The following is a 223,651-nucleotide window of genomic DNA, read 5'->3' on the forward strand; positions in this document are numbered from 1 at the left end:
ACTGCGCCGCCTCCGCCATAACTCAATTGCCGTGGACGCCGTGCCAGCACCACGTCCAGCCGCGCACCTTTGGCGGGCGGCAGGCCAGGTTTGGAACTCATGCGATGGGCATCACCTTGCGGGAACACCACCACATCGCCCGCTGCCAGCAGCAGTGGCGGATCATCCCCGAGTTCGACGTAACACTCGCCCTCGGTGATCAGGTGGAAAATCACCACGCGTTCGGCACCGGGCTCCAGAAATGGCGCCGCCGTGTCGGCGCTGGGCGACTGGTAGCACCAGGGCGCGGTGAACCGGGCATTGATGAAAATCGCGCCGACCAGGCGTACGACCCGCAAGGTTTGGGACAGAGCGTCCATGGAGGTTTTCCGGTGTATGGATCGCATTGATTGTGAGCCTGTCGCCGGAAGGCGGCCAACCTCCGGACGATCGGACAAGGTTGGCCGACGATCGGGCAGGACGCGAGCGTGCGCCGGGGTGATAGTTGACTCACAGGGCCACTACCGACCCTGTCATCAATAACAACAATGAGAGGTTGCCATGCCTAAGTTCGTCATAGAACGCGAGATCCCCGGCGCTGGAACACTGTCAGAACGGGATTTAAAAGCTGCCGCGCTAAAGTCCTGCAACGTGTTGCGCGAATTGCCTGAGGTGCAGTGGCTTCAGAGTTACGTCACCGGTGACAAGCTCTACTGCGTCTACATCTCCCCCAGCGAAGCGCTCATCAAAGAACACGCGACCCGCAGTGGTTTCCCGGCCAGTCGTATTTCCCAAGTGGCAAGCATTATCGATCCCACCACGGCGGAATAGGCCGCGGTCGGTTGCTATCCGTACGGAGCAGACTTCATGAGTACACCGATTGATCTCACTGCCCTGAAAAACCGCCAGATGGCCTCCTGGGCCAGCGGCGACTACGCCATTATCGGCACCACCTTGCAGATTGTCGGCGAGCAGCTTGCCGAAGCCTGCGACCTGCTCTGTGACGAGCGGGTGCTGGACGTGGCCGCCGGCAACGGCAACGCGACACTCGCCGCGGCACGTCGAGGTTGTCACGTCACCTCGACGGACTATGTGGCCGCCTTGCTGGAGCGTGGAGAGGACCGGGCCAGGGCAGAACGCCTGGAAGTGACCTTCCAGGTAGCCGACGCCGAAGCGTTGCCATTCGAGGACGCCAGCTTCGATGCCGTGCTGTCGACCTTCGGCGTGATGTTCACGCCCGACCAGCCCAAAGCGGCCACAGAACTGGCGCGAGTCTGCCGCCCGGGTGGGCGGATCGGCCTGGCCAACTGGACGCCGGAAGGCTTTGTCGGGCAGGTATTCAAGACCCTGGGCCGGCACCTGCCACCACCGGCGGGGGCACAGCCGCCGTCCAATTGGGGCACGGAAGCCTGGCTGCATTCACACTTTGATGAACGCAACTTCCTGGTCCAGGTGACGCGCCGCACCTTCAACTTCCGCTATCGCTCGGCGGCGCACTTCATCGACACCTTCCGCAACTGGTACGGGCCGGTCCACAAAGCCTTCGCGGCGCTACCGCCCGAGGGGGCCAAGGCCTTCGAGCAAGACCTGACCGAGCTGCTGAACCGGATGAACCGGGCGGGAGAGAAGTCGCTGGTGGTGCCCAGTGAATACCTTGAAGTAGTCATCACAAAACGCTGATTTGGCTGAGATGAAAAGTAGGAGTGAGCCTGCTTGCGATGGCGGCGGCACAGTCAACATTGATGTGGCTGACAGACCGCTTTCGCGAGCAGGCTCACTCCTACAGGAAATTGTGGTGTTTTTGAGATTTACGAGAGGCTGGCGCCTCGGGCCGTCAGCAGTTCGCGCAATACCGAGCGGTGGCAGTGCGCTTCGTCTTCGCAGTAACAACCAACGGCCAATGAGGTTTGATGGGAGAGGGCGGCCAGCAGGTCCAGTAACTGGCTCGGCGCGGGGTGGTTCATTTCAGCCTTGAACTTGCGCCTGAAGGCTTCCCAGGCCTTGTCGTCGGTGGCCGCTTTGGCCTCGGCCACCAATTCCGCACTGGGCGACAGCAGCGGCTGCCACACGTCATAAAAATCCCGGCTGGCAAACTCGGCCTTCGGTACGCCACGGGGTGGGCGGCGGACCGTGCCCAGGCGCAGGCCTTCATCGGGCGTGCGCGGTGAGCCGAGGCGAACGATATGAATGGCCATGGCGGGTTACGAGTGACGCGAGCCGTCAAACCATTCCAGTGCCGTGCGCCAGATGCAAATCCCCAGAAAGTAAGCCGACATCAGCAACCAAAGCCCCATCACCATTGGGTTGATCACCGGATGATTGATCACCAGGGACAGACTGCACAGCAGCCAGATCGCCGTCACGGCGATGTTGATCGGCATAAAGCGGCGCACGCGAAACGGGTGCAGGAACTTCATCCGGGTCACGGTCAGCAAGGCCAGGCCGATGACCGTAAGCAAGGTGATCCAGGGAGACGGGGCGATGATGTACAGGCACAGCGCAACCACGTTCCACGCGGCCGGGAAGCCCTGGAAGTAATTGTCTTTGCTCTTCATGTTGACGTTGCAGAAACAGAACAGCGACGACACCAGAATCAGCGACACGGTCAGCAGCAGCGTGTAGTCCGGCAGCGGGATGTAGCGGTAGATGAACAGCGCCGGAATAAACACATAGGTCAGGTAGTCGATCACCAGGTCCAGGATTGAGCCATCGAAACTGGGCAGCACCGACTGCACATTGACCTTGCGCGCCAGTGCGCCATCCAGCCCGTCGACGATCAGTGCAACGCCCAGCCACAGCAGGCAATTGGTCGGTTGGTTTTCCAGCAGCGCCAGGGTGGCGAGGAAGGCGGTTACTACGCCGGTCGCGGTAAAACCATGGGCGCCCCATGCTTTGAGCCTGGCAATGTGTACAGTCGAAATCACGGGGGCGTTCTCCAAAAAGTGAAGCTAGCCTGTTATCACCCCTTCAGGTGGAGGTGTCGGCAAACCGGGTCGGGGTGCAGGTATCGACCGGAAATTCGGGCATAAGGTTCACCGTCAGTAAATCTTAGCCAATACCCCGGAAAAAACCGGCGTATTCATTGGGGCGAGCAGGTTTGACGTCAGCCCAACGGTGGTGGCGCATTGGCAGGCGAGGTCTATCGTTGCCTGACTGGGTCACTTTCGTTTGATGAGGACGTCGTCATGAACACCAGCGATTTGCTCGAACAATTACTGCGGGCCGGCCAGGGCTCGATGACGCAGCAGGGCGGCGGTGGCGCGTCGTCGCAAGACCCGCTCGGCGGCCTCGGCGGCTTGCTGGGTGGCCTGATGGGCGGCGGGACCGGCTCAAGTGCTGGCGGTGGCGGCCTGGGCGGCTTGCTCGGTGGTTTGCTCGGCGGCGGTTCACCGATGGGCGGCTCGACCCAGACTCGCTCCGGTGGCGGCACTAACTATGCAGCGCTGGCGTCGCTGGGGATGATGGCTTTTCAGGCGTATCAGGCCTGGCAGCGCAGTCAGGCCTCGGCCCCGCAACAGGCACCGCGCACGGTGGATCTGTTGTCCGGCCCGGAAGTCGAAGATCACAGCCATGCGGTGCTGCGCGCATTGATTGCAGCGGCGAAGGCCGATGGCCGGATTGATGACGCCGAGAAGGGGATGATCAGCGCTGAAATCGGCAAACACACCGATGACCCGGACCTTCAGCAATGGCTGGATGAGGAGGTCGCCCGGCCGCTGGATGCCAACGAAGTGGCGGTGTCGGCGACTGATCCGGCGATTGCGGCGGAGATGTACCTGGCGAGTGTGATGCTGGTGAATGACCAGGGCGAGGCTGAGCGTAATTATCTGGATGAGCTGGCCGGGGCGCTGAAGATAGATCCGCAATTGCAGGTGCATCTGGAGCAGCGGGCCAGGGGTGGTGCTGCCTGACACGGGAGCACAAAAGCTGTGCTGTTCATGAGATTGCTTTCGCGAGCAGGCTCACGCCTACATTTGACCGTGTTCTATCTGAAGTACGCGGTCAGATGTAGGCGTGAGCCTGCTCGCGAAGAACGATAACGCGGTCAACCGACCAAAAACCTCACGCCATACGACTCGGCAATCTCCAGTATCCGGGGCAGGTCTTGAGGCACTTTGAGCCGATCCACCGCCGCAAAAAACTGCCCACCTCGCGGATCCGACACCACACCAATCATCTTCGCCGTCGCGCTGATGTTCTTGTAAGCATGGATCGCCCCCCCGGGAATGTGCACATACCCCCCGGCCGAAACCGTATTGGACACACCCGCCACCGTCACTTCAACCTGCCCGTCGACCACATAAAACGCCTCGTCCCACGGATGAAAGTGCGGTGGCGGGCCGCCCCCTTGCACACCTTCCTGAATGTGCATTTCAAAGGGTTTGCTCAGATCACCGCCGGCCAGAATCGTGATTTTCTCGCCGACGACATTCACCGCAGCCGGCGATGTTGCCGACTCGATGACATGAACCGTTCGCATGATTGCTCTCCGAAGAATGAACCCGCATCTGCTGAGTATATTCACTGACATGACCGTCGGAGCTGCGCCACAAGCCCGTCTGTCCGGGCAATTTCAACGCCGATTGAATTTTTTTCCGGCGTCGTCGCTCTGCTGATGTAGAGACGTGTTGCTGAACGTCCTGCCACTGGCCATAGACCGAGAGATGCGCCCATGACTGCCCTGACACGACTCCACTCCCGGCCTGCCCATGCGCAGGCAATGACTGCCGTTGGCAGCCTGAAGCAAACCTACGAGCAGTTGCTGCTGAGCGATAATGCCCAGCCTCTTGCGCGCACATTTCTGCACGCACAACTCCAGCATGCAGAGCACCTTGCGCAGGACATGCCGCAAGACCTGTCGGCCCTGCAAGGCTTCGTCGAACAACACTTTGCCGAAGTGGCCCGCCAATACGCCGAGTACCTGAAAGCCCGCAAAGCCGGAGGCGGGCGACAGTACTTCAGCAACAAGGCTCACGCCCTGTTTTTCCTGCAAGCGGTTGCCCCCACCAAACTGGTCGACGGCGCCTGGCTGTCCGGGTTGCTGCAACACTGGCGCGATCCGCGTTTCGACGGACTGATTTGCACCTATCTGGAAGAGTTGGGCGACGGCAACCCGGCGCAGAACCATGTGGTGATTTATCACAGGCTATTGGCCGATCTGGGTTTGCAGAACAGCGGCGTCATTGCCGACGAGTATTACCTGCAAGGCGCGATTCAGCTGGCGTTGGGTGAGTGCGCCGACGAATGCCTGCCCGAGGTGATCGGCTATAACCTGGGCTATGAACAACTGCCGCTGCACCTGCTGATCAGCGCCTATGAACTCGCCGAGCTCGGCATCGATCCGTATTACTTCACGCTCCACGTGACCATCGACAACGCCAGCACCGGCCACGCGCACAAAGCCGTGCAGGCAGTATCGCAACTGATGCCGCTGGAAGGTGATCGTGACGAGTTTTTGCGGCGGGTCGCGCTGGGCTATCGGCTGAATGATCTCGGGCAGGGCAGTCGGGCGATCATCGAATCGTTCGACCTCTACCGCGAAGTGCTGAACATGCTGGAGCGCAAACGCCCGTTCGGCCAGCACATGCATTCCGACTACTGCCGATTTGAAGGCAAGACCGTCAACCAGTGGTTATCGGCGCCCGAGCAGTTGCCCGGTTTCCTCACCGCCCTGGAAAACAAGGGCTGGATCAAGCGTCACCAGGACCCACAAGCCAGCCGTTTCTGGCAGTTGATCGAGGGTGACGGCGCGGCCATGTTCGGGGTGTTCAGCCCTTATGAAAAACAGCTGCTGCACGACTGGATTGCCGGCGACTGGACACCCGAGTGCCCACCACCGGCCTATCGCCGCAGCCAACACGACGACATCGAACCGCAATTGCCGGCCAGCGATCCGGATGTCCAGAGCCTGCAGTCCGCGCTGGGAGGACGACCCGCTGCCGAACAGATGCAAGTGCTGATCCCGTGGCTGTCGGCGCAGCGCCACGCGCATCCCGCCGGTCTGCTGGCCACGCGTCGTTTTATCGAGCTCAAGTCCAGCCTTCGCTAAGGAGCCTTACATGAATCAGGAAGAACACCTGAGCGCTGCCGATCTGGCGTTACTGAAACTGGGACGCCGCTTGCAGGCTGACGGCTATCGATTCATCACACCGACACCGCTGACGCATCAGCGCGTGCTTGATCGTGCCTTCGGGCGACAGGCCCAGACCCTGCGCGATGTGTTCGGTTGGTCGCGGCCGTTCGAGCCCGGTTTGTTGTCGGCGGATGAGCAGCTTCAATTGCAACGGGCTGGCGTGCTCGAGGAAGGCAACGGTCACCTGAAAAGCCGGGTGCGCTGGTCGAGCCTGGATGACCTGCTGTTTGTGCACTCCGCCTTTCCCACCGACGCGGCGGACGCAGTGTTCTTCGGACCAGACACTTACCGGTTTGCGCAACTGATCCATGCCCATCTGCAACAGAATTTCGCCCCGATCCGGCGCGCCGTGGACATCGGCTGTGGTGCCGGGGTCGGCGCGATTGTGATTGCCCGCGCACGCCGGGAAGCCGAAGTGCTGGCCGTGGACATCAACCCGGCGGCGCTGCGCCTGACCACGATCAATGCCGCGCTCGCCGAAGTAGCCAATGTCAGCGTCGAGACCAGCGATGTGCTGCAAGACGTCGACGGTCAGTTCGACTTGATCGTCGCCAACCCACCCTACATGGCCGACCCGGCTGAGCGCGCCTACCGCCATGGTGGCGGGGCGTTCGGTGCGCAACTGTCGCTGCGCATTGTCGAGCAAGCCTTGAATCGATTGGCACCCGGTGGTTCGCTGGTGTTGTACACCGGGGTGGCGATGATCGATGGCCACGATCCTTTCCTGCAAGCGCTGACCCCGCGCCTTGAGTCGCCGATGTTCGGCTGGACCTACCGCGAGCTCGATCCCGACGTGTTCGGTGAAGAGTTGCTGACCCCGGGCTATCAACGGGTGGAGCGGATTGCGGTGGTGGCGCTGACCGTTACGCGAGCCGGCCCCGGTATCGGAGGGATTGTTGAGTCAGCAGCAGGTGCGCCATGAACAAGAACCTCGACGACTACAACCGCATGCGCGATTTTTCGGCGACCTCTGAGCCCGCCGCGAACCAACGCCGGGGTAAAAAAGCCGCGAAAGATCACGCGCTGCAATTCTGCATTCAGAAGCATGACGCCTCACACCTGCATTACGACTTTCGCCTGGAACTCGATGGCGCCCTGAAAAGCTGGGCGGTGCCCAAAGGCCCGTCGCTCGACCCCAAGGTCAAGCGCCTGGCGGTCCACGTCGAAGACCATCCGCTGGACTACGCGACCTTCGAGGGCAGCATTCCGGAAGGCCATTACGGGGCTGGTGATGTGATCGTCTGGGACCGTGGCGTGTGGATCCCGCAGGAGGATCCGGCCAAGGCCTACGCCAAGGGCAAGCTCAAGTTCGAGCTGCAAGGCGAGAAGCTCGGCGGGCTCTGGAACCTGGTGCGCACGCACATGCCGGGCAAGCAGGAGCAGTGGTTTTTGATCAAACACCAGGACAGCGCGGCCAAACCCGAGAGTGATTACGACGTGGTCGCGGCCGAGCCCGACAGCGTGCTGAGTGACCGGACCATCGTCGCCAAAAAATCCAGGTCGGCGGCTAAACCCAAAGCCGTCAAGCAACCCGCGCGCAAGGCTGTACCCAAAGTAAAATCGGCACCGCTCACCGGCGCCCGTAAAGCCCAACTGCCCGACCAGCTCAAACCCGAACTGGCCACGCTAGTGGAGAAGGCCCCGGACGGCGAGTGGAGTTATGAAATCAAGTTTGACGGCTACCGGATCATGGCCCGCATCAATCACGACGAGGTCAAACTGTTCACCCGCAACGGTCACGACTGGACCCACAAATTGCCCAAACAAGCCGAAGCGTTAGCGGCGCTGGGCCTCGAATCGGCCTGGCTCGACGGTGAAATGGTGGTGGCCAACGAGCAGGGCGTGCCGGACTTTCAGGCGCTGCAAAATGCCTTCGACGCCGGTGCCAGCGCCAACATCCTGTACTACCTGTTCGACCTGCCTTACCTCAACGGCGTGGACCTGCGCGAGGTGCCGGTCGAAGAACGCCGGGTGGCGCTGGCGACTGTGCTCAACGCCAATCACGACCCGTTGCTGCGCTTCTCGGATTCGTTTGGCGAAGCGCCGGAAGCCTTGCTTAACAGCGCCTGCCAGATGCAGATGGAAGGGCTGATCGGCAAACGACTGGGTTCGCCTTACGTGTCCCGGCGCAGCAGCGACTGGATCAAGCTAAAGTGCAAACACCGCCAGGAATTCGTGGTGGTCGGCTACACCGACCCGAAAGGTTCGCGCAACGCATTCGGTGCATTGCTGCTCGGCTTGCATGACCGTGACAGCGGCAAGTTGCGTTACGCCGGCAAGGTCGGCACCGGGTTCAACGAGACGACCCTCAAACGCATCTACGCGCAGCTGAAACCGTTGCTGGCGAAGAAACCGTCGGTGGTCAATCCACCGACCGGTTTCGAGGCCAAGGGTGTGCACTGGCTCAAACCCACTCTGTTGGCGGAAGTGGCCTTCGCCGAGATGACCAAGGAAGGCTCGGTGCGTCATGCAGTGTTCCATGGCCTGCGCGATGACAAACCCGCTGAGAGCATCACTGAGGAGCGCCCGAACGTGGTGAAGATCCCAGAGAAAAAAACCGCCCCGGCAGCGAAAAAGAAAACCGATTCACCTGCGCCGTCGCAGATCGGCCTGGGCGCGGGCAAGGTGCGTATCACTCATCCTGACCGGGTAATCGACGCCTCCAGCGGCACCACCAAGGTGCAATTGGCTGAGTATTACGCCAGTGTCGCCGAATGGATTTTGCCCGAACTCAAGGACCGTCCCGTGGCACTGGTGCGTGCGCCGGACGGTATCGGTGGTGAACTGTTTTTCCAGAAAAACGCCGAGCGCCTGGCCATTCCGGGCATCACCACGCTGGACAAGGAACTCACCGGCCAACCGGTGATGATCATCAACAACGTCGAAGCGCTGATCGGCGCCGTGCAGATGAGCACCGTGGAACTGCACACCTGGAATGCCACCTCGGACAACCTCGACCGGCCCGACCGCTTCGTGCTCGACCTCGACCCGGACCCGGCGCTGCCGTGGAAAAGCATGGTCGAGGCGACACAGCTAACGTTGTCGGTGCTCGATGAGCTGGGATTGAAAGCGTTTCTCAAAACCAGTGGCGGCAAGGGTATCCACCTGGTGGTGCCGCTGACCCGCAAGCTCGGTTGGGACGAGGTGAAGGACTTCAGCCATGCGATAGTCAGTCACATGGCCAAGCTCTTGCCGGAACGGTTTTCCGCGGTGTCGGGACCGAAGAACCGGGTAGGGCGGATTTTCATCGATTACCTGCGCAACGGTCTGGGCGCCACCACCATTTGCGCTTACGCAGCGCGCACCCGAGAAGGGTTGCCGGTGTCGGTGCCGATCTTTCGCGAGGAGGTGGCTGAACTCAAGGGCGGCAATCAGTGGAACGTGCACAACGTGCATGAGCGCCTGGCCGAAGTGGGCGATGAGCCATGGGCGGACCTCAGGAAAACCCGGCAGACGATTACGGCCGAGATGCGACGGCGGGTGGGGATGAAAAAATAATCGGCGTTTGAAATGCCAGCGCCCCTTTAATGGGGCGCTGGTCGTTTCTCTTTGTTGCTTGATAAACGGTTATTTTTTATTGATGAACGCCCACAAGTCGGAGTTCAGCTTGTCGATGGCCACTTTGAAATCCTTGGCAGTGACTTTCTGGCTTTCGTTTTCCAGTGTGGTGCCAAAGACCTTGCGCACAACCCGGCCTACGGTCTGATTGGTATTGGCGTCGACAAACTCAGCCTCGATGTACAGCTCGGTGTCCTGGTCACGGTGACCGGTCGCCGCCTGTGTCGCGCCGACGACGGCAGCGATTGGAACGACTTCATACCACTTCATGCCTTCGTTCGAGGCGCTGACCCCGGTGATGGCTGCGCGCAGGATCAAGGTCCTGGAACCGGCCGGTGCCGACGTCGAGTTGCTCACAATCCGGTATTTAGTGCCCAGCGTGGCTTTGGCCTTGCTGGTCATGTAGTTCTGGATATCGGTCAGCGTCTGCTGATTCACCCGTTCATTGGGTTTCGGCGCCGGATAGAGTTCCAGCTTGTTGAACGCCACGGTGTCATACGTATTCGGATTCCACGACGGGCTCACCCAGCGCATCGCCGTGCCACCGCTTGGTGTTTCGACTTCTTTCAGGTTGTTGTAACTGGACAGGTAGCCGGAGTACTGCTCCTTCTCTGTGACTTTTGAAGTACAACCGCTTAGCAACACGCCGGTCAGTGCAGCACCGATGAACAGGTTTCGGGACAGATTCATAGTGGTGTTTACTCCATGGTTTGAGTCATTTTTTTTCATTAACTACACTTCAAAAACGCCAAGTCATGTTCCCGGTCAGCGCTTGTATCCAGGCGTTGTCGAATTGACCGGAAATTCGATTGCCCGAAACGGTTTTGGTCTGCTCGACGGGCATGTCACCCAGCCAGACCATGGCCCAACTGACATTGACGTCGGTGTCTTTGTTAAGAGCATAGGTGGCTCCTGTCGCAATGCGCCAGCTTTCGTTCATTGGCACGATGACGCTGCGATTGCTGTCGGAAACGGCACTGCTGTCGTACGCCACGCCGACGTTCCACAACCATTGTTCGGTGGCCTGGTATTGCGCGCCAAGGGAGAGGTGCCAGGTGTCCTTGAAGCCGGCATCGACCGTTTTTGATTGCGCCCCCGCTGCCGTGGTGTCGACCTGTACGCCGATGTCACCGAACTCCGACCAGTCCTGCCAGTTGGCCGAGGCCAGCAAGGCCCATTGCCGATCCAGTTGTTGATACAGGCTCAAGGTGACAGTTTGCGGCACCGTTATGTCGAGTTTGGTATTGGTGTTGTTGATGCGATCCAGCAAACGACCATCGCCTTTCACATCCAGTCGGTCTTCGAAATCCAGGTCTACCTTGCTGGTGTAGGTCAGGCCAATGCGCGTGCCGGCTTGCGGGGCATAGATCACCCCCACGTTAGCGCCGTAACCCCAGGTGCCGTCCTTGTATTTGTACTGGCCGTCCGCGCGGTCGGTGAGACCCAAGGGGGAGCGGTCGATGGCGGTGTCCGCCTGCAACATGCCGTACATGGCCTTGACGCCCACACCGACCGACCATTGCTCGTTGAAGCGATACGCCACGCTGGGCACCAGGGACAAACCCAGCAGGCTGGAGTTTTGCGCGAAGTAGCGGCCGGACCAGTCGTTGTCGTAATTGACTGCCAGACCGAAATCGCCGTACTGGCCGAAACCGACGCTCCAGTGATCGTCGAGTTCATGGGTGATAAAGAAGCTGCCGCCAGGAATCGGGTCGAGGGCATTGCCACTGCCGCTGCCGGGGGTATTGGTGCCGGAATCTCGATCGAAGGACAGGTCACCGTAAAGCACTTGCAAACCGCCCGTGATCTGCGTGCCCGGCAAGTAACTCATGCCGGCCGGGTTACTGGCGATGGTCGAGGGGCCTTGAGCGCGGGCGGCGGCGCCGGCGTTGGCCAGGCCGGTGTTATCCGTGCCGATTTCGTAGAGCATGATGCCCCCGGCCCAGGCTTGCTGGCAGCACAGCGCAAGGAGGGTGAAAGTGGGTAAAGCAACTGTTCTTGTTGTCATGGATTTCCCCCAGCATTATTCCCTTCGAACAAGGGTAGCTGACGCCAGCCACCCTTGGATTCGGCTGCTTACTTGCCCATGGCTGCCCGGGCCGCTTCGATCTTGGCTTTGACCGAGTCGAGGTTGAAGCTCGCGCCTTTTTGCATCGGCGGGAACTCGATGGCGGTCTCAGCCAGTTTGGCCACCTGTTGCTGGACAAACACAAAACGCCAGAACTGGAACTTGAACCAGTCAAAGTATTGCGTCGAACCTTGCGCAGCCCCATTGTTCGCCCACCCCATGCGCTCAAACGGGTCGAGTCGCAGGTTGGTCAGGTACGGCACGTCAACCGCAACTTTTGCTCCCAGCCATGCACTCGGCTGGTCAATGAAACGATATTTGTAGTCATCAATGCGCACTGCACCGAGGGTGCTCTCTCCAAAGTAGAAGATTTCATGCCGGTTGGACGGACCTTTGCCGGTAATCATCGGCGTCTGGTCGTAACCGTCGAGGTGCACCTTGTAGGTGGTATCGCCCAGTTGTTTGCCCTTGAGCAGTTCTGCGGTGATGTTCGGGTTGCCCGCCGCCGCGACCAGGGTCGGGAACCAGTCCATGCCCGAGATGATGCCGTTGGCGACCTGGTTGGCCGGCACTTTGCCCGGCCAGCGGATAATGGCCGGTACCCGGAAACCGCCTTCCATCACCGTGCCTTTACCCATCGCAAACGGGGTGGTGCCACCGTCCGGCCAGGTGAAGTTTTCCGCACCATTGTCCGTGGTGAAGACCACGATGGTGTTGTCATCCAGCCCGTCTTTTTTCAGCTTGGCCATGACATCGCCGACGACGTCATCGAGCTGAGCCATGCCGGCTTCCTGTTCCGACCAGCCGTTTTCTGCATTGCGCATGCCTTCGTACTTGTCGGAAAGGTGGGTAACGATGTGCATGCGGGTCGGGTTCAACCAGACGAAAAACGGTTTGTTGTCCTGCTTGGCCTTGTCGATGAAGCTGAAGGTCTTGTCACGAATTTCTTCGTCGACGGTTTTCATCCGCTCCGGATACAACGTGCCGGCGTCTTCGATTTTCTGTTTGCCGACCTTGCCCCAGCGCGGCATCACGGTGGGGTCATCGGTGGTGGTGGCCCAACTGTGGACCATGTTGCGTGGTCCGACCTTGTCCAGCAGCTCCTGCGGATAGTTGGGGTGCGCCGGGTCTTCCATGGCGTCGAGGTGATAGAGGTAACCGAAGAACTCGTCGAAGCCGTGGACGGTCGGCAGGAATTCGTTCAAGTCGCCCAGGTGGTTCTTGCCGAACTGGCCGGTGGCATAACCCATGGCTTTCAGGGTGGTAGCAATGGTCACGGCTTCGGCGGGAATACCGATGGGCGAACCGGCCTGGCCGACGGTGGTCATGCCGGTACGGATCGGCAGTTCACCGGTGATGAAGTTGGCGCGCCCGGCCGTGCAACTGGCCTCGGCGTAATAATCGGTAAAGCGCATGCCCTCATTGGCGAGCTGGTCGAGATTGGGTGTACGACCGGCCATCATCCCTTGGTTGTAGACGCCGATGTTGGACCAGCCGATGTCGTCGCCCATGATCACCAGAATGTTGGGAGGCTTATCGGCGGCGTGAGACATGCCGGCAATAGACATCGCAGACAACAGTAGAGGCACGGCGAGTACGGAGGATAATTTTTTCCGGTTCATGTCAAGTTCCTGTGCAGGACGTTAGCACTCGGAGAGAAGCCCCCCGGCCTCACTGAAATATTGGATCCCCCGCGAACAGCGTAGGTAAGGATCGTGAAATATCCAGAAACGGACATGCGAAAACAGGCCAGGCCAGCACACCAATGCGATTTATTCGGCAATGAGTTGATGTGCGTCATCACATTGCACCTTGGGCACCAGCCTGTTCGAGTTCAGCCGGGAAGGTTAACTGCCTTGCGGCACCACCCGGGCATCATTGCCTGAGCCTTCGATGTAAACGTTCATGCCTTTACCCAGGGCGGGATTGATCGGCTGGGTCACCGATACCAGCACGCCACTTTTGACGCGCACGATGATCTGCTGCGCCTCTACCGGTTGATCGTACTTTTTCTTCTCGGCGTAGTTACCGCCAACCGCACCGGCGAGCGCGCCGGCAACCATGGCGACATCGCGACCGGTGCCACGCCCGATCAGGCTGCCGATGCCCAGCCCGCCCAGGCCACCGAGCACAGCGCCAACACCGCTGTCGTGATTGGTCTGCATCTGTGTGAGGGTTATCTGCTCGATCTTTCCTGAGCGAATCTCCATCTCACCGGCACCACCACCGCTTGATCCCACAGCGGCACAGGCACTGATCAACACCATCGCTAACGTGACAGTCATCCAGGACAGGACAGTTTTCATGCTTCGATCCTCGTTATCAGGAGTGGTTTGGAACAGGACTCAACTGCTAATGAACGCCCGCAGATCGGCATTCAGTTTGTCGATCGCGTCTTTAAAGTCCTTGGCGGTGATTTTCTGGCTCTCGTTTTCCAGTTGGCTACCGAATACCTTGCGCACCACTTTGACCATGGTCTGATTGGTTCTGGCGTCAATGAACTCGGCTTCGATGAACAGGTTGGTGTCTTGATCCCGGTGGCCGGTGGCGGCCTGTGTCGCGCCGATAACGGCCGCGATCGGCATCACCTCGTACCACTTCATGCCTTCGTTCGAAGTGCTGACGCCCGTGATTGCCGCACGCAGGATCAGCGGATGCGACCCGGCCGGTGCGGCGGCCGCGCTGGACGCTCTGCGGTACTTTTGGCCCAGCACGCTTTTGGCCTTGCTGGACATGTAGTTCTGCAAGTCGGTCAGTGTTTGCTGATTGACCTGCTCATTGGGTTTCGGCGCGGGATAAAACTCCAGCGTCCTGAACGCGATGGTGTCGTACGCATTCGGGTTCCACGACGGGCTCACCCAGCGCATCGCCGTTCCACCGCTGGGCGTCTCCACTTCCTGCAGGTTGTTGTAGTTCGACAGGTAGCCGGAGTACTGCGTCGTCTCGGTGACTTTCGAGGTGCAACCGCCGAGCAGGAGCCCGGCCAATGCGGTGCAAAGGAGCAGGTTGTGGGACAGATTCATGGGGGTGCGTGCTCCATCGATGAAGCCCAATGTTCGGTCGTGACACAGCCGGCCAGCGCCCACCGGCTCTCGAAATCCAGAAACCTCTGCGGAGAGCGTAGGTAGCAATTGCCAAATATCCAGCATTTGCTTTCTTCGCTGATTGTTTACGTTCGTTTCGGCCCGCTATTTTTTCGATGGAATGGCGGATGCCATAAAACTGGGCTTTGCTGATAGGCGACGTCACCTCCGTCACCAGGCGTTCAACGCCTGACCTCTCTCTGCGGAGAACATCCGATGCCCACCCGCCAACAGCCTGTTCGCTGGCTCTCGATCAGCGTTGTCATCGCGGCGTTCACGACCCCGATGTATGCCGGCCAGACACCCGCCGTCGATGCGCCGACGGCGCAGTTGGAGCCCAAAGCGCTGGATGTTCTCAAGGCCATGAGCGCCCGGCTGACCAGCACTCAGGGCCTGAGTTTCAAAGCCGTGACCACCTACGAAAAGCCCAGCCGGCTGGGGCCGGCCCTGGCCTACAGCACGGTGGCGCTGGTCAATGAACAGCGCCCGGATCGCCTGCGTGTCTTGACTTCGGGCGACGGTCCGGCCACCGAGTTTTATTACGACGGCAAGCAAGCCTATGCCTATGAGCGAAAAGACAACCTGCTTGCACAAGTCGATGCGCCGCCGACCATCGATGCAACGCTGGAGGCTGCGTATAAGCGCGCCGCCATCTATTTTCCGTTTACCGACGTGATCGTCGCTGATCCGTATAAAGACTTGTCCAGGGACATGCGTGTGGCGTTTTACGTCGGCCAGTCCACGGTGGTCGGCGATACCACCACCGATGTGATTGCCTACACCAGCGACACGGTGTTCGTCCAAGCCTGGATCGGTACCGAGGACAAGCTCCCGCGCCGGTTGCGGGCAGAGTTTCTCGATGACCCGAGCCGATCCCGGCATCAGGTCGATTTCAGTGACTGGAAGCTCAGTTCGGCGATGCCTGCGACGTTCTTCAAGCCCGACCAGATCGAATCGGCGCACCGTATCAAGTTTGCCCCACCACCCAGCCTTCGTGCCCTACAAGGCGTTAAAGAGCCGGTCACAAAACCCTGAACGAGGAGGTTGAATCATGAACAGATCTACCTTGAAGTTCGCGGGGCTGCTAGTCGCCGCGCTGGTGTGTAACGAGGCGGCAGCCTGGTCGCACGCCGGTCGCTTTGGAGGGGGATACGGCGGAGGGGGTTCATGGAGTCGTTCCGGCGAATTCGGCTCGGCTTCGGGCGGCGATGGCAGTTGGAGTGGCGAAACCGATCGCGGCGGCTCGGTGTCCGGCGGTGACGGCAGTTGGAGCGGTTCGGGCTATCGCGGCGGTTCGGCGTCCGGTGGCGAAGGGGCCTGGTCAGGCACGGGTGCCGAAGGTGGAACAGCGTCCGGCGGGGAGGGGGCCTGGCATGCACAAGGTGAAAATGGCGCCGCCGCTGCTGGCTACCACGCGGATGGTTATGGCACGACAGCCTACCGGGGACCCGCTTATGGCGGGGGCGCTTACCAGTCCGTTCCTTACGGGACGGCCTACTACCATCCGCCCGCCGCTGTGATTGCCAGCAGCGGCTGTTATTACTGCGGCGGCGGAGTCAATCCGGCAGCCGCCGTTGCGACGGGCGTGGCGGTGGGTGAGGCGGCGGGGACGGTGGTCGACGAGAATGCCGACGCCGACGATTTTAGCGCTGGCTATAACGCCGGGATGGTTGCTTCAGGACCGCCGACGATGCCCTTGGGCCAGACCTATGCCAGCCTGCCTCCCGGATGTCATTTGCAGACTTTTTCCCAGAACACGTATTACCAATGCGGCAATGCCTGGTTGCAACCCGCCTATGGCGCCAACGGGGTGTATTACACCGTGGTGACACCCCCGTGATCGGCGTTGCTCGGTCATTGGATTGCTGAATTGCGCCGCGACAGTCAGGCGTCCCGCAACAAGTCGTTGGCGTTGAGGATGTCGTAGGCGATTTCCGGGCGCTTCTCAAGGCCACGGCGAATGGCAGCGGGGATTGACTGGCGGGTCTTGCGGCACAGCCCCGGCTGCTCGCCGAGGGTGATGCCGATGCCGCGCATGGTCCGCACTTCGTTGAAACCTGGGGCAATCTCGACGCGGATGCCCAGTTGCTCGAACATCCGCTGTTGCAGGCGTTCGAGGTCGGCCAGGCTCTGGAGGTTTTCCAGGCGGTCGAGCAGGCGCTTTTCTTCCGGGCGGGTCAGAAACAGGATGCGCACGTCCGCACCCGGTGTTTCCAGCAGCGGGTCACGCCCGCAGGTGCAGGCGCCGGGCGGGCAGGGGGAGCGGATCGAAACAGGGGTCGTCATGGGCCCTAATCATAGAGCGCGCCAATCCGCTTTGCCCATAGCTGAATCGTCAGTCCGAGAGATCAGTCGTCGGGATGATCTGCGCATCCTCAACCGCCACACTGCTGGCGGTTTTCTTTTCCCGTCGATCACTCATCCAGGTGTTCAACTGCTCACCGAATTCGGCCGGGGCCTTGCGCCCGACTCTTCTGGCGAGGTCGAGAATGGTCTGCTGGGCGAGCGCTTCTTCCATGCGTTTTTGCGCGGTCATCATCACGGCATGTACCGAGCAAGGACCGTCGAGGGCCCACGCTGGCGGGGCGCCGTCGAACAAGGCGCAACGCCCGCGAATCTCGCGGCAATCGAAGATCAGTTTCTTGCCATCGATGGCGTTGACGATATCCAGCACGCTGATTTCGTCCGCCGGCCGCGCCAGTTTGAACCCGCCGCGCACGCCTTCGGTGGCCACCACCAGTTTGGCCTTGGCCAGGCGAGTGAAGATCTTGGCCAGGTAATCCAGCGGCACGCCTTGCAGTTCGGCGAGGTCGCGCACGCTTGCCTCACGGCTGTCGCCGTAATCGCCTACCAGAAAAATCAGGCAATGAATGCCGTATTCAACGCCCGCACTGTAAAGAGACATCGGGATCTCCGACTGAATGAGTCGCCAATGTTATCAGCCGATGGTGAGGCGGGCAACAATCCATGTTTGTCGCTATCTGCCCCGTGTTGCTTATAGATAAAAGCTGTTGGCGGGATTGTCGAGGTATCGAAGTGAATGATGGCAACCATGGAAAAAAGAACGTTGCACACTGTAACTAGGATAACTATAGTCGCCGTTGTCCGCTCGGCAACGAGTTCAGTCTTTGGTCATCCTCGGAGTTAAAACCATGAAACAGCACATTCTGGTCATCGGCGCAGGTTTCGGCGGCATGTGGACGGCGTTGAGCGCTACACGCCTGTTCGACCTGCATGATCACAACGGGGTAGAGGTCACGGTACTGGCGCCTCAGGCCGAGCTGCGCGTGCGTCCGCGCTTTTACGAACCGAATGCTCATCAACTGGCTGCACCGCTCGGTGAGCTGTTCGATGCAGTCGGTGTGAAGTTCATCAAGGGGGCCGCAGAGACCATCGACGTGGAGCAGAAAAGTGTCGGTTACACCGATGCTTCAGGCACCACCCAGAGCCTCAGCTACGACAAACTCGTTCTGGCGACCGGCAGCCGTCTGGCCCAGGCGAACACCCCGGGTGTGTCCGAGCATGCCTTTGATGTGGACCAGATCGAACACGCCGTGCGTCTGGAAAACCACCTCAAATCCCTGGCCAACCAGCCAGAAAGCAAAGCCCGCAACACCGTGGTTGTCGCTGGCGGCGGTTTCACCGGGATTGAAACGGCGACTGAAATGCCGGCGCGTCTGCGGGCAATTCTCGGTGAGGGCGCCGACATTGAAGTGATCATCATCGACCGTGGCGAGAAGGTCGGGGCTTCAATGGGGGCCGAAATCAGCCAGTCGATTGCCGAGGCGAGCGCTGAACTGGGAGTGAAATGGCGCGTGAAGTCGTCGGTGGCGGCGGTCGACGCGAACGGTGTGACCCTGGCCGACGGCCAGCGCATCGAGACCCAGACCGTGATCTGGACCACCGGTGTGCGCGCCAGCTCGCTGACCGAGCAAATCCCTGCCGAGCGTGATGGCCAAGGCCGTCTGCACGTGGACAGCCATCTGAAAGTCATCGGCCAGGACGACATCTTTGCCACAGGTGATGTGGCTTACGCGGCCTGCGACGACATCGGCAACTTCGCGATGATGACCTGCCAGCACGCCATCTCGCTGGGGCGTCACGCCGGTAACAACGTGGCGGCGCAGATGCTGGGCGTGGACCCGACGCCGTACAGCCAGCCCAAGTACGTGACGTGCCTGGACCTGGGCGCCTGGGGCGCGGTCTATACCGAGGGTTGGGATCGTCAAATCAAACTGGTCAAGCAGGAAGGCAAAAACCTGAAGACGCAGATCAACACCGTGTGGATCTACCCCCCGGCAGCTGATCGTGCCGCCGCATTGGCCGCAGCGGACCCGATGATTCCGGTGGCTTAATAGCGCCCAAATGAAAAATCCCGCTCAAGTGACCTTGGGCGGGATTTTTTATATATGGAAAGCTAGATGTGGAAAGCCTGGCGGCCGACCAGCAGCCATTTCCCACCCTTCTTCTGCCAGATCTGGAAGTTCTCGATTTCGGTCGGGATCACTTCGGTGCCCTTGAGGGCCTGGGCCGAGAAATGATTGCGCACCAGCGCCACATCGCCGGAGACGTTGATGGTCTGGTTTTGCATTTCCAGGGTTTTGAACGCGCTTTTGCCGGTTTCGATATCGGCGATGAATTCGCTCTTGTCCTGAACCTTGCCGCTGGAATGCCCGTAGGTCAGGTTCTCGGCGGTCAGGGTTTTAAGTTCGGAAATGTTCTTGTGCAGCATGGCTTGGGTCAGATGGTCGACGGCGCTGGCGACCTCTTTCTCGCCCGGTGCCGGGGCGGCGGCGACGTAGCCACTGAAGAGGCAGAGAAAACCGACCAGCAGTTTGACGTTCTTCATAGGTGTTTCCTTATTGTTGTGGGAAGGTGGCTCGTCGGTCATCGTACAACCTATAGAGAATTTAGAGAATACCCGGCACGACCCGTCTTCCTGGTCGTGCGCGGGCAGCGTGTTTCAGGCCAGCATCGACAGCAAACCGCCCTGACGATCCAGCTTGGCCAGGTCATCGAAGCCGCCGACATGGGTGTCGCCGATGAAAATCTGCGGCACGCTGCGTCGACCGCTGCGGCTGAGCATCTCCTCGAATTTGCCGGGGCTGGACTGGACGTTTATTTCCTCGGCCGCGATGCCTTTACTGGCCAACAGCGCCTTGGCGTTGCGGCAATAGGGGCAGGTGTCGGTGGTATAGATCGTCACGCTGTTCATCGTCGATACTCCTGAATTTAGTGGCCGCGCTTATGCATCGATGGCGGGAAAGTCGATCTCGGTGAGGGCGAGGTTGTTGAGGTAGTTGGTCAAGGTTTGTGCTGCGATGTGGCCCACCACCTCAACGATCTTGGCGTCGGTGATGCCGGCCGCCCGTGCGGCGTCGAGCTGTTCGAGGCTCAGATGGCCACGGCTTTCGGTAATTTGTTGGGCGAGGGTGGCGTAGGCATTCAACTGGCCGTGTCGGGCGCTGACGATGTCTTGTGCGGACAGCCCGGCTTTACCGGCAAACAGCGTGTGCGCCGCCAGGCAGTAATCGCAGCCGTTGACTTGCGAGGTGGCCAAAAAGATGGCTTCTTTTTCCGTCGCGCTCAGGGACGTTTTGCCCAGCGTCGCGCTTTGTTGCAGGTAGGCCGCAAGTACCACAGGGGCGTGCGCCAGGGTTTTGAAGACGTTCGGCAAAAAGCCGATTTTTTTCTGTACGCCTTCCAGCAGTGGGCGGGTGGTGTCAGTCGCGTTTTCGAGGCTCAGGGCGGTGATGCGGCTCATGGGTATTGCTCCGTCGATTCAAGCGCGGTGTGCGCTGGGTACGGGGTCTATGCTATGGGGCGACGCTGGCTTTTAGGGTGCAAATCGTCGAGGATATGCGACAGATCGTCCAGATATTCACCCGGGAGCCGTTCCATGGATCGCTTGTCCACGTTACTCACCCACTTCGGCGTCAGTGCCGGGAGCTTCTACAGCGGGCATTTTTGCGGCTCCGTGGCGTTTGATGGCGACCAGTCAACCGGCCACCTGCACCTGTTGCAGGCCGGCGAAGTGATGCTGAAATTGGCCGATGAGCCCGACCAGGTGCTCACCGAGCCGACGCTGATTTTTTTCCCGCGACCTTACCGTCACCGTTTATTCGCCAGCGAAGACTCGGGCGCCCAACTGGTGTGCGCGTCGCTGGATTTCGACGGTGGCGCCGGCAATGCCCTGGCCGCCGCGCTGCCGGACTTTCTGCTGCTCAAGCTCGACAGCATTCCGACGATGGCCGGCACGCTGGATTGGCTGTTCAGCGAAGCCTTCGGCGGCATTTGTGGCCGTGAAGCGATGATGGATCGACTGTTCGAATTGCTGGTGATCCAGCTGCTGCGGCATATCCTCAGCGACCGCGAACAGAGCCCCGGCATGATGGCCGGCCTCGCCGATCTGCGACTGGCACGGGCCATGAGCCTGATGCACGACGCGCCGGAAAAGTCCTGGACCGTGGCCGAACTGTCGGCGGCGGCGAACATGTCCCGCGCCAGTTTTGCCGAGCATTTTCGTCAGGTGGTAGGGCAGACACCGGTCGACTATCTCGTGAGCTGGCGCATCAGCCTGGCGCAGAAACGCTTGCGCGAAGGCAAGTCGATTGCGCTGATCGCCGATGAAGTCGGCTACGAAAGCCCCTCGGCACTGGCCCGGGCGTTTCGCCGAAAAACCGGGGTCAGCCCGCGGGAGTGGGTGCAGGCCGGCAAACGCCCGCGATGATCGGGTCTGCCGGGTGGTCTGAGGATCCTGAGATAGACTAACCAGCGGACATCCAACGAAGGGAGTGACCACCGTGGCGCGATTCACATGGACTCGCTGATCACCGCCGCCGCCCGTGCATTGGCCGCGGGTGATCCCCTCGGGGCGTTGAACCGGGTGGCCCTGCGCGAAGATGCGCCAGCGCTGGCACTGCGCGGTATCGCCATGGCGCAACTCGGCGATCTGGAGCGCGCCAAGGCATTGGTCAAACGGGCGGCGCGTGCATTTGGTCCCAAAGAGCCGATGGCCCGAGCCCGCTGTGTGGTGGCGGAGGCTGAAATCGCCCTGGCGTCTCGCGATTTGAGCTGGCCGGAAAAAGCCCTCGACGCCGCGCGGGCAACGCTGGAGGCCCATGGCGATTGGGTGAATGCGGCCCATGCGCGGTATCTGGAAATCCGGCGTTTATTGCTGATCGGTCATCTCGAACAGGTCGAGGAGCGGCTCGCCCGGCTAGACCCTGCGCCCTTGCCACCAGCCTTGCGCGCCGCCCATGAATGGGTGGTGGCCGGCATCGCTCTGCGCCGGCTGGAGATCAAAAAGGCGCGGTCCGCGCTGGAAAGGGCCGGGCGCTTCGCCGGCGAGGCGGGGATTCCGGCGCTGAGCGCAGAAATGGAGAACGTCGTTCACGTCCTCAACGCGCCCGCCGCCCGGCTAATCAGCCGGGGCGAGGCGCGACCGGTGCTGCTGGATGAGGTTGAAACGCTGCTGACCTCAACGTCACTGGTGGTCGACGCCTGTCGATACACGGTGCGCGGCGCCGGCATGTCGGTGTCGCTGGCCAGGCGCCCGGTGTTGTTCACCCTCGTACGGGCATTGGCCGAAGCCTGGCCAGCCGATGTCACTCGCGAAACACTCATTGCCTATGCTTTTCGTTTGAAACTCAGTGACGAATCCCACCGTGCGCGGTTGCGCGTCGAAGTCGGACGGTTGCGTGCGGCGCTTCGACCGCTGGCCGGGATCACGGCGACGAAACGCGGCTTTGCACTGATGTCGGCGGACGTCGTGGTGCTGGCGCGGCCGGTCGAAGAACAGCACGCGGCGCTGTTGGCGTTTCTGGCAGACGGCGAGTCGTGGTCGAGTTCGGCGCTGGCGATGGCGCTGGGCACCGGTCAGCGCAGCGTGCAACGAGCGCTCGATTCGCTGGCGGTCGCCGGCAAAGTGCAGGCGTTTGGTCGTGGCCGCGCCCGTCGCTGGATGACACCACCGATGCCGGGATTCGCGACGACTTTGTTACTCACGGCTTTGTTGCCGGGTGATTAGGCTCCACTCCACACACCCAGTGAAGAGGATGCAACCATGAAACGTTCAACTGCTGAAATCATCCGTGAATACGGCCCGTTTCCCGGTGTCGACAGCGTGCACGGCGTCTCGTTTGACGGCCAGCACGTCTGGTTTGCTTCCGGCGAAAAGCTCAACGCCCTCGACCCGGACAGTGGCAAGCCGCTGCGTTCGCTGGATATCACCGCAGACGCAGGAACCGCTTTCGACGGCGAGCATTTGTTCCAGATTGCCGGGGAACACATCAACAAGATCGATCCCAAGAGCGGTCGCGTGCTGGCCACGATTCCGGCACCCGGCGGCGGCACCGATTCGGGGCTGACCTGGGCGGAAGGCACCTTGTGGGTCGGTCAGTACCGGGCGCGCAAGATTCATCAGATCAACCCCGACACCGGGGCCATTCTGCGCACCATTGAGTCCAACCGTTTTGTCACCGGCGTGACCTGGGTGGATGGCGATCTGTGGCACGGCACGTGGGAGGAAGATCAGAGTGAGTTGCGGCGGATTGACCCGACCACCGGCAAGGTCCTGGAGGCGGTCGAAATGCCGCCTGGGGTCGGGGTGTCAGGTCTTGAGTCGGATGGTGGCGAGCAGTTTTTCTGTGGCGGGGGTAACAGCGGCAAGGTGCGGGCCGTGCGCCGGCCCGTGGCTTCCTAGAACGTAAACTGACGCGACGAGCGGGGCGCACGTTGGGCCAGTTCGATCTCCAGCAAGTGCTCAACCAGCACGTCATTGAGAAAGCGGAACTGATCATTGAGACCGACCACTTCGTTGTTGAAGTGGTTGGAGGCTGCCGGCATCAGCAGCGCTTCGAAGTTTTTGTCGAACACCAGTGACGGTGCCTGGCGCGACAGGTATTCGTGCGCGTAGTAGTTGGTGCCGAACACCGGGAAGCTCACGGAAAGGCTCACGGAGTGGATCATGATGGTTGCTCCTCGGTCTGACCGATGTCCAGGAAGAAGCGGGAAAACAGGGTCAGCGAAACGGCCGTCAGGGCCAGGCAGGTCAGGAGATGGATCAACATGATGTGGCCCTCCGATGTGGGCGTAGCGTTGTGATGGAGTGATGGTGCTTCAGGCGGTTTTATTGCGGAAGGCATTCGTCGCGATGGTGAATATCAACATTAATGATGGTGTTCTTTCGGGCTCCATCGCGAGCAGGCCCTCAAGTTCACCCTCAACCCAGCGAACAAACCCCGACTCCTATACTCAAATCAATACGCCTGTGAGTTCCGGGCATTCTGCCCAGGGGCGACTGTAGGAAACCGCGATCTTGAACCTGCGTTCGCTGATCGTCGCCGTGTTGGTGGTGTTGGCGGGTTGCGCCACGCCTGCGCGTGCTCCCGTGGTGGACGTGGTCGTGGTGGTGTCCGACAGCACGTGGCACCAGGTGGATCGCGAAATCGTCGAAGCCTCCCAATCAGCCACCGAACAGACCCGAATCTACTCGCGCGGGGCCATGGACTACTGGCGGACACGGGTCTACCAATTGACCGAAGAAAACTTCATCCCCTGGTTCAGCAGTTATTGGACCCAGGAGTGGCTGTCGATGAAGGTCAGCTGGTACACCATCAGCGCCAAAGGCGAGCAGGATGCCTCGGCCAAGCGCCTGGCGGAGTATTTGCTCGAGCAGTACCAGCAACGGGTGCTGGCGCCGGTCGCGGTCGAGATTGATCCCGATGCGATCCTCGGCCAGGCCACGGCGTTCTACGTGGACATTCTTCAGGAAGAGCTGCAGAAAATTTCCAAACGTCACGGCATACCGATGGCCCAGCTCAACGGGCGCATTCAGAAGATCCCCGCCATCGCCCTCGGACCGCCGCCGGCGCGTAACGCCTCGCTCTACCAGGTCGTCCATACGGCCCCCTTGAACTCGCTGCCGGCGTACGCGGCGCTGATCGACAAGATCCACAAGGCTGGCGGCGACAAAGGCGTTGGCTCGACCGACACCGCCATGGCCCCCGTGGCCAAACGTGCCAGTCAGCGCATGGAAGCCGAAATGGCCCCGCGTGGGGCCGCCAGCGCCGTGGCCGCTGCGGCGGGGAAACTGGCCGGGGGCTTGATCACCGTCGGCGTGGCCGGGGTTCGCGCACTGATTCAAGCCGCCGACCGGCCCGACAGCGAGGCGCTGATTCGCAGCAGCCTGGGCAACACGTTCGACAAGGCCTGGCTGAAGCTGGTGCAGAATCCGACGACCGGCGTCATGGCGGGGACGCTGTACATGGCGGGGCAGATCGAGGGCAACCTGGCGGCGAGCGCTGCACCACCGTCGGTCGGTTCGCCAGGCGGTGACGTCGATTGGAACCCGACGCAATCGACTAGCCAGCAGACCGACCCTCAACCCCCCGCAGGAGAATGACCATGTCTTATGTCGATGGCTGTGTGATTGCAGTACCGACCGCCAACCGCGAGCAATTCAAGAAGCACGCCGAAATCACCAGTGCGATTTTCAAGGAGAACGGCGCCTTGAGCATTGTTGAATGCTGGGGCGACGATGTGCCAGACGGCAAAGTGACCTCGTTTCCGATGGCGGTGAAACTCAAGGCAGACGAAACCGTAGTGTTTTCCTGGATCATCTGGCCCGACAAGGCGACCCGCAATGCCGGCATGCAGAAAATGATGGCCGACCCGCGCATGCAACCGGACGTCAATTCAATGCCGTTCGATGGTCAGCGCATGATCTTCGGCGGCTTCAACATCCTCTACCAGTCCTGACACAACCTCACCGGATCACTCCGCGCTCGGGGTGATCCGGCAACTCTTGCGATGGCGGATTTCGTCATCCGTCGGCCGCTCCCTGACGAACTCGAAACGTGGCTCACCTTCGCTATAGTGAACCAGCCAGCCCCATTCCAGCTCGGACTCATCCTGCCCCGGTTGCGGTGGCATCGCCCACCATGGCTCTTTGCTGATGATCTGCCGCATGGCCCCCTCCCGTTGTTTTCGGTTGGTTCAACTATAACGTGCATGTCAGGAGGTGCCAGGCATGAACGACGAATCCCATGAACCGCTCAAGCGGCTGTTTTTTGCGCTGAACTGCCCGCCCGAACAACGCAAGGCGATTGCCCAGTGGCGCGGCGCACTTGAACTGCGCAGCGGGCGGCCGGTGCCGGCGGATAACTTTCACCTGACGTTGTTGTTTTTGGGTTCTGTCGGTGTGGCGCAGATCGGCGATATCTGCACGGCCGCCGCCAAGGTTCACGTACCGGGTGTGGCGTTGAGTGTGCTGCTTGATCGGCTGGATGTGTGGCGCAGGGCCGGGGTGTTGGTGCTCGCGCCAGAGCAGGCGCCGCCGCAGTTGTTGCGGCTGGTGTATGCGTTGGAACAGGCGATGTTGCCGTTTGGGCTGGAGGAAACGGCGAAGGAGTTTCGGCCGCATTTGACCTTGATGCGTGACTATCGGGTGCCGGTGCCTGAGTCCGCGACGCCGCCGGATTTTTTTCTGCGGGCGGATCGTTTTGTACTGTTTGAATCGCATAAGGGGCGTTATCGGGCATTGGCCGAATGGCCGCTGGTGCCCGTCTAAAAAAAGGCGCCCGAGGAGGGCGCCCAAATTCACCTTAACCGAGGAAGCCAGGTGAGGCCGTTCTGCTGCAGGGAGCGTGCAGCGGTGGTAAGGCGCTGCGGGAACGGAAAACGGTTGAGTCTTGTGTTGCGAGTGCTGGCCTCATCGCGGGCAAGCCCGGCTCCCACAGGGACTGGTGTCGTGCACTAACCTGTATTCCGACACAGAAACCTGTGGGAGCCGGGCTTGCCCGCGATGGCGGTCTCACATTCAGCGATTACTTCCCGAGCTTGACCCGCGTCCAGCCCCGGGTCATCACCCGCTGAATGCCGATCGGCATATCCGGAATTGCATACAACGTCGCCATCACCTCCTGCGGCGGATACGAACCCGGATCGTCGCGAATCGCCTCATCCACCAACGGCGTCGCCGCCGCGTTGGCGTTGCTGTAGCCGATGTTGTTAGTGATCTCGGCAATGATGTCCGGGCGCATCAGGAAGTTCATGAACAGGTAGGCGTTCTCGACGTTCGCCGCGTCCCGGGGAATGGCGACCATGTCATAGAAACTGCCGGCGCCTTCTTTCGGGATGCTGTAGTCGATCTTCACCGAGTTACCCGATTCCTGCGCGCGGGCCTTGGCTTGCAAGACGTCGCCGGAATAACCGACCGCCACACAGATGTTGCCGTTGGCGAGATCAGAGATGTATTTCGACGAATGGAAGTACGCCACCGAAGGGCGAATCTTCATGAACAGCGCTTCAGCTTCGGCGATCTGGCCCTTGTCCTGCGAGTTCACCGGGTAGCCCAGGTAGTGCAGGGCGGCCGGGAGCATTTCCGTTGGCGAATCGAGGAAACTGATACCGCAGGCTTTGAGCTTTTCCGCGTTTTCCGGTTTGAACAGCAAGTCCCAGGAGTTGGTCGGTGCATGGGCGCCGAGCACTTCCTTGACCTTGGCCGGGTTGAAACCGATGCCGATCGAGCCCCACATGTACGGGAAGGCGTGAGCGTTATCCGGGTCGCTGGCGGACGCATTTTTCAGCAGGACCGGGTTGAGGTTTTTCCAGTTCGTCAGCTTCGATTTGTCCAGCGTCTGATAGACGCCAGCCTTGATCTGCTTGGCCAGGAAGCTGTTGGACGGCACGACAATGTCGTAGCCGGATTTGCCTGCGAGCAGGCGAGCCTCAAGGGTTTCATTGCTGTCGAACACATCGTAGGTCACGCGGATGCCGGTCTCGTCTTCGAACTTCTTGACGGTGTCCGGGGCGATGTAATCCGACCAGTTGTAGACGCGCAGTACCTTGTCATTGGCCTGGGCGCCGGTAGCCATCGCGCCCAATAAGGACAGTGTCAGCAGAGTCCTGCCAAACATTTTCATCGGTACAACTCCATTCTTTTTATTTAGAACACAAAACCTGTGGCGAGGGCGCAAGCCCCCTCACCACAGTTAACTCAACAACGGTATTAAGCCGTTGCTCCAGCCATTTGCTTGTTCGGTTGCTGCCACGATTCACTGGCGGTCTGGTCCATCGCTTCCTGGATCGCACGTTTGCGGGTGGCTTCAGCGCGGCGGCTGAAGTACCAGACCATGAAGGTCACGATCGAAACGGCGAGCAGAATCAGGCTGGCCACGGCGTTGATCTCAGGCTTCACGCCCAGACGCACCGCCGAGAACACTTCCATCGGCAAGGTCGTCGAACCCGGCCCCGACACGAAGCTCGCCAGTACCAGGTCATCCAGCGACAGGGCAAACGACATCATGCCGCCGGCCGCCAGCGATGGCGCGATCATCGGAATGGTGATCAGGAAAAATACCTTGAATGGCTTGGCCCCAAGGTCCATGGCCGCTTCTTCGATGGACAGGTCCAGCTCACGCAAACGGGCGGAAACCACCACCGCCACATACGCCGCACAGAACGTCGTGTGGGCGATCCAGATCGTGACGATGCCACGTTCCTGCGGCCAGCCGATCAACTGCGCCATCGCCACGAACAGCAGCAACAACGACAGACCGGTGATCACTTCCGGCATCACCAGCGGCGCCGTTACCAGGCCGCCAAACAGCGTGCGACCCTTGAAGCGCGTAACGCGCGTCAGGACAAACGCCGCCAGCGTACCGAGTGCGACCGCGGCCACCGCCGTGTAGCAGGCGATTTCCAGCGAGCGCACCACCGAGCCCATCAGTTGCGTGTTGTCGAGCAGGCCGGCGTACCACTTGAACGACCAGCCACCCCACACCGTCACCAGTTTCGAGGCGTTGAACGAGTAGATCACCAGGATCAGCATCGGCAAGTAGATAAACGACAGGCCGAACACCAGCATCATTTTTGAAAAACCGAAACGTTTCATCCCCGTGCCTCCATCTCTTTGGCCTGGCTGCGGTTGAACAGCAGAATCGGCACAATCAGGATCAACAGCATCACCACTGCCAGAGCAGACGCCACCGGCCAATCGCGGTTGTTGAAGAACTCTTGCCACAGCACGCGACCGATCATCAGGGTTTCCGGGCCGCCCAGCAGTTCCGGGATCACGAACTCACCGACCACCGGAATGAACACCAGCATGCAGCCGGCGATGATGCCGTTCTTGGCCAGCGGCACGGTGATTTTCCAGAAGTTGTTGAAGTTGCTCGACCCCAGGTCCGAACCCGCTTCCAGCAGGCTTTGATCGTGCTTGACCAGGTTGGCGTACAGCGGCAACACCATGAACGGCAGGTACGCATACACCACGCCGATATAGACGGCGGTGTTGGTGTTGAGGATCTCGATCGGGTGATCGGTCAGCCCGGTCCACATCAAAAACGCATTGAGAAGGCCGTTATTGCTGAGGATGCCCATCCACGCGTAAACGCGGATCAGGATCGCGGTCCAGGTCGGCATCATGATCAACAGCATCAGGACGTTTTGCGTTTCCTTGTTGGCCTTGGTAATGGCGTAGGCCATCGGGAAACCGATCACCAGGCACATCAGCGTGCTGAAAAACGCGACCTTCAACGAGCCGAGGTAGGCCGAGAGGTAGAGTTCATCGTCGGTCAGCAACAGGTAGTTGCCGACGTTGAGGAACAGCTGAAACTTCTGTTCGGCGTAGGTGTAAATCTCCGAGTAAGGAGGAATGGCCAGCGCCGCTTCCGAGAAGCTGATCTTCATCACCAGGAAGAACGGCAACAGGAAAAACAGGCACAGCCACAGGAAAGGAACCCCGATGACGAGCTTTCGACCACTCGGCATCAGCCGCATGAACTGCTGATTGAGTGTTTTCATGAGCGCAGTACCACGCCGCTGTCGTCTTCCCACCACACATAGACGGTGTCATCCCAGGTCGGACGCGCGCCACGGCGTTCGGCGTTGGCCATGAACGACTGCACGACTTTGCCGCTTGGCAATTCAACGTAGAACACCGAGTGACCGCCGAGGTAGGCGATGTCATGCACTTTGCCTTGGGACCAGTTGTAGCGGTTCTCGGGCTTGACCGTGCTGAGCAGCATTTTTTCCGGGCGGATGGCGTAGGTGATGGACTTGTCCTGCACCGAGGTGCTGACGCCGTGACCGACGTAAATCTTCTGCTCGAGGTCCGGGCTGTGGATGATCGCGTGACCTTCAAGGTCTTCCACCACGGTGCCGTCGAAGGCGTTCACGTTGCCGATGAACTCGCAGACCATGCGGCTGACCGGTGCTTCATAGATGTCGACCGGGCTGCCGATTTGCGCAATCCAGCCCAGGTGCATGATTGCGATGCGCTGGGCCATGGTCATGGCCTCTTCCTGGTCGTGGGTCACCATCACGCACGTCACGCCGACGCGCTCGATGATTTCAACCAGCTCCAGTTGCATCTGCGAACGCAGTTTTTTATCCAGTGCACCCATCGGTTCGTCGAGCAGCAACAGCTTCGGACGCTTGGCCAGGGAGCGGGCGAGGGCCACACGCTGACGCTGACCGCCGGACAGTTGATGCGGTTTGCGCTTGGCGTATTGGGTCATGTGCACCAGGCGCAGCATTTCTTCAACGCGGGCGTCGATTTCGCTGGCGGGCAAACGGTCCTGCTTGAGGCCGAAGGCAATGTTCTGCGCCACGGTCATGTGCGGGAACAAGGCGTACGACTGGAACATCATGTTGATCGGCCGCTCGTACGGCGGCATGTCGGTGATGTCCACGCCGTCGAGGAAAATCCGCCCCTCGGTCGGGCGCTCGAAGCCTGCAAGCATGCGCAGCAGGGTCGATTTGCCGGAACCGGAACCGCCGAGCAGGGCGAAGATCTCGCCTTGATGAATCTCGAGCGAGACATCGTCTACTGCGCAGGTTTCGTCGAATTTCTTGGTGACGCGGTCGACTTTCACCAACACCTTTTTCGATGTCTGGTGACCTTCAAGAGCCTTCCTGTAAATGCTGGAGGCGTTTGCCATGTGAAACTCCCAACAGGTTTCAGTCGTCGGGCCAACGCGGCCTGACTTAATAGTTGATTGCAAGCCTGAGCCGTGCGAAGTCAGTGAATTCGGCAGTGCCCCCTGTGGGAGCGGGCTTGCCCGCGATGGCGGTGTGTCAGGCGACATCATCGTTACCTGATACACCGCATTCGCGGGCAAGCCCGCTCCCACAGGGATTTTCACCTGCTTCACTGGTATCGCCCGGCCTGGGCTTATTCGGCGCCGCCGTCCTGGCTGCCTGGTAGTACTTGTTGTTATCGCAGTGTGTTGCTGTCGCGAGGGGCGGGCGCGCGAAGGCACGCCCGTCTGACTCGCGGGGGCAGTAATCGGTTGTTTGTGTCTTGAGTCAGCGGCTTTTACGCAGCGCGGCCCGTCGCCGGCACGCATCGCCGAACGCCTGGAAAATACTCAAGTAAGGAGGATGGGTGAGCACCTGCCATTCCGGGTGCCATTGCACGCCGACGGCAAACGTCGGGCTGTGCTCCACCGAGATCGCCTCGATCAAACCGTCCGGCGCAATCGCTTCGGCACGCAGGCCGGGGGCGAGTCTGTCGATGCCCTGGCTGTGAATCGAATTGACACTGAACTCGACTGGCAACTCCAGCGCTTCGAACACACCGCCCGGTTGCACGGTCACCGCATGCGCCGGAGCGTATTGCACCGCCAGCTCAGGACTGTCCGCTTCGCGGTGGTCGAGCATGCCCGGCAGTTCGTGGACCTTCTGGTGCAGGCTGCCACCAAACGCCACGTTCATTTCCTGGAAGCCCCGGCAGATGCCGAGCACCGGCACGCCAGCCGCAATGGCCGCACGTAATAAAGGAAGGGTCGTGGCATCCCGCGCCGGATCGTGATCCGTGCCGGGAGCGCTGGCCGGGCCTTGATAGTGGAAGGGTTCCACATTCGAAGGGGAGCCGGTCAGCAGCAGACCGTCGAGATGGGCGAGCACATCTTCGATTTCAGTCAATTCGCCTAAGGAAGGGATGACCACAGGCAGCCCCAGCGCCGCGACGCTGACAGCACGCAAGTACTTGTCGCCGCTGATGTGGTAGGGGTGCAGGCCAATCTGTTTGACGCATGCAGTAACGCCGATCAATGGCTTGAATGCCATTTTTATCACCTCGAAGTTTCACACTTGAACGAGCTTTTCCGGAGCTTAGCCTTGTTGATTTTAATTAACAACTCTCATGTAAAAAATTCTAAACGCCGCACGTCTGATCCTCAGCGTTTACGCGGTGCTCAAGGCTGATCTGGCACTCTCGTCCCCTAAAAAGGCCCGAAAATAAAGGTTGAAGGGGCAAGTGTTCGCTATTGACTTCACTTTGCCGTTCGGGTTGACTGGGCTCGTGAAAGGGTAGTGAACATAATAATTAACAGCTAAAAAATAGGTGCATCATGTCGGTCCCTCTGCGTGCCGTTCAACTCAACGAAGCAAACGCATTCCTTAAGAAATATCCTGAGGTTTTGTACGTCGACCTTCTGATTGCGGATATGAACGGCGTGGTGCGCGGCAAGCGCATCGAGCGCACCAGTCTTCATAAGGTCTACGAAAAAGGCATTAACCTGCCGGCGTCCCTGTTTGCTCTGGACATCAACGGTTCCACGGTGGAAAGCACCGGCCTGGGTCTGGACATCGGCGACTCTGACCGAATCTGCTTCCCCATCCCCGGCACCCTCAGCATTGAGCCGTGGCAGAAGCGCCCAACCGCTCAATTGCTGATGACCATGCACGAACTCGAAGGCCAGCCGTTCTTTGCCGACCCGCGAGAAGTGTTGGCCAATATCGTGCGCAAGTTCGATGACCTGGGCCTGACCATCTGCGCAGCCTTCGAACTCGAGTTTTATCTGATCGACCAGGACAACGTGAACGGTCGTCCACAATCGCCACGTTCCCCGGTATCGGGCAAGCGTCCGGTGTCGACCCAGGTGTATCTGATCGACGACCTCGACGAATACGTCGACTGTCTGCAAGACATCCTCGAAGGCGCGAAAGAGCAGGGCATTCCTGCCGACGCCATCGTCAAGGAAAGCGCCCCGGCGCAGTTCGAAGTCAACCTGCATCACGTCTCCGACCCGATCAAGGCCTGCGACTACGCGGTGTTGCTCAAGCGTCTGGTGAAGAACATCGCCTACGACCACGAGATGGACACCACGTTTATGGCCAAGCCCTATCCGGGTCAGGCGGGCAACGGTTTGCACGTGCACATTTCGATTCTCGACAAAGAAGGCAACAACATCTTTGCCAGCGAGGATCCCGAGCAGAACGCCGCGCTGCGACACGCGATCGGCGGTGTGCTCGAGACCCTGCCGGCGCAGATGGCGTTCCTCTGCCCGAACGTCAACTCGTACCGTCGTTTTGGTGCGCAGTTCTACGTGCCGAACTCCCCGAGCTGGGGCATCGACAACCGTACCGTGGCGGTGCGTGTGCCAACCGGTTCGCCGGACTCGGTGCGAATCGAACACCGCGTTGCGGGTGCCGACGCCAACCCGTACCTGTTGATGGCCTCGGTGCTGGCCGGTATTCACCACGGCCTGACCAACCAGATCGAGCCGGGCGCCCCGGTGGAAGGCAACAGCTACGAGCAGAACGAACAAAGCCTGCCGAACAACCTGCGCGATGCACTGCGCGAGCTGGACGACAGCGAAGTCATGGCCCGTTACATCGACCCGCTGTACATCGACGTGTTCGTGGCGTGCAAGGAAAGCGAGCTGGCCGAGTTCGAGAACTCCATCTCCGACCTTGAGTACAACTGGTACCTGCACACGGTTTGATGGGGCAAAACCCGGGTGAGGGGGTGTACACAAAACCTGTGTGCACCGCCAAACCCTGTGGGAGCGGGCTTGCCCGCGATGGCGTCATCACAGTCTCCATTGATGTCGCCTGACCCGTCGCTATCGCGGGCAAACCCGCTGCCACAGGGATCTGCGGTGTACTGATACCCAACAAATACTTATTCCTCTGCGTCGAGTCACAACCATGACAAACACTCGCAGCGACTGGGAACAACGCTTCCAGTCCCTCACCATCGAAGCCCGTGCATTCATCGACGGCCAATACTGCCCGGCACTCAGCGGCGACACCTTTGAGTGCATGAGCCCGGTCGACGGCCGCTTCCTGGCCAACGTCGCCAGCACCGACGAAGCCGACGCCAATGCGGCCGTCGCCGTCGCGCGCCGCACGTTTGAATCCGGCATCTGGGCCAACCTCGCCCCGGCCGAGCGCAAGCGCACCCTGATTCGCTTTGCCGACCTGATCCTGGCCAACCAGGAAGAACTCGCCCTGCTCGAAACCCTCGACATGGGCAAGCCGATCAACGACTCGATGAACATCGACATTCCAGCGACCGCCAACGCGATCCGCTGGAGCGCCGAAGCCATCGACAAGATCTACGACGAAGTCGCCGCCACCCCGCACGACCAACTCGGCCTCATCACCCGTGAACCTGCGGGCGTGGTCGCGGCCATCGTGCCGTGGAACTTCCCGTTGATCATGGCCAGCTGGAAGTTCGCCCCGGCACTGGCTGCCGGCAACTCGTTCATCCTCAAGCCATCGGAAAAGTCGCCGCTCACCGCCATTCGCATTGCGCAACTGGCGCTGGACGCCGGCATTCCGAAAGGCGTGTTCAACGTTCTGCCGGGCTACGGCCACACCGTCGGCAAGGCGCTGGCGTTGCACATGGACGTCGACGTGCTGGCCTTCACCGGCTCGACTGCGATTGCCAAGCAACTGATGATCTACGCCGGGCAAAGCAACATGAAACGCGTCTGGCTCGAAGCCGGCGGCAAGAGCCCGAACGTGGTGTTCGCCGACGCGCCAGACCTGCGCGCCGCCGCACAAGCAGCAGCCGGCGCGATTGCCTTTAACCAGGGCGAAGTCTGCACCGCGGGCTCGCGCCTGCTGGTGGAGCGTTCGATTCGCGAGCAGTTCATTCCACTGTTGGTGGAAGCGCTGCAAGCCTGGAAACCGGGGCACGCACTGGACCCGGAAACCACCGTCGGCGCGGTCGTCGACCAGCGTCAACTGGACAACGTGTTGCGTTACATCCAGGTCGGTAAAGACCAGGGCGCGCAACTGATCGCCGGCGGCAGCCGCACCCTCGAAAGCACCGGTGGCCTGTACGTGGAACCGGCGATTTTCGACGGTGTGACCAACGCCATGACCATCGCCCGCGAAGAAATCTTCGGCCCGGTGCTGTCGCTGATCACCTTCGACACCGCTGAAGAAGCGCTGGCGATTGCCAACGACAGCATCTTCGGCCTGGCCGCTGGCGTCTGGACCAGCAACCTGAGCAAGGCCCACACCTTCGCGCGCGGCTTGCGCGCCGGCAGCGTCTGGGTCAACCAGTACGACGGCGGCGACATGACCGCGCCGTTCGGCGGGTACAAGCAGTCGGGTAACGGTCGGGACAAATCGCTGCACGCGTTCGACAAATACACCGAGCTCAAAGCGACCTGGATCAAGCTCTAATACCTATAAAAAAAGCGACGGTCGCCGGCACGCTGCCGGTGGCCATCGGAGAACGCTATGAAACAAGATTCTGTTAAACACACCCACGTAAACAGCTACTACGCCGCCACCCGTAACTTCACCGGCGACTTCCCGGTGCTCGAACAAGCGGTGGACTGCGACGTCTGCATCATCGGCGCCGGTTACACCGGTTTGTCCTCGGCCCTGTTCCTCGCGGAAGCGGGCTACAGCGTGACCGTCCTCGAAGCCGCCAAAGTCGGTTTCGGCGCCAGCGGTCGCAACGGCGGCCAACTGGTCAACTCCTACAGCCGCGACGTCGATGTCATCGAAGAACGCTACGGCGACAAAACCGCTGAAGTCCTCGGCAGCATGATCTTCGAAGGCGCCGACATCATTCGTCAGCGCATACAGCACTACGACATCCAGTGCGACTACAAGCCCGGCGGCATCTTTGCCGCGATGAACAAGAAGCAGCTCAAAGGCCTGGCCGAGCAGAAAAGCAGCTGGGAACGCTACGGCAACAAAAACCTGAAAATGCTCGACGCGGCGGACATCAAGCGCGAAGTTGGGTCCGACGCCTACGTCGGCGGCCTGCTGGACATGCAGGGCGGCCATATTCACCCGCTGAACCTGGCCCTCGGCGAAGCCTCGGCCATCATCGGCCTGGGCGGCAAAATCTACGAGCAATCGGCCGCGGTAGAAATCACCTACGGCGAACCGATCACCGTGCGCACCGCCAAAGGCGTGGTGAAGGCCAAGTACCTGCTGATCGCCGGTAACGCCTACCTGCCGCAGGGCCTCGACAATCGCGTGACCAGCAAAAGCATGCCGTGCGGCTCGCAAATCGTCGTCACCGAACCGTTGTCGGAAAAGGTTGCGCACAGCCTGATCAAAAACAACTACTGCGTCGAAGACTGCAACTACCTGCTCGACTACTACCGCCTCACCGCCGACAACCGTTTGCTGTACGGCGGCGGTGTGGTCTACGGCGCCCGCGAACCGGACGACATTGAACAACTGATCCGCCCGAAAATCCTCAAGACCTTCCCGCAACTCAAGGACGTGAAAATCGACTACCGCTGGACCGGCAACTTCCTGCTGACCATGTCGCGCATGCCGCAATTCGGCCGCATCGAGAAAAACGCCTACTACATGCAAGGCTACAGCGGCCACGGCGTCACCTGCTCGCACCTGGCCGGCAAACTGATCTCGGAAATGATCCGCGGCGACGCCGAACGCTTCGACGCATTCGCTTCGCTACCGCACATGCCAATGATCGGCGGCCGCACCTTCCAGGCCCCGCTCACCGCCATGGGCGCCGCGTACTACGCGCTGCGCGATCGGTTCGGCATCTGATAAACGCTGCAAAACCTGTGGGCGCGGGCTTGCCCGCGATGACGCCAAATCAGCCACCATTGAGGTCGGCTGACACACCGCAATCGCGGGCAAGCCCGCTCCCACAAGTTGATCCCGGTCGATCACAAGTTTTGCGGTCGCCACAGAACCCTGTGGGAGCGGGCTTGCCCGCGATGAGGCCCGACCAGCCACCATCAACCCCAACCAAACACCCTGATTTCAGGCCCAAACAACCTTTTCACCCACCCATTCATCGAACCTGCTGAGCAACACCACCAAACGTGATTTAATACCCGCCTTTCACATTTCCGGGACAGGGAAGCGGTACTTTCGCGGCCAAAAGTCGCCCGCCATCCACCCCCATAACCCTTAAGTATTCTTCGCATAAGGCTGTCATGGACACGGGCTCACGACTCAAACTAGTACGCGAAAGCTACAAACTGTCCCAGCGCGAGCTGGCCCGGCGTAGCGGCGTCACCAATGCCACCATCTCCCTGATCGAACAAAATCGCGTCAGTCCCTCCGTCAGCTCGCTCAAAAAACTGCTCGAAGGCATTCCCATGTCTTTGGCGGACTTCTTTACCTTTGATCAGCCGCCGCGTGAGCACCAATACGTGTTCCGCGCCAACGAACAGCCGGATCTCGGCCGTCATGGGCTGCGGTTGCTGCTGATTGGCGCTTCGGTGCCGAGTCGGCAGATGCGGCTGTTGCGTGAACAGTACGCGCCAGGGGCGAGTTCTGGGGAGGAACCCATCGTTCACTCGGAAGGCGAGGAGTGTGGGCTGGTTACGCGGGGGACGGTTGAGTTGACCGTGGACGGCCAAATCAGTGTGCTCAACGCCGGCGACGGCTACTACTTCCCGACAACCCTGCCGCACAAGTTTCGCAACATCGGCCAGGATGAAGCGGAAATCATCAGCGCCAACACGCCAGCCAACTTCTAATCTCAAAACGGACGCAACCCTGTAGCAGCTGCCGAAGGCTGCGTCCGCAGACGGAAAAGACGAAAAGGTGACAGATCTATTTGAATACACAGATCTGTTCCCTTATTTCGAATGGCCGGTCAGCTCAAATTTTTACAACCTCGATCGTCCATTCGCCCTGCACTTTCCGTGTGACGTATTGGAATGGCACAAACATTCCATACGTTTCGAGGTAGACGTAAATGTTGGTGCCGTATTGGTAGGTATCTTGGGTGCAGCTGAGTAGCTTGGCAGTCCCGGTCAAACTCGGGTGATACGCGCTGGCGGGTTTCTGCGACTGCACCTCACAGCTGAATCGGTTGTCGACCGGCACCAAGGCTCTGGGACCTTTCCCGCCGTTGGTATAAAGCATCTGCATATCCTGCGCCGTGTATCGCAGGAGGGCGCCGACCGGCATGTGCGCCCAATCGCCTTCGAAGCTGAGGTTCGTCAGCGCCTTATCCTCAATCGTTATCTCTCCTGCACGATTGCTGAATTCACTTTCAGCCAGGGTAATCAGGCCTCGGAAGGTGGCTTTGACCCACTGACCGCGTCGGTCTTCATAACGCTCCGTCAGTTGATTTCCCGCCTCGTCCAAAAGGTATGTCGAGTCACGCCCGTTGAGCCGTACCGCTTCGTCGGAATACTGTCTTGGCTCGGAGTTGTCTTTGAACACCCGGCGCAGCTGCTGAATGCTTTTCTGCGGTTTGGGCATATTCAATGCCTCGATGGCCTTCAACACCGGGGCGGCAACGACAGGGACCGGTGATTCGAAGGGCGACTGTTCGCGCCCTTCAAATGGTTTGTATTGGTCCAGCGATTGCGGTTTGCCGCAGGCCACCTGAACCAACTGACGCTCATCGGCTGTGAGGCTTTGCGAGCCGATGGCTTTGAGATCTGTCTGCACGCTGCCAGCGAGCACACGACTGTGAGTATCCAGGTAGAAATGGCTTAACGCGGTCAGTTGTTGCAAGGCGCAATTGGCTGTCCACCGCTGGCGTACTTGCCCATACAAGACGTTTTTGCCGGGCACCAAGCTCTCGCCGGGCAGTACCCGAGCCGTCCAGAAAGTCACCTCATCACCTTTCACGTTCAGGCTGCTGCGGTCGATCATCTGCCAATCCTGATGCTCGGGGGCAGAGAACATGCGCCATTGAGGAGATGCGGTCTGGGCACACACCTGCTTCAACTGCGCACTTTGCAGATACTGGCTCTTTTGTTCAGCCGGTAATTGCCAGGACTCCTGCGAACGCCCCCTCGGGTTGTCGGAGAATCGAGACATTCCCCTTTTGCTGCGGTAAGCCATTTGCGCATCGGGCTCGCTGCAGTTGGCGTCGAAACGTGCCAGATAGTGGCGTTCCGGACTTGGGGACGAAGCCACTAAATAGGTGATCCGGTCTCCCTCTCGCACGATCGAATTCGGCTCGGGTTTCTCGAGTATCACACTATTGAAAACCGCCAGGCCCGGCTGGACCTCAGGTGTTGTGGTTTGAGCGGACGCGGGCTTTGTCGCTTGGCATCCAGAGAGGATCAAGGCAGCGGTCAGCAGTGAAAAAAGGCTGAAAGAGTGGGGTGTGGCGTCCATGCGGGTGTACTTCATTGATTATGATTGGGTGGTGGCATATTAACATGAGTGCTGGCTGCCAAAAGGACGCCGATGCTGGCAGCGTTAGATTTCGATGTTATGGCGCGCGAACAAAGTCAGCCGCGCTGATAGAGCAGACCATCCTCTCGCTAACTCGACAGGGGGAATGAAATAAAAAACCCGCAACTCGGTGCGGGTTTTTTTGGGCTTAGCTCTTATTACTAATTCTTTGGTGCCTCAAACCCGCGTTGCTCAATCACCCGAAACACATCACTCACATCCTGGATCAGGATTCGGGCGATGTTGGTGACGGTGTTGATGTCATTTTCGGCGTAGTCGGGGAGGCTGGTGCAGGCCGTGAGGTTGAGGTATTTGAGGACGGCGCTGAGGCGTTCGCTGACGCAGTTGTGGAGTTCGCGCAGTGGGGCATCGCTGTCGATGAGCAGGACGGGGTAGTTGGTGGCGAGTTGGGACATTGGGGTGAAGCGGCGGGGCGGGTTCTGGGTTGACATGCATATAGTCCTAAAAAATGAGTCAAAGTCGTCAAAATCCATTCACAGACAGAAACCGGCTGTGTCATGTCTGACGGTATTTGCTGATCTTCTTTTAGGGCTGCGAAACCCTGTCTCTGATGGTCGTCAGTGACGGGTCGAACTTTAAGCGAAGATTTTGGTGCCTGCAAACGGGGTTGTAGGACCGAAAGCGGGTTATTGGTTGATGTCGGAGGCAGAGCTTCCGGCGGGGTTACTGGCGTTAAATCAGAACGTGTTTAAGTGTCTGTGTACCTTGCTCGTTGGATTTACGGCTGCTGTGTAGCCGGACGCAGACTTCGCCAGCAGCTACAGGGTTTTGGGTTGTTTAAAAGTTTGGCGGGGTTGGGGCGGCTTCGCTGCCCAGCGGGAGCAAGCTCCCTCGCCACAGAGGGTGGTTTCCTACACGATTTTCGGATGGGCATAAACGACAAAGCCCCGAATCATCGGGGCTTTGATCCTTTGATGTCATTGCCTGGCCTGAGGCGAGTGCGGGTTGTGTGCGGTGTGTTTGGGGCCGGTCAGTGCCCATGCCACGACGCCGATCAGTGGCACGAAGACGATCACGACGATCCACAAGAGTTTGTTGCTGGATTTGCCTTGGGCTTTTCGGACCCGGTTGATTGCCCATAGCTCGATCAGCAGAAGCACTGCCACGAGTACGATCCAGATTGTTTCGGTTTGCATTGGTCACCCTCCTGATAGTCATTCAGTTAGGTGAGCCGCGGTGGGCGGGGTTCATTTAATTTTTGGTTAAGCGGGGTTGCTCGCGATGGTGGTCTGTCAGGCAATTCAGAATTGACTGTCAGGGCCTCATCGCGAGCAAGCTCGCTCCCACAGGGATTGTGGGGATAGTTAGAGGGAGGTGGCCAGTTTTCCGGTCGAGAGACGACGCTTGTACGCGCTGTCGCGGCTGGCCAGCCAGTAGTAGAGCGGTGAGGTGATCAGCAGGCCCACCAGCCAGGAAAGGTCTGCGCCGTTGATGTGTTCGGAAATAGGCCCGACATACAGCGGCGTGTTCATGAACGGAATCTGCACCACGATGCCGATCGCATACGCCAGCAGCGCCTGCGGGTTGTACCGGCCATAGATCCCGCCGTCGACCTTGAAGATCGAGTTGATGTCGTACTGACCTTTGTGAATCGCATAGAAGTCGATCAGGTTGATCGCGGTCCACGGCACCAGCACCACGAGCAGCACCAGGACCATGTCGACGAAGTGGCCGATGAAGTTGGCGGAGGCGCCAACGGCGGCGAAGCAGCACGCGGCGAGGACGATGACCGAGAGCACGGCGCGGCTTTTGGCGGTGGGGATCCAGCGGTAGGCGAAGGTTTGCACCAGGGTGATCAGCGACAGCACGGCGCCGTAGAGGTTGAGGGCGTTGTGGCTGATGACGCTGAGCAGGAACAGCACGAGCATCAGCGGGCCGATGGAGCCGGTGGCGAGTTTGACCGCGTCCATGGTGTCCATGCCGACGGGCGTGGCGAGGACGGCGACGGCGCCGAAGATGAACGAGAGGCTGGAGCCGAGCACGGTGCCCAGGTAAGTGGTCCAGAACGTGGCGGCGACCGGTACGTTGGCCGGCAGGTAGCGCGAGTAGTCGGAGACGTACGGCGCGAAGGCGATTTGCCAGAGCGCGGCGAGCGAAACGGTGGCGAGCCAGCCGGACAGGTTGAAGCTGCCACGGGTGAGGAAGTCGGCGGTTTGTACGTGGGTGAAGATGTAGCCGAAGCCGAGCACGATGCCGGCGCCGAGCACCCAGGTGCCGATGCGGTTGAGCACGTGGATGAAGCGGTAACCGATGATGCCGATGATGCCGGAACCGAGCGCACCGATGACAATGCCGACGGGCACCGGCACGCTGTCGACCACGCCATGCAGGGACTTGCCAGCGAGGACGATGTTGGAGGCGAAGAAGCCGATGTACATGACGCCGGCGATCAGCACCACCAGCAGCGCACCGAGGGAGCCGAACTGGGCGCGGCTCTGGATCATTTGCGGGATGCCCATCTGCGGGCCTTGCGCCGAATGCAGCGCCATCAGCACGCCGCCAACCAGGTGGCCGACGAGAATGGCGACGATGCCCCACACCAGGTTCAGGTGAAACATTTGCACGCCGAGGGCGCCGGTGACGATCGGCAGCGGCGCGATGTTGCCGCCGAACCAGAGGGTGAACAGGTCGCGGGTTTTGCCATGACGATCTTCGGGTGGCACGTAGCCGATGGTGTGTTTCTCGATGAGCGGGGCGGAGGTTGTTGCAGCGGTAACCATGACGAACTCCAAGGCAATGTGAGTACGTGGACGTACTTCGGTGAGCGCCGTATGGGGGCGACGCTTTTCTTGTTGGAGTTGATGATGGGCGGTGGGCGGGGAGAGATAAATTAGTAAGATTGTGGGTATAGACGTTAAAAAATGTATGCCGGTTGGTCGCTGGAAATCCGGGGCGAACAGGGGGCGTTACGGACGCGATACTGTGGGAGCGGGCTTGCCCGCGATGGCAGTCTGTCAGCCAACTCAATATTGACTGTCAGGCCCTCATCGCGGGCAAGCCCGCTCCCACAGGGATTTCTGGTGTGTTCGGATGCTTTGCTAGCTGATCGATTGCAGCATCCGTTGCAGCATCGCATCGCAGGCGGTGAGTTGTTGGAGGCTGACGAATTCGTCGGGTTTGTGTCCTTGGTCCATGCTGCCGGGGCCGCAGATGACGGTGGGGATGCCTGCTGCGTCGAACAGGCCGCCCTCGGTGCCGAAGGCCACGGTGCCGAATTCTCGGGAGCCGGAGAACGCGGCAATCAACTCAGCCGCTTCACTGTGCGCATCGGTCGCCAGACCGGGGTACGCCGACAACTCGCTGAAGCGGATCTCACTCTGTTCACTTACGGCACGCATGCGCGGCAACACCTGTCGCTCGGCATAGGCCTTCAGTTCCTGCGCCACATCATTGGGATCAAACGAGGGCAGGGCACGGATTTCGAAGTCGAAGCGACAATCGGCGGGGACGATGTTCAACGCTTTACCGCCAGAAATCACGCCGGTTTGCACGGTGCTGAATGGCGGATCGAACCGCGCATCGTGAAGCTCCGGCGCCTTCAGTCGATGACCCATCCGCCCCAGTTCACCCATCAGTTCAGCCGCGTATTCAATCGCGTTGACCCCCTGCGGCGCGTACGCTGAATGGCACGCTTGCCCGTGAACATCACAACGCATCGCCAGTTTGCCTTTATGCCCGAGCACCGGTTTCAGTTCGGTCGGCTCACCAATGATGCAGAGCATCGGTTTGACCGGACGCTGTTGCAGTTCCGCCAGCAGCGAGCGCACGCCCAGGCAGCCGACTTCTTCATCATAAGAAAGCGCGATGTGCACCGGCACGCGCAGCGTGGCCTGCACCAGCGACGGCACCAAGGCCAGTACGCAGGCGATGTAGCCTTTCATGTCCGCCGTACCGCGACCGTAGAGTTTGCCGTCGCGTTCGGTGAGTTCGAACGGTGGAACGGTCCACGGCTGGCCGTCGACGGGCACCACGTCGGTGTGCCCCGACAGCACGATGCCCGGCACGTCCGCCGGGCCGAGGGTGGCGAACAGATTGGCCTTGCTGCGTTGCTCGTTGTAGACCAGTTCGCACGGCACGTCGAAACCCGCGAGGTAATCGCGGACGAACTCGATCAGGTGCAGGTTGGACTCGCGGCTGGTGGTGTCGAACGCCACCAGCGTCTGCAACAACTCGCGGCTGTGGCTCATCGGTCGTCTCCGGCGACGCCGTAGCCAGGGGATTTGTCCGGGGCGAGGGCGCGGTCGATGTAGTCCTGAACCTGCGGGCGATAGGCGTCCCACAATTTCTCGAGCTCACCGATAGGGTTTTCGTCGGCCCAGTCGACCCGTAGGTTGATGATCGGCCAGGTCAGTTCACCCACGACGATCATCGCCGCCGAATGCACCGGCCCGGCTTCACCGCCGGCGGCAATCGCGGCTTTCATCGCGGCGAGCAAGCGGTCGGCCAATTGACCTTCGCCATGTTCGAACGCTGCGACCATCGCTTCGATCACCGAGCGGTCCGCGAGCATGTTGCCGGCCGCCACGCAGTGTTCACCGGACACCGCGTTGTGATTGCCCAGGGTTTGCGCGCCGCTGAAATGCGCGGTGCGGCCGAGGTGGTCGATGGCGGTGATTTGCCGGTACTGGCTGTAGCCGTTGCGGGTCAGGACTTTGTCCAGCGCCTCGGCCGGTGCGAGGCCTTGCTCCATCAGGGCCAGGGTTTCGGGGCCAAGCGAGGGCAGGGTGATGTTTTGCGTCGAGACCGCGCCGACACCCGGCAGCAACCAGGGGCAACGGGCGCCGACGGCGATGCTGGAGGAACTGATTGCGATGCCGAACTGACCGGTTTCGGGGCAACGTGCGGCGATGGAGAAGGTCATGGTTTTGCTCCTTGGTTAACCCTTGGCTATTGAGGTGTCTGGGGCAAGTCGAATCGTCGCACCGCCGCTCCCACAGGGATCTTCAGTGGCCACAGAATTGTGTGCGACGATAAACCTGTGGGAGCTGGCGTGCCTGCGATGGCCGCGACTCGGTGTACCTGCTTAGTCAGGAATCACCGCAATCACATCAATCTCCATCAACCACTGCGGCTGCCCCAGTGCCGACACCACCAACCCGGTCGAAATCGGAAACACGCCCTTCAGCCACTTGCCCACTTCCTGATAAACCGGCTCGCGATACCGCGGATCAATCAGGTAAGTCGTGGTTTTAACGATGTGGCTCAGGTCGCTGCCAGCCTCTTCCAGCAACTGCTTGACGTTGCGCATCGCCTGCTCGGCCTGCGCACGCGGGTCACCCAATCCGACCAGTTTGCCTTCGAAATCAGTGCCGACCTGGCCACGAACATAAACGGTATTACCGGCCCGCACGGCTTGGCACAAATCATTGTCCAGGCTCTGGTTCGGGTAGGTTTCCTTGGTGTTGAACATGCGAATACGGGTATGGGTTGGCGTGGCCATGTGAAGCTCCTGAAAAAAGTCTTAAGCGCTGACAGTGGTTTTATGGGCGACCGGCACGGCTTCAGCCTGACGCTGCGCCGCGTCGTGGTAGTCGAGGTACGACCGCTGGATGGCGATGTGATCGGCCACGTATTTCGCGTCGTGCCAAACGCCCCAGATGAACGAAGACCCACGACGCGACTGCCACGGCAGTCCGAGGAAATAAACCCCGGGCTCGCTCGACACACCGCGCTGATGCTGCGGCTTGCCGTTGCCGTCGAAAGCGTCCACCTTGAGCCAGCTGTAATCGGTGGCAAAACCGGTGGCCCAGATGATCGAGGTCACGCCGGCCTTGACCAGGTCGAGCTCAAGAATTGGATTCGTCACGCACGCTGGATCAGGGAAGGTCATGCGCGCTTCAGGTTCTTCCGGCAGGTCCAGGCCGTTGCGCTCGATGTAGGCATCGGCAGCGTTGAGCAGCGCCAGATAGTTTTCGTCACCGCGCGCCAGGTTCTCGGCCAGGTTTGGCTGGAACGTCGCCACGCCGCCATTGAACGATTGGGTCAGGCCGACCAGGGTCATGCCGCGATGGGCGAGGCCACGGAAGTCGACAGTTTTGCCGCCATGGGCACCGCTGACCGCGATGGTCACGTGTTCCCGGCCGGGTTTCATCGCCGCCTGATCCCACTCGCCGAGCACGCCCAGCCACCAGCAGAAATCCCGGTTGCGATAAGCGCGAGGTGGGCGGTCGTGTGCACCGACCGAGAGGTAAACCTGCTTGCCCGAACGCTGCAGTTCATCGGCGATCTGCACGCCCGACGAACCGGCACCCACCACCAGCACAGCGCCTTCCGGCAGTTGCTCGGGGTTGCGGTAATCGGCCGAGTGGATCTGAATGAACGGCTGATCTTTTGGCGCGATGGGCGGAATCACCGGTTTCTGGAACGGCCCGGTGGCCGCCACCACACGGTTGGCTTCAATCACGCCGTCGGAGGTTTCAATGGTGAAGCCTGGGCGGCCGACATTGCGCTTGACGCTCAGCACGTCCACGCCGGTGCGCACCGGGGCGTTGAATTTCTTGGCGTAGGCTTCGAAGTAATCGGCGACACGTTCTTTCGGGGCAAAGCCGTCGGGGCTCAGGTCATCGAATTCCATGCCTGGAAAGCGGTCGTGCCACGCCGGACCGTTGGCCACCAGCGAATCCCAACGCCCGGTGCGCCAGCGCTCGGCAATGCGGTTGCGCTCCAGCACCAGGTGCGGCACGCCGAGTTTGCTCAGGTGTTCACTCATGGCCACGCCAGCCTGACCGGCGCCAACGATCAGCGTGTCTGTTTTTGTTTTTTCTGTGGTCATCTCTTTACCCTTCGAAGTGGGATTCAGGTCGCTAATGGCCTGCCATCTCTTGGGGTCAAGACTAGGGATCACCCTGGTATCGGTAAAATATTATTAAGCTGGCATTTGAGTATAAATAACTGAGGCAGAGCGCCCGAACCCGCCTGGGCAGCGGGTTTGGCGGGAGGTGTGTCGAATGGCTAGTGCGCTTTCCAGTGCCCGCCGCCCGATTCACAGTCAATCTTTGCCTGACTCAGGTGTTCGGCACTGTAGTAGTACGTCGTGACCTGCGCGTTATCGGGGATATTCAGCGAGGTGCTGTTTTTGTCCTTGCTGGTGGAGTGCGGGTTGGCCAACGATTCCTGGGTCAGTGTGGCAATGCAGGTGGCCTGGTAGTGATCGGCGCACTGCTCGACCTTTTTCTTGGTGCTGGTCAGCATGTCCTTGCTTTCGTTGCTGCACGACCAGTCGATGGCGTTGACGGGCATGCCGTCGTACTCATAGCAGCTATGGGATTCAACCACCGGCACGGAAGGGCTTTGGGAGCGGGTCAGGACGTCGCAGCTTTCAGCCATGGCCAGCGTGGGGCTGAGGCAGGCGAGCAGAAGCAGAAGTCGGGTGTTCATCGGGATTTCCTCTCCAATGGCGCCTGACTTCGTCGAAGTTCGGCGCTATAGGGTTTCGAAAACGCGATGGGCCGCAGGGTTCAATTCGATTGTTGATCCGCTGCAGCCATCAGGCCGGGGCCTTAATGCATCTTGCTGTGATCCATCGTGCCGAGTGCCCGCGCTTCGGCTTGCACTTCGATGGTTTCTTGCTCGCCCTTGGCGTTTTTCACGGTCAGGGTCAGCGGGACTTTATCGCCTTCCTTCACCTGGGCGGCCAGGTCAATCAGCATCACGTGGTAGCCGTGGGGATCCAAGGTCACAGGCTTGCCGGCCGGCAGCGCGACGGATTCGACCATGCCCATTTTCATCACATCGTCTTTCATGCTCATTTGGTGAATCTGTACCGTTTTTGCCACCGGGGACTGAACGCTTACCAGGGTGCTGTCGCTGTCAGCTTGCACGGTCATGAAGGCGCCGGTCGACGGTTGGCCGGCAACGGTCGCGCGGACCCAGGCGTCGTGGACTTCGGTTTGCGCCGACGCCTGGAACGCCAGGCCTATCAGCGACAGGCCCAGAGCCAGTTGTTTGATGCGTTTGAAGGATGTGGCAGTCATTAGCAGACCTCCATGACGGTGAGCAGGTCTTCTGCGCACTCTTGGGCGGTAAGGGACGCGGACAGGCCCAGGCGCAAGTTGCCCCGGGAGTCGAAGACGTAACTGGTCGCGGTGTGGGAGAGGGTGTAGCTGTCACCGTTCGGGACTTTTTCAAAGAACACGCCAAATTCCTTGGCGGTGGCGGCGGTTTCTTCCAGCGTGCCGTGCAGCGCCTCGAACGTCGGGTCGAAGGATTTGACGTATTTGTCGAGCATCTGCGGCGTGTCGCGTTCAGGGTCGAGGGTGATGAAGATCACCTGGAGCTTTTCGCCATCGCGGCCCATCAGTTTTTTCGCTTGGGCGGCGCGGGCCAGGGTGGTCGGGCACACGGCCGGGCATTGAGTGAAACCGAAGAAAATCATCGGCATCATCCCGCGATAGCTGGTCAGCATCCGGGTTTCGCCATCGACGTCCTTGAGCTTGAAGGTCCGGCCCATGATCTTGTCGCTGAGGTCCTTGCCGTACTTGAACGACAGTTTGCTGCTGTCATCACAACCGGCCAGCAGGCCGAGGCTCAACAGGCTCATGCCGCGCAGGACAGTGCGACGGGTATACAACGTACTCATGGGGGAAAATCCTGTGTAGCGACGTGAAATCTTGGGCGGCTGATGTATCAGACGAAAAATGCGCGTGGATATTAACAAACTGTAGTGGTCCGCTGGTCATTGTCGGACCGGCGCGGGTTGCGGTACAGAGACAGAACCTGCAGAAAACTACGGATCAGATACGATCCCTGTAGCCGCTGCCGAGCCTGCGTTCGGCAGCGGCTACAAGGTCGGCGTTGCAGCAGACACAATCTCCTCGCCGTTGCGTTACGGCTGCTAAGCTTCGACCTTGCAGCGTCCGAGCCTTCCCCGGCGGGAGCATTGCAGAGGTTCAAGGAGTACGACTTCAGTATCCATTCCACCTCAAAAGAGGTGGTGAGTGATTGTCGATAACCTGCACGGAGGCAGGCAATGGTAATCAAGCACGTTGGCCATTCGAGTGCCGAGGGTGTTCCCGAGCCACTTGATCGTGAAGAAATGGAGCGGGTGCTGGCGCAGTTGTTGGCCAGTCCGGTGTTTGCCAAGTCCAGGCGGATGGGCGATCTGCTGCGCTTCCTGGTCGATCATGACCTTCAACATCCGACCATTGCGCTCACTGAGCACGCCATCGGCCTGGCAGTGTTTCGCCGTGATCCGGCGATTTACTGCACTGGCGACGATCCGGTGGTGCGTGTGCAGGTGGGGCGATTGCGCCGCAAACTTGCGGCGCATTACGCCACCAGCGGTCAGCAAGACCCGGTACACCTGAGCCTTCCGGCTGGATGTTATCGCCTCGCCTATCAACGACTTCGGCCCAAGGCGATCGCGGCGCGCCACCCGGTGTTGCAGATTCAGCCGTTCACCTGCATCACCCGCGACGGCGACGACTTTGCCCGGGGCTTGTGTGAAGAGCTGAGTTGCAGGCTGTTCGAATCGTTCGAGCAGACACAAAGCCATGGCAATCACGTATTGATGAAGGTGCCACGCAGCAGCGTCAAAGCCTCGGACCTGATGCGGGCCGGGCGCGGCAATTACTCACTGGAGGGCAGTGTGCGGGTTGAGTCGACCCGGGTTCGGGCTTCGGTGCGCTTGATTGATGTCGCACAGGGGCGGATTCGCTGGTCAGAACAGTTTGATCGTAATCGACCTTACGGCATCGCCACGCAGGAGGATCTGGCGGAGTCGATTTGCCAATCGTTGACGGGGTATTTCGCCCGTGGCGGCAGTGACGCTTGAATAGACGGGGCAACCGCAAGGTTGCCCCGGTTGCAGGGCTTACACGACGGTCCAGCTGCCTCCGGAGTAGAGGCGGGTGGCATTGTTGTCGAACGTCAGGTCGATTTCGACGGATTGTGAGCGCGACGTGCTGAACATGGTGCTGGTCTGCACGTTCTGTTCGAACCACACCAATAGGGTTTCGATCGGGGTCAGCGCCGTAGAGCCGCGGACCACTGGGTTGGAGGCCACGTAGATCGGGGTGCTGACCTGCTTGCCATCGATGCCGGTGGACAATTGGCTGACGCCCGGGTGGATGTTGCCGTAATTGTTGATCAGGGTGATCGACGTGTCAGGGCCGCCGCTCGTCGCCGGGCCCATCAACCCCGAATTGTCGAGTATTGACTGTTGACCCAGACCAATCGTGACGATGTTGGTCGAGACTTCCACTTGCACGTTCGCCTGGAACGTATTGGAACCGAATAGCTGATACTGCGGGGTCCAGCTAAAGGTGTTGTTGCTCAGGTATTGGACATAGGACTGCCAGACCACATTGTAGGCTTCGTTACCGACCTTCTTGGCGAAACACAACTTGTAGCCTGATTGTTTCAGCGTGGTCAGGTCGCCGGCGGCGATCTGGATTTTGACCGACTTTTGAGTGGCCGCCAGCGTCGAAGTCAGGACCTTGGCGTAGTCAGTGCTTTTCAAGGCTGTTGGAGCGGCCAGCAGCGATTTGATGGCGGCCTGCACGTTGTCATGAAGTGTTTGTTGATGCTCGCTTACTGCAATGGATTTGCTCATGGTTTCCCTATTCCTTGGTGTGGTGTGTCGGGCAATCAATGGCTCATTGAGCACATCGACGGCTTCACTGTAGGCGGGCGGAGCGGGGCGGCGAAGTGTCTTGGCGTTACAGCCGGAGGGCTCATCAACACGGTTCCAGCCCGGCAGGTAACAGCGCGTGTAACGGCGGAGTATCAAGCGATAAAACAGCGGGGAGGCCTTTCGACCACCCCGCCGTGGCCTCAGTGCGCGGCTGCACTCACCGTTGCGTCAGCAAAGGTGAAGTTCCAGCTGGTGCGTTTGCCTTTGGCGACCTCGATCAGCTTGTTCTCGAACACCGTGTGATTGACCAGGCCGGTGTAGGTCATTTTTCGGCTGGCGTTGTCGCCGGTCACGTCAACCGGCGTGCCGTCGGACTCGAACATGGCCTTTTTCAGATCGGCTTCCGACGGGACGCTGCTCTGGTTTTTTTTCAACAATGACGAAACTCATGGTGTCACCTCTTCCGTGATGGGGGGATCGGCGGGCAGCCGGGCCGAACGTCCGTGCCTGCACACCGAAGGCACTACTCTATTGGCCGGCCAGGCCCCGCAGAAGTGACAACACGGTCGCTAAGGTAACAGCGTGGAGATCGTCGGAATCAGCCACGTAACAAGGGCGTATCACGGCACGCGTTTCTCCATGGTCGCCTTCAGCGCTTCCGTCACCAGCGCCGCCACAATCGGCTCTGACGTCGAACGCATTTCTCCACCGACGGTGGCTTGCTGGGCTTTGACCTTTTCCACGTATTGCGATGCGGGTCCATCGGCGACCAGCGATGACAGCTCTTCCTCGGAGAACGACTTCTCATAGGCCCGCGCCAGGTTCTCGTCCCATTCCGGCTGGTACTTGGGTAGCAACGCGGTGATTTCTTCGGAGACGATGCGGTTGGCGTCGTCAGCCCCCAGCTTCTCGGCAATCACCGACCAGGACACCGTTCCCTGCGCCGTCGACAGGGCGATGGCCGGGAGGTTGCTGCCCATGTGCGCTTTGGCGACCAGGGTGCGCGCTTCATTCAGGGCCGGGGTGTCCGCAGCGGCTGGATTTGAAAGTGTGAATAGCAGCGTTAATGCGAGGGCGGTAGTAGACATCCGATGCACGATTGGGCTCCGTGGTTGGTGAAACAGGGACATCAGAGCAGCGTAGACCAGGCCCATCGACCAACCATTGGTTTAATCAATAATCACCATCAAGGAATGCAAGTTCTGTTTTTTCGCCATGGGAGGAGGATAGCCACATACCGAATTCGCCTTTGAAGGAACCTGTGCGATGAGAATGTCTACCTTGCTGGCTTTTGTCGCCGTATTCACCGGCAGCGTCGCCGCCACCGTGCCGGCCTACGCGGCTGAGCCGGCTTGCCATTTCCCCCCTGTAGCCGACAGCACCGCCAGCCTGCAACATGCCCAATCAGTGGGCGTGCTCTACAGCGAAAACACCGTCAACACCCTTCAATACCTTGAGCAATACCATGCGGTGGCGGTGAACGGCGCGAAGAACCCGCAGCTGGATTCGCGCATCAGCAGCGCGTTCGTCAACAGCTCTGATCCGAAACTTGCGATCAACTGGCTCATGGGCTCGCTGCAAAAACAGTTCGGTTCGGTGACGGTCTACGACAACCTCGACGCACTGGTACAAGCCCACCCCGACGTGGTGGTGATGCTGGACACCTACAGCCGCCTGGTGTCCAAGCGCAATAATCAGGTCGAAGCGCGTTTCATGGCCAAGTTCTACGATGCGAACCTGCAGTACATCGGCCAGGCCGAAGGCTCACGCGCCCAACAAATGCCTTCGGTTTGGGTGCACGGCAAAGCGGCGCCGGACATTGCGGCGCAGATCGACCGGCAAACCGAATTGCAGGTGAATGCGCTGAAGCAGTTTGATGCTTCGCTGAAGGCGTTGGTGACCTCCGGCAACGTGGCGCAGGTGGCGAGTAACTAAACCTTGGCAGGTGTTCAGTTCAACTCTTTCAGGAAGGCCGACGCGGCAAACCCATCGATCAGGCCATCACCTTGAAGGTCGATACTCGACCATTCGGTGTTGGCCGGTTTGGCGATTACTTGCTGACCGGGCTTCAAGCTACTCACTACGCTGTACTCGGTTCCTGGGCCACCACGCAGCCTCAGACTGGTGCGCGCTATCACTTCGTGAGTGGCGGCAACCGGAGTTAGCGTATCGGTCGACGATTCGACCGCAAGCACGAACGCCCCGAAGTCGTCGGTGTGTTGGGGATTGATCAGGTTGAAGTCGAGGTCCAGGCCGCCCAGTTTCGCCGCCGGGGCTTTTTGCTGAATGTGATAGGCGCCATTCTTTATCGCCTCCTTCGTGCCACGAAACCCGGAAGACATCGCCAGCCAGATCAGTGAGCACAAGTTGCTTTTGGACAACGCGCTGGCGGTGGCGCCCGAGCCATAGACACCGACCCGATAAGCTGGCTGCCCGCCGGAAACCTCGTTGAACGCCCGCTGCACTCCCTGGAAATACGGGACGATGTTGCTGGTGATTTCGTTGGCGCTGGCATCAAAGTCGACGGAAAAATAGATGCCTGACCCGTCAGGTTGGCCGATGTCGTTGTGGGCATAGCGGTAGGCTCTGCGTCCTGCCTCATACCCTTTGATTTCGGAAAAGTCGTCGGCGTTGTTTTGTCGCTGTTGGAACACCACGGCGATGTTCATGCCTTGTGCACAAATTGATTGCGCCTCAATCAGCGTCAAGCACTTGTCAGGGAACGTTCTCGAGTTGCTGAAGTTGTAGTAACGAATAATGGTTCGTACATTTTCTTTCACCAGGTTGCGCAGTTTTGATGTGGTGTTGTAGGGGGTGTCGATAATGAACATGATAAGTTTCCTTTCGGCGATGGCGCACTTATACCGAGTGCGAGAGTCGATGGTTTTCGCTCAGGCATTAATAAGAGGCGCGTTTAGCGAGGCCGTCAACACACTTAAATATTTATACTTTCAAGGTGTAAGGGAATTGAATCAGCTGTTAAGTTGATGCAACAAGGTTTGATAAGTTTGTGAGAGGATTGAAGGTGTAATATGTTTTGTGCGTGTTGTTGTATTTATGCTTGCCGGGCTTTACAGCCCGGCAATGTGTTTGAAGTTATCGCGATCCGTTATAAACCCGATTAATCGCGCCGCGAACTGCGTCGCGCCACGCCGGCAACGCTGACCGGGGTGAGAGGGCGACCAACGACGGCTTCGGCCGGGGAAATGACACTGTGTACGCCGGGGATCGACAGGGTCTCACCGAGTTCTAGCGCGGCGCTCAGCACCAGGCCGCCGAGCAGCAACCCGCCTGTCTTTATCAAAAGGTTCATTTGGCGGGTCCTTTCACAAAGTTCTTCGGCAAATCATCGCCATTAGGAAGGTCCTTCAAGTCGATTTTCTTCGCATTCGTCGAGTTGTTGAAGGTGAAGTCGTCAGCCGCCACTTCACTGCCGGTCTTCCAGTCACTCAATCGAATGCTGAACTGCGGCCCACCCTCCACCCGTTTTGAGGTGATGACATAGCGGCAGGGGTAGGGGCGCTCACCTTGGGCGATCCAGATCTGCCAATCCACTTCCTTGGTTCTGAACGCCAGGTGATCGCACTCGACCCCACTGATGACGCCACTGCCCAGGTCTTTTATGTCGTTCACGCCCGTCATCAAGGACGCTTGAGGGTTGGACACGAACAGATCGGCGCCGGCTAAAGGTCGGTCGTATTTTTTCCTGAGTACATCAATCAAATTATCCAGGGTGCCGGGCACTTCCACTTGCGTATACGCGTTAACGTTTTTGCCAAACAGGGTCAGGGTTTTTCCGTCAAACAGTATTTCCATGTCGACAAATCCGCTGGCGCGAGTATTGCGTATCTTGTCTGGCCGGCTGATGACGGTTGTGCCGGAAGCGGACAGTGCAAGTTTCTGCTTCTCTTTGGTGGTGACTTCGTAGTCGGTGTCGTAATTGAACGATATGTTTTTTTGCGCTGACATATAGTCGGACATGCTCTTAAGCAAGTTTTTAGCGTACGCCTCATCGGCATGGGCCGTGATCGGACTGTTCAATCCGATGATTAATGCCAGACCGGCGCCAGTGATACGCAGTGTTGCGGATTCGATTAACTGTCGGGCGATCTTTTCCATGGAAGTTCACCGCTTGGAATTGCCGGGTTGCCCGGCCTGGACTTATAACGTTAGTCCCATCACCTACGTATTGAACGACCACTCATCCGGGCTGGTGTTTGAGCGATTAGCGCTCGATTATTCGGTCTATTGAATGACGGCGTTCAGCAAGCGACTCACGGCTTCTGCCTCGACCGCTCCTTCGGCGAAACCTTCGGCAAACACCGCGCAACTCGCGGTGTGGTCACCTTCACCGCAGCGATATACCGCGAGCACGCTGCCCGGTCCGCCGCCGGTGTGTCCGCTTAATACCCGCCCACCCTCGACCGCGCCTTGCATCAGGCCAAGCGCGTAACCCGGCGCAAGCCATGGACGCCCGGCTATCGGCCCGCCAAGCGTGCGAGCCGTCTGCATCTCGCGCAGCAACGCCGGCGGCAGCGTCTGGCCGGCCAGTAGACGATCGAGACAAACAGCGGCTTGATCCAGCGGGCCAACCAACAGCCCGTGATAAACCCAGCCCGGGTCGTACGATGGTGCGGTGCCCATGTTCACGCCCTGCAGATCGGCTGGCGTTTTGGCGAGGCGTACACCTGACAGACCGAGGGGTGAAAAAACCAGTCGGGTCAACGCTTCTTCCAGCGCAAGACCGCTCAGGCGTTCGATGAATTTCGCCACGTACAGGTAGCCAACGTTCGAATAGCGCCAGCCGTCACCGGGCGTGTAGCGCAACCGGGGCGCGTCGAGCCGGCGCAGCATTTCCTCGGCGGGCCACGGTGTTTCGTTGCTTGCGACGGCCGCGTGGTATTCCGCCAACTCTGCGTAATCCGCCAGCCCGGCTTCATGCCGCAACACTTGGCGCAAGGTAAACGGCCCTTCCGGCAGTGTCTCGTCCAGGTCGAACAGGCCATCACGCACCAGCGACAGCGCGGCGGCGCTGAGCACGGTCTTGGTGAAACTCCACCAAGGAACGATCGCCTGAGGGTCTGCAGGCATGGGCGTTGAACCGTTTGAGACAAGGGCAAAAAGCATGGGTAATGGCTGCTCTGGACGAAGGCACCGTGGGAGTTTGCCAGATACCTCATCAATCACCGCCTCGATTGTGTTTTTCCGGCGGCTTGGCTAATCTCGCATAAACACGCAAAAGCAGGCATAAACATGCAAGATCAGCACGCTGCATCCGAGCTCCCTTCCGTGCGCCGGCAGAAAATCCTCCTGATCCTTGAACGCGACGGCAAGGTCATGGCTTCGGAGTTGAGCCAGCATTTCGCCGTGTCCGAAGACACCATCCGCCGTGACCTGTCAGAGCTCGCCAGCGCAGGACTGGTGCAACGGGTGCATGGTGGGGCGTTGCCGCGACCGAAAGACACGGGCAAGGATTTCTTCACCCGGGTGGGTGAAACCGATGAGGTGAAAACGCGCCTGGCGCAACTCGCCGCGCGCCGGGTGCAGGATGGCCAGATTGTGCTGTTCGATTCAGGGAGCACCACGCTGCAGATCGCGCGGTCGCTGCCGGCGGCCATTGCCATCACGGCGATTACCGCGTCGCCGATGATCGCCATTGCGTTGGCCGACTACAAAGGCATCAAAGTGATCCTGGCCGGCGGGCAACTCAATCCCGCGACGATGTCGGCCAGCGGGCAGGAAACCCTGCGGCTGATCGAGGGGATCAAGGCTGACTTGCTGTTCACCGGGGTCTGCGCGATTCACCCGGACGTCGGCATCAGCTCGCTGCATTTTGATGAGGTGCCGGTGAAACAGGCGATGCTCAACAGCGCATCGCACGTGGTGGCCGTGACCATGGCGGACAAACTGGGGGCGGTGGAACCGTTCGTGGTTGCGCCGTGCAATCGCCTCCACACGCTGATCACTGAGCAACAGGTGGCGTCGGGCAACGTTGAGGATTATCAGCGGTTAGGTATTGAAGTGATTCAGGTCGATGCCTGAGCTCAACCATGACCCAGCGCAATCGCAAACGACACAACGATGAAGCAGGCAAAGGCAAAATTCAGGTTCATGAGGGTGTCGTCCGACTATCCGAGATGGCGACATCTTGAATAAGCCGGGGACAAATAAAAAATTCGTCTTCGTGATGTAAATGATCGAAGGAATTGATACCTAAACCAGGTACTTGTGAAACCACGTCACGGTGCGGTCCCACGCCAGTTTCGCGGCGGCTTCGTCGTATCGCGGCGTCGAGTCGTTATGGAAACCATGGTTGCAGCCCGGATAAATGTAAGCTTCATAGGTTTTGCCGGCGGCTTTCAGCGCCGCTTCATACGCCGGCCAACCGTCATTGATGCCCTTGTCCAGTTCACCGTAATGCAGCAATAGGGGCGCCTTGATCCTGGGCACGTCTTCAGTCTTTGGCTGGCGGCCATAAAAAGGCACGGCTGCCGCCAGTTCCGGATACGCCACGGCCGCTGCGTTGGCGATACCGCCGCCATAGCAGAAGCCGGTGATGCCGACTTTGCCGGTGGTGGTGTCGTTTTTCATCAGCCACTCGATGGCGGCGAAAAAGTCGTTCATGAGTTTTTCGGGATCAACCTTCGCCTGAAGCTCACGACCCTTGTCATCGTTGCCCGGATAGCCGCCCACCGAGCTCAAGCCGTCAGGGGCGAGGGCGATGAACCCGGCCTTGGCGACGCGTCGAGCGACGTCTTCGATGTAGGGATTGAGGCCACGGTTTTCATGCACGACCACCACCGCCGGGACTTTGCCGCTGGCCTTGGCCGGGCGCACCAGGTAGCCGCGCACATTGCCGTGGCCCTTGGGTGAGGGGTAGGTGATGTACTCGGGCAGGATGTCCGGGTCGGTGAATTCCACTTGTTCGGCGAGCGCGTAACGGGGGCTCAGTGAGGCGAGCAGTGCGCTGGCGGTCAAACCGCCCAAAGCGAACAACGCCGCGCGATCGAGAAACTCGCGGCGGTTGATCTTGCCGTGGACGTAGTAGTCATAGAGTTCGAGCAGTTCGGGGGCGAAATCTTTGGCGGTGAGACGTTCCATCGAGGCGCTTCCCGTTTAATCAGAATTTGAATCAGTAAAGCAGTGTTTGGCACACCACCCGGGCAATGCGCCCGGGCATGCACAATGAGGGTTAATGCCCACCCACCACCATATGACTGAACGGTGCCACATACGCCTGCAACGTCACCAGCCCGCCGACCAGAATCGCCAGCACAATCGAGTGGAAGAACACATACCGCAGAATTTCCCCCTCATGCCCGTACCAGCGTGTTGCCGTGGACGCGACCACAATCGACTGCGCGTCGACCATTTTGCCCATGACCCCGCCAGAGCTGTTCGCCGCCGCCATCAGCACCGGGCTGATCCCGAGCTGTTCGGACGTTACCCGTTGCAAGCCGCCGAACAACACGTTGGACGCGGTGTCCGAGCCGGTCAACGCCACGCCGAGCCAGCCGAGGAGGGTGCCGAACATCGGATAGAAAATGCCGGTCGCGGCGAAGGCCAGGCCCATGGTCGCGTCCAGTCCCGAGTAACGCGTGAGGTAACCCAAGGCCAACATCGCCGCGATGGTGATCAATGAGTAGCGCACCACCCACAGTGTTCGCAGGTATTGGCGAGCCAGTTGCGGGATCGAGTAGCCCATCAGCAGCCCGCCGAGGATGGCGGACAGCAAGATGCCGCTGCCGGTGGCGGTGAACCACGTGAACTTGTAGATCGCCTCTTCGGTTTTCGGTGCCGGCACCACCGGGGGCACCTTCTCGACTTGCAGGTGCAGGGTGGTGAAGGTCAGGGCCGGCGAGAAGATCGGGTTGGCTTCGCGCATTGGTTTGCCCTGCGGGTCGAGCTTGACCGACTGGGTCTGCGGATCGATCGCCGGGCGGGTATCGAACATGTTTTTGAAACCCTGGGTGCCCCAGGCGAAGACGAAGATCGTGAGGATGATCCACGGCATCCAGGCGCGCATCACCGCCGGTTTTGCATCGCCGGAGAAGGTCCCGCCGACCGCCGGTGGTTGCTCATGTTCGGCATCGATTTTCGAGTTGTCGACACGCCCGGTCAGGGCGGCCGAGGTGTGGACCGTGGCCGGTTTCCAGACCTTGAGGAAACCCGTGAGGCAGGCCATGGAAATCAGCGCGGCGATCACGTCCACGAGCATCGGGCCGTGGTAGTTGGACACAAGGAATTGCGGGACCGCGAAGCTGACGCCGGCCACGAGGATCGCCGGCCAGATCTCCAGCATTTTTCGCCAACCGGCGAACGCCCAGATCAACCAGAACGGTACGAGCACCGAGAAGAACGGCAGCTGCCGACCGACCATCATCGACAGCTCCATTTCATCCAGTCCGGTGACTTTGGCCAGGGTAATGATCGGTGTGCCCAGCGCGCCGAACGCCACTGGTGCGGTATTCGCGATCAAGGCCAGGCCCGAAGCGGCCAACGGCGAGAAGCCCAAGCCGATCAGAATCGCACCGGTCACCGCCACGGGCGTGCCGAAGCCGGCCGCGCCTTCAAAAAACGCACCGAAGCAGAAGGCGATCAGCAGCAGTTGCAGGCGTCGATCGTCGGTGATGCGCGCCAGGGAATCCTGCAGCACTTTGAACGAGCCGTTCTCGGTGGTCAGTCGGTGCAGGAAGATGATGTTGAGCACGATCCAGCCAATCGGCAGCAAGCCGTTGGCCGCCCCGAACAACGCCGCCGAGCCCGCCATGTTGGCCGGCATGCCGAAGGCAAAGATCGCGATCAGCAGGGCGGAGCCCAGTGCAAGCAGCGCCGCCATGTGCGCCTTGATGTGGAAAAACGCCAGGGAGGTCAGCATCACCACCACCGGCACGGCGGCCATGAGGGTTGAAATGACCGGGTTACCGAAGGGATCGTAGATTTGCTGCCAGACCATGTTCCACCTCTGCTTTTTATTGTGGGTAGCGCAGGCCCCGGGCGGGGTTGGTGAAATGCAGTATAGGTGGCATTACGCCGCTGTCTCGGCAGGTTCGTCACCATTGAAACGTGCCGTGGCCGGCGATGATTCCGGGCGAACTTCTACTACGCTCAGAGGGATGACTGACCCGATCCACTCACCACGCGGGGGAGACAGCAATGACTGAACGCCACGAGGAACACAAGGAGACGCTTTCCAACGGATGCTCGATCAAAGTCACAGCCGAGATACTGAAAGACGGCTCCCTGAAAATGCTCATCGGGGTGTACCGGCCGGACGGTTCGGTGATCGAAGAAAACCACCATCCGTCCCCGCACCTGCTGGACATGGAGGCGGCGATGGACTGGGCCATCGAGCAAGCCAAGACCGTCGGCAACAGTCAGCAAACGTTGTAAGAGCGGCTCGTCACCGCTCTGTTCATCATCCTTATTGCGTACCGAACATGGCCGTCCAGTAGATGCCTGCATCGCTTTTCGGATCGTTCGCGTAAGCCGCGCCGAGCTCACGGAACTGTGGGTTCATCAGGTTGGCGCAATGACCGGGGCTGGCCAGCCAGCCGTCGACCACTTTACGCACGGTGTCTTGCCCGGCGGCAATGTTCTCGCCGATCTGCTGAAAGTTGTAACCCGCCAGTTCCGCGCGATCCCCTGGCGTGCGGCCGTCGCGGTCCTTGTGATCAAAATAGTTGCCGTTGGCCATGGCCCGCGAGTTGGTTTCGGCGGCGGACGCGAGGGTGGCGTTCCAGGCCAGCGGCGTGGTCACGGCAAATGACTGGGCGCCGCACTGACGGGGTTTGCTGCGCGCGGCATTGAGCTCGACCAACAGCTTCTGGCCTTCGGCGGCGGCATCACCCAGGCGCGCGGTCAACAGCGGGCGGGCGAGCACGATGCGCCAGTCGTTGCCTTGGCGGCTGACGCCGATGTCGACGAATTTCAGGTTAAGCACCACCTGGCAGAAGCTTTCCTGTATCGCCATCATTGCCGATTGCGCATCACGCGGGCCGGTCAGGGATATCGCCTGCACATGGAGCATCGGGTACGACGCACGCACCATGGCCTGCTGCAAGTCGACCTGTCCGCTGGCCGGCAAAATCAGGCGCGGATCGCTGGTCAGTGGTGGCAACTCCGGCGAGACCTGACCGGCGCAACTCTGCGGCAGGCTGCGAAAGGCGTTGATCGAATCGGCCAGTTGCGATTCCTCGGACGCCATGGCCGTTGTGGCAAGCACCAGACCCAACGACAACCCCGACAAGCGCATAGCGGATGAAAAGACGTGCATGGAAACCCCCTTGGACGGACTGCGCCCATGATGCGCGAATTCCCCCCGTACAAGGCAATGGCTTTTTGCAGTTTGTTGCTGAGTAGTTGATATGATTTGGCTACTACCCTAATCCGACACCTTTCAGAGTGTTTGCACCATGCCCGCTAAATGCATCGCCGCGTTTCTCGCTCTGTGTCTACTTACCGGTCAGTCCATGGCGGACGATCAACAACAAAAAAAGGAGGTTGCGCAAGACAAGGCGCAGGTGCTTGAACAGAAGGCCGCCGAGAAGAGCAGTAATGTACCGGTGCCCAAGTCCGAGGCCATCACCCAGTCCGAAGTCCAGGCCGTCGACCCGGCCGGCACGGCGCCGTTGGACGACGCGATTACCTGCATGGCGCGCTCCATCTACTGGGAGGCCAAAGGCAAGGACACGGCCGATATGGAAGCGGTGGCCAACGTGGTGATGAACCGCCTCGGCCACGAGGGTTTTCCCGATACGGTGTGCGCAGTGGTCAAGCAAGGTTCCGAAACCAAGAGCTGCCAGTTCTCCTGGTGGTGCGACGGGAAATCGGACTCGGTCCAGGAAGAAACGCAATATGCGCTGGCCAAGGAAATCGCGCGCAAGGCGCTGAACAAGCAACTGCCGGATCGCACCGGCGGCGCGATGTATTTTCACGACAAGACGGTGAAACCGGTCTGGGCCAAGGAGTACATCAAAACAGCGAGCATCGGTTTGTTCGTGTTCTACAAGCCCCATGACGGGTCGGCGAAGTAGCTCGGCCGACCCAGAGGCTCACAGCACTTAAGCCTCGCGACCATGCGCTGCGGCGGCCAGTTGCCCGGTATCGACCCGGACAAACACTGAGTCGCCCACCGCCGTGAGCACGCCGTCGGCGTAGACCTCGCAGATGACGCGGGTCTTGCGCCCGACCTCGCCCTCAACCCTGGCGCGCAAGGTCAGCGTAACGCCCATCGGCGTCGGTTTGATGAACTTGATGCCCAGGTTGCCGGTGACGCAGTCGATGCGCGGCAGGGAGCCCGGCTCGCGGTTTTCGGCCCGGTAGTGATACGCCATGGCTGTCCAGTTCGAATGGCAATCCACCAACATTGCAATCAAGCCCCCGTACACCAGATCCGGCCAGCCACAGTATTTGGCCTCGGGCAGGTGCTCGGCGACGACGTGGACGCCGTCCTCGTGCCAGTGGCTCTTGACGTGCAATCCGTGAGGGTTGCGGCTGCCGCAGCCGTAGCACACGCCATCCGGTGCGGCGCGGTCCTGCATGGAGATATCGAGCATGGTGATCCCTTGTTGTGCCTTGAAGTCCGTCTGCGATTAAAGCGCTGGAACGAGGGGAAGTCCATTGCGCCATCCTGGTGCTTTTTTAACAGCGCACGCCGAGCGCCATCGGCTTTCCCGTATGGAAACCGGTGCTTTCAAATCAATGAGATAGCGCGGTGATGCAAGTCGGGCGCAAACGTGGCATGCACATTGCTCCTGTCACAGCGCACCTTTTTCGGTGCGAATGATCCGGGACGACCCGGAGGCCTCACGGCTGTGCGATATCTGGACGACCAGGTGACATTTTGACTAATCATCAGGAGGTTACTTATGGCGCCCACGCCCCGAATTACCCCTCATTCAGCCTTTGAAACCTTGCCCCTCGTCGACATCAGCGGGCTGTTTTCGAACCTCGCATCCGAACGCATAAACGCAGCGATTGCCTTGGGCGACGCCGCCTCGCAGGCCGGGTTTCTTTATGTGACCGGGCACGGTATCGACCCGCAGATCATCCATCGGCTCAAGCAACGGGCAGCGGAATATTTCGCCCAGTCGACCGAGCAGAAAATGCAGGACTACATCGGACTGTCGAGCAATCACAGCGGGTATGTGCCCGAAGGTGAGGAGCAATTTGTCGAAGGGGCTATCGACCACAAGGAAGCCTTCGACGTCGGCTTCGATTATGCGTCGGCGCTGGGGCGACGGCCGATGCTTGGGCCGAATCGCTGGCCGGTCTTGCCGGGTTTCAAGGACGACATCAAAGCCTACTACGACGCGGTGTTCAACCTCAGCCTCACCTTGTTTCGCGGCTTCGCACTGGCGCTGGGCCTGCCGGAAAACGCCATCAGCCAGCGGGTGAACAACCCGCCGAGCCAACTGCGCCTGATCCACTATCCCTTTTCGCCGAATGCCCCGGTGGATCGCCCCGGCATCGGCGCGCACACCGATTACGAATGCTTCACCATCCTGCTGCCGACTGCACCGGGCCTTGAAGTGTTGAACGGGGTCGGGCAGTGGATCGACGTGCCGGTGGTGGACGGTGCGTTTGTAATCAACATCGGCGACATGATGGAAGTGCTGAGCAACGGCCGCTACGTCGCCACCGCTCACCGGGTGCGCAAAGTCGCTCAGGAGCGCTACGCCTTCCCGATGTTTTGCGCCTGTGACTACGACACGGTGATCGAGCCCATCGCACAGTTGCTCGACCCGCAAACCCCCAGCCGTTATGGGCCACACGTCTGCGGCGATCACCTCTACGCGCAAACCCTGCAAACCTTCCGCTACCTCAAACAGCGACTGGCCGCCGGCGAGTTGAGCTTGCCCGACGGCGCCAAGGGTTTGTCTTCGTTTGGTCGCGTCGCCATGGCGGGGGAGGCTTGAGATGAATCTGCTGGATCTTGTTACCCAACATCCGCAACCCGCCGCTGATGGCGTACCGGACTGGATGCCCGGCTTCTACAAACGCCGCTCGATCAGTTTCGCTGACGGCCTGACTGATGTGGACACCCACGTCTGCTGGTTTCAAAGCCGCCACTTCACCATCGATCTGCGCCTGCCGCTGGAAAGCCAACAAGCGCCGGCCAGACCGCTGCTGGAATACAGTGCCGAAGAACTGCAGACCCTGGCCAATTACGAAGGCTGGGAAGCGTTGTGCTCATGGGAAGGCGACGTGTTGAGTTGGCACACCGACACCTCGTTTCAGTTGCATAACCGTTGGCCCGAGCCCGGTGTGCTCAAGCGCATCGGCAACTGCATGATCGAGTTTTCCCCCAGTGGGGCCTATGTCGAGGACTGGCGACTCCAGGTATCAAAGCCGGGTGCGTTGATCGGCTTGCGCTTGATTGAGGAACGAGAGGTGCTGAGCGGTTTTGTGCTGCACCGTGGCGGTGGTTTGATCGTCTGCGGTGAGCATGCGGCGTTGGTGCTCGGGCGGGCTGATCCGCTCGAATCCAGTCCTGAGGGCGAACCGCTGCGGGATCTGGTCGCCCGCCACGGTGAAGACCCGCAATGGCTCAAGCGTGCGTTCAACTTTGAGACATCGGTGGCCGAAGGTTCTCTCGAAACAGGCTACAAAGTGACGCTTTCCACTTGCGCCGGGCGTGTCGGTCAGCCGCTAATTTCACTGGAGGGTTTCGAGCGGCTGGCCGACGGCAAGCACGTCTCGCAATCAGTCGCCGTCGATGGCGTTGCCCGAGAACGCCTGTTCGTCATCGACACCCTGGAACCCGACGTCAGCTACACACAAACCACCGGATTCACCGCCAGCGCCGCGCAATGGTACGCACGTGAATCCCCGACCTTGAGCCGCTACACCCAGCCGCTCGTTTGACATCAACGCGTCACCCATTTCATAACCCGTGAGGTTTCCATGAAGGCATTCTCGTGCGTGTTTTACCGTTTCGCAGCGGTGTTGCTGGCCGTCTCCTGTCTCGCGTTCGGCGCTTCGGCGGCGGAGAAAAAGCAGGAGTTCAAGGTGGCGTGGTCGATCTATTCCGGCTGGATGCCCTGGGGTTACGCCAGTGAACACGGGATCATCGACAAGTGGGCGAAGAAGTACGGGATCAAGATCGAACTGGTGCAGCTCAACGACTACATTGAATCGATCAACCAATACGCGGCTGGCGCGTTCGACGCCTGCGGCATGACCAACATGGACGCCCTGACCATTCCGAGTGCCAATGGCGTGGACACCACCGGCCTGATCCTCGGCGACTATTCCAACGGCAACGATGCCATCGTGCTCAAACACGGCAAGACCTTCGCCGACATCAAGGGCCAACAGGTCAACCTGGTGGAGCTGTCGGTCTCCGACTACCTGATGTCCCGGGCCCTGGACATCCATGGCCTGTCGCAGCGGGACATCAAGATCATGAACACCTCGGACGCCGATGCCGTGGCGTCTTTCACCACCCCCGGCGTGACCGCAGCGGCGCTGTGGAACCCGCAACTGAGCATGGTGATGAAACAGTCACCAACGGCGGTGGAAGTGTTCACCTCCAAGGAAATCCCGGGCGAGATCATCGACATGATGGCCGTCAACACCGAGACCCTGAAGGCCAACCCGGAACTGGGCAAGGCACTGGTCGGTGCCTGGTTCGAAACGCTGCAGTTGATGTCTGGCGACAACGGCCAGGCCATCGCCGCACGCACCTCGATGGCTGAACGTTCGGGCACCGACCTCAAAGGCTACGAAGATCAACTGACGCAAACCATGCTGTTCTATACACCGGCCACGGCGTTCGAATTCGCCAATTCCGACGCGATCCGCCACACCATGGACAAGGTCCGCACCTTCTCCTTTGCCAAGGGCTTGCTGGGTCAGGCGGCGACCAGCGCCGATGCCGTGGGCATGCAATTCGCCGATGGCTCGACGTTGGGTGACAAGAACAATATCAAGCTGCGGTTTGATACGCAGTTTGTGAACATGGCGGTGGCCAATCAGCTGTGACCGTTCGGGGGGCGTTCGAAGGAACGTCCCCTTATTGGCGGTCAGAACTTGGCGTAGTTCAAGGCATCGACAATGGCTGAACCACCGATGCCGGTCAGCGACAGCAACAGCGCACGAATCAGCGGGTCTTCGGAATAGCGGGAGAATGATCCCGTGTTGAGCGTGGCGATGCGGTCGCGGATCATCTGGAATTTTTCGTAGTAGCCCGGCTTTTTGGGGGTCTCCAGTAGATAGGCATCGATACGCAGCAATGCCAGCGTACGAGCCTTTTCGGCCGCCCGACGCAGCGACAGTGCGGACGCGAGCAGGATCAGCGTGGTCAGCAGGAATGAAATGACCACGCTGGGAGGCGTCGGCCAGTTGTCGAACAGGCTGCTGCGCGACGCCAGCAGAATCAACATGACCACCGTCGGCGCATAGATCAGGCGGCTGACCGCTGATGTGCGCTTGGCGATCAACTGCAAGTCCACCCATTCATCGATGCAGGGATGCCTGAGAACGCCGAAAATCTTCCCGTGTTCCTGCTGCAGCTTTTCGGGCCAGATCGCATGGTGATTGCTCAGATGCCGTATGAACCGGGTCAGTAGCAGATTGGCGTCCACGACCCAGAACACCAGCACCTGGAAAGCCAGGGTCGGGATCAGCCAAACGAACATCCACCAACTCGACTGACCGCGCACCGGAACCTGTTCCATTGGCCAGATCACAAACAAGACGCTGGTGACCACGATGAACACCCAGGTCGCGAGCAAGGCGCGCAAGAGGCGGGCACCGAACGCTCCGCAGATGCAGTGCTCTCCCCAGAAGCGCGCAATGGAAATCATATTTCGTTCGTCGTCGCAGTTGGCCTGGACCGTTGTGCACGTCTTTGACCAGTTGTCATTGGTACTGACCAACGGGAAAAAAATCAGCAACAGGAAATGCCCAAACTCATTGCACCAACGACGAAAGCTCCAGCGCCTGCCTTTGTGAAAAAAGTGCAGTACCTGGCGGCACAAACCCAATCGGTATCTGCGCATGTAGGCGTGCAACTGGTAGGCGCTTTCTATCTCGGCCCTGTTGATGCGCAGGTTGCGCCAGCCCCATGCCAGTGCCGAAAGGCAGATCAGCACGGCGGCGACGCGCAGCGCTACCGTCGGCCAGGCACTGATGCCTTCAAACAGGAACATCGGCTCGCCGAGCCCATTGTTCGTCAAGGTGCTGCGCATTTGGTACGCCAGCATCAACGCGAGCACGAACCCCACGAGAGGGACGACGATGTACCACGTTGGCGAATCGTACACGCCGCTGCTGGCGCTGGCCGTTGCGTTATTTTCCAGTGTCTGCTGGTCGAGGTGACGGGTCCAGTTCGAGGTAATGATGCCCAGCAGGATCAGCACGAACGTGAACCAGAGAAACTCGGCATGCCAGAAGCGGGTGGCGATAAATGCGCAGGCTGCCGCGATCATATAAAGCGTCATGGGCACGCCGCGTACCCAGTCAAGCTTCGTCTCGTGGGCCATTTTTGGCCCCGACACCCATCGCCAGGCAATGAACCCGCCAAGTAGCAGAAGGGTAAACGTCAACGGCCCAGCCCAGAAAAATGCTTGGGTTCTTTTGAATTCTTCGCGCATGGATTGAGAAGCATCAGGGTAGGGCGGTGGCGATGGATCCTGCAGGCAGTTCAAAGACATCAGATCGTGAGGACGTATGTCTTGATCCGAAACGGTCAGCAGGGTCGCTGCCTCGCAACTCGTCGGGCGTTCATGGATTACCGGGCTGGCCAGCGGGATGAAGCCGCTGATACCCACCTCATACATACCGGGCGAGAGCAGGTTCGATTTCGAATAGTGAAATTTCGCAAACTTGGCGTCGAAGGGTTGTGGTGCCAATGCCGCCAGCACGGACACGAAAACCGAACTTTGCAGACTGTCGCGAAACGGCGGCACGTCTTGTTGCAGGGCGCGCGTCAGCGTCAGCCCATAAGGCGCCGCCAGAATCAGGTTGCGGGTGGTTTCGGCCTGACCTCGTTGCAACATGCGCGCGTCGAGGTCGGTGGAAAAATACAGCTTGTATGGCATCCGGCTCTTGAGCGCCTGCAATACCAGGAGTTTGTCGTAGGTATCGACACCTAATATGCCGATGGCGCCGATGCCTGGTTCGCCGTTTTGTCGATAGACCGCGTCCTCGCGCGCGATGTGGTCGGCAAGGCGTCGCAGGTAGTCGAACTGGGAGTTTCCGTCGGCTTTCTCCAGTGGGCTGAGGTCAATTTTGTTGGCGTCCTTGCTGTTTTTGCCGGCATCGCTGCTGGCGGTTTTGTCATTGCTCGCGGCTTCCTCGGGGAGGCGTCCGTCCAGTCCCCGTAGATAGCTGTAACGTAAAACCCACTTGTCGACTGCTGTCTTGTCGTCGCGTTCGTTCAGGTCGGCCTTGTCGACCACCCAGGCCTTGAAACTTTCGATCAGCGCGCGACTGTAAAAGCTGTCCCATTCGGAAATCAGTGCGATTCGGTCTGGCGGCAGCGGCCAACTGTTCTTTACGCAGAGTTGTCCGTTTCGCTGCCGCTTGTCTTTGCTGCAATGCAGGCTGGTGGCCGGATCGACATTGCGCAGTTTCAGTTCCTCCAGTGTCAGTTGCGCCATGGTGCCGTCGTCGCTGACGGTGCGCAGCAACTTCATGGGTTGTTTGTTCTTTATTGGCGGCTCGGGAACATTGAGGTGGTTTTTCAGTGTCAAGTTGTCCGCAGTGGCCAGGGGCGAGTAGATCTCGACATTGGATGTTGCCCGGGCGTTGGCTTCATCCTGATACATGCCACGCAAGATGGTTGAAGTGGCGGGGCCGATGACTTTGAGCACCGTACGATCGTCAGGCACGCCGGTGCAGGCCAATGGGTAACTGTTTTCGACCGTGCTGCACGCCAGGCTTTGACGCAACTTCTCCAGTTGCTCCAATGGCCGTGGACCCAGTGCGTCCTGCTTGAGCCAGAACACGATGGTGTGGTCGGCGGGTTCGGGGGCGCCTTCAAGAGGTTTGGGTGGATCGAATGGATTGGAAACAAATATTTCATACGGCACATCGATGAAGCGTTGGTCCGGCGAAGGATCAACCGAGAGATCGGCGGCCAGTCTCAAACAATGGATGTACTGCTCCTGGTCCGGCACCCGGTGGGAGTTTTTGAACCCGGCAAGCAGGGCATAGCGAGTGCGCCGCCGGCGCTCGACCTCGTCGGCGTAAGGGCCGCCTTCCACCAACGACACCATGATGTCGGGCGGGGTGGAAGTTCCGGGCGGCGAGGAAGCCCTGGGCGTGCACAATTGCGCGGCATCCGGACTCTTGATGTCGTCAAGTTTCTTGCGATAGCGCTCCAGTGCATCAAACGGGTCTTGCCATAACCGCGCCTCAATGGGCAGTTGCGCCTGAAACTGCGCACCGATGGGCCGCGGCTCGAGGAACGGTTCGCGAGTCAGTGCAAACGTCGATACGACCAGACTGAGGATGACCGCACTACCCGGTAGCCAAAACGCCAGATTAGTGCCTGAGTCCTTATTAATGTCCATGGCCTTTCCCTCGAATGGCCGACAGCAACACGTTAGTTATAGACCCGATTGGCAAGTTGGATTTTGAACATGAGTTAGTTTCTGTAGTTGAAACTATTGTTGCGACGGAAAGTTGTAACGCGGTTAATACACTAGTGTGAAATAGACAAAGTTGAAGTATTCGATCCGCTGATCGCCGAATTCTTGCCCCCACGCTAACTGGCGTAGAGTGATGGCTTGAAATCATCTATGCCGCTTTTAAGGTCAAAGGGATCAACCGCCCATGCACCACATCGGACTCATCGTCTACCCCGGCTTCCAGGTCCTCGGCCTCGCCATGTGCGCCACCTTCGAACTGGCCAATAACACCGCCGAAGAGCCGGTGTACAGCCTTTCCCTGCTGTCCGAGCACGGCGGCACGGTGCAGACCTCCGCCGGATTCGGCGTGGAAACCCAGGCATTCGATCAACGGGCGTTCGATACGCTGCTGGTGATGGGCGACAACCTGATCCGGCCCACGTCGCCAGGCATGGTGGCGTTTTTGCGCCGTGCCAGCGAATCCACCCGGCGGCTGGGGTCGATTTGCACCGGTGCGATTGCGCTGGCCGAGGCGGGTTTGCTCGATGGGCGGCGAGCGACCACACACTGGTGTCATGCGCCGGCCTTGCAACGGGCGTTTCCAAAGGTACTGGTCGAAGAGGACCGCATCTTCATCAACGACGGCAACCTCTGGACTGCCGCCGGCATGAGCGCCTGTGTCGACCTGGCGTTGGCGCTGGTGGAAAAAGACCTTGGCGCCCAGGTGGCGCGCACGGTGGCTCGGCAGTTGGTGGTGTATCACCGCCGCGCGGGTGGGCAATCGCAGTTCTCAGTGATGCTGGAATTGGAGCCGAAGACCGATCGCATTCAGGCGGCGTTGACCTACGCCAAACAGCACCTGAAATCCGCGTTGTCGGTGGAAGAGTTGGCGGGCGCTGCGAATTTGAGCCCTCGGCAATTCAGTCGAGTATTCCATGCGGAAACCGGTCAATCGCCCGCCAAAGCCATCGAAAACCTTCGCGTGGAAGCCGCACGGTTGATGATGGAAACCGGTCGGCATGCCATCGATGTGGTCGCCACCGAGACCGGTTTTGGTGACCGGGAGCGTATGCGTCGGGCCTTTATCCGCGCCTTCGGCCAACCACCGCAGGTGATCCAGCGGGCGAATCGGGTGATGACCTGAAAAGTGGAGTATTCGACATTTAAGACAAAATATGATTACCGTAATCTGGATCTCGTTGAAGCCCATTCCCTCAGTGAGATCACCGCCATGACCATCGTCAAAGCCGCTGCCGTCCAAATCGCACCTGTGCTCTACAGCCGTGAAGGCACCGTAGAGAAGGTCGTCAACAAAATTCGCGAACTCGGCGAGAAGGGCGTGCAGTTCGCCGTCTTCCCGGAAACCATCGTGCCGTACTACCCATACTTTTCCTTTGTGCAGTCGCCATTCGACATGGGCTCCGAGCACTACAAGTTGCTCGATCAGGCTGTTGTCGTGCCGTCGGCAACCACCGATGCAATCGGCAAAGCGGCCAAAGACGCCAACATGGTCGTGTCCATCGGCGTCAATGAGCGCGATGGCAGCACCCTGTACAACACGCAGTTGCTGTTTGATGCCGACGGCACGCTGATTCAGGCGCGTCGCAAGATTTCGCCGACCTATCACGAACGCATGATCTGGGGCATGGGCGATGGCTCCGGCCTGCGTGCCATCGACAGCGCTGTTGGCCGTATCGGTCAACTGGCCTGCTGGGAACATTACAACCCGCTGGCCCGGTATGCCCTGATCGAAGACGGCGAACAGATCCACGCCTCGATGTACCCCGGCTCGTTCGCCGGTGAGCGGTTCACCCGACAGATGGAAGTCAGCATCCGCATGCATGCCCTGGAATCGGCGTGCTTTGTGGTCAACTCGACGGCGTGGTTATACCCGGAACAGCAAGCACAAATCATGGCCGACACCGGTTGCGAGATCGGCCCGATCTCCGGCGGTTGCTACACCGCGATCATCGACCCACAAGGTGAAGTCATCGGCGCGCTGACTGAAGGCGAAGGCGAGGTCATCGCTGACATCGACCTGTTCCAGATCGAGATTCGTAAACGTCAAATGGATGGCCGCGGTCACTACAGCCGTCCGGAAATCCTCAGCCTGAACATCGACCGCACACCGCACCGCCATGTGCATGAGCGCAATGCCCAGCCGACACGGGCGGTCACCGGTCAACCGGAAGCGGTGTGATCGGGTAAACGCGAAGTACAAAAAAGGCCCCTTCATCAATCGATGAAGGGGCCTTTTCCGTGGAGGGCAGTTTTACAGTTCCTGGGCCAGGAAGATCAGCGTGTTGCCATGCGCCTCAGCCGCTGCGCGCTGGTTGTAGCTGTCGCGGTGCGAGCAGTTGAAGCCGTGTTCGGCTTCCGGGTACACGACAATTTCCACGTTGTCGTTGGTGTCGAAACGTTCGGCGATTTTCTCCACGGCTTCGAGGGAAATGTGGCTGTCCTGTTCACCGAAGTGCATCAGCAAAGGCACTTCAATGTCGTCGGCGCGGTCCAGGTGATTCTGGATGCCGCCGCCGTAATAGGCGATCGCTACATCCACCAAACCATTGGTGGCCGTGAGGTACGACAGCAGGCCGCCAAAGCAGTAACCGATGGAAGCGATGCCGCCATCCAGCCCCGGCTGGGCATCGAGGGTGTCGATGGCCAGTTTGATGTCGGCCTGGGCCTTGGTGATGTCGGTGGCGTTCATCAGCTCGACGGCGCGTTTCCAGCCGGCTTCGTCGTAGGTCAGTTCGATGCGGTGGCCGTTGCGCCAGAACAGGTCCGGCGCGATCACCAGATAACCATCAGCGGCGTATTGCTCGGCGACGGAGCGGATGTGCTCGTTGACGCCGAAGATCTCCTGGATCAAGACGATCCCCGGGCCACGCTGGGTATGCGGAATGGCCAGGTAAGCGCCAAATTTACCGTCGTCGCTGTCGATCTCGATCCATTGGGTGGTCACGCTCATGGTGGCTCCTGTCTACGCAAGTGAGGTGGAAGGTGAAGCGTGTCACGGTAGCATTTCAACGATTGTGACGGCGCCAGAAAAATCGCGCCAGCAGCGTATCGAGGCTCAGCTTGCCGGCACCCGAGAGCAGCAAGGGCAGGAGGGCGGCGAGGTAGATCACCGGCAGTTTGAAGTTGCCGTGGCCTTTATTGCTGATGGCGTAACCCTGGGCAAGCTCACTTAATGTAGACCAATCGGCCGGCCAGTGAACGGCGGCAGTGGCGACAACGGTGACCACGATCAGGATGATCGCCGAGACCCGCGTGCCCACACCCACCAGTATCGCGAGGGCGCAAATCAGCTCGGCCCACATCGACAGTTCCCAGTTCAACGTGGCAGGCACGTGATCGAACGGAAATGGAAAACGGTCCTGGATGTCGGCAAACCAGTTCTCGCCGTTCCATTTTTCCAGGCCCGACTCAAAGAATTCCCAGGCAATGAACAACCGCAAGGTCAGGGGCGCGAGCCAGCTACCGGCACGGTCGAGGTTCAGGTGCAGGCCTTTGACGGCCGAAGAGATTGAAGTGTTCATGGGCTTGATCTCCGTCAGGTCAGGAATGCGGGGCATCGAGTGCCCCGCGCAAGGGGACTACTCGGCGGCACCGCACTTGCCTTCGCCACATTTGCCTTCGGCCGGTTTTTCCGCGGTGTCGGCCTGGACCTGGCTGTAACCGTGGGCCAGTTGTTTCATGCTGAACGCTTCGGATTCGGAGGCCGAAGCGATGTTCGACAAGGCCAGGCCACCGGCGATGAGCAGGCCGAGGGTCAGGGAAGAAGTGGAAAGCTTGAACATGGTGATACTCCGTACAGTGAGTGAGTTGAGCGCTTTGATCGGCTTGGCCAATCGACCGGTGCAGTTGACCAAGCCGGTGTATCTGCGATGTGTCGTTGGGGCGGGGTTTTATGGACGGGGTGTGTCAGGGGCGGGTCTGTACACACGCAGATACACAGCCACCGCGAATCCCGTGTAGGCGTTGGGTTTTGGATTGGGGTGAGGCCGCTGTGATTCCTGGCCGACGCGCAGCGTCTAGCCTCAGTGTCCCCGCAATCCCATGGGGCGTGACTTTGGAACCTCGCATGCAAGCGCTGTTGAACGAGATCCTCGACGCTGTCCGGCCGCTGATCGGGCAGGGCAAGGTGGCGGACTACATTCCTGCCCTCGGCACCGTGCCGGCCAATCAATTGGGCATTGCCGTGTACAGCAACGACGGTGAGTTGTACTGCGCCGGCGATGCCGAGACGCCGTTCTCGGTGCAGAGTATTTCCAAGGTCTTCAGCCTGGTGCAGGCCATCGAACACTCCGGTGAGGCGATCTGGGAACGTCTGGGCCACGAACCTTCCGGTCAACCGTTCAACTCGCTGGTGCAGCTGGAATTCGAGCGCGGCCGTCCGCGTAATCCCTTCATCAATGCCGGCGCCCTGGTGATCTGCGACATCAACCAGTCGCGCTTTGCCGCCCCGGCGTTGTCGATGCGTGATTTTGTCCGTCGGCTGTCCGGCAATCCGCAGGTCATGGTCGATGGCAAAGTCGCCGAGTCCGAATACCAACACCGTGCGCGCAACGCCGCCATGGCCTACCTGATGCAGTCGTTCGGCAACTTTCACAACGACGTCGAATCCGTGCTGCGCAGCTACTTCAGCCACTGCGCGTTGCGCATGAATTGCATCGACCTGGCCCGGGCGTTCTGCTTTTTGGCCAACGACGGGTTCTGCAAGCACAGCGGCGAACAGATCCTCACTGCGCGCCAGACTCAACAGGTCAACTCGATCATGGCCACCAGCGGGCTGTACGACGAGGCCGGCAACTTTGCCTATCGCGTGGGTTTGCCGGGCAAGAGCGGGGTTGGCGGCGGAATTGTCGCCGTGGTGCCGGGGCAATTCACGGTGTGCGTCTGGTCGCCGGAACTGAACGCCGCCGGCAATTCCCTGGCCGGGATGGCCGCGCTGGAATTGCTGAGCCAGCGGATTGGCTGGTCGGTGTTTTAACGGGCAGGATTAATGACGCTCCGGAAAATTTCCTATACATTTTCCGGCCGCCCCCTGCATGGTGAAACCGCTTCATGTCTCTTGCGCTCGAACGTCTAGTCGCTGGTACGCCGATTCCTTTTGCCGGTAATCGTGTCACGGTCGTCAGCCCCGAACTGGCCGCACGCTTCCAGCCCGGCGACCACCTGCTGGTGGAACAGGTCAGCGGCGAATTGTTGCTGATCCCGGTGGCGGACCAGCAAGCGGCCAGCGTTGCGATAGAGCGCGCAGAAGCAGCCTTCATCGCGATGTCGGCGGTGTCGGATCAAGCGATCAGCCACTTCTTCGACCTGTTTGCCCAACGTCTGGAAACCCCGCAATGCTGGGACTTGATCGCGGCCGCCAACCTCGCTGACATCGAGCGCGCCAAAGCCCGTGGACGCTCAACCACGCGCTTGCTGGCCGATGAACGCATGCGCCGCGACATGATCGCCGGCCTACGGGCGTGGCGCGATGCGTCGGCCACGCGCGGCAAAGTGATCAGTTGCGTCGAACATGACGGCTGGAAAGTCGAGCAAGTGGTGTCGCCGCTGGGCATCGTCGCGTTTGTCTTCGAAGGTCGACCGAACGTGTTCGCCGATGCCGCCGGTGTCTTGCGCACCGGTAACACCGCGGTGCTGCGTATCGGCAGCGATGCATTGGGCACCGCCCAGGCCATCGTCACCCATGCGCTGAACCCGGCGCTGAGCGACGCCGGATTGCCGGTCGGCGCGGTGTCGCTGGTCGAAAGCGTCAATCACGCGGCCGGTTGGGCGATGTTCGCCGACCGGCGTCTGTCCCTGGCCGTGGCGCGGGGTTCGGGGCGTGCGGTCAGCCAATTGGGCAGCATCGCCCAACAAGCGGGCACCGCCGTCAGCCTGCACGGCACCGGTGGCGCCTGGCTGATTGCCGACCAACACGCCGACGCGACGCGCTTCGCCGCCGTGGTGCGCAATTCCCTGGACCGCAAGGTCTGCAACACCCTCAACGTCTGCTTGATCCAGCGCGACCGCGCCACCGATCTGGTGCCGCTGTTTCTCGATGCGTTGCAACAGGCCGGCACTGCACGGGGCCAGGGCTGCAAGTTGCACATCGTCGAGGGCAGCGAGGCGTGTTTGCCGACGGAATGGTTGAGCGCGAGCGTCGAGGTGTACCGCGCCGAAGGCTACCGCACCGAAGCCATGGCCGAGCCACTGCCGGAGGAGCAATTGGGCCGCGAGTGGGAATGGGAAGAAACCCCGGAAGTCAGCCTGATGATCGTCGATGACCTGGACCGTGCGATTGCCTTGTTCAATCGCTATAGCCCGCAGTTCACGGTGTCGTTGATCAGTGAGGATGACGCGGCGCATGAGCGCTTCTACAACGCGGTCAACGCGCCATTTGTCGGCAACGGCATCACGCGTTGGGTCGACGGACAGTACGCCTTGAACAAGCCGGAGCTGGGTCTTTCGAATTGGGAGAGTGGTCGACTGTTTGCGCGCAGCGCGATTCTCTCGGGAGACGGTGTGTTCACCATTCGCAGCCGCATGACGCAGACCGATCTGTCGGTCAAGCGCTAGGGATTCCGACCGCAGGCGAGGGGGCACACTATAATTAAGGTGTTTGCTCCTTCGTTCTGAAAGAGGGATCCATCATGAAACTCCGTTCCTTCGAGCAATATTCCCATCACCTGGAATCGGTCGCTCACGATACCTGGCTGACGGCCCGGGTGAAGTCGGCCCTGGCCATGGGCGAACCCACCCTCGCCATGCACATTCACGTCAAAACCCATGCGGGCACCGTGGCGTTGAGTGGTCGGGTCAACACCCATCGGCAATGTGAACAGGCTGTGGCACTGGCCCGCTCGGTTCAAGGTGTGGTCGACGTCGATGCCCGGGAATTACTGACACACGTGTTCAAACCAGGCACTTTTCCCGAAGCGCCCAACGCTGAGGAGAGCGCGGAGCAGCGGCCACGTTCGTCAGACGACCAATGACCCTGTCAGCAGCGCTTCCGGGATCGGGAGCGCTGCGCAAGGGCTGATCATCAAGCGGCTTCGACCGCTTTGCCGTACACCGCGCACGTCGTCGGATGTTCCGCCAGCGAGACGAAGGTGCGGGTGCTGGCCTCCAGGGCGTCAATCGAACCGGTTTCGATGTCGTAGACCCAGCCATGCAAATTCAACAGGCCTTTTTCCTGCGCCAGGCGCACGCTCGGGTGTGTCTGGATGTTGGCCAGTTGCGCAATGACGTTTTCCCGGACCATTGAACTGACCTTCGCCGCATCACTGGCGTGAGGGCGGGATTCGTTGATGACTTTCGCCGATTCGGCGTGCTGCAACCAGCCGCTGACTGCCGGCAGGTGATCCATGCATGTGCACTTGGCGATGGCGGTCATGGCGCCGCAATCCGAATGGCCGCAGATCACAATGTCGGTCACACCGAGCACTGCGACCGCGTATTCAACCGTGGCCGACACACCGCCCGGATGAGGGCTGTAGGAGGGCACGATGTTGCCGGCGTTGCGGATGACGAACAATTCACCGGGTTCTTGCTGGGTCAGTAATTCGGGCACTACACGGCTGTCGGAACAGGTGATGAACAACGTGCCGGGATGCTGGGTGGTGGCCAGGTGTTTGAACAGGTCGGTGCGTTGTGGAAAAGCTTCGTTCTGGAACTTCAAAAAACCGTCGATGAGCGCTTTCATGCTGATGTCCTCATTGTGTTTGTAGCCGCTGTCGAGCCCGTGAGGCTGCGAGGCTGCGTCCGGCTGCGAAGCAGTCGCCTGTATTGGCGAGGACTGCGTCCTCGGACGCAGCCTCGCGGGCTCGGCAGCGGCTACAGGGGGTTTGTGTCGGGTTAGAACGGGCGCAGTGGCAGGAACTTGCCGTCCAGGGTGATCACCGCACGGGAGCCGCCTTCCGGGTCTTCGACTTTTTTCATGTCGAGCTTGAAGTTGATCGCGCTGACGATGCCGTCGCCAAATTGCTCATGAACCAGGGCTTTGAGGGTGGTGCCGTAGATCTGGATCATTTCGTAGAAGCGGTAAATGGTCGGGTCGGTCGGGACACCGGAGAGGCTGCCGCGCAGGGGGATGATCTGCAGGCGGGCCACCGCGTCGGCGTCCAGTTCCAGCTTGTCGCCGATCACTTCGGCAGCGGCTTTGGGCAACGGATGCTGACCGAGGAGGGCGGCGGTGACGTAGGCCAGGCCCAGGCCGGTGCCGTCGGTCAGGTCCTGCCAGGACAGATTCTTGCGGGCCTTGGCATCGAGGATCGAGGTGGTCAGGGCCAGGCTTGGGTCGTTGTAGGCGTGGGACTGTTGCATGGTGATTCTCCTGTCGGCGTGGTGTTGCTTGGGTGTGAAGCCATCTTCTGCCGATTGATCCATAGCGTCCAAGATCGATATACAATGCTGTGCATAAGCCCTGCCTATAGATGGAATCACCATGCTGCTACGACATCTGCGCTATTTGCTGGCGGTCGCCGACCACGGCGGCTTCACCCGGGCCGCCGAGGCGTTGCATGTGTCGCAGCCGACCTTGTCCCAGCAAATCCGGCAGCTGGAAGAAACCCTGGGCGTAAGCCTGTTCGACCGCACCTCGCGCACCGTCAAACCGACCGATGCCGGCGCGGCCTACATCGAGTGTGCTCGTCGCGTATTGGTGGAACTGGAGGCTGGAAAACGTGCGCTGCATGACGTGAAGGACTTGTCCCGCGGCACCTTGCGCCTGGCGATGACGCCGACGTTCATGGCGTATCTCGTGGGGCCGTTGGTGCGCGATTACGTGGCGCGGTTTCCGAATATCCATCTGGAGATTTTCGAACTGTCGATGGGTGACATTGAAGCGGGGTTGGCGGATGACTCACTGGACATCGCCATTGCGTTCAATGAAGTCAGAAATGCCGACATTGAATCGATTCCAGCGTTTACCGAGACACTGGGGGTGATGGTGGGGCGCGCTCACCCGTTGTATGACAGTCAGCTCGCATTGCCCGCTGAAGAACTCGCTCAACTGGAGTTCGCGCTGTTGACCCCGGACTTCATCACCCGCACCCGCATCAATGAGTATTTTGCCCAGGAGCAGATCACGCCGAAGGTGGTGATCGAGGTCAATTCTGTGAGCACCTTGCTGGAAGTCATTCGGCACACGGCAATTGCCACCATCCTGCCGGAAGCCATCGCCAGCCAGGAGCGTGCGCTGCGCAAGATTCCATTGGTGGGGGAGGCGCCAACCCGCGGGGCGGCGTTGTTGCGTCGTAAAAACAACTACCACAGCGCGGCGTCGGTGGCGTTTATGAATCTGGTGTTGGGGCTGTAAGACACTCAGGCACAAAAAAGGGCCTGCTCTTTCATGGGAGCAGGCCCTTTTTTATCAGTGAGTCAGTTTATTAGTAGAACCGATCAATCACCCGAACTTCGTTTTGGTTCTGCAGCGAAGCCCATGCCTGTTTCAGCGTTTGCAGAACATTACCGATGAAGTCCTTGTCGGCCGCGGCTTTCTTGCCGACATAGCCCTGGCCGCGACGGTACATCTTCAGTCGGGCGAGCAGGTTCTGGTTGTTCTGGTCGAACTCCGCTTCATGAGCATGAGGCGACAGGCAGTCGATATGAACCTGGCCCGATTTGCTGATCCACAGAATGTGGCTGTCGTGGCTGTCTTTTTGCGCCGCGAACAGACGAGCCAGTTCATCGATAGAAGGTTGATTGTTCAGATTCATAATTTGCCCCTTGACCATTTGGTGATCTTTCAAAGTTGGTTCGCTAATACAAGTAGCCCATCGGTTAGTTGATCCCTGGCACCGAAACCAGGACGTCAGCGGTCGGCCGTCAAATTCAACGGGTCTCGCGTCTGTTGCATGTAGTCGTGTTGAATAACTGCTACGCGTTAGCGTCACAACGAAGAGAAGCAGCGAATACCTGGAGGCCACTGCCGACTTTTCAGGGTCGGCCACAAGCTTCATGAGGATTGATCGCCAGCGCTTCTCGTCCTTGTACTGGACGTTCGGGCCAGGTCAGCTTCTTCAATCTGCCTTGTGGGCAGCGTGTATCCGGGAAAAACAGCTCGGCGGTCAGACGAGCTTGCTCAAACATGTTGCTGTACTCCCGATCGGGGAGATGTCTGCATCATGCAAGGGCAAAACGGAGGCGTCAACCGTTATGTAGTGATTTTTTTCAGTCACTACATATTGTCGGACAAAACGGATTGGAATGAAAAAGCGAGGCCGGGACACGCCCCTCAGGCCTACGGCTGCGGGCTCTGAAAGCGGTAGAACGTGCAGGGATAACCGTCTACTGGTTGCTGATGCAGGGTGAATTGATTGCCCGTAAGATCAGGCATCACTTTGGCCCAGAACCGCCGTGCAGGCGGGTTCGCATCGATGTGGAAAATCTGCCATTGACCGGGGAATTGGCTCAAGAGGGTGGAAACGACAAACTTCGCGACACCTTGGCCACGGAAGCGCCGACTGACAAAAAAATAGCCGATGTTGTACTCGGCGCCTTCGAGGTGGGTGTCGTCGTCCACGGTCACGAAACCGGCCAGCTCACCGTCGACCCGGATCAAAAACGCTCGGGTCGCGGGCTTGCGCCAGTAATCGAGTTTGGGCTGGATGTTGAAAAAACCATGCTCACCCAGTTCCAGCGGCAGCCATTCGCTGAAGTCGTAGACGTAGAACTGCATCAGGTTTTCGAGGGTGTCGAAGTCGTCACGCTGGGCGGCGTGCAGTTCTATCGAAGGCATTGTGCGGGGCGCTCCAGGTTACGCAGGGCCATCCGTGGCCCTGTAAGGATCACTCAGTGCGGCGCGAAGTCGTACTGGCCGCCTTTCTTCAATGCAGCGAGGTAAGCCGGGCGCGCCTGGAAGCGTTGGACCCAGGCCGCCACATGCGGGTAGTTGGCCAGTTTGCCTTGGGCCCGGGCGATCTCGCCGATGAAGCTCATCTGGATATCGGCGGCGCTGAACTCGTCACCGAGCAGGTAATCGGACTGGCTCAGTGCGGTGTCGAGGTAGCCCAGGTAGTTCGCCACTTCCGAGTTGATGCGCGGATGCAGCGGCGCCCCGGCTTCACCGAGGCGTCCGACATACAGGTTCAGCATCAGCGGCAACATCGCAGAGCCTTCGGCGAAGTGCAGCCACTGGACGTATTCGTCGTAGGCAGGGGTGGAAGGATCGGGTTGCAGGCGACCCTGGCCATGACGGCGGATCAGGTAATCAATGATCGCCGCGGACTCGATCAGCTTCTGCTTACCGTCTTCAATGACCGGCGATTTACCCAGCGCATTGATCGCTTTCAGTTCCGGCGGGGCAAGATTGGTTTTCGGATCGCGCTGATACAGTTTCAGCTCGTAAGGAATCGCCAACTCTTCCAGCAGCCAGAGAATGCGCTGGGAACGGGAGTTGTTCAGGTGATGCACGATAATCATAAATATAATTCCTGTAGCAGCTGTCGAGTGAAACGAGGCTGCGATGTCTTTTCAGAACAGGCAGTCGCCGGGCTTGAAGAACACTAGACCATCCCGGTCCGTTCGAAGTGCCATCAAGCCTTGCTTGTCGGTTTCGCGGCGCGTTTGCTGCCCGTCGAGGGTTTGCGTGTCGCCGGTTTGCGTTTTTTCTTCCACGGTGCGGCACCTCGCCCGGCCGGGCTGGCGGGGCCGCTGATGGTCAGGCTCAAACCGGCGCAACGGGCGACTTGTTTGCTCATCCACGCCGCCTGTTTGGTGACGAACTCTTCCAGGCTCATTTCGCCACTCTGCACCATGTCCAGCGCTTGTTCCCAGATCGCGGTGGTGCCGGGGTCGGCAATCGCGCGCGGCACCGCATCGATCAGGCTGAAAGCTGCAGGGGTAGCGGCCAGCGCTTTGCCGTTCTTGATCAGGTAACCACGGTCGAGAAGGCCCTGAATGATCGAGGCGCGTGTCGCCTCGGTGCCGATGCCGGTGGTGTCCTTGAGCTTCTGTTTGAGCAGCGGGTCTTCCACCAGTTTGGCCACGTTTTTCATGGCCTTGATCAGGTCGCCTTCGGTGAACGGTTTGGGCGGCTGCGTCCACAGGTCCTTGAGTTTCACATCGGCCACGGTGCAATCCAGCCCCTCGGCCAGTGCCGGCAAGGTTTGTGGCGCAGGCGCCTCACGGCCCTTGGCGGGGGCGAGGGCTTCCGGCAGGGCACGCTTCCAACCGGGTTCGACGATCTGTTTGCCGACGGCACGCAGGGCTTCACCGGCGCAGTTGAAGTCGGCCTGGGTGCGGTCGTATTCATGATTGGGCAGGAACTGCGCCAGATAACGCGCACGAATCAGCGTGTAGACCGCCCGCTGTTTGCCCACCAGCCGATCCAGATTCTTCGCCGCCGCGGTGGGGATGATGCCGTGGTGCGCGGTGACCTTGGCATCGTTCCAGGCCCGTGAGCGCCGTTGCGGTTCCAGGTAATCGTTCAGCGCGTTCAGGGACGGATCGGCCTGGCGCAGTGCGGCGAGAATGCCGGGGGCTTCGCTGTGCTGACTCAGCGGCAGAAAACCGCAATCACTGCGCGGGTAGGTGATGACTTTGTGGGTTTCGTAGAGCGCCTGGGCGATATCCAGAGTTTCCTGGGCGCCGAGGCCGAGCTTCTTCGAACAGACTTCCTGCAAGGTGCCCAGATCGAAGGGTAGCGGGGCGACTTCACGCATGCGCTCGGTGCGCAGTTTGATCACTCGTGCGCTCGCGGCGTTGCCAAGCGCTTGTGCGGCGGCTTGCGCGAGGGGCTGGTTCAGGCAGCGATCCTGGTCATCACAAGCATCGGACGTTGCACGCCATTGGGCTGTGAACGCCGTACCTTCGTGCAGCAGCTGCACGTCGATGGCCCAGTAAGCCACGGGGACGAAATCGGCAATGCTGCGATCGCGGTCCACCACCAGCCGCAAGGTCGGCGTCTGCACCCGACCTACCGGCAACACGCCCTGATAACCGGACTGACGGCCCAGCAACGTAAACAACCGGCTCATGTTCATCCCGATCAGCCAGTCGGCCCGGGAGCGGCCCAGCGCCGAATGATAAAGGCTGAATGTTTCGACCCCCGGTTTCAGCGCAGACAGTGCCTTGCGGATCGACGCATCGTCCAGCGCCGACAGCCACAGCCGACGGATCGGCCCGCGATAGCGGCAGTGCTCGACCAGTTCGCGAGCGATCATCTCGCCTTCGCGGTCGGCGTCGGTGGCGATCACCAGCTCATCGGCCTCGCCGAGCAAGCGTTTGACGGCTTTGTACTGGCTGGCCGTGCGCGGCTTGACGGTCATCTTCCATTTCTCGGGAATGATCGGCAGGTCGGCCAGTACCCAGCGTTTGTAGCGCGCGTCGTAGGCGTCCGGCGGTGCCGTTTCCAGCAAATGGCCGATGCACCAGGTCACCGTGACGTCTGTTCCCAGCCAGCAGCCATCGCCCCGACGCTTGGCGCCGAGCACGGCTGCAATGTCTTTGGCCTGGGAAGGTTTTTCACAGAGGTACAGCCGCATAACCACCATCGTTCATCAAGTGTGCAAGAGGCGCACAGAATGGCCGGTGATGAGCGCCGGATCAATCTTTATCTGTATGGATGTACAGCAAAGCTGTTGCGTCGGGTTGCGGCGGGCAAAACGGCCCGTTCGGCTGCGGGGCCGTGGCGATGCCGAATTTTGGGTTATACCTGACAGTTGTGGTCTCAGGTTTCGGGGCAACGGCGCACGCCATCAAGGGCGGGCCACGCTCCCAGGTTCATCACCGTCATGAGGAACGTATTCCATGAAAAGCTCCGGTCCCAGTCCTGTCATCACCATCGCCGAGCAGCCGGGTTGCCTGCTGGTGAAGTTTCATGGCATTCAGGTCGCCGCGTCCGCGCGCGCTCTGGTGCTGTTGGAGGCCAATTACCCGCCGGTCTACTACATACCGCGAGAGGACATCGACGAAAAGTATTACGCCCGCACCGACCACACCAGCTATTGCCCCTACAAGGGCGATGCCAGCTATTACAGCTTGCAAGTCCCGGGGCATGAAGGCGCCAATGCGGTCTGGAGTTACGAGAACCCTAAAATATCCGTCAATCAGATTCGTGGATACGTGGCGTTCTACCCGGATCAGGTGAAATTCGAATTGCTCGATGCCGAAGCCTGAGGATCGTTTTCCAAGGTGTGTGGCGAGGGAGGCCCTCGCCACAAAGCCCCGTCAGTTTTTATCGAGATCGACGTTCTTGGTCTCGCGCAAACAGATCATCCCCACCACCAGGCTCACCGCGGTAATCACCACCGGGTACCAGAGCCCGTAGAAGATGTCGCCGGTGTAGACCACCAACGCAAACGACACGGTCGGCAAGAACCCGCCAAACCAGCCGTTGCCGATGTGATAGGGCAGCGACATCGAGGTGTAGCGGATGCGCGTCGGGAACAGTTCGACCATCAACGCCGCCAGCGGGCCATAGCACATGGCGCTGATGATGATCAGCGCGACGATCAACGCAACGATCATCGGCTTGTTGATTTGCTGCATATCAGCCTGTGACGGATAGCCGGCCAGTGTCACCGCGCCACGCAGGGCCGCTTCGTCGTAACCGTCGATTTTCACGTCACCGACACTGACCTGTACGCCACTGCCCGCGGGTGCTTCGGCGCTCGCGTAAGGCAGGCCTTGTTTGACCAGGAAGGTTTTGACCTTGTCGCACGGGCTATCAAATTTCGCCTTGCCCACCGGGTCGAACTGGAACGTACAGGTCGCCGGGTCGGCCAATACGGTAATCGGTGCCTGACGGCTGGCCTGGTCAATGGCCGGGTTGGCGTAATGCGCCAGCGATTTGAAGATCGGGAAATACAGCGCGGTGGCCAGCAGCAGGCCGATCATCAGCACCGGTTTGCGCCCGACCTTGTCCGACAGCCAGCCAAAGAAAATGAAGAAAGGCGCGCCAATGATCACGCTGACAATCAGCAAACCGTTGGCCACCGCCGGGTCCATCTTCAGGAACTGGGTGAGGAAAAACAGCACGTAAAACTGCGCGGCGTAAAAGGTCACCGCTTGCCCGGCGTTGATGCTGAACAGGGCAATCAACACGACCTTGAGGTTTTCCCACTTGCCGAAGGAATCACGCAGCGGCGACTTGCAGAGTTTGCCTTCCTCTTTCATTTTCACGAAGGCCGGCGACTCGTGCAGGCTCAGGCGAATCCAGGTCGAGATGCCCAGCAAAATGATGGAAAACAGAAACGGAATGCGCCAGCCCCAGACTTCAAACTGGTCGCCAGTGAAGTAGCGGCAACCGAGCACCACCAGCAGCGACAGCAATAAACCGAGGGTCGCCGTGGACTGAATCCAGCTGGTGTGGAAACCACGTTTGCCTATCGGTGCATGCTCAGCGACATAGGTGGCCGCACCGCCATATTCACCGCCCAGGGCCAGACCCTGAAGCATGCGCAGCACCACGAGGATGATCGGCGCGGCGATGCCGATGCTCGCGTAGGTCGGCAGTAAGCCGACGCAGAACGTCGCCAGGCCCATGAGTACGATGGTTGCGAGGAAGGTGTATTTGCGTCCGATCATGTCCCCCAATCGACCGAACACCAACGCGCCGAAAGGCCGCACGATGAAGCCTGCGGCGAAGGCCATCAGCGCAAAGATGAACGCCGTGGTGTCGTTGACCCCGGCGAAAAATTGTTTGCTGATGACCGCCGCGAGGGCGCCATAGAGGAAAAAGTCGTACCACTCGAACACCGTCCCGAGTGACGAGGCGAAGATGACTTTGCGGGTGTCGTGGGTGATCGCCGCGACGGGCGCGGCTTCCAGGGTCTGAACATGTTCTGACATATCGGTATCCCTCACAGTGATTGTTTTTGTTGTTCCACTGGTGTTGCGTGTTCCATGTAGAGCTCAATGCCCACAAGCCAAGCTCATTACCCTTGTAGGCGTGAGCCGGCTCCGGGCGGCGTTCCGACGATAGCGGTGTAGCAGTCACCATAGATGTTGAATCTCAGTCAGTCATTGCGAGCAGGCTCGCTCCTCCAGGAATGGTGTTGGCTGTTGATTCGAGGATTAGCTGGGCGGCTTTTTCAGCAATCATCAACGTCGGCGAACAGGTATTGCCCGAGGTAATGCGCGGCATGATCGAGGCATCAGCTACACGCAAACCGGGAATGCCACGGACCCGCAACTCGGCATCCACCACCGCTTCCGCGTCATTACCCATCCGGCAAGTACCCACCGGATGGAAAATAGTCGTGCCGATCTGCGCAGCCGCCTCCTGCAATTCCTCTTCAGTCTGCAAACGGTCACCGGGCAAATACTCGACCGGTTTGAACGCATGCAGCGCCGGCGCAGCAACGATGCGCCGGGTCAGGCGAATGGCATCAGCCGCCACGCGCAAATCCTCCGGGTGACTCAAATAGTTGGGGTTAATCACTGGCGCGTCCTGCGGGCTGGCAGAACTGATGTCTACTCGGCCACGGCTCTGCGGCCGTAGATCGCAAACCGAGGCAGTAAAAGCAGGGAAGGGGTGCAACGGCTCGCCGAAGCGCTCCAGCGACAAGGGCTGCACGTGATATTCGAGATTCGCCGAGGTCTGTTCCGGACCCGAACGGGCGAAGGCCCCCAGTTGACTCGGCGCCATGGACAGCGGGCCGCTGCGGTCATACAGATAGCGCAAACCCATGCCCATCTTGCCCCACACGCTGCCGGCGATCTGGTTCAGCGTTCGCGCATTTTCCAGTTTGTAGATCAACCGCAATTGCAGGTGATCCTGCAGATTGCCGCCTACCCCCGGCAGCTCATGGGCGACGCCGATTCCGAGTTTTTGCAGCAGCGGACGCGGACCGATCCCCGAGCGCTGAAGGATGCCTGGTGAGCCGACAGAGCCGGCGCACAAGACGATTTCCTTGCGCGCCTTGAAGGTTTTCGCCTGACCTTGCCAGCGCGTTATCAGCGCTGAAGCGCGACCGTTTTCCAGCAACACGCGGTCCACTTCGACGTCGGTCAGCACGGTGAGATTGACGCGATGGCGGACCGGTTTGAGAAAAGCCTTGGCCGCGTTCCAGCGGATCCCGGCCTTCTGGTTGACCTGAAAGTAGCCGCAGCCTTCGTTATCGCCCTGGTTGAAATCATCAATGCTGGCAATGCCGCTTTGCTCGGCAGCGTTGCGGAAGGCGTCCAGAATCGGCCACGACAGCCGCTGCCGCTCGACCCGCCAGTCGCCGCTGGCGCCGTGAAACTCGGAGTCGCCGGCAAAATGGTTTTCGCTCTTTTTGAACAACGGCAACACGTCGTTCCAGCTCCAGCCCGGATTGCCATCGGCAGCCCAGCGGTCGTAGTCGCCGGCCTGGCCACGCATGTAGATCATGCCGTTGATGGAAGAACAGCCGCCGAGCACTTTGCCGCGCGGGTAACTCAGGGTGCGACCTTGCAGGCCGGCTTGTGCCTGAGTCTTGAAACACCAATCGGTGCGCGGGTTGCCGATGCAGAACAGGTAACCCACGGGAATGTGAATCCACGCATAGTTATCGCGGCCGCCGGCTTCGAGCAGCAGCACCCGGTGTTGCGGGTTGGCCGACAGTCGATTGGCCAGCAAACAACCCGCCGGCCCGGCGCCGACCACAATGTAGTCGAATTCATCCAGGAGAGTCTTCATCCCTGACCTCGTCTTGTTGTTCTTGTTGTCGGTCATCCTAGTTGTTCGCTTTCGTCAAAAGAATGTTAGTTTTTGCGCAGCCGCTGTGCGTTTTTAAACAGCATTGCCTCAAGGACGGATCATGTTCGACTGGAATGACCTGCGGTTTTTTCTCGAGTTGCAGCGCAGCGGGCGTTTGCTTACCGCTGCCCGCCGTTTGAACACCACCCACGCCACAGTCGCGCGGCACATCGAGGCCATCGAAAAGAGCCTCGGCACGGCGCTGTTCGTCCAGCATGCCCAGGGTTACGAAATGACCCCGGCCGGCGAAGCGCTGCTCAAACACGCCGAAGCCATGGAAAACGTCGCGTTGCTGGCCCAGGAAGAAATCACCCAGTCCACCGCGCCACTGGGCAAGATTCGCGTCGGCGTCACGGAAGGGCTGGGCATCATGTTCCTTGCCAGCCGCATGAACGGCTTGTTCGAACGCTATCCGGGACTGGAAGTGGAACTGGTGGCGGTGCCGCGCTTCGTCAGCATCCTCAACCGCGAAGCCGAAATCAGCATCCACCTCGAACGCCCGGCCGCCGACATGCTGGTCACCCGCAAACTCACCGACTATCGATTGGGGCTCTACGCCAGCCAGGCGTATCTCGATCGCTCACCGCCATTGCGCAGCCGCGAAGACCTCGGGCGCCATGCCTGGATCGGCTATGTCGACGACTTGCTGTTCAGCCAGGAATTGATGTTCCTTAATAGCTTCTGCCGCAATCCACGGGTGGTGTTTCACAGCACCAGCGTCATCGCCCAGCAACAGGCTGCGCGCTCCGGGTTGGGGATTGCGGTGTTGCCTTGTTACATGGCAAGTGCAGATGCGGACCTGGTGCCGTTGTTGCCGGACGAGAGTATTGAGCGAAGTTACTGGATCAGTACCCGGCGCGAGTTGCACAAGTCGGTGCGGCTGCGGGTGGTTTGGGACTATGTGGTGGGGTTGTGTGAGGCGGAGCAGGGGTTGTTGCTGGGATAGCCAATCGCGGCCACTCTATGGGCTGACGACAAGGAGCGTTATCCGACACTCCGTCGTGACAAAGGGAGCTTGCAGCATGGCCGAAGACACAAAAGTAAAAGGACCGGCGTCGTACTTCCCGTCCATTGAGAAAAAGTATGGGCAGCCGATTAGCCACTGGCTGGCGTTGCTCGGAACAGTGAGCGACAAGAAGCACATGGAAATCGTGGCGTGGTTGAAAGATGAACACGGCATGGGCCATGGCCATGCCAATGCGTTGGTCGCGCACTATCTGGCCGCCAACAAAAAGTGACCGGGCAGGGGGGCAGGGCATGTTTGTGCCCCCCCGATCCCTCAGACAAAACACAAAACCCTGTGGGGGTGAGCTTGCTCGCGCCCACAGGGATTTCATTTGTCTGGCGCTTAAACAACAAAACCCGCATCTGTTTAAGCGAAGCCTCCTGTTACCAGCCAAAGGCTACAACGCCTTGCGCCATCGCCTACGGGTAAGACAGAATTCGCCGGCTTGTGCGTCTGGGGCGCGGGTTTTATCGTGGCTGGGTCACTGAAAAACAGTGATCGGGTTTGGTAGCCCGGTATAACTAGTCGCATAGCGCACCGTTTGCAGGACTGTTCTGTCTCTGCTTTATGGTGGCCATGCGCAGGGCTCCCATGGGAGCGCCGGGTTCCTAGTTACCGGTCTACCAACCCGCGTATGGCCGCCACCCATCGTTTGGTAGCGTGGGTGAAGGCTCCGTTTTCAATTAGGAGTTTTACTATGATCAAACCAACACCCAACCCGCCCGACACCGATCCGGCATCGCCCTACGAATCCCTCGATTCGAAAAAACTCCACGAAGCGGCCGAACGCGCCCTCGACCACTATCTCAACCCGGCCGCCCAGATCATGGCCAGCACCCACGAACCCGAACCGATGTTCCTCGCCAACCCCAAGTGCGACTCAGAATCCCTGCTGGTCAACGCCAGCGAATCACTGGGCTCGGCGACCACCATGCTCAGCAATCTCGCGGCGTTGTTGGAGAACTCACACCGCAAGACGCTGCTGGGGATTACGCAGGTGGTCATGCTGGGGGAACTGGCGGTGAATCAGGCGCTGGATAAGGTTGAAGTGAAGGAGTAAGCACGGCCCCTCTGTGGCGGGAAACTGATTGCTCGCCACAGAGCGCAACCACCAATCGCACCCAGTCAACGCTGATTCCATCAAGGAAGATAAAAACCATGAAACTATTATTCATCACTTTTCTAGGGGGGGTGTCGTTAGCTCAAACATCACTATCCTTCGCTGAAAATGTTAATGGAAAAAACCTCTATTTACAGCGATGCGCCATGTGTCACGGAATAGATCTCAAAGCTACAGGGCCATTGGCTAATAAAAGCAATCCTCCTACACCTGATCTAACAACCTCCGCTTTCAAAAAACGATTAAATGATTATCCGGGCGTGATTGTGTCATCGATAATACTTCGTCCCAATGGAGACTTAATTCCAAAAACGTTACGAGAGAACGGTGTAAAGCTATCGCCGTACTCATGGAGCATTAAAGATCTGCGCGATTTGAATCAATACATGGGTGGTGTTATTTCAAAAAATCGGTGATGTTTGAGATGAGAGACAGGCACAGACAGCTAAAAGCCATTTCAGGTTTGAGGACGTGTGGGGCAATGCAAATGAGCCAGCCGACCTCTCGCAGGTAAATCGCTCATGAGCAATCTCGGAATACAACCTCGGGCGGCTCATCGCATCCAGCAGCAGTCGGCTGCGGTTGTGACAGGCAAATAACGGCCAAAAGCGGGCGTTTTGAGTAGAGAAATTAAATCCGCCCCCTTTATCCCTGGAATGAAGAGGCCGAGGAATACCGCTGCCCAGCCGGTAACGCATTACGCAGCGAATGGCGAGCCTTCAAGAATGAGCGTTCGCACGTCACCAAAGCCAGCACCATCATCATCCGAACCAGGCAGACCGACTGCGTTGCCTGTCCGATGAAAGCCAAGTGCTGCCCGAACACTGCGCTCCGCAAGATCGCCCGCAGCGTCCATGAAGCCGCGCGCGATGTGGCTCGGCGCATCGCAGCGACACCTGCGTACGTGCGCTCTCGCCACGAACGTAAGAAGGTCGAAATGTTGTTTGCCCACCTCAAGCGCATCCTGAAATTGGAGCGCCTGAGACTACGTGGCATGAGTGGCGCGACGGATGAATTCACGCTGGCCGCTGCGGTACAGAACCTGCGACGGCTGGCTAAATTTACACCTCAAGGGCCTCCTGCCACGGGATAGGTGCGCCTGCACTCAGCAAAGAACCTCAAATTAACCCACTAACTGAGCAGCAAAGGTCAACGAACGGCCGAGAAACCACTCCATGTGGTGAGTCGGTTCTTAGGCGATGGTCGTGCCTGAGTTCAGGCGAGCGGAAAATCCGACTTTTTCAACAGAATCGGCCAAAAGCAGTCATTCGGCTGGATCTTTCGACCCTTTCCGGTCCCCCGTGTCTGCGAGCTAAAGCCATTTCTTAGCGTCCGAGTGAGGGCGGCCCATAGAGCTCGGTTTCCCAGTCTTCAAGAGGCGGCGTTACTTTGAAAGATGGGTCGCAGTATGACCTTAAGTAGTCAGTCGCTCTCCTTTGGGCATAGGTGAAATTGAGCACGTTGCCTTCGCTGTCCATCTCTATTACGTTCGCGAATATCGCGAAGACCATCTCAATTGCACTCGGCTCAGAGCCATAAATGTCGAGGTACTCTACGTTTTCAAGCATGTAGTGGCTTCCACTTGCCATGAAGTACGCAAACGTTCGGAGTGCTCCACTGAAATCATTACTTAGCTTCTTCATGTACATTTTCTTTTAGTAAATATTCTGGATTTAACTGCTTCATAATCAAGCATCTGCTTTTTTGCCGTTTTATTGTGGTCGAGACAGGCCCGAACCGATCCAAAGCGGCCCTTCGCGAAAAGCAGCTAATAGCCATTTCATCGAGATGTGCAGCAAATGCCCAGTAGTAGACAGAGTGCGCTCAGGTGGATTCGTCATTGTTTTTGGAGGTTCTGGCATCAGGACGGTGCAGCCCCGCTGTGTCCCGCCAGTACAAGGTTTCTTCGAGCTGGAAGCTTATCAGGAAGAGGGATGAGCACGTCTGAGCGATGGATTGCGCTATTTTGTCCAGATCGTCCATAGCAGACTGCCCCTCCGGCTCGGGGCCTTTGATTCTGATGGTACAACGCATAGCAACACGGAAGTCGATGCCCTTCGTATCCTCGGAGTAAATTGTTGAGTCCGTGATTACGCCATCGGTACTCAACGTTAGTCCCGAGATAAAGGTAGCTTCCAAACTGTCGCCAACTACGTTGATTTCCCAGGCATCAGCATCGTTTAAGGCTTTCCTCAATGTCGGGGCTGTGAGTGCATTATCCGCTTCCAGGTACAGATCAAGACTCATTTGAAACCCTTCTTCCTGCGTGAACATTTGCTCAAAAGTTTTTGAGTACGATTGTCGCGGCAGTGTATTGGTCAGCGGTTCGAATGTCTGCTCCTGGTCGATTTCTGCCTCACAAGAGGATCCTCCCTACGCTTGCAAAAATCGATCGGGCCGGCATGGGCAAAGGGCACTGGACGCCTTGTCATCGATGATCTCCTCGCTGGCCAGACGTCCCACTGTCGCAGCCAAAGTAATTCCAGGGTGCATTGCACAAACGTAGACGCCACCCACTTTGGGTAGATAACCGATGATGGGGATGCCATCGGCAGGCATGGGCCTGAGTCCGACACAAGCCCGTTCCGGATCTATGGAAACAACACCATGGAGTTCGTTCTGGATTGTCTTGGCAGTTCGAAGCGCTATCGCTGCCGGCTGATTTTCCATGGCGTCGTCCAGGTAATCTTCTGCCGCCAGCAACGCATCATCCGAACTTTGCCTCACTTCCATTTCAGGGCTGGAGATGAGGGTGTGCACGAGGTTGGGTTGTGACTTGTAACGAATGAAAATGGCAGGCGAGGCCTCTATTGGCAGGGACACTCCAAGCATGTCTGTCAGTTTCGTGATGCCTGTCCCGGCTGCCAGTACGACAATATCGGCATCGAGGATGCCTATTGTTGTTTCGACTCCGGTCACCGTTGCACTCTGGGTTACAAAACCGAGCACTCGCGTCTGAGTGAGAATCTTCGCCCCATACGCCTGGGCACCTGCGATCAACGCATGCGTAGCTGCCACTGCGTCCAGCGCTCCTTCTTCAGCCGCATACAGAGCAGACTGGGGAGGGTTCTTGAGATTTGGTTCCAGGTCGAGAATCTGCGATCGAGACACCAGGTTTGCCGAAGCTTGGTGACCTGAGATCGGCAGCGCTCCAATCGCCATCACGCTGTAAGACAAGGCACCTGTCCATCTTATCTCCAGACCTGGCAGCTGCGTTTCGAGTCGGCGGTACTCCTTGATGGCAGAACCGCGCAGTTGCGCAATTGGGTCAGGTTCGGGGTGTGAGGCATTGAGCCAAGCGAATGAGCTGCCAGTCACTCCCGAAGCTATATCTTCAGCTTCTACCAAAGTGACATTCGCGCCTTTACCTGCCAAGTGATACGCCAATGACGCGCCAACGATGCCTGCACCAATGACAACGACTCGTTTGTCCTGACCATTTCCCATATCAACCTCCGTTCTGTCGATGTGCCGATGGTACGACAGCTGGATGATTTCATGACATGAGAACCTGATCGTTCAGCTTTTTGAGTGTCTGCTTCTGGCCCAGGCTGTGTGAAAACGTCAGCGTCGATAGGGACGGGGCGTCTCTACGTGAAGTCCGTAGATATACGGAATCATCTTCACTGCTCTGGAGGTCAGTTCTTACGACATTGGTTAAAGGATTTCTTGAGTTCATCGGTATCATTACTCTCGCCCCTCTCAAATCAGGTCATGCCATGAACCAAAACCCTATGGAATCCTGCCCCCGCTGTGGATCGGTCCAACACGTCAGACCAAAGGGAATTCTGAAAGGAGCAGCAAGCCCAAAAAAACGCTTCAATGGGGAAGAAAAAGCAGGCTATCAACGCTTGGATCAGCTAGCAGTTGATGAATGCAAGCCTGCCCTTCTGAAAGCAGCGCCGCTGGAGCAGCTGGTTGATGGGTTTTATTGCGATCATTGCGGGGTGGGTTTTGTAACAAGCGAGATTGTACAAGGTGTCGACCGAACATCGCTCTAGAGACGATGACGGGGGTTGTTTAGATCGAAACGGCTTTTCATGACAGGCAGAAGTCGAGGAGAACGGGTGAAAACGCCAGTGCTTGTCTAATCTTTTGATCGTCTAGATCGCATCGAGGACGATCATGAAGCGATTCATTGAAGGCGAGGCCCGGACGCAAGTGACTCTGCTGCCGGAGTGTCTGGACGATTACGTAACCGAAGAAAATCCAGTGCGAGTGGTCGACGTTTTCGTCGATGAACTCGACCTGGGCGCACTTGGTTTTGAGGGCGTCGATCCTGCTGCAACGGGTCGTCCGGCCTACCACCAGCGGTGTTGCTGAAGATCTATATCTACGGCTACCTCAATCGGATTCAGCCCAGCCGCCGGCTGGAACGTGAGGCCGAGCGCAACGTCGAGTTGATGTGGCTAACGGGGCGCTTGGCTCCAGATTTCAAGACCATCGCCGACCTTCGCAAAGACAACTGCAAAGCCATTCGTAGCGTCTGCCGCCAGTTCGTAGTTCTTTGTCGCAACCTCAACCTCAACCTCAACCTCAACCTCAACCTCAATCTCTTTTCTCAGTCGATCGATCGCCATCGACGGCAGCAAATTCAAAGCCGTCAATAATCGCGACCGCATCTTCACTCAGGGCAAGGTGAAGGCACGCATGCAGCAGATCGAACAGAGCATTGACCGTTATCTGGCGGCGATGGATTCGGCGGATCGGGCAACGCCCGAAGTGGCCGAGGCCAAAGCAGAGCGGCTTAAAGAAAAAATAGAAACACTGAAAAAGCTGATGCAGAAACTCAAGGACATCGAGGCGCAGCTCCACGACAGTCCAGACCAGCAGATCTCCCTCACAGACCCAGATGCACGCTCAATGGCCACGCGTGGCCGAGGCACCGGAACGGTTGGCTACAACGTACAAACAGCTGTCGACGACAAACACCATCTGATCATTGCCCATGAGGTGACCAACGTTAGTAATGATCCTGGGCAACTGAGCAATATGGCGAGCCAGGCACGTGAAGAAATCCAGGCTGAATCGCTAACGGTGGTGGCCGACCGAGGCTATTACAAAGGTCTGGAAATCCTTGCTTGCGAGCAAGCCGGCATCACTACCTTCGTACCGAAACCCCTCACATCTGGCAGCGAAGCCGAAGGCAGATTCGGCAAGCAGGATTTCATCTATTTTATTGCGTCGGACGAGTATCGAGGCCCTGCGGGGCAGTTACTAGCCAGGCGGTATTCGTCGATGGAAGACGGCATGTTATTGCATTGTTATTACTTCACGGGCTGCCAGGCCTGCTCAATGCAAAAGCAATGTACGACGGGTAAGGAGCGCCGTGTGAAGCGCTGGGAACATGAGGCGGTAAACGACGCGATGCAAGTTCGGCTGGAGCATGACCCGGGGAAGATGAAGGTTCGCCGCCAGACTGTTGAGCATCCTTTGGGAATGCTTAAATATTGGATGGGAGCCACCCACTTCCTGACCAAAACACTTTCGAGGGTAAGTCCCGAAATGAGCCTTCATGTGCTCGCCTACAACCTCAAACGGCATTACGAACGTCTATGTCGCTGACTAAGGTTATTCGCGCTTCCGCCCGCTGATTCCACAGGCAATCCTCGCGACTCTCGGTTTTCGACGTATTTAGCGCGTTTTCACACAGCCTGGACCCATCGCTGACAGTCGACCTGCAACCCTAGGCTGGGTTGAGCGCGGCGAAATCCATCAATCGCACTTACCGCTCATTCGCAGAAGTCGAAAATCAAGTTTCCGTACAGGGCACGATGGGCAGTAATTCGCCATGCGACCCAGGGCATAGGCGTTGTCATCGCTCATGCAAGGGGGGGCAATGAAGAGGGGTAGCCCATTGGGCCTGCTCCTCGCGGATGACTTCGGCTGCCGCGGCAATCTCGCCGCGCAGCCAGCGATGCGCCGGGTCGGTGTGGCGGCGCTCGTGCCACACCAGCGATACTGTGAAGCGGGCCTCTTCGACCGGCGGTTCGAGCACCTGCAAGGGTAGCTCTTTGACGATTCGGCGTGCAGTCAGCTCGGCGATGGTGCCGATCAGATTGGATTCGGCGACCAGGCGATAAGCCAGCAAGAAATGCGGCACGGTCACCGAGGTCTTACTTCGCACCCCGTACTTTTCGTAGAGACCGTTAACCGCCTCCTTCACCGCGCCGTGATGGCTACTGATGCGCAGGTGACGACCAGCTTGGAACTGTTCGAGTGACAGGCTGCCGTCGATTTCGGGATGACCAACGCGCACTATGGCCTTCAGCCGGTCCGAGAACAGCTTGCGCACGTAGAAATTGGGCGTCGCGGTCTCTTCATTCCACAGGACCAGGTCGATCTCGTTGTTCTTGAGGGCGAGGAGGTCGTCCTGTGGCTTCAGCGGCTTGATGCTCAACTCGACCCCAGGGGCGACCTCACTCAGCCGCTTCACCAAGATCGGCAGCAGGATGAAGCCGATGTAGTCGGTAGTGGCGATGTGGAACACGCCATCAAAGCTCGCAGGATCGAACGCCTCGACGGGGCGCACCAGCGCTTCGATGGCATCAAGCGCGCGCCTCAAGGGCTCGGCCAACTCGAGCGCGCGCGGCGTCGACACCATGCCGCGTCCAGCCGACACGAATAGCGGATCGCGAAACAGCTCGCGCAGCCGGCCGAGTGTATGGCTGACCGCCGACTGCGTCATGTGCAACTGCTGCGCAGTACGCGTGACGTTGCATTCCTTGAGCAGGGTGGCGAATACCTGCAGCGACTTCAGATCGACGTTGTGCAAAGTTTCTCCCCCGCGCTACCACGCGCCGCTAGCACAGACCGAGCGCGCGCGCGTGATGACGAAAATGGTCTTCAATAAAGGTCGAGATGAAATAGTAGCCGTGATCATAGCCGGCTTGGCGACGCAGTGTCAGCGACTGCCCGGCCTCGTTACAGGCGACTTCAAACAACTCGGGCCTGAGCTGCATCTCGAGGAATTGATCGGCCAGCCCCTGGTCGATCAGGATCTCGCCCGGATAGGGCTCGCCCAGCGTTTTGAGCAATTCGCACGCGTCGTGGCGTTTCCACACTTCACGATCGTCCCCGAGGTAGCAGCCGAACGCCTTCTCGCCCCACGGCACGCGGCTCGGCGCGACGATAGGTGCGAACGCCGACAGCGACTTGAACCTGTCCGGGTACTTGAAGGCCAGCGTCAGCGCGCCGTGGCCGCCCATCGAATGATCAAAGATCCCCATGCGTGTGATATCGACCGGAAAATGTTCGGCCAACATTCTGGGCAACTCGCCCGCGACGTAGCTTTCCATCCGGTAGTGGCGCGACCACGGTTCGCGGGTCGCGTCGATATAGAAGCCGGCGCCGGTGCCGAAGTCCCAATCCACTTCCTCGCCGTCGATGTTCGCACCGCGCGGGCTGGTGTCGGGGGCCACGAGCGCGATGCCAAGTTCTGCCGCCACTCGCTGTGCGCCAGCCTTGATCATGAAGGTCTCTTCGGTGCAGGTCAGGCCGGCAAGGTAGATCAATACCGGCACCTTGCCGTGTTCGGCCTGCGGCGGCAGGTATACCGAAAAGCGCATGCTCAGGCCGATGGCGCGCGAGTCGTGCTGATAAAAGCCCTGGCGGCCGGAAAAGCAGTCGTGCTGGCTTAGGATTTCCATGTGTTCTCCCAAAAGGTGCGGGCGGCGCTGTGGATACCGTCGCCCGCCAAGGGGCAACCCCAAACTTAGTAGACGACTACAGAGCGGATCGACTCGCCGCGCTTCATCAGATCGAAGCCGTCGTTGATCTGATCGAGGGTTAGCCGGTGGGTGATCATGTCGTCGATGCTGATGCGGTTTTCCATGTACCAGTCGACGATCTTCGGCACGTCGGTGCGGCCGCGTGCTCCGCCGAAGGCCGAGCCCTTCCACTCGCGACCGGTGACGAGCTGGAATGGCCTGGTGCTAATCTCCTCGCCAGCGGCGGCGACGCCGATTAGGATCGACTGGCCCCAGCCTTTATGGCAGCACTCAAGCGACTGGCGCATGGTGTTGACGTTACCGATGCACTCAAACGCGTAGTCTGCGCCGCCGTCGGTGAGCTGGATGATTGCGTCGACGACGTTGTCGACCTCCTTCGGATTGATGAAGTGGGTCATTCCGTACTTGCGTGCCATTTTCTCGCGTGCCGGGTTGATATCGACACCGATGATCTTACCGGCGCCAACCAGCTTCGCGCCCTGGATCACGTTGAGGCCTATACCGCCGAGGCCGAAAACTACTACGTTGGCGCCCGCCTCGACTTTGGCGGTGAAGATTACCGCGCCCAAGCCCGTAGTCACGCCGCAGCCGATGTAGCAGACGGTATCGAACGGCGCGTCTTCGCGGATCTGCGCCAGCGCGATCTCCGGCACTACGGTGTAGTTCGAGAAGGTCGACGTGCCCATGTAGTGCAGGATGGGTGTGCCGTCGAGCGAGAAGCGGCTGGTTGCGTCCGGCATCAACCCGCGGCCTTGTGTCGAGCGGATCGCCTGGCACAGATTGGTCTTCTGCGACAGACAGAACTTGCACGTGCGGCATTCAGGCGTGTACAGCGGGATCACGTGGTCGCCCTTTTTTAGCGTCTTCACGCCCGGGCCGACGTCGACCACTACTCCTGCACCCTCGTGACCGAGGATGGCCGGAAATAGACCCTCGGGGTCGGCACCCGACAGCGTGTAGTAGTCGGTGTGGCAGATGCCGGTGGCTTTCAGTTCGACCAGCACCTCGCCCTCTTTCGGGCCTGCTAGATCGACGGTTTCGATGGTCAGCGGGGCCCCGGCTTTCCAGGCGACTGCGGCTTTGGTTTTCATATTTCGCTCCAGGAGGGTCCGATTACAACGGACAAGTAACAAGTCATGCAGTCGCAGTCTTTTCTACTGCCACTGCCTCAGGTTTCTTCTTTTGGTTTTGCTGTACTCCGTTGAACAGCAAATTCAGCAGTACCGCAGAAATAGCTGCCAGTACGATCCCGCTTTGCAGCAGCGGCGCCATTTCCACCGGGAATTTGTCGAAAAAGTGTTTGGCTAAGACCGGGGCCAGGCCGATGCCGACGCTGACGGCCACGGTAAAACCGTTAAGTGGCTGGTTCACGAAGTCGACATGGCTGAGTATCTTTATGCCAGCCATCGCAATCATGCCGAACATGATCATGCCGACCCCACCGAGCACGAAGACCGGCACCGAGGCGACTACGGCGGACAGCTTCGGAATCAGCGCCAGCACGATCAGGAGCACACCGCCCATTGCACAGACCCAGCGACTGCGCACCCCAGTTACTTCCAACAGGCCGACGTTTTCCGAGTAGGAGGTGTACGGGAAGATGTTGAAGATCGAGCCGATCACGGCGCCCAGACCATCGGCCCGGAAACCGCGCACCAGATCCGCCTGCGTCATCTGCTTGTCTGTCATCCTGCCGACCGCCATGAACACGCCGGCGGTTTCGATCACGTTGACCAGCATGACGACCGTCATGCTCACGATTGCCCAGAAATCGAACTTGAGTGCGCCGAAATGAAAGGGTGCCACCAGACCGAACCACGGCGCTTCGCTCACTCCGTCGAAGTGGACCTCGCCTAGCAACAGGCAGACCGCCACCCCGAAGCCGGTACCGAGCAGCACCGAAACATTGTTGAGAAAGCCGCGGGCGAACTTGGCCATCAACAGAATGAACATCAGCACCGCGAACGCTACGGCGATATACAGTGGGTTGCCGAAATCGGGGTTACCATATCCACCGCCAGCCCAAGTCACGCTTACTTCCATCAGCGAAACGCCGATGGCCAAGAGGATTGTTCCGACTACCACCTCCGGGAAGAAGCGCAACATCTTCGCGATCAAGGGTGCTATCAAGATGACGATGGCGCCAGCCACCAACATGGCACCGAATACGCCTGGCAAACCCAAGCCGGGCTTGGCGCCGATGGCGATCATCGCGCCAATACCGGTAAACGAGACACCCATCATGATCGGCAGCTTCACGCCGAACCAGCGCACCCCCACCGTCTGCACGATGGTGATGAGGCCGGAAACGAACAGGTCGGCGCTGATCAGGAAGGCAATCTCGCTCTTGGACAAGTTCAGCGCGCCGCCGATGATCAGCGGCACCGCGATTGCGGCGGCGTACATCACCAGCACATGTTGAAAACCGAGTATGGACAGACGTCCCAGCGGTAGCGCTTCATCCGCAGAACAACGAGACGCGGAGGGGTAGTAACGTTTGGTTTTCATCTTGCTGCCTCTCATTTAATTTTTGTATTAGATGGCCCAGCTTAGGATGCTGCTGTTTCGAAAATGCCGGACATCACGATGAATCCCGGCAAACGTTTTACTCTGTCGGTCCAGCGGCGCAGCGCCGGGTAGTCGATGAGAGAGATGCCGCCCTCATCGGACAGCATTACGTAGGGGAAGCAGGCAATGTCGGCGATGGTCGGGTGATCGCCGCGACAGATCCAACCGCCATCCTCCTGCTCGGAGAACCACAGTCGCTCGTCGAGCGCCCTGAACAGCGCATGGGCACCAGCACGTGCCTGGTCGGCGTCGAGCTCATAACGCAACAAATCGTGCAGACGCGCTGCCGACGCGGTGCTGGTGATGCCGTCGGCGAACGCCAGCCACATATTTACCTCGGCCAACGACTGCGGATTGTCGGTCGGATACCAGCGTCCGCTGTCATCGTAACGCGCAGCCAGATAGGTCAGGATCGCCTGCGCGTCGCGCAGCACGAAGCCGTCGTCGTCGAGCACCGGCAGTTGGCCGAGCGGGTTGATCGCGAGGAAGGTGTCGCTCTTGTGTTCCTTGCCCGGGAAGAACTCGACGCCGAGTTTCTGGTAGTCAAGGCCGAGCATGTTCATAAAGAGGCGCAACTTGTAGCAGTTGCCTGACAGTTCGTAGTCGTACAGTGTGATCATTTTCCACTCCCTTACAGGTCGAGAACCAAGAGTTCGGAACGGCTGCGCGATACACATGGCATCAGGCAGCGGTGGCTCTGTTTTTCGTCTTCGTTTAGGTAGACGTCGCGGTGCTCAGGCTCGCCGTCGACCACCCCGGTGCGGCAGGTACCGCACACCCCCTGCTCGCACGAGGTATCGAGCACGACGCCGTGAGCCTTCAGCGTGTCGGACAAACTGACGCCGGCCGGCACGACGAATTCGGTGCCGCTTGTTTGCAGCCTCACGCGGAAGGGCTTGTCCGCGTCGTGCGACACCTCGTTAGCAAACAGTTCGAAGTGGACGCGCGCGTCGGCGATGCCGTTGACCGCCGCCCGTTCTCGCACCAAGTCGATCAACGGACGCGGCCCGCATACGTAGACGTGGCGCTCCGAGCCTGCTGCGATAAACGCTGCATCGACTGCGTCGCGCGTGGCATCCACTGTCAGACCCGTGTGTAGCTGCAGGCCGTCCAGCTCGGCGAGGCGATCGTTGAAGGCGACATGCTCTTTGCTGCGCGCAAAATAGTGGAGTGCATAAGGCAACCCTGCATGTTGCAGCGAGGCGCCCATCGCCAGGATCGGGGTGATGCCGATGCCGCCTGCGATCAGCACGCCACCCTCGTCCGGGACGAGAGGGAAGTGGTTTTTCGGTGCCGCCACGGTCAAGCTGTCGCCGACCTGCAGCGACTCGTGCAGCGAACGCGATCCGCCGCGCGACGCCGGTTCGAGCTTCACGCCGATCACCAGGTGGTCGCGCTCGCCAGGCGCATTCACCAGCGAATATTGGCGCACGAGACCGTTCGGCGTATGCACGTCAAGATGCGCGCCTGCGTCGAAGTCGACGCGTTCGCCATCCAACAGCGCCAGCTTGAACGCGACGATTTCCTCGGCGGTATTCCAGCGCGCCGCGACAGTCGTCCGGATCAAGGTTCTGCTGCTGGAAGCGGTGTTTCGGGAAGCGCTTTGGACGATGGGAATCAAGTGCAATTTAGCCACGGCCTCAGCCAACGGGGGATGACCCGCGGATGATTCACGGTTTTCCACATGGCGACGTAGCGTCGTCAGCAGGCGGTTGTGCCAGCGCAACGTCTCGCGCTCGTCCATGCCGACAAGGTTGGCTGAGCCATGCACGATGGTCTTGGCCTCGTTCGCTGGCTGCAGCCAGAAGCGTACCTCGCGACCGCCTGACTCGGTCTGCCATGCTAGGTCGATCTCGGCGCGGTTTCGCAACAGCGCGCTTGAGCCAGGCACGGCGTCCTCATCGTAGTCGGCGTAGCGAGCCAGTTCAGCGGCGACCACGTCGAGGCCCGCGTTGAAGGTCAGGCTGCGCAATGCGAGCGGCAATGGGGTGAACTCCGGCGAGAACGCTACGGCGCCGGAGTTCGTCCCCTTCGCCACCAGGCTGACCCACACGTAGCCGTTCGCTTCCGTCGCCGCAAACGTCTGCGCGCACAAGCTTGGTGGGGGGGCGGTCTGGCTTGTGGCGGGAATGAAGGTGCAGCGACCGTCGCCGCTCTGGTACTGCCAACCGTGGTACTGGCAGCGCAGCTTCTCGCCGGTGTTCACGCCGAGCGTGAAGCGCACGCTGCGGTGCGGGCAACGGTTTTCCCAGGCGTTCACACGGCCGTCGTCGGCACGCCACAGCGCGAGCTCGACGCCATGCAGTTGACCTTGAAAGACGTGGCGCATGTGCAGGTCGTCAGTGCGTGCCACCGGGTACCAGGTGTTCTCTTGGGTGTTCATGCTGTACTCCTCTTCGATGGTCGGCGTGATCAGGCGGCGCGGTAGGTGCCGTAGACGACACCCTTATCGGACAGCCAGCGGCGGTAGGCGGCCGACATCGCGTCGGCACGCGTCGGCACCTCGAACTTCGGATCAAGAGGCAAGGTTCGCGGCAGGTGGTTGGACAGGATCATCAGATCCTGGCCGACGATGGTCTGCTGGAACAGACGTAGCTCGCTGTCGGTGTGGACGTCGTCGATGCAGGCCAGCAAGAGATGGGCGACACACCAGTCTTCACTCAAGGGCTGGGTAAACAGACAGATGACATCGCGCCGCGTCGAGTCGGACACGCTGGTCTTATAGAGGATGGAAGCCAGGGGGCGAACCACTCGATAAATGTACTGTGCGTCGATACCGCCCGTGGCAGCCGCGCCGGCCATCGGCTGGTAAAAGGAGCAATCATTGGCAAAAATCTCGTCGTTCTCTTTATCGAGAACGACTTGGTACGGCTTGACATCGGTATGCGGCACTTCGCCCAATAGGCCTCCATGGACGTACGGAAAATGCGCCATATCGAGGAAGTTCTCGACCACGCGCAGACCGGAAGCATGGATCTGCATCGAACCCAGGCCAAGCACGCGCCGGTCGGACTCGTTGAACTCGGGTAATGCGAAAAAGCCCTTGTCTGGCTCGCCGAGTGATATCCAGTGGGTGTGGTAGCAGGTCTGCGTGCGGCACGACGTGCCACTGCCGTCGGCGAGACGCGCGCTGAATACACCATCAGCATCGCGGCCGTATGCAATCTCGCAACCCAGAACGCGGGTGCGGTACTGAGAACCGTTTTTTAGATCCGCCTCCACCGCGACTGGATACCATTCGTTCCAGACTGCTGCCTCGATTTCCATCTTTTCCTCCTCTTATTATTCTGAATACGGCTCTGTCACCGTCCTGTAGGGCAACAATAAGAGGGAGGATTGAGATCTAACTAACGCCTATGGTTCATTCCAGTTATGAAAACTTTTCATATGTCTGCTCGGAAGCCTTGTATGTGAAATATCGACGATTTTTCTCTTTGCTTACTAGAAAGCGCGCCGACCTTACCGGGCTCGAAATGGCACTCCGTCGAATCGTATCAAGCGGGTATGTCACCAACGATGGACGTCTTCTTCAATATCCCTGGTTTTAAATGATGACCTCTCCATTCAACCATTCCTGATTCATCGTCTCGGCATCCCCCAGGTAATCGAGTAACCAGGCCATGGCCGGCGAATGCTTGTTTTGGTTCCAGGCTACGCAGGACGGGCTGGCGGCGAAGGGCCGCTGCAGGTTCAGGGCGACCAGTTCGCCTTGCTCAATGAGCTGCCGCACCAGGTGTGCCGGCGCCATGCCCACGCATAAGCCTTCGCGCAAACAATCCAGGGCCGAGGCCCAGTTAGGCACCACCAGCCGACGCTGATTGTCCACGGACCAGGTGTCGCGTTTGGGCAGGTGGCGTGAAGTGTCGTTCATGCACAGCGCGGGGTAGGGGCGCAATTGATCGTCGTCCAGCGGACCGTTCAATGACGCCAACTGATGCCGGGTGCTGGCCACGCACAACCAGTTCAACAGGCCCATGTCGCGGAAGCTGTAGTGACTGGCCACCGGCACGGCACTGGTGGCGCCGATCACGATGTCGGTGCGCTCATCGGCGAGGGCGTCCCACACGCCGTTAAACACCTCGTACCCGAGTAGCAACTCCACGTCAGGAAACTGTTTATAAAAGTCCAACACCAATTGCCGGCAGCGTTCTTGTTTGACGATGGCATCGACCGCCACTTTCAACTGCCCGCTCCAGCCGTTGGCCACTTGCTGGCACAGACGGCGGGTATCGAGCATGGTTTTCATCACGCCCCGGGCCTGCTCAATAAATAGCTTGCCGGCCGCTGTCGGCTCGACGTCACGATGGCGCCGCACAAACAGCGGCACTGCGAGCCATTGTTCCAGCTGTCGCACGGAGTAGCTGACCGCCGAAGGCACGCGGTGCAGCTCCTGAGCCGCGGCGCTGAAACTGCCGTGCCGGGCCACGGCATCGACCACATCCAGGGAATATTCAGACCACATTCAGGTGCCTTCAAAAATATTGATAAGAGCGTCCAATTATTATCGCTTCACACGAAAAACTCACCGCCCATAATGGCACGCTGCTAACAAATTATTTGACTGAAGAGTCAGTTAGGGCGCTGATGAAAAACTCTTTTGGTTTCACCTGCTACCTGGTTGGGCTGAGCATGCTTGGCTACTTGGGCATGGATATGTATTTACCGGCGTTTAGCGTCATCGGCGGCGAGCTGCATCTGTCGGCCGGTACAGTCGGGGCGAGCCTGAGCATCTTCCTTGCTGGTTTTGCCGTTGGACAATTGTTGTGGGGGCCGCTATCGGATCGCATCGGCCGAAAACCCGTGTTGTTGATGGGCTTGAGCTTGTTCGCGCTGGGTTGCCTGGGAATGTTTTGGGTCGAGACCGCCATGCAATTGTGGGGGCTGCGCTTTATCCAGGCCATCGGCGTGTGTTCGGCGGCGGTTAGTTGGCAAGCGCTGGTGATCGACCGTTACCCGGCGCAGCAAGCCAATCGCTTGTTTGCCGGGATCATCCCGCTGATGTCCCTGTCGCCCGCACTCGCGCCACTCCTGGGCGCGCTGCTGTTCAATCACTGGGGGTGGCAGGCGATTTTTGCGGTGTTGTTTGGCGTCAGCGTCGCATTGTTGGTGCCAACGGCGTTGCTCGAAGCCGCGCCGAAACGGCTGATAGCCAATGGCGAACGCCCCCGCATCAGTTTCGGACAACTCCTAAAATCGACGGCGTTCAGCGGCAACGTATTGATCTACGCCGCCTGCTCGGCGAGCTTCTTCGCCTGGCTGACCGCCTCACCCTTCATCCTCGGCGGCATGGGCTACAGCCCCAGCGACATCGGCCTGAGCTACGTTCTGCCAACCCTGGGATTCTTGATCGGCGGCTTCAGTTGCCGCAGCCTGCTGCAACGGATCAGCGGCAACATCATGCTGCCCTGGCTGATCCTCGCCTATTGCGTAAGCATGGTGGCGCTGTACCTGGTGGCGACGCTGACCACGCCGACTCTCACCACACTGCTAATCCCGTTCTGCGTCATGGGGCTGGTCAACGGTGCAAGTTTCCCGATCATCGTGACGAATGCGCTGATGCCATTTGCCGAAAACTCCGGCAAGGCCGCGGCGCTACAAAACACGCTGCAATTGGGTTTGTGCTTTTTCGCCAGTTTGCTGGTGTCGTCGCGGATTGAGCAGCCGTTGCAGATCACCGTGGAGGTAATGTTGGTGACCGCGCCGCTGGTGGTGCTGGGGTATTGGATTCAACGGCGTAAGCGCGACGAAGCAGAGCAGTTTGAAACAGACCGGTAACAGCGATTCGGCATTTCTTACGGGCGTGGCTGACACGCCAACGCGCAAACAAGAAACGGGCGCCTCCACGGCGCCCGTTTTCATTGTGCGCCAGGCATGGCGCGTTGCGCGCAAGGGCAACCAACTTGGCTGTGGTGGCCACGCTGGTGACTTGGAGGTGAAAGTCCTCTATCTGAGGATGACGGCTGACAGGACAAAGGCAGCGGCGGCGTCTGTGGCGTGGACGAAAGCGTAGCCGGACACGCTGATGGCGCGAGTGCTTGCACCGGCCAACCTCAAGCGGGCGGCGCGCCATATCGATCGATACGTTAAGCCCCAGGCTTCAGATGCGCCTAAGTGTCAGCGAAACATCTTCCCTCGTTTCCAACCCCAATACTCCAATCGGCAGCGTGACGTCTGAAGCTGACGCGCCGGCAATCCGAGCGGTATTAATAAAATAAAAACTACCTGTTCTGCGCCTGAACGTCGCGATGGAGTTCGCGCGACTTCGCACATGACTCGGTTTTCTGATCTGGCTCAACGTATCTACCGTACCTGGGCGTAGTGTTTGCAATAACGTTTCGTAGACACGGCGGAAATGGGTGCTTACGTCCTTTACGGTTTTCAGTGTGTTTTTGAGATGTTTTTGCCTTTTTCATACTTTAAAGGGTGTCCGATGAAAACCTCATATTTCGTAGCAACGACAATCCTCGCCGCAGGCTTGTCTGCCCTTGCATCTCCCGCCAACTCGCAGACACTCGAAAAAATTGCCGACAGTAATAAAATCACCGTGTCTTACCGGGAGGCATCGATACCTTTCAGCTACTTGATCGGTCCTACCGAAGCGGTGGGTTTCTCAGTCGATTTAACGGATGCCATCGTTGATGATGTGCGCAGGCAGCTCAAGAGGCCGAACTTGGAAGTGGCTTACATTCCTGTGTCTTCGCAAACCCGCATTCCGTTGCTGGTTAATGGCACATACGATCTGGAGTGCGGATCCACCACCAACAACGCTGCGCGTGGCAAGGACGTGGCTTTTGCAATTAGTCATTTCTACACCGGCACGCGTCTATTGACCAAGAAGACCTCCGGCATAAAGAACTACGCCGATCTCGCAAAGAAGACGGTCGCCAGCACCGTCGGCAGCACGAACGAGAAGGTTCTCCGCCAATACAGTGCCGACAACAATCTAGACATACAGGTCGTCTTGGGCAAAGACTATGACGACTCCTTGGCGCTGGTTGAAAATGATCGTGCCGTGGCGTTTGCCATGGACGATATCCTGCTGTTTGGCCTAATGGCGAACTCCAAAAATCCCGATTCGCTCGAAGTCGTGGGTGATGCGCTGCAAGTCGAACCCTACGGCTGCATGCTTCGCAAAGATGATCCTGAATTCAAGCAATTGGTCGATGGCACCATCACCCGCCTCATGGAGTCGGGCGAATTCGCAAGGCTGTACACCAAGTGGTTTCAATCACCGATTCCTCCAAAAGGAATGAATCTGAATATGCCGATGAGCGAACAGCTCAAAGCCAATCTCAAGGCCCGCAGTGACAAACCAGCGCTGTAAAGCTTGACGAGTACCTGAGCAAATGACACAGAAGTCCGACTTGACTCGGTCATTGCGAGCAGCTGCCGGCTCCACATCGCATCGGGTCGGCACTAAGGCTCGTTGAGAGCGGTTCCAGCCGCAAACTCAGATTAGAGTGGGCTCTATTCACCTAATTGAGTACAAAGCCGATCGGTTGCGTAATCTCATACTCGCGGGACTTTACTTAAACGGTGGGAGGCAACTCCCGTGTCATGTGCGGTAAAGACGTGCGTGGCGAGCTATCCGGAATAGCCAGCGTCGCACGTAACCCGCCTTCCGGTCGGTTGACCAGCGTGATGTGTCCGCCCAGCCGGGTCGCGATGGTGTTGACGATGGTCAGCCCCAGTCCCGCGCCCTGGACATTGCCGCGACTGTAAAACCGTTCGAACAACCGCTCGCGGTCCGCTTCATCAATGCCAGGGCCCTGATCCTCGACACTCAGCAAATAGAAGCCATCGGCCTGACCTAACTGCACGGTGATCACGCCTTTATCAGGGGAAAAATTTACCGCGTTGCTGATCAGGTTGTTCAGTGCGATGTCGATGGCGGCAGCGTCGGCCACCACTTTGAAGGGGCGGTCCTGGACGTCGAAGGCCAGCTCAAGATTTTTACTCAGTATCCAGGGCGTAAGCTGAGCCAGGCTGCCGCGCACAATTTCGGCCAGGTCGATGCCGTGCTGCAGCGGCGCCATGGCTTTGGGTTCCAGGCGAGCCATGGTCAGCAATTGATTGACCAGGCGGCTGGTGCGGTCGACGCCGGCGATCAGAAACTCCAGCGAGTCACGGCGCTCTTCTTCGGTGCCAGCCTCCAGCAGATTTTGCGCATGGACCCGCAGCACCGCCAAAGGCGTGCGCATTTCGTGGGCGGCATCGGCGATGAAGCGGTGTTCGCGGGCCAGCACTTCCTGAATCTGCGCCAGCATGCGATTGAGCGCTGCTTGCATCGGCTCCAGTTCACTGGGCAGCGGGGTCAGTTGCAACGGTTCCAGCGAGCCGCTGTGCCGTGCCCGCAACGTCGCCGCCATGTTTTCCAGCGGCTTGAGGCCCCAGCCGATAGCGATCCAGATCAGCACCGCCAGAATCAAGCTGCCCAGCACATTGGGCCACAAGGTATGGCGCATGATCCGATCCACCAGGTCCGCGCGCACGTCGTCCCGTTCTCCGACCCAGATTTTCAGCTCGTTCTGTTTGTCATCCAGCAGGAACGCGCGCCAATGGCGATTGTTCAGGTCGACCACATCACTGAAACCGGGTGTTGCTGGCGGTGTGCTGAAAGAGGGCGCGCTGGCCGTGTGTACCAGCACTTCGCCGTGACGATTCCAGACCTGAAACGCCAGTTTGGTTTCATAAGGATGGCCGTCGACCCTGGGGTCTGCTTCGCCCAAGGCTTTATTGAAGGCCTGATACAGGTCGGCGTGTTCCTTGTTGGCCAAGGGCATGCGCATCACGCCTTGCAGCAGCCGGGCGTTTTGAGCCAGTTGGGCGTCATAGACTTCGGCGATTTCATGATTGCTGTCGTGCAGATTGAACAGGCTGATCACCGCGACGCCGACCAGCATCAGGCCAATGATGAGCGTGAGGCTGCGGCGTCGAATCGACGTCATCGATGCTCCTCCACCAGATAACCGACACCGCGAATGGTGCGGATCAGGTCGGTGGAGAATTTTTTGCGCAAGTGGTGGATATGCACTTCCAGGGTGTTGCTTTCGGCTTCCTCGCTCCAGCCATACAACAACTGCATCAGGTGATCGCGGGTCATGACCCGGCCTGGCGGCGAGAGCAATTCGTGCAGCAGCTGATATTCCTTGGGCGTCAGTGCTACCGGTTCGCCGTGATAACTGACTTGCTGGGTGCCAGGGTTCAGGCTGATGCCGGCGTGCTCGATCAGCATTTGCGCGCGCCCGACACTGCGGCGCAGCAAGGCCCGCAAGCGCGCCTTGAGTTCTGCCAGGTCAAAGGGCTTGATCAGGTAATCGTCGGCCCCGGCATCCAGCCCGGCAATGCGGTCTTCGGTCGCGTCGCGCGCGGTGAGGATCAGCACCGGCAGGTTGGAACCGCTGTCACGCAAGCGCCGTAATACCTCAAGCCCGTCCATGCGCGGCAGACCGAGGTCGAGCACGGCCAGGTCAAACGTTTCGCTCAATAGCGCGTGCAAGGCGCTGGCACCATCCTGTAGCCAATCGACGGTGTAACCCTCGCGGCCCAAGGCCTGATGGATGCCCTCGCCGAGGGCAACGTCGTCCTCGATCAGTAATAAGCGCACACGAACTCCTGTCAGTCGAGTTTCTTGTTCACGTCCACCAGCAACGCTTCAATCTCTTTGCGTCGCCCCGCGTCGGCGGTTTCCCGTCCGGGCCTTGGCGCTGCCTGCAACGCTTTCTGCAGCGCGCTTTTGGCTTCGTTGTAGCGCTTTTGACGGTAGAGGTGATCGCCCCAGAAGTACAGACTATCGATGCCGTCCGGGTTGAGTTGCAAGGCCTGTTTGAGCAACTGTTCGGCCTTGTCCGAATCACCAAAACCGATGGGCCAGCCCGGTACGCGGTCATAAAGCGCACCCAGACTTGTATAAGCCGAGCCTTGCAAGGCTTTCGGGTCCAGGGTCAGGGCTTTTTCCAGATCGGCTTTTGCCGCCTTGACCTTGCTCAGCGCGCCGAGGCCGCCCTGGGCACCGGCCCAACTGCTGTTGACGATGCCGGACCAGATCCAGGCTTCTGCCACCGATTGGCGTTGCTGGGTGAACGCTGACGCCTGGGCCGCCAGTTGTTCAAACGCTGCAGTGCGTTGCGCTTCGGGCACTTCGTATTGAATGTGCGCCCAGCTTTGCTGGATGCCTTTGAGGCGTTGCTGGTCGGCGGGGTCGAGGGCCCAGGCACTTTGGCTCAAGGCGCCGAGTATCAGGCAAGCGATGACTTTTTTCATGGTTTCAAGTGCTCGTTGTCAGGTTTTTCGCTCAGACGACGGATCAGCGGCAATTGCTTGCGCAAGCCCTTGTCCACCAGATGGGGCAGCAGACTGTTCAGGCGCACGAAAAAGCGTTCCGGCCAGCCCAGGTACAAATCGCGGTGATCACCGGCGATGGCATGGATCACGGCAGCCGCGACCGTTTGCGGATCATCGACGTTGGCTTTGAGTGCATCATTCAAGGCTTGGGCCGCCGGGCTGTTCATCCGGGTGCGGGTGGCGCGCGGGGCGACATACAACACGTTGACGCGGGTGTCCGCCAGTTCCCGGCGCAAGGCTTCGGAAAACCCGCGCAGGGCAAACTTGGTGGCGCAATAGCTGGCATAGCCGGGGTAGCCGATGGAACCGTAGGTTGAGCCGACGTTCACCACCATCGCGCTTTCGGCTTCCTTGAGCAGCGGCAGCAAGAGTTTGGTCAGGCAGATCGGCGCGCTGATGTTGACCGCCATCATTGCGTGGATTTCGCTGTCCTCGAGTTGTTCGAGCATGGCGAAGTGATTGATTCCGGCGGCGTTGATCAACAGGTTGATCCCGCCAATGGCTTGGGCAGCAGCCAACACCTTGCGCCGATCGGTGAGGACGGTCAGGTCCGCGCCGATCCAGCACAGCTGCTGCGGATAGCGCGCCAGCAACGGCGCCAACGGTGCCTCTTGCCGCGCGACCGCCAGCACTCGGGCACCGCTGGCGCACAGGGCGGTTGCGATCGCCAGGCCGATGCCACCGCTGGCACCGGTGAGTACCACACGAGCTTCAGACAGGCGCATGCAATGTCTCCCCGTCGCGTGGCAAGCCACGGAACATGTCGGTGTACAGCGTGTACACCACTTTGGACGCGTGAATGACCGCAGCCTGGTCGGCCGGATCATCGAGGGTGTTCATCAGGCGGCGATAAGTCTGCATGTGCTCGATGTCCAGGGAGCCATGGGAGCTGAGGTAGCTGAAGGCACTTTCCGGCAAGTCCAGCCGCTCGCGAATACTGCCGGCGGCGTGAGTGGCCAGGGCGATGCTGGTGCCTTCCAGCACGTTGACCATCCCGAACAGGCCGACCGGGTTGTCCCGGGCAATCAAGTCGTAGAGAAAGCTGACCATCAACTCGATCGGCAGGCTCGGATGACCGTCGCGCACCGCAACCTTGTCGCCGCCGCAGGCCTCGATGTCATTGAGGATCCATTGTTCGTGGCCGTATTCATCCTCGATGTATTCGCAAACGGCTTTGCGCAGCCATTCCAGACGCAACGGCAGACGCGCGCCGCAGGCCATCATCAAGGGCACGGTGTGGCGTACGTGGTAATAGGCTTGCGCCAGAAACGCGCGGTAACTTTCCAGGCTGACCTTGCCCTCCAGGGCGTCGATAATGATCGGCAGATTGAACAGCGCATGGCGTTCTTGTTGCGTGGCTTCTTGCAGCCTGTCGAAAAAACTCATGATGCGGATTCCTCGGAAAAGACAGATTCAGACAGTTGCGCCCGGTAACGCTCGACGATGGCGTCACGGCGCAGTCGGCCATTGGCGGTAAGCAGGCCATTGGCGGGGGTGAAGGGTTGGTCCAGTCGGGTCCAGTGGTGGACCTGGGCGTAATCGGGCAAGGCTTCGTTGGCCTGGGCGACGGTGGCGGCGAGTTCGTCGTCGGTGCATTCAGGGCGCGAGGGCCAGAGCAGCGCATGGTTGTAGGGCAGGGCTTCGCCGTAGACGAAGGCCTGGGCGATGTGGCGGCGCTGGGTCAATTCGGACTCGACCCACTCCGGGTTCACGTTGCGCCCGAAACTGGTGACGAATTGATGTTTCTTGCGCCCGTTGAGGTAGAGAAAACCTTCGGGGTCAAATTCGCCGAGATCACCGGTCGGCCACCAATCATCGGTGGGCGGTGCTTCGCCCAGATAGCCCAGCAAGGTCGAACCCTTGACCAGCACTTCGCCGTCCTGGGCCAAGCGAATCTCTACATGGGGCAGGGGCTGGCCCACGCTGCCGGGACGGCGCGCGCCGGGCCGATTAAGGCACACCACCGAGGCGCACTCCGACAGTCCGTAGCCTTCGTAAACCGGCAGGCCGATACGTCGAGCACGGTGCAGCAATTCCTCGGACACCCGTGCGCCACCCACTGCGGCAAAACGCAGCGTGCCGGGGTTGAAGGCTTTCTGCTCGGCGGCACTGACCAACATTAGTAACAGCTGCGGCACCAGGATCAGGCTCTCGGGGGCGCGGGCGGCCAGGCAACTGAGCAGCTGTGGCACGTCCACTCCGCTGGCCCCTTGGATGCCGAGGGATTTCTGGCTGGGCACGCTCAAGGTCGCGCCGGCATACAACGCGGCATAACAACCGAGGTTTTCCAGCAGGATCGCCAAGGGCAACAGCGCCAGGTGATGCTGCGGATCGGTGGGTTTGCTGGCCTGGTCCAGTTCGCGAGCGACCGTCAAAATACTCTCCGCGCTCAGGCACACGCCTTTGGGCGTACCCGTGGTGCCGGAGGTGAAGGTCAGTTTGGCGGTCCCCTCGGGCAGGCGATTCGCGTCCATGAAGGTCCGGCACCAGAACCCGTCGGCTTTCTCGTAGCCGGCCTCCTGCAGTTCGGCGTCCAGCTGCGGCTCGGCAATCACCCGTTCGGCGTGACTCTGTTCCAGGCAATGGCGGCGCTGGGCCGGGCTGAAAAACGGTGGCAACGTCAGGCAGGTCAGGCCTTCGAACAACGCGGCCAGGTCCCAGAGCATCGCTTCAACGCCATTGTCCAGGGCCAGCGCAAGCACCCTGACGTGTTCATCGCGCAGACGCTGCTGGCGAGTCAGCACTTCGGCGTACAGCGTGGCGTAGTTCACCTTCACCTGATCGCCCCACAACGCAATCGCGCTGGGTGTGCGTTCGGCATGGTTGCGCAGGGTCTGTTTGAACCGTTCGGTTTCAGGCGACATGGCTGGACTCCTCATTGGACGTTGGCAACCCCAGGCGACTGAACATCCCGCTGTTGTGCAAATGGATGAAGCCGGCGCGAATGTTGCCCACGTGTACCCAGGGCTTGCTTTCGTAATAACTGCCCCAGTGGTGGCGCTCATCACCCAGCCGCTCGGGATCGGCGGCGCACAGCGTCACGGGTTTCAAGCCCAGGCGATGAAAGCTGTTGACCAGGCCGACATTGCCGGTGAACGCCACCCACTCCAGGCCACCCATGGCCAGAAGGTAGGTGATGGCGATGATGCTCATCCGTGCGCTGCCGGTGTCACTGGCGGCCAGGTTGCCGACTTCGACGATGCCGGCACGGTCCACGGGGCGATCGGCGGCCGCGCTGATCAGCGGGTCGATCGATTCGTCCAGATAACGCTCCAGAAACAACTGCCCAAGACTCGCGAGACGAATCCCGGCCACCGCACACAGTTCGCCCGCCGCGTTGCTCATGCCGAACAGTTCGGGCATGAAATGACGGATGTCGGCACCGTGGGCCTTGCGAAAGCGTTGCTGGATAAAGTCTTCAAAGAGGGGGCGCCGGGGCTCGTCCGGCAGCGCTCTGTGCAAACTCATCTGTTCGGTTTCGGATTGGCCGAAACGCAGGGGGAGCGCGATGTTCCACTCAAAATCGGGCATGGGAAGACGCCTCCACGGTTCAATTGAGGAAGAGTATTGAAGGCAATACTTAAGAGAGTCTGAAGGTGGAAAAAAGGAGGAGGGCAGCGGTCTTCAGACTGCCTTAAGACTTGGCGGGCAATGTGCGGCCAGTCAGTTCGGTGACACATCGGACCCAGGTAAGGCGAATGACTCGCCAGCCGGCAACAACTTTACGAGGCCCCTTATGACCCGCGACTCAGCAGCACCTCGCTATGGAAAACTGTCGATGATCATGCACTGGCTGATGCTGGGCTTGTTTGTCGGCGTCTACACCAGTATCGAGCTCAAAGGCATGCTCCCCCGCGGGCATGCGTTGAAGGGCCTGTTTCTGGGGCTTCATGGGCTGTTCGGGTTGAGCATTTTCATATTGGTCTGGGTGAGGCTGCTGGGGCGACTCACGCCTCGTCCGCCCATCACCCCGGCATTGCCCCTGTGGCAGACCGGCATTTCGCACCTGATGCATCTGGCGTTGTACGGATTGATGATCGCCACCCCGCTGCTGGCCTGGCTGATGCTCTCGGCCGGCGGCAAGCCGATGCCCTATTTCGGGTTCTACCTGCCGTCATTGGTGGCGGTTGATCCTGATCTGGCCCGGCAGTTCAAGCATTGGCACGAACTGCTCGGCAGCGCCGGTTACTGGCTGATCGGTTTGCACGCGGCGGCGGGGCTGTTTCATCACTATTGGGTCCGCGACAACACCCTGACCCGTATGCTGCCGGGCCGATCCGGCAATGCGGTCAATCAGCGCCAGCGATGATCTTGAATTTGGTGCGGGCCAGGCAAAAAGACAATACACGGACTATTGAAGTCCCCTGAATACCCCTCAGGCAAAACACAACCCCCTGTAGGCGTGAGCCTGCTCGCGAAGACGGCCGCCCATCCAGCACCGATGCTGAGTGACACATCGCCATCGCGAGCAGGCTCACGCCTACAGGGATTTCGTTCGCCTGAGGCAGTGCGTCATTTGCCTCTGTTCCGCTGACGATGAGCACGGCGATAGCGTTACACCATCGCTCTGTGTCTTGGGACTCCGGACTGGGTATTTGCAATTTGAATCGGTCACAGGTGTTCATCTGCCGAACTAACACTGATTTTAGCTTCCTGGGCGAATCGAAAAAGACCTACACCGAGGAAGTACGTGGCAACGACGAAAAGTAGACCGGCACCATAGGCGTACTTGAAGCCGATGAACTCGGTTAAAAAGATAATAGCGAGCAGCAGGGTGGCGCACAGTCCGCCGCGTAAAGAAGACAGGATACCGGCGCTCAATAAGTCAGCCCTCCGCCGCAATCGCTCCAGGTCAACCCTGAGGTGCGCACGGCTCAGGTCGTCTTCGGGGATCGCATTGAGTACCCGTGTACGGTCGATGACAACTGATAACCTCGAAGACATTAACGAAACGAACGCCGCTATTGCACCCAAGAAAAACGTAGGGGCTGTTGCTTGTGAAAAGATGTGGGACAACCGTACAGCGTCAGGAATGAACTCGTTCAATTGAGAGCCCCCCTATAGGCCGAGTATCTGCCATTTTCCAGGCTGGAATAAGGCGCCACTTGGAACTCACTGCCTCCTCCAGATCGCATCGCCGCAACAAACACAGCTTTGGCATCCCGTTTCGCGGAGGTTGGCCGGCGGTTGGATAGCGACGGTTTAATTGCAACCGTCGCCGGGTCAATTTACTCCTTGGTTCGTCGGCGCGCGTGCAACCTGTATCGCCGCGTATTTTGAATTCATGCGTTACTCTTTGCCGCTTTCGATGGCTTGCTGGGCCTGCTTCAACTTCTCGATATCGGCTTGGGTCAACTCGGGGCGGTCAATCTTCAGCGTCAGTTTGTTCAGCTTGCCGGTGAACGTGAACGGCGGCAGATAGTCAGCGTCGTTGACCCCGGTGAGGGTGTCAGATCCGATATCCAGACTTTCATCCCAGGCCAGGGTGAAGGGAAGGCTGTGCTCCATTTTGTGTTGGTCGACGACTTTGCCGTCCACCTTGAGCGTGCCCATTCCGCCGAGACCGACGCCCGAAAAACTGTTGAACGCCAGCGTTGCAGCGCCGAGACCGTCGTACTTGAAGTCGAATTCCAGCACATGTTTGCCCGGTGTGAGCGCGTCGGCACCAGCCCAGCGTACCCGCTCCAGATCGATCAGGTTCCACAGGAACACCGGTTTGCTCTTCAGAAGGTAGAAGCCGTAGCCAGCGAAACGTCCGCCCTGGGTGATCAACATGCCTTCGGCACCGTTATCGCCAACTTCCACCTCGGCTGTGTAGGTGTAGGACGTATTCAGCACGCTCGGCGCATCGCCATTGGGTGTGCCCTTCAGAGGATGTTCCCAGGTGAACACGTTGCGTCCGGCCGTAATGCTCGGCCTAGGGGCTATCATCCGCGGCAGTACTGAAGTGTCGAGCGGCAGTACCTGATACTTGCGCGCTTCATCCATGAACATGGCCTGCAGCTGTTTGAGCTTCTCCGGGTTCTGCAACGCCAGATCGGTGGACTGTGAGTAGTCCTCGTTCAGGTTGTACAACTCCCATTGCATCTGCATGGGGTCGGAGGCTTTGGCGGTCATATTCCAGGGGGCCCGCACCACTTTGGTACTGGCCATCCAGCCGTCGTGGTAGAGCGCGTGGTCGCCGAGCATTTCGAAGTATTGAGTCTTGTGGGCGGAGGGTGCCTGGGCGTTTGTCTTGTCGAAGGTGTAAAGCAGGCTGTTGCCTTCAATGGGCTTCTGGGCAATGCCATTGACCGTGTTCGGCGCACTGACGCCGGTGGCCTCCAGGATGGTCGGCACAATGTCGATGACGTGGTGGAACTGGGTACGGATGCCGCCCTTGTCGGTGATTCGCGAGGGCCAGGAAATGGCCATGCCCTGGCGCACGCCGCCCAGGTGCGATGCGATCTGCTTGACCCATGTAAAGGGCACATCAAAGGCCCAGGCCCAGCCAGCAGCCATGTGGTTGTAGGTCTGGTCGCTGCCCCAGGTGTCGTAGTATTTCTTCAGTTGCAACTCGACCGGTATTTGCACGCCGTTGAACATGGCGACTTCATTAGGTGTTCCGAACATCTGCCCTTCAGCACTGGTGCCGTTGTCGCCGGTGATATAGATGATCAGGGTGTTGTCCAGTTTGCCCATGTCCTCGATGGACTGGATCACGCGGCCGATCTCATGGTCGGTATAGGCCTCGTAAGCGGCGAACACCTCAACCTGGCGGATATACAACTTCTTCTGGTCGGCGCTTAGGCTGTTCCAGTCGGGCAACAGATCGTTGGGCCAAGGGGTCAGTCGGGTGTCCGGCGGAATCACGCCGAGCTTTTTCTGGTTGGCAAAGATGGTCTCGCGCAGCTGGTTCCAGCCGCCATCGAAGAGGTGCATGTCGCTGATCTTCTTGATCCACTCCTGCGTAGCGTTATGTGGCGCGTGGGTGCCGCCGGGTGCGTAGTAGACAAAGAATGGACGGTCCGGGGTCAGGGCGTTCATGCGTTGCATGTAGTCGATCGCATCGTCGGCCATTGCCGTGGTCAGGTTCCAGCCAGGCTTGCCCTCGAATGGATAGATTTGTGTGGTGTTGCGGAACAGGTTGGGCTGCCACTGATTGGTGTCGCCACCGATAAAGCCATAGAAGTACTCAAACCCCATACCGGTTGGCCACTGACCGAAGGGCCCGGCCTGGCTGGCCTGGAAGGCTGGGGTGTTGTGATCCTTGCCGAACCAGGAGGTGTGGTAACCGTTATCTTGCAAAATGCGGCCGATCGTCGACGTGTTTTTTTCGATGATGCTGTCATAGCCGGGATAACCGGTGGCCGTTTCGGAAACAGTCCCGAAACCGACCGAGTGGTGGTTACGTCCGGTAATGAGTGCCGCGCGGGTCGGTGAGCACAGCGCGGTGGAGTTGAATTGGGTGTAGCGCAGGCCGTTGGCCGCGATGCGATCCATGGCGGGCGTTGGAATCACCCCGCCAAAGGTGCTGGATACCCCGTAGCCAGCGTCATCGGTGATGATCAGCAGCACATTCGGCGCGCCCTTGGGCGGCACGATGGTCGCCGGCCAGTAGGGTTTGGAGCTTTGCGCAATGTCCGTGATCGTGCCCCCGAACGGTATGTCGGGCGCCGGTAGCTGATCGCCGGAAATGACTCGGGTGGTGCTGGTCGTGCCCGGCGGACCATTGAGTTGATCGGCCTGAGGGTTGTTGGTGTACACGCCGAGGGCAAGGCATAGCAGCAGGGGAGAGACGGTTCGCCGCACCGAGGTTGAACGAGGAGGGATCATCATTGGCTCCTGTTTGGGAACACACCGCTGCAAACGGGTTGCCGCTCGGACAGGGAATGTGCGCGATTAAAAGTGGCCTGTGTTGGTGTTGCCTTTATTGATATTTGTCAATTGAACCAGTCTTTGCAGGTGCGCTCGGTCAGCGATCAACCGCACAATCCTCGCAGCCAGACAAACCCGTGGACGCGCCGATGCAGCTCAAGAACAAACGCTGGAGCAATGCCATCGTTGCAGTCGGACTTCTGACTGTCGGCCTGGCTTTCGCGGTGTATCAGCACCTTCGTGATCCATCGCCCATGACGCTGGGTGATGGAAAAAATGGCCCCCCGGAGATGGTCTGGATTCCTGCCGGCGAGTTCTTGATGGGGAGCGATAACAAGAAGGCGAAGCCCAGTGAGGGGCCGGCTCACAAGGTTCGGCTCGATGGTTTCTGGATTGACCGTCATGATGTCACTAATGCCGATTTCGCCCGCTTCATTGCTGAAACACATTACGTCACTACTGCCGAACGCAAGCCTGAATGGGACGATCTGAAAGTACAGCTACCCGCAGGTACTCCAGAGCCGGACGACAGTGTCATGGTGCCTGGCGCATTGGTTTTCGTGGGCACGGACAGGCCAATCCCCCTGGATGATTTCAGCCAGTGGTGGGCATTTGTTCCCGGGGCCAACTGGCGTCATCCGTCAGGCCCGGGCAGTAGCATCGAGGGCAAGGAAACCCATCCGGTCGTTCAGGTTTCACATGAAGACGCGGAGGCGTACGCGCAGTGGGCACATAAACGTCTGCTGACCGAGGCGGAATGGGAATACGCCGCAAGAGGGGGGCTGAAACAAGCGGACTACGCGTGGGGGAATGATTTCACGCCGGGCGGCCAAAAAATGGCCAACACCTGGGATGAGGTACAACCGTTTCCAGTGACCGGGTCCGGCAATACATTCAAGATTGGCACCCAACCGGTAGGAAGTTACAAACCTAACGCGTATGGGCTGTACGACATGTCCGGGAACGTTTGGCAGTGGGTCGCCGATTGGTATCGTACTGATGCCTTTAACCTTGAACTCAAACGTCAGTCAGCTGGCGGAGTCTCGTCTAACCCAGTGGGTCCGCCGGACAGCTATGACCCAGCACTCGGGGCAACGGCCAACGCGCCTCAGCGTGTGATTCGAGGTGGATCTTTTCTTTGTAGCGACAGCTACTGCACGAGCTTTCGAACCAGTGCCAGGCAGGGGGCGGATCCGATGAATGCCATGTCACATCTCGGATTTCGCTTGGCGATGAGCAATGATCAATGGAAAAAGATCCGCTGAATACAATCCGCACGCCGGTGTTGCGTAGTGCCGTCAAAAATGTTCGGCCAAGGCGCCCAACCCCTTGAGGGTTCTCTGGTATCGACAGCTCCCCCGGGCAACAACCAGCTTTGCAACGCTTCAGTCATTGCCTTCCCGCACCCACCGCCTGACTTCACCCTGCACGGCATACGCCGGCGCCTCCACCGCATTGAAATCCTGCGTATACCGCTGGGCAAATCCCTCAACTCCCCATTCCTGAAACTGCTGGACATGCTTCAGCTCATGAGCCCAGAGCGCAATGTTCTCTTCTGCCGTTTGAGCATCCCGAAAGAGGATGACGTCGATCAGCGTCACCGCACCGACATCGGGGTTTTGCAGCATGGCCGTGGCGGCGGTGAATTGGCCGTTATCGCTCACTTTATAGCGCGCGGCATCGAGCACGCCGGGGTCATACCAGCGCAACAGATGCTCGCGAATGTGCGGTGGAATGGGTTGAGTATCGGCAGTGGCTGCTTCAGCCCGGGCTTGAGTCAGCCACATCGCCAAGGCGGGTGCGGCGATCTGGTAGATGCCATCAGGTGGCAGGCCGAGCAGTTGCCCCACGTCTGGCAGGCAAATGCAGCTGTCCAGGCACACTTGTTTTTCACCCGCAGGGCAGGGACTGGTCTGGGCGGGCACTTCAAGGGGCAGGCAAAGAAAAAGCAGCGTCATCAGGCGCTTGGTGATGGGCGGCATTGGGCGCTCCAGGGACGGATGCGGCGCGAACAGTGGATCAAAATTGATCGACGACCCGGATCGCTTTAGCCTAGACCCGAATCAACCCCATCAGCATAATTCCAAAAAAGGGGGGGACTTGTTTTCCATGTCTCATCCAAGGGTCAACAGGACGCCGGGGCGGCAGGAGCATGCAATGGAACTGAAGTTCAGCCACATCGATGTACTGGTCAATAGTCTCGACGAAGCCTGTGCTTACTACGCGAACATACTGCAAGCCAGGATCTCTAGAACCCTCATTTGGGAACGCGGTGGTCTGCACGTGCACTACGCGATTGCGCTGATCGGTCAAGAGCGCTTCATGTTGGTACAGCCGTTGGCGGGGAACCTGAAGGAACTGTTGGACGCCTCGGGCGAGGGGATGATTTATCGCCATTGCTACTCGACACCGGACATCGAGAAGGCCTTTGACGAATTGATAGCCGCCGGTGTTCAGCCGGAAGATGAAAACGGCAAGCCATTGGCCCGCGCGAACCTGCAATCCCCATCCGGGACACGCATCCTCTGGTTGCCCAAGCGTTTCGGGCACTTCTCTATCGAAATCCTGGAAGAGAAGGCGCTGGAGGCATTTGTTGCGGCGGCGTTCGAGGACGAGGTCCTCCCAGTCCGGTAAGCGCGGTACTCCTGTGGTAATGGGGTGGCTGATTGGCGACTGCTTCGCCGCCGAACGCTGCCTTGCGTTGCTCGTCAGCGGCTACAGGTCAAGGGAGGATTTCGAATGCGGTGCTGGCCAGGCGTTCGCCGTTTACGAGGATGTGCACGGCATGCACGCCCATATAGTGTTTGCGGGTGGTGAGCTCTTTGATCTGCTGGCCACGGCTGACGAGTTCGCTGGCGTTGCCGGGCAGCGTCAAGGTCTTGAGCTTGAACACCTTCGCCGACGTGCTGCCATTGGCTTTGACGTAATCAATCGCATAGTCGATCACCAGTCGTTGGCTGTCGGGTACGGTGGATTTCACACCAAACGACAGGGTGATTTTCTCTCCGAGCCGAATCACCGCCGGCTCGACCGTCACCCCGACAATCTCGACCTCAGCCTTGCCACTGGCGCCAATAATCGCCAGCGCTCGCTGATTGCCCTGTTTGATCAAGCTGCGCAACGCATGCCTGGCAATCCACGCCGTGTGCTTGTTATCCAGCGCCCAACCCTCGATCAGGTCCAGCACCCATTCCGGATGATCCTTGGTGATGTCATTGAGGTGGTTGGCCACGGACTTGCGCACATAAAGGCTTTCATCCGCCTTCAGGTTGTCGAGAATCGGCGCCGCCAGCGTCGGATCTGCCTGGACCTGCTCCAACCGGAACGACCACGGCAAGCGCGGTCGGCTGCCTTCGCTGGCCAGGCGTCGGACATGTTCATTCTGATCCCGCGACCATTCCTGCATCAGCGCCAATGAACGCTGCAAATCACTGCGCAGAAAATACCGAACCGCAAATTCCGCCGAGCCAAACGCGGTGAAGTACTTGAGCGCCTCCATCGACTGCTCGAAATCATGTTCGCCATACATCGCCACATAATGCGGCAGCGAAATACTGACGAAACCACTGTTCAGCCGAGGGGCGAGGGCGCGCAGCACCTCAAGCGACTCGTCATACCCCAGCGGCAGCACCGCATGCAGGCATTCACTGACCCGCGCCATGCGCTGCATGATCGACAGGTCGGCGAGGCCGTCGTTGGCCATCCTCAGGAAGGCCTTGGCCTTGAACCCGGGGTAAACCGCCGTCATTTCGGTTGCGATGTGCTTGAGGCGCTCGGCGTTGAAGATTTCCTTCAGCGCCGGGGCGGGTTGTTCGGCGGCGGTCATGGGTGAGTCCGGTCGGGTGGGCGGCTCAGGTTATCGGGGTATTGATGAACGCCTCAAGCTTTTCTGCCTGCGCGGTGAAGGCGGCAATTCGCGGGAAGCGCTCGGCATCGACCTGATCCGGGATCACCAGATGGGTGAAGCTCCAGGCGACGGCCACTGTAATCCCGTCCTGCGCGATCAAGGCGCCATTCGCTAACGGCTGCTTTTCCAGTTCACGTTCAAGTGATGAATAAGCGGCGGCCAATTGGCCTTCGACGCGTTCGACCCACGGTTGAAACTGGATCTCGGCGGGACGCAGGTTGCGCTCGTAATAAAGCTGCACTGATTTTTCGCACGCCGCCAACGCCAGGCCGATCACCCGCAAGGCGCGCAGCCGCTGCTTGAGGTCGCTGGGCATCAGGCTTTTGCCGGGGCCGGCGAGGGCTTCGAGATAGTCGATGATCAGGGTTGAATCCATCAACACGTCGCCGTCGTCCAGCACGAGCGTCGGCGCCTTGACCACCGGGTTGATCTGTTGAAATTGCTCGAAGTGCCGAAACACTGAGACCGATTGGTGCTCCAGGTTGATGCCCAGGTGTTGGGCAGAAATGGCCACGCGCCTTACGTAGGGTGAATCCAGCATGCCGATCAGCTTCATTAATACACTCCTGCAGAGGACCCATTCGGGACGGTCAACCTTAGCTGAGGATCCGCGCCCTGCAAGCAAAGGGAGGGCTTGTGCGGCCGTTTGTCTTCTATATACAGCCGCTCGATTGAATTTCTTGCTATAAACGCACTCCGATAACCGCCGCAACGGTCGCAGTAGAGCACTTTGCGTACCTTGTCGGACAAATTCGCTGACTTTTCAGTTGCTGGGGCCTCAAGTCGGCCTTAGACTGCCGCCCCTCGTAAATTGAGTGCCGGGTGGCGCTTGGAATAAACGGCGCCTTTCCGATGGCCTTCAACAGGTCCGCCGGAACGCTCCCTAATTCGCCTTAATGCACGTTTTTTTATAGAGATATCAATGACAAAGGACAAGTTGCTGGCCATGCCGGCGGATGACTACATGAATGCTGAGCAACATGCTTTTTTCAGCGAGCTGTTGCAGAACATGAAAGTCGAAACCCATGAGCGCATCGAGCAGAACCGCATCGCCATCGAGAGCCTGGACACCCCGGCCGATCCGGCAGACGCGGCTTCGGTCGAAGAAGAGCGCACCTGGCTGGTCAACGCGATCGATCGCGACCAGCGCATGCTGCCTCAGTTGGAACAGGCTCTGGAACGCATCAAAGAAGACAGCTTCGGCTGGTGCGACGACAGCGGCGAGGCCATTGGCCTGAAACGCCTGCTGATCAGCCCGACCACCAAGTACTGCATCGAAGCGCAAGAGCGTCACGAACAGATCGACAAGCACCAGCGTCAGGCCTGATTTCGTAGCGCCCCGCATCGCGGGCGAGCCTCACTCCCAAAGGAGCAAGGCTGGCCCGCGATGCTTTTTTTCGTCTGTAAAAAAGCTCATGCGCCTCTATTGATCTGCTGCACTACCCACGACTAATGGACCATAGATAATGGCCTTGTAGTGGCGTTTAATGCGAAGACAACAATTAGAAGATCGTGGGGTGACGAAGATGACGAGAGACGGATCTCTGGCGACGGCCGCGCCTGCGCCAGTACTTTTGCCGAAAAACCCCTGGCTGACGCCGACCCTGCAAAGCATCGCCCTGATGCTGTTGTTGTGCGGCATGGCGCTGGGTGGATGGCCGCTTTACCTCGGCTTGCCGTTGGCGGTGATGATTATCTGGTTGCCGCGTCTGCGTTCCCGCGCTGCGCCTCAAGACTCGCCGGCGGAAAACGCCAGCGCCATCACCACATTGACCCGCGATCTTTCCTACACCACCAGCCATAACGCACTGTCTGCGGCCGGCGTGGCCTTTTCAGTCAAGCAACTGGCGGACAAGCTGCAATCGCAACTCAGCGCGGCGGCGCAGATTGTCCGCAATGCCGAGGCGATGATCGCGACCGAAGAAGTCACGTCCAAGCTCAGCCGCGAAGCGCTCGGCGCCGCCAGTGAAGCGCATCAGAGCGGTGCCGCCGGGCGTAAGGAGTTGATCGAGTCCATCGCCCGCATGCATCAACTCAGCGAACGCGCCAGCAACAGTCGCGAGCTGATCGAGGCCCTGAGCCTGCGCAGCGACGATATCCAGCGGGTGACGCTTGTGATCCAGTCCATCGCCAGCCAGACCAATCTGCTGGCATTGAACGCCGCGATCGAAGCGGCGCGGGCCGGGGAGCACGGGCGCGGTTTCGCGGTGGTGGCCGATGAAGTACGGGGCTTGGCCGCGCGGACCGCGACGGCGACCGGTGAAGTCGGCGAGATGGTCGCCGATATCCAGCAACGCACCGCCCAGGTCGTCGAGCAGATCCGCCAACTCTCCAGCGACCTCGATACCGGTGTCGAGCAAGTCGAGCATACCGGTCAGCACCTGGAAAACATTGCGCGCCTGGCGGCGGGTGTCGAGCATCAGGTCGGGGAAATCGCCCGTGGCGCCGACACCAATCGCGAACAACTCGACAGCCTGTTTCATGCCATCGAACAGATGCGCAGCGATCTGGCGATCAGCGACCAGCAGACCCAGCGTCTGGCTCAGGCCGCCGTGCAAATGGAAGGGCAGGCCGAATCCATCAGCGAGCGCCTGGCCGAAGTCGGACTGGATGACTATCACCAACGGATTTATGACCTGGCCCGGGAAGGCGCAAGCCAGATTGCCGCGCGTTTCGAAGCGGATATCGACCAGGGACGCGTCAGTCTCGATGACTTGTTTGATCGCAATTATCAGGCGATCCCCAATACCAGCCCGGCCAAGTTCCAGACCCGCTTCGACCGCTACACCGATCAGGTCCTGCCGACGATTCAGGAGCCGTTGTTGCCGCGTCATGAAGGGCTGGTGTTTGCCATCGCCTGCACACAGCAGGGTTATGTGCCGACTCATAACACGGTCTTCAGCCAGCCGCTGACGGGCGATGCGACGGTCGATACTTTGCAAAACCGCACCAAGCGCAAATTCGCTGATCGCACCGGTATCCGCTGCGGCAGCCATCAGCAGCCGGTGTTGTTGCAGACGTATACCCGCGACACCGGCGAACTGATGCACGATCTCTCTGTGCCCATCCTCGTCAAGGGCCGGCATTGGGGCGGTTTGCGCCTGGGTTACAAACCACAAGGGCCACGCTAGCCGCTGGCGATTGTTACGATTCCGGCAACGAAGCTGTGCAGCCTCGTTGCTGTTTCCTCTCGGATGAACTCATTAACATGCCTTCATTGTTAGGTTGCTAATGAAATTCGAGAGGCCAGCATGCAAAGCAAATTGGATGTCGCGGTGATGATTGGCAGCGGGGTGCCCGCCTGTTTGCGCGCGATGGGACAGAGCGTTTGTTGGGTGGTACTGCTCAACGGCGAGCGCCGGGGGACGGCGTTTTCCAGTCGCGGTGAGGCAGAGGAGTGCAGGGCTGCCTGGCTGGCGCAATTGAACGTCGAATCAGCGGGCAGCCTGCACTGACTGTGCTGGCTAGTGACGCTGGTGCAGGCGCAAATTCAGGTCGTCGACCACTCGCGCCCAATCGGCGTCTTTACGTATCTGTTCTTTGAGGAAGCCGGCTTGCTGCGGGGTCCAGAACTCGGCGTCGATCATTTTTTTGTCTCCGGCCAACGGTGAATGGCTGGCGATGAAATCGTCGATGCCTTTTTGGCTGGAGTCCAGACCGAGTTGGTCGAACAAACCTTTCAAGTCGTGTGTAGGTGAATCCATGTTCATCTCCTGGTGGGTCGCGTCGAATGCGAGATCTGAAGGGCGGCTTCATTGCATCTGAGGCGGCCGCGCTTCAGGAGTTCGATGGATGTTCAAAAACAGGAGTGAGCATAGACGGCAAATTTGATGATCAGGCTTTCAATGCCCCTGCATCGACGGCAGCCTTCAGTTCAATGGCCGCTTCCTGAGCGGCGATGGCGGCGACATCTGCCGTTTTGAACCAGCGATCTTTCTCGACCTGGTGATACGTCACCGTGGTCAATTTTGGTTTGGCGCGCATGACTATCACTGCCTGGAATTCGCCGTCGATCTCTCTGGCTTCGCCCCGGATAATAAATTCGCCGATATCAAATTCCGTCACGTAGCAGCCTTCCCTTGGAAATGTTTTGTTGTTTTGAGCGCCGTCCGACGTGGGAACGGGTTTCATGGGGCGGGCAGTATGGCAGTAGTTGCCCGCCGACGGCTGAGTTAACTCGACGGTGTGACGAAACGTCTATTGGAATGAACTCAGGCGTGGCTTTATTCGCGTGATTCAAGTGAGCGAGCAAGCGCACACGCCTGGTTGTGGTCACCGCGGAAACCTCTGACGCGTCCTGTGGAAGTTTCCTTGATATGGAAAAACGCGTTACCGGCCAGGACGACCTGGAACCTGGGTCGGGCAGGGCTTACAGGAGGGAAGGGCGGTTGTTCGTATAACGCCTGCGACAGCGCTAAGGCGTCGTGCGTGTAAGGCGATTGGTCGGTTGCAAAGTGAGTCATTGTGCACATATGAAGTCCTTTTCATTGTTTTGCCGACGTATGTATGCCGTTTTGGCTAGTCTCTGTCAGCATCGCTGCTCTAGAATCGCCATCAAGGGTGGGCGAATGGTGTCCATCTAAAGCAATTTTTTGCGTGCGATATGTCGGAAAAGTGCTTTTCTTGTAGGGTTTTTTCCTTAAAGTTGGTAGTCCTGTTTTCTCTGGCAGCAAGAAGGGCATTTTCCTTCAACATCTGACGACGTTGAGGGAAGACGGCGCGAGTGTTATTCCAGTACGCTCACTGACCTCGCGATGCATAAGCCCTCTGCCCGGATCAGGATTTCAACCCGGTTTATTTGCTAGACCCTCGGCATGGCCGCTTTTTTCTGCTGCGCGTTTGTCCTGCGTGCGGCATCCATTTCAGATGTGGGGATGTTTCCTTGGCAGTAAGTAATCTCGATATGCATGCTTTGTTCGTGCTGGGTGATTTGCGCGCAAAGTTGGTTAAACAGTTTCAATCTCGTTTCGTCTATGTCACCGAACAGAACGCCGAAGGCATTTACATTGCCGAGATCGACACCGAAGAAGCACTGGTGGTGGATGACAAGCCAGGGCTCAAACTCAAGGTTGGCGATCATTTCAGCGCCTCGGTCCTGCCCAGTCGCGAAGGCGGCAAGCTGGACATCAAGTTCCGCGAGATCAAACTCACGGTGTATGGCTTGGGCGATTACGCGTTTGTCACCACCGCCGATGGCCAGGCGATTGTGTTCAAGGAAGGTCATAGCGTGGTGATGGTGTTTGCCGCTCATCAACAGTTGCAGGAAGGCCTGACCAAAACCCTGAAAGCCGTGACCGCCAAAGCCGCCAAGTGGCGCAAGGGCGAGCTGGTGACCTTCAAGGCCAGCGAGTAATGACCCTGACCCGCGCCGACTTCCACGAACAGAACCAGGCCAGTGCCCACACTGAAGCCCTTCGGATGTTCGAGCAGAAGGCTGTTCTGCAGGGAGCCTGGCTGAATTGGGTGGCGTCACAGCTCTATACGCTGCGCCCGGCGGCGTACGCCAGCATGGTCAGAAGAGAGCTATCCCTCTTGCAGGAATCTTCCGAAAATTAAATCCCGTCCCTCGAAATCAGGATCCTCTACTACAGTCAATTGACTGAATATTTTGAGGCTTGCGGTCTTTCATCAGGCCATCCTGCTATTGCTGTGAACAGCACGAGGTGCAAAAGCATGAAAGGATTTCGACGGTTACTGGCTGCGTCCGTGGCCAGTTTCGGGTTGTTGACGTCACCTGTTCCGGTGTTCGCCGCCCAGGCACCGATCCACTTCGCCGACCTGAATTGGGAAAGCGGCAGCCTGATCACCGATATCCTGCGGATCATTGTCGAGAAGGGCTACGGGCTACCGACGGATACCTTGCCGGGCACCACCATTACCCTGGAGACCGCCCTGGCCAATAATGACATTCAGGTCATTGGTGAAGAATGGGCCGGCCGCAGCCCGGTCTGGGTCAAGGCTGAGGCCGAAGGCAAGGTCGCCAGCCTGGGCGATACGGTCAAAGGCGCGACCGAAGGGTGGTGGGTTCCGGAGTACGTGATCAAGGGCGACCCGGCCAAAGGCATCAAGCCACTGGCGCCGGGGCTGCGCAGTGTCAGCGACCTGCCCAAGTACAAAGACGTGTTCAGCGACCCGGAATCCCCTGGCAAGGGCCGCTTCCTCAACAGCCCGATCGGCTGGACCTCGGAAGTGGTGAACAAGCAGAAGCTCACCGCCTATGGCCTGAACGACAGCTATGTGAATTTTCGCAGCGGTTCCGGAGCGGCGCTGGACGCGGAAATCACCTCGTCGATCCATCGCGGCAAGCCGGTGCTGTTCTATTACTGGTCACCGACGCCCTTGCTCGGACGCTTCAAGCTGATCCAGCTGGAGGAGCCACCGTTCGACGCCGACGCCTGGAAGACCCTGACCGACGCTGACAATCCAAATCCCAAGCCAACCCGTTCACTGGCCTCGAAGCTGTCCATCGGTGTGTCTACGCCGTTTCAAAAACAGTACCCGCAGATCACCGAGTTCTTCAGCAAGGTCGATTTGCCCATCGATCCCTTGAACAAGGCCCTGGCCGAGATGAGCGAAAAACACACCCCGCCACGCCAGGCTGCGGAAGCATTCATGAAGGCGCACCCGGATGTCTGGAAGGCGTGGTTGCCCAAGGAGGTGGCCGATAAAGTTTCCGCCGAACTGAAGTAAACCGCTGATCCACACAACTTCATTCGCTATCGCCGCCCGGAGCACGTGTGCTCTCACTGGATGGATAACTGAATATGAACCTGTTGGTTGCGCAATGGATGGCTTCAATCTTTTTGATGATCAGCCTGGTCCATGTGTATTGGGCGTCGGGTGGCAAGTTGGGCAGTGAGGCGGCGGTACCGCGATTGCCCGGGGAGGGGGGCGCGCAATCAAGGCCTGCGTTCAAGCCGTCGGGGTTGGTGACGTTGCTGGTGGCGGTGGGATTGCTGCTGATCGCGATGCTGGTGTGCCTGCGGGTCGGGCTGTGCTTGCCGGCGGTGCAGGACGTGTGGCTGCAATGGGTGATCAGTGGCATCGCGATACTGATGTTCGCCCGGGCGATTGGCGATTCGAACCTGGTCGGGTTTTTCAAAGAGGTGAAGGATTCGAAGTTTGCCCGGCTCGATACGTGGGTGTATTCGCCGTTGTGCGTGGCGTTGGGGGCGGGGTTGTTGACGGTGGCCTGGATTTGAGTGGCTGCTGATATCGCTATCGCGAGCAAGCTCGGCTCCTACATCTATGGGGGGCTAATAGAGTCCAGGTATCAGCCGCCAGGTCGTGGCGCAATACGCCTCATACTCCCCACCAAACTGCGCCCTCAACAACGCCTCTTCCGAGTGAATCCGCGCAATCAGCGGAATCACCGTCAACGCCGCCAGCAACAGCCCGACCCCCGAACGAAAGGCCAGCGCCCAGCCCACGGCAATCACCAGCATCCCCAGGTAACTGGGGTTGCGCAGGCACCGGTAAATTCCGTCGGTGACCAGCGTGTGCCCCGGCTGAATCGCCACCAGGCCGCTGAAGCGCTTGCCCAGTACAAACACCGGCCACATGCGTAGCGCGCCGCCGAGGCAGAACAACAATGCGCCCATCCAGCGCAGGCCTTCGCCGCCAAAGGTCCAGAAGTCGATCCGGTCGGTGTAGGCTGGCAGGAATCCGCTGAGCAACCCGATCACCCCGAACGCCGGCAGCACCCAGCGATTGGCCCGGTCTTCCCGTTCGCCGGAACTCAGATTGACCTCGGTGAACAGCGACAACACGGTCATGACCACGGTTGCGAGGGCAACCACCACCAACGACCCATGGGCAAAAAACGCCGCAAACCCGCCCATGCCCCACACGGCAAGACCGAGGTAGGCAAGGGTGCCGACGATGGCGAAGAACGCCAGTTTGGCCGAGATTTTCATGGGCGCCTCCTGATGAGCCTTGGCCCGTTTCAGTTTAGATGCCCACGGTTGTTCACGCGTTCAACTCGGCCCTGGCATTGCGCCGGATCACTTGCGGCGGTTGGCCGAATGCCCTTAAAAAGGCTTCACGCATGCGGCGTCGGTCGGTAAAACCGGCCTCGGTGGCGATCTGGTCGAGGGTCAGGCGCCCGCGTTCGAGCATCTGCCGTGCCGCTTCCAGACGCAGGTTTTCGATGGCCTTGGCTGGCGTCTGTCCGGTCTCGGCGCGAAAACTGCGGCTGAATTGCCGCGGGCTCAGGCGCGCCACGTCGGCCAGTTGCTCCACCGAGAGCGGCGAGGCCAGGTGTTCCTGGGCGTAGCCAAGAACAGTCTGAATGCGGTCAGATTTTGGCGCCAATTCGAGCAATGCCGAATGCTGGGACTGGCCACCCGCACGACGCTGGTACATCACCAGTTTCTGCGCCACGGAACGCGCCAGTTCCGCGCCGTGATCCTTCTCGACCATGGCCAGCGCCAGGTCGATGCCGGCGGTCATGCCGGCCGAGGTCCAGATCGGGCCGTCGACCACGTAGATGCGGTCTTCTTCCACCTTTATCGAGGGAAAACGCGCTTGCAGGTCTCGGGCATACGCCCAGTGAGTGGTGGCCCGCCGTCCGTCGAGCAGACCGGCCTGCGCCAGCACGAACGCCCCGGAACAAATTGATGCCATCCGCCGTGCGGTGCTCACGCTGTCGCGCAGGTAGGTCAGCACGCTGTCGGGCGCCTGTTGGACGATGCAATCGCCGCCGACCACGATCACCGTATCAAATACCCGCTCACCGAACGCCAGGGTTCCGACGCTCAATCCCCCGGAGGCGCGCAGGGTGCTGCCATCTTCGGAGACTACGCTGACGTCATACAGCGTCTCACCGGCGCTGAAGTTGGCGTACTCGAACACCGGCATGGCGGCCAGCGCCATGGACTGGAAACCCTCGAACACCACAAATGCCACGCTAGTCATTGCCAGACCCTCAAAAGGACATGTCCTGAAAACGTACTTTAAACGTCATTTGAGACAAGTGTAAGAGCCTCTATAACTGTTCGCACCCGGCGAACTGATCGCCTCACTGTGAAGGAAACTCGACATGGCTCTCTCATCCAAAGGCACCGCATTGATCACTGGCGCATCGTCGGGCATCGGCGCGGTGTATGCCGACCGTCTCGCGCGTCAGGGTTACGACCTGATTCTGGTCGCCCGCAGTCAGACCAAACTGAACGCTCTGGCGAACCACTTGAGCAATGAAACCGGGCGCGCGGTGGAGGTGGTCGCCGCCGATTTGAAAGTCAAAGCCGATGTGCTGCGAGTCGAGGACATCCTGCGTAACGACGCCAGCATCACCTTGTTGGTCAACAACGCCGGCGTCGGCGCTGTCATGCCATTGCTGGGCAGCCCGGTCGATGAGATGGAAGACATGATCACCCTCAACGTTACCGCGCTGATGCGTCTGGCCTACGCCGTGGTGCCAGGCTTCGTCGGCCGTGGCACCGGCACTGTGATCAACATTTCGTCGATCGTTGCCGTCGCGCCAGAAATCCTCAACGGTGTGTACGGCGGAACCAAGGCTTTTGTCTTGGGCTTGAGTCAGTCGATGCACCACGAACTGGCGGACAAAGGCATTCGTGTCCAGGCGGTATTGCCCGGCGCGACCGCAACCGATTTCTGGAACGAAGCCGGCAACCCGGTGGAAAACCTGCCGCAAGAGATCGTGATGTCGGCGCAAGAAATGGTTGATGCCGCGCTGGTAGGTTTGGCAAACGGCGAAGTGGTGACCGTGCCGAGCCTGCACGACGGCGAACAATGGGACCGTTACGAAGCGCAGCGTCAGACTCTGTCGGGGTTGTTCGGCAACTCCAGCGCCGCAGCGCGCTATCGCTAAACCGGGGGCGGCGGGCAGGGTGAACTAAGCTTGGATAAGAATGGTTCACCTTTGGGACACCCGCGATGCTTCACATCAAGACACCGTTGATCCTGCACCTGGGCCTGTCGACACCGACCCGACGAATCTGGTTGAAGATGGAAAACCTGCAACCCAGCGGTTCGTTCAAGCTGCGTGGCATGGGGTTACTGTGCAGTCAGGCCAAGGCGCAGGGAAAAAGCCGAGTGGTGTGTCCTTCGGGGGGCAATGCCGGTTTTGCCACTGCTATTGCTGCCGCCAGCCTCGGGTTGAGCGCCTGCATTGTGGTACCGCACACCACCCCTGAATCAACCCGCGCGAGGATCCGCAAAACCGGTGCCGAAGTGATTGTGCACGGCAAGGTCTGGGACGAGGCCAATCAACGGGCCAAAGAACTTTCACAGGACGCCGACACCGAATACGTACCGGCCTTCGATCACCCCGTATTGTGGGAAGGGCACAGCACGCTGGTCGATGAAGTGCTGGAGGTGTGTCCTCAAGTGGATGTGATGGTGACGTCGGTGGGGGGCGCAGGCTTGCTGGCGGGCATTCTCACAGGGCTGATGCGCCATGGGCGCACGGATTGCCGGATCATCGCTTGCGAAACCGAGGGTGCCGCTTCTTTCGCGGCGGCCATGAAAGCCGGGCATCCGGTCCGGTTGCCGCGCATCGATACCGTGGCGACCTCGCTGGGCGCGGCGAAGGTGGCGGCCTGGCCGGTGCGGCACCTGCGCGATTTCCGTCACCAATGCGTCGTGCTCCGCGATGAGGACGCGATCATGGGGGTCGTCCGTTTTGCCAGCGACCTGCGTCAGCTGGTGGAGCCAGCGTGTGGTGTGTCATTGGCGGTGGCGTACCTCGACCATCCCGCCATAGCCGATGCGCACGACGTGGTGATCGTGGTCTGTGGCGGGGTGAGTGTCAGTGCGCAATTAGTCGCCGGGTGGGCACGTTTGTCCGCAGGGAAAGCGAAGTAGGGCTGTAAACGCACTCCAGGTGTCACAAGCCCCACCGCTGTTTTCACGGACTTTATTGGCCGGCAGCATCGCCTTCCTGGATCAGGATGGCGCGAGCCAGGTCTTCATCGGTGGCGTTGAGTCCGGGATTGTCCTGACGGATTTTTTTCAGCACCGATTCCAGATAAACCCCGCGAATAGCACCACCACTGGCCACGAAGCTGGAAGCGTCATCCCGCGCGGGAATCATGAGTTTATGGTCCTTGAAGGTCGAGTACAGCGAAGCGGAGACCCCGGCCGACGTGGCAACATCGCCCGCATCCACTTTGGCCATAGCCGAGCCGAAGGGTAAACACAGCATCAGGGAAGAGATGATAATCAGACGGCGCATGACGGTGTCCTCTGAAAGCGTGAAGCAAATAGGAAGTACCTCATAGTTTAGGATGCGCGGCGAGCGCCAGGAGTTCCTTGACCGAAAAATTTCGTTCAAAAACGCACAATTGCTCCGGTGGTCAGCCACTGATCACGTTCCCCTGTCAGATTGCGTCCCGCCACCACATCAACGTCGATACGCTCGCCAAGGTGAAACCGTGGACCGGCCTGCCACGCCTGTTCAGCACCTCGTTGGCCATAGCGTTCGGCAATCAGCGTCAGTGACCGGGCCAGGTCGTATTCGACGCCGGTGCCCCAGGTCCAACGATGGTGTTGTGCCCCGTCGTCATAGGCCTGAGCCCATCCCGTGTTGAGGTTCAGGCGCAGTGCTCGAATCGGCTGGTAGGTGAACGGAAGGTTCAATTCGCTGCCATCGAAAACGTGTGCCCGGTTGAAAGCGAAATGCGCCGTGCCTGCCAGCGCCCATTCAAGACCGAGATCTTCTCGCGCAAACAGTGAGGTCTTGAACTGCGGGCTCAGTTGAGTTTCCGAGTCTGCGTCATCGCGACTGTGCGCAATGGCCGCGCCGAGTTGCAGGGTGGGCAGCCCCTTCAACGTGCAGTCCTGGGACAACGATGCGTTGCTCGATGAGTGATTATGGCGACCGCTCTGGTACCAGGTGTCGATGTTGCATTCGCCCGGTGCATTGATCGCGGCATCATCCACCACGTACGCACCGCCGGCCGCTTTGGCTTTGGACATCACTGTCAGGAGTGCGATCAGGCTCAGGGTGATACTGACGAACCACAGATTGCGCCGCACCCTTCGACCTTGTACGGGTGGCAGGTTGCGCACAAAAGACATGAATTCACGAGTCGGTTTCTGCATGAGGTTTACCTCGAAGTTTTCATTTGAAAAGCAGCCCCCTTTTAACCGCACACCCCTGTAGCAGCTGTCGAGCCCCGGCGAGGCTGCGTCCGGGCTCGACAGCTGCTACACAGGGCGTGCGGGGGTGGCAAGCGACAGGGTTTGCAAACCGGCCGCCCGGGCTTGGGCGAGCAGCTCTTCGGTGTCTTCGCCGCCGGGCAGGGCGATCACCACGTCCGGTCGGCTGTCGCGCAACATGAAGTGGTTGCGCAAGCGCTCTGCTGACTTGCCGTGGCGCTGCCAGTTAGGCGGGTAACGCACAAGGTCGATGCCTTGTTCTCGCGCCCATTCTTCGATTTCGCCGCCCAGATGCCGGTTACCGCCATGGATCAGCACACGCACCGGGTGCGCGCGTTGGAAGGCGTCGAGCACCCGTCGGCAATGGCCGCTGTCGGCGTAATGGCGTCCCGCACAAATCAGCAGGCGCATGACGGGGTTTCCTTCGCCGGATCGTTGTTCTCGATCACTCGCTCACCGACGCGTTCAAGCAAGGGATAGGCGAGGGCGGCGATGTGGTGGTGCACGCGGCGGTAATCGCGCAGCACGCGTTGGAAGAGGTCTCCGGACTCGGCCCAGGTGTTTTTGTCATCCTGCAGTTTGCGAAAATGCTCACGGCTGGCGTGCGCTTCCAACTGTCTGACGGTTTCCTTGCGACTGATCAGTTGATGGGCGATGGCGATGTCTTCGCGCAGGAATACGCTGATCGCCAGGCTCAGGCTTTCCAGCAAGGCGTCGTGCAGCGGGGCGATGTTGCCCAGCTCGAACGCCGAGAACTGTTCGCCACGGCGCACCCTGCGCATCGCCAATTGCGCGAGGCTGCTGGAGAGAATGTCCGCCGCGTGTTCGAGGTTGATCACGAACAGGAGGATTTCCTGGGCGCGATCGGCATCGTCGTCGCTGAGGCCTTCCTTGCCGATGTCGGCCAGATAGGCACGAATCGCTGCGCTGAGCAGGTCCAGGGATTGATCGATGCGTCGTACGTCGTCGACACAGGTCGGCGCCGAGGTGTGGAACAGCTGCAACAGGCGCCCGAGCATCGCCGAGAACATATCGACCATGCGCAGCGCTTCCCGGGCCGCGTTGGACAAACCGATATTGGCCACGTCCAGGCCGGCCTCGTCCAGATAGTGCGGCATGCCGGGATCGACTTCCCGCACCGGATCCGGCAGCAGCCGGGTCAGGGCATTGGCAAGTACGTCGGTCAAACCGATGAACACCAGCGCCAACAACAGATTGAAACCGCTGTGCAGGACCACCACCAGTGTCGTCGGATTCAGGTTCGTCTCGGCCAGCTCCCTGGCAAACGGCAACACCGCCAGCGCACCGACCACCCGCACCAGCAGATTACCCAGCGGCAAACGTCGACCGACGCTCGATCCAGCGTTGATCACTGACGGCAAGGTCCCGCCAATGTTTACACCCAGGACCAACGCCACCAGGGTGGTCGCGGAGAGCATGCCGGTCGCGGCCAGCGAGACGATCAGCAACACCACGGCCACGCTGGAATGGCAGAGCCAGGTGAGCAGCAGCGCCACCAGCAGGGCAATCAGCAGGTCGCCGTCCAGGCTTTGCATGATCAGTTGAAACACTGGCGTGGTTTCGACGTGCGCCAGGGTTGAACCGAGCATGTGCAGGGCCAGCAGCATCAGCCCCAGGCCGATCAGCGCACAGCCGATACTTTCAAAGCGTGAGTCATCGCGCAGGCGAAAGACGATCAACCCCGTCAGTAGCATCAGTGGCATGAGCATCGACAGGTCGAGGCTGAGCAATTGCACCACCAGGGTCGAACCGAAATTGGCGCCCAGCATCATCGCCAGCGCCGGGGCGAGCGCGAGGGTGCCGGCGGCGGTGAACGAGGTCGCCATCAGGCTGACGGCGGTGCTGCTTTGCAGGAGGCCGGTGATGCCGATCCCCGACAGCAACGCCATCCAGCGGTTGTTCAGGTGGTGGCCGAGCCACTGGCGCAACGGCGAACCAAAGCCGCGCAGCAACGCCGAAGAAATCATGTGAGTGCCCCACAGCAGCAATGCGATGGCACCTGCGAGGTTGACCAGTAGAGTCGTTCCCGACATGAGAACTCTCCTTATTCCGTGTTGCATTGATTGAAAATCCAACCACAAAAACCTGTGGGAGCGAGCTTGCTCGCGATAGCGGTGTGTCAGTCAACACGGATGTTGAATGTGCTGATGCCATCGCGAGCAGGCTCACTCCTACAGGGGGTGGCTCAAATCAGAACCACTGCTTGAAGCGGCGGATGTAGAGGGTTTTCATGACCTGCGCGAAGACGCAGTAGCTGAGCAAGGTGCCGACCAGCCAAGGGAAATACGCCCACGGTAATGGCTGCAAACCGACCAGCGTGCCCAGTGGCGAGAACGGAATGTAGATGCCCAGCACCATCACCAGCCCGGTCATCAGAATCACCGGCAATGCCGCCGTGCTCTGGAAGAACGGGATCTTTTGCGTGCGCAGCATGTGCACCACCAGCGTCTGCGACAGCAGCCCTTCGATGAACCAGCCGGACTGGAACAGGCCCTGCATTTCCACACTATTGGCGGCGAACACGTACCACATCAGCGCAAACGTGGTGATGTCGAACACCGATGACGTCGGCCCGATCCACAGCATGAAACGGCCGATGTTCTTCGCGTCCCACTTGCGCGGTTTGCTGAGGAATTCCTTGTCCATCTTGTCCCACGGCAGCGCCAGCTGAGAGATGTCGTACATGAGGTTTTGCAGCAGCAGGTGAATCGACAGCATCGGCAGAAACGGAATGAACGCACTGGCCACTAGCACCGAGAACACGTTGCCGAAGTTGGAACTGGCAGTCATGTTCAGGTACTTCATGATATTGCCGAAGGTTTCGCGGCCCTTGAGCACGCCTTCTTCGAGCACCATCAGGCTCTTTTCCAACAGGATGATATCGGCCGATTCCTTGGCAATGTCGGTGCCGCTGTCCACCGAAATGCCGACGTCGGCATCGCGCAGGGCGGGGGCATCGTTGATACCGTCGCCGAGGAAACCCACGGTATGACCGTTGGCCTGCAACGCCTTCAGCACCCGCGACTTTTGCAGCGGCGTCAGCTTGGCGAACACCGTACGTTCTTCGACGCGCAGCTTGAGGGTGGTGTCGTCCATGCTTTCGATGTCCTGGCCGAGCAGCGGGGTGCCCGGTTCCAGGCCGACGTCGCGGCAGATCTTGCAAGTGACGACCGCGTTGTCGCCGGTCAGCACCTTGACCGTCACGCCCATGTCCCGTAGCGCCGCAATGGCTGGGCCAGCGGTTTCCTTCGGTGGATCAAGGAAGGTCAGGAAGCCGCGAATCACCAGTTCGCGCTCATCCTCGGTGGTGTACTGGTTTTTGCTCTGTGCTGTCGGGATCTCGCGGGTGGCGACCAGCAGCACGCGGAAGCCGTCTTCGTTGTACTCGTTGGCCAGGGCCAGCAGGTCTTTGCGGCGTTGATCATCGAGGGCGACGACGCTGCCGTTTTCATGGAGGTGACTGGCGATGGACAGCATTTCCTCGACCGCGCCTTTGCACACCATCAAGTGGTCGTCGCGGCTGTCCTTGACGATGATCGACAGGCGCCGACGGACGAAGTCGAATGGCAATTCATCGACCTTGCTGTAGGCGAATGGCACACGGAACTTCGTGTTGCTGTTGGCAAATTGCACCACCGCCTGATCCATCAGGTTTTTCAAACCACTCTGGTGATGGCTGTTGAGCCACGCCAGTTCGAGGATCACATCGTCGCGCCGGCCATGGCTGTCGACGTGGTGCTCGAGAATGATCTTGTCCTGGGTCAGGGTGCCGGTCTTGTCGGTACACAGCACGTCCATCGAACCGAAGTTCTGGATCGCGTTGAGGCGCTTGACCACCACTTTGCGCTTGGCCATGGCCATCGCGCCTTTAGCGAGGTTGGCGCTGACAATCATCGGCAGCATTTCCGGGGTCAGGCCGACCGCGACCGCCAGCGCAAACAGAAACGCGTCGCTCCAGTCGCCCTTGGAAAAGCCGTTGAGCAGGAACACGATCGGCACCATCACCAGCATGAAACGGATCAACAGCCAGCTGACACTGTTCACCCCACGGTCGAACGCCGTTTGCACCCGCGAGCCGACAATCGCTTTGGCCAGCGAACCGAAGTAAGTGCGCGAGCCAGTCGCGACCACCACGGCTTTGGCGGTGCCGCTGACCACGTTGGTGCCCATGAAGCAGATGTTTGGCAGGTCGAGCAGGTTCGATTGATCGGCGGCGTTGCCGGTAGCGGACTTCTGGGCGACGTTGCCCAAGGTGTCGTATTTCTCCACCGGCAAGGCTTCGCCGGTGAGCACGGCCTGGCTGATGAACAGGTCGCGGGATTCGATCAGGCGGATATCCGCCGGGATCATGTCACCGGCGCTGAGTTGCACGATGTCGCCGGCCACCAGCTCGCGCATCGGTACTTCACGAAGCGTCGCCTCCTGGCCACGTTGCCCGCGCCGCAACACGGTGGCGGTGGTGCGCACCATGGCCTTGAGGGTTTCGGCCGACTTGGCCGAGCGGTATTCCTGCCAGAACCGCAGCAGGCTGCTCAAGGTAACCATGGTCATGATGATAATGACCTTGGTCAGGTCGGCGTCGTCGCTTTCACCCTGGCTGATCGGCAGCCAGTAATCGGTGAAGAAACTGATGCCAGCCAGGGTCAGCAGTACATAGATGAAAGGATTGTTCAGGGCTTTGAGCAGCTGGACGAGGGCGTGAGGCGGCTTGTCGTGGGCCACTTCGTTGTAGCCCCCACGCGCCAGACGGCCCTCGACTTCCAGTTCGGTGAGGCCGTCCGGGGTTGCATTGAGGTTGGCGAGGGTGATGGCGAGGCCGTTCTGGGCTTCTCGTGCGGCGCGCATCGACAGTTTGGCGTTGTCGCTGCTGGCACCTTTGGCGCGGGTATTCGGGGTTTTTACGGTGGTCATCGCGTGTGCTCCTGCCGCTGACTGGCGGCACGACACACAGCCGGCTCACCCAACTACAGGCGAGCGAATGTATGTCGAGCCGCAAACAAGCGATCGATGTCAGAAGTATTGGTTTGTTGTTTTAACGTTCGCTGGCTATCAATAGGGAAGTGATAGGCAGCGAACCGTCTACTGGCTTCGTCCATAACTAACTCCAATTAACGTGTGTTATAAAAGGCAATAAGAAGTTGTCGGTTTCCCTTGTCAGGAAACCGTTGAAGGAAGGACTTTAAAGTGCCTTCAAATCAACTGAATGTGCGGTTTGTCAGGCTCGGCTTCGCAGCCGGACGCGACGCGCGATGCGTCGACTCGGTGGTTCCTGGCTGTCGTCCAGGTTCCAGCGTTGCTGAAGTCGACCCGTCATCGGGCAGACGCGCCAGTTGGCACGCGGATGTGCCTTGGAAGTGGACGAAGGGCTGGAAAACGGCGCAATGGCGCGCTTCGCGAGCGTAGGCTCACGGCAGGGCTTGACCCGCATGGTCGAAGCAAAGGCGCGTACGCCGGGCATTACGATGGTGTTGAAGTTCATAACATGCCTCTGGACCGGACGGACACCGGTGAGGCAAGTTACGGTGGAGCATCAAGCTCTAGCGCAGCTCACCCGACCGAAAAGTCGAGTCCCGTCATTTTCTGGGTTATGTGCCAGATTCTGCAGTTTCGCAGCAACCCGACAGCGACTAGATACTGTGTCCATTGGATTCCGTAGTGAATTGAAAAAGGGCCTTCGTCGAAGGCCCGGGCAATTTACTCAGCGAGGTGAAGTCCGTCAACCTTAAAGGCCCGATTAATAGTGTATTAAATGGAAAAGTTGCACATTTGATTATTGAGTTCAGCCAAATGACAGTAAGTTGTCATTCATGTGAAGGCGTGCAGCGAGGGCCGGTTTGAAAATGAGCACAGGACAATCGAGCATCGATACCGACTGCGTAGTGGTTGGGGCCGGCGTGGTCGGGCTGGCGGTTGCCAGGGCGCTGGCTGGGACCGGGCGGGAAGTGATCCTGATCGAAGCCGGCGAGGGGATTGGCGTGGGCATCAGCTCGCGCAACTCGGAGGTGATTCACGCCGGTATTTACTACCCGACCGGTAGCCTCAAGGCGCAGTTGTGCGTTGAAGGCAAGCAACGGTTGTATGCCTTCTGCGATGCGCGCGGGGTTGATTATCAGCGCCTGGGCAAGCTGGTCGTGGCCACCGATGACAACCAGTGCGCGGCGTTGCGGGCATTGTTGGAACAAGGGCGACGGAATGGCGTCGATGATTTGCAGTGGCTGGATGCAGCGCAGGCCCGAGCGCTTGAACCGGCACTGTCCTGCGTCGCCGCGCTCTGGTCACCTTCTACGGGAATTGTCGATTCCCATGCGTTGATGCTCGCGCTTCAGGCGGATGGGGAAGCCAGCGGGATGTCGATTGCCTTTCATACACCGCTGGAATCCGCTCGTTGTAAGGCACACGGTTTTGATCTGGTCATCGGCGGTGCGCAACCCATGCCCCTGAGTTGCCGTGAGTTGATCAATTGCGCCGGGCTTTCAGCGCCTGACGTGGCGAGCCGGATCAAAGGGTTGCCCTCGCAGCACGTTCCAGTGGCCCGATTGTGCAAGGGCAGTTATTTCAGTTTCAGCGGCCGCGCGCCGTTCCGGCATCTGGTCTATCCGGCGCCGGAAAGTGCCGGGCTTGGCGTGCACATGACCCTCGACCTCGGCGGCCAGGCACGTTTCGGGCCGGACGTCGAATGGGTCGATCAGGTCGATTACCGCGTGGACTCGCGCCGCGCCGATGGATTTTACGAGGCGATCCGCCGTTACTGGCCCGGTCTTCCCGATAACGGCCTGCAACCGGCCTACAGCGGCATTCGCCCGAAAATCACCGGTCCGACCGAACCTGCAGCGGATTTCATCATCAGCGGTCCGGCCGAACATGGCGTGCCGGGACTGGTGAACCTGTTCGGCATCGAGTCACCGGGCCTGACCAGTTGCCTGGCACTGGCCGAGCGGGTGGTGCAGCGCCTTACGCAAACCCGTAGCAGCTGACGAGCCGAACGCAGCCTCGCGGTGCTCGTCAGATGCTACAACGGGGCACGAAGCGCAGGTGCCGGTTATCAGTCGTTGCGATGCCCGGAGCCATGAGGGCTATGCTTTGCAGTGCGCCCATCACCATGGGAGACCTCTGATGATCAACGTACGCACTGCCCGCATGCTTGCCGATTACAAAAACTGGGCCGACCAGCGCCTCTTTGACAGCCTGGCCACATTGCCGGCGGGTGAGGTCAGTAAAGATCGCGTGTCGGTGTTCAAGAACATGATCGGCACCCTGAACCACATCTACGTCGTGGACTGCATCTGGCAGGCCCACCTCGAAGGCCGAGGCCACGGCTTCAAAACGTCGCATGATCTGTTGCACGCCGACCTTGCCGAACTGCGCATGGCGCAACGGGAGATTGATCACTGGTATTGCGACTGGAGCGAAAGCCAGACCGAAACGTCGCTGGATAAACCCGTTGAATTCACGTTTGTCTCTGGCGAAAGCGGCACCATGAGCGCTGGCGCGATACTGATGCACGTGGTCAACCACGCCAGCTATCACCGTGGCTGGGTGATCCAGATGTACTTCGAAATCCCGGCCATGCCACCGGTCACGGACTTGCCGGTGTACCTGCGCGAAACCCAGCCGACCGCTTTTAAGTCGCCGCATGCCCCGGCAGTGGAGCCGCCATGTACTGTGCAATTTTCGAGCGCAACCAGCGTTCTGCCGGGTCGTTATCGTTGACGCCGTTCCAGACCATGGACAGTTCGGACAGCACGATATCAAACGGCGGGTCGTCGGCCCGCAACTGGCTGCTGCCTTCGATCAGCGCACACGCGGCATAATCCGGCACCGAGGCGAGCAAATCGGTGCCGGCCAGTAATGAGCGCAATCCGGCAAACTGCGGCACCGCCAGCACTACCCGCCGCGAACGACCGATGCGCGCCAAGTCGTTATCGATGGCCCCGGTCAAGTCCCCGGAAAACGACACCAGCGCATGAGGTCTTTCGCAGAATTCATCCAGTGTCAGAACACCGGGGCGGTCGTCGCCGCGCAGGATTTTTACGCTCAAGTCGCGCAATTTCTTGCGCTTGGCGTTGGCTGGCAGTTCCGTGGTGTAACTGATCCCGACAGAAATCTCGCCGCTGGCGAGCATCGACGACATCAGCAGAAAATTCACCCGCCGCACCACTACCACGACGTTCTGCGCTTCCTCGCGAATCTGCTTGAGCAACGGCGGAAACAAGCCGAACTCAGCGTCGTCGGACAGGCCGATGCGAAACACATCACGGCTGGTGGACGGGTCGAAATCCTTGGCCCGGCTGACCGCGCCGGAAATGGTGTCCATCGCCGGTTGCAGTTCCTTGAGGATCGCCAAGGCGCGCAGGGTCGGCTCCAGCGTACGGCCGTTGCGCACCAACAGCGGGTCGTCGAACAAGTCGCGCAATTTGGCCAGTGAGGCGCTGACGGCGGGTTGGCCGAGGAACAGCTTCTCCCCGGCGCGGGTGAGGTTTTTCTCGAACATCAGGGTTTCGAAAATCACCAGCAGGTTCATGTCCACACGGCGCAGGTCGTTGCGGTTCATGTTGGAGGCTCGCAGGATTTTGAGGGTCTGTTCAGTAAAGCATCAAACCTGAGAGGGTCATTAAACGGCGATGTTTAACACACATCTCCAGACACTCTGCGAGGCTACACAACCTTGCGCCATTGCCTACGACTGCGCCAGAATCCGCCGGCTTGTGCGCCTTGGGCCGGGACTCTATCGTTTGCGGGTCGCTGACAAATCAGCGATCGGGTTTAGCGACCCGAACCTTTGTAGGCGCAACAGCGCTCCAAACTCTCTTGCAGAATGTTCATCTCTGCGATTGATGTCATGGCGGCTGTGCGCGGGAGACCTTCGGGTCTGCCGGGCGCCTACACCCGGTTCGCTAACCTGTGTACAGCCGCCACCCTTTCTTGTTTAGCGACAGGTTCAGGTGGCTCCATTGATTGTAGGAGTTTCACTATGTTCAAGATCACACCCAACCCGCCAGAAACCGACACCGACGACGTTTCCCCCTACGAATCCGCCGATTCCAAAAAGCTCAACACCGCCGCCGACCGCGCCCTCGACTACTACCTCAAACCGGTCATCCCCAAAGACACCCCGCGTAAACCCAGTACCCTCTACTTTGTAGGGCACGACACCGATCACGAAACCCTGCTGGTCAACGCCTGCGAGACATTGGTGTCAGCGAGTGTGATGTTGAGCGACTTCGCCGGGCAGTTGAACGGCACTCAGCGCCATACCCTGCTGGGCATTCAAAACTCCGTGATGTTGGGCGAACTGGCGGTGAATCGGATGCTGGATAACGTCGACCCGCATGGCTAATGCCACTACTGCACTGATCGTTCCCACGCTCTGCGTGGGAATGCAGCCCGGGACGCTCCGCGTCCTTCTGAAGCTGGAGCGCGGAGCGTCCCTTGAGGCACTCCCACGCAGAAGCGAGCCCCTACAATCCTTTTTTTGAGGCGAAAAGTAATAACGTTAATAGCAAACTGTTCTTAATTACTGTCATTTATCGCAGGTGTTGATATTTTGAGTTTGATTTAACTTTGCATGGCAGCTTACTTTAATAATTGTGGAGGTTGTTATGGCGATTGATAGAAAGCTTGACGATATGTTGGCTTGTAGTATTGTTTATGATGAGCGCATAGATGTCTGGGATATGAATGCGGCTATGGCAGTTGTTATAGAACGAAATGTAGACTCCGAACAACGCTATAATGATCTTCTGATAGAAATTCCCAGTGGGAAACGTGCCGTCGAGCCGCCGACTTACACTCCGAAGCCTCCTGGGGATGACACCCCTCAATGGATTTGGGATAACTATAAAAATGGTGGTCGTACGAGCTAGCTAAGTGTAATGGCTTGCGTTTGAAAACACGCTGGCTCGCAGTCCAGTGTGTTATTGAACGACGCCTTTAACTCGCGCGTTTTGGCGCTGAATTGTTCCACCACGTCCTTCATACGTATCCAATGCGTGTCAACGTAGTCTCCAAGTCGTAGACTAAGAAGGTGGTAGATATATCTAGCAAATAGATCTGCCACCTTTTTTGTCGTTTGAAGTTTATTAAGTAAAGCATCAATCCGGGATTAGCCATTAAACAGCGATGTTTCTCTGCGAGGCTACACAATCCCTGCCAGGCATTCCGCATTCCATGATGTCGGGCGAACTGGCGGTGAACCGCATGCTGGATAAAGTCGATCCACAAAGCTAACGCTGATCTAAGGCGAGGCGAGGTCCTGTGGCGAGGGAGCTTGCTCCCGGTGGGCAGCGCAGCGGCCCCACTCACTGGTGACGCGTTCTATCAGGCACGCCGCGGCAAAGGTTTTACGACTACTGCGTAGCCGAACGGGAGCAAGCTCCCTCGCCACACTGGTCAAGTTGACCTTGAATTTTGCAGTGTTTGTTCGGGCCTCATCGCGAGCAGGCTCACTCCCACAGGGATTTTTCTGGACTCACTAGTTAAAAGGTGACAGATCTATTTGGTAAACAGGTCTGTCGCCTTTTTTGTCGTTTTTTTTGTATGTCACAGTAATTAGGAATAAATGATTCCGCTTCCTTATTGCTGTTATGCCTTGTTGGGCCCGCAGGTCGCGCATATACGGCGGTTAATAAGGATGATTTAATTCAAGCTCGTTCTCAATGTTTGCTTTTTCTTAAGATTAGAATATCAATGATGGATGCTGTAGAGCATTTCGCCTTTGGGGCCCAGGGTGCCAGAGTAAGTTATTTTTTGTCCCTTGTTATAAGTTCGTCCTTTCCGACTTTCTGTAATGCTTATGGCTTTCCCACCGTCATCAGGGATGATCGTAATGGAATAAATCGTGGTGTCGATATGAGGGTTTGGAGTCGGATTGGACTCACGGAAAGACTCAACCGTTCCTGTAAAGTTTGGCATGGTATTACCTCATCGATTGAGGGTTAATTTAGGAGCCGGTTCCTGATGGTTCAGCACGAGGCTAAATTGCGAACCGTGATGATGACTTTAGCGTGTTTAAATTCAGTATTTAACTGTAATAAGTGACAGTTTTTATGGTGTTTTGTAATATCTGAGATAGCCAAATTAAAGTATGTGGTTTTCCTGACGCCAGGAACATTAATAAAGTTAATCTGGGTTGTACGCAGCAGGATGGGGGAGATGGCGGGCTGTTCTGGATTCACCTCGCGGTGATTCAGTGCGATCAGCGCGGAACTTTTGCGAGCTACCGTTGGAGATTCCCCGTGACCGCCAGGGCATGTTCGAACCCCAACTCGTCTCCAAACACCAGACACACTGGACGGGCTTCGACGACAAAGTCATCTCGCTGTACGCCCGAGGCATGACCGTGCGGGAAATTCAGGGGCACCTGGAGGAGATGTACGGCACAGAAGTCTCCCCCAGCCTCATCTCAGCGATTACCGTGTTAAGTAAGTGCCTTCAGGCCTGTCACCTTTTTGCTAAAACCTATAGCCAAAAATTCTTAAAAACTGTTATTTGTTACAGGTGCCAATTCGTACATGCAGTTCTATATTTATTTACGTAGCAAAAGAATAAGTCGTATGAGTGATCAACTTTTCTTGCGCGTCTATTTTCCGCCAGAAAGGCAACAAGACCTAATTATCTCCTTATAATTGGAGCCTATCGTGACAGATAAAAAAAACGACCGGATTGACCTTGTCCTCGGAACTAATATCATGTCGGGCAATGAGTCCTTCGAAATCAATCCAAAATTTGACGAAGCTTCTGTGCGCGATTTAAGGTGGACTGATGTATTAACTGGTGCCTACCCAGCGACATCAGGCGAGAAAATAGATATTGCAATCACTGCTATAGATGCTGCCATAGCAGCGATAGGAGATACTCGGGTAAAACGAGGGATTCCTCTAAATCGATCATTCATTCTTTCAGAAGAAAACTGCGTAGACCATATAATCAGCCAGAAAAACAGCACCTACTCGCACCGATTCCCAGAAGGTTCGACACTCTTAGACGATAAAAATTACGCCTTTACAATTTTAAACGATTTAAAAAATGGAATTTACCTGGACGGAGAAGGCAATCTTTACTCATATAAAGATTTTTTAAGCGGTTTATACAATGCCAGCAAAAAATAATAAAACAGCTGGAAAATAGCTGGAAAAGGGGATAGCTGGAAAAGGGAACGCATTTATTTATCTCTGTCGTTTGAAGTTTATTAAGTAAAGCATCAATCCGGGATTAGCCATTAAACAGCGATGTTTAACACACATCTCCAGACACTCTGCGAGGCTACACAATCCCTGCCAGGCATTCCGCATTCCATGATGTCGGGCGAACTGGCGGTGAACCGCATGCTGGATAAAGTCGATCCACAAAGCTAACGCTGATCTACGGCGAGGCGAGGTCCTGTGGCGAGGGAGCTTGCTCCCGGTGGGCAGCGCAGCGGCCCCACTCACTGGTGACGCGTTCTATCAGGCACGCCGCGGCAAAGGTTTTACGACTACTGCGTAGCCGAACGGGAGCAAGCTCCCTCGCCACACTGGTCAAGTTGACCTTGAATTTTGCAGTGTTTGTTCGGGCCTCATCGCGAGCAGGCTCACTCCCACAGGGATTTTTGTGGACTCACTATTTGTGATCAACACAGAACAATTGTAGGAGTGAGCCTGCTCGCGATTACGGTGTGTCAGATACAGATCATGTCGGCTCAGGCGGGCGGCGCCTCAGTCAATACCTTGCGGAACGTCTCCACCAACGGCCGCAAATTGATCCGGTGCCACGCCGCCCACAGGGGGCGGGTGAGGGCAATCCACGGCACTTCCCGCAGCACCACACCCGGCGGTGCATTGCGGCTCAAGCCTTTCTGAATCATCGCAATGCCCAGTCCCGAGGCCACCAGGGCCATGGCAGTGAAGGGGCCGGTGGCTTCCATGCGGATGTCCGGGGTGAAGCCGGCGCGAATGCAGGCGCTGACGAAGTCTTCGCGGTTACTGACATTCTGGTGGTGCTGCACGCCGATCCACTCTTGATCGGCGAGGTCGGCCGGGGTCAATGTCGTCTGGTTGGCCAATGGATGATGCTCAGGCAATGCCAGCAGCATCGGGTCGTCCAGCACTTGAAAGCCCAGCAGATCCGGATCGTTTTTGGCCGGTGGTTCGCTGACCAGTGCGATGTCGAGGCTGCGCTGGCGCAGGCCTTCAAGCTGTTCAGTAGAGCGCAGGTTGTACAGCGCGACATGCACGTTCGGCCGCTCGACCCGCAACACACGCAGGGCATTTGGCAACACGCCGGCGTGCATGGCGTTTTCGATGTAACCGACGCACAAACCGCCTTCTTCACCGCGACCGAGGCGTTTGCCGAGGGATTCCAGGCGACTGGCGTGGGTCAGCAGGGCGCGGGTTTCGGCGAGGAAGGTCTGGCCGTCGCGGGTCAGGCGAATGCGTTGTTGGCTGCGTTCGAACAGGGTCAGCCCCAGGCGTTCTTCGAGTTGGGCGATTTGCCGGCTCAGCGGTGACTGGGAAATGTGCAGGCGTTCGGCGGCGCGACCGACGTGTTCTTCTTCGGCGACGGCGACGAAGTAGCGCAATTGGCGGATGTCGATCATGTCAGACCTCTGGGGACTCAAGTGCTGCACATTATGTCTTGGACGGTCCGACCGTCGCAATCTAGGATCTGCTCAACGGTCAGGCCACTGGCCACTGAAACTGACGAGGATTGAATCATGAGCTTGAAAGACAAACTGCCCGGCGCGCTGGGTTTCGGCACCGCCCCCTTGGGCAACATGTTCCGCGCCATTCCTGAAGATGAGGCGCTCGCTACCGTGCACGCCGCCTGGGATGCCGGCGTGCGTTACTTCGACACCGCGCCGTTCTATGGTTCGGGTCTGTCGGAAATCCGTTTGGGCGCCGCGCTGTCCCGATACAACCGTGACGACTATGTGCTGAGTAGCAAAGTCGGCCGGGTCATTCTGGATGTAGTCGAAGACACGGCGGCCCGTGACCTGGGCGAGAAGAGCGGGGTGTTCGAGCACGGCCTCCCGAACAAGATCGTCAACGACTACAGCGCCGACGCGACGATGCGCTCCATCGAGGACAGCCTCAAGCGTCTGCAAACCGACCGTCTGGACATCGTCTGGGTGCATGACATCGCGCAGGATTTCTACGGCGATCAATGGCTGGAGTACTTCAACCAGGCCCGCACCGGCGCGTTCAAAGTACTGACCCGCTTGCGCGAAGAAGGCGTGATCAAGGGCTGGGGCCTGGGCGTGAACAAGGTCGAGCCGTGCGAACTGACCCTTGATCTGACCGAAGCACAACCGGACGGTTTTCTGCTGGCGGGTCGCTACACTCTTCTCGACCACGACCGCGCGTTGCAACGCCTGATGGACGCAGCCCTGGCGCAGAACGTCGAGATCGTGGTCGGTGGTCCTTACAGCTCGGGCATTCTGGCCGGCGGTACGCACTTCGAATACCAGAAAGCCAACCCGGCGATTATCAACAAAGTCGAGCACATCAAACGCATCGCCGCCGCGCACGGTGTCGACATAAAAGCAGCGGCCTTGCAGTTCTCGTTGGCCAACCCGGCGGTGGCGGCGGTGATTCCAGGTTCCAGCCGTCCGGAGCGTATTGCTGAAGACGTTGCCGCGCTGTCGGCGGTCATTCCCGCCGCGTTCTGGCAGGCGATGCGTGAGGCAAAACTGATCTCCGAGCGCGCGCCATTGCCGATCACAGGAGTTAGAGCATGAAGATTGATCTGAGTGGAAAACTCGCCATTGTCAGCGGCAGCACCGCGGGCATTGGCCTGGGCATCAGCAAGGCGTTGGCCGAGTCCGGCGCCACGGTGGTGGTGATCGGCCGGGAGACGGCCAAGGTCGAACAGGCACTGGCGAGCATTCGTCAGCGCGTGCCGGGCGCGCAGTTGCGTGGCCTGACCGCGGACCTGGGCACTGCCGAAGGCGCCGAGGTGCTGTTCGCCGCCGAACCGCGTGCGGACATTTTGGTGAACAACCTCGGCATCTTTAACGACGTGGATTTTTTCGACACGCCAGACAGCGAGTGGACACGCTTTTATGAGGTCAACGTGATCTCCGGCGTGCGTCTGTCCCGGCATTACGTGCCGGACATGGTCAAGCAGGGTTGGGGCCGGGTGATCTTCGTGTCCTCGGAATCCGGCATCTCGATCCCGGCTGACATGCTCAACTATGGCGTGACCAAAAGCGCCAACCTGGCAGTCTCCCATGGCCTGGCCAAACGGCTGGCGGGCACCGGTGTGACAGTCAATGCGATCCTGCCCGGCCCGACGCTCACCGATGGCCTGGAGCAAATGCTCAAGGACGCCACCGCCGCCTCCGGTCGGGGTATACGCGAAGAAGCCGATGCGTTTGTGCGCAAGGCGCGGCCGACGTCGATCATCCAGCGTGTGGCGGATGTCGAGGAGGTGGCGAACCTGGTGGCCTACATTGCTTCCCCGCTGTCCTCGGCCACCACCGGCGCGGCATTGCGCGTTGATGGCGGTGTTGTCGACAGCATGGCAATCTGATTTTTTTTAACAGAGAGGAATACATGGCAACTGCATCAGCGACTATTGAGATCCCGGCTTCGGCCGACGAAGTGTGGCAATTGATCGGCGACTTCAACTCGCTGCCAGACTGGCTGCCGTTCATTCCGCAAAGCGAACTGAGCGAAGGCGGGCGGGTGCGCAGCCTGAAAACCGCGGATGGCGCGGTGATCGTTGAGCGGCTTGAGGCGTTTGATAACGCCGGCAAGACGTACAGCTATTCGATTGAGCAGGCGCCATTTCCGGCTACTGCGTATCTGGCGACGATCAAGGTTGAAGCGCAGGGGCAGGGGGCTCGGGTGACGTGGTCGGGTCGGTTTACGCCTGTGGGGGTGAGTGAGGAGGAAGTGGTGGCGTTGTTCGACGGGATTTATCAGGGTGGGCTGCAGGCGTTGCGGGCCAACTACCCGGCTTAGTCAGTACGCTTAAACCTTGTAGCAGCTGTCGAGCCTGCGAGGCTGCGTTCGGCAGCTGCTACAGAGGTTGTGTCAGGGCCGGGTTTTTGCAATCCAGCACCAACCGCGCGCCACCGAGTTCGCTGCTACCCACCTCCAGCGCAAACCCATGCAAACCGGCAATCGCCGCCACAATCGACAATCCCAAACCAAACCCGCTTTTCTGATTTCCACCCTCGGCGCGATAGAACCGCTGAAACACTGCTTCGCGCTCGGCCTCCGCAATCCCGGGGCCGGAATCCAGCACTTCGATCCGCGTAAACCCGCCTTCACTCACCCCACGCAAAATCACCTCGCCCCCCGGCGGTGTGAACTTGATCGAGTTGCTCAGCAGATTCGCCACGGCTTCGAACAACAACGCCCGATCCCCATTAAGCGCTGGCAGCGACGCCGGCAATTGCAGCTTGAAAACCAGTTCGCCTTCTTCCGCCAGTGGCAGGTAGAAATCGTGCAGCTCTTGCAGCAAGGGCACCGGGTCCAGTTGCACGAAACCCGAGCGGCGCTGGCGATCTTCCAGTTCGGAAATCCGCAGTAACCCGCGAAAACGTGCCATCAAGGTGTCCGCTTCACCGAGCACTGAATCCAGTTGCACAGCCAGCGTCGAGTCATCTGCGGCCTGCTGCTGAATCCGGTACAGCTGCGCCCGCAGGCGTGTCAGCGGGGTGCGCAGGTCGTGGGCGATGTTGTCGCAGACTCCCTTGACCTCGTGCATCAAGCGCTCGATGCGTTCGAGCATGGCGTTGACGATCGTGGCGAGCATGTCCAGTTCATCGCGTCGATTGGACAAGGGCAGGCGCCGGGTCAAATCCCCGGCGATGATGGCTTCGGCACTGGCCTGGATCGCGCGGATGCGCCGCAGGGGGCGTCGGCGCAACAGGTGCCAACCGGCGATGCCGGGAATGATCGTCAAGGTCACGCCCCAGAACAACGCATGAAGGATGATCCGGGTGACGGCGAACAACGAACCGTTGTCACGCACCAGCACCAGCCAGCGACCGTCGCGGGTCTGGGTCGCTACCGCGTCGCAACTGTCGGCGGGCAGGATCGGGTCGTCGGAGTCGGAACAATCCTTGAGCATGTGAATCTTGCCGTCCAGCGGCAAGTCTTCGGGGATAAAACGCAGGGCGCCGCTGAGGTAGCGATGCTGGTGATCGAACAGGCCGTAGGCGTCGATGCCACGGATGTCGAAGGTCATGCTGACGGCGAGGGCGTCCACCAGTTGCTCGCCCTGGAAGCGCGAAAACAGATGCTGGCGTTGCATCAGCGAGTGCTTGGCCAGGTTGTCGAGGTAAGCGGACACTTCGTAGTACATGACGCCCATCAGGATCGCGCTCCAGATCACGAACAGCGAACTGTAGAGCGCCAGCAAGCGGCTGCTGGAAGAGCGCCAGCCTTTAGACGGGTTCGGCAATGACATAACCCGAGCCTCGCACGGTCCGAATCAGTGGGGCCTGGCCTTGTGGGTCGATTTTCTTGCGCAGACGGCCGATGTGCACGTCGATCAGGTTGGTGCCGGGGTCGAAGTGGTAGCCCCAGACTTCTTCGAAAATCATCATACGCGACAGAATCTGCCCGGTGTTGCGCATCAGGAATTCGAGCAATTTGTATTCGGTCGGCAATAGGGTCAGCAACAGGCCGCCGCGGCTGGCTTCATGGCTGATCAGGTTGAGTTCCAGGTCGGCCACTCGCAACGTCGTGGCCTGAGCGGTCACCGTGTTCTGGCGGCGCAGCAATACTTCAACGCGGGCGGCCATTTCATCGGTGGCGAATGGCTTGGTCAGGTAGTCGTCACCGCCGGCGCGCAACCCCCGCACGCGCTCATCGACGTCGGAGAGGGCGCTGATCATCAGGATCGGCGTGGCCACGCCCATGGTCCGCAGCGTGGTGACAATCGCCAGGCCATCGAGCTCCGGCAGCATGCGGTCGAGGGTGATCAGGTCATAGTCACCACTGACCGCACGCTCGAGGCCTTCGCGGCCATTGTCGACCCAGTCGACATCGAGGCCGTGGCTGCTCAGTTCGGCGACGATTTCCCGGGCGGTCACGGCGTCGTCTTCGATAGTCAAGATGCGGGTCATAGGGCTGGCCTGATTAGCGGTTCTCAATGATGTGCAGCATTTTGCCAAGAAATGATCGGAGTCTTTCTAAATAAAACTTCATGCACTGAATATTTTGATCAATGCAGAAAACCCGCTGGGTTGAGGCATTCCTTGCAAATTGCATGAGAAAAGGAAGTTCAATCTTTATAGGTTATTGAAAATAGAAGAAAAATTTAGAAATCGTGACTGGCACGCTGACTGCAATGGTGCATTTGAAGAGTTGTAACACCATCTTTCCTGCCTGGAGCGATACAACAATGAATAGATCTTCTGATGGTTTCTATCCCGTCGCAGAAGAAACGAGCACGCTCTCGGGTGTGTCCTGGGGGGCGATCTTCGCCGGGGCCGCTGCGGCGGCAGCGTTGTCGCTGATTCTGGTGCTGCTCGGTTTCGGCCTGGGTTTTTCGGCGGTGTCGCCGTGGGCCAATGAAGGTGTGAGTGCCAAGGGGCTGGGCATTTCAACCATCGTGTGGCTGGCGGTGACGCAAATTCTGGCGGCCGGGGCCGGCGGTTACATTGCCGGTCGCTTGCGGGTCAAGTGGGCCTACCTGCACGGGGATGAAGTGTATTTCCGTGATACCGCCCATGGCTTCCTCGCCTGGTGCGTGGCGACGCTGGTGACCGCGACCCTGGTGGTCGGCTCGGTCAGCAGTGTTATCAGTGGCGGCCTGCAAGCCGGGGCCAATATGGTCGGCGGGGCAGCCAGTGCGGCCACTCAAGCCGCCGGCACCGCTGCTGCCAATACCAATAGCGATCAGTACGGCTATTTCGTCGACAGCCTGTTCCGTGACGATCGTCCGGCCGCCGTCAGCGATGACGCCGCGCGTGGCACCGTAACGCGCATATTTGTGCGCAGCTTGGGCAACAACGGCTTGAGTGCCGAAGACCGGACTTACCTCGCACAAATGGTCGCCCAACGCACCAACCTGACTCAGGCCGACGCCGAACGTCGTGTCGATGAAGTCTATGCCCGTACGCAAAAAGCCGTGGCCGACGCCAAACTGGCTGCCCAGCAAGCCGCTGACAAAGCCGCGAAAGTCGCCGCCTGGACGTCGCTGTGGATGTTCATCGCACTGCTGATCGGCGCGTTTTTTGCCAGCCTTGCCGCCACTTTTGGTGGTCGTCGTCGGGACGCCGTTGTGTACGTGGAAACCGATACTTACGTCACCACCACCCCTGTCCGCTAACCCGGGAGAATCATCATGCGTTCATTACTGCTGTTCTTTCTTGGCGTGCCGATCCCGATCATTATCCTGATCGCCCTGTTCATGCATTGATCCGCTGAGGCTCATGCCTCTGCCGCTTCCGCCTCTGGTGGAAGCGGCGTTTTGCTTTGTGGCCCCCAATAAAGCGAAGATGCCTCGGCCTGTAGGAGTGAGCCTGCTCGCGATAGCGATGTAACGTTCACTGTTTGCAGCGACTGACACTCCGCTATCGCGAGCAGGCTCACTCCTACAAGTTTTGATTTGGGTTGTTTTAAGAAGGGGAGACGTGCGTTGGACAAAAAGGAAATCAAGCGGCAACTGATGGCGGCGCTCGACGCCGGGCACTCCAAAACCGCGACGTTCAAGGCGTTCTCCGGTGGCGTGGTCAAGGACCGGGTGCTGGCTTACTGGATCGGCGCCAGGCCGGATCCGGCGTTGCGGGAAAAACACTCGCTCAAGGTCAACATTCTGCTCGCACTGACCTGCCTTCAGGCCTTGTTGGGGGCCGTCACCGGATTCTATCTGGGTTCGATGATCGGCCCCGGTGCCGTGGTGTTTTTCACCCTGTTTGCGGCGCTGGTGCCGCTGGCGTTTGCCTGGGGTTTCTACAAGAACTCGGCGCAGGTCTACACCCTTTACATGATTCTGACCGTCAGCCAGATCGGGCGGATGTTTCAGGGGTATGAGGAAGATCCGGTGATGACGGTGGTGGGTGTGGTGATCACGTTGGCCATGGTGTTTTATGTTGCCTGGTTGAAGGCGCTGCTGTTCCCGGACCTGGGGTTTGTCGGGTCGAAAAAGGTTAAGGGGCAGTTTGTGTTTTCCAACTGATGCTCGGGTGGGGGCCAGGCATTGCACCGCGTTATCGTTCATCGCGGGCAAGCCACGCTCCCACAGGGGAATGCAGTTTACTGTGGGAGCGTGGCTTGCCCGCGATGGCGGCATACCTGCCGCCACACCACTTAAGCCTTGCCCGCTTCCTGCTCCTCCAACTGATCCGACTCAAACAATTTAGCCAGTTCCGCCCGCGCTTCCTGCGCCGTCTGCAACACCTTCGCCGCATCGTCATACACCGCGTGCTGCGCCTCCAGCACCTGTTCATCGTGATGCTTGAACCGTTTGATCCGCGCATCGGCCTGTGCCTGGGTCAGCCCCAGGCCAATCAGCGTGCGCCGGCTCATTTCCAGGCTCGAATAATAGGTTTCACGAATCGCTTCCGCCCCCAGGTCCACCAGGCGATGCACATGCTGACGGTTACGTGCGCGAGCGATGATTTTGATGTGCGGGTACAACCGGTGCACCACCTCGGCGGTCTTGATGTTGGTGTCCGGGTCATCGGTGGCGATGATGAAGTATTCCGCCTGTTCGACCTTGGCTGCGCTGAGAATCTCCGGGCGCATCGGGTCGCCATAGAACACCGGTACGCCGCCGAAACTGCGGGACAGTTCGATGGTTTCCACCGACGTATCGAGCGCCACAAACTTGATGTTCTGCGCCCGCAGAATCCGCGCAACGATCTGACCCATCCGGCCCATGCCGGCGATCACCACGCGTGGCGCATCGGTGTCGATGTCGCGGAATTTTTCCGGCACCACGACGGGCTGCACCTTGGGTGAATACAACCGGGCGCACAGCAGCAACAACAGCGGTGTCACCGCCATGGACAGGGTGATGGTCAGCACCAGCAAATCGTACAGGTGCGGCTCGAACAGGCCTTGATCACGGCCAATCTTGAACACCACAAACGCGAACTCACCGCTGGCCGCCAGCACGATGCCCAGGCGCAGCGCACTGACTTTGCCAAGGCCGCCGGCCAATCGGCCGACCACAAACAGCAGCGGCAATTTGATTGCGATCAGCAGCAGGGTCAGCCCCAGGACCGCAAGCGGGGCGCTGAGCAGCAGGCTGAGGTTGGCGCCCATGCCAACGCTGATGAAGAACAGCCCCAGCAGCAGGCCTTTGAACGGCTCGATCTGCGCTTCCAGTTCATGCCGGTATTCAGAGTCCGCCAGCAGCAACCCGGCGAGAAAAGCGCCGAGCGCCATGGACACGCCGACCAGGTCCATCAGCCATGCCGTGCCGATCACCACCAGCAACGCCGTGGCGGTGGACACCTCGGGCAAACGGGTTTTGGCGACGATGCGAAACACCGGACGCAACAGATAGCGTCCACCGATGACTACCACCGCAATGCTGCCCAATACCCGCAAACCGTGATTCAAATCTTCCGCGGCGGTGGAGGTGTGATCACCCCCGGCCAGCAGCGGGACCATGGCAATCAGCGGAATGGCAGCGATGTCCTGAAACAGCAGAATTGCAAACGCCAGTCGACCGTGGGGGCTGGTCAGTTCCTTGCGCTCGGCCAGGCTTTGCAAGCCAAACGCAGTGGACGACAGGGCAAGGCCAAGGCCGAGCACGATGGCGCTGTTCAGCGGCTGGCCGAAGACGAGCAGCGCCAGCACACCGATCACTGAACCGGTCAACAACACCTGCGCCAGGCCCACGCCGAACACCGATTTGCGCATCACCCACAGGCGTCGCGGCGACAGCTCCAGACCAATGATGAACAGCAGCAACACCACGCCGAGTTCAGAAATATGGCTGACGCTTTGCGGATTACCGATCAGCCCCAGCACCGACGGCCCGATGAGGACGCCGGCAAACAGATAACCCAGCACGGCTCCCAGTTGCAGGCGCTTGGCCAAGGGCACGGTGAGCACCGCTGCGAACAGAAACACGACAGCGGCTTGCAACAGGTTGCCTTCATGGGGCATGGCTTACTCCAACACTCGATACGGCGGAGCGCCAAGGATAAAGGGTGCGGCGGGATGCGTCAGCGGTGTTGGCCGACAAACCGTGAATTCCGCTATCGCGAGCAGGCTCACTCCTACAGTCGACCGCGTATTCCCTGTAGGCGTGAGCCTGCTCGCGATAGTGGTCGGTCGGGCAACCGGGCAATCCGATAAACGCCCTGATATGCCCCATCCCCCCGTAGGCGATCAGGGAATCCAGTTCGTTAAAACCGTCAAAGGTCAGATGGCAATGTGCATGGCAATAAATCCTGAGTGTCTTCACGCAGCCTACGCCGACCCGAGGCGCGCCTCCCGGTACAAGTCCGGCACAGATTCATCGCAACGGTATGGAATGATTCATAGCGAGCACAGTCGGAGTTCAGGTGCCATAACATGACTGGAGGATCACCATGAACCGCAAAACGCTCATCGCCGCCCTGACCATTGCCGCCGGCGTTGCCGGTATCAACCCCATCGTTCAGGCGGCCGAGTCCCCTCAGAAAACCGTTCAGCCCGGCGTCAACAACTCCCGTGAACTGGTGGTCGGCGACCGCGCCCCGGACATCTACCAACGCAGCGAAAAAGCCCTCGGCAATTGGCAGGCCAAAGGCCTGAAAGCCCCAAAGGATCAGGCGCAGTGGGTGCAGATCAATGACAAGTACATGATGGTGATGATCACCAACGGGACGATTGTGGACATCACGCCGGTGGAGCGTTAGAGCCTATTGGCTGTGAGCCCGCACCGGGCTTTCGCCGCCCAACCGATACTGATTATTGCCACTGCGCTTGGCCTCATACATCGCCAGGTCCGCAATATGAATCAGCCGGTCCATGCTCGGCGCGTGGTCCGGGTACACCGCGACACCGAGGCTGGTGCCGATGTGGCGCTGGTCGTTGCCGATGGTGATGGGCGGTGACAGTTCGACGAAGATTTTCTGGCAGATGCTGCGCGCTTCATCCTGCAGGTTGATGCCTTTGGGCAACCCTTGAAGGATGACCACGAATTCGTCACCACCGATCCGGGCGACGGTGTCGGTTGAGCGCAGGATTTTCTTCAGGCGTGTGGCAGTGGTGATCAGGACGCGATCGCCGGCCGCATGGCCGTAGTGATCGTTGATGGCCTTGAAACCGTTGAGGTCGACAAACACCAACGCCACCCGGGTCGCGCCGATACGCGCCTGTTCCAATGCCTCGGACAACCGTTCTTCCAGCACCAGGCGATTGGGCAGGCCGGTCAACGGGTCGTAGTGAGCCAGGTGCTGGAGGTAACTGGCGGAGGCTTTTTCCTCGGTGATGTCGCGCACCACGCCCATCATCTTGATGGTGGCGTCGTGGTCGTTCTTGACCACATTGCCGGTCTCTCGCAGCCAGTGAATACTGCCGTCGGGCCAGACGACGCGGTATTCCTCGTCATGGTTTTCGCCGGTTTCCAGGCAGCGCAGCTCCCCGGCCCGCACGCTGGCGCGGTCCTCCGGGTGAACGCAGGCGCAAAACAGGGCGTAGGAGGGCGTCACTTCGCCGATCTTGAAGCCGAACATGCCGTAGATCGCATCCGACCAGTAGAGCTTTTCGGTGTCGACGTCCCAGTCCCAGGTGCCGATGCGGGCGAAGTATTGGCTGCGTTTGAAGCGTTCGGCATCGCCGTCCTGGCGCACGGACGGTCCCTCGGCCAGGCTGGCGATCAGCGCACGACTCTCGGCCAATTGCTGTTTCAGCGAGCGCACGCGACAGATCATCGCGATGAGCAGGGCAAACATGACTGAGCCGACGGCTGCGCTGGTCCAGACCAGATTCATTCAGGGATCGTCATTGGGCATTAAACCGAGGGATACGTTGGTGCTTATGTTAGTTCACCGCGCTGTTGGGTTGCAGTCGCTTTCTGTCTAACGAGCGCTAGACTTTCTGTGCACGCCATCTGCTTCGTGATCATCCGTCAGCCAGGAGATCCTCAGCATGACTCAAGTCAACCCGTCTGGCCCGACGCCCCCACCGCCTGTGCCGGAGAGTTCACAGTTGTCGGCGCACTTTGGTGGGCCAACGCTGCTGTTTGCGGCCTATCTGTTTTTCTATTCCTGGCTGCATTTGTTTTATTACTTCAAGACGTTCGGCATACCGCTGGTATCGCTGGATATCTCGCTCTATTTCTATCTGGCGTTTGCCTGGACTGCGGTGAAACAGTTCGGGGCCTGGATCCCCCTCATTCTGGGCGGCGGTGCCATCCTCTATGTTGCGCTTAACGGCGGCTGGTCTTCGGACCACAGGCTGTTTCGGCATTTTTTGCACAAAGCGCTATTCGCACTTTTTTTGGTCTTGGGACTTTGGGCCACGTCTGTCATGGCCGAGTACCTCGGTACGTTACAGGCCCAGCAAGTCCGCGATGGCGGTGTATTGCACCCGATTCGCCTGCACTTCGAAGAAAAGCAGGCGAAGAACTTTCCGACTGAGTTGTCGACGGCCACCGTTAGCAAGGATGGCGGGATTAAAGAAGCCGTGCTGCTGATTGAAACGGACGAGACGTACTACGTGCTGATTCAAAAGGTGCTGATGAAAACCGATAAGCAGCCGCAACGTTACGATTCATTTGGCACGGTGTACCAAGTGCCGAAGCAGCAGGTGATTTACGTTGAAATGGATGTGCCCAATATGCCGCGTGTTACCAGGACATTGTTTTTAGACGAGTTCCTGTAGTCACCACGCGGGACTGGACTAATGGCAGGTGCGCTATGACCAGATGGAAAATTGCCCTGACACTCGCTCTGTTTGTGGGTGCGGCGCAGGGCGAACAGATCTTGATGATGCCCAGTGGCGATCAGTACCTGGGCAATGAAACTGTGGACCATTCGGGCATTTTTGTTGATTGCGCAAAATTTCCCCATAGTTCGGCGGACGGCAAGATCCAGCCGACGAGCCAGCGGTGTGACAACAATGTCATCGTTGTCATGGCGCCCTCGTTGATCACTCGCTCACCGCTGGAGGTGGTCAGCGTGGACCCGACCGCCAAAAAAATTGAAGTGATGGAGGGCAATACGGTCCAGACCCTAGATTTGAAACAGTTCCCGGATCTGCATTGGTTTGATTTCACCAAAGGCGACCAGATCGGCATTGTGACTGACAAGAAAAGCAGTACAGGCAAGTGGATCCTTCCAGAAGCGATCTTCGGCAAAGACTTCGCGGTCGATGCGAAGCAGAAGGAAGACAAAAAAGTCGTGGAAATGTTGACCCACCCCGATAAAGGCACCTGAACGGTTGCCAACAAGTTGATTTTCTGGGAAAACCACGACCCTCGAATTCTGCAAACAGATAAACACCGTCATGAATAACGAACTGCAAATCATCGACCTCCAGCCAGGCGATGGCAAAGCCGCCGTCAAAGGCGCGCTGATCACCACTCAATACCGTGGCTGGCTGGAAGACGGCACGGAATTCGACTCTTCCTACAGCCGTGGCAAACCTTTTCAGTGTGTGATTGGCACGGGCCGGGTTATCAAAGGCTGGGATCAGGGAATCATGGGGATGCAAGTCGGCGGCAAGCGCAAGCTGCTGGTGCCTGCACATCTGGCGTATGGCGAACGTTCGATGGGAGCGATCACGCCGAATTCGAACCTGATTTTCGAGATTGAATTGCTGGAAGTGCTGACGCGGGATGATTGACTGAAAACCTACCCCCGCAATCCTATGAAAAGGTCCAACTCAGTCGGGAGCTGCTCATTGAGCGCTATGGCGATTTGTTGGACCTGCCCGGCCGTCAGTAAACAGTCCCCGTCCTCGCTTTGATCAAGGTTCTTCCAGCCCAGTACGCCCAGTATCACGACTTCTGACTCGGGCGGAACGGTGAGTTCGTATATTAGAAAGTCACCCTCCTGATCACCTTTTAAAAATCCGCTGATCCAAAAAAAATGAAAGGGCTCCTGAGTGGTTTTCGGGTGGCCGTGGTTGTTGCAGGCGCGGTACCCATCGTTGAACGGTGGATTTTGAATCTGAGACATGTCTGTTTCGCGAGCCATGGGTGGTCCTTGTTTCATCCTTTAGAAGCGATGCGAACGCTATCTCAATGGGCAATTGATAGATGTAGGACTGTTCTGAATTTATTGTCATTGTTTCAGATGAAGCTCCTCTCCATAGCTCAGCCTGTTGCGATGCTCTGAGCTCAAGTGAGGAAAACCTCAATGGTTGTCCCTTCGTTCTCCCGGTGGGTCAGGTGAATACGTCAATATCGTCAAGCGTGTCCTCAACAACCCCGTCCAGGGAAGGGAACTTGTGCTTCACCTTTTCGAGTGCTGGCAACACCGTTTCTCTGTCCACTTCGCCATGACGGCGAGCAATGTGGCCGAGAGCGGTGATAGCGGATGCTGTAACTGACTCGTTTTCACTGACGAGATATTTCAGGCAAATGCTCTGAGCCCAGATTCTGTTTTCTTCGTTCAGACCGATGGAAATCAATGCCGCAATAACATTCGCGTCCACGTCGCTGGCAAGAAGTCTCACAGCTTCATCGTGGCTTACTGATGGATCTTGATAAAGAAGGCTCACTTTTTCACTCCCGGAATTTTGCCCTTGTTGTCTACCTTCCTAGCTTTCATCAGAGCATTTTTCATATCTTGATGGAGTTTATCCCATGGCCTGACGTGGCTGTGGTAGAGGTCTCCTCCTGTACGGTCAAAGACTACAAACTCATTCGCCCCTGAATCGATGCCGATTCTGCGTGGCGATGTAGGCTTTACCTGAACTGAGTTCTCCAGCGCTTCTTGTCCGTTGGAGGGACCTTTACTTTTGACCGGGGTATCCGTCTTGCCATGGTAGCTAGCTGCATCGAATTCCAGCGCCAATACAATATAGAGAGGCTTGATACCAGAATCGGCCGGGAATACGAGAATGAAATCCCTGTATTCAGGCGGATAAATCGGGTTAACGATGATGTTATCTGCCTGTTCTGTAGGCGGATAAATCCAGATGTGCGGGGCTTGTGGGGCTGCCTCTAGCGGTGGAATTGCTGATGTGTTGGACGGGTCGACGGCGGGCGTCCAAATCAGTGTTGTCCCGTCGCCAAAGTCGGCAACTTGTCGGGCGCCTTCTGCTACGAACTGTATGACAGGAATCAACTCCCAATCGCTGCGTTTCTGGGTGTTGTATCCGTATCCTTTCAGCGTGCCATCGGCTTGTTGTTCAAGATGAAGTCGAACACGTGTACGTCCTTCTTTAAGCGACTTGAGCTGTTCTTCCGTGTACAGGGAGCTGTCGCCGAGATTCGATGGCCACAGCAGTGCAACCATTCCCAGCAAGGCACCGGCTGCAACACTGCCCGTTACTGCAGCCGCACTACTAGCAGTATTTGTCACTGTAGCGACAGAACCTGCCCGACCAAGAAGAAGCGTTCCCAGTTCAGCAGGTAGTGCGCTGCCGCTGATTTTTTTGAGAGGTATGTTCCCCGCTGTATCGGTATCGCGGCCACCTAATAAGGAAAACTCTCCGTAGTCGGTCAATTTCTCAACAGGGACAAACCCGGCGGGATTGTAATGGTTGATCACGCCGTCGGGAAGATTGCAGCTTTTGGCGAACACGCAACCTATGACGTCGGGGTGATCCTGGTGTTGGGGTTGCCTGAGGAGACGGTCTTCAAATTCCTGTTGTCGGGCCAACATGTCGTCATAAGATTTTTGCCTGGCGTCCCGCTCTGCCAGTTCGGCGGGGGTCATGTAGCGGCTGGTGACATGATGCCGGTCGCCGGACGGAGGGTTTTGAACCCGAGGGATGTCTGTTTTACGAGCCATGAGCGTCCATGTTTCATCCTTTAAAAGCGATGCGAACGCTATAGCAATGGACACTTGATAGATGTAGGACGGGTCTGAAACTAAGGCCGTTGTAACAAGTCGGTGCTCTGTTACAAATGATGACTAACCCTCAACCCTGAAACGTCTCCCGATACGCATACAACCCTGGTGTACCGCCAGTCATCACAAACAACACATTGTCCCCGCGTTGGAAGCGCCCATGCCGGAGATCGGCCACTAACCCGGCAAATGCCTTGCCGGAATACACCGGGTCAATCAGCAACCCTTCAGCCCGAGCCATCAAGCGCACCGCCTCCTGCATGGCGGGCGTCGGCAGGCCGTAACCGTCGCCCAACTGACTGCCGTCGATAACAATATCCGAAGCCTGAACAACCGCGCTGCTCCCCAGCAACGCCAATACCTCCTGGGTCAATTGCCGGGTTCGGGCCGCTGACGACTCTCTGTCGGACAACACCGAGTACGACTTCACCAGCGAAGTCCCTCGTTCCAACAGCTCAAACCCCGCCGCAAGACCGGCGTGGGTGCCGGCGCTGCCGTTGGGCACCACGACCTGGTTGAAGGTGAGGCCGAGTTCGCGTTCCTGTTGCGCGATCTCCGCCGCGCAGCGCGCATAGCCAAGACTGCCCAAGGGTGTCGAGCCTCCCGTGGGAATCACCAGCACCTTGTGTCCTTCAAGCCGTAGCTGTTCGGCACGCTTCTCGGCTTCAGCCAGCGAATCGCTGCCGCCGGCCAACACGCGGAGGGCGGCGCCAAACAGCTGGTCGAGCAGGACGTTGCCGTTGAGTTCGTAGTCCACTTCCGTTTTGGGCACCGAACGGGTCAGGATCAGTTCGCAGGCAATCCCGAGACGAGCGCACACGGCAGCGGTCAGGCGCGCATGGTTGGATTGGAGGCCGCCGATGGTGATGATGGTGTCGACCCCGGCTGACAGCGCTGCGCCCAGATGAAATTCGAGTTTGCGCAGTTTGTTGCCACCGTCGCCGATCAGCATGTGATCATCGCGCTTGAGAAACAGGCCGATGCCTTGCGCCTTCAAACCCAGTTGCTGTTCGAGGCGTTCGGCGCGCTGGATCGGTGTCGGGCTTTGCAGAAGGTCGGCGCGGGTAAAAGAACTCAGTGACGTGTCCAGTAGGGTTTGCATCAATGACGCCTCGTTGTTCAGTGTTATGACCGCGACTCTAGGGAGAAAACCCCGACGGATAAACGCATCGCCGGTTATTACTCCTTTAACCTGATGTATTTAATGCAAGGCATGTTCATGAGCAAACTCAGGCAAATGGAAGTCTTCGTCGCGGTGGTCGAGGCGGGCAGCTTCGCCGATGCGGCCCATGCAGTCGGCATGTCGGCGGTGATGGTTGGGCGGCATATCCAGGGCCTGGAGAAAACCCTCAACACCAAGCTGATTCAGCGCACCACGCGGCGGCAATCGATCACGGCCGAGGGGCGGCTGTTTTATGACGAGGCCAAGCTGGCGCTGGAACAGGTGAAGTACGCGTTCAGTCGGGTCGAAGCGTCGAACCCTGAGCCCAGTGGGCTGTTGCGAATCACCGCGCCAATGAGCCTGGGCGTGTCGTTGGTCGGCCCGTTGGTGGCGGAGTTCATGCAGCTTTATCCGCAGATTCAGGTTGAGCTGATCTTGAGCAATGAAGTGGTGGATCTGTACGAAACGTCGTTCGACCTGGCCTTCAGGATTTCTGAGCTCATTGGGGTCAATCTGTTGGCCAAGCCCTTGCCGCCGTATCGCATGGTCATCTGTGCATCACCCGGTTACCTGCAAAAATGGCAGGAACCCAAGTCCCCCGAAGACCTGCATCGGCATCGGATTCTCACGCATACCTCGTGGAACAACCGGTTTGCCTGGCCGCTGCGCAACGGCGCCAGCGAGGTGCCCTGGCCGGAAGGTGCGGTGTTGAAGAGCAATGACGGGCAGGTGTTGTTGCAAGCGGCGGTGGCTGGGGAGGGGATCTTGATGCAGCCGGATTTTTTGGTGGCGGCGGCGTTGGTCAAGGGGGAACTGGTGCGGATCATGGAGGACTATGGTCCGCCGCCCAAGCCGGTACAGATGGTGTATCCGCGGTCGAGGAAGTCATTGCCCAAGTTGAAGGCGTTTGTGGAGTTTGTGGTGGGGCGCTTGGTGATGTAGTGGTTCTTAGAACGCCATCGCGAGCAGGCTCACTCCTACAGGGGATCTCCAGTGTTCACAAATTCCTTGTAGGAGTGAGCCTGCTCGCGATGAACGATAACTTGGACTTAAGCCAGGTCACGAAACACCGGAATCCGCCCATTCAGCGAAGGCCGATACGCCCAGGCCAACCGCCCGAGCGCAGACCGGTGCAGCAGAATTTCCCGCAACGTCGCACTGGCAATCCCCAACGCCAACACTTGCCCCGGACACTGATGCCGCCCCGCGCCAAAGGTAAAACTGCGACGCTGCGGGCGATCCAGTAGAAACTCGTCTGGACGATCATTTAACTGCGGATCGCGATTGGCCGACGCCAACAGCAGCAAAATCACATCGCCCGATTGAAGGCTCACGCCCTCGATTTCACACGGTGCCGCCACAAACCGCCGTGTATTCTGTACCGACGGGTCAAAACGCTGGGTTTCGGCAATCAGATCATCCACCCGCGCCTCGTGTAGCAATGGATTTCGCATCACCGCCAACAGCGCATTGCCGATCAGCCCTGCAGTGGCCTCGAAAGTCTGGGAAAACAAGCCGATCAGATTGGCAATCAGCGTTTCGTGGTCACCGCTGAAGCGCCCGCGAATCCCGGCGAGCAGCGCGCTTTTATTGTCCGGGTCATCCAGCAATTCAACGAAGTAACCCTGTAAATGCTCAGCGGCCGCCTGTGCAGCGTCGAGTTGCGCCTGGTTGCTCAGCGGTGACAGGCACGCCACGAACTCCGCCGTCAGCGCACTGAGCATCCGCCCCTGAGCCGGGGTGAACCCCAACAACGCTGCCACCACGCACACCGGCCCGCGAAACATGGCGTTGTACAAGCCGTCGGCGTCCGGCGTGATCAATCGCGCGGCCACCAGCGCATTGGCTTCATCCCGATCAATCAACCCCAGCCCCGGCTCAATCGCCGACCTCGGGCAACGCTGCCGTTCGCCTTCATTCATCCGCATCAACTGCCCGAACACCTTGCCCGCCATGCCACCGGCAATCGCCTTGGGCACCGGTTCAGCGCAAGGGCGGACATGGCAATCAGGATGGGCCAGCACGGCGGCGACTGTTCGGGCGCTGCTGGCCACCCACAGGTTCAGTCCGGTGTGAAACATCAGACCTCCTTGGGCACGCAATTGCGCGTAATAGGGATAAGGGTCGGCATGAGTCGCAGCGATGATCGGGTCCATGGGTCGCAGCCTTGTTCGGGGTGGGGAAAGTGTTGCTACTATCTCCAGTCCCAAAGGCCCTTGATTCGTCCGGGAGCGAAATATGAACGCAGAACAACACGACATCGGCGTCTCTCAGGTCGCAGCCGCCATCGCGGAGCCGGCCCGGACGAAAATCCTCTGTTCGCTGATGGACGGCCACGCCCGCACCAGCACCGAGTTGGCGGCGATTGCCGAAGTCAGCGCCTCAACCGCCAGCGCACACTTGGCCAAGCTCAAGGAGCAGGCGCTGGTGCGGCTGCACGTGCAGGGCCGCCACCGTTATTACAGCCTGGCGGACAAGCGCGTGGCCCAGGCGCTGGAAGCGCTGATGGTGATCGGCCAGAACAGCGCGCCGGCGTACAACTCGCGCACGCCGGATCGCCTGCAATTCGCCCGGACCTGCTACGACCACATGGCCGGCACGCTGGCGGTGTTGCTGCATGACCGGATGCTGGAAAAAGGCTGGTTGCTGGAAACCGATGAGCAGGCGTATCGGCTGAGTGACAGCGGCGAGGCGCTGTTTGAAGGATTGGGTATCGAAGTCAAGGACCTGAGCACGCTGCGCCGCCGTTTCGCCTGCCCGTGTCTGGACTGGAGCATGCGTCGGCCACACCTTGGCGGCTCGCTGGGAGCTGCGTTGCTGCAATCGGCGATCAAGCGCAAATGGGTGACGCAGGATCTGGACAGTCGGGCGCTGACGTTGACGGCGGTAGGGCGCAAGGCACTTGGCGTGCAGTTCGATCTTGTGCTGCCATCTTCAAGTGGATCTACGGTTTCTATTGATAAAAAACATCAGGATATTGCTGTTAGTCTTTGATTTATAAGACTGGCTGTTGCTGACTCCAGGCGAAAAAAAGCCCGGTTATCCAATCGATAACCGGGCTTTTTTGCTCAAGCTCAAGCGAACAGCAGCGTCAGATCAAACCTTGACGATCCAGCCCGCTGGCGCTTCGATGTCACCCGTTTGTACACCGGTCAGCTCCTTGTAGAGCTTCTGGGTAACCGGGCCGACTTCGGTTTCGCTGTGGAACACGTGCAGGTGGTCGTTGTAGCTGATGCCACCGATCGGAGTGATCACGGCCGCGGTACCGCAAGCGCCGGCTTCCTTGAAGTCGGAGAGCTTGTCGATGAACACGTCACCTTCGATCACTTCCATGCCCAGACGCGATTTGGCCAGCTCGATCAGCGACAGGCGGGTGATGCCTGGCAGGACCGACGGCGAGTTCGGGGTGACGAACTTGTTGTCGTGGGTGATCCCGAAGAAGTTGGCCGAGCCGACTTCCTCGATTTTGCTGTGGGTCATCGGGTCCAGGTAGATGCAGTCGGCGTAGTGCGCCTTCTTGGCCTGGGAACCTGGCATCAGGCTGGCGGCGTAGTTGCCACCGACCTTGGCCGCGCCGGTGCCTTGTGGGGCTGCACGGTCGAAGCTGGAGATCAGGAAGTTGTGCGGGGTCAGGCCGCCCTTGAAGTAGGCGCCGACCGGGATGCAGAAGATCGAGAAGATGAACTCGGGGGCGGTACGCACGCCGATGTTGTCACCCACGCCGATCACGAACGGACGCAGGTACAGCGCGCCGCCGGTGCCGTAAGGCGGGATGAAACGCTCGTTGGCGCGGACCACTTCCTTGCAGGCTTCGATGAACTGTTCGGTGGACACCTGTGGCATCAGCAGACGGGCGCAGCTGCGTTGCATGCGTGCGGCGTTCTGATCCGGGCGGAACAGGTTGATCGAACCGTCCTTGCAACGATAGGCCTTCAGGCCCTCGAAGCATTGCTGGCCATAGTGAAGGGCAGTCGAGCCTTCGCTGATGTGCAGCACATTGTCTTCGGTCAGGGTGCCTTTGTCCCACTCGCCATTACGCCAGTGCGACAGATAGCGCTTGTCTGTCTTGATGTAGTCAAAACCCAACTTGTCCCAATTGATGCTTTCGTTACCCATGACACCCTCTATCACTGAACAACCGTCGAAACGGTTCAAGGCTTCTGACGTTTTTTGGATGGGGACAACAATACTTCATTCCGAGGTGGTTTCGCAGCCTGCAATTCGATCTCTGCGACCATCGATACGTCCCGTGTAGCAGCGGCCTCGCGGGGCTCGTCAGCTGCTACAGGGTTTTGTGTCCGGTCTTACAGGTGCAGCGCATGGCCCAAAGCACGCAACGCCGCTTCCTGCACAGCCTCGCCCAGCGTCGGATGCGCATGGATGGTACCGCCGATGTCTTCCAGCCGCGCGCCCATTTCCAGGCTTTGCGCGAACGCCGTGGACAGCTCGGACACCCCGACCCCGACGGCTTGCCAGCCGACAATCACGTGATTGTCCCGACGAGCGACCACTCGCACGAAGCCGCTTTTCGATTCCAGCGTCATTGCCCGGCCATTGGCCGCGAACGGGAAACTTGAAACGATGCAGTCCAGGCCGGCGGCCTTGGCCTCGTCCGGGGTCTGGCCGACCACCACCAGTTCCGGGTCGGTAAAGCACACGGCGGCGATGGCGGTAGGGTTGAACTCACGGGTTTTACCGCTGATGAGTTCGGCCACCATCTCGCCCTGAGCCATGGCCCGGTGCGCGAGCATCGGTTCGCCGCTCAGGTCGCCGATGGCGTACACGTTGCGCATGCTGGTCTGGCAGCGGTTGTCGATCTTGATCGCCGAGCCGTTCATGTCCAGGTTCAGCGCTTCGAGGTTCCAGCCCTGGGTGTTTGGCTTGCGGCCCACGGCGACCAGGACCTGATCGGTTTCCAGGTCCAGGGTGTCGCCATCCGGAGCCAATACTTGCAGGGAGTTATTCGAGGAATCAAAACCTTGAACGCTATGTTTCAAGTAAAGCTTCACGCCGAGTTTTTTCAGTTCGTCGTGGACCGGCTGAGTCAGTTCGGCATCGTAGGCCGGCAGGATGCGCTCCTGTGCCTCGACCACGCTGACATCGGCGCCGAGCTTGCGATAGGCAATCCCCAGTTCCAGGCCAATGTAGCCACCACCGACCACGGTCAGCCGCTTCGGCACGGAGGTCGGCGCCAGGGCTTCGGTGGAGGAGATGATTGGGCCGCCAATTGGCAGCATCGGCAGGTTCACGCTTTTCGAACCGGTGGCCAGCACCAGGTGCTCGCACTGAATGCGTGTGTCGCCGACGTCGACGGTTTTGCCGTCGACGACCTTGGCCCAGCCTTGAATGATCTGAACCTTGTTCTTTTTCAGCAGTGCCGCGACACCGGTGGTCAGGCGATCAACGATGCCGTCCTTCCACTCGACGCTCTTGGTGATGTCGAGGGTTGGCGCCGAAACGCTGATGCCCAAGGCCGAATGCTGGCTGTGGTGTTGCGTCTGGTGAAACTGCTCAGCGACGTGGATCAGTGCTTTCGACGGAATGCAGCCGATGTTCAGGCACGTACCACCGAGGGATTCGCCTTCCACCAGAATGGTTGCAATGCCCAGCTGACCGGCACGAATAGCCGTCACGTAACCGCCAGGGCCGCCGCCAATGATCAGCAGCGTGGTGTTCAAAGACTGTTGCATGACTTACTCCACAAACAAGGTGGCAGGTTGTTCGAGCAAGCCACGAACGGCCTGGATGAATTGCGCCGCGTCCATGCCGTCGACCACGCGGTGATCGAAGGAGCTGGAGAGGTTCATCATCTTGCGAATCACGATCTGGCCTTTGACCACCATCGGGCGTTCGACGATTTTGTTGACGCCGACAATCGCCACTTCCGGCAGGTTCAGCACCGGGGTGCTGACGATGCCGCCCAAGGCGCCGAGGCTGGTCAGGGTGATGCTCGAGCCGGACAATTCGTCGCGGCTGGCCTTGCCGTTGCGTGCAGCGGTGGCCAAACGGGAGATTTCGCTGGCGTTGTCCCACAGGCTGCGGGCTTCGGCGTGACGCACCACCGGCACCATCAAGCCGATGTCGGCCTGGGTGGCGATGCCCACATGCACCGCGCCGAGGCGGGTGATGACCTGGGCTTCGTCGTCGTAACGGGCGTTGATCTGCGGGAAATCGCGCAGTGCGACGACCAGGGCACGGACGAGGAACGGCAGCAAGGTCAGCTTGCCACGGGTGGCACCGTGTTTTTCGTTCAGGTGCGCGCGCAGTTCTTCGACGGCTGTCACGTCGATTTCTTCGACATAACTGAAGTGGGCGGCACGGTGGGTGGCGTCCTGCATGCGCTGGGCGATCTTGCGGCGCATGCCGATGACCGGGATTTGCTCTTCGTCGTTACGCTGGGCGTAAGCAGAGGACACGGTCGATGCAATCGACTGACCTTGCGCCAGATAGGCGTCGAGGTCTTCGTGCAGCACGCGACCGGCAGGGCCGCTGCCACGCACCAGACGCAATTGAATGCCGAGGTCCAGCGCGTGTTTGCGCACGGCCGGGGAAGCCAGTGGCCGTTCGTTGGCCTCGCGAGCCACCATCGGGCCCTGGCAAACAGCAGCTCGCGGCGCGGCGGCAGCTGCGACCGGTTTGCTTTCCACCACGGCTGCCACTTTAGAGGCTGCAACCGGCGCTTCTTTAACAGGAGCAGGCTGCGCGGACTCTTTAACGTTGCCCGCGCCTTCCACTTCAATGCTGATCAGGATGCTGCCCACCGCCATGACTTCGCCCGGCTCACCGCCCAGCGCAATCACCTTGCCGTGGACCGGCGAAGGGATGTCGACCATCGCCTTGTCGGTCATCACATCGGCCAGCACCTGATCTTCGACGACCATGTCGCCGACCTTGACGTGCCACACCGACAATTCAACTTCTGCAATGCCTTCACCAATGTCCGGCATTTTAATAACGTGCGTGCCCATTCAGACCTCCATAACCCGATGCAAAGCCGCGCCCACTCGGGACGGACCAGGGAAATACGCCCACTCTTGTGCGTGCGGGTAGGGAGTGTCCCAACCGGTGACGCGTTCGATAGGCGCTTCCAGGTAGTGGAAGCAGTGCTCTTGCACCAAGGCGACCAGTTCGGCACCGAAGCCACAGGTACGGGTCGCTTCGTGAACGATCACGCAACGGCCGGTTTTCTTCACCGATTTGACGATGGTCTCCAGGTCCAGCGGCCACAGGCTGCGCAGGTCGATGACTTCAGCGTCGATGCCGGTTTCTTCAGCCGCCACTTGCGACACGTAAACGGTAGTGCCGTAGGTCAGGATGGTCACGTCCTTGCCCGGACGGGTGATGGCGGCGACGTCCAGCGGCACGGTGTAGTAACCGTCCGGCACTTGAGCGGCCGGGTGTTTCGACCACGGCGTTACCGGACGTTCGTGGTGACCGTCGAACGGGCCGTTGTACAGGCGTTTTGGCTCAAGGAAGATCACCGGGTCATCGTTTTCGATGGAGGCAATCAGCAAGCCTTTGGCGTCGTACGGGTTGGACGGCATGACCGTGCGCAGACCGCAGACCTGGGTGAACATCGCCTCGATGCTCTGGCTGTGGGTCTGGCCGCCATAGATGCCGCCGCCGCAAGGCATGCGCAGGGTCATCGGGGCGGTGAACTCGCCAGCCGAGCGATAACGCAGGCGGGCGGCTTCGGAAATGATCTGGTCTGACGCCGGGTACACGTAGTCGGCGAACTGGATCTCGGCGACCGGGCGCAGACCGTAGGCGCCCATGCCCACGGCGGCACCGACGATACCGCTTTCGGAGATCGGTGCGTCGAACACGCGGGAGGTGCCGTACTTCGCCTGCAGGCCTTCGGTGCAACGGAACACGCCGCCGAAGTAGCCCACGTCCTGGCCGAACACCACGACGTTGTCGTCACGCTCAAGCATCACATCCATGGCCGAGCGCAGGGCCTGGATCATGGTCATGGTGGTCGTGGTCATGGCGGTTTCCAGCTCGATATTGTTGTTGTGGTCGTTCATGTCAGATCCCCAACTCTTGACGCTGGCGCTTCAAGTGCTCCGGCATCTCTTTGTAGACGTCTTCGAACATGGTCGCGGCGCTTGGAATCTGGCCGCCGGCGAGGGTGCCGTACTGTTCGGCTTCTTTCTGCGCGGCGATGACTTCGGCTTCCAGTTCAGCGCTGACGGCGGTGTGTTCCTCTTCGGACCAGTGACCGATCTTGATCAGGTGCTGCTTGAGGCGTGCAATCGGGTCGCCCAACGGGAAGTAGCTCCAGTCGTCGGCAGGACGGTACTTGGATGGATCGTCGGAGGTGGAGTGTGGGCCGGCGCGGTAGGTGACCCATTCGATCATGGTCGGGCCGAGGTTGCGGCGCGCACGTTCGGCGGCCCAGGCAGAGGCGGCGTAGACCGCGACGAAATCATTGCCGTCGACCCGCAGGGAGGCAATGCCGCAGCCGACGCCACGACCGGCAAACGTGGTGGCTTCCCCACCGGCGATGGCCTGGAAGGTGGAGATTGCCCACTGGTTGTTGACCACGTTGAGGATCACCGGCGCACGGTAAACGTGGGCGAAGGTGAGGGCGGTGTGGAAGTCCGATTCAGCGGTGGCGCCGTCGCCGATCCAGGCCGAGGCGATTTTGGTGTCGCCCTTGATCGCCGAGGCCATGCCCCAGCCTACTGCCTGGACGAACTGGGTCGCGAGGTTGCCGGAAATGGTGAAGAAGCCATAGTCCTTGACCGAATACATGATTGGCAACTGGCGACCCTTGAGCGGATCGCGCTCGTTGGACAGCAGTTGGCAGATCAGGTCGACCAGCGGAACGTCGCGGGCCATCAGGATGCTTTGTTGGCGATAGGTCGGGAAGCACATGTCGTCGACGTTCAAGGCCAGGGCCTGGCCGCTACCAATGGCTTCTTCGCCGAGGCTCTGCATGTAGAAAGACATTTTTTTCTGACGCTGGGCGACCACCATGCGGTTATCGTAGATCCGCGTCTTGAGCATGGCGCGCATGCCTTTACGCAGGATCTCGACCGGTACGCCTTCAGCCCACGGACCGAGGGCATTGCCTTGGTCGTCGAGCACGCGAATCAGGCCCTTGGCCAGATCAGCCGTGTCGGCCGGTTCAACGTCGATGGAAGGTTTGCGCACCGTGCCGGCGTCGGTCAGACGCAGGTAGGAGAAGTCGGTTTTGCAGCCAGGACGGCCCGATGGTTCGGGAACGTGCAGGTGCAGCGGTTCGTACGCTTGGTTCATGGCTTCTACGCTCGATCTTGTGAATTTCTTGTAGTGAGCTGACCGTCATTCTTCTGTGGAAGAAATCTTGTCCTACAACAATCATAGGCCCGGCGAAGAAGAATATTTATCTCTGTTTCGTTGCGCTGGCGATCATTTGAGGATAAAAAATCTGCATAAACATAAAAAACAGGTGGTTTTGTCTCATGCGCAAACTGGACCGTACCGATATCGGCATTTTGAACAGCCTTCAGGAGAACGCGCGCATCACCAACGCCGACCTCGCACGCTCGGTCAACCTGTCGCCGACGCCGTGCTTCAACCGGGTCAAGGCGATGGAAGAATTGGGGCTGATTCGTGAGCAAGTGACGCTGCTGGACGCTGATCTGCTGGGGCTGCACGTGAATGTGTTCATTCATGTGAGCCTGGAGAAACAGGTGGAAGAGGCATTGCAGCATTTCGAGGAAGCGATCTCGGATCGCCCGGAAGTGATGGAGTGCTATTTGATGGCCGGCGACCCGGACTATTTGATTCGGGTATTGGTGCCGACCATTCAGTCGCTGGAGCGCTTCATGATGGACTTCCTCACCAAAGTCCCCGGCGTGGCGAACATTCGCTCAAGCTTTGCGCTCAAGCAAGTGCGCTACAAAACTGCGCTGCCGTTGCCGGCCAATGGCTTGACCCTTTCCAGCTAAACCCCCGAAACCCCTGTAGCAGCTGTCGAGCAACGCGAGGCAGCGTTCGGCGGCGCAGCCGTCGCAAACCTGACAATCGGGTTTTGTCAGGCAGACCGCAAACGCAGCCTCGCGGTGCTCGTCAGCTGCTACGGAGAATGATGATCGCCCCAATGTTGTGGGAACGATCGAGATCTCAGAGTTTGTTGATGGGGATTTTCAGGTAGGTCACGCCGTTACTCTCGGCGGGTGGCAGATTCCCGGCCCGCACATTCACCTGAATCGCTGGCAGCAACAGGGTTGGCATGCCCAACCCGGCATCGCGTCGGGTGCGCATGTCGACAAACGCCGCCTCATCAACGCCGTCATGCACGTGAATGTTGCTTCGGCGTTGTTCGCCGACGGTAGACATGCACCGGGATTCCCGGCCTTCAGGCGGGTAATCGTGGCAGACGTACAAACTCACACTGGCCGGGAACGCCAGCAGTTTGCGAATCGAGGCAAACAACTGATTGGCGTTGCCGCCCGGAAAATCGCAACGCGCGGTGCCCACATCAGGCATGAACAGCGTGTCGCCCACCAGAATCTGCTCACCGTCAATCAGGTAAGCCATGTCCGCCGGCGTGTGGCCGGGCACATGCAGGGCGGTGGCCTTGAGATTGCCGATCATGAACGACTCGTCCGGTGCGAATAGATGATCGAACTGCGAACCGTCAACGCGAAACGCCGGCTCAAGGTTGAACAGGCTTTTGAACACCCCCTGAACCTTGCTGATCGACTGCCCGATCGCGATCTTGCCCCCCAGCTCGCGACGCAGATAAGGCGCGGCAGACAAGTGATCGGCATGGGCGTGGGTTTCCAGCAGCCATTGCACCTGCAACTGATGTTGGCGAACAAAGGCGATGATTTTGTCGGGCTGAACGGTGCCCGTTCTGCCGGCCGCCGGATCGTAGTCGAGCACCGGGTCGACGATGGCGCACTGGCCGCCATCGGCTTCGTAGATCACGTAGCTGTAGGTCGACGAGGCAGGGTCGAGGAAAGCTTCAATCAAGGCAGGCATGGTGAATATTTCTATCTGAACAAGCACTGAGGGTAGATTCATTCTCCCTGCATTGGCCAGCACTGCATCAATTCATTTGATGAAAAAATCTGCGCGGGCTCTATCCTGTCAGTCATCGAAACCGGGCGCTCCCGGCCTTGTTGAGCTGATTACGAGTGCTTTATGTTGCTGGCGAGTTTTTTTGGGGTGGTCATGGGCCTGGTCCTCGGGTTGACCGGGGCGGGCGGCGGGATTCTTGCGGTGCCGGCCCTGGTCCTGGGGCTGGGGTTGACCATGACCCAGGCGGCGCCCGTCGCCTTGTTTGCGGTCGGGAGTGCGGCGGCGGTCGGGGCGATTGACGGCTTGCGGCATGGGCTGGTGCGGTATCGCGCGGCGCTGTTGATCGCGCTGCTCGGCGCGGTGTTTTCACCGGTGGGCATTTATTTTGCCCATCAGTTGCCGGAAAAAATCCTGATGATTCTGTTCAGCCTGCTCATGGTCATGGTCGCCTGGCGAATGCTGCGTCGTGAGCGCCAGGACGAGGGGCCGAGCGATCACGGTCACGCCAACTGGGGGCAGAAGAACTGCATGCTCGATCAGCAGACCGGGCGCTTTTCCTGGACCGCCAAATGCACCGCGACGCTGGCGGCACTCGGCGCGGTGACGGGCGTGGTGTCAGGGCTGCTGGGCGTGGGCGGCGGTTTTCTGATTGTCCCGGCGTTCAAGCAACTGACCGATGTGCAGATGCGCGGGATCGTCGCCACGTCCTTGATGGTGATCAGCCTGATTTCCGCGATCGGCGTGGTCGGCGCGTTTCACGCGGGCGTGCGCATCGACAGCCTTGGGGCATGCTTCATCGGCGCCAGCATTGTCGGCATGATCATCGGCCGCAAGCTGTGCGCCCACGTGCCGGCGCGAGCATTGCAAATCGGCTTTGCCAGCGTCTGCCTTGTGATTGCCGCTTATATGCTGTTCAGGGCTGGCGTCTAAAGCAACACCTGCCTGTGGGCCGGGGCGGATCCACACCACCGCTCTCATCCCATTGAAGCGTCTGACTGCTACCCAAGTAGCATTCGTTGCACGCCACGGGTTTCGTAAACTCCCTGCTCAACCATACGCACCTGCGGGAGGCGACGATGCAGCAGGTCCAGGGTGAAGGTGTCGTCAGCGCAATGTCCCAGGCCACCGATGCCCGGCAAGTGGCGCAGGAACTGGCGCGTCAATTGCTGCATCCGCATCTGGGCTTCGTGCTCTTTTTCTGTTCCGCCGAGTATGACTTGCAGGCACTGGGGCAAGCCCTGCAAGACAGTTTCGGGGGGATTCGCCTGGTGGGTTGCACCAGCGCCGGGGAAATCACCCCGTTGGGCTATGGACGCAATTGCGTGACGGCGGTGGGGTTCGATCACCGGCACTTCTCCATTGCGCTCGAGTTGATCGACGAGATGGAGCGCTTCAGCCTGATCGATGCGCAGCAGATGGTCGAGCGTCTGGTCAGTGGCTGTCGCAGTAACACCCTGGCACCGATCAAGGGCAACAGTTTTGCCCTGACCCTGCTCGATGGTTTGTCCAGCCGTGAAGAAATGGTCCTTGCAGCCTTGAGTGCGGCATTGGGCGACATTCCGCATTTCGGCGGTTCCGCTGGCGATGACAATTACCTGACCCACACCCATGTCTACTTCGACGGCGAGTTCCACAGTGGCGCGGCGGTCGTCGTGCTGGTCAATACCTGGCTGGATTTCGAAGTGTTCACCACCCACCACATGCTGCCCCGGGCCGAAAAACTGGTGGTTACCGGGGCCGACAGCGCCTCGCGCCGTGTTTATGAACTCAATGCGGAACCCGCCGCCGCCGAGTACGCGCGGCTCATCGGCGTGCCGGTGAATGAACTGGATCACCGGATTTTCGCTGCGCACCCGTTGGCCGTGAGGATCAACGAACAGTATTACGTGCGGGCCATCCAGCAGGTGCACGCGGACCTGAGCCTGAGTTTTTACTGCGCCGTGGAGAATGGCATCGTGCTCACCGCCATGACGCCGGGCCCGATGCTGCCGAACCTGAAAAGCCTGTTCGAAGGATTGGAAGAACGCTTGGGTGAACTGTTGCTGACCATCGGTTGCGACTGTTTTCTCCGGCGTCTGGAGCTGGAGGACGACGGCAGTCTCGACGAGATCGGGACGTTTTTGCGCGAGCAACGGGTGATGGGTTTCAACACCTACGGAGAACAGTTCAATGGCATGCACATCAACCAGACCTTCACCGGCGTTGCCATTGCCCGCGGCCGTGCCCCAGGACATCGCTGAGCTGCAGGCCGAACTGGCCAGCCTGCGTCACGACAACCATAAACTGCAGCGCATCAACGCGGCGCTGATCGAGCGTATCGAGTCGGGCATCACTCGGGGCAATGACCCGTACGCGGCGTTCCAGCACTCGGTGGTGCTGGCCGAGCAGGTCCGTGAGCGCACCGATGCCTTGAACCAGGCCATGGCCGAACTCAAGGCCGGTAACCATTTGCTCAGCGAGGCCCGCCTGCGCGCCGAGACCGCGCATCGACACCTGATCGATGCCATCGAGAGCATTTCCGATGCCTTCGTATTGTTCGACGCCGAGCAGCGCATCGTCTTGTTCAACAGTCGCTTCAAGGCGTTCTGGCGCAACAGCCGGGTGCGGATCAACGCGGGCATGCGCCTGGCCGAGGTCAAGCGCCTGATGATGAGCAATGGGCTGTTCACCGAAGAACCGCGCGGGCATGCCGACGAGAGTCTGCTGTATCGCTTGCAGAACGGGCGTTGGCTGCAAGTCAGCGAGCGGCCGACCCAGGAAGGTGGGCGGGTGATTCTGTTCACCGACATTACCGAGGTCAAACTCAGTGAAACCGTACGCCGCGAACAGGCTGTGGCGCAGAAGTCGCATTTGTTACAGCGGGCGGTCGATAATCTGTCCCAGGGTGTGGCCATGGTCAATGCCGAGGGCATTCTGGAATTGTGGAACCGGCGTTTTCTCGAATTGAGCGGGTTGGCGCCCGTCGCGGCCCATCGACCGTTTGCTGAAGTGATGGTGGACAGCGAATTGAACCTGCTGACCCCGCTCAGTCACGATGGCAATGGGCGGCCAGTACAGGAATGCGAGCAACGCCTCGATGACGGACGAGTCCTGGAAATCCGCACGCACCCGTTGCCGACTGGCGGTTTCGTCAACACCTTCACTGACATCACCGAACGCTACCAGCACGCCCAGACGCTGAGTGAAAGCGAGCGCTGGATTCGCCTGATCACCGACCACGTGCCGGCATTGATCGCCTACCTCAATGCCGATCTGGTGTACGAGTTCACCAATAAGGTCTATGAGGAATGGTATTGCTGGCCCCGAGGCGTGATGCTCGGCCAAAGCCTGCGCGAAGTGCACAGCGAACAGCACTACCAGCGTCTGGAGTCTTACGTGGCGAGAGCGCTGGCCGGCGAGAGCGTCACGTTCGAGTTCGCCGAGACCAACGTCAATAACCAGGAGCGCTACATGCTGCGCTCCTACGTGCCCAATCGCCTGGCCACCGGGGAAGTGGTGGGGATTTTCGTGTTGATCCGCGACATCACCGAGCGTCGCCGCACTGCCGAGGCGCTGCATCAGGCGTATCAGAATCTTGAGCTGCGGGTGCGTGAACGCACGGCGGAATTGACCACCCTCAATGATCAATTGTTGCGTGAAATCGAAGAGCGCCGCCAAGTGGAATCACGTTTGCGCGAGGCCAAGCTCGAAGCCGAGCACGCCAATCTGTCCAAGACCAAATTTCTGGCGGCTGTCAGCCACGATTTGCTGCAACCACTGAACGCCGCCCGTTTGTTTACCAGTGCGTTGCTGGAGCGACGTGAACCGGTCTGCAACGAGATTCTGGTGCGTAATGTCAGTAATTCCCTGGAAGATGTAGAGAACCTGCTGGGCACGCTGGTGGACATTTCCAAGCTCGATGCCGGGGTCATAAAAGCCGATGTCGCGCCGTTCGCCCTGAGCGAACTGCTGGAAAATCTCGCGGCTGAATACACCCAGGTGGCACGCAGTGAGGGCCTTGAACTGCATTTCATTGCCTGTTCGGCGCTGGTGCGCAGCGACATCCAGTTGCTGGCACGCATCCTGCGCAACCTGCTGAGCAATGCGATTCGCTACACCTACAGTGGACGGGTGGTGCTCGGGTGCCGGCGCCTGCAACAGCGCTTGTTGATCCAGGTCTGGGACACCGGCATGGGCATCGCCGACAATCGCCTGGAAGAGATTTTCCAGGAGTTCAAACGCGGTGACGTACAGCGTCCGGACCAGGATCGTGGGCTGGGGTTGGGCCTGGCCATTGTCGAGAAAATCGCCGGCATCCTCGGGCATCGGATTCATGTGCGCTCATGGCCGGGAAAGGGCTCGATGTTCTCGGTCGAAGTGCCGTTGAGCGCAACGGCCCCCAAGCCGTTGCCGGCCTTGCAGATGAGCGAGCCGATGCTTGAACGCCTGCGCGGGGCAAGGGTGTGGGTGCTGGACAACGACGCCACCATTTGCGCCGGCATGCGCACCTTGCTCGAAGGCTGGGGCTGTCGGGTGGTGACGGCGCTGTCGGAAGAGGACCTGGCGCGAAAAGTGGACAACTACCACGCCGAGGTTGACCTGTTGATCGCCGATTACCATCTGGACAACGATCAGAATGGCTTGGACGCCGTGGCCCGGATCAATGCCTGTCGCACGTCACCCATCCCGGCCTTGATGATCACCGCCAACTACAGCAACGAACTCAAACAGCAGATCCGCGAACTGGGCCACACCCTGATGCATAAACCGGTGCGGCCGATGAAGCTTAAAACGGCTATGAGCCATTTGCTCGGCAGGCCTTGAGGCGCATCTGCGTTAGTACCACCGCCGTCGCGGGCAAGCCCACTCCCACAAGGGCAGCGCCGTACCTGTGGGAGCGGCGGTGCGGCGATCCGACTTGCCCGCGAAGGGGGCGCCAAAGTCTTGCTGTCTCAACGTCGCATGTAAGACCCGAAATCAATATCCCCGGCACTCAAGATCGCCTGCACTCGATTGTGCACATTGAGTTTGCGCAGGATCGCCGAGACGTGAGCCTTGACGGTGGTCTCGGCGATTTCCAGAGTGTAGGCGATCTGTTTGTTCGATTCGCCTTTGGTCATGCGTTCAAGCACCTGCAATTGCTTGCGGGTCAGGGCCTGGAGCAGTTCAGGGGGAAAGCTCGGCGTGTCGTTCATCCGGCGGGGAGTGTTGGTTCGGGTGGTGCGGATAATGTCCGGCGGCAAATACACGTTGCCATTGAGGATTTGCTGGATGGCCTCGGTCATTTGCGTGCGCGGTGACGACTTGGTAATGAAACCTACCGCGCCGTAGGTAATGGCTTGCAGGACGATCTGTTTGTCCTGCTCGGCCGAGACAATCACTACTGGAATGGTCGGGGCTTCATTGCGCAGGTTGATCAAGCCATTGAGCCCATGCATGCCGGGCATGTTCAGGTCGAGCAGGATCAGGTCCAGGTCGTCGTGTTCCTGGGTCAGGGCCAGGGCACTGTCGAGGTCGGCGGTTTCCATGACTTCGGAGCCCGGGAAACCGTCGCTGATGACGTTATGAATCGCTTCGCGAAACAGCGGGTGATCGTCGGCAATCAGAATTTTGTACATAGCCTTTCACCTCATTATTTTGTTTAGGGTGTGGCAACAACACGCCAGCGTAAAGATCAGGGGAAAGGCTCGGGCCGGGCCGGTGTCACGGCAAGCCCGGCCGCTTGCCAGGCATCAAGGCCGTCGCGATACCAATACAGTGTCTTATAGCCCATGACGGACGCTCGTTTGACGGCGTTCCAGCTCAGCCAGCAGTCGGCGCGGCAATAAAAGACCAGCGGTCGTGACGAGTCCCCGGCGGTCAATGCCTTGAGATTACGCGCAAAATAGCCTTGCCAGTCGGGCGTCAGGTCACCGTCACCGGTATTGGCCAGCCAGTGGCTGCCGGGCAGGTTTTCATGGGGCTGGTCTTCGATGAACTGGCCTTGCAGCCATTGGCGACGGTAGACATCGATCAGCACCGGTGGCGGCGTTTGACTGAGCAGTGTTTGCAAGGCCGGGGTGTCAACGATGGTCGCGCCTTGCAGGCTGTCCGGCGTCGGGCTGCGGTACAGGTTGATGCGATAGCCTTCCGCGGAAAACAGCGGTGATTCGGCGTGCGCAGCATTCAGCAACAGGCAGAGCGGCAGCGCTGCGAGAGAAGGGCGCAACAGACAACGTCGGGCACGCGGCATGGGTTCGATCCTTATAGTTATGGATCTATTACAGGCCAGGCGGGGTGCTTTGTGAATGCGACGATAGACAGGGAAACCAGTACTAAAGTAGTAATTTCTCCCCTGCTCATGGAGATCAATTGTAGGAGAGAGCCTGCTCGCGATAGCTATCCGTCATTCAACATCAATGTCATCTGATACACCGCTATCGCGAGCAGGCTCACTCCTACAGTTGGATTTGGGTGGTCAGGTGGATTTGCGCAGGGCTGCGTGCTGAGGGTTGAAGGTGAGTACGGCGAGTAGCGCGAACACTACGGTCAACCCTGCACACACCGCCAGCGCCAGCGGATTGAAGCGTTCATAAAGGGCGAACCGCACCAATTCCACCGCATGGGTGAACGGGTTCACCGCGCACAACCAGTACAACCACTCGCTGGCTTCATGCATTTTCCACAGCGGATACAGCGCCGAAGACAGGAAAAACAGCGGAAAGATCACGAAATTCATGACCCCGGCAAAGTTCTCCAGTTGCCGAATGGCGTTCGACAGCAACAGGCCCAACGCGCTGAGCATCAACGCCACCAACAGTAATGCCGGCAACACGATCAATAACCCCATGGCCGGCGGTTGCACGCCATAGAGCCAGGCGATCGCCAAAAACGCATACACCTGCAACAGGGAAATCAGCGACGTGGCCAACAGCTTGCTGCACAGCAGAAAAGTCCGGGGCAGCGGGCTGGTCAGCAGCACGCGCATGCTGCCCATCTCGCGGTCGTAGACCATCGACAGAGAGCCTTGCATGCCGTTGAACAGCAGGATCATGCAGGCAAGACCCGGGATGATGTAGACCTCGTAAGGAATGTAGGTGTCATAGGGTTCGATAATGGCGATCCCCAAGGCTGCCCGGAAACCGGCCGCGAACACCAACAGCCATAACAGCGGCCGCACCAGGGCACTGAGAAACCGCGTGCGCTGCAACACAAAACGTAGCCATTCGCGCAGCACGATGCCGCTGAAGCAATGCCAGTACGCATTCATCGCGCCGCTCCGGAAGTGGTCAGGTGAGTGAAGGCCGAACCCAGATCACCGCCATGTTCCAGGCTCAGTGCATCGGCCTGTCCGCTGGCCACCAGCCGACCTTGATGGAGGATCAGCAAATCGTCGCTGGACTGCACTTCATCGAGCAAATGCGTGGTCCAGAGCACGCTGATGGCGTGGTCGCTGCACAAGGTGCGCAGGTGTTGATTGAGCGCCAGGCGACTGGCGGGATCGAGGCCGACACTGGCTTCGTCAAGCAGCAACAGGCGCGGCTCATGCAGCAGGGCCCGGGCGATTTCCACCCGGCGGCGGTGGCCGCCATTGAGTTCGCGCACCCGTTCGCGGCGGCGTTCGGTCAGGGCTTGACGGGCCAGTTCGGCGTCAACCCGGACACTGCTCTGGCGCCGGGACAGACCATGCAGCGCGGCGTGATACCGCAGGTTCTGCTCGACGCTGAGGTCCAGGTCCAGGGTGCTTTGCTGGAACACTACACCCAACTGCCTGAGCGCCGGGCGGGGCGCATCGCGCAATGAACAGCCGCCGACCCGGATGTCGCCGTGCTGAAGATCATAAAGCCGGGTCAACAGGGCGATCAGGGTCGATTTGCCGGCACCATTGGGCCCCAGCAATGCGGCGAAACGCCCCGGAGCCAACTCGAAGTTCACATGGCGCAAGGCTTCCCGAGTCCCATAGGCAAAACTCAGGTCGCTGACTTCCAGGGCGTTCATGGGGTCACCACCACGCCCCAGGGGTAGCGTCCGACTTTCACCGATTTGCTCACCTTGAGGCTGTCGACATCAATCACCGACACGTCACCGCTAACGCCGTTGGTGGCGAGCAGTTGCTTTTGATCGGGGGTGAACGCCAGCTGCCAGACCCGACGTCCGACCAACAGATAGTCGAGAATCTCGAACGTCCTGGCATCGATCACCGCCACATGGTTGGCCGGGCCCAGTGCGACGAAAGCGTACTTGCCGTCGGCGCTGAGCTTGATGCCCACGGGTTGGACCTTGTCCGGGTGCACGCCTTTGATCTGGAAGTTCAGGGTCTTGAGGGTCTTGCGGCTGGCGACGTCGAGAATCGTCACCGTGCCGCCGATTTCCGCTGACGCCCAGAGCTGTGAACCGTCCTGATTGAATTCGACAAAGCGTGGCCGCTGGTCCACCAGCGTGCTGTCGGCCAGGGTCTGGGTGCTGGTGTCGATCCAGTGCAGCATGTTCGTGGTTTCGCTGGTGTTCACGGCCCACTTGCCATCGGGACTGACGGCCATGCCTTCGGGCTCGACGCCGACGTTGATCTGGCTGAGCACTTTGGAGGTTTCGGTGTCGATCACCGTGACCAGCGCATCGTCTTCGTTGGAGACGTACAGCCAGCGGTTGTTGGGGTGCAGGGCGAATTGCTCGGGGTCTTTGCCCGAGGGCAGTTCCTTGATGATCTTGCGGGTGGCCACGTCCATTACCTGGACCCGGTCCGAATCGCTGGCGCAGATGTACAGCAGCTTGTTGTCATGGGACAGCAACAAGCCGCGTGGGCGCTGGCCGACGGGCAGGGTGTCGGTGACTTGCAGGGTCTGCATGTCGATCAGGCTCAGGCTGTTGTCCTTTTCGTTGGAGACCCACGCGGTGCTGGCCGCGGCATGCCCGGCGGCGAACAGCAGGGCTCCGGAAAGCAGGGAGCGGCAGAGCAGGGTGCGGCGCATGGCAGATTCCTTTTTTGTTGTCGTTCTTGTGGACAGTTGGATCAGGGAAAGCGGCAGCTGACCTCGGGTTTGTCGTAACCCAGGCTGTCCATTTCGTTGAAGGGATGCAGAAAGCCGTCCTGCGGCGACGTGCTGACCAGGGCGCGGGGCTGGACGATGGGAATCGGTTGGCGCAACTGGCCGTTCCACGCGCGATAACTGAGCTTGCGTCCCTTGAAACCGTCCAGCGGCAGTTGATCGCTGAGTTCCAGCTGACGGATCGCCATCGGCTCGGTCTGGCGCAATTTGCTCACCGCGCTGGCGACGCTGCGCACGGCCATCCAGGCCGCGAAATCGCGGTCGTTCATCCAGCGACCGGTCAGGGCTTCAAAACGCTTTTGCAATTGCGCGGCGCCGTAGGTTTCCACGGTTTTGTGCCAACCCACCGGGGTCAGCCCTTGCGTGCCGGCGACGGGGCGCGGGTACCAGGTCTGGTAGGGCACGTATTCGCCGAAGTCGCCGCGTTCATCGGCCACCAGCACCACGTCATATTCGGCGGTCTGGGTGAACAGCGGCATGTCCGCCTGAGCACTGCGACGTTGGTCGTTATCAAAGCTCCAGGCCTTTTCCTCCACCAGTTGCAGGCCGAAGCGTTTTGCTGCGCGGCGCAGGGCAGCAGCGTAGGCTTGATCGTCGGTGGTCGGGCCAACGATCAGCAGCGCGCGTTGCCATTTGCGCACCACCAGAAATTGCGCCAGCGCATCGGCGAGCATCGCGCGACTCGGCAGGGTGTGCAGCACGTTCGACAGGCAATCGGTGGTCCGCAGGCGATCGTCGGGACTGCCGGCGTTGAATATCAGGCTGTCGGGCAGGGCGGCGCTGAGCTGGCGCAAGCTGTCGGCCGGGGCGTTCACCACAAACAGCCGCAGACCCTGCGCGTGCTGGGCGTTGGCCGCATCGAGCAAGGCTTCAGGGCTGTCGACGCTGGCGCTGACCAGCGCGTAGCTGTGGTTGAGAAAACGTCCGGTGCTGTTGCTGTCGGTGATCGCCAGTTCGGCGCCGCGCAGTCCGGCATCGCTCGGTTCGGGAATCACGTTCGACAGGAGCGGCCCAGGATCGGGCCGATAACCCAGGTAGCCGATCCGCACCTCCAATGGCGCCTGCGCAGCCTGGCTCTGAGTAGCCACGCCGGCGGCGCAGGCAATCGCCAGCAGGTAGAGCAAGGCGTAAGGGGCAAGCAGGCGCATAGGGCACTCCTTTACAGGTAGCGCCAGCATAGGAAGCCTGTGGAGCAGAGGAAATATGCAGAAAGTAGCGGAGAGCCAGTACCAAGGTAGTAACCCCTGCGTACCTGCGCGGTTTTAGCATGGAGCGACCACGGTCATCGCCCCGGAGGAGAACATCCGATTTCAGCGGTAACACAATTTTTGTAGCCGCTGGTGTTATGGCTTAACTGGCCGTTACTGACACTGCCCGCTTCGCCGGGACACCAGGCCTGTTGGCGACGTACCCGAGGTGTGCATCCATCGCCTTACTACCAAGGGACTAGAAGGCGACCACCAAAGCAGCATGGGGTGTTGGCGATGCCGTTTCTAAGATGAGTGCCATAGCCTCTGCCAAGAGGTTTTGCGTGCAATCCTGAGGGCATAACAATGACAACAAAACGCAACGCCTTGCTCGTCGTCGGTCTGCTGGCCGGCTTTATCAGTTCAGGTTCCGTGTGGGCTCATGGCAACGTGGTGCCGCAAGCGGTTGAAACCCAGGGCCTGACACCGATCAAGGACGCCGGTGTAACGGTGGATGGCGATGGCTGGGCCGCGGCCAACCCCTATCGAGCCTCCCCGGAACACGACAGAGCCCTGGAAATCGGCTCGTCGGCCTACAACCAGAACTGCGCGGCGTGTCATGGCCTGGAAGCCAAGTCCGGCGGGATCGCCCCTGACCTGCGCCTGCTTGATGTCGGCGAGGCGGGTGACGAGTGGTTCGTCGAACGCGTGCGTCATGGCGCCGTGCGTGACGGTCGGGTCTACATGCCGAAAATGGCTGATTACCTGAGCCAGGAAGCGTTGTGGGCAGTGCGCACTTACCTGGACAGCGTTCACGTCGAGGAGTGATTCCATGCGTCTGCTCGCGGTGTTGATCAGTGCGCTGTGGCTGTGTTGCCAGACGGTGCAGGCGCAGGTTCGAAACTATGACGAAATGATTGCTGCCGGGGAGCTGAAAGTGGCGGTTTACAAGGACTTCGCCCCCTACAGTTTTGAGCAGGCCGGCCAGCCCCGAGGCGTCGATGTCGAACTCGCCGAGGCGCTGGCCAAGGCGCTCGGCGTACGCCTGACGCTGATCTGGGCCCCCGCCGGGGAAAAACTCGATGACGATCTGCGTGATTACATCTGGCGCGCCAGTGCCTTGCACAACCAGCAATTGGCTGACCTGATGATGCGTGTGCCCTATGACCGTGACTACGCCCAGAAGCGCAACGAGTTTGGCGAAATGGAAAACGGGCATGTGGTGATGTTCGGGCCCTATCAGACCGAACAATGGCAGGTGGCTTACGATCAACGCCGATTGGACAAGGTCGGCAGCGTGGCCGTGTTCGACTCGCATCCGATCGGCGTCGAGGTCGACAGCGTGCCGTCGTTCTACCTGACGTCGGTGTTCAACGGCATGCTCGCGGCCAAAACCCACCACTACCCGGGCGTACCCCAGGCCTTTGCGGCGATGAAGGCCGGTGAGGTCGACGCGGTCATGGCCATGCGTGGCGAAATCGACTGGCAAGTGCATGAGGCGGCCGACCCGCAATGGGCGTTGGCGCAAAACGCCTATCCGAACATGGGCAAGCAACTCTGGGAGATCGGCATGGCCGTGCACGAAAGCAATCGGCAATTGGCGTATGCCGTGGAAGAGGCGCTGGAAGGCCTGATCCGCGAGGGTTCCGTGAAGACGATCTACAGCCATTACGGCCTGCGGTATGACGTGCCGGAGATGTACCAATAGGAGCGGGTGATGAGCTGGCGAATCAAGTGTCTGTTGGCCTGCTGGTTACCTTTGGCCGCGCACGCCGCGAGTATCGATCCGGGCAAAGACCCGGTGCCCTCGGTGATGTGGGCGTTCTATCACAAGCAAATGCTCGGCGACGCGCCTTTTGTCTTCGATGACCGGGTCAAGCTGCTGGCGCCGCCGTTCGCCGAAGATGCCCGGCAGGTGCCACTGGAAATCGATGCGCGAGCGTTCAAGGGCGAGGTGGTGAAAATCCTCGCCTGGGCCGAGCTCAATCCGCTGCCGAAGATTGTCGACTTCCAGCCGCTGGACCGCGTGTTGCCGTGGTTGTCGATCCGTATCCGGATTGAACAGGCCACCCCTTTACGCGCCGCGGTCCTGACGCGCGATGGGCTGTGGCATGTCGGTTCGACCCTGATCGATGCGGCGGGCGGTGGTTGCACCGCACCCAGTGTGGTGCGTACCCAGCCCGGCTGGGAGGAACACCTCGGCGAGGTTTTGGGCGCCCGCTATCCGCGCACTGACTTCAGCCGTTTGCGCGTGCAGGTGGCGCATCCGATGGACAACGGCATGGTCAACGGCATCCCGGAATTTTTCATCAACCATGCCGAATTGCGAAGCGCGGATGATCAGCTGTTGGCGCGGCTGGAGCTGTTTCCTGCCGTCAGTGAAAACCCCAACCTGGCCTTCGACATCGAAGGGGCAGGGCAGACGCGTCTGATTATCCGGGACAACAGCGGCAATGAATTTGATGCGTCGATTCCCTGAGCCGAAGGAGTATTTCATGCGCTGGATACTGCTGATGGTGTTGAGCGTCAGCCTGCCGGCCATGGCCGACCTTGAGTATTCGCTCAAGCCCCGGCAGATCGCCGAAGACACCTGGCTGCTGGAAGGCAGTACGGATAATTTCGCCAAGGCCAACGGCGGCAATATCGTCAACACCGCGTTCATTGTCACCGAGGGCGGGGTGGTGGTCATCGACACCGGGCCGTCGAAGCGCTACGGCGAGGCGATGCACCAGGCGATTGCCGAGATCACCGATAAACCCGTGGTTCAGGTGTTCCTGACCCACCATCATCCGGACCATGTGCTGGGCAATCAGGCCTTCGCTGACGTGCCCATCGGCGCGCTGGCGGGGACGACCGAGCTGTTGCATCAACAAGGCGATGCGATGGCAGAGAATATGTATCGAATGGTGGGTGACTGGATGCGTGGCACCGAAGTGGTGTTGCCCAATCAAGTCGTGACGCCAGGCGTACGCAGTTTTGGGAATCACGATTTACGCTTGCTGGGCCTGGGTGGGCATACGGGAGCGGATCTGGCTATTCTCGACCAGCGAACCGGCGTGCTGTTTACCGGGGACCTGGTGTTTTATCAACGGGCCTTGACCACGCCCAACAGCCCCGGGCTGTCTGTGTGGCTGGCGGACATCGCGACCCTGCAGGGCTTGCCCTGGACGCTGATCGTGCCGGGTCACGGCCCCGTGTCCAGCGACCCACAACCCTTCGAACAAATGCGCGACTACCTGACCTGGCTCGACCAGTTGCTGCAAGCGGGTGCAGCGAATGGCAGCGACATGGCCGAGATGATCCGCAGTCCGATCCCCGAACGTTTCGCCGGGATCACGCTGAGCCGTTATGAATTGATCCGCAGCGTCAGTCATTTGTACCCGCGCTACGAGCGTGGGCAGATGACCCGGGTGGATTCCGGCGCAGCCAGATAATGCTTGAACCCATGCGACCCGCTACTAAGGGATTAGGAATCTCCATATTGCGGGTAATTGTTGTCGGGGCGACGGCGCCCAAGAATCTGCACTACGCCGGGAAACTCTCCCGCGAATAACAAAAAACCGCAGAGGTAGCCGTCATGACTCAACCCGCACGTCGCCAGCCCTTCGTCTTGAGCCTGCTGCTCAGTGCCATGCTGTTGTCTGGCCAGGCATTGGCCGCGGTCACCGACCAGGACATTCTCCAGGACCCGAAAAACCCGGAGCAAATTGTCACCAACGGCCTCGGCGTCCAGGGGCAACGCTACAGCCCGCTGGATATTCTCAACGTCGACAACGTGAAGGAGTTGCGACCTGCCTGGGCATTCTCCTTCGGCGGCGAAAAACAGCGTGGCCAGCAGGCACAGCCGATGATCAAGGACGGCGTGATGTACATGACCGGTTCTTACTCGCGGGTGTTCGCGGTCGATGCGCGCACCGGCAAGAAGCTCTGGCAGTACGATGCGCGCCTGCCGGATGACATCCGTCCGTGCTGCGACGTGATCAACCGTGGCGTGGCGCTGTATGGCGACCTGGTGTTCTTTGGCACGCTCGACGCCAAGCTGGTGGCCCTGAACAAAGACACCGGCAAAGTGGTGTGGAGCAAGCAGGTGGCCGACCACAAGGAAGGCTATTCGATCAGCGCCGCGCCCTTGGTGATCAACGGCAAGCTGATTACCGGCGTGGCCGGTGGCGAGTTCGGTGTGGTGGGCAAGATCTCGGCGTACGACCCGAAAAATGGCGATCTGTTGTGGGTCCGCCCAACCGTCGAAGGTCATATGGGCTACGTCTACAAGGACGGCAAGGCCATCGAGAACGGCATCTCCGGCGGTGAAGCCGGCAAGACCTGGCCGGGTGACTTGTGGAAGACCGGCGGTGCCGCCCCGTGGCTCGGCGGTTACTACGACCCGGAAACCAATCTGCTGCTGTTCGGCACCGGCAACCCGGCACCGTGGAACTCGCATTTGCGTCCTGGCGATAACCTCTACTCGTCGTCGCGCCTGGCGCTCAACCCGGACGATGGCACCATCAAATGGCACTTCCAGAGCACGCCCCACGACGGTTGGGACTATGACGGCGTGAACGAGCTGGTCTCGTTCAACTACACCGAGGGCGGCAAGGAAATCAAAGCGGCGGCCACGGCGGACCGCAACGGTTTCTTCTACGTGCTGGACCGTACCAACGGCAAGTTCATCCGCGGTTTCCCGTTTGTGGACAAGATCACCTGGGCCACCGGCCTGGATAAAGATGGCCGGCCGATCTACAACGAAGCCAGCCGCCCTGGCGCTCCGGGTTCCGAACCCAAGGGCAGTTCAGTCTTTGTAGCGCCTGCGTTCCTGGGCGCGAAAAACTGGATGCCGATGGCCTACAACCGCGACACCGGCCTGTTTTACGTGCCATCCAACGAGTGGGGCATGGACATCTGGAACGAGGGCATCGCCTACAAAAAAGGCGCGGCATTCCTCGGCGCCGGGTTCACCATCAAACCGTTGAATGAAGACTACATCGGCGTGCTGCGCGCCATCGACCCGATAACCGGCAAAGAAGTCTGGCGCCACAAGAACTATGCGCCGCTGTGGGGCGGGGTACTGACGACCAAGGGCAATCTGGTATTCACCGGCACGCCGGAAGGTTTCCTCCAGGCGTTCAATGCCAAGACCGGCGAGAAAGTCTGGGAATTCCAGACCGGTTCCGGCGTCCTCGGCTCGCCCGTGACCTGGGAAATGGACGGCGAACAGTACGTGTCTGTCCTCTCCGGCTGGGGCGGCGCCGTACCGTTGTGGGGCGGGGAAGTGGCCAAGCGCATCAAGGACTTCAACCAGGGCGGCATGCTCTGGACCTTCAAGCTGCCGAAAGACCTGGTGGCCAAGCACTAACCCCCAGTCCACCGCATAACCCCTGTGGGAGCGAGCTTGCTCGCGATAGCGGTGTCTCAGTCACAGCAGTTCTGACTGAACAGACGCCATCGCGAGCAAGCTCGCTCCCACAGTGTTTTGTGTGAAACCTACGACCAAATAACGAGAGCCCTCCTGCCAACGGCGCATTCGTCCGGCACGCGGGGCTCTCTAGTATCGGTTCATCGCTTGTCGGCCCGACAGGCATCGACCCAGACAGAGGCCCACCATGATCTACGCACAACCCGGAACCCCAGGCGCCGTTGTTTCCTTCAAACCGCGCTATGGCAACTTCATCGGCGGCGAGTTTGTCGCGCCGGTCAATGGCGAATACTTCACCAATACCTCGCCGGTGAACGGTGAGGTGATTGCCGAGTTCCCACGCTCCAGCGCCGCCGACATCGACAAGGCCCTCGACGCGGCACACGCCGCTGCGGATGCCTGGGGCAAGACCTCGGCCCAGGACCGTTCGCGGGTGCTGCTGAAAATCGCCGATCGCATCGAACAAAACCTGGAAATCCTCGCCGTCACCGAAACCTGGGACAACGGCAAGGCCGTGCGCGAAACCCTGAACGCCGACGTGCCATTGGCTGCCGACCACTTCCGTTACTTTGCCGGGTGCATTCGCGCCCAGGAAGGCGGCGCTGCGGAGATCAATGAACTGACCACCGCCTATCACTTTCACGAGCCTCTGGGCGTGGTCGGGCAAATCATTCCGTGGAATTTCCCGCTGCTGATGGCGGCCTGGAAACTTGCCCCGGCCCTGGCCGCCGGTAACTGCGTCGTGCTCAAACCGGCCGAACAGACGCCACTGTCGATCATAGTCTTCGCTGAGCTGATCGCCGATTTGCTACCGGCGGGCGTGTTGAACATCGTCCAGGGCTTCGGTCGTGAAGCCGGCGAAGCGCTGGCCACCAGCAAGCGCATCGCCAAGATCGCCTTCACCGGTTCCACCCCGGTCGGCGCGCACATCATGCATTGCGCCGCCGAGAACATCATCCCGAGCACCGTCGAACTGGGCGGCAAGTCGCCGAATATCTTCTTCGAAGACATCATGAACGCCGAGCCGCAGTTCATCGAAAAAGCCGCTGAAGGCCTGGTGCTCGCATTCTTCAACCAGGGCGAAGTCTGCACCTGCCCATCGCGGGCGCTGGTGCAAGAATCGATCTACGAGCCGTTTATGGCCGAGGTGATGAAGAAGATCGTCAAGATCAAACGCGGCAACCCGCTGGACACCGAAACCATGGTCGGCGCCCAGGCGTCGGAGCAGCAATACGACAAGATCCTCTCGTACCTCAAAATCGCTCAGGAGGAGGGGGCCGAACTCCTCACCGGTGGCGCCGCCGAACGGCTTGAAGGTGACCTGTCCAGCGGCTATTACATCCAGCCGACGCTGCTCAAGGGCCACAACAAGATGCGCGTCTTCCAGGAAGAAATCTTCGGTCCGGTGGTGGGTGTCACCACCTTCAAGGACGAAGCTGAAGCGCTGGCGATTGCCAACGACAGCGAGTTCGGCCTCGGTGCCGGCCTCTGGACCCGCGACATCAACCGCGCCTACCGCATGGGCCGGGCGATCAAGGCCGGGCGCGTGTGGACCAACTGCTATCACCTGTACCCGGCGCACGCCGCGTTCGGTGGCTACAAGAAGTCCGGCGTCGGTCGGGAAAACCACAAGATGATGCTCGATCACTACCAGCAGACCAAGAACCTGCTGGTCAGCTACGACATCAATCCGCTGGGGTTCTTCTAACCCTCGAACACACCGTAATCCCTGTGGGAGCGGGCTTGCCCGCGATGAGGCCTGCACATTCAACATTGATGTTGACTGTCACGCCGCCATCGCGGGCAAGCCTGCTCCCACAGGGGTACTTCGGTGAATTTGAAAGTCCCGTACACCCCCTACCAACGCACCCCGCCATCTCCTTCGAAAGTAGCATTCGGGCGCCCGATGCCCCGTGCATTAATGGCTTTACCGGAATCGCCCGGCACAAGAAGAGGATTGACCCATGTGGACTAAACCCGCGTTTACCGATCTGCGCATTGGCTTCGAAGTGACGATGTATTTCGCCAACCGTTGATTGCTCACCCGGCCAGCCGTCGGGTTGGCCGGGCCTGCCTTTTGGAGCCTCATTCATGCACATTCGCGTTCTCGGCTCGGCTGCTGGTGGCGGTTTCCCGCAGTGGAATTGCAATTGCCACCAATGCGCCGGGATGCGCAATGCCAGCCTGCGGTCACAACCGCGCACCCAGTCCTCGATTGTCCTGAGCGACAACGATGTGGATTGGGTGCTGTGCAATGCTTCGCCGGACATTCGTGCGCAGCTTGCGAGTTTTCCGCTGTTGCAACCGGCTCGCCAGTTGCGTGACAGCGCCATCGCGGGTGTCGTGCTGCTCGACAGCCAGATCGATCACTGCACCGGTTTGCTGAGCCTGCGCGAAGGCTGTCCGCATGCCGTCTGGTGTACCGAACGGGTTCACCAGGACCTGAGCAGCGGCTTCCCGCTGTTCAACATGCTGCGCCACTGGAATGGCGGGCTGCAGTGGCAGCCGATCGGCCTGGATCGTCAGCCGTTCAGCATTCCTGCCTGCCAGCACTTGCGCTGGCGGGCGATTCCCTTGGTGAGCAACGCACCGCCGTACTCACCCAATCGCGGCCATCCGCAACCGGGCGATACGATCGGCTTGTTCATTGAAGACCGACGCAGCGGCGCATCGCTGTTTTATGCGCCGGGGCTGGGGCAAGTCGATGACGAAGTGCTGGGCTGGATGCAGCGTGCCGATTGCCTGCTGCTGGACGGCACTTTGTGGCGTGACGACGAAATGCGCGTCTGCGAAGTCGGCCAAAGTCTGGGCAGCGAAATGGGCCACCTGTCGCAAAGCGGCCCCGGCGGCATGCTTGAGGTGCTCGAAGGTTTTACCCGCCAGCGCAAGGTGCTGATTCACATCAACAACACCAATCCGATCCTCGATGAAGACTCGGCCGAGCGGGCCTTGCTGGAACGGCGTGGAATCGAAGTGGCTTATGACGGCATGAGTATTGAGCTGTAGCGGATAGCCCCATCGCGGCAGCACAAATCCATCGGAGAACCGCAATGACCGGCACTGCAATGACCCCCACCGAATTCGAAGCCGCCCTGCGCGCCAAAGGCGCCTACTACCACATCCATCACCCGTTTCACCAAGCCATGTACGCCGGCCGCGCGAGCCGCGAGCAGATTCAGGGCTGGGTCGCCAATCGCTTCTATTACCAGGTGAACATTCCGCTCAAGGATGCCGCGATCCTCGCCAACTGCCCGGACCGCGACGTGCGCCGTGAGTGGTTGCAACGGATTCTCGACCATGACGGCGTGCCCGGCAGTGAAGGCGGCATCGAAGCCTGGCTGCGTCTGGGCGAAGCGGTGGGGCTGGATCGCGAACAGATTCTGTCCCAGGAACGGGTGCTGCCTGGCGTGAGGTTCGCCGTCGATGCCTATGTCAATTTCGCCCGTCGCGCCTGCTGGCAGGAAGCGGCGAGCAGTTCGCTGACCGAGCTGTTCGCCCCGCAGATCCATCAGTCCCGACTCGACGCCTGGCCGACGCATTACCCGTGGATCGACGTTGCCGGTTATGACTATTTTCGCAACCGTTTGAGTCAGGCCCGACGCGATGTTGAGCACGGCTTGCGCATTACCTTGGCGCACTACGTCACACGCGAGGCGCAGCAACGCATGCTCGAGATCCTGCAATTCAAACTCGATGTGCTGTGGAGCATGCTCGACGCCATGAGCATGGCCTACGAGCTGGAGCGTCCGCCTTATCACACCGTCACGGCCGATAAAGTCTGGCACCGGGGGATTGCCCTGTGAGCCTGATCCAACGCGGGTGGTTGCCGTCGTTGCGCCAGGGCTTTCGTTTGCAATGGGAGCCCCGCCAGGACTGTCACGTGCTGCTGTACCCCGAAGGCATGATCAAACTCAACGCCAGCGCCGGGCAGATCCTCGATCTGGTGAATGGCCGGCGCAGTGTCTCGGCGATCATAGAGCGACTGACCGCGAATTTTCCCGGCGTACCAGGGATTGATGAGGATGTGCTGGCATTCCTGGAGGTGGCCCATGCGCAATTCTGGATTGAATGATTCACCCGTCGGCCCACCGCTGTGGCTGTTGGCCGAGCTGACCTACCGCTGCCCGCTGCAATGCCCGTATTGTTCCAACCCGCTGGATTTTGCCCGGCATGGCGAGGAGCTGAGCACCGAGGAGTGGATTCGGGTGTTTCGTGAGGCCCGCGAAATGGGGGCTGCGCAATTGGGGTTTTCCGGCGGTGAGCCATTGGTGCGACAGGACCTGGCCGAACTGATCAAAGCCGCGCGAGACATGGGCTACTACACCAACCTGATCACCTCGGGCATCGGCCTGACCGAGCAGAAAGTCCGCGACTTCAAGGTGGCCGGGCTGGACCATATCCAGATCAGCTTTCAGGCGGCTGACGAAGCGGTCAATAACATGCTCGCCGGCTCCCGCAAGGCCTTCGCCCAGAAACTGGCCATGGCCCGCGCGGTGAAAGCCCAGGGGTATCCCATGGTGCTGAACTTCGTCACCCATCGGCACAACATTGATCAGATCGCACAGATCATCGACTTGTGTCTTGAGCTGGAAGCGGATTTTGTCGAGTTGGCCACGTGCCAATTCTACGGCTGGGCCGAACTCAATCGCGTCGGCCTGCTGCCCACCCGCGAGCAACTACAGCGCGCCGAGCGCATCACCAACGAGTATCGCGCGCGGCTTGAGGCCCAGGGCCATCCGTGCAAGCTGATCTTCGTCACCCCGGACTATTACGAAGAGCGCCCCAAAACCTGCATGAACGGTTGGGCCAATCTGTTTCTCGACATCACCCCGGACGGTACCGCGCTGCCTTGCCACAGCGCCCGTCAGTTGCCGGTGCAGTTTCCCAATGTGCGAGAGCACAGCATTGAGCACATCTGGACTGATTCGTTTGGCTTCAACCGTTTTCGTGGCGATGACTGGATGAAGGAGCCGTGCCGCTCGTGTGATGAAAAGCACAAGGACCTGGGCGGCTGCCGTTGCCAGGCGTTCATGCTCACCGGCGATGCCGCCAATGCCGACCCGGTGTGCAGCAAGTCGCCGCACCATGGCGTGATCCTCAAGGCCCGGGAAGAAGCCGAAGCCGTGGGGCAGGGCATGGAACACCTGACGTTGCGCAACGAAAAGGCTTCGCAGCTGATCTACCGCGGATGAATCTGGCAACACCAATCCCTTGTAGCAGTGAGCCTGCTCGCGATAGCGGTTTAACATTCAGCATCTTTGTTGGCTGACACTCCGTCATCGCGAGCAAGCTCGCTCCCACAGTGTTCTTTGGTCTGATTGCATTCGCAGCCGGATGGTTTAGTGTGGGTTCTATCTTCCAAAACAATAAAAACAGGCTTTCCAATGAGCCAGAGTCTCAGCCAGCTGCGTAAGTTCGTGTCTCCAGAAATCATCTTCGGTGCCGGCTGTCGGCACAATGTCGGTAACTACGCCAAGACCTTCGGTGCCCGCAAAGTCCTGGTGGTCAGCGACCCCGGGGTGATTGCCGCCGGTTGGGTCGCCGACGTCGAGGCCAGCCTGCAAGCCTTGGGTATCGATTACTTCCTGTACGCCGATGTCTCCCCCAATCCGCGGGTCGAAGAAGTGATGCTCGGCGCCGAGCTGTACCGGGAAAACCATTGCGATGTGATCGTCGCCGTCGGCGGTGGCAGCCCGATGGATTGCGGCAAAGGCATCGGCATTGTCGTTGCTCACGGACGCAGCATTCTCGAATTCGAAGGCGTGGACACCATCCGCGTGCCCAGCCCGCCCCTGATCCTGATTCCGACCACCGCCGGCACGTCGGCTGATGTGTCGCAGTTCGTGATCATTTCCAACCAGCAAGAACGCATGAAGTTCTCCATCGTCAGCAAAGCGGTGGTGCCGGACGTCTCGTTGATCGACCCGGAAACGACCCTGAGCATGGACCCGTTCCTGTCGGCGTGTACCGGCATCGATGCGTTGGTGCACGCCATCGAAGCTTTTGTCTCCACGGGCCACGGGCCACTGACCGATCCCCATGCACTGGAAGCGATGCGGTTGATCAACGGCAACCTGGTGCAAATGATTGCCAACCCGACAGACATCGCCCTGCGCGAGAAGATCATGCTCGGCAGCATGCAAGCCGGGCTGGCGTTCTCCAACGCGATTCTCGGCGCTGTGCACGCGATGTCCCACAGCCTGGGCGGGTTCCTCGATCTGCCCCATGGCCTGTGCAACGCGGTGTTGGTGGAACATGTGGTGGCGTTCAATTACAGCTCGGCGCCGGATCGCTTCAAGGTAATCGCCGAGACCTTCGGCATCGATTGCCGTGGCCTGAACCACCGTCAGATCTGCGCGCGACTGGTGGAGCATCTGATTGCGCTCAAACACGCAATCGGCTTCCACGAGACCCTTGGCTTGCACGGGGTCAGTACAGCGGACATTCCGTTCCTGTCGCAACACGCCATGCACGACCCGTGCATCCTGACCAATCCGCGCGAATCCAGTCAGCGTGATGTCGAGGTCGTCTATGGCGAAGCCCTCTGACGATCAGCAACGGGCACTGGCGGGGTTACTCGGGTTAGGCAGCCATTCGGCGCGCAAGAGCCATTACCCGGAACTGGCCGCGCGGCTCGACGAGCTGGAAGCCGAGCGCAATCGCTACAAATGGTTGTTCGAAAACGCGGTCCAGGGGATTTTCCAGGCCAGCCTGCACGAAGGCATGCGGGCCGCCAACCCGGCGTTGGCGCACATGCTCGGCTATCAGGACCCGCAAGAGGTGCTGTTTTCCCTGGCGGACCTGGCGAGCAACCTGTTTGTCGGCGGGGCCAGTGAGCTGGAAAACATCGGCGAAATCCTTAAGCATCAACGCAGCCTGCACGGCTATGAAACCCAGTTGCGGCGCAAGGACGGCAGCAGCCTCGATGTCTTGATGAACCTGTTGCTCAAGCCCGATCAGGAAGGCCTGGTTGAGGGGTTCGTCGCCGACATCACCGAACGCAAACAAGCCCAGCAGCGTTTACAACAACTCAACGATGAGCTGGAGCAACGGGTCGCCGCGCGCACCGATGAGTTATTGGAAGCCAACCGCAACCTGCAACAGCAGATCACCCAGCGCAAGCAGATCGCCGAGGCTTTGCGCGATGCCCGCGACGCCGCTGAGGCCGCCAATCGCAGCAAGGACAAATACCTCGCGGCGGCCAGTCACGACCTGCTGCAACCGCTTAACGCTGCGCGCTTGCTGATCTCGACGCTGCGTGAACGAAAGCTGCCTGACGTTGAACAGGTCCTGGTCGAGCGTACTCATCAGGCGCTGGAGGGGGCCGAAGATTTGCTCACTGATTTGCTGGATATATCCCGGCTCGATCAGGCGGCGGTCAAACCCGACGTTGCCCTTTATCGTCTCGGCGAATTGCTCGGGCCGCTGGTGTCCGAATTTCAGTCGGTCGCCGAAGCGGCAGGGTTGAACCTGCGCGTGCAGGTGGGCGAGTACGCCATCAGCACCGACCTGCGCCTGATGACGCGCATCCTGCGTAACTTCCTCAGTAACGCCTGCCGCTACACCGACGAGGGCAGCATCCTGCTGGGCGCAAGGCGTCGCGGCGAGATGCTGCGCCTGGAGGTCTGGGACACCGGGCGTGGCATCGCCGCGGACCGACTGGATTCGATTTTCCTGGAGTTCAACCAACTCGACGTCGGACGCGCCGCCGACCGCAAAGGTGTGGGGTTGGGGCTGGCCATTGTTGAGCGCATCGGCAAGATTCTCGGTTATCGGATTGGGGTTAAATCGGTGCCGGGACGAGGGTCGATGTTCAGCATCGACGTACCGATTTCCCATGAGGTGCCGCTGCCGATCAGTCAGGCTGCGCCTCAGTTGACCACGGGCAATCCCTTGCCGGGCCGACGCCTGCTGGTGCTGGACAACGAAGTCAGCATTCTCGAGAGCATGAGCGCGCTGCTTGGGCAGTGGGGGTGCGAGGTGGTCACGGCCACGGATGAATCCTCGGCGCTGGCGGCGCTGCGTGGGCAAGCGCCGGAACTGATCCTGGCGGACTATCACCTCGATCATGGCGTAGTGGGCTGCGATGTGGTCAGGCATTTGCGTGAGCATTACGGCCAGGTGATTCCGGCGGTAATCATCACGGCGGACCGCACGGATCAGTGTCGACGCTCATTGCAGCGACTCGGCGCGCCGCTGCTGAACAAGCCGGTGAAACCCGGCAAGCTGCGTGCGGCGCTGAGTCAGATGCTCGGGTAATGGCGTTATCCGAGCGCGCGATACTGCAGGCTGAACCCAAGCTCCGCCGACTGACCTTGCTCCAGCAACCGTAACCCTGGCCGGCCGGGCAGGTGATGCGCGTTGACGGGGTGGCTCACCGGTTCGATGCAGAAAAACTCCAGACCGACCGGGCAGTAGAGCAGGTAGTAATCGCTGCCGGTGGCCTGGCATTCCAGCGCATAACCGAGGTCAGGTTGCTGGATCAGGCAATGGCCGTCCCAGTGGCAGAAACCGTTGTCGACCAGGGAGGCGGGTAAGGCGCGCGGTTGACGGAAATCCCAGTCAGCGGGCAACTCGATCAACTCGGTTGGCAGTTTCGAACCATCGCATAACCAGACTTTCTCGGCCTTGGCCTGTAGCTGCGTGTTCGACGTGCGCGGACAGTAGGGGTGCAAACCGAGGCCATGCCACGCGGCGCGGTCGGCCAGGTGGGTGACCTGTAATTCGATGCTCAACTGGCCCTTGCACAGATGAAACCGCTGCCGGGCGCGATAGGCGAACGGCGTGCTGCTGTCGAGTTGCAGGACCACTTCGTTGGCCGATTGCGACACCACTTGCCACGGTTGCTGCCAGGCGCTGCCGTGAATGGGCAGCGGATCGGTGAGGCTGTTGGGCGTCAACGCCAGCCAGCCCTCGGGGCAATCGAAACCACCCTCGGCGATGCGGTTGGACCACGGCACCAGGGGATAGCAGCCGAGTTTGCCCGGCAGGCCGGTGTTCAGCGCATGGGCGTCAGTGTGACGGAGCAGCGGTTGGCCAGTGCTGCGAACCGTCCAGTTGACGAGGCTGCCGCCGAGCTCGGGGGCGAGGGTGAGGTGAGTCAGTTCGTCTTCGAGTTCGAGAAGCGTCATTGTCATTGTGAAATGCCTGGCTCAATGGGGACATTGTGGCGAGGGAGCTTGCTCCCGCTCGGCTGCGAAGCAGTCGCCAATACAGCTGCCTCGATACAAATGAAAGATTGTCGGGGCCGCTGCGCGACCCAGCGGGAGCAAGCTCCCTCGCCACATGGGAAGGCGCTTATTTTCTTCATTCAGTCAGGGAACATTGAACAGCGGTTCCGGCAACCCGGTAACACCCGGATCGAGGGCAAACACGCCACCGGCCAGGGACTGCTCATCTTGGTCGTCACCGGGGCGAATCGAGGTCACAAACAGCGTGTCCAGGCGGCTGCCACCGAAGGCGCACATGCTGGGTTTCTTCACCGGGACGGCGAGGGAGCGATCCAGTCGGCCGTCAGGGGTAAAGCGGTGAATCAACCCGGCGTCATTACCGCAGATCCAGTAGCAACCGTCGGCATCCACCGCCGCACCGTCAGGGCGACCGGGGAACTGGTTCATGTCGACAAACAGCCGCCGATTGGACGGCGTGCCGCTGTCGATGTCGTAGTCAAAGGCCCAGATTTTCTGAACGAGGGGATGCGAGTCGGACAGGTACATCGTCCGCCCATCCGGGCTGAAACCCAGGCCGTTTGGAACGATAAACCCGCCGAGTTGTGCCTCCAGCGGCCCTCGTTGACCGGCGCTGTAGCGGTAAAGCGTGCCGTCAGCCGCGTTGGCGCCCATGTTCAACACCATGCTGCCCGCCCAGAAACGCCCCTGACGGTCGCAACGACCATCGTTCAGGCGCATGTCCGTGCGGGCGTGGTCGACGTGGGCGAGCAATTGACAGTCGAGGCTGCCGTCGGTGTGCGGGTGCAGATGGAAAAAGCCGCTTTCCATCCCGGCTACCCAGCCACCGTCACGGTGTCGGGTGATGCACGCGAGCATTTCCGGCGCGGTCCACGTATCGACGTGTCCGCTGGCGGCACTCCAGCGTTGCAGGGCGCCGGCAGGAATATCGACCCAGTACAGGGCGTTTTCCTCGGGGACCCACACCGGGCATTCACCGACAGCGTTTCGGGCATCGACAATCAATTCGGCTTGCATGGCCACTCATTCCCTTGGTTTTTTGTTGTTGGGGGTCAGTCGCCGAACGGGCCCGACGCGACAAACGCACCACCTTGGTAAACCATCGCCGGGTCATCAGCGGCCGGCATCGGTTGGGTCTCGATTTTTTCGCGGAATACTTCGGAGTTGTCCTGTGGTTGATAACCCAGGCCGGATGCGAAACGGTTGTCCCACCAAACGTGCTTGTTGTCGGACACGCCATACACCACGGTGTGGCCGACGTTCGGGGCGTACAAGGCGCATTCCAGCAATTGGGTCAGGTCGCCGAAGCTCAACCACGTGCTCATCATGCGGCGGTTTTGCGGTTCCGGGAACGATGAGCCGATACGCACGCTGACGGTCTCGATGCCGTAGCGATCGAAGTAAAAACTGGCCATGTCTTCGCCGTAGGACTTGGACAAACCGTAGTAGCTGTCCGGACGACGTGGGGAGTGTGCGTCGATGACCTGGTCTTGCTTGTAGAAACCGATGACGTGGTTGGAGCTGGCGAAGATCACGCGCTTCACACCGTGGCGGCGCGCGGCTTCGTAGATGTGGAACACGCCGCAGATATTGGCGCCGAGGATCTGCTCGAATGAGTGCTCGGTCGACACACCGCCAAAGTGCAGGATCGCATCCACGCCTTCGACCAATTGATGCACGGCTTGCTTGTCTGCCAGATCGCACGGCACGATTTCTTCGCGGTCATCGATCGCCGGAGCGAGGTCGACGATGTCCGACAGGCGAATCACATTGGCATAGGGGCGCAGGGTTTCGCGCAAGACTTTACCCAGGCCACCGGCGGCACCGGTCAGCAGCAGGCGATTGAAAGGGAGGCGGGTGGTCGTAGTAGTCATGGGAATCCTGGACAAACAGTTGTTGTTATTGAGTCGTTGTAGGTTGTCGTACGACTTTGCTGAAGTATCGTAAGGGTCTCAGGGTCTTGTCAACGCGACGTTGGTTGAAATGGACGGAGGGTCAATTCCTGATTGGAAAACCATCCTTGCAGGAGTGAGCCTGCTCGCGATGGCGGTGGATCAGTCAACCAAAGTGCTGATTGAACGATAGCTATCGCGAGCAAGTTCGCTCCTACAGGGTCGGTGTTACAACAGCGAAATCGGGTAGTTGATGAAAATGCGGTTCTCATCGAATTCGTTGGTGCTGAAGCTCTTGCGAATGCTCGCGTTGCGCCATTTCACGTTGAGGTTTTTCAACGGCCCGCTCTGTACGGTGTAGGCCAGTTCGGATTCACGGCCCCATTCTTCGCCGTCGGTGATCTTCCCGGTGTGCACGTTATCACCGCTGATGTAGCGGTTCATCAGGGTCAGGCCAGGAACGCCGAGGGCGACGAAGTTGTAGTCGTGACGCACCTGCCAGGATTTTTCCTTGGCGTTATCGTAGCTGGAGTTGTAGCTGTCGTTGGCCAGGGTGCCGCCGCTGGTACCGTTGACGCGCATCCATTGATCGTCACCGGTAAGTTTTTGCAGGCCGACGTAGAAGGTGTTGCCGCCGTATTTGGCCGAGAGCAGGGCGAACGCGGTTTTGTTGTCGAGATCGCCGGCCAGGGCGCTGCCGTTTTCCTTACCGATGAAGTAACCAAGGTTGGCGCCGAGGGTCCAGTCGCCAAGCGGTTGGGTGTGGTTCAGGTTGAAATACTGTTGCTGGTAGATGTCGCTGAGCTCGTCGTACCAGACGCCGATCTGGGTGTGTTTGTCGTTGAACGTGTATTCGCCGCCGCCGAAGTTGAAACGATCTGAAGTAATGGACGCGGATTTACCGTTCATGAACATGTCTTCCATGCTCGAGTCATTGCGCGGGCTGTTTTTCTGGAACTGGCCGCCATACAGCGTCAGACCGCTGATCTCGCTGGACGTCACCTGGCCACCGCGGAAGGTTTGCGGCAGGGAACGACCATCATCGGAGCGCAGGATCGGTAGCACCGGCATCCAGTCACCGATCTTCAACTCGGTCTTCGACAGCCGGGTCTTGAACGCTACGTCGGTGCGACCGAAGGTGTCCGCCGGGCGGCCATCATGGTCCAGCGGCAGCAGTTGGGTACCGCCGGTGCCTTTACCGCCATCGAGCTTGACCGAGTACAGTCCCAGCACATCCAGGCCGAACCCGACGGTGCCCTGGGTGAACCCGGATTTGGCGTCGAGGATGAAGTTTTGCGTCCACTCTTCAGCCTTGCCCTGCGGATACGCCGGGTTGGTGTAGTTGCGGTTGAAGTAGGCGTTGCGCAGGTTCAGCGTGGCCTTGGCGTCGTCGGTGAAACCTTCGGCATGGCCGGCCATCGGCAGGGCGAGGGCCAGGCCGCTGCAACCAATGAGGCCCAGGGTATGACGGCGTTTGAACATCGGATGTGGGGTGCAGGCGGACGAATTGCGGACGAGCTTGCTCACAGTAACGCTCCCAGACTTCTTGTTGTTTTTATTTTTGTTATACGTCGTCGTACAACATTGGCGGCGATTATTTGCGAGGGTTCGAGGGCTTGTCAATCAGAAGTTGTACGATGACATGGCGCCATGGGTCAGGACGCCGAAAAACCTGTGGGAGGGGTCAGCTGGAGATCATGGGGGGCAGGGTGCCGAGGAGGGACACTGCTGCGACTGCACCCATCCCCAGCATCCATTCGAGGATTACACTGGTTTTGAGTGTCGACAGACGCTGCTCGCAATCGTTGATGCGCAGGCGATTGAACAGCGCCAAACCGAGCATCGCCGCAATCAGCGCCACCTTGATCAACAGGATCAACGCAAAACCAGTGAACAACGGCGTCGGCCAGAACACTCCGGTCAGGACCCGAACGTTGATCAACCCGGTGATCAGCAGCCCCGCCACCAAGGCGTAACCGACACCACTAAAGCGCTGCAATATCGCTTTGACGGGCTGCTCTGCCGGTTGACGCAAGATCATCACCAACAGCATCAACCCGCCGAGCCAGGCACCCACGCAGGTCAGGTGAACGACTTGATTGAGCATCAACAACTGGCCATTGAGCCCGTCCAGCATGGCGCCGTGACCGACCGGTGCGAGGGTCGTCAGCAACAGGCTGGCGAGGCCGATTCGCAGCGACTTGTTGGCCCGCCAAGGGCTCATCAGCAACGCCACCAGCATCCCATTGAGCAACAAGTGCCAGCGCCAGACCTGGCCAAAAAACGTGTTGCCCAACACCAGGTGCAGGGTCGACGGATCGAATGCCGCTTCCCATGCTCCGGCCATGCTCGCGGTGATCAGCAGCAACCAGGCAACGCCGCTGGCCAATGCCACGGCGGCCAGCCAGCGACTGGTCAACACCAGCTTGCGATCAAGGTGCTCAGCGTTGCCATTGAGCAGCAAGGGCCGAAACACCCACGCCCCGAACAGCATCAGCACCATGGTGAAATGCACAAAGCGACACAGCACCATCGCGCTCGTCATGAATTACTGGCCAACGTTGAAGCTGTAGGCGCCTTCGCTTTTGTGGGTGTCGACGGACACCGCGTGCCACTCGACTTTATAGGTGCCTGCGGTCAGCGGTGCGGCAGGCGTAACGACCAGGGTTTTCTTGTCACTGCCTTCGGTGGCGAGGCTCTTCACCGGCACTGCGGCGCCGTCCTTGGTGAGCGTGACCTTGGTGAAGGTCGCTTCAACGCCTTCGGAAAACTCCAGGCGCAACTCCGCTGGCTCGCTCACGGTGCTGTCGGCGGCCGGGGTCTGGCCTTTGAGATGGGCGTGAGCCCACACCGATGAAGCGGCCAGCAGCGAGCCGAGGAGGGCGGTGGTGACCAGGGCTTTCTTGAGCATCGTGAATACCTCTGAGGCAGGTTCGAAGTGGCGCCAGTTTACCCGCCGACAGCTGAGTGTCGAAGTTTCGTTTTAGCCTGTCGCCCTGACGTGGAGCCGGATGCTAGTCTTGGTCAACGCTGGCGTCAGGGAGCCCTCATGGGCAATCACAAGATCGGGATTCGTCGCAGTAACGTCGAGAAAATTCTGCTGGGGGCGGAAAAGGTCTTCGCCGAAAAAGGTTTTGGCGGCACCGCCATGGCTGACATCGCTGCCGAAGTGCAACTGCCACGCTCCAACCTCCATTACTACTTCAGCACCAAGACCGAGCTGTACAGCGCCGTGCTGTTCGATCTGCTGGAAGTGTGGAAGCAGGACGCGTTGTGCTTCGAGATGTTCGACGATCCGCGCGTGGTACTCAGCAGCTACATCCGCGCCAAGATGAACCACTCACGCAGCCGGCCTTACGGGTCGAAAGTCTGGGCCAACGAAATCATCCACGGCGCGCCGACACTCGGTGAGGCGCTGGACGCCAGCCTGTATGACTGGGCGAAGATGAAAGAAGCGAAAATCCGTCAGTGGGTGGATGACAAACGCATCCTGCCGGTGGAGCCTTCGAGCCTGCTGTACATGATCTGGGCGTCGACCCAGCACTATGCGGACTTTGATCATCAGGTGAATATCTTGAATGATCACCAGCCGCTGTCGGACATGCAGTTCGAGCGGGCGGTGCAGACGGTGACCAGCGTGATTTTGCGGGGGATCGGGTTGGAGCCTTGAGCCTGTGGTGATGCTGCCGGCCCCATTCCGAGCAGGCTCACTCCTACCTTGGAACGCATTTCAACTGTAGGAGTGAGCCTGCTCGCGATGGGGCCAGTTCAGGCTCAGCAAATCTCAGACCGCTACATGGTACGGATTCCTCGGATCATGATTCCAATCCAGAAACGGCTTGCCCGTGTCCATCGGCACCATCTCGATGCAGTCCTGCACCGGGCAGGTGATCTGGCACAGGTTGCAGCCCACACACTCTTCATCAATCACTGAATACTGATGCGTCCCGTCCGCCTGCTTCACGCTGGCAATCGCCTGGTGCGACGTATCCTCGCAAGCAATGTGACAGCGACCACACCCGATGCACGCCTCCTGATCAATCTTGGCGATCACCTGATAGTTGATATCGAGGTACTTCCAGTCTGTGGTATTGCCCACCGCCCGCCCGGAAAATTCCGAAATGCTGGCGTAGCCCTGACTGTTCATCCAGCGTGACAGACCGTCCTTCATCTCCTCTACGATCCTGAAACCGTGCAGCATCGCCGCCGTGCACACCTGCACCGAACCGCTGCCCAACGCAATGAATTCCGCCGCATCGCGCCAACTGCCAATGCCGCCAATGCCAGAGATCGGCAGGCCCTGGGTCTGCGGGTCACGGGCGATTTCGGCGACCATGTTCAGCGCAATCGGCTTGACCGCCGAGCCGCAATAACCGCCATGAGTGCTTTGGTTGCCCACGACCGGGTTGGCGACCATGCGCTCCAGATTCACGCTGGTGATCGAGTTGATGGTGTTGATCAGCGACACCGCATCCGCCCCCCCGCGATGGGCCGCGCGGGCGGCGACGCGGATGTCGGTGATGTTCGGCGTGAGCTTGACGATCACCGGCAGCGAGCAATACGTCTTGCACCAGCGGGTCACCTGTTCGACGTACTCCGGCACCTGGCCGACCGCCGCGCCCATGCCGCGTTCCGGCATGCCGTGGGGGCAGCCGAAGTTCAGTTCGATGCCGTCGGCGCCGGTGGCTTCTACCAGTGGCAGGATGAATTTCCAGGATTCTTCGACGCAGGGCACCATCAGTGAAACGATCAGCGCGCGGTCCGGCCAGTCCTTTTTGACCTGAGTAATTTCCCGCAGATTGATCTCCAGCGAGCGGTCAGTGATCAGCTCGATATTGTTGAAACCCACCACCTCACGGTTGGCGCCGAAATGCGCCGAGTAGCGCGATGACACGTTGACCGCCGCCGGGTCTTCACCCAGGGTTTTCCAGACCACGCCACCCCAACCGGCCTCGAAGGCACGGACCACGTTGTAGGCCTTGTCGGTCGGTGGCGCGGAGGCCAGCCAGAACGGATTGGGCGCTTTGATGCCGGCGAAGACAATCGAGAGATCGGCCATTTACGCAGCCTCCACGTTGAGCATCAGTTGAGCGTTGATCGCCTCGGCGGCGCGTTTGCCGTGTTGCACCGCTTGCACGGTGAGGTCCTGATCGAGGCTGGTGCAGTCGCCGCCGGCATACACGCCGGGGATGCTGGTGCGCAGCTGTTCGTCCACTTCAATCCGCTCGCCCTGACGCTTGAGCTCACGGGCCAGCGGGTCGGCGAGGGCGCTGCCGTCAAAGGCCTGGCCGATGGCTTTGAAGATGGCGTCAGCGGCCAGTTCGAAGGTTTGCCCGGTGGTTTGCAGGCGACCCTCCACCAGATGCGTGCGGGCGAAGCGCATGCCGCGCACCTTGCCTTGGTCGTCGAGCAGCACTTCTTCCGGCTGCGCCCATGTCAGTAAACGCACTTGATTGGCCTTGGCGATGTCCTGTTCGTGACCGGTGGCGCCCATGTCTTCCACGCCACGGCGGTACACCAGATTCACATCGCGAGCGCCGAGACGGGCCATTTGCACGGCCATGTCGATGGCGGTGTTGCCGGCGCCGAGGACGATGCAGTGGTCCGCCAGCGGCAGTTGAGTCAGGTCATCGGCCTGGCGCAGTTCGCGAATGTAATCGGTCGCCGCGATCAAACCGGGCGCCTCTTCGTGGGCCAGGCCGAGTTGTTTGCTGGCATTCAGGCCGAGGCCGAGAAACACCGCGTCGAATTGTTGATGCAAGTCGCTGAGGCTCAAGTTGTCGCCGAGCTTTTGCCCGTGGCGGATTTCGATGCCACCGATTTGCAGGAGGAACTCCAGCTCCTTCTGCGCGTAGTCATCCACCAGTTTGTACTTGGCAATCCCGTATTCGTTGAGGCCACCGGCCTTTTCCCGGGCTTCGAAAATCACCACGTCATGGCCGTGCATGGCGCTGCGGTGCGCACAGGACAAACCGGCCGGGCCGGCCCCGACCACGGCGATGCGTTTGCCGGTTGAGGCCGCACGCGGGAAAGGGTGTTCGCTAAAGTGCGCGTTGTCGACGGCGTAGCGTTGCAGCAAGCCGATCAAGACCGGTGCGCATTCATGGTCGTTGTTGCGCACGCAGGCTTGCTGACAAAGGATTTCCGTCGGGCACACCCGAGCGCAACTGCCACCGAGGATATTCGCCGAGAGGATTTTCTGCGCGGCGCCCTGAACGTTTTCCTGATGGATATTGCGGATGAAAGACGGGATGTCGATCTCGCTGGGACAGGCGTTCACGCAGGGCGCGTCATAGCAATACAGGCAACGCGAGGCTTCCAGATGGGCCTGGCGGTCGTTGAGCGGCGGCGCCAGGTCGGTGAAATGGCCGGCGAGGGCGGCGGCATTCTCGTAAGGATGCGGAAGGTGGTTCAGGGTCTTGATCACGGTAGTGGCCTCACGGTGATGGAGGTGCTGCCTCTGTCGGGCATTGGTTTTTGTGTTGTCAGGGCTGCCGCCATCGCGGGCAAGCCACGCTCCCACATTTGAAATGCATTCCCCTGTGGGCGCGTGGCTTGCGCGCGATAGGCCGAAGGCCGCTTTCAGCGTTTCACAGCAGTAGGCCTGTTCAACTCAGCCCGCTTGCTCAGCAAATCAAACACCGCCGGATACGCCGGCCGTTCGACATACCGCCCCGCCCCCCGCTCGGCGCGCAAGTCGCCATCGGCCCAGACCACGCGGCCCTGGCTGACGGTGTGGCTCGGCACGCCGCGCACGGTCTTGCCTTCAAAGATGTTGAAGTCGACCTGCTGGTGATGGGTCTTGGCTGAAATCGTCCGCGTGCCTTCCGGGTCCCACAGCACCAGGTCGGCATCGGCACCGACCCGAATCGCGCCTTTGCGTGGGTAGAGGTTGAAGATCTTCGCGGTGTTGGTGGACGTCAGCGCCACGAAGTGCTGCATCGACAGGCGCCCGGTGTTGACCCCTTCATCCCAGAGCACCGCCATGCGGTCTTCGATACCGGCGGTGCCGTTGGGGATTTTGCTGAAGTCGTCGCGGCCGGCGGCTTTTTGTTCGGCGCAGAAGCAGCAATGGTCGGTCGCGGTGGTGTGCAGATTGCCGGACTGCAAGCCATGCCACAGTGCCTCTTGATGGCCGCGAGGACGGAAGGGCGGGCTCATCACGTAACCGGCGGCGGTCTGCCAGTCCGGGTGTTGGTAAACGCTGTCGTCCAGCAGCAGATGCCCGGCCAGCACTTCGCCGTAGACTTGTTGACCCTTGCTGCGGGCGTAGGTGATTTCGTCGAGGGCTTCTTTGGTCGAGACATGCACCAGGTACAGCGGCGTGCCCAACGTCTCGGCAATGCGGATCGCCCGACTGGCGGCTTCGCCTTCCACCTGCGACGGACGCGACAGTGGATGCGCTTCCGGTCCGGTGATGCCCTGCGCCATCAACTTGCGTTGCAGGTGATAGACCAGTTCGCCATTTTCGGCATGCACAGTGGGCACCGCACCCAATTCCAGGCAACGCTCAAAACTCGCCACCAGCGTGTCGTCGGCGGCCATGATCGCGTTTTTGTACGCCATGAAGTGCTTGAAGCTGTTGACCCCGTGGTGGTTGACCAGCTCCGCCATCTCCTCGCGCACCTGCTCGCTCCACCAGGTGATCGCGACATGGAAGCCGTAATCCGACGCCGACTTCTCGGCCCAGCCGCGCCACTGGTGAAACGCTTCCATCAGCGATTGCTGTGGATTGGGAATCACGAAGTCAATGATCGACGTGGTGCCACCGGCCAGTCCCGCCGCCGTGCCACTGAAAAAGTCTTCGCTGGCCACGGTGCCCATGAAGGGCAATTGCATGTGCGTGTGCGGATCGATGCCGCCGGGCATCAGGTACTGGCCGCTGCCGTCGAGCACTTCGGCACCTGCCGGAACATCAAGATTATCGCCAATGGCTTTGATCACGCCGTCGGCGCAATAGACGTCGGCGCGATAACTTTCATCATGGGTAACAACGGTGGCGCCACGGATCAACAGAGACATTCCGAGTTCCTCGCAGGCAATGACCGGCTTATGCCGGTTCTAGGTGTTTTATATGAAACTGTCGCCAACAGGTGTATTCCTGTCAGTGATGTCAGGAATTGAAGCTAGTCGGAGTTTATGAATTCAGCAAGAATATTTTTTATAAGCTTATTACTGTTTTAAATAATTGATTAATAACGATTAAATCAATAATTCACCAAAATGGTGAGGCTTCTCACCATTTTGACGCACTTGACAGGTTCCAAAAATAGACGAGATTTTCTATGTGAAATCAGCCGCTTGAGGATGGTCTATGGTTGATGCGCAACGTTTCAAAAAAGTTTGATGCACCAGTTTGAGTCCTGACGGTTCGGACAACGTGGCTGGCAAGCAGCCTGAGTGAACAGGCATGCCGTCCGGGACTTGCCGGATATATGAATAAAAACAGTTGGTTGTAACGTTTTATGGAACTGCCCGATGCGTAATCGAGTGGCCCGGCACGTTTATTGATGCCCAGGCTGCTTGATGAGAAAAAAATAATTCAAAGAACAGTGGAGCGGCCATGCAACAGATCAGATCGCAAGTGACCGAGCGTAACGGCTTGTATGAACTCGAAGCCGGTAGCGACGTTCTCGACAGTCCCCGTTACAACCACGACATGGCACCGACCAAGCTGCATGAGCGAACCTGGAACAAATGGCACATCACCGCGCTGTGGATCGGCATGGCGATTTGTGTGCCGACCTACACCCTGGGCGGCGTGCTCACGGCGTATTTCGGGCTGACCGTGGGTGAGGCGCTGCTGGCGATCCTGTTTGCCAACATCATCGTGCTGATCCCGCTGACACTGAACGCTTTCCCCGGCACCAAATACGGCATTCCGTTTCCGGTGTTGCTGCGTTCCAGCTTTGGCGTTCTCGGTTCCAACATTCCCTGTCTCATCCGCGCCCTGGTGGCGTGTGGCTGGTTCGGGATTCAAACGATGTTCGGCGGGTTGGCCATTCACCTGTTCCTGGGCTCGGTGTTCGAGGGCTGGAAGTCGTTGGGCGGCACCGGCGAAGTCATCGGTTTTATGGTGTTCTGGGCGCTGAACCTGTGGGTGGTGATTCGCGGAGCCGAGTCGATCAAGTGGCTGGAAACCCTGTCCGCGCCGCTGTTGATTTTGGTCGGTGCGGGTTTGCTGGTGTGGGCGCTGCCGAATGTGTCGATGACCGAGTTGCTGGCGATCCCGGCCAAGCGTCCTGAGGGCGCGAGCGTGGCGGGTTACTTCGCCGCCGGCCTGACCGCGATGGTCGGTTTCTGGGCCACCTTGTCGTTGAACATCCCGGACTTCAGCCGTTACGCCAAAAGCCAGAAAGACCAGATCATCGGGCAGATTATCGGCCTGCCGCTGACCATGTTCCTGTTCGCCTCGCTGGGTGTGGTCATGACCGCCGCGTCGGTGAAACTGGTGGGCGTGACCGTCTCCGACCCGGTGACGCTGATCGGGCATATCCAGAGCCCGGTCTGGGTGGCGCTGGCCATGGCGCTGATCATCATCGCCACGCTGTCCACCAACACCGCGGCCAATATCGTCTCGCCGACCAACGATTTCCAGAACGTCGCGCCCAAATTAATCAACCGTACCAAAGCGGTGTTGCTCACCGGGGTGGTGGGGCTGTTGTTGATGGCGCATGAACTGCTGAAAAAACTTGGGTTGATTGTTTCGGACCTGAGCCTGGAAACGGTCTATTCGAACTGGCTGCTGGGGTATTCCAGCTTGCTCGGGCCGATTGCCGGAATCATGGTGGTGGACTATTTCCTGATCAAGAAACAGCAACTGGATCTGGCCGGGTTGTATCGCGATGACGTGTACCCGGCGTGGAACTGGTTCGGTTTTATCGCGTTCGGTGTGCCGGTGGTATTGACGCTGTTGTCGCTGGGCAGCGATGCGTTCAGCTGGTTCTACAGCTACGGCTGGTTTACCGGCTCGGCGTTGGGCGGGGTGATTTATTACGGGTTGTGCTCGTTGCGGCCTAGCCCATCCGTGGCGAAATCTGCGGTGTAAGTGATGGCCCCATCGTGAGCAAGCTCGCTCCCACAGGGTTTTTGTGAGCACTGAAAATTCCCTGTAGGAGCCAGGCTTGCCCGCGATGGCGGCCTTAAGAACACCCAGAAAATACCTGAATAACCTACAACAACTGCCTGAGGAGATCACCATGAACGCAGCCGTAGACGTTCTGCAATCCACCCATCAGCACATCAACCGCGACCGCCTGTGGCAATCCCTCATGGAGCTCGCCAAACTCGGCGCCACGGTCAAGGGCGGCGTCTGTCGCCTGGCCCTGACGGACCTCGACCGCCAGGCCCGCGACATTTTCGTCAACTGGTGTGAAGAGGCCGGCTGCACCGTCAGCGTCGACGCCGTCGGCAACATCTTCGCCCGCCGTCCGGGCCGCAACCCGAGCCTGCCACCAGTCATGACCGGCAGCCACATCGACACCCAGCCCACCGGCGGCAAGTTCGATGGCTGCTTCGGCGTGCTGGCCGGCGTCGAAGTGCTGCGTACCCTCAACGACCTGAACATCGAAACCGAAGCGCCGCTGGAAGTGGTGGTCTGGACCAATGAAGAAGGCTCGCGCTTCGCCCCGTGCATGATGGGCTCCGGGGTCTTCGCCGAAAAATTCACCCTCGAGGAAACCCTGGCCAAGGTCGACGCCGAAGGCATCACCGTGGGCCAGGCACTCAACGCCATTGGTTACGCCGGTCCGCGTCAGGTCAGCGGGCATGCGGTCGGCGCTTATTTTGAAGCCCACATCGAGCAAGGCCCGATCCTCGAAGACGAACACAAAACCATCGGCGTGGTGATGGGCGCGCTCGGCCAGAAGTGGTTTGACCTCAAACTGCGCGGCGTCGAAGCCCACGCCGGTCCGACCCCGATGCACCTGCGCAAGGATGCCCTGGTCGGTGCCGCCGTGATCGTCGGTGCGGTCAACCGCGCCGCGCTCGGCCACCAACCCCACGCCTGCGGAACCGTCGGCTGCCTGCAAGCCTACCCCGGCTCACGCAACGTCATCCCCGGCGAAGTACGCATGACCCTCGACTTCCGTCACCTGGAGCCGGCACGCCTGGACTCGATGATCGCCGAAGTCCGCCACGTCATCGAAACCACCTGCGATGAACACGGCCTGACCTTCGAACTCACCCCCACGGCAGACTTCCCGCCGCTGTACTTCGACCCAGGCTGCGTCGACGCGGTACGCAACGCCGCTCAAGGCCTGGGCTTGTCGCACATGGACATCGTCAGCGGAGCGGGGCACGACGCAATCTTCCTCGCCGAACTCGGTCCCGCCGGGATGATCTTCGTGCCGTGCGAAGGCGGCATCAGCCACAACGAAATCGAAAACGCCGCGCCGGATGATCTGGCGGCGGGGTGTGCGGTGTTGTTGCGGGCGATGCTGGCGGCGTCGGCGGCGATTGCCAGCGGGCAGTTGGTTAGGTAGCGGATTAACACTATTGATGTGTAACTGCTTCAGTTAAAGAAACGGCCAGGAGGCCGTTTTTTTAATTCGGGCGAACAAATAACGCGAAGAGATTTGTCGGAGCGTTGCAACACTCCGTTTTCAGCTGCGAATAAGTCGTAGAGATGAACGGTCAGGTTTGAATAAATAAACGCGATAGTCCCTAAATTTTTTACAACTGTTTGGTCGTACACTCGGCGCGAAAGCGTTCGCGATGTTGAGCTTTGTCATGAATGCGCCGCTTTTTGCGTTGCAATATTCGAAACCACAAGATTATCCAAAAAAGCAGTTTCAAAAAACCTTCATGTCGGTGAGTATGCCCGCTATTTGTGCATGTATTCATAGTTGTATCGTCAAGTTCACCATGGAGAAATGGTTTATGACCATCAAGATCGAGGCGGTGATAGCCAGCAAAATCGGCTTCGCTTCCCACCAAAATGCTGTGCCGGTTCTGCGAGAGCTGACGGTACACAACGACGGTGAGGCGGACTTCAACGATCTTGAACTGGAGCTTGTAGCGGATCCTCCCTTTCTCGAAGGTAAAATGTGGCGCTTGGACCGTCTGAGTAAAGGTTCGACGCTTCATATTACTGAGCGCAATTTGGCGCTGAATGCTGGCTATCTTGCCGACCTTGCAGAAAGTCTCGCTGCAACCGTGATTCTGCGTCTTCGCTGCAAAGATGCAACTCTCTTCAGCCAATCGTTTCCGATTGAGCTTTTAGCGAAAAATGAATGGGGCGGTGTTAATTCCATGCCGGAGTTGCTGCCCGCTTTTGTGATGCCAAATGACCCTGCGGTCGATCGAGTCCTGAAGTCTGCATCGGACGTTTTGCGCCGCGCTGGAAAGACGGATGGCATTGACGGATACGAAAGCAAATCTAGAACCAGGACGTGGGAGCTGGCCTCCGCCATATGGTCCGCTGTTTGCGGGCTAAGGTTGAGTTATGCGTTACCCCCCGCAAGCTTTGAAACCCATGGACAAAAGGTTCGAACGCCGGGCCTTATTCTGGAGGGAGGTATTGCGACGTGCCTGGATACGGCACTGCTTTTCGCAGCAGCTCTGGAGCAGGCAGGGCTAAATTCTCTACTGATACTGACCAAGGGGCACGCGTTTGTTGGTGTTTGGCTTCAGCCCCAAGAGTTCTCTCAGCTCATTACCGATGAAGTCTCCGCAGTACGCAAGCGTATCGACTTAAAAGAAGTGCTCGTTTTTGAAACTACGCTCGCAACCCAGTTTCCTGTGCCGAGCTTCAGTCAAGCGATAAGCAATGCAGAGAGGCAAATCAATGATGAAGACTTCATCATGGCCATTGATATACATCGGGCGCGTATGCAGCGCATCCGACCTTTGGCCTCCTCGGTATATCTGCCTAAGTCCAGTCCCGCAGAAGGGTCAGAAGAAGTATCAGAGTCTTTGGAAGCAGCACCTCCGTTGCCCGGCTTCGACATCGAGATTTCTACCGATGCAGATTCCCCTGCTGGAAAGTTAACGCTTTGGCAGCGCAAACTTCTAGATCTCACCACGCGCAACCGGCTCCTTCACTTGCCGGAAAGCGCAAAAGGTGTCCGACTGATTTGTCCTGATCCAGCGGAATTGGAGGATCAGCTCGCCAGCGGAAAGCGTATTCGTATCGTCCCTGTGCCAGATCTCGAAGCGGGAGGACGAGATGCTGCTCTGTATGAGCAACAAAACCGTGAAAGTTTGCGCGATGAGTATGCCAGGACGGCTCTATCTCGAGGCGAAGTACTTGCCACCCTCGAAAAGAGCAAGCTTGAAGTTGCGTTGATCGACCTCTATCGCAAAGCCCGGAGCGATCTTGATGAGGGGGGCGCAAACACGCTGTTTCTTGCTGTCGGCTTTCTAAAATGGAAAAAGTCGGCAGACGATCCTAAGACTTATTCTGCTCCCTTGATTTTACTACCGGTGAAGCTTGACCGTAAAAGCGCTTTGTCAGGCGTAACTATGACTCTGCTTGAGGATGAGCCTCGCTTTAACCTCACATTGCTCGAGCTATTGCGCCACGATTTTGAATTAGTCATTCCAGGGTTGGAAGGGGAGCTTCCGAGCGATGAGAGCGGTATCGATGTCGCAGGTATCTGGAATACCGTCAGACGCGCGATAAGGGATGTGCCGGGATTTGAAGTCACCACGGAGCTCGTGTTAGGGACTTTTTCCTTTGCGAAATACTTGATGTGGCAAGATCTTGCGGCCCGTTCCGAACAGCTTTTGAAAAGCCCTATGGTCAAGCACCTGTTGGAAAGGAGCATTGGTGGTGAAGGCTATTCGACTGCGGGTGACTTTCCTCAACCCAACGAACTAGATAAGAAGATCAACCCTGCTGATCTTTTTACGCCTTTACCTGCGGACTCTTCTCAATTGGCGGCCGTCGTTGCTTCGGCCAGTGGTTGTGACTTTGTACTCGACGGGCCTCCTGGCACTGGTAAATCCCAAACCATTGCAAACATGATTGCGCACAACCTTGCTCTCGGACGTAGGGTCTTGTTCGTCGCAGAGAAAATGGCGGCACTTGATGTGGTTTATCGTCGACTTGAGGAAAAGGGGTTAGGCGAATTCTGTCTTGAACTCCACTCAAGCAAGACGTCGAAAGTAGAAGTGCTCAAGCAACTCGAGCGAGCGTGGGACGTACGTGATGCGCTGACTGCTGGAGAGTGGGCAGTTGAAACTTCGAAGCTGCATAGGCTGAGAAATAGCCTTAATGAAGTTGTAGAGCTGTTGCATCGCCGTTCACCTAATGGGTGGTCTGTGCATCAGGCCATTGGCCTTGTTGTTAGGGATGGTAATGCCTCAATACCGCGTATTGGATGGCCAGAGGGCACAACTCACGACGTGCACACCTACACTCAGCTTCAGGATGTCGCTAGACGCCTTGATCTGAATAGCCAAGCTGCACGAGAGCTTTCTGCAGGTTTTTCACTTTTGGCTCCTACGGATTGGTCAAACGGATGGCAGGAGGCGATTGTCGCTGCAGCGAGCGATCTCCCTGGTGCTATCGAGCGACTTAAAGTAGCTAGCAGCAGTTTGCTGAAAGCCACCGACCTTCCACTTTCGGTTGCAAGTAGCGAGGATATCGAACAACTCGCGCAGTTTGTCGCTGTTCTGATTGATGCTCACGGCATTGATCTTTCATTCGCCTTTACGCTGAACGCGAGCGCGAAGATAGGTGCTGCCAAAAAAGCTGCTCAGCTACTCGTAGAATATCGTGAGATTGAACAGTCGCTGTCCCTGCGATATGCGCCAGACGCTTGTCGCACTATTAACCTTGAACAGGTCAAAAATGATTGGGATACGGCGAAGGCTAAATTCTGGTTCCTGGCTACTCTCGGTAAAAAGAAGGTAGCTAGAAATCTGGCAAGTACTGGAGGCGCCGTCGGACTCCCGAGCGTTGAGTCGGACCTGATCAAGCTCGACGAACTGCGTAACTTGCTTGCTTCTCTGGATGGCTTATCTGCAGATGTGAGTTCCGTGCCTGGATGGAGCGGCGTGTCCAGTGATACACCAATCATGGCTGCAGCCTGCGAGTTGGGCGAACGTCTGAGGACGATGATCAGCTCAAGAGCCGAGTCTCCCGAGGATCTGATTTCTTTACGCGGAGCTACTGAAAAGCTTGTCGTAAAAGCCAACGAGTTACTGGGCGGCGGCGGATTCATTGCTTCGGCATTGCATCAGTTAAAAGATGCACTCGTTTACTTCAATGAAACCACCAAACGATTCAACGAGTTGGGGAATCGGCCATTTGAGGCAAAACTGACAGTTGAATCTTTGCTGGAGGCTTCTAATGCAATCATCCGCCAGGAATCAAAGCTAAAAGCTTGGTGTGATTGGTGTCGAGTTAGAGAGGAGGCTGTGGCGTTAGGGCTTCAACCGTTAAGTGATGCGTTGGCGTCTAACGCCATACCCGAAGGTGGCACCGTCAATGCTTTCGAAACTGCCTACGCTCGTTGGTTTGCGACGGTGATGATTGATGCCGAGCCGTTGCTGCGAAACTTCGTACCTGCGGAGCACACAAGCGATATTGAGGCGTTTGTTCGTCTTGATGAAGATTTGTCCAAACTCACAGTGCGGTACATACGAGCGAAGCTATGTGGTTTGATTCCCTCGAAAAACGAGATTGGCAAACAGGGTGGCTTCGGCATTTTGAAGCACGAGTTGCAGAAGTCCCGACGCCACAAACCAGTGCGACAATTGGCTGTTGAGATGGGTGACGCCATGACCAAGCTTGCCCCTTGTATGCTCATGAGTCCGCTTTCGATTGCACAGTATCTACCGACGGACCTGGCTCTTTTCGATTTGGTTATTTTCGATGAGGCTTCGCAAATTGCGCCCTGGGATGCGATTGGTTCGATTGCAAGAGGCAAGCAGGTTGTGATTGCGGGTGACCCCCGTCAAATGCCCCCCACGAATTTCTTCAATCGTGCTGCCTCCGCGTCAGAGGATGATACGTCTGAGGACATGGAGAGCATTCTGGATGAGTGTCTCGGTGCGGGTATTCCAAGCCATAGCCTTAGCTGGCATTACCGTAGTCGCCATGAAAGTTTGATTGCATTTTCAAACCACCGTTACTACGACAGTAACTTGATTACTTTCCCAGCAGCGGAAACCCGCGCAAGCGCTGTGGAGTGGCGGCGTGTCAATGGTGTTTATGCGAAAGGTAAGGGTCGACACAATCAGGCTGAAGCTGAAGCTATCGTTACCGAAACCGTTAAGCGTTTGTTGGACCCAGCCTTTGTCGCTGCAGGTCATACTATCGGGATTATCACGCTTAACAGTGATCAGCAAAGACTTATTACCGACCTGTTGGACAGGGCGCGCCAGCAGTTTCCGCAGATTGAGCCGTTTTTCCAGGATGATATCGCCGAACCCGTCGTTGTAAAAAACCTGGAGACTGTGCAAGGCGATGAGCGAGATTTGATCATGTTGGGTATTGGGTACGGTCCCACCGAGCCCGGTGCTCAGGTCATGTCTATGAACTTTGGCCCCTTGAACAAAGAAGGTGGTTGGCGCCGATTGAATGTCGCGATTACGCGTGCGCGCAGGGAAATGTTGGTCTTTTCATCCTTCGATTCATCAATGGTCGACTTAAACCGTACCAATGCCCGGGCAGTACGCGATCTCAAGCACTTTATCGAATTTGCTCAACGTGGCCCAAGGGCGCTTGCTGAGGCTGTACAGGGGTCTGTAGGTGGCTATGATTCGCCATTTGAAGAGGCTGTTGCCCAAGGATTGAGGCGAAAGGGCTGGCAGGTAGTGCCTCAAATTGGTGTGTCTCGTTTCCGAATTGACTTGGGAATCGTCCATCCCGATAGACCGGGTGATTATCTCGTTGGTGTCGAATGCGATGGCGCAACTTATCACAGTGCAGCTACAGCGAGAGATCGTGACAAGGTTCGTAGTGCAATCCTTAAAGGACTGGGATGGAAACTGGTTCGGCTATGGTCCACCGAATGGTGGATTGATAAGTCTGGTGCGCTTGATCGATTGCACGCGTCACTCGAGACACTATTGAGTGAGTCGCGCGCAGTACCTGCGATAGCACAGTCTCAAGATCTACCTGTTCCCCATCTGGTACTGGTGCAGCCTCTGTCTGCAGTAACTACCGCTGATCAGGCTGATACGATTGTCAGTCCTTCTACGCAGGATCAGTTCGTTGATGAGACGGCAGAACTCAAGATTGCAGGCGCGTTTTTTGCTCCAGCCAAACCTGCAATGAAGGGAGAATATCGCCTCACAGACTTCACGATTGAGAGTCATCGGATTAACTCGGACGCTTTTTACTCTCAGGAGTATGACGTTGTACTTTCAGATTTGATTGCTCATGTGTTAGCGCAAGAAGCTCCAATTCTCGATTCGTTGTTGGTACAGCGGATTGCCAGAGCTCATGGTTTTCAGCGCTCTGGACGTCTGATCCGTGAACGGGTCTTGGATCTGACAGAGAAGAACCATCACCTGAGAAGCGACCCGGTCGACGGTCTATTCGTCTGGCATTCTGAAAGCGACGTCGCCGGCTGGAACAGTTATCGGATTGCAGGAGCGCTGGATGATGCCCGGTCCGTAGAAGAAATAGCATCTGAAGAGTTGCTAGTCGTCGCGTCATTGATTTCGGCAGGTGATAGACCGCTCGAAATCGCTAAGGCATTCGGTGTGAAGCGTTTGACGAGTGCTGCACGTGAGCGAATAGAGTTGGCAATGAAGTCAGTAATATCTTGCTAGGCCGCGATTGCCAGCGGTGAACTGGCGGCCTGAAACACCTGACGTGCGCTGAAAAAATCAGCGCACGTCACAAACCCCAATCCTCAATCGTCATCCTGTTGAACCCTTTAAACAGTGGAGCAACACGATGTCGTCCAACACTCAACCGGTCAACTTGCTGCAATCGATCCCACAGGTTTTCGAAAGCCTGACTCAGGTCCACGTCACCCTCGATAACCACGACCTGGCACCCACCCTCAAACACCTGATTCATCTGCGCGCTTCGCAGATCAACCAGTGTGGTTTCTGCGTGAAAATGCACACCCGCGAAGCCCGTGAGGCCAATGAACGCAACGAGCGTCTCGACCGCTTGATCGTCTGGCGCCACGTCAGTGATTTCAGCGCCGCCGAATGCGCTGCGCTGGCCTGGACCGAAGCCCTGACCGTGCTCGATGAAAAGACCGATTACGCCCGTTTGCGCGGTGACTTGCGTGAGCACTTCACTGACGCGCAGATCGGTGCCTTGACGGCCGAGATCGGCATGATCAACCTGTGGAACCGTTTGCAGGTGTCGAGGCACTGATCGATGAATTGCGCTGAAAACGCCGCCGCTGTGTTCGAGCAACGTCGGCCCTTTTTGCTCGGTCTGGCGTACCGCATTCTCGGCTCACGCGCTGAAGCCGAGGATGTCGTGCAAGAGCTGTTCATCAGATGGCTGGAGGCTGATCGGGCCTCCATTGCCACGCCGGCCGCCTGGCTCACCACAGCGTGCACCCGGCACTGCATTGATCTGCTGCGGTCGGCGCACAAGTCGCGGGTCGATTACATTGGCACCTGGCTGCCGGAACCGATTCACACCACCCATCAGGATTCACCCGAGCACATGCATGAACTGGCCTCGTCGCTGTCCACGGCGTTCCTGTTGTTGCTCGAACGGCTGACCCCCAAGGAGCGTGCGGCGTACCTGCTCTACGAAATATTCGACATGGATTACGCGCACGTCGCGGATGCGGTCGGGGTTCAGGAAGCGGCTTGTCGAAAACTGGTGTCCCGGGCCAAAACCAGCCTCGGCGCCGGGCACGCGCGCTACCAACCGGAGCCGATGCGTCAGGATCAACTGTTGAACGCTTTCCACAGCGCCATCGCCAGCGGCTCGACCACAGCGTTGACCGCGATGCTGAGCGAAGACGTCGAACTTTGTGCGGACAGTGGTGGCAAGGCCTCGGCCATCCGCGAAACCCTGCTGGGCATTACCCGCGTTGCTGATTTCATTGGCCAGTCGCTGCACGCCTATTGGCAGACCTGCGAATGGTTGCCGATGGAAATCAATGGGGCCCAAGGTGTGATCATCAAGGCTGACGGGGTTATCACAGCGTCAATGACCTTCGGTTTTGACGAGGCGGGGTGCGTGAGCCGGATTTTCATCATGCGTAATCCGGACAAGCTGGCGGGGTTACAGAATTGGTTGCACTTGCAATAACCGGCCCAACGGATACCTACAAAAACCTGTGGGAGCGAGCTTGCTCGCACACAGGTTCTTTGCACGATCCCGCTTCTGCGTGGTCGTAATCTTCACTGGGCGCCGTGCATGGGTGCCGCTAAATGTGTGGAGATCCAATGAGTCAGGACGTCCTGAGCACCGAAACCAATCGTCGCCAGTTGCAGCAGATTATTGCCGGTTTGTCCGACGGCGTGATTCTGCTGGAACTCGATCAGACGATCCTCTGGGCCAATGACGCCGCGCTGGCCATGCACGGTGTCGAGCAGATCAACGAACTGGGCGCCAATGCCCGGGAGTACGCCAAGCGCTTCGCCTTGCGCTATCGGAACAATCACCCGGTGCCGAAGGACAATTACCCGGTCAGCCGCGTCGCCCGGGGCGAAACGTTCAGCGATGTGCTGGTTGAAGTCAGTCCGACCGACGATGAAGAGCACATGTGGGTGCACCGGGTGCGCAGCTTGGTGGTGGCCGACAGCGCCGGTGAGCCGGAGTCGCTGGTGCTGATCATGGACGACGTCACCGAATGGGCCAGCGCCGAGCAGCGTTTCGAAAAGACCTTCAACGCGAACCCGGCCCCGGCGGTGATTTGTCGCCTCAGCGATTTGCGTTACATCAAGGTCAACGGCGGTTTCCTGGAGATGACCGGTTTTACCCGCGATCAGGTGATCGGCGTGTCGACTTATGAATTGGACATCCTCGAAGGCGCCGAAAAGAAAGACCTGGCCATCGAGCGTCTGCGCGAGCACGCCACGATTCCACAGATGCAGGCCGAGCTGCGCTTGGCTGACGGTGGCAGCAAACAGGTGATCGTTGCGGGGCAGCCGCTGGAGTTGAACGAAGAAGACTGCATGCTGTTTTCGTTCGTCGACATGGAGCCCCGGCACAAAGCCGAAATTGCCCTGCGCCAGAGCGAGGAGCGCTTCGCCAAGGCCTTTCGCCTGACACCGGTGCCGACGCTGGTGTGCAGCGCGCAGGATCAGGTGGTGATCGACGTGAACGAGGCCTTTCTCGACACCCTCGCGTATCCCAGCGAGGAAGTGCTCGGCAAGACGCTCGCTGAGATCGACTTCATCGACGACAAGACCGCGCGCACGCAGCTGTTTGCAGCGCTGGAGAAGGCCGGGAGCCTGGACCGCGTCGATGTCAGGATCCGCAAAAAAGACACGCTCCTGATTGACTGCACGATCTCGGCTGACACCGTGAATATTCAGGACAGTCCTTGTTACCTGCTGGTGTTGATGGACATCACCGAACGCAAACGCACCGAGCTTGAACTGGTCGCGGCGATCGAGGAGGTGATGAAAGACGCTTCCTGGTTCAGTCGTACGCTGATCGAAAAACTCGCCAACGTGAAAAGCGTCAACTCGCCGAAGTTACCCAGCGTGTCCTTCACCGACCTGACCGCTCGCGAGCGCGATGTACTCGGCCTGATCTGCGAGGGACTGGCCGACAAGGAGATCGCCGTGCGCCTGAAACTGGCGCTGAACACGGTGCGCAACCACGTATCGACGGTGTATTCCAAGCTTGGCGTTCACAGTCGCAGCGAGGCGATTGTCTGGTCCCGCGAGCGCGGACTGTTCTCCAGTGAATGGCGCCCCAAGGGCCAGCGCTAGGGTGCAAATGCACTAGTGGAGGCAGTGCAAATGGACGTGTTGGGACCAGACGCCAGTCCTTAGGCTGTAAGGGTGCGAAAAGGGGGCTTTGACCCCTTCGCGTCCTCTACGAAACAGCTCAAGGAATTGCCCTATGCGTCGCCCACTTAATTTCGTTTCTATCGACGAGGTTGCCAGCCAGCTTAAGGGGGAATCGCAATGATTTACCTGACGCAATTGCGTGCGCTGCTGGAGCAGCACTTTTCACCACGCGCCTGCGAATGCAGCGTGTCGGGAGACAACTCGGTGACGGTAAAGCTGTATCACCCGGAGTCGGGTGAGGTTGACCTGGTGGTCAGCGGGTTGAAGGTGTCGAGCCTAAATTCGCCGCAAGCGCTGGCGTCGCTGATTGAAGAGCTGCGTTACGAGTTGCAGAGCAATAGTTTGCATCACCCAGGCGAGAATCAATAAGAGCTGTCGTTTTTCGGGGTAAAAATCGGCTTGAGTGGCTTATTTGCTGGCATTGGCCGGTGACTGGGCTATAAGAAATGCGAGGGTAAAATTTTCTGTGACCGGTCCGCGACTTCGCGGTGTTGTCGTCGAGTCGCGGAAAACATCGATTACTTACCGCAGGTCAGCCTATGAACAGTCTTGGAAAACGTGCTTTTTCGCCGCTGTCGCTTGCCTTCTGCATTGCGATCCTCAGCGGCTGCTCCAGTCCACCGCCACCGCCGCCACCGTTACCCCCGGTAGAACGCCACTGCGAAACCATCGACAAGACCGAAGTGTTGGGTGATGCGAGAGCGGAGGGGGAAGTGAAGCGGATGACCACGACCACGCGCTGCATTACCCAATAGACCCCAAACACAGAACCTGTGGGAGCCGAGCTTGCTCCCACAGGGTTTGTAGTGTGCCAACCCTTAACAGGGTTGCTGACGAATCAAATCAGGACAAGTACCCACCGTCCACATTCAACGAAACCCCAGTGGTGTAGCTCGACGCCTCACTCGCCAGGTACAGCACCGCGCCGGCCATTTCACTCGGATCAGCAACACGCTTGAGCGGAATCTGCTGCAACGCGGTTTTCAGAATCGCATCGTTCTTGACCAGTGCCGAGGCAAACTTGGTGTCGGTCAGGCCTGGCAGCAGGGCGTTGCAGCGGATGCCGAACTGTGCGCATTCCTTGGCGAATACTTTGGTCATGTTGATCACGGCGGCCTTGGTCACCGAGTAGATGCCCTGGAAGATACCCGGCGAGACGCCGTTGATCGAGGCGACGTTGATGATGCTGCCGCCACCGTTTTCGCGCATGATTTTGCCGGCTTCCACCGACATGAAGAAGTAGCCGCGGATGTTGACGTCGACGGTTTTCTGGAAGGCGCTGAGGTCGGTGTCCAGCACGTTGCAGAACTGTGGGTTGGTCGCTGCGTTGTTGACCAGAATGTCGAGACGGCCGAACTGTTCCTTGATACCGGCGAAGACCTGGCTGATCTGCTCCATTTCACCGATGTGGCAAGCGACGGCGGTGGCTTTGCCGCCGGCGGCGATGATCGCGTCGGCCACATGCTGGCAACCGTCGAGCTTGCGGCTCGAGACGATGACGTGGGCGCCTTGCTGGGCCAGGAGTTTGGCGATGGCTTCACCGATGCCACGGCTGGCGCCGGAAACGAAAGCGATCTTGCCGTCGAGGTCGAACAACTGAGTCTTGGACATGGGGTTCTCTTATGGAAAGTCTTGTTATTGGGCCAGGCGCGTAATCAAAGGCTGGATTTCTGGATGACTTGCAGGCTCATTTGCTCCAGCAGTTTGTTCATGTGAATGAACTGCGCGAAGCGTTTGTCCTGGGTCTGACCATGGAAGAAGCGGTAGTAGATTTGCTGCACGATACCGGCCAGGCGGAACAGGCCGTAGGTGTAGTAGAAGTCGAAATTGTCGATCTGGATGCCCGAGCGTTCAGCGTAGTAGTCGACGAATTCACGGCGGGTCAGCATGCCCGGTGCATGGCTGGGCTGGCGGCGCATCAGTTGCACCGGTGCCGGGTCGCTGGCTTCGATCCAGTAGGCGAGGGTGTTGCCCAGATCCATCAGCGGGTCGCCGAGTGTGGTCAGTTCCCAGTCGAGCACACCGATGATCTGCATCGGGTTTTGCGGGTCGAGGATCACGTTGTCGAAGCGATAGTCGTTGTGGACGATGCTGGACGTCGGGTGATCGGCCGGCATTTTGTCGTTGAGCCACGCTTTGACCACGTCCCACTGTGGCGCGTCCGGGGTCAGGGCTTTCTCGTAACGATCACTCCAGCCTTTGATCTGGCGGGCGACATAGCCTTCGGGTTTGCCGAGATCACCCAGGCCGTAGGCGTTGTAGTCGACACGGTGCAGTTCAACGAACTTGTCGATGAAGCTTTTGCACAGGGCCTCGGTTTTTGCCGAATCCAGACCCAGTTCCGGCGGCAGTTCGGAGCGCAGGATGATCCCGTTGACCCGTTCCATCACATAGAACTCGGCGCCGATCACCGATTCGTCGGTGCAGTGCACGTAGGCTTTGGGGCAATACGGGAAGCCGTCCTTGAGCTGGTTGAGAATGCGGAATTCACGGCCCATGTCGTGGGCGGACTTGGCCTTGTGGCCAAATGGCGGCCGACGCAGGACAAATTCCTGTTCGGGGTATTCCAGCAGGTACGTCAGGTTCGATGCGCCGCCGGGAAACTGGCTGATCTGCGGCAAACCACTGAGGCCCGGAATGTGTGCCTTGAGGTACGGATCGATCAGGCTGGCATCAAGTTCTTCGCCAGAGCGGATACGGGTGGACTGGTCAGTAAGCGCCATGCTTATCCCTTCTGGTTATTTTGGAGGCCTGCGACTATTGGCTAATCTAATCCGCGCACCCGGCACCCACAACCATGAACGGCCCTTATAGGTGAGCGTGTTGCCGGGCAATCATTGCTTTTGATACACCTGTTTGAATGAACTTCAAATCGCAGCGCTGCTCAGCGATGACGGCAGTTCGATGGGGGTCAAGACCGGGTGGCCGGAGAAGAACGCCATCAGATTGCGTCCCACCAGTTCGACAGTGCCTTGAGTCGCCTCCGGGGACAAACCCGCCACATGAGGCGTCAGGATCACGTTGGCCAGCGACTTGAGCGCCTCCGGCACATGCGGTTCGGCATCGAACACGTCCAGCGCGGCCCCGGCAATGCGTCGTTGTTCAAGCGCACTGATCAGGTCGGTGCTGACGATCACGCTGGCGCGGGCGATGTTGACGAGGAACCCGTTGGGCCCCAAGGCGTCGAGGACTGGCTTGTTGATCAAATGTCGAGTGCCTATGCCGCCAGGGGTCGCGATGATCAGGAAAT

219 protein-coding genes and 3 pseudogenes (2 of these 222 running past the window's edge) are annotated in these 223,651 nt (G+C 59.2%); 97 read left to right on the forward strand and 125 right to left on the reverse strand.

The window, feature by feature from the left end; genetic code table 11:
* Positions 1 to 359 carry the 5' end (the start) of an AraC family transcriptional regulator gene (locus SB725_RS13710; RefSeq protein WP_027925245.1) on the reverse strand. Its footprint begins 634 nt before the window's first position, so the window shows 359 of its 993 coding nt (coding positions 1-359); its start codon is at positions 357 to 359; its stop codon lies off the left edge, out of view.
* Positions 360 to 540: 181 nt separating this feature from the next.
* On the opposite strand from SB725_RS13710, the gene SB725_RS13715 reads away from it, so the two are divergent.
* Together SB725_RS13715 and SB725_RS13720 are read left to right on the forward strand one after the other, a co-directional pair.
* Positions 541 to 810: a DUF4242 domain-containing protein gene (locus SB725_RS13715; protein ID WP_123436123.1), complete on the forward strand. Its 270-nt coding sequence runs from the start codon at positions 541 to 543 to the stop codon at positions 808 to 810.
* A gap of 36 nt (positions 811 to 846) precedes the next feature.
* Positions 847 to 1,659, forward strand: a complete 813-nt coding sequence (locus SB725_RS13720; RefSeq protein ID WP_027925247.1) for a class I SAM-dependent methyltransferase — start codon at positions 847 to 849, stop codon at positions 1,657 to 1,659.
* A 128-nt stretch (positions 1,660 to 1,787) separates the two neighbouring features.
* Here SB725_RS13720 and SB725_RS13725 read toward each other — a convergent pair whose 3' ends face one another.
* Both SB725_RS13725 and pcsA read right to left on the reverse strand, forming a co-directional pair.
* A complete protein-coding gene (locus tag SB725_RS13725) occupies positions 1,788 to 2,174 on the reverse strand; it encodes a DUF488 domain-containing protein (protein WP_027925248.1) in 387 nt (128 codons plus the stop codon).
* 6 nt (positions 2,175 to 2,180) lie between these two features.
* Positions 2,181 to 2,903 (reverse strand): phosphatidylcholine synthase, encoded by a 723-nt coding sequence (gene pcsA / locus SB725_RS13730; RefSeq protein ID WP_027925249.1) that lies wholly within the window; start codon positions 2,901 to 2,903, stop codon positions 2,181 to 2,183.
* Between the two features lie 261 nt (positions 2,904 to 3,164).
* Here pcsA and SB725_RS13735 point away from each other — a divergent pair, with 261 nt between their 5' ends.
* Positions 3,165 to 3,890 carry a tellurite resistance TerB family protein gene (locus tag SB725_RS13735; RefSeq protein ID WP_410921936.1) on the forward strand — a complete coding sequence of 242 codons (726 nt, stop codon included), beginning with the start codon at positions 3,165 to 3,167 and terminating at the stop codon, positions 3,888 to 3,890.
* Between the two features lie 134 nt (positions 3,891 to 4,024).
* On the opposite strand, the gene SB725_RS13740 is transcribed toward SB725_RS13735, so the two are convergent.
* Positions 4,025 to 4,459, reverse strand: coding sequence for a cupin domain-containing protein (locus tag SB725_RS13740; protein WP_194939678.1), 435 nt, complete (start codon positions 4,457 to 4,459; stop codon positions 4,025 to 4,027).
* 192 nt (positions 4,460 to 4,651) lie between these two features.
* On the opposite strand from SB725_RS13740, the gene SB725_RS13745 reads away from it, so the two are divergent.
* The 3 genes from SB725_RS13745 to ligD are packed head-to-tail and all read left to right on the forward strand — an operon-like array spanning position 4,652 to position 9,610.
* Positions 4,652 to 6,028: an iron-containing redox enzyme family protein gene (locus SB725_RS13745; RefSeq protein ID WP_194939677.1), complete on the forward strand. Its 1,377-nt coding sequence runs from the start codon at positions 4,652 to 4,654 to the stop codon at positions 6,026 to 6,028.
* 10 nt (positions 6,029 to 6,038) lie between these two features.
* Positions 6,039 to 7,034, forward strand: coding sequence for a methyltransferase (locus SB725_RS13750; protein WP_410921937.1), 996 nt, complete (start codon positions 6,039 to 6,041; stop codon positions 7,032 to 7,034).
* Positions 7,031 to 9,610 carry a DNA ligase D gene (ligD, locus tag SB725_RS13755; protein WP_410921938.1) on the forward strand — a complete coding sequence of 860 codons (2,580 nt, stop codon included), beginning with the start codon at positions 7,031 to 7,033 and terminating at the stop codon, positions 9,608 to 9,610. Before SB725_RS13750 ends, ligD begins: the two co-directional genes overlap by 4 nt.
* 69 nt (positions 9,611 to 9,679) lie before the next feature.
* On the opposite strand, the gene SB725_RS13760 is transcribed toward ligD, so the two are convergent.
* The 5 genes from SB725_RS13760 to SB725_RS13780 form a co-directional block, all read right to left on the reverse strand.
* Positions 9,680 to 10,360 (reverse strand): DUF3313 domain-containing protein, encoded by a 681-nt coding sequence (locus SB725_RS13760; protein WP_410921940.1) that lies wholly within the window; start codon positions 10,358 to 10,360, stop codon positions 9,680 to 9,682.
* Between the two features lie 49 nt (positions 10,361 to 10,409).
* A complete protein-coding gene (locus SB725_RS13765) occupies positions 10,410 to 11,678 on the reverse strand; it encodes an OmpP1/FadL family transporter (RefSeq protein ID WP_027925256.1) in 1,269 nt (422 codons plus the stop codon).
* Positions 11,679 to 11,746: 68 nt separating this feature from the next.
* Complete coding sequence (locus SB725_RS13770) at positions 11,747 to 13,360, reverse strand: arylsulfatase (protein WP_027925257.1); 1,614 nt, start codon at positions 13,358 to 13,360, stop codon at positions 11,747 to 11,749.
* Between the two features lie 225 nt (positions 13,361 to 13,585).
* Positions 13,586 to 14,044 (reverse strand): glycine zipper 2TM domain-containing protein, encoded by a 459-nt coding sequence (locus SB725_RS13775; RefSeq protein WP_027925258.1) that lies wholly within the window; start codon positions 14,042 to 14,044, stop codon positions 13,586 to 13,588.
* A gap of 39 nt (positions 14,045 to 14,083) precedes the next feature.
* Complete coding sequence (locus SB725_RS13780) at positions 14,084 to 14,761, reverse strand: DUF3313 domain-containing protein (RefSeq protein ID WP_410921941.1); 678 nt, start codon at positions 14,759 to 14,761, stop codon at positions 14,084 to 14,086.
* A 276-nt stretch (positions 14,762 to 15,037) separates the two neighbouring features.
* On the opposite strand from SB725_RS13780, the gene SB725_RS13785 reads away from it, so the two are divergent.
* Both SB725_RS13785 and SB725_RS13790 read left to right on the forward strand, forming a co-directional pair.
* Positions 15,038 to 15,856 carry a DUF2092 domain-containing protein gene (locus SB725_RS13785; protein ID WP_410921942.1) on the forward strand — a complete coding sequence of 273 codons (819 nt, stop codon included), beginning with the start codon at positions 15,038 to 15,040 and terminating at the stop codon, positions 15,854 to 15,856.
* Between the two features lie 16 nt (positions 15,857 to 15,872).
* Positions 15,873 to 16,661 (forward strand): hypothetical protein, encoded by a 789-nt coding sequence (locus SB725_RS13790; protein ID WP_027925261.1) that lies wholly within the window; start codon positions 15,873 to 15,875, stop codon positions 16,659 to 16,661.
* 44 nt (positions 16,662 to 16,705) lie between these two features.
* On the opposite strand, the gene SB725_RS13795 is transcribed toward SB725_RS13790, so the two are convergent.
* Positions 16,706 to 17,107 (reverse strand): hypothetical protein, encoded by a 402-nt coding sequence (locus SB725_RS13795; protein ID WP_027925262.1) that lies wholly within the window; start codon positions 17,105 to 17,107, stop codon positions 16,706 to 16,708.
* A 49-nt stretch (positions 17,108 to 17,156) separates the two neighbouring features.
* Positions 17,157 to 17,726: an RrF2 family transcriptional regulator gene (locus tag SB725_RS13800; RefSeq protein WP_027925263.1), complete on the reverse strand. Its 570-nt coding sequence runs from the start codon at positions 17,724 to 17,726 to the stop codon at positions 17,157 to 17,159.
* Positions 17,727 to 17,973: 247 nt separating this feature from the next.
* Between SB725_RS13800 and SB725_RS13805 the strand changes: the two genes are divergently transcribed.
* Positions 17,974 to 19,176: an NAD(P)/FAD-dependent oxidoreductase gene (locus tag SB725_RS13805; protein ID WP_410921943.1), complete on the forward strand. Its 1,203-nt coding sequence runs from the start codon at positions 17,974 to 17,976 to the stop codon at positions 19,174 to 19,176.
* 62 nt (positions 19,177 to 19,238) lie between these two features.
* Here the strand turns inward: SB725_RS13805 and SB725_RS13810 are convergent, their stop codons facing one another.
* The 3 genes from SB725_RS13810 to SB725_RS13820 all read right to left on the reverse strand — a co-directional run bounded on the left by SB725_RS13810 (position 19,239) and on the right by SB725_RS13820 (position 20,585).
* Positions 19,239 to 19,670, reverse strand: a complete 432-nt coding sequence (locus SB725_RS13810) for a nuclear transport factor 2 family protein (protein ID WP_410921945.1) — start codon at positions 19,668 to 19,670, stop codon at positions 19,239 to 19,241.
* Between the two features lie 114 nt (positions 19,671 to 19,784).
* Complete coding sequence (gene grxC / locus SB725_RS13815) at positions 19,785 to 20,036, reverse strand: glutaredoxin 3 (RefSeq protein WP_059181074.1); 252 nt, start codon at positions 20,034 to 20,036, stop codon at positions 19,785 to 19,787.
* A gap of 30 nt (positions 20,037 to 20,066) precedes the next feature.
* Complete coding sequence (locus SB725_RS13820; RefSeq protein ID WP_059181073.1) at positions 20,067 to 20,585, reverse strand: carboxymuconolactone decarboxylase family protein; 519 nt, start codon at positions 20,583 to 20,585, stop codon at positions 20,067 to 20,069.
* A gap of 135 nt (positions 20,586 to 20,720) precedes the next feature.
* Between SB725_RS13820 and SB725_RS13825 the strand changes: the two genes are divergently transcribed.
* From SB725_RS13825 to SB725_RS13835, 3 genes are all read left to right on the forward strand, one after another.
* Positions 20,721 to 21,551 (forward strand): AraC family transcriptional regulator, encoded by an 831-nt coding sequence (locus SB725_RS13825; RefSeq protein ID WP_059181072.1) that lies wholly within the window; start codon positions 20,721 to 20,723, stop codon positions 21,549 to 21,551.
* A gap of 87 nt (positions 21,552 to 21,638) precedes the next feature.
* On the forward strand, positions 21,639 to 22,850 hold the full coding sequence (locus SB725_RS13830) for a hypothetical protein (protein WP_027925269.1): 1,212 nt from the start codon (positions 21,639 to 21,641) through the stop codon (positions 22,848 to 22,850).
* Positions 22,851 to 22,886: 36 nt separating this feature from the next.
* Positions 22,887 to 23,525: a glutaminyl-peptide cyclotransferase gene (locus SB725_RS13835; protein ID WP_194939670.1), complete on the forward strand. Its 639-nt coding sequence runs from the start codon at positions 22,887 to 22,889 to the stop codon at positions 23,523 to 23,525.
* On the opposite strand, the gene SB725_RS13840 is transcribed toward SB725_RS13835, so the two are convergent.
* Positions 23,522 to 23,791: a hypothetical protein gene (locus SB725_RS13840; RefSeq protein ID WP_027925271.1), complete on the reverse strand. Its 270-nt coding sequence runs from the start codon at positions 23,789 to 23,791 to the stop codon at positions 23,522 to 23,524. The genes SB725_RS13835 and SB725_RS13840 overlap by 4 nt on opposite strands.
* Positions 23,792 to 24,140: 349 nt before the next feature.
* Here SB725_RS13840 and SB725_RS13845 point away from each other — a divergent pair, with 349 nt between their 5' ends.
* A complete protein-coding gene (locus SB725_RS13845; RefSeq protein ID WP_410921947.1) occupies positions 24,141 to 25,226 on the forward strand; it encodes a hypothetical protein in 1,086 nt (361 codons plus the stop codon).
* Positions 25,227 to 25,228: 2 nt separating this feature from the next.
* Positions 25,229 to 25,582 carry a DUF1428 domain-containing protein gene (locus SB725_RS13850; RefSeq protein WP_027925273.1) on the forward strand — a complete coding sequence of 118 codons (354 nt, stop codon included), beginning with the start codon at positions 25,229 to 25,231 and terminating at the stop codon, positions 25,580 to 25,582.
* Between the two features lie 15 nt (positions 25,583 to 25,597).
* Here SB725_RS13850 and SB725_RS13855 read toward each other — a convergent pair whose 3' ends face one another.
* Entirely contained in the window at positions 25,598 to 25,792 is a 195-nt protein-coding gene (locus SB725_RS13855; RefSeq protein WP_027925274.1) for a hypothetical protein, read from the reverse strand.
* Between the two features lie 61 nt (positions 25,793 to 25,853).
* On the opposite strand from SB725_RS13855, the gene thpR reads away from it, so the two are divergent.
* Positions 25,854 to 26,393 (forward strand): RNA 2',3'-cyclic phosphodiesterase, encoded by a 540-nt coding sequence (gene thpR, locus SB725_RS13860; protein ID WP_410921948.1) that lies wholly within the window; start codon positions 25,854 to 25,856, stop codon positions 26,391 to 26,393.
* 256 nt (positions 26,394 to 26,649) lie between these two features.
* On the opposite strand, the gene SB725_RS13865 is transcribed toward thpR, so the two are convergent.
* The 5 genes from SB725_RS13865 to SB725_RS13885 all read right to left on the reverse strand — a co-directional run bounded on the left by SB725_RS13865 (position 26,650) and on the right by SB725_RS13885 (position 31,897).
* Positions 26,650 to 27,747: a polyamine ABC transporter substrate-binding protein gene (locus tag SB725_RS13865; RefSeq protein ID WP_059181068.1), complete on the reverse strand. Its 1,098-nt coding sequence runs from the start codon at positions 27,745 to 27,747 to the stop codon at positions 26,650 to 26,652.
* An 86-nt stretch (positions 27,748 to 27,833) separates the two neighbouring features.
* On the reverse strand, positions 27,834 to 28,718 hold the full coding sequence (locus SB725_RS13870; RefSeq protein ID WP_027925277.1) for an ABC transporter permease subunit: 885 nt from the start codon (positions 28,716 to 28,718) through the stop codon (positions 27,834 to 27,836).
* Positions 28,715 to 29,596 carry an ABC transporter permease subunit gene (locus SB725_RS13875; RefSeq protein WP_170219144.1) on the reverse strand — a complete coding sequence of 294 codons (882 nt, stop codon included), beginning with the start codon at positions 29,594 to 29,596 and terminating at the stop codon, positions 28,715 to 28,717. The genes SB725_RS13870 and SB725_RS13875 overlap by 4 nt, the downstream gene beginning before the upstream one ends.
* A gap of 29 nt (positions 29,597 to 29,625) precedes the next feature.
* Positions 29,626 to 30,768, reverse strand: a complete 1,143-nt coding sequence (gene potA / locus SB725_RS13880) for a polyamine ABC transporter ATP-binding protein (RefSeq protein ID WP_027925279.1) — start codon at positions 30,766 to 30,768, stop codon at positions 29,626 to 29,628.
* Positions 30,769 to 31,135: 367 nt separating this feature from the next.
* Positions 31,136 to 31,897: a gamma-glutamyl-gamma-aminobutyrate hydrolase family protein gene (locus SB725_RS13885; RefSeq protein ID WP_410921949.1), complete on the reverse strand. Its 762-nt coding sequence runs from the start codon at positions 31,895 to 31,897 to the stop codon at positions 31,136 to 31,138.
* A gap of 284 nt (positions 31,898 to 32,181) precedes the next feature.
* On the opposite strand from SB725_RS13885, the gene SB725_RS13890 reads away from it, so the two are divergent.
* From SB725_RS13890 to SB725_RS13905, 4 genes are all read left to right on the forward strand, one after another.
* The gene (locus SB725_RS13890) at positions 32,182 to 33,558 is read left to right on the forward strand and encodes a glutamine synthetase family protein (RefSeq protein WP_027925281.1); all 1,377 of its coding nucleotides are present in this window, start codon (positions 32,182 to 32,184) and stop codon (positions 33,556 to 33,558) included.
* Between the two features lie 205 nt (positions 33,559 to 33,763).
* Positions 33,764 to 35,254: an aldehyde dehydrogenase gene (locus tag SB725_RS13895; protein ID WP_059181066.1), complete on the forward strand. Its 1,491-nt coding sequence runs from the start codon at positions 33,764 to 33,766 to the stop codon at positions 35,252 to 35,254.
* Between the two features lie 57 nt (positions 35,255 to 35,311).
* Positions 35,312 to 36,610, forward strand: coding sequence for an NAD(P)/FAD-dependent oxidoreductase (locus tag SB725_RS13900; protein ID WP_410921951.1), 1,299 nt, complete (start codon positions 35,312 to 35,314; stop codon positions 36,608 to 36,610).
* 395 nt (positions 36,611 to 37,005) lie between these two features.
* Positions 37,006 to 37,554 carry a cupin domain-containing protein gene (locus SB725_RS13905; protein WP_007946335.1) on the forward strand — a complete coding sequence of 183 codons (549 nt, stop codon included), beginning with the start codon at positions 37,006 to 37,008 and terminating at the stop codon, positions 37,552 to 37,554.
* A gap of 124 nt (positions 37,555 to 37,678) precedes the next feature.
* On the opposite strand, the gene SB725_RS13910 is transcribed toward SB725_RS13905, so the two are convergent.
* The 11 genes from SB725_RS13910 to SB725_RS13960 all read right to left on the reverse strand — a co-directional run bounded on the left by SB725_RS13910 (position 37,679) and on the right by SB725_RS13960 (position 47,816).
* On the reverse strand, positions 37,679 to 39,157 hold the full coding sequence (locus tag SB725_RS13910; RefSeq protein WP_410921953.1) for a hypothetical protein: 1,479 nt from the start codon (positions 39,155 to 39,157) through the stop codon (positions 37,679 to 37,681).
* A 221-nt stretch (positions 39,158 to 39,378) separates the two neighbouring features.
* On the reverse strand, positions 39,379 to 39,669 hold the full coding sequence (locus tag SB725_RS13915; protein WP_027925285.1) for a hypothetical protein: 291 nt from the start codon (positions 39,667 to 39,669) through the stop codon (positions 39,379 to 39,381).
* Between the two features lie 486 nt (positions 39,670 to 40,155).
* Complete coding sequence (locus SB725_RS13920) at positions 40,156 to 40,374, reverse strand: PLD nuclease N-terminal domain-containing protein (RefSeq protein WP_410921954.1); 219 nt, start codon at positions 40,372 to 40,374, stop codon at positions 40,156 to 40,158.
* A 168-nt stretch (positions 40,375 to 40,542) separates the two neighbouring features.
* Positions 40,543 to 41,958, reverse strand: a complete 1,416-nt coding sequence (locus tag SB725_RS13925; protein WP_410921955.1) for a purine-cytosine permease family protein — start codon at positions 41,956 to 41,958, stop codon at positions 40,543 to 40,545.
* A gap of 318 nt (positions 41,959 to 42,276) precedes the next feature.
* Complete coding sequence (gene argE / locus SB725_RS13930; RefSeq protein WP_410921956.1) at positions 42,277 to 43,425, reverse strand: acetylornithine deacetylase; 1,149 nt, start codon at positions 43,423 to 43,425, stop codon at positions 42,277 to 42,279.
* Entirely contained in the window at positions 43,422 to 44,099 is a 678-nt protein-coding gene (locus tag SB725_RS13935) for a DUF1028 domain-containing protein (RefSeq protein WP_027925289.1), read from the reverse strand. Before SB725_RS13935 ends, argE begins: the two co-directional genes overlap by 4 nt.
* Positions 44,100 to 44,261: 162 nt before the next feature.
* Positions 44,262 to 44,678 carry a RidA family protein gene (locus SB725_RS13940; RefSeq protein ID WP_410921958.1) on the reverse strand — a complete coding sequence of 139 codons (417 nt, stop codon included), beginning with the start codon at positions 44,676 to 44,678 and terminating at the stop codon, positions 44,262 to 44,264.
* A gap of 21 nt (positions 44,679 to 44,699) precedes the next feature.
* A complete protein-coding gene (locus SB725_RS13945) occupies positions 44,700 to 46,046 on the reverse strand; it encodes a flavin-containing monooxygenase (RefSeq protein WP_410922096.1) in 1,347 nt (448 codons plus the stop codon).
* A 143-nt stretch (positions 46,047 to 46,189) separates the two neighbouring features.
* Positions 46,190 to 46,615: a hypothetical protein gene (locus SB725_RS13950; protein WP_027925292.1), complete on the reverse strand. Its 426-nt coding sequence runs from the start codon at positions 46,613 to 46,615 to the stop codon at positions 46,190 to 46,192.
* A gap of 122 nt (positions 46,616 to 46,737) precedes the next feature.
* Positions 46,738 to 47,211, reverse strand: a complete 474-nt coding sequence (locus SB725_RS13955; protein ID WP_410921959.1) for a copper chaperone PCu(A)C — start codon at positions 47,209 to 47,211, stop codon at positions 46,738 to 46,740.
* Positions 47,211 to 47,816, reverse strand: a complete 606-nt coding sequence (locus tag SB725_RS13960) for an SCO family protein (RefSeq protein ID WP_027925294.1) — start codon at positions 47,814 to 47,816, stop codon at positions 47,211 to 47,213. Before SB725_RS13960 ends, SB725_RS13955 begins: the two co-directional genes overlap by 1 nt.
* A 390-nt stretch (positions 47,817 to 48,206) precedes the next feature.
* Between SB725_RS13960 and SB725_RS13965 the strand changes: the two genes are divergently transcribed.
* Positions 48,207 to 49,010: a hypothetical protein gene (locus SB725_RS13965; RefSeq protein WP_410921960.1), complete on the forward strand. Its 804-nt coding sequence runs from the start codon at positions 48,207 to 48,209 to the stop codon at positions 49,008 to 49,010.
* Between the two features lie 39 nt (positions 49,011 to 49,049).
* Here the strand turns inward: SB725_RS13965 and SB725_RS13970 are convergent, their stop codons facing one another.
* The 3 genes from SB725_RS13970 to SB725_RS13980 form a co-directional block, all read right to left on the reverse strand.
* The gene (locus SB725_RS13970; protein WP_410921961.1) at positions 49,050 to 49,790 is read right to left on the reverse strand and encodes a hypothetical protein; all 741 of its coding nucleotides are present in this window, start codon (positions 49,788 to 49,790) and stop codon (positions 49,050 to 49,052) included.
* 221 nt (positions 49,791 to 50,011) lie between these two features.
* Positions 50,012 to 50,248, reverse strand: a complete 237-nt coding sequence (locus tag SB725_RS13975) for a hypothetical protein (protein ID WP_410921962.1) — start codon at positions 50,246 to 50,248, stop codon at positions 50,012 to 50,014.
* A 183-nt stretch (positions 50,249 to 50,431) separates the two neighbouring features.
* Positions 50,432 to 50,899 (reverse strand): hypothetical protein, encoded by a 468-nt coding sequence (locus SB725_RS13980; RefSeq protein WP_155953744.1) that lies wholly within the window; start codon positions 50,897 to 50,899, stop codon positions 50,432 to 50,434.
* 178 nt (positions 50,900 to 51,077) lie between these two features.
* Between SB725_RS13980 and SB725_RS13985 the strand changes: the two genes are divergently transcribed.
* Complete coding sequence (locus SB725_RS13985) at positions 51,078 to 51,746, forward strand: hypothetical protein (RefSeq protein ID WP_027925298.1); 669 nt, start codon at positions 51,078 to 51,080, stop codon at positions 51,744 to 51,746.
* A gap of 14 nt (positions 51,747 to 51,760) precedes the next feature.
* On the opposite strand, the gene SB725_RS13990 is transcribed toward SB725_RS13985, so the two are convergent.
* The 4 genes from SB725_RS13990 to SB725_RS14005 form a co-directional block, all read right to left on the reverse strand.
* Positions 51,761 to 52,642 (reverse strand): glycoside hydrolase domain-containing protein, encoded by an 882-nt coding sequence (locus SB725_RS13990; protein WP_027925299.1) that lies wholly within the window; start codon positions 52,640 to 52,642, stop codon positions 51,761 to 51,763.
* 290 nt (positions 52,643 to 52,932) lie between these two features.
* Positions 52,933 to 53,124 (reverse strand): hypothetical protein, encoded by a 192-nt coding sequence (locus SB725_RS13995; RefSeq protein ID WP_027925300.1) that lies wholly within the window; start codon positions 53,122 to 53,124, stop codon positions 52,933 to 52,935.
* A complete protein-coding gene (locus SB725_RS14000) occupies positions 53,121 to 53,930 on the reverse strand; it encodes a DUF2092 domain-containing protein (protein WP_027925301.1) in 810 nt (269 codons plus the stop codon). Before SB725_RS14000 ends, SB725_RS13995 begins: the two co-directional genes overlap by 4 nt.
* A gap of 126 nt (positions 53,931 to 54,056) precedes the next feature.
* Positions 54,057 to 54,938: a serine hydrolase domain-containing protein gene (locus SB725_RS14005; RefSeq protein ID WP_410921963.1), complete on the reverse strand. Its 882-nt coding sequence runs from the start codon at positions 54,936 to 54,938 to the stop codon at positions 54,057 to 54,059.
* Between the two features lie 126 nt (positions 54,939 to 55,064).
* On the opposite strand from SB725_RS14005, the gene SB725_RS14010 reads away from it, so the two are divergent.
* Positions 55,065 to 55,853 (forward strand): DeoR/GlpR family DNA-binding transcription regulator, encoded by a 789-nt coding sequence (locus tag SB725_RS14010; RefSeq protein WP_410921964.1) that lies wholly within the window; start codon positions 55,065 to 55,067, stop codon positions 55,851 to 55,853.
* A gap of 171 nt (positions 55,854 to 56,024) precedes the next feature.
* Here the strand turns inward: SB725_RS14010 and yghX are convergent, their stop codons facing one another.
* Positions 56,025 to 56,912: a YghX family hydrolase gene (gene yghX, locus SB725_RS14015; protein ID WP_410921965.1), complete on the reverse strand. Its 888-nt coding sequence runs from the start codon at positions 56,910 to 56,912 to the stop codon at positions 56,025 to 56,027.
* Between the two features lie 91 nt (positions 56,913 to 57,003).
* On the reverse strand, positions 57,004 to 58,767 hold the full coding sequence (locus SB725_RS14020) for an L-lactate permease (protein ID WP_027925305.1): 1,764 nt from the start codon (positions 58,765 to 58,767) through the stop codon (positions 57,004 to 57,006).
* Positions 58,768 to 58,967: 200 nt separating this feature from the next.
* Between SB725_RS14020 and SB725_RS14025 the strand changes: the two genes are divergently transcribed.
* Entirely contained in the window at positions 58,968 to 59,204 is a 237-nt protein-coding gene (locus tag SB725_RS14025) for a hypothetical protein (protein ID WP_027925306.1), read from the forward strand.
* Positions 59,205 to 59,235: 31 nt separating this feature from the next.
* On the opposite strand, the gene SB725_RS14030 is transcribed toward SB725_RS14025, so the two are convergent.
* On the reverse strand, positions 59,236 to 60,087 hold the full coding sequence (locus tag SB725_RS14030) for a CAP domain-containing protein (RefSeq protein ID WP_410921966.1): 852 nt from the start codon (positions 60,085 to 60,087) through the stop codon (positions 59,236 to 59,238).
* 139 nt (positions 60,088 to 60,226) lie between these two features.
* Here SB725_RS14030 and SB725_RS14035 point away from each other — a divergent pair, with 139 nt between their 5' ends.
* Positions 60,227 to 60,847, forward strand: coding sequence for a cell wall hydrolase (locus SB725_RS14035; RefSeq protein WP_027925308.1), 621 nt, complete (start codon positions 60,227 to 60,229; stop codon positions 60,845 to 60,847).
* A gap of 27 nt (positions 60,848 to 60,874) precedes the next feature.
* On the opposite strand, the gene SB725_RS14040 is transcribed toward SB725_RS14035, so the two are convergent.
* Positions 60,875 to 61,369, reverse strand: a complete 495-nt coding sequence (locus SB725_RS14040; RefSeq protein ID WP_027925309.1) for a PaaI family thioesterase — start codon at positions 61,367 to 61,369, stop codon at positions 60,875 to 60,877.
* Between the two features lie 312 nt (positions 61,370 to 61,681).
* Between SB725_RS14040 and SB725_RS14045 the strand changes: the two genes are divergently transcribed.
* Genes SB725_RS14045 through SB725_RS14055 form a run of 3 tightly spaced genes read left to right on the forward strand, consistent with a single transcriptional unit; the run spans position 61,682 to position 64,799 of the window.
* Positions 61,682 to 62,731 carry an isopenicillin N synthase family dioxygenase gene (locus SB725_RS14045; RefSeq protein WP_410921967.1) on the forward strand — a complete coding sequence of 350 codons (1,050 nt, stop codon included), beginning with the start codon at positions 61,682 to 61,684 and terminating at the stop codon, positions 62,729 to 62,731.
* Between the two features lies 1 nt (position 62,732).
* Complete coding sequence (locus tag SB725_RS14050; protein WP_410921969.1) at positions 62,733 to 63,680, forward strand: hypothetical protein; 948 nt, start codon at positions 62,733 to 62,735, stop codon at positions 63,678 to 63,680.
* A 39-nt stretch (positions 63,681 to 63,719) separates the two neighbouring features.
* Positions 63,720 to 64,799 (forward strand): putative urea ABC transporter substrate-binding protein, encoded by a 1,080-nt coding sequence (locus SB725_RS14055; RefSeq protein WP_410921970.1) that lies wholly within the window; start codon positions 63,720 to 63,722, stop codon positions 64,797 to 64,799.
* Positions 64,800 to 64,840: 41 nt separating this feature from the next.
* Here SB725_RS14055 and SB725_RS14060 read toward each other — a convergent pair whose 3' ends face one another.
* Positions 64,841 to 68,335, reverse strand: a complete 3,495-nt coding sequence (locus SB725_RS14060) for a hypothetical protein (RefSeq protein ID WP_410921971.1) — start codon at positions 68,333 to 68,335, stop codon at positions 64,841 to 64,843.
* 262 nt (positions 68,336 to 68,597) lie between these two features.
* On the opposite strand from SB725_RS14060, the gene SB725_RS14065 reads away from it, so the two are divergent.
* Both SB725_RS14065 and SB725_RS14070 read left to right on the forward strand, forming a co-directional pair.
* Complete coding sequence (locus tag SB725_RS14065) at positions 68,598 to 69,536, forward strand: GlxA family transcriptional regulator (RefSeq protein WP_410921973.1); 939 nt, start codon at positions 68,598 to 68,600, stop codon at positions 69,534 to 69,536.
* Positions 69,537 to 69,623: 87 nt separating this feature from the next.
* Positions 69,624 to 70,592 (forward strand): nitrilase-related carbon-nitrogen hydrolase, encoded by a 969-nt coding sequence (locus SB725_RS14070; protein WP_194939656.1) that lies wholly within the window; start codon positions 69,624 to 69,626, stop codon positions 70,590 to 70,592.
* A gap of 72 nt (positions 70,593 to 70,664) precedes the next feature.
* On the opposite strand, the gene SB725_RS14075 is transcribed toward SB725_RS14070, so the two are convergent.
* From SB725_RS14075 to SB725_RS14085, 3 genes are read right to left on the reverse strand one after another with little or no spacing between them, the layout of a single operon-like run.
* Positions 70,665 to 71,363 carry a dienelactone hydrolase family protein gene (locus SB725_RS14075; protein WP_027925316.1) on the reverse strand — a complete coding sequence of 233 codons (699 nt, stop codon included), beginning with the start codon at positions 71,361 to 71,363 and terminating at the stop codon, positions 70,665 to 70,667.
* Positions 71,364 to 71,418: 55 nt separating this feature from the next.
* On the reverse strand, positions 71,419 to 71,934 hold the full coding sequence (locus SB725_RS14080) for a DoxX family protein (protein ID WP_027925317.1): 516 nt from the start codon (positions 71,932 to 71,934) through the stop codon (positions 71,419 to 71,421).
* 57 nt (positions 71,935 to 71,991) lie between these two features.
* Positions 71,992 to 72,195 carry a hypothetical protein gene (locus tag SB725_RS14085; protein ID WP_027925318.1) on the reverse strand — a complete coding sequence of 68 codons (204 nt, stop codon included), beginning with the start codon at positions 72,193 to 72,195 and terminating at the stop codon, positions 71,992 to 71,994.
* A gap of 284 nt (positions 72,196 to 72,479) precedes the next feature.
* On the opposite strand from SB725_RS14085, the gene glsB reads away from it, so the two are divergent.
* The 3 genes from glsB to SB725_RS14100 all read left to right on the forward strand — a co-directional run bounded on the left by glsB (position 72,480) and on the right by SB725_RS14100 (position 75,381).
* Positions 72,480 to 73,388 carry a glutaminase B gene (glsB, locus tag SB725_RS14090; protein WP_027925319.1) on the forward strand — a complete coding sequence of 303 codons (909 nt, stop codon included), beginning with the start codon at positions 72,480 to 72,482 and terminating at the stop codon, positions 73,386 to 73,388.
* Between the two features lie 74 nt (positions 73,389 to 73,462).
* Entirely contained in the window at positions 73,463 to 74,965 is a 1,503-nt protein-coding gene (locus tag SB725_RS14095) for an aldehyde dehydrogenase family protein (protein WP_194939655.1), read from the forward strand.
* Positions 74,966 to 75,039: 74 nt separating this feature from the next.
* Positions 75,040 to 75,381 carry a BON domain-containing protein gene (locus tag SB725_RS14100; protein ID WP_027925321.1) on the forward strand — a complete coding sequence of 114 codons (342 nt, stop codon included), beginning with the start codon at positions 75,040 to 75,042 and terminating at the stop codon, positions 75,379 to 75,381.
* A 50-nt stretch (positions 75,382 to 75,431) separates the two neighbouring features.
* On the opposite strand, the gene SB725_RS14105 is transcribed toward SB725_RS14100, so the two are convergent.
* The gene (locus tag SB725_RS14105; protein ID WP_194939654.1) at positions 75,432 to 76,091 is read right to left on the reverse strand and encodes a carbonic anhydrase; all 660 of its coding nucleotides are present in this window, start codon (positions 76,089 to 76,091) and stop codon (positions 75,432 to 75,434) included.
* A 152-nt stretch (positions 76,092 to 76,243) separates the two neighbouring features.
* A complete protein-coding gene (gene cynS, locus SB725_RS14110) occupies positions 76,244 to 76,711 on the reverse strand; it encodes a cyanase (protein WP_410921974.1) in 468 nt (155 codons plus the stop codon).
* A 121-nt stretch (positions 76,712 to 76,832) separates the two neighbouring features.
* Here cynS and cynR point away from each other — a divergent pair, with 121 nt between their 5' ends.
* Positions 76,833 to 77,705, forward strand: coding sequence for a transcriptional regulator CynR (gene cynR / locus SB725_RS14115; protein ID WP_194939653.1), 873 nt, complete (start codon positions 76,833 to 76,835; stop codon positions 77,703 to 77,705).
* 70 nt (positions 77,706 to 77,775) lie between these two features.
* On the opposite strand, the gene SB725_RS14120 is transcribed toward cynR, so the two are convergent.
* From SB725_RS14120 to SB725_RS14135, 4 genes are all read right to left on the reverse strand, one after another.
* Positions 77,776 to 78,105 (reverse strand): hypothetical protein, encoded by a 330-nt coding sequence (locus SB725_RS14120; protein WP_027925325.1) that lies wholly within the window; start codon positions 78,103 to 78,105, stop codon positions 77,776 to 77,778.
* 524 nt (positions 78,106 to 78,629) lie between these two features.
* Positions 78,630 to 79,127 (reverse strand): GNAT family N-acetyltransferase, encoded by a 498-nt coding sequence (locus tag SB725_RS14125; RefSeq protein WP_059181043.1) that lies wholly within the window; start codon positions 79,125 to 79,127, stop codon positions 78,630 to 78,632.
* Between the two features lie 53 nt (positions 79,128 to 79,180).
* Complete coding sequence (locus tag SB725_RS14130) at positions 79,181 to 79,810, reverse strand: glutathione S-transferase family protein (protein ID WP_027925327.1); 630 nt, start codon at positions 79,808 to 79,810, stop codon at positions 79,181 to 79,183.
* A gap of 113 nt (positions 79,811 to 79,923) precedes the next feature.
* Entirely contained in the window at positions 79,924 to 81,873 is a 1,950-nt protein-coding gene (locus SB725_RS14135) for a DNA topoisomerase III (RefSeq protein ID WP_410921975.1), read from the reverse strand.
* A 265-nt stretch (positions 81,874 to 82,138) separates the two neighbouring features.
* Between SB725_RS14135 and SB725_RS14140 the strand changes: the two genes are divergently transcribed.
* Positions 82,139 to 82,507 carry a DUF427 domain-containing protein gene (locus tag SB725_RS14140; RefSeq protein ID WP_410921976.1) on the forward strand — a complete coding sequence of 123 codons (369 nt, stop codon included), beginning with the start codon at positions 82,139 to 82,141 and terminating at the stop codon, positions 82,505 to 82,507.
* Between the two features lie 51 nt (positions 82,508 to 82,558).
* Here the strand turns inward: SB725_RS14140 and SB725_RS14145 are convergent, their stop codons facing one another.
* Positions 82,559 to 84,181 (reverse strand): MFS transporter, encoded by a 1,623-nt coding sequence (locus SB725_RS14145; protein ID WP_027925330.1) that lies wholly within the window; start codon positions 84,179 to 84,181, stop codon positions 82,559 to 82,561.
* 163 nt (positions 84,182 to 84,344) lie between these two features.
* Positions 84,345 to 85,994, reverse strand: coding sequence for a GMC family oxidoreductase (locus SB725_RS14150; RefSeq protein ID WP_194939651.1), 1,650 nt, complete (start codon positions 85,992 to 85,994; stop codon positions 84,345 to 84,347).
* Positions 85,995 to 86,115: 121 nt separating this feature from the next.
* On the opposite strand from SB725_RS14150, the gene SB725_RS14155 reads away from it, so the two are divergent.
* The 5 genes and pseudogenes from SB725_RS14155 to SB725_RS14175 form a co-directional block, all read left to right on the forward strand.
* Positions 86,116 to 87,000 carry a LysR family transcriptional regulator gene (locus SB725_RS14155; RefSeq protein WP_027925332.1) on the forward strand — a complete coding sequence of 295 codons (885 nt, stop codon included), beginning with the start codon at positions 86,116 to 86,118 and terminating at the stop codon, positions 86,998 to 87,000.
* Between the two features lie 76 nt (positions 87,001 to 87,076).
* Positions 87,077 to 87,292: a DUF4287 domain-containing protein gene (locus SB725_RS14160; protein WP_027925333.1), complete on the forward strand. Its 216-nt coding sequence runs from the start codon at positions 87,077 to 87,079 to the stop codon at positions 87,290 to 87,292.
* 465 nt (positions 87,293 to 87,757) lie between these two features.
* Positions 87,758 to 88,120, forward strand: a complete 363-nt coding sequence (locus tag SB725_RS14165) for a DUF6124 family protein (RefSeq protein WP_027925334.1) — start codon at positions 87,758 to 87,760, stop codon at positions 88,118 to 88,120.
* A 98-nt stretch (positions 88,121 to 88,218) separates the two neighbouring features.
* The gene (locus SB725_RS14170; RefSeq protein ID WP_410921977.1) at positions 88,219 to 88,596 is read left to right on the forward strand and encodes a c-type cytochrome; all 378 of its coding nucleotides are present in this window, start codon (positions 88,219 to 88,221) and stop codon (positions 88,594 to 88,596) included.
* A gap of 245 nt (positions 88,597 to 88,841) precedes the next feature.
* Positions 88,842 to 89,273 (forward strand): annotated as a pseudogene (locus tag SB725_RS14175) (transposase); the annotation flags it as partial.
* Positions 89,274 to 89,505: 232 nt separating this feature from the next.
* Here the strand turns inward: SB725_RS14175 and SB725_RS14180 are convergent.
* The 3 genes from SB725_RS14180 to SB725_RS14190 form a co-directional block, all read right to left on the reverse strand.
* Complete coding sequence (locus tag SB725_RS14180) at positions 89,506 to 89,823, reverse strand: hypothetical protein (protein WP_009048737.1); 318 nt, start codon at positions 89,821 to 89,823, stop codon at positions 89,506 to 89,508.
* A 181-nt stretch (positions 89,824 to 90,004) separates the two neighbouring features.
* A complete protein-coding gene (locus SB725_RS14185) occupies positions 90,005 to 90,427 on the reverse strand; it encodes a hypothetical protein (protein ID WP_059183015.1) in 423 nt (140 codons plus the stop codon).
* 126 nt (positions 90,428 to 90,553) lie between these two features.
* On the reverse strand, positions 90,554 to 91,627 hold the full coding sequence (locus SB725_RS14190; protein WP_027925343.1) for an NAD(P)/FAD-dependent oxidoreductase: 1,074 nt from the start codon (positions 91,625 to 91,627) through the stop codon (positions 90,554 to 90,556).
* Positions 91,628 to 91,899: 272 nt separating this feature from the next.
* On the opposite strand from SB725_RS14190, the gene SB725_RS14195 reads away from it, so the two are divergent.
* Positions 91,900 to 92,181 (forward strand): hypothetical protein, encoded by a 282-nt coding sequence (locus SB725_RS14195; RefSeq protein WP_410921978.1) that lies wholly within the window; start codon positions 91,900 to 91,902, stop codon positions 92,179 to 92,181.
* A 124-nt stretch (positions 92,182 to 92,305) separates the two neighbouring features.
* A pseudogene (locus SB725_RS14200) lies at positions 92,306 to 93,745 on the forward strand (IS1182 family transposase).
* 250 nt (positions 93,746 to 93,995) lie between these two features.
* Here SB725_RS14200 and SB725_RS14205 read toward each other — a convergent pair.
* The 8 genes from SB725_RS14205 to punR all read right to left on the reverse strand — a co-directional run bounded on the left by SB725_RS14205 (position 93,996) and on the right by punR (position 102,940).
* Positions 93,996 to 94,955, reverse strand: a complete 960-nt coding sequence (locus SB725_RS14205) for a LysR family transcriptional regulator (RefSeq protein ID WP_410921979.1) — start codon at positions 94,953 to 94,955, stop codon at positions 93,996 to 93,998.
* Between the two features lie 28 nt (positions 94,956 to 94,983).
* Positions 94,984 to 95,829, reverse strand: coding sequence for an S-formylglutathione hydrolase (gene fghA, locus SB725_RS14210; RefSeq protein ID WP_410921980.1), 846 nt, complete (start codon positions 95,827 to 95,829; stop codon positions 94,984 to 94,986).
* Positions 95,830 to 95,894: 65 nt separating this feature from the next.
* Positions 95,895 to 97,001, reverse strand: coding sequence for an S-(hydroxymethyl)glutathione dehydrogenase/class III alcohol dehydrogenase (locus tag SB725_RS14215; RefSeq protein WP_194939646.1), 1,107 nt, complete (start codon positions 96,999 to 97,001; stop codon positions 95,895 to 95,897).
* Positions 97,002 to 97,044: 43 nt separating this feature from the next.
* A complete protein-coding gene (locus tag SB725_RS14220; protein ID WP_194939645.1) occupies positions 97,045 to 98,418 on the reverse strand; it encodes a nucleobase:cation symporter-2 family protein in 1,374 nt (457 codons plus the stop codon).
* A gap of 41 nt (positions 98,419 to 98,459) precedes the next feature.
* Positions 98,460 to 99,098 (reverse strand): glutathione S-transferase family protein, encoded by a 639-nt coding sequence (locus SB725_RS14225; protein WP_194939644.1) that lies wholly within the window; start codon positions 99,096 to 99,098, stop codon positions 98,460 to 98,462.
* 11 nt (positions 99,099 to 99,109) lie between these two features.
* Positions 99,110 to 100,861 (reverse strand): Rieske 2Fe-2S domain-containing protein, encoded by a 1,752-nt coding sequence (locus SB725_RS14230; RefSeq protein WP_410921981.1) that lies wholly within the window; start codon positions 100,859 to 100,861, stop codon positions 99,110 to 99,112.
* Positions 100,862 to 100,890: 29 nt separating this feature from the next.
* Complete coding sequence (locus SB725_RS14235; protein WP_194939642.1) at positions 100,891 to 101,745, reverse strand: aromatic ring-hydroxylating oxygenase subunit alpha; 855 nt, start codon at positions 101,743 to 101,745, stop codon at positions 100,891 to 100,893.
* Positions 101,746 to 102,022: 277 nt separating this feature from the next.
* On the reverse strand, positions 102,023 to 102,940 hold the full coding sequence (punR, locus tag SB725_RS14240) for a DNA-binding transcriptional activator PunR (RefSeq protein WP_194939641.1): 918 nt from the start codon (positions 102,938 to 102,940) through the stop codon (positions 102,023 to 102,025).
* 122 nt (positions 102,941 to 103,062) lie between these two features.
* Between punR and punC the strand changes: the two genes are divergently transcribed.
* Both punC and SB725_RS14250 read left to right on the forward strand, forming a co-directional pair.
* Positions 103,063 to 104,253 carry a purine nucleoside transporter PunC gene (gene punC, locus SB725_RS14245; protein ID WP_410921982.1) on the forward strand — a complete coding sequence of 397 codons (1,191 nt, stop codon included), beginning with the start codon at positions 103,063 to 103,065 and terminating at the stop codon, positions 104,251 to 104,253.
* A gap of 577 nt (positions 104,254 to 104,830) precedes the next feature.
* On the forward strand, positions 104,831 to 105,802 hold the full coding sequence (locus SB725_RS14250; RefSeq protein WP_410921983.1) for a transporter substrate-binding domain-containing protein: 972 nt from the start codon (positions 104,831 to 104,833) through the stop codon (positions 105,800 to 105,802).
* A gap of 205 nt (positions 105,803 to 106,007) precedes the next feature.
* Here SB725_RS14250 and SB725_RS14255 read toward each other — a convergent pair whose 3' ends face one another.
* From SB725_RS14255 to SB725_RS14285, 7 genes are read right to left on the reverse strand one after another with little or no spacing between them, the layout of a single operon-like run.
* A complete protein-coding gene (locus tag SB725_RS14255; RefSeq protein WP_027925347.1) occupies positions 106,008 to 107,426 on the reverse strand; it encodes an ATP-binding protein in 1,419 nt (472 codons plus the stop codon).
* Positions 107,423 to 108,085, reverse strand: a complete 663-nt coding sequence (locus SB725_RS14260; protein WP_410921984.1) for a response regulator — start codon at positions 108,083 to 108,085, stop codon at positions 107,423 to 107,425. The genes SB725_RS14255 and SB725_RS14260 overlap by 4 nt, the downstream gene beginning before the upstream one ends.
* Before the next feature lie 11 nt (positions 108,086 to 108,096).
* The gene (locus SB725_RS14265; RefSeq protein WP_027925349.1) at positions 108,097 to 108,741 is read right to left on the reverse strand and encodes a tetratricopeptide repeat protein; all 645 of its coding nucleotides are present in this window, start codon (positions 108,739 to 108,741) and stop codon (positions 108,097 to 108,099) included.
* On the reverse strand, positions 108,738 to 109,547 hold the full coding sequence (locus SB725_RS14270; RefSeq protein WP_059181038.1) for an SDR family oxidoreductase: 810 nt from the start codon (positions 109,545 to 109,547) through the stop codon (positions 108,738 to 108,740). Before SB725_RS14270 ends, SB725_RS14265 begins: the two co-directional genes overlap by 4 nt.
* Positions 109,534 to 110,208, reverse strand: coding sequence for a TenA family transcriptional regulator (locus tag SB725_RS14275; protein ID WP_027925351.1), 675 nt, complete (start codon positions 110,206 to 110,208; stop codon positions 109,534 to 109,536). The genes SB725_RS14270 and SB725_RS14275 overlap by 14 nt, the downstream gene beginning before the upstream one ends.
* Positions 110,205 to 111,686 (reverse strand): AMP-binding protein, encoded by a 1,482-nt coding sequence (locus tag SB725_RS14280; RefSeq protein WP_410921985.1) that lies wholly within the window; start codon positions 111,684 to 111,686, stop codon positions 110,205 to 110,207. Before SB725_RS14280 ends, SB725_RS14275 begins: the two co-directional genes overlap by 4 nt.
* On the reverse strand, positions 111,676 to 112,353 hold the full coding sequence (locus SB725_RS14285; protein WP_027925353.1) for a thermostable hemolysin: 678 nt from the start codon (positions 112,351 to 112,353) through the stop codon (positions 111,676 to 111,678). The genes SB725_RS14280 and SB725_RS14285 overlap by 11 nt, the downstream gene beginning before the upstream one ends.
* Before the next feature lie 205 nt (positions 112,354 to 112,558).
* On the opposite strand from SB725_RS14285, the gene SB725_RS14290 reads away from it, so the two are divergent.
* Positions 112,559 to 113,131, forward strand: coding sequence for a cytochrome b (locus tag SB725_RS14290; protein ID WP_027925354.1), 573 nt, complete (start codon positions 112,559 to 112,561; stop codon positions 113,129 to 113,131).
* A 302-nt stretch (positions 113,132 to 113,433) separates the two neighbouring features.
* On the opposite strand, the gene SB725_RS14295 is transcribed toward SB725_RS14290, so the two are convergent.
* On the reverse strand, positions 113,434 to 113,868 hold the full coding sequence (locus SB725_RS14295; protein ID WP_032833640.1) for a DUF2721 domain-containing protein: 435 nt from the start codon (positions 113,866 to 113,868) through the stop codon (positions 113,434 to 113,436).
* Between the two features lie 243 nt (positions 113,869 to 114,111).
* Positions 114,112 to 116,637: an arylsulfatase gene (locus tag SB725_RS14300; RefSeq protein WP_410921986.1), complete on the reverse strand. Its 2,526-nt coding sequence runs from the start codon at positions 116,635 to 116,637 to the stop codon at positions 114,112 to 114,114.
* 191 nt (positions 116,638 to 116,828) lie between these two features.
* Here SB725_RS14300 and SB725_RS14305 point away from each other — a divergent pair, with 191 nt between their 5' ends.
* Positions 116,829 to 117,944: a formylglycine-generating enzyme family protein gene (locus SB725_RS14305; RefSeq protein WP_410921987.1), complete on the forward strand. Its 1,116-nt coding sequence runs from the start codon at positions 116,829 to 116,831 to the stop codon at positions 117,942 to 117,944.
* Between the two features lie 120 nt (positions 117,945 to 118,064).
* On the opposite strand, the gene SB725_RS14310 is transcribed toward SB725_RS14305, so the two are convergent.
* Positions 118,065 to 118,661: a DUF4157 domain-containing protein gene (locus SB725_RS14310; protein WP_410921988.1), complete on the reverse strand. Its 597-nt coding sequence runs from the start codon at positions 118,659 to 118,661 to the stop codon at positions 118,065 to 118,067.
* 175 nt (positions 118,662 to 118,836) lie between these two features.
* On the opposite strand from SB725_RS14310, the gene SB725_RS14315 reads away from it, so the two are divergent.
* Positions 118,837 to 119,313 carry a VOC family protein gene (locus SB725_RS14315; RefSeq protein ID WP_194939633.1) on the forward strand — a complete coding sequence of 159 codons (477 nt, stop codon included), beginning with the start codon at positions 118,837 to 118,839 and terminating at the stop codon, positions 119,311 to 119,313.
* An 88-nt stretch (positions 119,314 to 119,401) separates the two neighbouring features.
* On the opposite strand, the gene SB725_RS14320 is transcribed toward SB725_RS14315, so the two are convergent.
* Both SB725_RS14320 and SB725_RS14325 read right to left on the reverse strand, forming a co-directional pair.
* Positions 119,402 to 120,505 (reverse strand): DNA alkylation repair protein, encoded by a 1,104-nt coding sequence (locus SB725_RS14320; protein WP_027925358.1) that lies wholly within the window; start codon positions 120,503 to 120,505, stop codon positions 119,402 to 119,404.
* Between the two features lie 25 nt (positions 120,506 to 120,530).
* A complete protein-coding gene (locus SB725_RS14325; RefSeq protein WP_194939632.1) occupies positions 120,531 to 121,142 on the reverse strand; it encodes a glutathione S-transferase in 612 nt (203 codons plus the stop codon).
* A gap of 366 nt (positions 121,143 to 121,508) precedes the next feature.
* On the opposite strand from SB725_RS14325, the gene SB725_RS14330 reads away from it, so the two are divergent.
* From SB725_RS14330 to SB725_RS14340, 3 genes are all read left to right on the forward strand, one after another.
* On the forward strand, positions 121,509 to 121,913 hold the full coding sequence (locus SB725_RS14330) for a TraR/DksA family transcriptional regulator (RefSeq protein WP_007907888.1): 405 nt from the start codon (positions 121,509 to 121,511) through the stop codon (positions 121,911 to 121,913).
* Positions 121,914 to 122,493: 580 nt separating this feature from the next.
* Positions 122,494 to 123,717 carry a methyl-accepting chemotaxis protein gene (locus SB725_RS14335; RefSeq protein WP_410922097.1) on the forward strand — a complete coding sequence of 408 codons (1,224 nt, stop codon included), beginning with the start codon at positions 122,494 to 122,496 and terminating at the stop codon, positions 123,715 to 123,717.
* A 120-nt stretch (positions 123,718 to 123,837) separates the two neighbouring features.
* Positions 123,838 to 124,041 (forward strand): hypothetical protein, encoded by a 204-nt coding sequence (locus tag SB725_RS14340; RefSeq protein WP_410921990.1) that lies wholly within the window; start codon positions 123,838 to 123,840, stop codon positions 124,039 to 124,041.
* A 9-nt stretch (positions 124,042 to 124,050) separates the two neighbouring features.
* On the opposite strand, the gene SB725_RS14345 is transcribed toward SB725_RS14340, so the two are convergent.
* The 3 genes from SB725_RS14345 to SB725_RS14355 all read right to left on the reverse strand — a co-directional run bounded on the left by SB725_RS14345 (position 124,051) and on the right by SB725_RS14355 (position 125,058).
* Positions 124,051 to 124,290, reverse strand: coding sequence for a DUF2789 domain-containing protein (locus SB725_RS14345; RefSeq protein WP_027925362.1), 240 nt, complete (start codon positions 124,288 to 124,290; stop codon positions 124,051 to 124,053).
* Positions 124,291 to 124,420: 130 nt separating this feature from the next.
* The gene (locus tag SB725_RS14350; protein ID WP_027925363.1) at positions 124,421 to 124,651 is read right to left on the reverse strand and encodes a hypothetical protein; all 231 of its coding nucleotides are present in this window, start codon (positions 124,649 to 124,651) and stop codon (positions 124,421 to 124,423) included.
* Positions 124,652 to 124,809: 158 nt separating this feature from the next.
* Positions 124,810 to 125,058: a hypothetical protein gene (locus SB725_RS14355; RefSeq protein WP_081744002.1), complete on the reverse strand. Its 249-nt coding sequence runs from the start codon at positions 125,056 to 125,058 to the stop codon at positions 124,810 to 124,812.
* A 431-nt stretch (positions 125,059 to 125,489) separates the two neighbouring features.
* Between SB725_RS14355 and SB725_RS14360 the strand changes: the two genes are divergently transcribed.
* From SB725_RS14360 to SB725_RS14375, 4 genes are all read left to right on the forward strand, one after another.
* Positions 125,490 to 125,939, forward strand: a complete 450-nt coding sequence (locus SB725_RS14360) for a hypothetical protein (protein ID WP_172825907.1) — start codon at positions 125,490 to 125,492, stop codon at positions 125,937 to 125,939.
* On the forward strand, positions 125,939 to 126,142 hold the full coding sequence (locus tag SB725_RS14365; protein WP_194939630.1) for a hypothetical protein: 204 nt from the start codon (positions 125,939 to 125,941) through the stop codon (positions 126,140 to 126,142). The genes SB725_RS14360 and SB725_RS14365 overlap by 1 nt, the downstream gene beginning before the upstream one ends.
* A 117-nt stretch (positions 126,143 to 126,259) precedes the next feature.
* Positions 126,260 to 127,276, forward strand: a complete 1,017-nt coding sequence (locus SB725_RS14370; protein ID WP_194939629.1) for an ABC transporter substrate-binding protein — start codon at positions 126,260 to 126,262, stop codon at positions 127,274 to 127,276.
* Positions 127,277 to 127,350: 74 nt separating this feature from the next.
* Positions 127,351 to 127,788, forward strand: coding sequence for a DUF3995 domain-containing protein (locus SB725_RS14375; protein ID WP_027925367.1), 438 nt, complete (start codon positions 127,351 to 127,353; stop codon positions 127,786 to 127,788).
* Between the two features lie 54 nt (positions 127,789 to 127,842).
* Here SB725_RS14375 and SB725_RS14380 read toward each other — a convergent pair whose 3' ends face one another.
* Together SB725_RS14380 and SB725_RS14385 are read right to left on the reverse strand one after the other, a co-directional pair.
* Positions 127,843 to 128,502 (reverse strand): methyltransferase family protein, encoded by a 660-nt coding sequence (locus tag SB725_RS14380; protein ID WP_059181027.1) that lies wholly within the window; start codon positions 128,500 to 128,502, stop codon positions 127,843 to 127,845.
* A gap of 52 nt (positions 128,503 to 128,554) precedes the next feature.
* Positions 128,555 to 129,502 (reverse strand): GlxA family transcriptional regulator, encoded by a 948-nt coding sequence (locus SB725_RS14385; RefSeq protein ID WP_027925369.1) that lies wholly within the window; start codon positions 129,500 to 129,502, stop codon positions 128,555 to 128,557.
* A gap of 124 nt (positions 129,503 to 129,626) precedes the next feature.
* Here SB725_RS14385 and SB725_RS14390 point away from each other — a divergent pair, with 124 nt between their 5' ends.
* Together SB725_RS14390 and SB725_RS14395 are read left to right on the forward strand one after the other, a co-directional pair.
* Positions 129,627 to 130,418 carry an SDR family NAD(P)-dependent oxidoreductase gene (locus SB725_RS14390; RefSeq protein WP_027925370.1) on the forward strand — a complete coding sequence of 264 codons (792 nt, stop codon included), beginning with the start codon at positions 129,627 to 129,629 and terminating at the stop codon, positions 130,416 to 130,418.
* A 65-nt stretch (positions 130,419 to 130,483) separates the two neighbouring features.
* Positions 130,484 to 131,413 carry a pyridoxal-phosphate dependent enzyme gene (locus SB725_RS14395; RefSeq protein WP_410921991.1) on the forward strand — a complete coding sequence of 310 codons (930 nt, stop codon included), beginning with the start codon at positions 130,484 to 130,486 and terminating at the stop codon, positions 131,411 to 131,413.
* Between the two features lie 52 nt (positions 131,414 to 131,465).
* Here the strand turns inward: SB725_RS14395 and SB725_RS14400 are convergent, their stop codons facing one another.
* The 6 genes from SB725_RS14400 to SB725_RS14425 all read right to left on the reverse strand — a co-directional run bounded on the left by SB725_RS14400 (position 131,466) and on the right by SB725_RS14425 (position 138,209).
* Complete coding sequence (locus SB725_RS14400; RefSeq protein WP_027925372.1) at positions 131,466 to 131,783, reverse strand: DUF2388 domain-containing protein; 318 nt, start codon at positions 131,781 to 131,783, stop codon at positions 131,466 to 131,468.
* 95 nt (positions 131,784 to 131,878) lie between these two features.
* A complete protein-coding gene (locus SB725_RS14405) occupies positions 131,879 to 132,652 on the reverse strand; it encodes a hypothetical protein (RefSeq protein ID WP_027925373.1) in 774 nt (257 codons plus the stop codon).
* Between the two features lie 105 nt (positions 132,653 to 132,757).
* Positions 132,758 to 133,120 carry a DUF2493 domain-containing protein gene (locus SB725_RS14410; RefSeq protein WP_027925374.1) on the reverse strand — a complete coding sequence of 121 codons (363 nt, stop codon included), beginning with the start codon at positions 133,118 to 133,120 and terminating at the stop codon, positions 132,758 to 132,760.
* Positions 133,108 to 134,763, reverse strand: coding sequence for a Na/Pi cotransporter family protein (locus tag SB725_RS14415; protein ID WP_410921992.1), 1,656 nt, complete (start codon positions 134,761 to 134,763; stop codon positions 133,108 to 133,110). The genes SB725_RS14410 and SB725_RS14415 overlap by 13 nt, the downstream gene beginning before the upstream one ends.
* Positions 134,764 to 134,920: 157 nt before the next feature.
* Positions 134,921 to 137,641 (reverse strand): magnesium-translocating P-type ATPase, encoded by a 2,721-nt coding sequence (gene mgtA / locus SB725_RS14420; RefSeq protein WP_410921993.1) that lies wholly within the window; start codon positions 137,639 to 137,641, stop codon positions 134,921 to 134,923.
* Between the two features lie 304 nt (positions 137,642 to 137,945).
* Positions 137,946 to 138,209 carry a hypothetical protein gene (locus SB725_RS14425; protein ID WP_027925377.1) on the reverse strand — a complete coding sequence of 88 codons (264 nt, stop codon included), beginning with the start codon at positions 138,207 to 138,209 and terminating at the stop codon, positions 137,946 to 137,948.
* Positions 138,210 to 138,570: 361 nt separating this feature from the next.
* Between SB725_RS14425 and SB725_RS14430 the strand changes: the two genes are divergently transcribed.
* Positions 138,571 to 139,704: an NAD(P)/FAD-dependent oxidoreductase gene (locus tag SB725_RS14430; protein ID WP_410921994.1), complete on the forward strand. Its 1,134-nt coding sequence runs from the start codon at positions 138,571 to 138,573 to the stop codon at positions 139,702 to 139,704.
* A 139-nt stretch (positions 139,705 to 139,843) separates the two neighbouring features.
* Positions 139,844 to 140,440, forward strand: a complete 597-nt coding sequence (locus SB725_RS14435; protein WP_410921995.1) for a DinB family protein — start codon at positions 139,844 to 139,846, stop codon at positions 140,438 to 140,440.
* Here SB725_RS14435 and SB725_RS14440 read toward each other — a convergent pair.
* Positions 140,352 to 141,281 carry a LysR substrate-binding domain-containing protein gene (locus SB725_RS14440; RefSeq protein WP_027925380.1) on the reverse strand — a complete coding sequence of 310 codons (930 nt, stop codon included), beginning with the start codon at positions 141,279 to 141,281 and terminating at the stop codon, positions 140,352 to 140,354. The two genes, SB725_RS14435 and SB725_RS14440, sit on opposite strands and share 89 nt — an antisense overlap.
* Positions 141,282 to 141,701: 420 nt before the next feature.
* Between SB725_RS14440 and SB725_RS14445 the strand changes: the two genes are divergently transcribed.
* Together SB725_RS14445 and SB725_RS14450 are read left to right on the forward strand one after the other, a co-directional pair.
* On the forward strand, positions 141,702 to 142,067 hold the full coding sequence (locus SB725_RS14445) for a DUF6124 family protein (protein WP_194939624.1): 366 nt from the start codon (positions 141,702 to 141,704) through the stop codon (positions 142,065 to 142,067).
* Between the two features lie 262 nt (positions 142,068 to 142,329).
* The gene (locus SB725_RS14450; RefSeq protein WP_194939623.1) at positions 142,330 to 142,593 is read left to right on the forward strand and encodes a hypothetical protein; all 264 of its coding nucleotides are present in this window, start codon (positions 142,330 to 142,332) and stop codon (positions 142,591 to 142,593) included.
* An 820-nt stretch (positions 142,594 to 143,413) separates the two neighbouring features.
* Here SB725_RS14450 and SB725_RS14455 read toward each other — a convergent pair.
* The gene (locus SB725_RS14455) at positions 143,414 to 143,641 is read right to left on the reverse strand and encodes a hypothetical protein (protein ID WP_156428495.1); all 228 of its coding nucleotides are present in this window, start codon (positions 143,639 to 143,641) and stop codon (positions 143,414 to 143,416) included.
* A 295-nt stretch (positions 143,642 to 143,936) separates the two neighbouring features.
* Here SB725_RS14455 and SB725_RS14460 point away from each other — a divergent pair.
* Both SB725_RS14460 and SB725_RS14465 read left to right on the forward strand, forming a co-directional pair.
* A pseudogene (locus SB725_RS14460) lies at positions 143,937 to 144,143 on the forward strand (transposase); the annotation flags it as partial.
* A 223-nt stretch (positions 144,144 to 144,366) separates the two neighbouring features.
* A complete protein-coding gene (locus SB725_RS14465) occupies positions 144,367 to 144,837 on the forward strand; it encodes a hypothetical protein (protein WP_410921996.1) in 471 nt (156 codons plus the stop codon).
* Positions 144,838 to 145,406: 569 nt separating this feature from the next.
* On the opposite strand, the gene SB725_RS14470 is transcribed toward SB725_RS14465, so the two are convergent.
* Entirely contained in the window at positions 145,407 to 146,303 is an 897-nt protein-coding gene (locus tag SB725_RS14470; RefSeq protein ID WP_027923255.1) for a LysR substrate-binding domain-containing protein, read from the reverse strand.
* 117 nt (positions 146,304 to 146,420) lie between these two features.
* On the opposite strand from SB725_RS14470, the gene SB725_RS14475 reads away from it, so the two are divergent.
* From SB725_RS14475 to SB725_RS14485, 3 genes are read left to right on the forward strand one after another with little or no spacing between them, the layout of a single operon-like run.
* On the forward strand, positions 146,421 to 147,443 hold the full coding sequence (locus tag SB725_RS14475) for an aldo/keto reductase (protein WP_027923256.1): 1,023 nt from the start codon (positions 146,421 to 146,423) through the stop codon (positions 147,441 to 147,443).
* On the forward strand, positions 147,440 to 148,237 hold the full coding sequence (locus SB725_RS14480; protein WP_027923257.1) for an SDR family NAD(P)-dependent oxidoreductase: 798 nt from the start codon (positions 147,440 to 147,442) through the stop codon (positions 148,235 to 148,237). Before SB725_RS14475 ends, SB725_RS14480 begins: the two co-directional genes overlap by 4 nt.
* 23 nt (positions 148,238 to 148,260) lie before the next feature.
* Positions 148,261 to 148,671: an SRPBCC family protein gene (locus SB725_RS14485; protein ID WP_027923258.1), complete on the forward strand. Its 411-nt coding sequence runs from the start codon at positions 148,261 to 148,263 to the stop codon at positions 148,669 to 148,671.
* 58 nt (positions 148,672 to 148,729) lie between these two features.
* Here SB725_RS14485 and SB725_RS14490 read toward each other — a convergent pair whose 3' ends face one another.
* Both SB725_RS14490 and SB725_RS14495 read right to left on the reverse strand, forming a co-directional pair.
* Positions 148,730 to 150,127 carry a sensor histidine kinase gene (locus SB725_RS14490; protein WP_194939620.1) on the reverse strand — a complete coding sequence of 466 codons (1,398 nt, stop codon included), beginning with the start codon at positions 150,125 to 150,127 and terminating at the stop codon, positions 148,730 to 148,732.
* Complete coding sequence (locus SB725_RS14495; protein ID WP_027923260.1) at positions 150,105 to 150,788, reverse strand: response regulator transcription factor; 684 nt, start codon at positions 150,786 to 150,788, stop codon at positions 150,105 to 150,107. The genes SB725_RS14490 and SB725_RS14495 overlap by 23 nt, the downstream gene beginning before the upstream one ends.
* 278 nt (positions 150,789 to 151,066) lie before the next feature.
* On the opposite strand from SB725_RS14495, the gene SB725_RS14500 reads away from it, so the two are divergent.
* Complete coding sequence (locus tag SB725_RS14500) at positions 151,067 to 151,996, forward strand: membrane protein (RefSeq protein WP_027923261.1); 930 nt, start codon at positions 151,067 to 151,069, stop codon at positions 151,994 to 151,996.
* Positions 151,997 to 152,305: 309 nt separating this feature from the next.
* Positions 152,306 to 152,845: a hypothetical protein gene (locus SB725_RS14505; protein WP_027923262.1), complete on the forward strand. Its 540-nt coding sequence runs from the start codon at positions 152,306 to 152,308 to the stop codon at positions 152,843 to 152,845.
* 131 nt (positions 152,846 to 152,976) lie between these two features.
* Here the strand turns inward: SB725_RS14505 and SB725_RS14510 are convergent, their stop codons facing one another.
* Positions 152,977 to 154,788, reverse strand: coding sequence for a monovalent cation:proton antiporter-2 (CPA2) family protein (locus SB725_RS14510; protein ID WP_410921998.1), 1,812 nt, complete (start codon positions 154,786 to 154,788; stop codon positions 152,977 to 152,979).
* 428 nt (positions 154,789 to 155,216) lie between these two features.
* On the opposite strand from SB725_RS14510, the gene SB725_RS14515 reads away from it, so the two are divergent.
* Positions 155,217 to 155,525: an RcnB family protein gene (locus tag SB725_RS14515; RefSeq protein WP_027923264.1), complete on the forward strand. Its 309-nt coding sequence runs from the start codon at positions 155,217 to 155,219 to the stop codon at positions 155,523 to 155,525.
* A 3-nt stretch (positions 155,526 to 155,528) separates the two neighbouring features.
* Here the strand turns inward: SB725_RS14515 and SB725_RS14520 are convergent, their stop codons facing one another.
* Entirely contained in the window at positions 155,529 to 156,602 is a 1,074-nt protein-coding gene (locus tag SB725_RS14520; RefSeq protein WP_027923265.1) for a sensor domain-containing diguanylate cyclase, read from the reverse strand.
* A 157-nt stretch (positions 156,603 to 156,759) separates the two neighbouring features.
* Between SB725_RS14520 and SB725_RS14525 the strand changes: the two genes are divergently transcribed.
* The 3 genes from SB725_RS14525 (at position 156,760) to SB725_RS14535 (ending at position 158,457) form a co-directional block, all read left to right on the forward strand.
* Positions 156,760 to 157,494 carry a hypothetical protein gene (locus SB725_RS14525; protein WP_410921999.1) on the forward strand — a complete coding sequence of 245 codons (735 nt, stop codon included), beginning with the start codon at positions 156,760 to 156,762 and terminating at the stop codon, positions 157,492 to 157,494.
* Between the two features lie 35 nt (positions 157,495 to 157,529).
* Complete coding sequence (locus SB725_RS14530) at positions 157,530 to 158,048, forward strand: hypothetical protein (RefSeq protein ID WP_410922000.1); 519 nt, start codon at positions 157,530 to 157,532, stop codon at positions 158,046 to 158,048.
* Between the two features lie 70 nt (positions 158,049 to 158,118).
* Entirely contained in the window at positions 158,119 to 158,457 is a 339-nt protein-coding gene (locus SB725_RS14535) for an FKBP-type peptidyl-prolyl cis-trans isomerase (protein WP_027923268.1), read from the forward strand.
* 8 nt (positions 158,458 to 158,465) lie between these two features.
* Here SB725_RS14535 and SB725_RS14540 read toward each other — a convergent pair whose 3' ends face one another.
* From SB725_RS14540 to SB725_RS14555, 4 genes are all read right to left on the reverse strand, one after another.
* Positions 158,466 to 158,810: a pyocin S6 family toxin immunity protein gene (locus tag SB725_RS14540; protein WP_324188009.1), complete on the reverse strand. Its 345-nt coding sequence runs from the start codon at positions 158,808 to 158,810 to the stop codon at positions 158,466 to 158,468.
* Positions 158,811 to 159,000: 190 nt separating this feature from the next.
* Positions 159,001 to 159,336, reverse strand: coding sequence for a hypothetical protein (locus SB725_RS14545; RefSeq protein ID WP_059181013.1), 336 nt, complete (start codon positions 159,334 to 159,336; stop codon positions 159,001 to 159,003).
* Entirely contained in the window at positions 159,333 to 160,574 is a 1,242-nt protein-coding gene (locus SB725_RS14550; RefSeq protein WP_410922002.1) for an S-type pyocin domain-containing protein, read from the reverse strand. Before SB725_RS14550 ends, SB725_RS14545 begins: the two co-directional genes overlap by 4 nt.
* A gap of 130 nt (positions 160,575 to 160,704) precedes the next feature.
* A complete protein-coding gene (locus SB725_RS14555; RefSeq protein WP_027923272.1) occupies positions 160,705 to 161,736 on the reverse strand; it encodes a D-cysteine desulfhydrase family protein in 1,032 nt (343 codons plus the stop codon).
* 117 nt (positions 161,737 to 161,853) lie between these two features.
* On the opposite strand from SB725_RS14555, the gene SB725_RS14560 reads away from it, so the two are divergent.
* Positions 161,854 to 162,738, forward strand: coding sequence for a LysR family transcriptional regulator (locus tag SB725_RS14560; protein ID WP_059183013.1), 885 nt, complete (start codon positions 161,854 to 161,856; stop codon positions 162,736 to 162,738).
* A gap of 107 nt (positions 162,739 to 162,845) precedes the next feature.
* Here SB725_RS14560 and SB725_RS14565 read toward each other — a convergent pair whose 3' ends face one another.
* Complete coding sequence (locus SB725_RS14565; protein ID WP_059181010.1) at positions 162,846 to 163,952, reverse strand: cytochrome P450; 1,107 nt, start codon at positions 163,950 to 163,952, stop codon at positions 162,846 to 162,848.
* An 82-nt stretch (positions 163,953 to 164,034) separates the two neighbouring features.
* On the opposite strand from SB725_RS14565, the gene SB725_RS14570 reads away from it, so the two are divergent.
* Entirely contained in the window at positions 164,035 to 164,790 is a 756-nt protein-coding gene (locus tag SB725_RS14570; RefSeq protein ID WP_410922003.1) for an ArsR/SmtB family transcription factor, read from the forward strand.
* Between the two features lie 102 nt (positions 164,791 to 164,892).
* Here SB725_RS14570 and SB725_RS14575 read toward each other — a convergent pair whose 3' ends face one another.
* The 5 genes from SB725_RS14575 to SB725_RS14595 all read right to left on the reverse strand — a co-directional run bounded on the left by SB725_RS14575 (position 164,893) and on the right by SB725_RS14595 (position 171,060).
* Positions 164,893 to 165,912: a branched-chain amino acid aminotransferase gene (locus SB725_RS14575; RefSeq protein WP_027923276.1), complete on the reverse strand. Its 1,020-nt coding sequence runs from the start codon at positions 165,910 to 165,912 to the stop codon at positions 164,893 to 164,895.
* A 188-nt stretch (positions 165,913 to 166,100) separates the two neighbouring features.
* On the reverse strand, positions 166,101 to 167,486 hold the full coding sequence (gene lpdA / locus SB725_RS14580; RefSeq protein ID WP_410922004.1) for a dihydrolipoyl dehydrogenase: 1,386 nt from the start codon (positions 167,484 to 167,486) through the stop codon (positions 166,101 to 166,103).
* 3 nt (positions 167,487 to 167,489) lie between these two features.
* Positions 167,490 to 168,764, reverse strand: a complete 1,275-nt coding sequence (locus SB725_RS14585; RefSeq protein ID WP_410922005.1) for a dihydrolipoamide acetyltransferase family protein — start codon at positions 168,762 to 168,764, stop codon at positions 167,490 to 167,492.
* Complete coding sequence (locus SB725_RS14590) at positions 168,765 to 169,823, reverse strand: alpha-ketoacid dehydrogenase subunit beta (RefSeq protein ID WP_027923279.1); 1,059 nt, start codon at positions 169,821 to 169,823, stop codon at positions 168,765 to 168,767.
* A 1-nt stretch (position 169,824) separates the two neighbouring features.
* Complete coding sequence (locus tag SB725_RS14595) at positions 169,825 to 171,060, reverse strand: 3-methyl-2-oxobutanoate dehydrogenase (2-methylpropanoyl-transferring) subunit alpha (protein ID WP_027923280.1); 1,236 nt, start codon at positions 171,058 to 171,060, stop codon at positions 169,825 to 169,827.
* Positions 171,061 to 171,245: 185 nt separating this feature from the next.
* On the opposite strand from SB725_RS14595, the gene bkdR reads away from it, so the two are divergent.
* Complete coding sequence (bkdR, locus tag SB725_RS14600; protein WP_027923281.1) at positions 171,246 to 171,734, forward strand: Bkd operon transcriptional regulator BkdR; 489 nt, start codon at positions 171,246 to 171,248, stop codon at positions 171,732 to 171,734.
* 175 nt (positions 171,735 to 171,909) lie between these two features.
* Here bkdR and SB725_RS14605 read toward each other — a convergent pair whose 3' ends face one another.
* A complete protein-coding gene (locus SB725_RS14605; RefSeq protein ID WP_027923282.1) occupies positions 171,910 to 172,773 on the reverse strand; it encodes an MBL fold metallo-hydrolase in 864 nt (287 codons plus the stop codon).
* A 162-nt stretch (positions 172,774 to 172,935) separates the two neighbouring features.
* On the opposite strand from SB725_RS14605, the gene SB725_RS14610 reads away from it, so the two are divergent.
* The 3 genes from SB725_RS14610 (at position 172,936) to nahK (ending at position 177,615) form a co-directional block, all read left to right on the forward strand.
* Positions 172,936 to 173,742, forward strand: coding sequence for a sulfite exporter TauE/SafE family protein (locus SB725_RS14610; RefSeq protein ID WP_059181005.1), 807 nt, complete (start codon positions 172,936 to 172,938; stop codon positions 173,740 to 173,742).
* Between the two features lie 146 nt (positions 173,743 to 173,888).
* Positions 173,889 to 175,052 (forward strand): nitric oxide-sensing protein NosP, encoded by a 1,164-nt coding sequence (gene nosP, locus SB725_RS14615; protein WP_027923284.1) that lies wholly within the window; start codon positions 173,889 to 173,891, stop codon positions 175,050 to 175,052.
* Positions 174,982 to 177,615, forward strand: coding sequence for a hybrid sensor histidine kinase/response regulator NahK/ErcS' (nahK, locus tag SB725_RS14620; protein ID WP_410922006.1), 2,634 nt, complete (start codon positions 174,982 to 174,984; stop codon positions 177,613 to 177,615). The genes nosP and nahK overlap by 71 nt, the downstream gene beginning before the upstream one ends.
* A gap of 128 nt (positions 177,616 to 177,743) precedes the next feature.
* On the opposite strand, the gene SB725_RS14625 is transcribed toward nahK, so the two are convergent.
* From SB725_RS14625 to SB725_RS14650, 6 genes are all read right to left on the reverse strand, one after another.
* Positions 177,744 to 178,409, reverse strand: a complete 666-nt coding sequence (locus SB725_RS14625; RefSeq protein ID WP_027923286.1) for a response regulator transcription factor — start codon at positions 178,407 to 178,409, stop codon at positions 177,744 to 177,746.
* A gap of 56 nt (positions 178,410 to 178,465) precedes the next feature.
* On the reverse strand, positions 178,466 to 179,023 hold the full coding sequence (locus SB725_RS14630) for a PQQ-dependent catabolism-associated CXXCW motif protein (RefSeq protein WP_410922007.1): 558 nt from the start codon (positions 179,021 to 179,023) through the stop codon (positions 178,466 to 178,468).
* A gap of 225 nt (positions 179,024 to 179,248) precedes the next feature.
* Positions 179,249 to 180,040, reverse strand: coding sequence for an ABC transporter permease (locus tag SB725_RS14635; protein ID WP_027923288.1), 792 nt, complete (start codon positions 180,038 to 180,040; stop codon positions 179,249 to 179,251).
* On the reverse strand, positions 180,037 to 180,768 hold the full coding sequence (locus SB725_RS14640) for an ATP-binding cassette domain-containing protein (protein WP_027923289.1): 732 nt from the start codon (positions 180,766 to 180,768) through the stop codon (positions 180,037 to 180,039). The genes SB725_RS14635 and SB725_RS14640 overlap by 4 nt, the downstream gene beginning before the upstream one ends.
* The gene (locus SB725_RS14645) at positions 180,765 to 181,739 is read right to left on the reverse strand and encodes a YVTN family beta-propeller repeat protein (protein WP_027923290.1); all 975 of its coding nucleotides are present in this window, start codon (positions 181,737 to 181,739) and stop codon (positions 180,765 to 180,767) included. Before SB725_RS14645 ends, SB725_RS14640 begins: the two co-directional genes overlap by 4 nt.
* A 41-nt stretch (positions 181,740 to 181,780) precedes the next feature.
* The gene (locus SB725_RS14650) at positions 181,781 to 182,965 is read right to left on the reverse strand and encodes an ABC transporter substrate-binding protein (protein ID WP_410922008.1); all 1,185 of its coding nucleotides are present in this window, start codon (positions 182,963 to 182,965) and stop codon (positions 181,781 to 181,783) included.
* A 405-nt stretch (positions 182,966 to 183,370) separates the two neighbouring features.
* Between SB725_RS14650 and pedF the strand changes: the two genes are divergently transcribed.
* From pedF to SB725_RS14715, 13 genes are all read left to right on the forward strand, one after another.
* A complete protein-coding gene (gene pedF, locus SB725_RS14655) occupies positions 183,371 to 183,832 on the forward strand; it encodes a cytochrome c-550 PedF (RefSeq protein WP_410922009.1) in 462 nt (153 codons plus the stop codon).
* A gap of 4 nt (positions 183,833 to 183,836) precedes the next feature.
* Positions 183,837 to 184,712 (forward strand): substrate-binding periplasmic protein, encoded by an 876-nt coding sequence (locus SB725_RS14660; RefSeq protein ID WP_410922010.1) that lies wholly within the window; start codon positions 183,837 to 183,839, stop codon positions 184,710 to 184,712.
* Positions 184,713 to 184,721: 9 nt separating this feature from the next.
* Complete coding sequence (locus SB725_RS14665; RefSeq protein ID WP_027923294.1) at positions 184,722 to 185,483, forward strand: quinoprotein dehydrogenase-associated SoxYZ-like carrier; 762 nt, start codon at positions 184,722 to 184,724, stop codon at positions 185,481 to 185,483.
* A gap of 16 nt (positions 185,484 to 185,499) precedes the next feature.
* A complete protein-coding gene (locus SB725_RS14670; protein WP_410922011.1) occupies positions 185,500 to 186,438 on the forward strand; it encodes a quinoprotein relay system zinc metallohydrolase 1 in 939 nt (312 codons plus the stop codon).
* 143 nt (positions 186,439 to 186,581) lie between these two features.
* Complete coding sequence (locus SB725_RS14675) at positions 186,582 to 188,357, forward strand: PQQ-dependent methanol/ethanol family dehydrogenase (RefSeq protein ID WP_027923296.1); 1,776 nt, start codon at positions 186,582 to 186,584, stop codon at positions 188,355 to 188,357.
* A 247-nt stretch (positions 188,358 to 188,604) separates the two neighbouring features.
* Positions 188,605 to 190,125, forward strand: a complete 1,521-nt coding sequence (locus tag SB725_RS14680) for an aldehyde dehydrogenase family protein (RefSeq protein WP_410922012.1) — start codon at positions 188,605 to 188,607, stop codon at positions 190,123 to 190,125.
* Positions 190,126 to 190,381: 256 nt separating this feature from the next.
* Entirely contained in the window at positions 190,382 to 190,453 is a 72-nt protein-coding gene (gene pqqA / locus SB725_RS14685; RefSeq protein ID WP_003253598.1) for a pyrroloquinoline quinone precursor peptide PqqA, read from the forward strand.
* Between the two features lie 55 nt (positions 190,454 to 190,508).
* Positions 190,509 to 191,423 carry a pyrroloquinoline quinone biosynthesis protein PqqB gene (gene pqqB / locus SB725_RS14690; protein ID WP_410922013.1) on the forward strand — a complete coding sequence of 305 codons (915 nt, stop codon included), beginning with the start codon at positions 190,509 to 190,511 and terminating at the stop codon, positions 191,421 to 191,423.
* Positions 191,424 to 191,467: 44 nt separating this feature from the next.
* Entirely contained in the window at positions 191,468 to 192,220 is a 753-nt protein-coding gene (gene pqqC, locus SB725_RS14695) for a pyrroloquinoline-quinone synthase PqqC (RefSeq protein ID WP_027923299.1), read from the forward strand.
* Complete coding sequence (pqqD, locus tag SB725_RS14700) at positions 192,217 to 192,489, forward strand: pyrroloquinoline quinone biosynthesis peptide chaperone PqqD (protein ID WP_027923300.1); 273 nt, start codon at positions 192,217 to 192,219, stop codon at positions 192,487 to 192,489. The genes pqqC and pqqD overlap by 4 nt, the downstream gene beginning before the upstream one ends.
* Positions 192,467 to 193,609 (forward strand): pyrroloquinoline quinone biosynthesis protein PqqE, encoded by a 1,143-nt coding sequence (gene pqqE, locus SB725_RS14705; RefSeq protein WP_194939611.1) that lies wholly within the window; start codon positions 192,467 to 192,469, stop codon positions 193,607 to 193,609. The genes pqqD and pqqE overlap by 23 nt, the downstream gene beginning before the upstream one ends.
* Before the next feature lie 192 nt (positions 193,610 to 193,801).
* On the forward strand, positions 193,802 to 194,965 hold the full coding sequence (gene ercA / locus SB725_RS14710; RefSeq protein ID WP_059180994.1) for an alcohol dehydrogenase-like regulatory protein ErcA: 1,164 nt from the start codon (positions 193,802 to 193,804) through the stop codon (positions 194,963 to 194,965).
* On the forward strand, positions 194,949 to 196,676 hold the full coding sequence (locus tag SB725_RS14715) for a NahK/ErcS family hybrid sensor histidine kinase/response regulator (protein WP_410922015.1): 1,728 nt from the start codon (positions 194,949 to 194,951) through the stop codon (positions 196,674 to 196,676). Before ercA ends, SB725_RS14715 begins: the two co-directional genes overlap by 17 nt.
* A 5-nt stretch (positions 196,677 to 196,681) precedes the next feature.
* On the opposite strand, the gene SB725_RS14720 is transcribed toward SB725_RS14715, so the two are convergent.
* The 6 genes from SB725_RS14720 to copC all read right to left on the reverse strand — a co-directional run bounded on the left by SB725_RS14720 (position 196,682) and on the right by copC (position 202,408).
* The gene (locus SB725_RS14720) at positions 196,682 to 197,554 is read right to left on the reverse strand and encodes an aldose 1-epimerase (RefSeq protein WP_059180993.1); all 873 of its coding nucleotides are present in this window, start codon (positions 197,552 to 197,554) and stop codon (positions 196,682 to 196,684) included.
* Between the two features lie 177 nt (positions 197,555 to 197,731).
* Entirely contained in the window at positions 197,732 to 198,622 is an 891-nt protein-coding gene (locus SB725_RS14725) for an SMP-30/gluconolactonase/LRE family protein (protein ID WP_027923305.1), read from the reverse strand.
* A gap of 35 nt (positions 198,623 to 198,657) precedes the next feature.
* Positions 198,658 to 199,479, reverse strand: a complete 822-nt coding sequence (locus SB725_RS14730) for an NAD-dependent epimerase/dehydratase family protein (RefSeq protein ID WP_027923306.1) — start codon at positions 199,477 to 199,479, stop codon at positions 198,658 to 198,660.
* A gap of 246 nt (positions 199,480 to 199,725) precedes the next feature.
* A complete protein-coding gene (locus SB725_RS14735) occupies positions 199,726 to 201,024 on the reverse strand; it encodes an OprD family porin (RefSeq protein WP_027923307.1) in 1,299 nt (432 codons plus the stop codon).
* A gap of 157 nt (positions 201,025 to 201,181) precedes the next feature.
* Positions 201,182 to 202,042 carry a copper homeostasis membrane protein CopD gene (gene copD, locus SB725_RS14740; RefSeq protein ID WP_410922016.1) on the reverse strand — a complete coding sequence of 287 codons (861 nt, stop codon included), beginning with the start codon at positions 202,040 to 202,042 and terminating at the stop codon, positions 201,182 to 201,184.
* Positions 202,043 to 202,045: 3 nt separating this feature from the next.
* Complete coding sequence (gene copC / locus SB725_RS14745; protein WP_410922017.1) at positions 202,046 to 202,408, reverse strand: copper homeostasis periplasmic binding protein CopC; 363 nt, start codon at positions 202,406 to 202,408, stop codon at positions 202,046 to 202,048.
* A 138-nt stretch (positions 202,409 to 202,546) separates the two neighbouring features.
* Here copC and SB725_RS14750 point away from each other — a divergent pair, with 138 nt between their 5' ends.
* Positions 202,547 to 203,167, forward strand: coding sequence for a TetR/AcrR family transcriptional regulator (locus SB725_RS14750; RefSeq protein WP_027923310.1), 621 nt, complete (start codon positions 202,547 to 202,549; stop codon positions 203,165 to 203,167).
* 114 nt (positions 203,168 to 203,281) lie between these two features.
* Here SB725_RS14750 and preA read toward each other — a convergent pair whose 3' ends face one another.
* From preA to hydA, 3 genes are all read right to left on the reverse strand, one after another.
* Positions 203,282 to 204,556 (reverse strand): NAD-dependent dihydropyrimidine dehydrogenase subunit PreA, encoded by a 1,275-nt coding sequence (preA, locus tag SB725_RS14755; RefSeq protein ID WP_410922018.1) that lies wholly within the window; start codon positions 204,554 to 204,556, stop codon positions 203,282 to 203,284.
* Positions 204,557 to 205,924, reverse strand: coding sequence for an NAD(P)-dependent oxidoreductase (locus tag SB725_RS14760; protein ID WP_059180989.1), 1,368 nt, complete (start codon positions 205,922 to 205,924; stop codon positions 204,557 to 204,559).
* A 155-nt stretch (positions 205,925 to 206,079) separates the two neighbouring features.
* Positions 206,080 to 207,519 carry a dihydropyrimidinase gene (gene hydA / locus SB725_RS14765; protein WP_059180988.1) on the reverse strand — a complete coding sequence of 480 codons (1,440 nt, stop codon included), beginning with the start codon at positions 207,517 to 207,519 and terminating at the stop codon, positions 206,080 to 206,082.
* Positions 207,520 to 208,060: 541 nt separating this feature from the next.
* Between hydA and SB725_RS14770 the strand changes: the two genes are divergently transcribed.
* From SB725_RS14770 to SB725_RS14800, 7 genes are all read left to right on the forward strand, one after another.
* Complete coding sequence (locus tag SB725_RS14770) at positions 208,061 to 209,545, forward strand: NCS1 family nucleobase:cation symporter-1 (protein ID WP_059180987.1); 1,485 nt, start codon at positions 208,061 to 208,063, stop codon at positions 209,543 to 209,545.
* A 151-nt stretch (positions 209,546 to 209,696) separates the two neighbouring features.
* Positions 209,697 to 210,980 (forward strand): Zn-dependent hydrolase, encoded by a 1,284-nt coding sequence (locus SB725_RS14775; RefSeq protein WP_410922019.1) that lies wholly within the window; start codon positions 209,697 to 209,699, stop codon positions 210,978 to 210,980.
* 397 nt (positions 210,981 to 211,377) lie between these two features.
* Positions 211,378 to 217,227 (forward strand): DUF3320 domain-containing protein, encoded by a 5,850-nt coding sequence (locus tag SB725_RS14780; RefSeq protein WP_410922098.1) that lies wholly within the window; start codon positions 211,378 to 211,380, stop codon positions 217,225 to 217,227.
* 127 nt (positions 217,228 to 217,354) lie between these two features.
* The gene (locus SB725_RS14785) at positions 217,355 to 217,789 is read left to right on the forward strand and encodes a carboxymuconolactone decarboxylase family protein (protein WP_194939607.1); all 435 of its coding nucleotides are present in this window, start codon (positions 217,355 to 217,357) and stop codon (positions 217,787 to 217,789) included.
* Between the two features lie 3 nt (positions 217,790 to 217,792).
* Positions 217,793 to 218,686, forward strand: a complete 894-nt coding sequence (gene sigJ, locus SB725_RS14790; protein WP_410922020.1) for an RNA polymerase sigma factor SigJ — start codon at positions 217,793 to 217,795, stop codon at positions 218,684 to 218,686.
* 137 nt (positions 218,687 to 218,823) lie between these two features.
* Complete coding sequence (locus SB725_RS14795) at positions 218,824 to 220,320, forward strand: PAS domain S-box protein (protein ID WP_410922022.1); 1,497 nt, start codon at positions 218,824 to 218,826, stop codon at positions 220,318 to 220,320.
* 198 nt (positions 220,321 to 220,518) lie between these two features.
* Entirely contained in the window at positions 220,519 to 220,770 is a 252-nt protein-coding gene (locus SB725_RS14800; RefSeq protein ID WP_027923319.1) for a DUF1652 domain-containing protein, read from the forward strand.
* 474 nt (positions 220,771 to 221,244) lie between these two features.
* On the opposite strand, the gene SB725_RS14805 is transcribed toward SB725_RS14800, so the two are convergent.
* From SB725_RS14805 to SB725_RS14815, 3 genes are all read right to left on the reverse strand, one after another.
* Positions 221,245 to 222,012, reverse strand: coding sequence for an SDR family oxidoreductase (locus SB725_RS14805; RefSeq protein ID WP_027923320.1), 768 nt, complete (start codon positions 222,010 to 222,012; stop codon positions 221,245 to 221,247).
* Positions 222,013 to 222,056: 44 nt separating this feature from the next.
* Positions 222,057 to 223,124, reverse strand: a complete 1,068-nt coding sequence (locus tag SB725_RS14810) for a phosphotransferase family protein (RefSeq protein WP_059180983.1) — start codon at positions 223,122 to 223,124, stop codon at positions 222,057 to 222,059.
* A 144-nt stretch (positions 223,125 to 223,268) separates the two neighbouring features.
* Positions 223,269 to 223,651: the final stretch of a 2-hydroxyacid dehydrogenase gene (locus SB725_RS14815; RefSeq protein ID WP_027923322.1), read on the reverse strand. Its footprint extends 583 nt past the window's final position; the window shows 383 of its 966 coding nt (coding positions 584-966); the start codon falls outside the window, past its right edge; the stop codon is at positions 223,269 to 223,271.

It is taken from the genome of Pseudomonas sp. SIMBA_041, from assembly GCF_046535095.1.
GTDB classification, from domain to species: Bacteria; Pseudomonadota; Gammaproteobacteria; order Pseudomonadales; family Pseudomonadaceae; genus Aquipseudomonas; species Aquipseudomonas mucoides.

What these genes read in the sequence shown, in the direction of transcription:
- SB725_RS13715 (WP_123436123.1), top strand. Translation starts at nt 541, where the DNA reads ATGCCTAAGTTCGTCATAGAACGCGAGATCCCCGGCGCTGGAACACTG.
- SB725_RS13720 (WP_027925247.1), top strand. Translation starts at nt 847, where the DNA reads ATGAGTACACCGATTGATCTCACTGCCCTGAAAAACCGCCAGATGGCC.
- SB725_RS13725 (WP_027925248.1), bottom strand. Translation starts at nt 2,174, where the DNA reads ATGGCCATTCATATCGTTCGCCTCGGCTCACCGCGCACGCCCGATGAA.
- SB725_RS13735 (WP_410921936.1), top strand. Translation starts at nt 3,165, where the DNA reads ATGAACACCAGCGATTTGCTCGAACAATTACTGCGGGCCGGCCAGGGC.
- SB725_RS13740 (WP_194939678.1), bottom strand. Translation starts at nt 4,459, where the DNA reads ATGCGAACGGTTCATGTCATCGAGTCGGCAACATCGCCGGCTGCGGTG.
- SB725_RS13745 (WP_194939677.1), top strand. Translation starts at nt 4,652, where the DNA reads ATGACTGCCCTGACACGACTCCACTCCCGGCCTGCCCATGCGCAGGCA.
- SB725_RS13750 (WP_410921937.1), top strand. Translation starts at nt 6,039, where the DNA reads ATGAATCAGGAAGAACACCTGAGCGCTGCCGATCTGGCGTTACTGAAA.
- ligD (WP_410921938.1), top strand. Translation starts at nt 7,031, where the DNA reads ATGAACAAGAACCTCGACGACTACAACCGCATGCGCGATTTTTCGGCG.
- SB725_RS13760 (WP_410921940.1), bottom strand. Translation starts at nt 10,360, where the DNA reads ATGAATCTGTCCCGAAACCTGTTCATCGGTGCTGCACTGACCGGCGTG.
- SB725_RS13765 (WP_027925256.1), bottom strand. Translation starts at nt 11,678, where the DNA reads ATGACAACAAGAACAGTTGCTTTACCCACTTTCACCCTCCTTGCGCTG.
- SB725_RS13770 (WP_027925257.1), bottom strand. Translation starts at nt 13,360, where the DNA reads ATGAACCGGAAAAAATTATCCTCCGTACTCGCCGTGCCTCTACTGTTG.
- SB725_RS13775 (WP_027925258.1), bottom strand. Translation starts at nt 14,044, where the DNA reads ATGAAAACTGTCCTGTCCTGGATGACTGTCACGTTAGCGATGGTGTTG.
- SB725_RS13780 (WP_410921941.1), bottom strand. Translation starts at nt 14,761, where the DNA reads ATGAATCTGTCCCACAACCTGCTCCTTTGCACCGCATTGGCCGGGCTC.
- SB725_RS13785 (WP_410921942.1), top strand. Translation starts at nt 15,038, where the DNA reads ATGCCCACCCGCCAACAGCCTGTTCGCTGGCTCTCGATCAGCGTTGTC.
- SB725_RS13790 (WP_027925261.1), top strand. Translation starts at nt 15,873, where the DNA reads ATGAACAGATCTACCTTGAAGTTCGCGGGGCTGCTAGTCGCCGCGCTG.
- SB725_RS13795 (WP_027925262.1), bottom strand. Translation starts at nt 17,107, where the DNA reads ATGACGACCCCTGTTTCGATCCGCTCCCCCTGCCCGCCCGGCGCCTGC.
- SB725_RS13800 (WP_027925263.1), bottom strand. Translation starts at nt 17,726, where the DNA reads ATGTCTCTTTACAGTGCGGGCGTTGAATACGGCATTCATTGCCTGATT.
- SB725_RS13805 (WP_410921943.1), top strand. Translation starts at nt 17,974, where the DNA reads ATGAAACAGCACATTCTGGTCATCGGCGCAGGTTTCGGCGGCATGTGG.
- SB725_RS13810 (WP_410921945.1), bottom strand. Translation starts at nt 19,670, where the DNA reads ATGAAGAACGTCAAACTGCTGGTCGGTTTTCTCTGCCTCTTCAGTGGC.
- grxC (WP_059181074.1), bottom strand. Translation starts at nt 20,036, where the DNA reads ATGAACAGCGTGACGATCTATACCACCGACACCTGCCCCTATTGCCGC.
- SB725_RS13820 (WP_059181073.1), bottom strand. Translation starts at nt 20,585, where the DNA reads ATGAGCCGCATCACCGCCCTGAGCCTCGAAAACGCGACTGACACCACC.
- SB725_RS13825 (WP_059181072.1), top strand. Translation starts at nt 20,721, where the DNA reads ATGGATCGCTTGTCCACGTTACTCACCCACTTCGGCGTCAGTGCCGGG.
- SB725_RS13830 (WP_027925269.1), top strand. Translation starts at nt 21,639, where the DNA reads ATGGACTCGCTGATCACCGCCGCCGCCCGTGCATTGGCCGCGGGTGAT.
- SB725_RS13835 (WP_194939670.1), top strand. Translation starts at nt 22,887, where the DNA reads ATGAAACGTTCAACTGCTGAAATCATCCGTGAATACGGCCCGTTTCCC.
- SB725_RS13840 (WP_027925271.1), bottom strand. Translation starts at nt 23,791, where the DNA reads ATGATCCACTCCGTGAGCCTTTCCGTGAGCTTCCCGGTGTTCGGCACC.
- SB725_RS13850 (WP_027925273.1), top strand. Translation starts at nt 25,229, where the DNA reads ATGTCTTATGTCGATGGCTGTGTGATTGCAGTACCGACCGCCAACCGC.
- SB725_RS13855 (WP_027925274.1), bottom strand. Translation starts at nt 25,792, where the DNA reads ATGCGGCAGATCATCAGCAAAGAGCCATGGTGGGCGATGCCACCGCAA.
- thpR (WP_410921948.1), top strand. Translation starts at nt 25,854, where the DNA reads ATGAACGACGAATCCCATGAACCGCTCAAGCGGCTGTTTTTTGCGCTG.
- SB725_RS13865 (WP_059181068.1), bottom strand. Translation starts at nt 27,747, where the DNA reads ATGAAAATGTTTGGCAGGACTCTGCTGACACTGTCCTTATTGGGCGCG.
- SB725_RS13870 (WP_027925277.1), bottom strand. Translation starts at nt 28,718, where the DNA reads ATGAAACGTTTCGGTTTTTCAAAAATGATGCTGGTGTTCGGCCTGTCG.
- SB725_RS13875 (WP_170219144.1), bottom strand. Translation starts at nt 29,596, where the DNA reads ATGCCGAGTGGTCGAAAGCTCGTCATCGGGGTTCCTTTCCTGTGGCTG.
- potA (WP_027925279.1), bottom strand. Translation starts at nt 30,768, where the DNA reads ATGGCAAACGCCTCCAGCATTTACAGGAAGGCTCTTGAAGGTCACCAG.
- SB725_RS13885 (WP_410921949.1), bottom strand. Translation starts at nt 31,897, where the DNA reads ATGGCATTCAAGCCATTGATCGGCGTTACTGCATGCGTCAAACAGATT.
- SB725_RS13890 (WP_027925281.1), top strand. Translation starts at nt 32,182, where the DNA reads ATGTCGGTCCCTCTGCGTGCCGTTCAACTCAACGAAGCAAACGCATTC.
- SB725_RS13895 (WP_059181066.1), top strand. Translation starts at nt 33,764, where the DNA reads ATGACAAACACTCGCAGCGACTGGGAACAACGCTTCCAGTCCCTCACC.
- SB725_RS13900 (WP_410921951.1), top strand. Translation starts at nt 35,312, where the DNA reads ATGAAACAAGATTCTGTTAAACACACCCACGTAAACAGCTACTACGCC.
- SB725_RS13905 (WP_007946335.1), top strand. Translation starts at nt 37,006, where the DNA reads ATGGACACGGGCTCACGACTCAAACTAGTACGCGAAAGCTACAAACTG.
- SB725_RS13910 (WP_410921953.1), bottom strand. Translation starts at nt 39,157, where the DNA reads ATGGACGCCACACCCCACTCTTTCAGCCTTTTTTCACTGCTGACCGCT.
- SB725_RS13915 (WP_027925285.1), bottom strand. Translation starts at nt 39,669, where the DNA reads ATGTCAACCCAGAACCCGCCCCGCCGCTTCACCCCAATGTCCCAACTC.
- SB725_RS13920 (WP_410921954.1), bottom strand. Translation starts at nt 40,374, where the DNA reads ATGCAAACCGAAACAATCTGGATCGTACTCGTGGCAGTGCTTCTGCTG.
- SB725_RS13925 (WP_410921955.1), bottom strand. Translation starts at nt 41,958, where the DNA reads ATGGTTACCGCTGCAACAACCTCCGCCCCGCTCATCGAGAAACACACC.
- argE (WP_410921956.1), bottom strand. Translation starts at nt 43,425, where the DNA reads ATGAGCCACAGCCGCGAGTTGTTGCAGACGCTGGTGGCGTTCGACACC.
- SB725_RS13935 (WP_027925289.1), bottom strand. Translation starts at nt 44,099, where the DNA reads ATGACCTTCTCCATCGCCGCACGTTGCCCCGAAACCGGTCAGTTCGGC.
- SB725_RS13940 (WP_410921958.1), bottom strand. Translation starts at nt 44,678, where the DNA reads ATGGCCACGCCAACCCATACCCGTATTCGCATGTTCAACACCAAGGAA.
- SB725_RS13950 (WP_027925292.1), bottom strand. Translation starts at nt 46,615, where the DNA reads ATGAACACCCGACTTCTGCTTCTGCTCGCCTGCCTCAGCCCCACGCTG.
- SB725_RS13955 (WP_410921959.1), bottom strand. Translation starts at nt 47,211, where the DNA reads ATGACTGCCACATCCTTCAAACGCATCAAACAACTGGCTCTGGGCCTG.
- SB725_RS13960 (WP_027925294.1), bottom strand. Translation starts at nt 47,816, where the DNA reads ATGAGTACGTTGTATACCCGTCGCACTGTCCTGCGCGGCATGAGCCTG.
- SB725_RS13965 (WP_410921960.1), top strand. Translation starts at nt 48,207, where the DNA reads ATGGTAATCAAGCACGTTGGCCATTCGAGTGCCGAGGGTGTTCCCGAG.
- SB725_RS13970 (WP_410921961.1), bottom strand. Translation starts at nt 49,790, where the DNA reads ATGAGCAAATCCATTGCAGTAAGCGAGCATCAACAAACACTTCATGAC.
- SB725_RS13980 (WP_155953744.1), bottom strand. Translation starts at nt 50,899, where the DNA reads ATGTCTACTACCGCCCTCGCATTAACGCTGCTATTCACACTTTCAAAT.
- SB725_RS13985 (WP_027925298.1), top strand. Translation starts at nt 51,078, where the DNA reads ATGAGAATGTCTACCTTGCTGGCTTTTGTCGCCGTATTCACCGGCAGC.
- SB725_RS13990 (WP_027925299.1), bottom strand. Translation starts at nt 52,642, where the DNA reads ATGTTCATTATCGACACCCCCTACAACACCACATCAAAACTGCGCAAC.
- SB725_RS13995 (WP_027925300.1), bottom strand. Translation starts at nt 53,124, where the DNA reads ATGAACCTTTTGATAAAGACAGGCGGGTTGCTGCTCGGCGGCCTGGTG.
- SB725_RS14000 (WP_027925301.1), bottom strand. Translation starts at nt 53,930, where the DNA reads ATGGAAAAGATCGCCCGACAGTTAATCGAATCCGCAACACTGCGTATC.
- SB725_RS14005 (WP_410921963.1), bottom strand. Translation starts at nt 54,938, where the DNA reads ATGCTTTTTGCCCTTGTCTCAAACGGTTCAACGCCCATGCCTGCAGAC.
- SB725_RS14010 (WP_410921964.1), top strand. Translation starts at nt 55,065, where the DNA reads ATGCAAGATCAGCACGCTGCATCCGAGCTCCCTTCCGTGCGCCGGCAG.
- yghX (WP_410921965.1), bottom strand. Translation starts at nt 56,912, where the DNA reads ATGGAACGTCTCACCGCCAAAGATTTCGCCCCCGAACTGCTCGAACTC.
- SB725_RS14020 (WP_027925305.1), bottom strand. Translation starts at nt 58,767, where the DNA reads ATGGTCTGGCAGCAAATCTACGATCCCTTCGGTAACCCGGTCATTTCA.
- SB725_RS14025 (WP_027925306.1), top strand. Translation starts at nt 58,968, where the DNA reads ATGACTGAACGCCACGAGGAACACAAGGAGACGCTTTCCAACGGATGC.
- SB725_RS14030 (WP_410921966.1), bottom strand. Translation starts at nt 60,087, where the DNA reads ATGCACGTCTTTTCATCCGCTATGCGCTTGTCGGGGTTGTCGTTGGGT.
- SB725_RS14035 (WP_027925308.1), top strand. Translation starts at nt 60,227, where the DNA reads ATGCCCGCTAAATGCATCGCCGCGTTTCTCGCTCTGTGTCTACTTACC.
- SB725_RS14040 (WP_027925309.1), bottom strand. Translation starts at nt 61,369, where the DNA reads ATGCTCGATATCTCCATGCAGGACCGCGCCGCACCGGATGGCGTGTGC.
- SB725_RS14045 (WP_410921967.1), top strand. Translation starts at nt 61,682, where the DNA reads ATGGCGCCCACGCCCCGAATTACCCCTCATTCAGCCTTTGAAACCTTG.
- SB725_RS14050 (WP_410921969.1), top strand. Translation starts at nt 62,733, where the DNA reads ATGAATCTGCTGGATCTTGTTACCCAACATCCGCAACCCGCCGCTGAT.
- SB725_RS14055 (WP_410921970.1), top strand. Translation starts at nt 63,720, where the DNA reads ATGAAGGCATTCTCGTGCGTGTTTTACCGTTTCGCAGCGGTGTTGCTG.
- SB725_RS14060 (WP_410921971.1), bottom strand. Translation starts at nt 68,335, where the DNA reads ATGGACATTAATAAGGACTCAGGCACTAATCTGGCGTTTTGGCTACCG.
- SB725_RS14065 (WP_410921973.1), top strand. Translation starts at nt 68,598, where the DNA reads ATGCACCACATCGGACTCATCGTCTACCCCGGCTTCCAGGTCCTCGGC.
- SB725_RS14070 (WP_194939656.1), top strand. Translation starts at nt 69,624, where the DNA reads ATGACCATCGTCAAAGCCGCTGCCGTCCAAATCGCACCTGTGCTCTAC.
- SB725_RS14075 (WP_027925316.1), bottom strand. Translation starts at nt 71,363, where the DNA reads ATGAGCGTGACCACCCAATGGATCGAGATCGACAGCGACGACGGTAAA.
- SB725_RS14080 (WP_027925317.1), bottom strand. Translation starts at nt 71,934, where the DNA reads ATGAACACTTCAATCTCTTCGGCCGTCAAAGGCCTGCACCTGAACCTC.
- SB725_RS14085 (WP_027925318.1), bottom strand. Translation starts at nt 72,195, where the DNA reads ATGTTCAAGCTTTCCACTTCTTCCCTGACCCTCGGCCTGCTCATCGCC.
- glsB (WP_027925319.1), top strand. Translation starts at nt 72,480, where the DNA reads ATGCAAGCGCTGTTGAACGAGATCCTCGACGCTGTCCGGCCGCTGATC.
- SB725_RS14095 (WP_194939655.1), top strand. Translation starts at nt 73,463, where the DNA reads ATGTCTCTTGCGCTCGAACGTCTAGTCGCTGGTACGCCGATTCCTTTT.
- SB725_RS14100 (WP_027925321.1), top strand. Translation starts at nt 75,040, where the DNA reads ATGAAACTCCGTTCCTTCGAGCAATATTCCCATCACCTGGAATCGGTC.
- SB725_RS14105 (WP_194939654.1), bottom strand. Translation starts at nt 76,091, where the DNA reads ATGAAAGCGCTCATCGACGGTTTTTTGAAGTTCCAGAACGAAGCTTTT.
- cynS (WP_410921974.1), bottom strand. Translation starts at nt 76,711, where the DNA reads ATGCAACAGTCCCACGCCTACAACGACCCAAGCCTGGCCCTGACCACC.
- cynR (WP_194939653.1), top strand. Translation starts at nt 76,833, where the DNA reads ATGCTGCTACGACATCTGCGCTATTTGCTGGCGGTCGCCGACCACGGC.
- SB725_RS14120 (WP_027925325.1), bottom strand. Translation starts at nt 78,105, where the DNA reads ATGAATCTGAACAATCAACCTTCTATCGATGAACTGGCTCGTCTGTTC.
- SB725_RS14125 (WP_059181043.1), bottom strand. Translation starts at nt 79,127, where the DNA reads ATGCCTTCGATAGAACTGCACGCCGCCCAGCGTGACGACTTCGACACC.
- SB725_RS14130 (WP_027925327.1), bottom strand. Translation starts at nt 79,810, where the DNA reads ATGATTATCGTGCATCACCTGAACAACTCCCGTTCCCAGCGCATTCTC.
- SB725_RS14135 (WP_410921975.1), bottom strand. Translation starts at nt 81,873, where the DNA reads ATGCGGCTGTACCTCTGTGAAAAACCTTCCCAGGCCAAAGACATTGCA.
- SB725_RS14140 (WP_410921976.1), top strand. Translation starts at nt 82,139, where the DNA reads ATGAAAAGCTCCGGTCCCAGTCCTGTCATCACCATCGCCGAGCAGCCG.
- SB725_RS14145 (WP_027925330.1), bottom strand. Translation starts at nt 84,181, where the DNA reads ATGTCAGAACATGTTCAGACCCTGGAAGCCGCGCCCGTCGCGGCGATC.
- SB725_RS14150 (WP_194939651.1), bottom strand. Translation starts at nt 85,994, where the DNA reads ATGAAGACTCTCCTGGATGAATTCGACTACATTGTGGTCGGCGCCGGG.
- SB725_RS14155 (WP_027925332.1), top strand. Translation starts at nt 86,116, where the DNA reads ATGTTCGACTGGAATGACCTGCGGTTTTTTCTCGAGTTGCAGCGCAGC.
- SB725_RS14160 (WP_027925333.1), top strand. Translation starts at nt 87,077, where the DNA reads ATGGCCGAAGACACAAAAGTAAAAGGACCGGCGTCGTACTTCCCGTCC.
- SB725_RS14165 (WP_027925334.1), top strand. Translation starts at nt 87,758, where the DNA reads ATGATCAAACCAACACCCAACCCGCCCGACACCGATCCGGCATCGCCC.
- SB725_RS14170 (WP_410921977.1), top strand. Translation starts at nt 88,219, where the DNA reads ATGAAACTATTATTCATCACTTTTCTAGGGGGGGTGTCGTTAGCTCAA.
- SB725_RS14180 (WP_009048737.1), bottom strand. Translation starts at nt 89,823, where the DNA reads ATGAAGAAGCTAAGTAATGATTTCAGTGGAGCACTCCGAACGTTTGCG.
- SB725_RS14185 (WP_059183015.1), bottom strand. Translation starts at nt 90,427, where the DNA reads ATGAGTCTTGATCTGTACCTGGAAGCGGATAATGCACTCACAGCCCCG.
- SB725_RS14190 (WP_027925343.1), bottom strand. Translation starts at nt 91,627, where the DNA reads ATGGGAAATGGTCAGGACAAACGAGTCGTTGTCATTGGTGCAGGCATC.
- SB725_RS14195 (WP_410921978.1), top strand. Translation starts at nt 91,900, where the DNA reads ATGAACCAAAACCCTATGGAATCCTGCCCCCGCTGTGGATCGGTCCAA.
- fghA (WP_410921980.1), bottom strand. Translation starts at nt 95,829, where the DNA reads ATGGAAATCCTAAGCCAGCACGACTGCTTTTCCGGCCGCCAGGGCTTT.
- SB725_RS14215 (WP_194939646.1), bottom strand. Translation starts at nt 97,001, where the DNA reads ATGAAAACCAAAGCCGCAGTCGCCTGGAAAGCCGGGGCCCCGCTGACC.
- SB725_RS14220 (WP_194939645.1), bottom strand. Translation starts at nt 98,418, where the DNA reads ATGAAAACCAAACGTTACTACCCCTCCGCGTCTCGTTGTTCTGCGGAT.
- SB725_RS14225 (WP_194939644.1), bottom strand. Translation starts at nt 99,098, where the DNA reads ATGATCACACTGTACGACTACGAACTGTCAGGCAACTGCTACAAGTTG.
- SB725_RS14230 (WP_410921981.1), bottom strand. Translation starts at nt 100,861, where the DNA reads ATGAACACCCAAGAGAACACCTGGTACCCGGTGGCACGCACTGACGAC.
- SB725_RS14235 (WP_194939642.1), bottom strand. Translation starts at nt 101,745, where the DNA reads ATGGAAATCGAGGCAGCAGTCTGGAACGAATGGTATCCAGTCGCGGTG.
- punR (WP_194939641.1), bottom strand. Translation starts at nt 102,940, where the DNA reads ATGTGGTCTGAATATTCCCTGGATGTGGTCGATGCCGTGGCCCGGCAC.
- punC (WP_410921982.1), top strand. Translation starts at nt 103,063, where the DNA reads ATGAAAAACTCTTTTGGTTTCACCTGCTACCTGGTTGGGCTGAGCATG.
- SB725_RS14250 (WP_410921983.1), top strand. Translation starts at nt 104,831, where the DNA reads ATGGGTGCTTACGTCCTTTACGGTTTTCAGTGTGTTTTTGAGATGTTT.
- SB725_RS14255 (WP_027925347.1), bottom strand. Translation starts at nt 107,426, where the DNA reads ATGACGTCGATTCGACGCCGCAGCCTCACGCTCATCATTGGCCTGATG.
- SB725_RS14265 (WP_027925349.1), bottom strand. Translation starts at nt 108,741, where the DNA reads ATGAAAAAAGTCATCGCTTGCCTGATACTCGGCGCCTTGAGCCAAAGT.
- SB725_RS14270 (WP_059181038.1), bottom strand. Translation starts at nt 109,547, where the DNA reads ATGCGCCTGTCTGAAGCTCGTGTGGTACTCACCGGTGCCAGCGGTGGC.
- SB725_RS14275 (WP_027925351.1), bottom strand. Translation starts at nt 110,208, where the DNA reads ATGAGTTTTTTCGACAGGCTGCAAGAAGCCACGCAACAAGAACGCCAT.
- SB725_RS14280 (WP_410921985.1), bottom strand. Translation starts at nt 111,686, where the DNA reads ATGTCGCCTGAAACCGAACGGTTCAAACAGACCCTGCGCAACCATGCC.
- SB725_RS14285 (WP_027925353.1), bottom strand. Translation starts at nt 112,353, where the DNA reads ATGCCCGATTTTGAGTGGAACATCGCGCTCCCCCTGCGTTTCGGCCAA.
- SB725_RS14290 (WP_027925354.1), top strand. Translation starts at nt 112,559, where the DNA reads ATGACCCGCGACTCAGCAGCACCTCGCTATGGAAAACTGTCGATGATC.
- SB725_RS14300 (WP_410921986.1), bottom strand. Translation starts at nt 116,637, where the DNA reads ATGATCCCTCCTCGTTCAACCTCGGTGCGGCGAACCGTCTCTCCCCTG.
- SB725_RS14305 (WP_410921987.1), top strand. Translation starts at nt 116,829, where the DNA reads ATGCAGCTCAAGAACAAACGCTGGAGCAATGCCATCGTTGCAGTCGGA.
- SB725_RS14310 (WP_410921988.1), bottom strand. Translation starts at nt 118,661, where the DNA reads ATGCCGCCCATCACCAAGCGCCTGATGACGCTGCTTTTTCTTTGCCTG.
- SB725_RS14315 (WP_194939633.1), top strand. Translation starts at nt 118,837, where the DNA reads ATGGAACTGAAGTTCAGCCACATCGATGTACTGGTCAATAGTCTCGAC.
- SB725_RS14320 (WP_027925358.1), bottom strand. Translation starts at nt 120,505, where the DNA reads ATGACCGCCGCCGAACAACCCGCCCCGGCGCTGAAGGAAATCTTCAAC.
- SB725_RS14325 (WP_194939632.1), bottom strand. Translation starts at nt 121,142, where the DNA reads ATGAAGCTGATCGGCATGCTGGATTCACCCTACGTAAGGCGCGTGGCC.
- SB725_RS14330 (WP_007907888.1), top strand. Translation starts at nt 121,509, where the DNA reads ATGACAAAGGACAAGTTGCTGGCCATGCCGGCGGATGACTACATGAAT.
- SB725_RS14335 (WP_410922097.1), top strand. Translation starts at nt 122,494, where the DNA reads ATGATCGCGACCGAAGAAGTCACGTCCAAGCTCAGCCGCGAAGCGCTC.
- SB725_RS14340 (WP_410921990.1), top strand. Translation starts at nt 123,838, where the DNA reads ATGCAAAGCAAATTGGATGTCGCGGTGATGATTGGCAGCGGGGTGCCC.
- SB725_RS14345 (WP_027925362.1), bottom strand. Translation starts at nt 124,290, where the DNA reads ATGGATTCACCTACACACGACTTGAAAGGTTTGTTCGACCAACTCGGT.
- SB725_RS14355 (WP_081744002.1), bottom strand. Translation starts at nt 125,058, where the DNA reads ATGTGCACAATGACTCACTTTGCAACCGACCAATCGCCTTACACGCAC.
- SB725_RS14360 (WP_172825907.1), top strand. Translation starts at nt 125,490, where the DNA reads ATGCATGCTTTGTTCGTGCTGGGTGATTTGCGCGCAAAGTTGGTTAAA.
- SB725_RS14365 (WP_194939630.1), top strand. Translation starts at nt 125,939, where the DNA reads ATGACCCTGACCCGCGCCGACTTCCACGAACAGAACCAGGCCAGTGCC.
- SB725_RS14370 (WP_194939629.1), top strand. Translation starts at nt 126,260, where the DNA reads ATGAAAGGATTTCGACGGTTACTGGCTGCGTCCGTGGCCAGTTTCGGG.
- SB725_RS14375 (WP_027925367.1), top strand. Translation starts at nt 127,351, where the DNA reads ATGAACCTGTTGGTTGCGCAATGGATGGCTTCAATCTTTTTGATGATC.
- SB725_RS14380 (WP_059181027.1), bottom strand. Translation starts at nt 128,502, where the DNA reads ATGAAAATCTCGGCCAAACTGGCGTTCTTCGCCATCGTCGGCACCCTT.
- SB725_RS14385 (WP_027925369.1), bottom strand. Translation starts at nt 129,502, where the DNA reads ATGACTAGCGTGGCATTTGTGGTGTTCGAGGGTTTCCAGTCCATGGCG.
- SB725_RS14390 (WP_027925370.1), top strand. Translation starts at nt 129,627, where the DNA reads ATGGCTCTCTCATCCAAAGGCACCGCATTGATCACTGGCGCATCGTCG.
- SB725_RS14395 (WP_410921991.1), top strand. Translation starts at nt 130,484, where the DNA reads ATGCTTCACATCAAGACACCGTTGATCCTGCACCTGGGCCTGTCGACA.
- SB725_RS14400 (WP_027925372.1), bottom strand. Translation starts at nt 131,783, where the DNA reads ATGCGCCGTCTGATTATCATCTCTTCCCTGATGCTGTGTTTACCCTTC.
- SB725_RS14405 (WP_027925373.1), bottom strand. Translation starts at nt 132,652, where the DNA reads ATGCAGAAACCGACTCGTGAATTCATGTCTTTTGTGCGCAACCTGCCA.
- SB725_RS14410 (WP_027925374.1), bottom strand. Translation starts at nt 133,120, where the DNA reads ATGCGCCTGCTGATTTGTGCGGGACGCCATTACGCCGACAGCGGCCAT.
- SB725_RS14415 (WP_410921992.1), bottom strand. Translation starts at nt 134,763, where the DNA reads ATGTCGGGAACGACTCTACTGGTCAACCTCGCAGGTGCCATCGCATTG.
- mgtA (WP_410921993.1), bottom strand. Translation starts at nt 137,641, where the DNA reads ATGACCACCGTAAAAACCCCGAATACCCGCGCCAAAGGTGCCAGCAGC.
- SB725_RS14425 (WP_027925377.1), bottom strand. Translation starts at nt 138,209, where the DNA reads ATGAACTTCAACACCATCGTAATGCCCGGCGTACGCGCCTTTGCTTCG.
- SB725_RS14430 (WP_410921994.1), top strand. Translation starts at nt 138,571, where the DNA reads ATGAGCACAGGACAATCGAGCATCGATACCGACTGCGTAGTGGTTGGG.
- SB725_RS14435 (WP_410921995.1), top strand. Translation starts at nt 139,844, where the DNA reads ATGATCAACGTACGCACTGCCCGCATGCTTGCCGATTACAAAAACTGG.
- SB725_RS14440 (WP_027925380.1), bottom strand. Translation starts at nt 141,281, where the DNA reads ATGAACCGCAACGACCTGCGCCGTGTGGACATGAACCTGCTGGTGATT.
- SB725_RS14445 (WP_194939624.1), top strand. Translation starts at nt 141,702, where the DNA reads ATGTTCAAGATCACACCCAACCCGCCAGAAACCGACACCGACGACGTT.
- SB725_RS14450 (WP_194939623.1), top strand. Translation starts at nt 142,330, where the DNA reads ATGGCGATTGATAGAAAGCTTGACGATATGTTGGCTTGTAGTATTGTT.
- SB725_RS14455 (WP_156428495.1), bottom strand. Translation starts at nt 143,641, where the DNA reads ATGCCAAACTTTACAGGAACGGTTGAGTCTTTCCGTGAGTCCAATCCG.
- SB725_RS14470 (WP_027923255.1), bottom strand. Translation starts at nt 146,303, where the DNA reads ATGATCGACATCCGCCAATTGCGCTACTTCGTCGCCGTCGCCGAAGAA.
- SB725_RS14475 (WP_027923256.1), top strand. Translation starts at nt 146,421, where the DNA reads ATGAGCTTGAAAGACAAACTGCCCGGCGCGCTGGGTTTCGGCACCGCC.
- SB725_RS14480 (WP_027923257.1), top strand. Translation starts at nt 147,440, where the DNA reads ATGAAGATTGATCTGAGTGGAAAACTCGCCATTGTCAGCGGCAGCACC.
- SB725_RS14485 (WP_027923258.1), top strand. Translation starts at nt 148,261, where the DNA reads ATGGCAACTGCATCAGCGACTATTGAGATCCCGGCTTCGGCCGACGAA.
- SB725_RS14490 (WP_194939620.1), bottom strand. Translation starts at nt 150,127, where the DNA reads ATGTCATTGCCGAACCCGTCTAAAGGCTGGCGCTCTTCCAGCAGCCGC.
- SB725_RS14495 (WP_027923260.1), bottom strand. Translation starts at nt 150,788, where the DNA reads ATGACCCGCATCTTGACTATCGAAGACGACGCCGTGACCGCCCGGGAA.
- SB725_RS14500 (WP_027923261.1), top strand. Translation starts at nt 151,067, where the DNA reads ATGAATAGATCTTCTGATGGTTTCTATCCCGTCGCAGAAGAAACGAGC.
- SB725_RS14510 (WP_410921998.1), bottom strand. Translation starts at nt 154,788, where the DNA reads ATGCCCCATGAAGGCAACCTGTTGCAAGCCGCTGTCGTGTTTCTGTTC.
- SB725_RS14515 (WP_027923264.1), top strand. Translation starts at nt 155,217, where the DNA reads ATGAACCGCAAAACGCTCATCGCCGCCCTGACCATTGCCGCCGGCGTT.
- SB725_RS14520 (WP_027923265.1), bottom strand. Translation starts at nt 156,602, where the DNA reads ATGAATCTGGTCTGGACCAGCGCAGCCGTCGGCTCAGTCATGTTTGCC.
- SB725_RS14525 (WP_410921999.1), top strand. Translation starts at nt 156,760, where the DNA reads ATGACTCAAGTCAACCCGTCTGGCCCGACGCCCCCACCGCCTGTGCCG.
- SB725_RS14530 (WP_410922000.1), top strand. Translation starts at nt 157,530, where the DNA reads ATGACCAGATGGAAAATTGCCCTGACACTCGCTCTGTTTGTGGGTGCG.
- SB725_RS14535 (WP_027923268.1), top strand. Translation starts at nt 158,119, where the DNA reads ATGAATAACGAACTGCAAATCATCGACCTCCAGCCAGGCGATGGCAAA.
- SB725_RS14540 (WP_324188009.1), bottom strand. Translation starts at nt 158,810, where the DNA reads ATGGCTCGCGAAACAGACATGTCTCAGATTCAAAATCCACCGTTCAAC.
- SB725_RS14550 (WP_410922002.1), bottom strand. Translation starts at nt 160,574, where the DNA reads ATGGCTCGTAAAACAGACATCCCTCGGGTTCAAAACCCTCCGTCCGGC.
- SB725_RS14555 (WP_027923272.1), bottom strand. Translation starts at nt 161,736, where the DNA reads ATGCAAACCCTACTGGACACGTCACTGAGTTCTTTTACCCGCGCCGAC.
- SB725_RS14560 (WP_059183013.1), top strand. Translation starts at nt 161,854, where the DNA reads ATGAGCAAACTCAGGCAAATGGAAGTCTTCGTCGCGGTGGTCGAGGCG.
- SB725_RS14565 (WP_059181010.1), bottom strand. Translation starts at nt 163,952, where the DNA reads ATGGACCCGATCATCGCTGCGACTCATGCCGACCCTTATCCCTATTAC.
- SB725_RS14570 (WP_410922003.1), top strand. Translation starts at nt 164,035, where the DNA reads ATGAACGCAGAACAACACGACATCGGCGTCTCTCAGGTCGCAGCCGCC.
- SB725_RS14575 (WP_027923276.1), bottom strand. Translation starts at nt 165,912, where the DNA reads ATGGGTAACGAAAGCATCAATTGGGACAAGTTGGGTTTTGACTACATC.
- lpdA (WP_410922004.1), bottom strand. Translation starts at nt 167,486, where the DNA reads ATGCAACAGTCTTTGAACACCACGCTGCTGATCATTGGCGGCGGCCCT.
- SB725_RS14585 (WP_410922005.1), bottom strand. Translation starts at nt 168,764, where the DNA reads ATGGGCACGCACGTTATTAAAATGCCGGACATTGGTGAAGGCATTGCA.
- SB725_RS14590 (WP_027923279.1), bottom strand. Translation starts at nt 169,823, where the DNA reads ATGAACGACCACAACAACAATATCGAGCTGGAAACCGCCATGACCACG.
- SB725_RS14595 (WP_027923280.1), bottom strand. Translation starts at nt 171,060, where the DNA reads ATGAACCAAGCGTACGAACCGCTGCACCTGCACGTTCCCGAACCATCG.
- bkdR (WP_027923281.1), top strand. Translation starts at nt 171,246, where the DNA reads ATGCGCAAACTGGACCGTACCGATATCGGCATTTTGAACAGCCTTCAG.
- SB725_RS14605 (WP_027923282.1), bottom strand. Translation starts at nt 172,773, where the DNA reads ATGCCTGCCTTGATTGAAGCTTTCCTCGACCCTGCCTCGTCGACCTAC.
- SB725_RS14610 (WP_059181005.1), top strand. Translation starts at nt 172,936, where the DNA reads ATGTTGCTGGCGAGTTTTTTTGGGGTGGTCATGGGCCTGGTCCTCGGG.
- nosP (WP_027923284.1), top strand. Translation starts at nt 173,889, where the DNA reads ATGCAGCAGGTCCAGGGTGAAGGTGTCGTCAGCGCAATGTCCCAGGCC.
- nahK (WP_410922006.1), top strand. Translation starts at nt 174,982, where the DNA reads ATGGCATGCACATCAACCAGACCTTCACCGGCGTTGCCATTGCCCGCG.
- SB725_RS14625 (WP_027923286.1), bottom strand. Translation starts at nt 178,409, where the DNA reads ATGTACAAAATTCTGATTGCCGACGATCACCCGCTGTTTCGCGAAGCG.
- SB725_RS14630 (WP_410922007.1), bottom strand. Translation starts at nt 179,023, where the DNA reads ATGCCGCGTGCCCGACGTTGTCTGTTGCGCCCTTCTCTCGCAGCGCTG.
- SB725_RS14635 (WP_027923288.1), bottom strand. Translation starts at nt 180,040, where the DNA reads ATGAATGCGTACTGGCATTGCTTCAGCGGCATCGTGCTGCGCGAATGG.
- SB725_RS14640 (WP_027923289.1), bottom strand. Translation starts at nt 180,768, where the DNA reads ATGAACGCCCTGGAAGTCAGCGACCTGAGTTTTGCCTATGGGACTCGG.
- SB725_RS14645 (WP_027923290.1), bottom strand. Translation starts at nt 181,739, where the DNA reads ATGCGCCGCACCCTGCTCTGCCGCTCCCTGCTTTCCGGAGCCCTGCTG.
- SB725_RS14650 (WP_410922008.1), bottom strand. Translation starts at nt 182,965, where the DNA reads ATGCGCCTGCTTGCCCCTTACGCCTTGCTCTACCTGCTGGCGATTGCC.
- pedF (WP_410922009.1), top strand. Translation starts at nt 183,371, where the DNA reads ATGACAACAAAACGCAACGCCTTGCTCGTCGTCGGTCTGCTGGCCGGC.
- SB725_RS14660 (WP_410922010.1), top strand. Translation starts at nt 183,837, where the DNA reads ATGCGTCTGCTCGCGGTGTTGATCAGTGCGCTGTGGCTGTGTTGCCAG.
- SB725_RS14665 (WP_027923294.1), top strand. Translation starts at nt 184,722, where the DNA reads ATGAGCTGGCGAATCAAGTGTCTGTTGGCCTGCTGGTTACCTTTGGCC.
- SB725_RS14670 (WP_410922011.1), top strand. Translation starts at nt 185,500, where the DNA reads ATGCGCTGGATACTGCTGATGGTGTTGAGCGTCAGCCTGCCGGCCATG.
- SB725_RS14675 (WP_027923296.1), top strand. Translation starts at nt 186,582, where the DNA reads ATGACTCAACCCGCACGTCGCCAGCCCTTCGTCTTGAGCCTGCTGCTC.
- SB725_RS14680 (WP_410922012.1), top strand. Translation starts at nt 188,605, where the DNA reads ATGATCTACGCACAACCCGGAACCCCAGGCGCCGTTGTTTCCTTCAAA.
- pqqB (WP_410922013.1), top strand. Translation starts at nt 190,509, where the DNA reads ATGCACATTCGCGTTCTCGGCTCGGCTGCTGGTGGCGGTTTCCCGCAG.
- pqqC (WP_027923299.1), top strand. Translation starts at nt 191,468, where the DNA reads ATGACCGGCACTGCAATGACCCCCACCGAATTCGAAGCCGCCCTGCGC.
- pqqE (WP_194939611.1), top strand. Translation starts at nt 192,467, where the DNA reads ATGCGCAATTCTGGATTGAATGATTCACCCGTCGGCCCACCGCTGTGG.
- ercA (WP_059180994.1), top strand. Translation starts at nt 193,802, where the DNA reads ATGAGCCAGAGTCTCAGCCAGCTGCGTAAGTTCGTGTCTCCAGAAATC.
- SB725_RS14715 (WP_410922015.1), top strand. Translation starts at nt 194,949, where the DNA reads ATGGCGAAGCCCTCTGACGATCAGCAACGGGCACTGGCGGGGTTACTC.
- SB725_RS14720 (WP_059180993.1), bottom strand. Translation starts at nt 197,554, where the DNA reads ATGACAATGACGCTTCTCGAACTCGAAGACGAACTGACTCACCTCACC.
- SB725_RS14725 (WP_027923305.1), bottom strand. Translation starts at nt 198,622, where the DNA reads ATGCAAGCCGAATTGATTGTCGATGCCCGAAACGCTGTCGGTGAATGC.
- SB725_RS14730 (WP_027923306.1), bottom strand. Translation starts at nt 199,479, where the DNA reads ATGACTACTACGACCACCCGCCTCCCTTTCAATCGCCTGCTGCTGACC.
- copD (WP_410922016.1), bottom strand. Translation starts at nt 202,042, where the DNA reads ATGACGAGCGCGATGGTGCTGTGTCGCTTTGTGCATTTCACCATGGTG.
- copC (WP_410922017.1), bottom strand. Translation starts at nt 202,408, where the DNA reads ATGCTCAAGAAAGCCCTGGTCACCACCGCCCTCCTCGGCTCGCTGCTG.
- SB725_RS14750 (WP_027923310.1), top strand. Translation starts at nt 202,547, where the DNA reads ATGGGCAATCACAAGATCGGGATTCGTCGCAGTAACGTCGAGAAAATT.
- preA (WP_410922018.1), bottom strand. Translation starts at nt 204,556, where the DNA reads ATGGCCGATCTCTCGATTGTCTTCGCCGGCATCAAAGCGCCCAATCCG.
- hydA (WP_059180988.1), bottom strand. Translation starts at nt 207,519, where the DNA reads ATGTCTCTGTTGATCCGTGGCGCCACCGTTGTTACCCATGATGAAAGT.
- SB725_RS14770 (WP_059180987.1), top strand. Translation starts at nt 208,061, where the DNA reads ATGCAACAGATCAGATCGCAAGTGACCGAGCGTAACGGCTTGTATGAA.
- SB725_RS14775 (WP_410922019.1), top strand. Translation starts at nt 209,697, where the DNA reads ATGAACGCAGCCGTAGACGTTCTGCAATCCACCCATCAGCACATCAAC.
- SB725_RS14780 (WP_410922098.1), top strand. Translation starts at nt 211,378, where the DNA reads ATGACCATCAAGATCGAGGCGGTGATAGCCAGCAAAATCGGCTTCGCT.
- SB725_RS14785 (WP_194939607.1), top strand. Translation starts at nt 217,355, where the DNA reads ATGTCGTCCAACACTCAACCGGTCAACTTGCTGCAATCGATCCCACAG.
- sigJ (WP_410922020.1), top strand. Translation starts at nt 217,793, where the DNA reads ATGAATTGCGCTGAAAACGCCGCCGCTGTGTTCGAGCAACGTCGGCCC.
- SB725_RS14795 (WP_410922022.1), top strand. Translation starts at nt 218,824, where the DNA reads ATGAGTCAGGACGTCCTGAGCACCGAAACCAATCGTCGCCAGTTGCAG.
- SB725_RS14800 (WP_027923319.1), top strand. Translation starts at nt 220,519, where the DNA reads ATGATTTACCTGACGCAATTGCGTGCGCTGCTGGAGCAGCACTTTTCA.
- SB725_RS14805 (WP_027923320.1), bottom strand. Translation starts at nt 222,012, where the DNA reads ATGTCCAAGACTCAGTTGTTCGACCTCGACGGCAAGATCGCTTTCGTT.
- SB725_RS14810 (WP_059180983.1), bottom strand. Translation starts at nt 223,124, where the DNA reads ATGGCGCTTACTGACCAGTCCACCCGTATCCGCTCTGGCGAAGAACTT.